212 protein-coding genes, 3 tRNA genes and 15 pseudogenes (1 of these 230 cut by a window edge) are annotated in these 230686 nt (G+C 68.3%); 147 read left to right on the forward strand and 83 right to left on the reverse strand.

The window, feature by feature from the left end; translation table 11 throughout:
• The 10 genes and pseudogenes from dnaA (at window position 1) to C6A87_RS00050 (ending at window position 11951) form a co-directional block, all read left to right on the forward strand.
• Complete coding sequence (gene dnaA, locus C6A87_RS00005) at window positions 1–1485, forward strand: chromosomal replication initiator protein DnaA (RefSeq protein WP_311115400.1); 1485 nt, start codon at window positions 1–3, stop codon at window positions 1483–1485.
• Window positions 1486–2057: 572 nt separating this feature from the next.
• Window positions 2058–3254 (forward strand): DNA polymerase III subunit beta, encoded by a 1197-nt coding sequence (gene dnaN, locus C6A87_RS00010; protein ID WP_311115401.1) that lies wholly within the window; start codon window positions 2058–2060, stop codon window positions 3252–3254.
• A gap of 29 nt (window positions 3255–3283) precedes the next feature.
• Window positions 3284–4177, forward strand: a complete 894-nt coding sequence (gene gnd, locus C6A87_RS00015) for a phosphogluconate dehydrogenase (NAD(+)-dependent, decarboxylating) (RefSeq protein WP_311115402.1) — start codon at window positions 3284–3286, stop codon at window positions 4175–4177.
• Between the two features lie 13 nt (window positions 4178–4190).
• On the forward strand, window positions 4191–5351 hold the full coding sequence (gene recF, locus C6A87_RS00020) for a DNA replication/repair protein RecF (RefSeq protein WP_311115403.1): 1161 nt from the start codon (window positions 4191–4193) through the stop codon (window positions 5349–5351).
• Window positions 5348–5904, forward strand: a pseudogene (locus C6A87_RS00025) (DUF721 family protein). The gene recF and the pseudogene C6A87_RS00025 overlap by 4 nt, the downstream one beginning before the upstream one ends.
• 233 nt (window positions 5905–6137) lie before the next feature.
• Window positions 6138–8165: a DNA topoisomerase (ATP-hydrolyzing) subunit B gene (gene gyrB, locus C6A87_RS00030; protein ID WP_311115404.1), complete on the forward strand. Its 2028-nt coding sequence runs from the start codon at window positions 6138–6140 to the stop codon at window positions 8163–8165.
• Window positions 8166–8183: 18 nt separating this feature from the next.
• A complete protein-coding gene (gene gyrA, locus C6A87_RS00035) occupies window positions 8184–10706 on the forward strand; it encodes a DNA gyrase subunit A (RefSeq protein WP_311115405.1) in 2523 nt (840 codons plus the stop codon).
• The gene (locus C6A87_RS00040) at window positions 10707–11588 is read left to right on the forward strand and encodes a DUF3566 domain-containing protein (protein ID WP_311115406.1); all 882 of its coding nucleotides are present in this window, start codon (window positions 10707–10709) and stop codon (window positions 11586–11588) included.
• Window positions 11589–11660: 72 nt separating this feature from the next.
• Window positions 11661–11734, forward strand: a tRNA-Ile gene (locus C6A87_RS00045).
• A 144-nt stretch (window positions 11735–11878) separates the two neighbouring features.
• A tRNA-Ala gene (locus C6A87_RS00050) sits at window positions 11879–11951 on the forward strand.
• A gap of 32 nt (window positions 11952–11983) precedes the next feature.
• Here C6A87_RS00050 and C6A87_RS00055 read toward each other — a convergent pair.
• Both C6A87_RS00055 and cwsA read right to left on the reverse strand, forming a co-directional pair.
• Complete coding sequence (locus tag C6A87_RS00055) at window positions 11984–13342, reverse strand: L-serine ammonia-lyase (RefSeq protein ID WP_311115407.1); 1359 nt, start codon at window positions 13340–13342, stop codon at window positions 11984–11986.
• A 9-nt stretch (window positions 13343–13351) separates the two neighbouring features.
• The gene (gene cwsA, locus C6A87_RS00060; RefSeq protein ID WP_311115408.1) at window positions 13352–13795 is read right to left on the reverse strand and encodes a cell wall synthesis protein CwsA; all 444 of its coding nucleotides are present in this window, start codon (window positions 13793–13795) and stop codon (window positions 13352–13354) included.
• A gap of 91 nt (window positions 13796–13886) precedes the next feature.
• Here cwsA and C6A87_RS00065 point away from each other — a divergent pair, with 91 nt between their 5' ends.
• The gene (locus C6A87_RS00065) at window positions 13887–14432 is read left to right on the forward strand and encodes a peptidylprolyl isomerase (protein WP_311115409.1); all 546 of its coding nucleotides are present in this window, start codon (window positions 13887–13889) and stop codon (window positions 14430–14432) included.
• Here C6A87_RS00065 and C6A87_RS00070 read toward each other — a convergent pair.
• On the reverse strand, window positions 14429–14863 hold the full coding sequence (locus C6A87_RS00070) for a PH domain-containing protein (protein WP_311115410.1): 435 nt from the start codon (window positions 14861–14863) through the stop codon (window positions 14429–14431). The two genes, C6A87_RS00065 and C6A87_RS00070, sit on opposite strands and share 4 nt — an antisense overlap.
• Before the next feature lie 155 nt (window positions 14864–15018).
• On the reverse strand, window positions 15019–15300 hold the full coding sequence (gene crgA, locus C6A87_RS00075) for a cell division protein CrgA (RefSeq protein WP_311115411.1): 282 nt from the start codon (window positions 15298–15300) through the stop codon (window positions 15019–15021).
• Window positions 15301–15422: 122 nt separating this feature from the next.
• Here crgA and C6A87_RS00080 point away from each other — a divergent pair, with 122 nt between their 5' ends.
• The 3 genes from C6A87_RS00080 to C6A87_RS00090 all read left to right on the forward strand — a co-directional run bounded on the left by C6A87_RS00080 (window position 15423) and on the right by C6A87_RS00090 (window position 18328).
• The gene (locus C6A87_RS00080; protein ID WP_311115412.1) at window positions 15423–16184 is read left to right on the forward strand and encodes a DUF881 domain-containing protein; all 762 of its coding nucleotides are present in this window, start codon (window positions 15423–15425) and stop codon (window positions 16182–16184) included.
• Between the two features lie 211 nt (window positions 16185–16395).
• A complete protein-coding gene (locus C6A87_RS00085) occupies window positions 16396–17589 on the forward strand; it encodes a PE-PPE domain-containing protein (RefSeq protein WP_311115413.1) in 1194 nt (397 codons plus the stop codon).
• A 34-nt stretch (window positions 17590–17623) separates the two neighbouring features.
• Window positions 17624–18328: an aminodeoxychorismate/anthranilate synthase component II gene (locus C6A87_RS00090; protein ID WP_311115414.1), complete on the forward strand. Its 705-nt coding sequence runs from the start codon at window positions 17624–17626 to the stop codon at window positions 18326–18328.
• Here C6A87_RS00090 and pknB read toward each other — a convergent pair.
• The 7 genes from pknB to C6A87_RS00125 all read right to left on the reverse strand — a co-directional run bounded on the left by pknB (window position 18306) and on the right by C6A87_RS00125 (window position 27972).
• Complete coding sequence (gene pknB, locus C6A87_RS00095; protein WP_311115415.1) at window positions 18306–20180, reverse strand: Stk1 family PASTA domain-containing Ser/Thr kinase; 1875 nt, start codon at window positions 20178–20180, stop codon at window positions 18306–18308. The two genes, C6A87_RS00090 and pknB, sit on opposite strands and share 23 nt — an antisense overlap.
• Window positions 20177–21472: a protein kinase domain-containing protein gene (locus tag C6A87_RS00100; protein ID WP_311115416.1), complete on the reverse strand. Its 1296-nt coding sequence runs from the start codon at window positions 21470–21472 to the stop codon at window positions 20177–20179. The genes pknB and C6A87_RS00100 overlap by 4 nt, the downstream gene beginning before the upstream one ends.
• Before the next feature lie 74 nt (window positions 21473–21546).
• A complete protein-coding gene (pbpA, locus tag C6A87_RS00105) occupies window positions 21547–23022 on the reverse strand; it encodes a D,D-transpeptidase PbpA (RefSeq protein WP_311115417.1) in 1476 nt (491 codons plus the stop codon).
• Window positions 23019–24431 (reverse strand): FtsW/RodA/SpoVE family cell cycle protein, encoded by a 1413-nt coding sequence (locus C6A87_RS00110; protein WP_311115418.1) that lies wholly within the window; start codon window positions 24429–24431, stop codon window positions 23019–23021. Before C6A87_RS00110 ends, pbpA begins: the two co-directional genes overlap by 4 nt.
• On the reverse strand, window positions 24428–25969 hold the full coding sequence (locus C6A87_RS00115; protein WP_311115419.1) for a protein phosphatase 2C domain-containing protein: 1542 nt from the start codon (window positions 25967–25969) through the stop codon (window positions 24428–24430). Before C6A87_RS00115 ends, C6A87_RS00110 begins: the two co-directional genes overlap by 4 nt.
• Window positions 25966–26433 (reverse strand): FHA domain-containing protein, encoded by a 468-nt coding sequence (locus C6A87_RS00120; RefSeq protein ID WP_311115420.1) that lies wholly within the window; start codon window positions 26431–26433, stop codon window positions 25966–25968. The genes C6A87_RS00115 and C6A87_RS00120 overlap by 4 nt, the downstream gene beginning before the upstream one ends.
• Window positions 26434–26538: 105 nt before the next feature.
• Complete coding sequence (locus C6A87_RS00125; protein WP_311115421.1) at window positions 26539–27972, reverse strand: FhaA domain-containing protein; 1434 nt, start codon at window positions 27970–27972, stop codon at window positions 26539–26541.
• 246 nt (window positions 27973–28218) lie between these two features.
• Here C6A87_RS00125 and C6A87_RS00130 point away from each other — a divergent pair.
• The 7 genes from C6A87_RS00130 (at window position 28219) to C6A87_RS00160 (ending at window position 39397) form a co-directional block, all read left to right on the forward strand.
• Window positions 28219–28301: transfer RNA gene (locus C6A87_RS00130), tRNA-Leu, on the forward strand.
• A gap of 313 nt (window positions 28302–28614) precedes the next feature.
• On the forward strand, window positions 28615–29160 hold the full coding sequence (locus C6A87_RS00135) for a uracil-DNA glycosylase family protein (protein WP_311115422.1): 546 nt from the start codon (window positions 28615–28617) through the stop codon (window positions 29158–29160).
• A gap of 88 nt (window positions 29161–29248) precedes the next feature.
• Window positions 29249–30706 carry a class I SAM-dependent DNA methyltransferase gene (locus C6A87_RS00140; protein ID WP_311115423.1) on the forward strand — a complete coding sequence of 486 codons (1458 nt, stop codon included), beginning with the start codon at window positions 29249–29251 and terminating at the stop codon, window positions 30704–30706.
• Window positions 30703–31869, forward strand: coding sequence for a restriction endonuclease subunit S (locus tag C6A87_RS00145; RefSeq protein WP_311115424.1), 1167 nt, complete (start codon window positions 30703–30705; stop codon window positions 31867–31869). The genes C6A87_RS00140 and C6A87_RS00145 overlap by 4 nt, the downstream gene beginning before the upstream one ends.
• 20 nt (window positions 31870–31889) lie before the next feature.
• Window positions 31890–33515: a DUF726 domain-containing protein gene (locus C6A87_RS00150; protein WP_311115425.1), complete on the forward strand. Its 1626-nt coding sequence runs from the start codon at window positions 31890–31892 to the stop codon at window positions 33513–33515.
• Window positions 33516–33556: 41 nt separating this feature from the next.
• The gene (locus C6A87_RS00155) at window positions 33557–36970 is read left to right on the forward strand and encodes a DEAD/DEAH box helicase family protein (RefSeq protein ID WP_311115426.1); all 3414 of its coding nucleotides are present in this window, start codon (window positions 33557–33559) and stop codon (window positions 36968–36970) included.
• A 348-nt stretch (window positions 36971–37318) separates the two neighbouring features.
• Entirely contained in the window at window positions 37319–39397 is a 2079-nt protein-coding gene (locus C6A87_RS00160; protein WP_311115427.1) for a hypothetical protein, read from the forward strand.
• 175 nt (window positions 39398–39572) lie between these two features.
• Here C6A87_RS00160 and C6A87_RS00165 read toward each other — a convergent pair whose 3' ends face one another.
• The 7 genes from C6A87_RS00165 to C6A87_RS00195 form a co-directional block, all read right to left on the reverse strand.
• Window positions 39573–40001 (reverse strand): hypothetical protein, encoded by a 429-nt coding sequence (locus C6A87_RS00165; protein ID WP_311115428.1) that lies wholly within the window; start codon window positions 39999–40001, stop codon window positions 39573–39575.
• A 510-nt stretch (window positions 40002–40511) separates the two neighbouring features.
• Window positions 40512–41666 (reverse strand): nucleotidyltransferase, encoded by a 1155-nt coding sequence (locus C6A87_RS00170; protein ID WP_311115429.1) that lies wholly within the window; start codon window positions 41664–41666, stop codon window positions 40512–40514.
• A gap of 10 nt (window positions 41667–41676) precedes the next feature.
• On the reverse strand, window positions 41677–42915 hold the full coding sequence (locus C6A87_RS00175; protein WP_311115430.1) for an SAVED domain-containing protein: 1239 nt from the start codon (window positions 42913–42915) through the stop codon (window positions 41677–41679).
• A gap of 2 nt (window positions 42916–42917) precedes the next feature.
• Window positions 42918–43115: a hypothetical protein gene (locus tag C6A87_RS00180; protein WP_311115431.1), complete on the reverse strand. Its 198-nt coding sequence runs from the start codon at window positions 43113–43115 to the stop codon at window positions 42918–42920.
• A 95-nt stretch (window positions 43116–43210) separates the two neighbouring features.
• Window positions 43211–44236 (reverse strand): ImmA/IrrE family metallo-endopeptidase, encoded by a 1026-nt coding sequence (locus tag C6A87_RS00185; RefSeq protein ID WP_311115432.1) that lies wholly within the window; start codon window positions 44234–44236, stop codon window positions 43211–43213.
• A gap of 8 nt (window positions 44237–44244) precedes the next feature.
• On the reverse strand, window positions 44245–45204 hold the full coding sequence (locus C6A87_RS00190; RefSeq protein WP_311115433.1) for a hypothetical protein: 960 nt from the start codon (window positions 45202–45204) through the stop codon (window positions 44245–44247).
• 171 nt (window positions 45205–45375) lie between these two features.
• Window positions 45376–46344, reverse strand: a complete 969-nt coding sequence (locus C6A87_RS00195; protein ID WP_311115434.1) for a hypothetical protein — start codon at window positions 46342–46344, stop codon at window positions 45376–45378.
• A 20-nt stretch (window positions 46345–46364) separates the two neighbouring features.
• On the opposite strand from C6A87_RS00195, the gene C6A87_RS00200 reads away from it, so the two are divergent.
• A complete protein-coding gene (locus C6A87_RS00200) occupies window positions 46365–47096 on the forward strand; it encodes a hypothetical protein (RefSeq protein ID WP_311115435.1) in 732 nt (243 codons plus the stop codon).
• On the opposite strand, the gene C6A87_RS00205 is transcribed toward C6A87_RS00200, so the two are convergent.
• Window positions 47071–47904, reverse strand: a complete 834-nt coding sequence (locus tag C6A87_RS00205; protein ID WP_311115436.1) for a hypothetical protein — start codon at window positions 47902–47904, stop codon at window positions 47071–47073. The genes C6A87_RS00200 and C6A87_RS00205 overlap by 26 nt on opposite strands.
• A gap of 184 nt (window positions 47905–48088) precedes the next feature.
• On the opposite strand from C6A87_RS00205, the gene C6A87_RS00210 reads away from it, so the two are divergent.
• From C6A87_RS00210 to C6A87_RS00250, 9 genes are all read left to right on the forward strand, one after another.
• Window positions 48089–49483: an ATP-binding protein gene (locus C6A87_RS00210; protein WP_311115437.1), complete on the forward strand. Its 1395-nt coding sequence runs from the start codon at window positions 48089–48091 to the stop codon at window positions 49481–49483.
• Window positions 49480–50145, forward strand: coding sequence for a hypothetical protein (locus C6A87_RS00215; RefSeq protein ID WP_311115438.1), 666 nt, complete (start codon window positions 49480–49482; stop codon window positions 50143–50145). Before C6A87_RS00210 ends, C6A87_RS00215 begins: the two co-directional genes overlap by 4 nt.
• Before the next feature lie 310 nt (window positions 50146–50455).
• Window positions 50456–50698, forward strand: a complete 243-nt coding sequence (locus C6A87_RS00220; protein WP_311115439.1) for a hypothetical protein — start codon at window positions 50456–50458, stop codon at window positions 50696–50698.
• 44 nt (window positions 50699–50742) lie between these two features.
• A complete protein-coding gene (locus C6A87_RS00225; protein WP_311115440.1) occupies window positions 50743–51069 on the forward strand; it encodes a VOC family protein in 327 nt (108 codons plus the stop codon).
• A gap of 71 nt (window positions 51070–51140) precedes the next feature.
• Window positions 51141–51800, forward strand: a complete 660-nt coding sequence (locus C6A87_RS00230) for a DUF6308 family protein (protein WP_311115441.1) — start codon at window positions 51141–51143, stop codon at window positions 51798–51800.
• Window positions 51801–52200: 400 nt separating this feature from the next.
• Window positions 52201–52386: a hypothetical protein gene (locus tag C6A87_RS00235; RefSeq protein ID WP_024445149.1), complete on the forward strand. Its 186-nt coding sequence runs from the start codon at window positions 52201–52203 to the stop codon at window positions 52384–52386.
• Between the two features lie 278 nt (window positions 52387–52664).
• Window positions 52665–53714 carry a hypothetical protein gene (locus C6A87_RS00240; RefSeq protein WP_311115442.1) on the forward strand — a complete coding sequence of 350 codons (1050 nt, stop codon included), beginning with the start codon at window positions 52665–52667 and terminating at the stop codon, window positions 53712–53714.
• Window positions 53715–53717: 3 nt separating this feature from the next.
• The gene (locus C6A87_RS00245; protein WP_311115443.1) at window positions 53718–55496 is read left to right on the forward strand and encodes a hypothetical protein; all 1779 of its coding nucleotides are present in this window, start codon (window positions 53718–53720) and stop codon (window positions 55494–55496) included.
• Between the two features lie 595 nt (window positions 55497–56091).
• Entirely contained in the window at window positions 56092–57417 is a 1326-nt protein-coding gene (locus C6A87_RS00250; RefSeq protein ID WP_311115444.1) for an HNH endonuclease signature motif containing protein, read from the forward strand.
• A gap of 160 nt (window positions 57418–57577) precedes the next feature.
• On the opposite strand, the gene C6A87_RS00255 is transcribed toward C6A87_RS00250, so the two are convergent.
• Entirely contained in the window at window positions 57578–58237 is a 660-nt protein-coding gene (locus tag C6A87_RS00255; RefSeq protein ID WP_311115445.1) for a VWA domain-containing protein, read from the reverse strand.
• Window positions 58238–58254: 17 nt separating this feature from the next.
• Entirely contained in the window at window positions 58255–58746 is a 492-nt protein-coding gene (locus tag C6A87_RS00260) for a hypothetical protein (RefSeq protein WP_311115446.1), read from the reverse strand.
• A gap of 236 nt (window positions 58747–58982) precedes the next feature.
• Here C6A87_RS00260 and C6A87_RS00265 point away from each other — a divergent pair, with 236 nt between their 5' ends.
• Window positions 58983–59729 (forward strand): hypothetical protein, encoded by a 747-nt coding sequence (locus tag C6A87_RS00265; RefSeq protein ID WP_311115447.1) that lies wholly within the window; start codon window positions 58983–58985, stop codon window positions 59727–59729.
• An 11-nt stretch (window positions 59730–59740) separates the two neighbouring features.
• Here the strand turns inward: C6A87_RS00265 and C6A87_RS00270 are convergent.
• A pseudogene (locus C6A87_RS00270) lies at window positions 59741–61146 on the reverse strand (PucR family transcriptional regulator).
• A 142-nt stretch (window positions 61147–61288) separates the two neighbouring features.
• Between C6A87_RS00270 and C6A87_RS00275 the strand changes: the two are divergent.
• Genes C6A87_RS00275 through C6A87_RS00295 form a run of 5 tightly spaced genes read left to right on the forward strand, consistent with a single transcriptional unit; the run spans window position 61289 to window position 66052 of the window.
• On the forward strand, window positions 61289–62740 hold the full coding sequence (locus C6A87_RS00275) for an amino acid permease (RefSeq protein WP_311115448.1): 1452 nt from the start codon (window positions 61289–61291) through the stop codon (window positions 62738–62740).
• Complete coding sequence (locus C6A87_RS00280) at window positions 62733–63440, forward strand: SDR family oxidoreductase (protein ID WP_311115449.1); 708 nt, start codon at window positions 62733–62735, stop codon at window positions 63438–63440. The genes C6A87_RS00275 and C6A87_RS00280 overlap by 8 nt, the downstream gene beginning before the upstream one ends.
• Window positions 63437–64201, forward strand: a complete 765-nt coding sequence (locus C6A87_RS00285; RefSeq protein WP_311115450.1) for an SDR family oxidoreductase — start codon at window positions 63437–63439, stop codon at window positions 64199–64201. The genes C6A87_RS00280 and C6A87_RS00285 overlap by 4 nt, the downstream gene beginning before the upstream one ends.
• 4 nt (window positions 64202–64205) lie before the next feature.
• Window positions 64206–65189, forward strand: a complete 984-nt coding sequence (gene speB, locus C6A87_RS00290) for an agmatinase (protein WP_311115451.1) — start codon at window positions 64206–64208, stop codon at window positions 65187–65189.
• On the forward strand, window positions 65189–66052 hold the full coding sequence (locus tag C6A87_RS00295; RefSeq protein WP_311115452.1) for a polysaccharide deacetylase: 864 nt from the start codon (window positions 65189–65191) through the stop codon (window positions 66050–66052). Before speB (C6A87_RS00290) ends, C6A87_RS00295 begins: the two co-directional genes overlap by 1 nt.
• A 10-nt stretch (window positions 66053–66062) precedes the next feature.
• Here C6A87_RS00295 and C6A87_RS00300 read toward each other — a convergent pair whose 3' ends face one another.
• Entirely contained in the window at window positions 66063–66527 is a 465-nt protein-coding gene (locus tag C6A87_RS00300; protein ID WP_311115453.1) for a hypothetical protein, read from the reverse strand.
• A gap of 147 nt (window positions 66528–66674) precedes the next feature.
• On the opposite strand from C6A87_RS00300, the pseudogene C6A87_RS00305 reads away from it, so the two are divergent.
• Window positions 66675–66945 (forward strand): annotated as a pseudogene (locus C6A87_RS00305) (YdeI/OmpD-associated family protein).
• Here C6A87_RS00305 and C6A87_RS00310 read toward each other — a convergent pair.
• Both C6A87_RS00310 and C6A87_RS00315 read right to left on the reverse strand, forming a co-directional pair.
• Complete coding sequence (locus C6A87_RS00310; protein WP_311115454.1) at window positions 66942–67358, reverse strand: ChaB family protein; 417 nt, start codon at window positions 67356–67358, stop codon at window positions 66942–66944. The pseudogene C6A87_RS00305 and the gene C6A87_RS00310 sit on opposite strands and share 4 nt — an antisense overlap.
• A gap of 33 nt (window positions 67359–67391) precedes the next feature.
• Window positions 67392–68738: an aldehyde dehydrogenase family protein gene (locus C6A87_RS00315; protein WP_311118133.1), complete on the reverse strand. Its 1347-nt coding sequence runs from the start codon at window positions 68736–68738 to the stop codon at window positions 67392–67394.
• A gap of 43 nt (window positions 68739–68781) precedes the next feature.
• On the opposite strand from C6A87_RS00315, the gene C6A87_RS00320 reads away from it, so the two are divergent.
• The 3 genes from C6A87_RS00320 to C6A87_RS00330 are packed head-to-tail and all read left to right on the forward strand — an operon-like array spanning window position 68782 to window position 71382.
• Window positions 68782–69708, forward strand: coding sequence for a PfkB family carbohydrate kinase (locus C6A87_RS00320; RefSeq protein ID WP_311115455.1), 927 nt, complete (start codon window positions 68782–68784; stop codon window positions 69706–69708).
• A 58-nt stretch (window positions 69709–69766) separates the two neighbouring features.
• Complete coding sequence (locus C6A87_RS00325) at window positions 69767–70573, forward strand: DEAD/DEAH box helicase (protein ID WP_311115456.1); 807 nt, start codon at window positions 69767–69769, stop codon at window positions 70571–70573.
• Window positions 70528–71382, forward strand: a complete 855-nt coding sequence (locus tag C6A87_RS00330; protein ID WP_396837141.1) for a helicase-related protein — start codon at window positions 70528–70530, stop codon at window positions 71380–71382. The genes C6A87_RS00325 and C6A87_RS00330 overlap by 46 nt, the downstream gene beginning before the upstream one ends.
• A gap of 61 nt (window positions 71383–71443) precedes the next feature.
• Here C6A87_RS00330 and C6A87_RS00335 read toward each other — a convergent pair whose 3' ends face one another.
• Window positions 71444–71767: a zinc-binding dehydrogenase gene (locus C6A87_RS00335; protein ID WP_311118135.1), complete on the reverse strand. Its 324-nt coding sequence runs from the start codon at window positions 71765–71767 to the stop codon at window positions 71444–71446.
• The gene (locus tag C6A87_RS00340; RefSeq protein ID WP_311115457.1) at window positions 71674–72435 is read right to left on the reverse strand and encodes an NADP-dependent oxidoreductase; all 762 of its coding nucleotides are present in this window, start codon (window positions 72433–72435) and stop codon (window positions 71674–71676) included. Before C6A87_RS00340 ends, C6A87_RS00335 begins: the two co-directional genes overlap by 94 nt.
• A gap of 297 nt (window positions 72436–72732) precedes the next feature.
• Here C6A87_RS00340 and glnT point away from each other — a divergent pair, with 297 nt between their 5' ends.
• The 10 genes from glnT to C6A87_RS00390 all read left to right on the forward strand — a co-directional run bounded on the left by glnT (window position 72733) and on the right by C6A87_RS00390 (window position 82535).
• Complete coding sequence (gene glnT / locus C6A87_RS00345; RefSeq protein WP_311115458.1) at window positions 72733–74088, forward strand: type III glutamate--ammonia ligase; 1356 nt, start codon at window positions 72733–72735, stop codon at window positions 74086–74088.
• Window positions 74089–74137: 49 nt separating this feature from the next.
• Window positions 74138–75139: an alpha/beta fold hydrolase gene (locus C6A87_RS00350; RefSeq protein WP_311115459.1), complete on the forward strand. Its 1002-nt coding sequence runs from the start codon at window positions 74138–74140 to the stop codon at window positions 75137–75139.
• 55 nt (window positions 75140–75194) lie between these two features.
• Window positions 75195–76229: a D-2-hydroxyacid dehydrogenase gene (locus C6A87_RS00355; protein ID WP_311115460.1), complete on the forward strand. Its 1035-nt coding sequence runs from the start codon at window positions 75195–75197 to the stop codon at window positions 76227–76229.
• Between the two features lie 11 nt (window positions 76230–76240).
• Window positions 76241–77128: an NAD(P)-dependent oxidoreductase gene (locus C6A87_RS00360; protein WP_311115461.1), complete on the forward strand. Its 888-nt coding sequence runs from the start codon at window positions 76241–76243 to the stop codon at window positions 77126–77128.
• 55 nt (window positions 77129–77183) lie between these two features.
• Window positions 77184–78278 carry an FAD-dependent oxidoreductase gene (locus C6A87_RS00365; protein ID WP_311115462.1) on the forward strand — a complete coding sequence of 365 codons (1095 nt, stop codon included), beginning with the start codon at window positions 77184–77186 and terminating at the stop codon, window positions 78276–78278.
• Complete coding sequence (locus C6A87_RS00370) at window positions 78275–79090, forward strand: ABC transporter permease (RefSeq protein ID WP_311115463.1); 816 nt, start codon at window positions 78275–78277, stop codon at window positions 79088–79090. The genes C6A87_RS00365 and C6A87_RS00370 overlap by 4 nt, the downstream gene beginning before the upstream one ends.
• On the forward strand, window positions 79087–79887 hold the full coding sequence (locus C6A87_RS00375) for an ABC transporter permease (protein ID WP_311115464.1): 801 nt from the start codon (window positions 79087–79089) through the stop codon (window positions 79885–79887). Before C6A87_RS00370 ends, C6A87_RS00375 begins: the two co-directional genes overlap by 4 nt.
• 55 nt (window positions 79888–79942) lie before the next feature.
• Window positions 79943–80731, forward strand: a complete 789-nt coding sequence (locus C6A87_RS00380) for an ABC transporter ATP-binding protein (RefSeq protein ID WP_311115465.1) — start codon at window positions 79943–79945, stop codon at window positions 80729–80731.
• 24 nt (window positions 80732–80755) lie between these two features.
• Entirely contained in the window at window positions 80756–81745 is a 990-nt protein-coding gene (locus C6A87_RS00385) for an ABC transporter substrate-binding protein (protein ID WP_311115466.1), read from the forward strand.
• A 103-nt stretch (window positions 81746–81848) separates the two neighbouring features.
• On the forward strand, window positions 81849–82535 hold the full coding sequence (locus C6A87_RS00390; protein ID WP_311115467.1) for a TetR family transcriptional regulator: 687 nt from the start codon (window positions 81849–81851) through the stop codon (window positions 82533–82535).
• Between the two features lie 179 nt (window positions 82536–82714).
• Here the strand turns inward: C6A87_RS00390 and C6A87_RS00400 are convergent, their stop codons facing one another.
• A complete protein-coding gene (locus C6A87_RS00400) occupies window positions 82715–83305 on the reverse strand; it encodes a TetR/AcrR family transcriptional regulator (RefSeq protein ID WP_311115468.1) in 591 nt (196 codons plus the stop codon).
• 147 nt (window positions 83306–83452) lie between these two features.
• Between C6A87_RS00400 and C6A87_RS00405 the strand changes: the two genes are divergently transcribed.
• Genes C6A87_RS00405 through C6A87_RS00420 form a run of 4 tightly spaced genes read left to right on the forward strand, consistent with a single transcriptional unit; the run spans window position 83453 to window position 86454 of the window.
• Complete coding sequence (locus C6A87_RS00405; RefSeq protein WP_311115469.1) at window positions 83453–84736, forward strand: cytochrome P450; 1284 nt, start codon at window positions 83453–83455, stop codon at window positions 84734–84736.
• On the forward strand, window positions 84733–84921 hold the full coding sequence (locus tag C6A87_RS00410) for a ferredoxin (RefSeq protein ID WP_311115470.1): 189 nt from the start codon (window positions 84733–84735) through the stop codon (window positions 84919–84921). Before C6A87_RS00405 ends, C6A87_RS00410 begins: the two co-directional genes overlap by 4 nt.
• 31 nt (window positions 84922–84952) lie before the next feature.
• Window positions 84953–85807, forward strand: coding sequence for an SDR family oxidoreductase (locus C6A87_RS00415; RefSeq protein WP_311115471.1), 855 nt, complete (start codon window positions 84953–84955; stop codon window positions 85805–85807).
• Between the two features lie 44 nt (window positions 85808–85851).
• Entirely contained in the window at window positions 85852–86454 is a 603-nt protein-coding gene (locus C6A87_RS00420) for a maleylpyruvate isomerase family mycothiol-dependent enzyme (protein ID WP_311115472.1), read from the forward strand.
• Between the two features lie 36 nt (window positions 86455–86490).
• Here C6A87_RS00420 and C6A87_RS00425 read toward each other — a convergent pair whose 3' ends face one another.
• Complete coding sequence (locus C6A87_RS00425) at window positions 86491–86703, reverse strand: DUF3072 domain-containing protein (protein WP_311115473.1); 213 nt, start codon at window positions 86701–86703, stop codon at window positions 86491–86493.
• Window positions 86704–86809: 106 nt separating this feature from the next.
• On the opposite strand from C6A87_RS00425, the gene C6A87_RS00430 reads away from it, so the two are divergent.
• Window positions 86810–87310 (forward strand): PPOX class F420-dependent oxidoreductase, encoded by a 501-nt coding sequence (locus C6A87_RS00430; RefSeq protein WP_311115474.1) that lies wholly within the window; start codon window positions 86810–86812, stop codon window positions 87308–87310.
• Here the strand turns inward: C6A87_RS00430 and C6A87_RS00435 are convergent.
• Window positions 87303–88112, reverse strand: coding sequence for an acyl-CoA thioesterase domain-containing protein (locus C6A87_RS00435; protein ID WP_311115475.1), 810 nt, complete (start codon window positions 88110–88112; stop codon window positions 87303–87305). The genes C6A87_RS00430 and C6A87_RS00435 overlap by 8 nt on opposite strands.
• Window positions 88113–88383: 271 nt before the next feature.
• On the opposite strand from C6A87_RS00435, the gene C6A87_RS00440 reads away from it, so the two are divergent.
• Entirely contained in the window at window positions 88384–89457 is a 1074-nt protein-coding gene (locus C6A87_RS00440; RefSeq protein WP_311115476.1) for a trypsin-like serine protease, read from the forward strand.
• 110 nt (window positions 89458–89567) lie between these two features.
• On the opposite strand, the gene C6A87_RS00445 is transcribed toward C6A87_RS00440, so the two are convergent.
• Together C6A87_RS00445 and C6A87_RS00450 are read right to left on the reverse strand one after the other, a co-directional pair.
• Entirely contained in the window at window positions 89568–89795 is a 228-nt protein-coding gene (locus tag C6A87_RS00445) for an alcohol dehydrogenase (RefSeq protein WP_311115477.1), read from the reverse strand.
• Between the two features lie 91 nt (window positions 89796–89886).
• Window positions 89887–90435: pseudogene (locus tag C6A87_RS00450) on the reverse strand (zinc-binding dehydrogenase); the annotation flags it as partial.
• A gap of 272 nt (window positions 90436–90707) precedes the next feature.
• Between C6A87_RS00450 and C6A87_RS00455 the strand changes: the two are divergent.
• Both C6A87_RS00455 and C6A87_RS00460 read left to right on the forward strand, forming a co-directional pair.
• Window positions 90708–91532 (forward strand): helix-turn-helix transcriptional regulator, encoded by an 825-nt coding sequence (locus C6A87_RS00455; protein WP_311115478.1) that lies wholly within the window; start codon window positions 90708–90710, stop codon window positions 91530–91532.
• Between the two features lie 320 nt (window positions 91533–91852).
• Window positions 91853–92305 (forward strand): GMC oxidoreductase, encoded by a 453-nt coding sequence (locus C6A87_RS00460; protein ID WP_311115479.1) that lies wholly within the window; start codon window positions 91853–91855, stop codon window positions 92303–92305.
• Between the two features lie 166 nt (window positions 92306–92471).
• On the opposite strand, the gene C6A87_RS00465 is transcribed toward C6A87_RS00460, so the two are convergent.
• The 6 genes and pseudogenes from C6A87_RS00465 to C6A87_RS00490 all read right to left on the reverse strand — a co-directional run bounded on the left by C6A87_RS00465 (window position 92472) and on the right by C6A87_RS00490 (window position 96023).
• Window positions 92472–93023, reverse strand: a complete 552-nt coding sequence (locus C6A87_RS00465) for a YaeQ family protein (RefSeq protein WP_311115480.1) — start codon at window positions 93021–93023, stop codon at window positions 92472–92474.
• A gap of 345 nt (window positions 93024–93368) precedes the next feature.
• Window positions 93369–93701, reverse strand: a complete 333-nt coding sequence (locus C6A87_RS00470; RefSeq protein ID WP_311115481.1) for a GNAT family N-acetyltransferase — start codon at window positions 93699–93701, stop codon at window positions 93369–93371.
• 8 nt (window positions 93702–93709) lie between these two features.
• Window positions 93710–94675, reverse strand: coding sequence for a pirin family protein (locus tag C6A87_RS00475; protein WP_311115482.1), 966 nt, complete (start codon window positions 94673–94675; stop codon window positions 93710–93712).
• Between the two features lie 61 nt (window positions 94676–94736).
• Entirely contained in the window at window positions 94737–95243 is a 507-nt protein-coding gene (locus tag C6A87_RS00480) for a GNAT family N-acetyltransferase (protein WP_311115483.1), read from the reverse strand.
• A pseudogene (locus C6A87_RS00485) lies at window positions 95240–95500 on the reverse strand (DUF1778 domain-containing protein); the annotation flags it as partial. The pseudogene C6A87_RS00485 and the gene C6A87_RS00480, both read right to left, overlap by 4 nt.
• Window positions 95501–95588: 88 nt before the next feature.
• The gene (locus C6A87_RS00490; RefSeq protein WP_311115484.1) at window positions 95589–96023 is read right to left on the reverse strand and encodes an EVE domain-containing protein; all 435 of its coding nucleotides are present in this window, start codon (window positions 96021–96023) and stop codon (window positions 95589–95591) included.
• A gap of 82 nt (window positions 96024–96105) precedes the next feature.
• Between C6A87_RS00490 and C6A87_RS00495 the strand changes: the two genes are divergently transcribed.
• Window positions 96106–96375, forward strand: coding sequence for a DivIVA domain-containing protein (locus C6A87_RS00495; protein WP_311115485.1), 270 nt, complete (start codon window positions 96106–96108; stop codon window positions 96373–96375).
• Window positions 96368–97924, forward strand: coding sequence for a carboxyl transferase domain-containing protein (locus tag C6A87_RS00500; RefSeq protein WP_311115486.1), 1557 nt, complete (start codon window positions 96368–96370; stop codon window positions 97922–97924). The genes C6A87_RS00495 and C6A87_RS00500 overlap by 8 nt, the downstream gene beginning before the upstream one ends.
• A gap of 148 nt (window positions 97925–98072) precedes the next feature.
• Here the strand turns inward: C6A87_RS00500 and C6A87_RS00505 are convergent.
• Window positions 98073–98180, reverse strand: a pseudogene (locus tag C6A87_RS00505) (transcription factor WhiB); the annotation flags it as partial.
• 329 nt (window positions 98181–98509) lie between these two features.
• On the opposite strand from C6A87_RS00505, the gene C6A87_RS00510 reads away from it, so the two are divergent.
• The 12 genes from C6A87_RS00510 (at window position 98510) to C6A87_RS00565 (ending at window position 109984) form a co-directional block, all read left to right on the forward strand.
• Complete coding sequence (locus C6A87_RS00510; RefSeq protein WP_311115487.1) at window positions 98510–99652, forward strand: NAD(P)/FAD-dependent oxidoreductase; 1143 nt, start codon at window positions 98510–98512, stop codon at window positions 99650–99652.
• Between the two features lie 46 nt (window positions 99653–99698).
• Entirely contained in the window at window positions 99699–100583 is an 885-nt protein-coding gene (locus C6A87_RS00515) for a fumarylacetoacetate hydrolase family protein (RefSeq protein WP_311115488.1), read from the forward strand.
• The gene (locus C6A87_RS00520) at window positions 100580–101284 is read left to right on the forward strand and encodes a GntR family transcriptional regulator (RefSeq protein WP_311115489.1); all 705 of its coding nucleotides are present in this window, start codon (window positions 100580–100582) and stop codon (window positions 101282–101284) included. Before C6A87_RS00515 ends, C6A87_RS00520 begins: the two co-directional genes overlap by 4 nt.
• Before the next feature lie 19 nt (window positions 101285–101303).
• A complete protein-coding gene (locus C6A87_RS00525) occupies window positions 101304–101531 on the forward strand; it encodes a RidA family protein (RefSeq protein ID WP_311115490.1) in 228 nt (75 codons plus the stop codon).
• Window positions 101528–102397 (forward strand): alpha/beta fold hydrolase, encoded by an 870-nt coding sequence (locus C6A87_RS00530; protein WP_311115491.1) that lies wholly within the window; start codon window positions 101528–101530, stop codon window positions 102395–102397. The genes C6A87_RS00525 and C6A87_RS00530 overlap by 4 nt, the downstream gene beginning before the upstream one ends.
• A complete protein-coding gene (locus C6A87_RS00535; RefSeq protein WP_311115492.1) occupies window positions 102394–102813 on the forward strand; it encodes a hypothetical protein in 420 nt (139 codons plus the stop codon). The genes C6A87_RS00530 and C6A87_RS00535 overlap by 4 nt, the downstream gene beginning before the upstream one ends.
• A complete protein-coding gene (locus C6A87_RS00540) occupies window positions 102810–104396 on the forward strand; it encodes a sugar ABC transporter ATP-binding protein (RefSeq protein ID WP_311115493.1) in 1587 nt (528 codons plus the stop codon). The genes C6A87_RS00535 and C6A87_RS00540 overlap by 4 nt, the downstream gene beginning before the upstream one ends.
• Window positions 104393–105538, forward strand: coding sequence for an ABC transporter permease (locus C6A87_RS00545; protein WP_311115494.1), 1146 nt, complete (start codon window positions 104393–104395; stop codon window positions 105536–105538). The genes C6A87_RS00540 and C6A87_RS00545 overlap by 4 nt, the downstream gene beginning before the upstream one ends.
• A 43-nt stretch (window positions 105539–105581) precedes the next feature.
• Window positions 105582–106598 carry a sugar ABC transporter substrate-binding protein gene (locus C6A87_RS00550; protein ID WP_311115495.1) on the forward strand — a complete coding sequence of 339 codons (1017 nt, stop codon included), beginning with the start codon at window positions 105582–105584 and terminating at the stop codon, window positions 106596–106598.
• A gap of 22 nt (window positions 106599–106620) precedes the next feature.
• A complete protein-coding gene (locus tag C6A87_RS00555) occupies window positions 106621–107928 on the forward strand; it encodes an aromatic ring-hydroxylating dioxygenase subunit alpha (protein ID WP_311115496.1) in 1308 nt (435 codons plus the stop codon).
• The gene (locus C6A87_RS00560) at window positions 107925–108452 is read left to right on the forward strand and encodes an aromatic-ring-hydroxylating dioxygenase subunit beta (RefSeq protein ID WP_311115497.1); all 528 of its coding nucleotides are present in this window, start codon (window positions 107925–107927) and stop codon (window positions 108450–108452) included. The genes C6A87_RS00555 and C6A87_RS00560 overlap by 4 nt, the downstream gene beginning before the upstream one ends.
• A 299-nt stretch (window positions 108453–108751) precedes the next feature.
• Window positions 108752–109984, forward strand: a complete 1233-nt coding sequence (locus C6A87_RS00565) for a transposase family protein (RefSeq protein ID WP_311115498.1) — start codon at window positions 108752–108754, stop codon at window positions 109982–109984.
• Between the two features lie 160 nt (window positions 109985–110144).
• Here the strand turns inward: C6A87_RS00565 and C6A87_RS00570 are convergent, their stop codons facing one another.
• Window positions 110145–110378 carry a hypothetical protein gene (locus C6A87_RS00570; RefSeq protein ID WP_311115499.1) on the reverse strand — a complete coding sequence of 78 codons (234 nt, stop codon included), beginning with the start codon at window positions 110376–110378 and terminating at the stop codon, window positions 110145–110147.
• A 551-nt stretch (window positions 110379–110929) separates the two neighbouring features.
• Window positions 110930–111223, reverse strand: coding sequence for a WhiB family transcriptional regulator (locus C6A87_RS00575; RefSeq protein WP_311115500.1), 294 nt, complete (start codon window positions 111221–111223; stop codon window positions 110930–110932).
• Between the two features lie 312 nt (window positions 111224–111535).
• Here C6A87_RS00575 and C6A87_RS00580 point away from each other — a divergent pair, with 312 nt between their 5' ends.
• Entirely contained in the window at window positions 111536–112270 is a 735-nt protein-coding gene (locus C6A87_RS00580; protein ID WP_311115501.1) for a helix-turn-helix transcriptional regulator, read from the forward strand.
• Here the strand turns inward: C6A87_RS00580 and C6A87_RS00585 are convergent.
• Complete coding sequence (locus C6A87_RS00585; RefSeq protein ID WP_311118136.1) at window positions 112254–113456, reverse strand: ArsA-related P-loop ATPase; 1203 nt, start codon at window positions 113454–113456, stop codon at window positions 112254–112256. The two genes, C6A87_RS00580 and C6A87_RS00585, sit on opposite strands and share 17 nt — an antisense overlap.
• Before the next feature lie 437 nt (window positions 113457–113893).
• On the opposite strand from C6A87_RS00585, the gene C6A87_RS00590 reads away from it, so the two are divergent.
• From C6A87_RS00590 to C6A87_RS00655, 14 genes and pseudogenes are all read left to right on the forward strand, one after another.
• A complete protein-coding gene (locus tag C6A87_RS00590; protein WP_311118137.1) occupies window positions 113894–114745 on the forward strand; it encodes an ESX secretion-associated protein EspG in 852 nt (283 codons plus the stop codon).
• Between the two features lie 15 nt (window positions 114746–114760).
• Entirely contained in the window at window positions 114761–115276 is a 516-nt protein-coding gene (locus C6A87_RS00595) for a hypothetical protein (RefSeq protein ID WP_311115502.1), read from the forward strand.
• Window positions 115273–116996 (forward strand): annotated as a pseudogene (eccA, locus tag C6A87_RS00600) (type VII secretion AAA-ATPase EccA). Before C6A87_RS00595 ends, eccA begins: the two are co-directional and overlap by 4 nt.
• A 3-nt stretch (window positions 116997–116999) precedes the next feature.
• The gene (gene eccB, locus C6A87_RS00605) at window positions 117000–118472 is read left to right on the forward strand and encodes a type VII secretion protein EccB (protein WP_311115503.1); all 1473 of its coding nucleotides are present in this window, start codon (window positions 117000–117002) and stop codon (window positions 118470–118472) included.
• The gene (eccCa, locus tag C6A87_RS00610) at window positions 118469–120694 is read left to right on the forward strand and encodes a type VII secretion protein EccCa (RefSeq protein WP_311115504.1); all 2226 of its coding nucleotides are present in this window, start codon (window positions 118469–118471) and stop codon (window positions 120692–120694) included. Before eccB ends, eccCa begins: the two co-directional genes overlap by 4 nt.
• Entirely contained in the window at window positions 120691–122442 is a 1752-nt protein-coding gene (gene eccCb, locus C6A87_RS00615; RefSeq protein WP_311115505.1) for a type VII secretion protein EccCb, read from the forward strand. The genes eccCa and eccCb overlap by 4 nt, the downstream gene beginning before the upstream one ends.
• 176 nt (window positions 122443–122618) lie before the next feature.
• Window positions 122619–122915, forward strand: a complete 297-nt coding sequence (locus C6A87_RS00620; RefSeq protein WP_311115506.1) for a PE family protein — start codon at window positions 122619–122621, stop codon at window positions 122913–122915.
• Window positions 122916–122932: 17 nt separating this feature from the next.
• Window positions 122933–124243, forward strand: a complete 1311-nt coding sequence (locus tag C6A87_RS00625) for a PPE family protein (protein WP_311115507.1) — start codon at window positions 122933–122935, stop codon at window positions 124241–124243.
• Between the two features lie 103 nt (window positions 124244–124346).
• Window positions 124347–124655 (forward strand): WXG100 family type VII secretion target, encoded by a 309-nt coding sequence (locus tag C6A87_RS00630; RefSeq protein ID WP_040541398.1) that lies wholly within the window; start codon window positions 124347–124349, stop codon window positions 124653–124655.
• A 30-nt stretch (window positions 124656–124685) separates the two neighbouring features.
• Window positions 124686–124982: a WXG100 family type VII secretion target gene (locus tag C6A87_RS00635; RefSeq protein ID WP_311115508.1), complete on the forward strand. Its 297-nt coding sequence runs from the start codon at window positions 124686–124688 to the stop codon at window positions 124980–124982.
• 95 nt (window positions 124983–125077) lie between these two features.
• Window positions 125078–126448, forward strand: a complete 1371-nt coding sequence (locus tag C6A87_RS00640; protein WP_311115509.1) for a MinD/ParA family protein — start codon at window positions 125078–125080, stop codon at window positions 126446–126448.
• Entirely contained in the window at window positions 126445–127971 is a 1527-nt protein-coding gene (gene eccD / locus C6A87_RS00645) for a type VII secretion integral membrane protein EccD (RefSeq protein WP_311115510.1), read from the forward strand. The genes C6A87_RS00640 and eccD overlap by 4 nt, the downstream gene beginning before the upstream one ends.
• Window positions 127972–127979: 8 nt before the next feature.
• The gene (locus C6A87_RS00650; protein WP_311115511.1) at window positions 127980–128687 is read left to right on the forward strand and encodes a hypothetical protein; all 708 of its coding nucleotides are present in this window, start codon (window positions 127980–127982) and stop codon (window positions 128685–128687) included.
• Window positions 128684–128995, forward strand: coding sequence for a type VII secretion target (locus C6A87_RS00655; protein ID WP_311115512.1), 312 nt, complete (start codon window positions 128684–128686; stop codon window positions 128993–128995). The genes C6A87_RS00650 and C6A87_RS00655 overlap by 4 nt, the downstream gene beginning before the upstream one ends.
• On the opposite strand, the gene C6A87_RS00660 is transcribed toward C6A87_RS00655, so the two are convergent.
• From C6A87_RS00660 to C6A87_RS00710, 11 genes are all read right to left on the reverse strand, one after another.
• Complete coding sequence (locus C6A87_RS00660) at window positions 128996–129943, reverse strand: hypothetical protein (protein ID WP_311115513.1); 948 nt, start codon at window positions 129941–129943, stop codon at window positions 128996–128998. It abuts the gene before it with no gap.
• Window positions 129944–130024: 81 nt separating this feature from the next.
• Entirely contained in the window at window positions 130025–130885 is an 861-nt protein-coding gene (locus tag C6A87_RS00665; protein ID WP_311115514.1) for a secretion protein EccK, read from the reverse strand.
• 1328 nt (window positions 130886–132213) lie between these two features.
• On the reverse strand, window positions 132214–133104 hold the full coding sequence (locus C6A87_RS00670) for a hypothetical protein (protein ID WP_311115515.1): 891 nt from the start codon (window positions 133102–133104) through the stop codon (window positions 132214–132216).
• Window positions 133105–133539: 435 nt separating this feature from the next.
• Window positions 133540–133878 carry a YbaB/EbfC family nucleoid-associated protein gene (locus tag C6A87_RS00675; RefSeq protein ID WP_311115516.1) on the reverse strand — a complete coding sequence of 113 codons (339 nt, stop codon included), beginning with the start codon at window positions 133876–133878 and terminating at the stop codon, window positions 133540–133542.
• A 129-nt stretch (window positions 133879–134007) separates the two neighbouring features.
• Entirely contained in the window at window positions 134008–135486 is a 1479-nt protein-coding gene (locus tag C6A87_RS00680) for a PPE domain-containing protein (protein WP_311115517.1), read from the reverse strand.
• A 31-nt stretch (window positions 135487–135517) separates the two neighbouring features.
• On the reverse strand, window positions 135518–136915 hold the full coding sequence (gene eccE / locus C6A87_RS00685) for a type VII secretion protein EccE (protein ID WP_311115518.1): 1398 nt from the start codon (window positions 136913–136915) through the stop codon (window positions 135518–135520).
• The gene (gene mycP / locus C6A87_RS00690; RefSeq protein WP_311115519.1) at window positions 136912–138258 is read right to left on the reverse strand and encodes a type VII secretion-associated serine protease mycosin; all 1347 of its coding nucleotides are present in this window, start codon (window positions 138256–138258) and stop codon (window positions 136912–136914) included. The genes eccE and mycP overlap by 4 nt, the downstream gene beginning before the upstream one ends.
• A 248-nt stretch (window positions 138259–138506) precedes the next feature.
• Window positions 138507–138764, reverse strand: coding sequence for an HPr family phosphocarrier protein (locus C6A87_RS00695; protein ID WP_311115520.1), 258 nt, complete (start codon window positions 138762–138764; stop codon window positions 138507–138509).
• A gap of 32 nt (window positions 138765–138796) precedes the next feature.
• Complete coding sequence (locus tag C6A87_RS00700; protein ID WP_311115521.1) at window positions 138797–140782, reverse strand: fructose-specific PTS transporter subunit EIIC; 1986 nt, start codon at window positions 140780–140782, stop codon at window positions 138797–138799.
• Between the two features lie 23 nt (window positions 140783–140805).
• Window positions 140806–141783, reverse strand: coding sequence for a 1-phosphofructokinase (gene pfkB, locus C6A87_RS00705; protein WP_311115522.1), 978 nt, complete (start codon window positions 141781–141783; stop codon window positions 140806–140808).
• Window positions 141780–142559 (reverse strand): DeoR/GlpR family DNA-binding transcription regulator, encoded by a 780-nt coding sequence (locus C6A87_RS00710; RefSeq protein ID WP_311115523.1) that lies wholly within the window; start codon window positions 142557–142559, stop codon window positions 141780–141782. The genes pfkB and C6A87_RS00710 overlap by 4 nt, the downstream gene beginning before the upstream one ends.
• Before the next feature lie 101 nt (window positions 142560–142660).
• Between C6A87_RS00710 and ptsP the strand changes: the two genes are divergently transcribed.
• Window positions 142661–144352 carry a phosphoenolpyruvate--protein phosphotransferase gene (ptsP, locus tag C6A87_RS00715; protein ID WP_311115524.1) on the forward strand — a complete coding sequence of 564 codons (1692 nt, stop codon included), beginning with the start codon at window positions 142661–142663 and terminating at the stop codon, window positions 144350–144352.
• Here ptsP and C6A87_RS00720 read toward each other — a convergent pair.
• Window positions 144349–144588, reverse strand: coding sequence for a hypothetical protein (locus C6A87_RS00720; RefSeq protein WP_311115525.1), 240 nt, complete (start codon window positions 144586–144588; stop codon window positions 144349–144351). The genes ptsP and C6A87_RS00720 overlap by 4 nt on opposite strands.
• 89 nt (window positions 144589–144677) lie before the next feature.
• Here C6A87_RS00720 and C6A87_RS00725 point away from each other — a divergent pair, with 89 nt between their 5' ends.
• Entirely contained in the window at window positions 144678–145646 is a 969-nt protein-coding gene (locus C6A87_RS00725) for a pirin family protein (protein WP_311115526.1), read from the forward strand.
• A gap of 7 nt (window positions 145647–145653) precedes the next feature.
• On the opposite strand, the pseudogene C6A87_RS00730 reads toward C6A87_RS00725, so the two are convergent.
• The 3 genes and pseudogenes from C6A87_RS00730 to C6A87_RS00740 all read right to left on the reverse strand — a co-directional run bounded on the left by C6A87_RS00730 (window position 145654) and on the right by C6A87_RS00740 (window position 148876).
• A pseudogene (locus C6A87_RS00730) lies at window positions 145654–147796 on the reverse strand (FUSC family protein).
• Window positions 147796–148260 carry a hypothetical protein gene (locus tag C6A87_RS00735; RefSeq protein ID WP_396837142.1) on the reverse strand — a complete coding sequence of 155 codons (465 nt, stop codon included), beginning with the start codon at window positions 148258–148260 and terminating at the stop codon, window positions 147796–147798. The pseudogene C6A87_RS00730 and the gene C6A87_RS00735 overlap by 1 nt, the downstream one beginning before the upstream one ends.
• Window positions 148261–148309: 49 nt before the next feature.
• Window positions 148310–148876 (reverse strand): TetR/AcrR family transcriptional regulator, encoded by a 567-nt coding sequence (locus C6A87_RS00740; protein ID WP_311115528.1) that lies wholly within the window; start codon window positions 148874–148876, stop codon window positions 148310–148312.
• A gap of 156 nt (window positions 148877–149032) precedes the next feature.
• Between C6A87_RS00740 and C6A87_RS00745 the strand changes: the two genes are divergently transcribed.
• The 8 genes from C6A87_RS00745 (at window position 149033) to C6A87_RS00780 (ending at window position 156125) form a co-directional block, all read left to right on the forward strand.
• Entirely contained in the window at window positions 149033–149668 is a 636-nt protein-coding gene (locus C6A87_RS00745) for a TetR/AcrR family transcriptional regulator (protein WP_311115529.1), read from the forward strand.
• A 129-nt stretch (window positions 149669–149797) separates the two neighbouring features.
• Window positions 149798–150727, forward strand: a complete 930-nt coding sequence (locus C6A87_RS00750) for a class I SAM-dependent methyltransferase (RefSeq protein WP_311115530.1) — start codon at window positions 149798–149800, stop codon at window positions 150725–150727.
• Window positions 150728–150816: 89 nt separating this feature from the next.
• Window positions 150817–152232, forward strand: a complete 1416-nt coding sequence (locus C6A87_RS00755; RefSeq protein WP_311115531.1) for an aldehyde dehydrogenase family protein — start codon at window positions 150817–150819, stop codon at window positions 152230–152232.
• A gap of 30 nt (window positions 152233–152262) precedes the next feature.
• On the forward strand, window positions 152263–153126 hold the full coding sequence (locus C6A87_RS00760; RefSeq protein WP_311115532.1) for an SDR family oxidoreductase: 864 nt from the start codon (window positions 152263–152265) through the stop codon (window positions 153124–153126).
• A 7-nt stretch (window positions 153127–153133) separates the two neighbouring features.
• Window positions 153134–154129 carry an NADPH:quinone oxidoreductase family protein gene (locus C6A87_RS00765; RefSeq protein ID WP_311115533.1) on the forward strand — a complete coding sequence of 332 codons (996 nt, stop codon included), beginning with the start codon at window positions 153134–153136 and terminating at the stop codon, window positions 154127–154129.
• Window positions 154130–154192: 63 nt separating this feature from the next.
• On the forward strand, window positions 154193–154891 hold the full coding sequence (locus C6A87_RS00770; protein WP_311115534.1) for a haloacid dehalogenase type II: 699 nt from the start codon (window positions 154193–154195) through the stop codon (window positions 154889–154891).
• Window positions 154892–154913: 22 nt separating this feature from the next.
• Window positions 154914–155624: a methyltransferase domain-containing protein gene (locus C6A87_RS00775; RefSeq protein ID WP_311115535.1), complete on the forward strand. Its 711-nt coding sequence runs from the start codon at window positions 154914–154916 to the stop codon at window positions 155622–155624.
• Between the two features lie 18 nt (window positions 155625–155642).
• Window positions 155643–156125, forward strand: a complete 483-nt coding sequence (locus tag C6A87_RS00780) for a DUF456 domain-containing protein (RefSeq protein WP_311115536.1) — start codon at window positions 155643–155645, stop codon at window positions 156123–156125.
• Window positions 156126–156200: 75 nt separating this feature from the next.
• Here C6A87_RS00780 and C6A87_RS00785 read toward each other — a convergent pair whose 3' ends face one another.
• The 5 genes and pseudogenes from C6A87_RS00785 to C6A87_RS00805 form a co-directional block, all read right to left on the reverse strand.
• Window positions 156201–157001: a tyrosine-protein phosphatase gene (locus C6A87_RS00785; RefSeq protein WP_311115537.1), complete on the reverse strand. Its 801-nt coding sequence runs from the start codon at window positions 156999–157001 to the stop codon at window positions 156201–156203.
• Entirely contained in the window at window positions 157001–158221 is a 1221-nt protein-coding gene (locus C6A87_RS00790) for an acyl-CoA dehydrogenase family protein (RefSeq protein WP_311118138.1), read from the reverse strand. The genes C6A87_RS00785 and C6A87_RS00790 overlap by 1 nt, the downstream gene beginning before the upstream one ends.
• Window positions 158222–158279: 58 nt before the next feature.
• Window positions 158280–159638 carry a cytochrome P450 gene (locus C6A87_RS00795; protein ID WP_311115538.1) on the reverse strand — a complete coding sequence of 453 codons (1359 nt, stop codon included), beginning with the start codon at window positions 159636–159638 and terminating at the stop codon, window positions 158280–158282.
• A complete protein-coding gene (locus tag C6A87_RS00800) occupies window positions 159635–160303 on the reverse strand; it encodes a phosphodiesterase (RefSeq protein ID WP_311115539.1) in 669 nt (222 codons plus the stop codon). Before C6A87_RS00800 ends, C6A87_RS00795 begins: the two co-directional genes overlap by 4 nt.
• Window positions 160304–160364: 61 nt before the next feature.
• Window positions 160365–161821: pseudogene (locus C6A87_RS00805) on the reverse strand (aminotransferase class I/II-fold pyridoxal phosphate-dependent enzyme).
• 87 nt (window positions 161822–161908) lie between these two features.
• Here C6A87_RS00805 and C6A87_RS00810 point away from each other — a divergent pair.
• Complete coding sequence (locus C6A87_RS00810) at window positions 161909–163420, forward strand: FAD-dependent oxidoreductase (RefSeq protein WP_311115540.1); 1512 nt, start codon at window positions 161909–161911, stop codon at window positions 163418–163420.
• Between the two features lie 4 nt (window positions 163421–163424).
• On the opposite strand, the gene C6A87_RS00815 is transcribed toward C6A87_RS00810, so the two are convergent.
• The 3 genes and pseudogenes from C6A87_RS00815 to C6A87_RS00825 all read right to left on the reverse strand — a co-directional run bounded on the left by C6A87_RS00815 (window position 163425) and on the right by C6A87_RS00825 (window position 167663).
• Window positions 163425–164405, reverse strand: coding sequence for a helix-turn-helix transcriptional regulator (locus C6A87_RS00815; RefSeq protein WP_311115541.1), 981 nt, complete (start codon window positions 164403–164405; stop codon window positions 163425–163427).
• 282 nt (window positions 164406–164687) lie between these two features.
• Window positions 164688–166127 (reverse strand): Re/Si-specific NAD(P)(+) transhydrogenase subunit beta, encoded by a 1440-nt coding sequence (gene pntB, locus C6A87_RS00820; protein WP_311115542.1) that lies wholly within the window; start codon window positions 166125–166127, stop codon window positions 164688–164690.
• A gap of 4 nt (window positions 166128–166131) precedes the next feature.
• Window positions 166132–167663, reverse strand: a pseudogene (locus tag C6A87_RS00825) (Re/Si-specific NAD(P)(+) transhydrogenase subunit alpha).
• A gap of 212 nt (window positions 167664–167875) precedes the next feature.
• On the opposite strand from C6A87_RS00825, the gene C6A87_RS00830 reads away from it, so the two are divergent.
• From C6A87_RS00830 to C6A87_RS00845, 4 genes are all read left to right on the forward strand, one after another.
• Entirely contained in the window at window positions 167876–168745 is an 870-nt protein-coding gene (locus tag C6A87_RS00830) for an ABC transporter permease (RefSeq protein ID WP_311115543.1), read from the forward strand.
• Window positions 168742–169770 (forward strand): glycine betaine ABC transporter substrate-binding protein, encoded by a 1029-nt coding sequence (locus tag C6A87_RS00835; protein ID WP_311115544.1) that lies wholly within the window; start codon window positions 168742–168744, stop codon window positions 169768–169770. Before C6A87_RS00830 ends, C6A87_RS00835 begins: the two co-directional genes overlap by 4 nt.
• Window positions 169754–170533 (forward strand): ABC transporter ATP-binding protein, encoded by a 780-nt coding sequence (locus C6A87_RS00840; protein WP_311115545.1) that lies wholly within the window; start codon window positions 169754–169756, stop codon window positions 170531–170533. Before C6A87_RS00835 ends, C6A87_RS00840 begins: the two co-directional genes overlap by 17 nt.
• A gap of 83 nt (window positions 170534–170616) precedes the next feature.
• On the forward strand, window positions 170617–171003 hold the full coding sequence (locus C6A87_RS00845) for a hypothetical protein (protein ID WP_311115546.1): 387 nt from the start codon (window positions 170617–170619) through the stop codon (window positions 171001–171003).
• Here C6A87_RS00845 and C6A87_RS00850 read toward each other — a convergent pair.
• Window positions 170988–171098 (reverse strand): annotated as a pseudogene (locus C6A87_RS00850) (CAP domain-containing protein); the annotation flags it as partial. The gene C6A87_RS00845 and the pseudogene C6A87_RS00850 sit on opposite strands and share 16 nt — an antisense overlap.
• A 166-nt stretch (window positions 171099–171264) precedes the next feature.
• Here C6A87_RS00850 and C6A87_RS00855 point away from each other — a divergent pair.
• From C6A87_RS00855 to C6A87_RS00870, 4 genes are read left to right on the forward strand one after another with little or no spacing between them, the layout of a single operon-like run.
• The gene (locus tag C6A87_RS00855) at window positions 171265–171939 is read left to right on the forward strand and encodes a TetR/AcrR family transcriptional regulator (protein ID WP_311115547.1); all 675 of its coding nucleotides are present in this window, start codon (window positions 171265–171267) and stop codon (window positions 171937–171939) included.
• A 47-nt stretch (window positions 171940–171986) separates the two neighbouring features.
• The gene (locus C6A87_RS00860) at window positions 171987–172727 is read left to right on the forward strand and encodes a DUF72 domain-containing protein (protein ID WP_311115548.1); all 741 of its coding nucleotides are present in this window, start codon (window positions 171987–171989) and stop codon (window positions 172725–172727) included.
• 2 nt (window positions 172728–172729) lie between these two features.
• The gene (locus tag C6A87_RS00865; RefSeq protein ID WP_311115549.1) at window positions 172730–173557 is read left to right on the forward strand and encodes a mechanosensitive ion channel family protein; all 828 of its coding nucleotides are present in this window, start codon (window positions 172730–172732) and stop codon (window positions 173555–173557) included.
• 30 nt (window positions 173558–173587) lie between these two features.
• Window positions 173588–174028, forward strand: a complete 441-nt coding sequence (locus tag C6A87_RS00870; RefSeq protein ID WP_311115550.1) for an SRPBCC family protein — start codon at window positions 173588–173590, stop codon at window positions 174026–174028.
• A 126-nt stretch (window positions 174029–174154) separates the two neighbouring features.
• On the opposite strand, the pseudogene C6A87_RS00875 reads toward C6A87_RS00870, so the two are convergent.
• A pseudogene (locus C6A87_RS00875) lies at window positions 174155–174846 on the reverse strand (GntR family transcriptional regulator).
• Between the two features lie 121 nt (window positions 174847–174967).
• Between C6A87_RS00875 and fadD5 the strand changes: the two are divergent.
• From fadD5 to C6A87_RS00945, 14 genes and pseudogenes are all read left to right on the forward strand, one after another.
• On the forward strand, window positions 174968–176656 hold the full coding sequence (gene fadD5 / locus C6A87_RS00880; RefSeq protein ID WP_311115551.1) for a fatty-acid--CoA ligase FadD5: 1689 nt from the start codon (window positions 174968–174970) through the stop codon (window positions 176654–176656).
• A 213-nt stretch (window positions 176657–176869) separates the two neighbouring features.
• A complete protein-coding gene (locus C6A87_RS00885) occupies window positions 176870–177667 on the forward strand; it encodes an ABC transporter permease (protein WP_003930770.1) in 798 nt (265 codons plus the stop codon).
• Between the two features lie 97 nt (window positions 177668–177764).
• Complete coding sequence (locus tag C6A87_RS00890) at window positions 177765–178541, forward strand: ABC transporter permease (protein WP_396837143.1); 777 nt, start codon at window positions 177765–177767, stop codon at window positions 178539–178541.
• A gap of 4 nt (window positions 178542–178545) precedes the next feature.
• Window positions 178546–179763, forward strand: a complete 1218-nt coding sequence (locus C6A87_RS00895) for an MCE family protein (RefSeq protein WP_311115553.1) — start codon at window positions 178546–178548, stop codon at window positions 179761–179763.
• Window positions 179760–180791 carry a virulence factor Mce family protein gene (locus C6A87_RS00900; protein ID WP_311115554.1) on the forward strand — a complete coding sequence of 344 codons (1032 nt, stop codon included), beginning with the start codon at window positions 179760–179762 and terminating at the stop codon, window positions 180789–180791. Before C6A87_RS00895 ends, C6A87_RS00900 begins: the two co-directional genes overlap by 4 nt.
• Complete coding sequence (locus C6A87_RS00905; protein WP_311115555.1) at window positions 180788–182359, forward strand: MCE family protein; 1572 nt, start codon at window positions 180788–180790, stop codon at window positions 182357–182359. The genes C6A87_RS00900 and C6A87_RS00905 overlap by 4 nt, the downstream gene beginning before the upstream one ends.
• An 11-nt stretch (window positions 182360–182370) precedes the next feature.
• Window positions 182371–183984 (forward strand): virulence factor Mce family protein, encoded by a 1614-nt coding sequence (locus tag C6A87_RS00910; protein ID WP_311115556.1) that lies wholly within the window; start codon window positions 182371–182373, stop codon window positions 183982–183984.
• Between the two features lie 5 nt (window positions 183985–183989).
• Window positions 183990–185135, forward strand: a complete 1146-nt coding sequence (locus C6A87_RS00915) for a virulence factor Mce family protein (RefSeq protein WP_311115557.1) — start codon at window positions 183990–183992, stop codon at window positions 185133–185135.
• A gap of 3 nt (window positions 185136–185138) precedes the next feature.
• Window positions 185139–186700, forward strand: a pseudogene (locus C6A87_RS00920) (MCE family protein).
• Window positions 186670–187320: a hypothetical protein gene (locus C6A87_RS00925; RefSeq protein WP_311115558.1), complete on the forward strand. Its 651-nt coding sequence runs from the start codon at window positions 186670–186672 to the stop codon at window positions 187318–187320. The pseudogene C6A87_RS00920 and the gene C6A87_RS00925 overlap by 31 nt, the downstream one beginning before the upstream one ends.
• Window positions 187317–188336 (forward strand): RDD family protein, encoded by a 1020-nt coding sequence (locus tag C6A87_RS00930; protein WP_311115559.1) that lies wholly within the window; start codon window positions 187317–187319, stop codon window positions 188334–188336. Before C6A87_RS00925 ends, C6A87_RS00930 begins: the two co-directional genes overlap by 4 nt.
• Complete coding sequence (locus C6A87_RS00935) at window positions 188333–188905, forward strand: mammalian cell entry protein (RefSeq protein WP_311115560.1); 573 nt, start codon at window positions 188333–188335, stop codon at window positions 188903–188905. The genes C6A87_RS00930 and C6A87_RS00935 overlap by 4 nt, the downstream gene beginning before the upstream one ends.
• A complete protein-coding gene (locus C6A87_RS00940; protein ID WP_311115561.1) occupies window positions 188872–189663 on the forward strand; it encodes a mammalian cell entry protein in 792 nt (263 codons plus the stop codon). Before C6A87_RS00935 ends, C6A87_RS00940 begins: the two co-directional genes overlap by 34 nt.
• 32 nt (window positions 189664–189695) lie before the next feature.
• Complete coding sequence (locus tag C6A87_RS00945; protein WP_311115562.1) at window positions 189696–190448, forward strand: fructosamine kinase family protein; 753 nt, start codon at window positions 189696–189698, stop codon at window positions 190446–190448.
• Here the strand turns inward: C6A87_RS00945 and C6A87_RS00950 are convergent.
• Window positions 190441–191529, reverse strand: a complete 1089-nt coding sequence (locus tag C6A87_RS00950; protein WP_396836963.1) for a phosphodiester glycosidase family protein — start codon at window positions 191527–191529, stop codon at window positions 190441–190443. The two genes, C6A87_RS00945 and C6A87_RS00950, sit on opposite strands and share 8 nt — an antisense overlap.
• Window positions 191530–191753: 224 nt before the next feature.
• On the opposite strand from C6A87_RS00950, the gene C6A87_RS00955 reads away from it, so the two are divergent.
• The gene (locus tag C6A87_RS00955; protein WP_311115563.1) at window positions 191754–192158 is read left to right on the forward strand and encodes an SRPBCC family protein; all 405 of its coding nucleotides are present in this window, start codon (window positions 191754–191756) and stop codon (window positions 192156–192158) included.
• On the opposite strand, the gene C6A87_RS00960 is transcribed toward C6A87_RS00955, so the two are convergent.
• The gene (locus C6A87_RS00960; RefSeq protein ID WP_311115564.1) at window positions 192155–193474 is read right to left on the reverse strand and encodes a gluconolaconase; all 1320 of its coding nucleotides are present in this window, start codon (window positions 193472–193474) and stop codon (window positions 192155–192157) included. The genes C6A87_RS00955 and C6A87_RS00960 overlap by 4 nt on opposite strands.
• Window positions 193452–194219, reverse strand: coding sequence for a pirin family protein (locus tag C6A87_RS00965; protein WP_311115565.1), 768 nt, complete (start codon window positions 194217–194219; stop codon window positions 193452–193454). The genes C6A87_RS00960 and C6A87_RS00965 overlap by 23 nt, the downstream gene beginning before the upstream one ends.
• Window positions 194220–194318: 99 nt before the next feature.
• On the opposite strand from C6A87_RS00965, the gene C6A87_RS00970 reads away from it, so the two are divergent.
• Entirely contained in the window at window positions 194319–194774 is a 456-nt protein-coding gene (locus C6A87_RS00970) for a MarR family transcriptional regulator (RefSeq protein WP_311115566.1), read from the forward strand.
• On the opposite strand, the gene C6A87_RS00975 is transcribed toward C6A87_RS00970, so the two are convergent.
• A complete protein-coding gene (locus tag C6A87_RS00975; RefSeq protein ID WP_311115567.1) occupies window positions 194771–195811 on the reverse strand; it encodes a sigma-70 family RNA polymerase sigma factor in 1041 nt (346 codons plus the stop codon). The genes C6A87_RS00970 and C6A87_RS00975 overlap by 4 nt on opposite strands.
• Before the next feature lie 73 nt (window positions 195812–195884).
• On the opposite strand from C6A87_RS00975, the gene C6A87_RS00980 reads away from it, so the two are divergent.
• The 4 genes from C6A87_RS00980 to C6A87_RS00995 all read left to right on the forward strand — a co-directional run bounded on the left by C6A87_RS00980 (window position 195885) and on the right by C6A87_RS00995 (window position 199035).
• Window positions 195885–196724, forward strand: a complete 840-nt coding sequence (locus tag C6A87_RS00980; RefSeq protein WP_311115568.1) for an alpha/beta hydrolase — start codon at window positions 195885–195887, stop codon at window positions 196722–196724.
• A 17-nt stretch (window positions 196725–196741) separates the two neighbouring features.
• Entirely contained in the window at window positions 196742–197710 is a 969-nt protein-coding gene (locus C6A87_RS00985) for a hypothetical protein (protein WP_311115569.1), read from the forward strand.
• An 84-nt stretch (window positions 197711–197794) separates the two neighbouring features.
• Window positions 197795–198547: a DUF2786 domain-containing protein gene (locus C6A87_RS00990; protein ID WP_311115570.1), complete on the forward strand. Its 753-nt coding sequence runs from the start codon at window positions 197795–197797 to the stop codon at window positions 198545–198547.
• The gene (locus tag C6A87_RS00995) at window positions 198544–199035 is read left to right on the forward strand and encodes a TIGR04338 family metallohydrolase (RefSeq protein WP_311115571.1); all 492 of its coding nucleotides are present in this window, start codon (window positions 198544–198546) and stop codon (window positions 199033–199035) included. The genes C6A87_RS00990 and C6A87_RS00995 overlap by 4 nt, the downstream gene beginning before the upstream one ends.
• 4 nt (window positions 199036–199039) lie before the next feature.
• Here C6A87_RS00995 and C6A87_RS01000 read toward each other — a convergent pair whose 3' ends face one another.
• Window positions 199040–199261, reverse strand: coding sequence for an acyl carrier protein (locus C6A87_RS01000; RefSeq protein WP_311115572.1), 222 nt, complete (start codon window positions 199259–199261; stop codon window positions 199040–199042).
• A 107-nt stretch (window positions 199262–199368) separates the two neighbouring features.
• Between C6A87_RS01000 and C6A87_RS01005 the strand changes: the two genes are divergently transcribed.
• On the forward strand, window positions 199369–200031 hold the full coding sequence (locus C6A87_RS01005) for an O-methyltransferase (RefSeq protein WP_311115573.1): 663 nt from the start codon (window positions 199369–199371) through the stop codon (window positions 200029–200031).
• A gap of 56 nt (window positions 200032–200087) precedes the next feature.
• Window positions 200088–200477 carry an SRPBCC family protein gene (locus C6A87_RS01010; protein ID WP_311115574.1) on the forward strand — a complete coding sequence of 130 codons (390 nt, stop codon included), beginning with the start codon at window positions 200088–200090 and terminating at the stop codon, window positions 200475–200477.
• On the opposite strand, the gene C6A87_RS01015 is transcribed toward C6A87_RS01010, so the two are convergent.
• Window positions 200464–201363, reverse strand: a complete 900-nt coding sequence (locus tag C6A87_RS01015) for an Lrp/AsnC family transcriptional regulator (protein WP_311115575.1) — start codon at window positions 201361–201363, stop codon at window positions 200464–200466. The genes C6A87_RS01010 and C6A87_RS01015 overlap by 14 nt on opposite strands.
• Before the next feature lie 225 nt (window positions 201364–201588).
• Here C6A87_RS01015 and C6A87_RS01020 point away from each other — a divergent pair, with 225 nt between their 5' ends.
• The 7 genes and pseudogenes from C6A87_RS01020 to C6A87_RS01050 all read left to right on the forward strand — a co-directional run bounded on the left by C6A87_RS01020 (window position 201589) and on the right by C6A87_RS01050 (window position 209620).
• Entirely contained in the window at window positions 201589–203175 is a 1587-nt protein-coding gene (locus tag C6A87_RS01020; protein WP_311115576.1) for a cytosine permease, read from the forward strand.
• Entirely contained in the window at window positions 203172–204119 is a 948-nt protein-coding gene (speB, locus tag C6A87_RS01025) for an agmatinase (protein WP_311115577.1), read from the forward strand. The genes C6A87_RS01020 and speB (C6A87_RS01025) overlap by 4 nt, the downstream gene beginning before the upstream one ends.
• On the forward strand, window positions 204116–205714 hold the full coding sequence (locus C6A87_RS01030) for a thiamine pyrophosphate-binding protein (RefSeq protein WP_311115578.1): 1599 nt from the start codon (window positions 204116–204118) through the stop codon (window positions 205712–205714). The genes speB (C6A87_RS01025) and C6A87_RS01030 overlap by 4 nt, the downstream gene beginning before the upstream one ends.
• A 14-nt stretch (window positions 205715–205728) precedes the next feature.
• Window positions 205729–207197: pseudogene (locus tag C6A87_RS01035) on the forward strand (sodium:solute symporter).
• A 110-nt stretch (window positions 207198–207307) separates the two neighbouring features.
• A complete protein-coding gene (locus C6A87_RS01040) occupies window positions 207308–207592 on the forward strand; it encodes a hypothetical protein (RefSeq protein WP_311115579.1) in 285 nt (94 codons plus the stop codon).
• A 115-nt stretch (window positions 207593–207707) separates the two neighbouring features.
• Complete coding sequence (gene arr, locus C6A87_RS01045; RefSeq protein WP_311118140.1) at window positions 207708–208136, forward strand: NAD(+)--rifampin ADP-ribosyltransferase; 429 nt, start codon at window positions 207708–207710, stop codon at window positions 208134–208136.
• Between the two features lie 95 nt (window positions 208137–208231).
• Complete coding sequence (locus C6A87_RS01050) at window positions 208232–209620, forward strand: oxygenase MpaB family protein (RefSeq protein ID WP_311115580.1); 1389 nt, start codon at window positions 208232–208234, stop codon at window positions 209618–209620.
• 16 nt (window positions 209621–209636) lie between these two features.
• Here the strand turns inward: C6A87_RS01050 and C6A87_RS01055 are convergent, their stop codons facing one another.
• The 4 genes from C6A87_RS01055 to ilvD all read right to left on the reverse strand — a co-directional run bounded on the left by C6A87_RS01055 (window position 209637) and on the right by ilvD (window position 215362).
• Window positions 209637–210476 (reverse strand): nitroreductase, encoded by an 840-nt coding sequence (locus C6A87_RS01055; RefSeq protein WP_311115581.1) that lies wholly within the window; start codon window positions 210474–210476, stop codon window positions 209637–209639.
• 284 nt (window positions 210477–210760) lie between these two features.
• Window positions 210761–211735: a nitronate monooxygenase gene (locus tag C6A87_RS01060; RefSeq protein ID WP_396837144.1), complete on the reverse strand. Its 975-nt coding sequence runs from the start codon at window positions 211733–211735 to the stop codon at window positions 210761–210763.
• A gap of 119 nt (window positions 211736–211854) precedes the next feature.
• Window positions 211855–213435 (reverse strand): TrkA C-terminal domain-containing protein, encoded by a 1581-nt coding sequence (locus C6A87_RS01065; RefSeq protein WP_311115583.1) that lies wholly within the window; start codon window positions 213433–213435, stop codon window positions 211855–211857.
• 214 nt (window positions 213436–213649) lie between these two features.
• Window positions 213650–215362, reverse strand: a complete 1713-nt coding sequence (gene ilvD, locus C6A87_RS01070; protein ID WP_311115584.1) for a dihydroxy-acid dehydratase — start codon at window positions 215360–215362, stop codon at window positions 213650–213652.
• Between the two features lie 77 nt (window positions 215363–215439).
• On the opposite strand from ilvD, the gene C6A87_RS01075 reads away from it, so the two are divergent.
• A complete protein-coding gene (locus C6A87_RS01075) occupies window positions 215440–216072 on the forward strand; it encodes a DUF305 domain-containing protein (RefSeq protein ID WP_311115585.1) in 633 nt (210 codons plus the stop codon).
• Window positions 216069–216392, forward strand: a complete 324-nt coding sequence (locus tag C6A87_RS01080; RefSeq protein WP_311115586.1) for a metal-sensitive transcriptional regulator — start codon at window positions 216069–216071, stop codon at window positions 216390–216392. The genes C6A87_RS01075 and C6A87_RS01080 overlap by 4 nt, the downstream gene beginning before the upstream one ends.
• Here C6A87_RS01080 and C6A87_RS01085 read toward each other — a convergent pair.
• Window positions 216389–217783, reverse strand: coding sequence for a 13E12 repeat family protein (locus tag C6A87_RS01085; RefSeq protein ID WP_311115587.1), 1395 nt, complete (start codon window positions 217781–217783; stop codon window positions 216389–216391). The two genes, C6A87_RS01080 and C6A87_RS01085, sit on opposite strands and share 4 nt — an antisense overlap.
• A gap of 99 nt (window positions 217784–217882) precedes the next feature.
• Window positions 217883–218182, reverse strand: coding sequence for a thiamine-binding protein (locus C6A87_RS01090; protein WP_311115588.1), 300 nt, complete (start codon window positions 218180–218182; stop codon window positions 217883–217885).
• Between the two features lie 280 nt (window positions 218183–218462).
• Between C6A87_RS01090 and C6A87_RS01095 the strand changes: the two genes are divergently transcribed.
• From C6A87_RS01095 to C6A87_RS01120, 6 genes are all read left to right on the forward strand, one after another.
• Window positions 218463–219476 (forward strand): L,D-transpeptidase, encoded by a 1014-nt coding sequence (locus tag C6A87_RS01095; protein WP_311115589.1) that lies wholly within the window; start codon window positions 218463–218465, stop codon window positions 219474–219476.
• 91 nt (window positions 219477–219567) lie between these two features.
• On the forward strand, window positions 219568–220530 hold the full coding sequence (locus C6A87_RS01100) for a DUF4129 domain-containing protein (protein ID WP_311115590.1): 963 nt from the start codon (window positions 219568–219570) through the stop codon (window positions 220528–220530).
• Entirely contained in the window at window positions 220527–221009 is a 483-nt protein-coding gene (locus C6A87_RS01105) for a hypothetical protein (RefSeq protein WP_311115591.1), read from the forward strand. The genes C6A87_RS01100 and C6A87_RS01105 overlap by 4 nt, the downstream gene beginning before the upstream one ends.
• Entirely contained in the window at window positions 221006–221968 is a 963-nt protein-coding gene (locus C6A87_RS01110) for a MoxR family ATPase (protein WP_311115592.1), read from the forward strand. Before C6A87_RS01105 ends, C6A87_RS01110 begins: the two co-directional genes overlap by 4 nt.
• On the forward strand, window positions 221965–223218 hold the full coding sequence (locus C6A87_RS01115) for a DUF58 domain-containing protein (RefSeq protein ID WP_311115593.1): 1254 nt from the start codon (window positions 221965–221967) through the stop codon (window positions 223216–223218). Before C6A87_RS01110 ends, C6A87_RS01115 begins: the two co-directional genes overlap by 4 nt.
• 47 nt (window positions 223219–223265) lie before the next feature.
• Window positions 223266–223643, forward strand: coding sequence for a hypothetical protein (locus tag C6A87_RS01120; protein WP_311118141.1), 378 nt, complete (start codon window positions 223266–223268; stop codon window positions 223641–223643).
• Here C6A87_RS01120 and C6A87_RS01125 read toward each other — a convergent pair.
• Window positions 223615–225164: pseudogene (locus tag C6A87_RS01125) on the reverse strand (phospholipase D-like domain-containing protein). The gene C6A87_RS01120 and the pseudogene C6A87_RS01125 sit on opposite strands and share 29 nt — an antisense overlap.
• Before the next feature lie 61 nt (window positions 225165–225225).
• Window positions 225226–226155 (reverse strand): AraC family transcriptional regulator, encoded by a 930-nt coding sequence (locus tag C6A87_RS01130; protein WP_311115594.1) that lies wholly within the window; start codon window positions 226153–226155, stop codon window positions 225226–225228.
• A 164-nt stretch (window positions 226156–226319) separates the two neighbouring features.
• Between C6A87_RS01130 and C6A87_RS01135 the strand changes: the two genes are divergently transcribed.
• Window positions 226320–226781 carry a DCC1-like thiol-disulfide oxidoreductase family protein gene (locus C6A87_RS01135; protein WP_311115595.1) on the forward strand — a complete coding sequence of 154 codons (462 nt, stop codon included), beginning with the start codon at window positions 226320–226322 and terminating at the stop codon, window positions 226779–226781.
• Between the two features lie 13 nt (window positions 226782–226794).
• Here the strand turns inward: C6A87_RS01135 and C6A87_RS01140 are convergent, their stop codons facing one another.
• The gene (locus tag C6A87_RS01140; RefSeq protein ID WP_311115596.1) at window positions 226795–228825 is read right to left on the reverse strand and encodes a M13 family metallopeptidase; all 2031 of its coding nucleotides are present in this window, start codon (window positions 228823–228825) and stop codon (window positions 226795–226797) included.
• A 53-nt stretch (window positions 228826–228878) separates the two neighbouring features.
• Between C6A87_RS01140 and C6A87_RS01145 the strand changes: the two genes are divergently transcribed.
• Window positions 228879–229466 carry a hypothetical protein gene (locus C6A87_RS01145; RefSeq protein WP_311115597.1) on the forward strand — a complete coding sequence of 196 codons (588 nt, stop codon included), beginning with the start codon at window positions 228879–228881 and terminating at the stop codon, window positions 229464–229466.
• Window positions 229463–230152 (forward strand): hypothetical protein, encoded by a 690-nt coding sequence (locus C6A87_RS01150; RefSeq protein ID WP_311115598.1) that lies wholly within the window; start codon window positions 229463–229465, stop codon window positions 230150–230152. The genes C6A87_RS01145 and C6A87_RS01150 overlap by 4 nt, the downstream gene beginning before the upstream one ends.
• A 22-nt stretch (window positions 230153–230174) precedes the next feature.
• On the opposite strand, the gene C6A87_RS01155 is transcribed toward C6A87_RS01150, so the two are convergent.
• On the reverse strand, window positions 230175–230686 hold the 3' portion of the coding sequence (locus tag C6A87_RS01155) for a TetR/AcrR family transcriptional regulator (protein ID WP_311115599.1). Its footprint extends 181 nt past the window's final position; the window shows 512 of its 693 coding nt (coding positions 182–693); its start codon lies beyond the right edge, outside the window — the gene reads right to left on this strand; it ends in the stop codon at window positions 230175–230177.

The raw sequence follows: 230686 nt of genomic DNA on the forward strand, positions 1-230686 counted from the left end.
GTGAGTACTGACCCCGATCCTCCCTTCGTTTCCATCTGGGACAACGTCGTCACCGAACTCAACGGAGCCGACGGCGTCGGGAACGGGTCACTGACCCCGCAGCAGCGCGCCTGGCTCAAACTGGTCAAGCCTCTCGTGATCACCGAAGGCTTCGCGCTGCTCTCGGTACCCACCCCGTTCGTCCAGAACGAGATCGAGCGTCATCTGCGGGAACCGATCGTCGCGGCGCTGAGCCGGCAGCTCGGACAGCGGGTCGAGCTCGGTGTGCGTATCGCCGACCCCGTGCCGGACGACGCCGACGACACCAACGGCTCCCCCATGGCGCCCGCGCCGATCTCGGACCCGGACGAGGACGTCGTCGACGACGACCTGGCCGCCAGGGCGAGTGCCGAGGAGAGCTGGCCGTCGTACTTCTCCAAACGGGCCAACCGCGCGACCGAGGACGACAACACCTCGGTCACGCTGAATCGGCGCTACACGTTCGACACCTTCGTCATCGGCGCGTCCAACCGCTTCGCGCACGCTGCCACCCTGGCCATTGCCGAGGCGCCCGCGCGGGCCTACAACCCGCTGTTCATCTGGGGTGAGTCCGGTCTGGGCAAGACCCATCTGCTGCACGCCGCGGGCAACTACGCCCAGCGGCTGTTCCCCGGCATGCGGGTCAAGTACGTCTCCACCGAGGAATTCACCAACGACTTCATCAACTCGCTGCGCGACGACCGGCGCGCGTCGTTCAAGCGCACCTACCGCGACATCGACGTGCTCCTGGTCGACGACATCCAGTTCATCGAAGGCAAGGACGGAATCCAGGAGGAGTTCTTCCACACCTTCAACACGCTGCACAACGCGAACAAGCAGATCGTGATCTCCTCGGACCGGCCGCCCAAGCAGTTGGCCACCCTCGAGGACCGGCTCCGCACCCGATTCGAGTGGGGCCTGATCACCGACGTGCAGCCGCCCGAACTCGAGACGCGAATCGCCATCCTGCGCAAGAAAGCTCAGATGGACCGACTCGATGTACCCGGCGATGTGCTCGAGCTCATCGCCAGCAAGATCGAGCGCAACATCCGCGAGCTCGAAGGCGCACTGATCCGGGTCACCGCGTTCGCGTCGCTGAACAAGACGCCGATCGACAAGTCGCTGGCCGAGATCGTGCTGCGGGATCTGATCTCCGATCCCAGCACCATGCAGATCAGCACCGCCGCGATCATGGCTGCCACCGCCGAGTACTTCGAGACCAGCGTGGAGGAGCTGCGCGGTCCGGGCAAGACGCGTGCGCTGGCTCAGTCCCGGCAGATCGCGATGTACCTGTGCCGGGAGCTCACCGACCTCTCGCTGCCCAAGATCGGCCAGGCCTTCGGCCGCGACCACACCACGGTGATGTACGCGGAGAAGAAGATTCGTGCCGAAATGGCCGAGCGCCGTGAGGTCTTCGATCACGTCAAGGAACTCACCACCCGGATTCGGCAGCGCTCCAAGCGCTGATCCACCCCGTTCGAGATCACTCACAGCACGCGCTCCGGCGCGTGCTGTCTGCGTGTCGTACCCGCGTGTCGTCGACCGCCGCGCGCCGGCCGGTGAAAATCTTGCGTCACTGCGGCCCCAGTAATCACACAAAAGGGTGTGCACGGACCTGTGTACAACCTGGGGCCAACCGCCCCGATCACTGCCCGCCGCTCCCCAGCGCCGGCCCCATCCCCAACCGGGCCGCCACCGTCCGACAACACTCCCCAACCTGCTCACATGCCGTCGACCCCGCTGGCCTGCACCGAACCCGCGTTATCCCCAGACTGCACAGCACCTATTACTGATACTGATCTCTATCCATAGATTTCTTCTAGAAGAAGGTCCTTGGGGAAAGTTGTAATCCCAGGCTCGGACAGGCGCTCCGCGACCTGCGTGTCGGCCCGGACGTTTAGCTTTCAAGTTGGGGCCGAAAGCTCTACGGTGGTTCATCGACAGCCGTTCCGGTCGTCGCCGCATGCCTGGTGGCATGACGTGCACCTCTGGGAAATCGCTGGTCATTGCTTTGTCGGGGTGTGCATCGAAGGGACGCTATGAACGTGGCGACAACGGCTGGTCTGACGGATCTGAAGTTCCGGCTGACTCGCGAGGACTTCGCCGACGCCGTCGCCTGGGTCGCGCGCAACCTGCCGTCCCGGCCGACGGTGCCCGTGCTGGCAGGTGTGCTGCTCACCGGCTCCGACGAGGGCCTGACGGTCTCCGGATTCGATTACGAGGTCTCTGCCGAAGTGCAGATTCCGGCCGAGATAGCTTCTCCGGGAAGCGTTTTGGTGTCAGGTCGGCTGCTGAACGACATCGTCCGGTCGTTGCCGGCCAAGCCGGTCGACGTCAGCGTCGAGGGCACCCGGGTCTCGCTGACCTGCGGCAGCGCCCGGTTCTCGCTGCCGACGATGGCTGTCGAGGACTACCCGACGCTGCCGACGCTGCCCGACGAGACCGGCGTGGTGTCGTCCGAGCTGTTCGCCGAGGCCATCGGCCAGGTCGCGGTGGCCGCCGGCCGCGACGACACCCTGCCCATGCTGACCGGCATCCGCGTCGAGATCTCCGGCGAAAAGGTCGTTCTGGCCGCCACCGACCGGTTCCGGCTCGCCGTGCGTGAGCTCACCTGGTCGACCAGCGCCCCCGGCCTCGAGGCCGCGGTGCTGGTGCCGGCGAAGACCCTGGCTGAGGCGGCCAAGGCCGGCACCGACGGCCAGGAAGTACACCTGTCGCTGGGGTCCGGCCCGAGCGTGGGCAAGGAAGGCCTGCTGGGCATCCGGAGCAAGGGCAAGCGCAGCACCACCCGGTTGCTCGACGCGGAGTTCCCGAAGTTCCGCCAGCTGCTGCCCACCGAGCACACCGCGGTGGCCACCCTCGGGGTGGCCGAGCTCACCGAGGCGATCAAGCGTGTCGCGTTGGTGGCCGACCGCGGTGCGCAGGTCCGGATGGAATTCGCCGACGATGTGCTGCGGCTGTCGGCCGGCGCCGACGATGTCGGCCGCGCCGAGGAGGACCTGCCCGTCCAGTTCTCCGGAGATCCGCTGACCATCGCGTTCAACCCGACGTATCTGACCGACGGACTGGGTTCGCTGCACGCCGACCGGGTGACCTTCGGCTTCACCACCCCGAGCCGTCCTGCGGTGTTGCGCCCGGCGGGCGAGGATGACGGTGGCGCGGCGGGCAACGGGCCGTTCCCGGCCGCGCAGACCGATTACGTGTACCTGTTGATGCCGGTCCGGCTTCCCGGCTGACCGCAGCATCGACGAGGAGAGGCGCTGACGTGCAGTTGGGTCTGATCGGGCTCGGCAAGATGGGCTACAACATGCGTACCCGCCTGCGCGACGGCGGCCACGAGGTGGTGGGTTACGACCCGCGCCCGGAGGTGTCCGACGTGGCCTCCCTCGAGGAACTCGCCGACCGGCTGGAGTCCCCGCGCGTGGTGTGGGTGATGGTGCCCTCGGGCACGGTGACCGACAGCACGATCACCGCGCTCGTCGACGTGCTGGGCGAGGGCGACCTGGTCATCGACGGCGGAAACTCCCGCTACACCGAGGACGCTCCGCATGCGGAATTGTTGGCGCAGAAGGGAATTGCGTTCATCGACGCCGGCGTCTCGGGCGGTATCTGGGGCCTCACCGAAGGGTACGGGCTCATGGTCGGCGGCAGCGATGCCGACGTCGCGCGCGCCATGCCGATCTTCGACACACTGCGCCCCCCGGGCCCGCGCGAGGACGGATTCGTCCACGTCGGCCCGGTCGGCGCAGGCCACTTCGCCAAGATGGTGCACAACGGCATCGAGTACGCGCTGATGACCGCCTACGCCGAGGGGTACGAGCTGCTCGCCGCCGAGGACCTGGTGCAGAATCCCCAGGCGGTGTACCAGGCGTGGACCAACGGCACCGTGGTGCGCTCCTGGCTGCAGCAGCTGCTGGCCCGCGCGCTGAAAGACGATCCCAACCTCGCCGAGATTAGCGGCTACACCGAGGATTCCGGCGAAGGCAGGTGGACCGTCGAGGAGGCGATCCGGCTGCGGGTCCCGGTGCCGGGGATCGCGGCGTCACTGTTCGCCCGTTTCCTGTCCCGCCAGGACGAATCCCCGACGATGAAAGCCGTTGCCGCCCTGCGTAACCAGTTCGGTGGCCACGCCGTCAAACGAGTGAGCGAATCCGGCTGACCGAGGTGTACCCGTGTATGTACGTCACCTGGCGCTGACCGACTTCCGGTCGTGGGCCCGCGTCGAGCTCGAGCTGACGCCGGGGCGCACGGTGTTCGTCGCACCCAACGGCTTCGGTAAGACGAATCTTGTTGAGGCACTGTGGTACACGGCGACGCTGGGTTCACACCGGGTGGCCTCCGACGCTCCGCTGGTCCGGGCCGGTGCCGACCGCGCGGTGGTCTCCACCATCGTCGTCAACGAGGGCCGGGAACTCGCCGTCGACCTCGACATCACCTCAGGCCGGGCCAACAAGGCGCGGTTGAACCGCTCCCCCGTCCGATCGGCCCGCGAAATCCTCGGCGTGCTCCGCGCGGTGCTGTTCGCTCCCGAGGACCTGTCGCTGGTCCGGGGCGACCCCGGTGAACGCCGGCGGTACCTCGACGAACTGGCCACCACCCGGCGGCCCCGGATCGCCGGGGTGCGTGCCGATTACGACAAGGTGGTCAGGCAGCGCACCGCGCTACTCAAGACCGCCTCGGGCGCCAGGTTCCGCGGCGACCGCGGCGCGCTCGAGACCCTCGATGTGTGGGACGGCCACCTGGCGCATCACGGTGCCCAACTGATCAACGCCCGGGTGCAACTGGTCAACGAGCTGGCTCCCGAGGTGGAGAAGGCCTACCAACTGCTGGCTCCCGCGTCGCGGCCGGCGGCGATCCGCTACCGCAGCGCGGTCGAGGTGATCGAAGCCGAAGCCGCTGCGGGCAACAGCGATGTGGAGATGCTCGAGGCTGCATTGCTCGATGCGCTGAGCCGGCGTCGCGACGCCGAACTCGAGCGCGGCGTGTGTCTTGTCGGTCCCCACCGCGATGATCTGGAACTACGGCTGGGCGATCAGGTCGCCAAGGGCTTCGCCAGCCACGGCGAGTCCTGGTCGATGGCGCTGGCGCTGCGGCTGGCCGCCTACGAACTGCTGCGCACAGAGGGAGGGGATCCGGTGTTGTTGCTCGACGACGTGTTCGCCGAACTTGACAACGCGCGGCGCCAGGCGCTGGCCCAGGTGGCCGCCTCGGCCGAGCAGGTTCTCGTCACCGCGGCGGTGGCCGAGGACATCCCGGCCGCATGGGACGCCCGCCGCATCGAGATCACGATGCAGGACGACGACGCCGGCCGCGTCTCCATGGTGCGGTCATGACCGACGAGGACGCCGTGCCCGGTCCCCCGGCGCACCTGGAGGGGCTCAAGGGCATGGACCTGGTGCGCCGGACCCTCGAGGAAGCCCGCGGCGCGGCCCGCCAGCAGGGCAAGAACGTCGGTATGGGACGGCGCGCGCCGGCTCCCGCCGGGTCGCCGGCGGCGGTCGGCGGCGGTGGTCCGGTCCGGGACCGGACAACCGGGACCCGCAGCTGCTCGGCTCGCTGACCAACGAGGTCGCCCGTAGTCGGGGCTGGTCCACCCGGGTTTCCGAGGGCGCGGTGTTCGGCCGCTGGCGTGAGGTGGTCGGTGAGCAGATCGCCGCCCACGCGACGCCGACCACGCTCAACGAAGGGGTGCTGACGGTGTCGGCGGAATCGACGGCGTGGGCCACCCAGCTGCGGATGGTGCAGTCCCAGATCCTGGCCAAGATCGCCGCGGCGGTCGGTGACGGCATCGTCACCTCGCTCAAGATCGTCGGGCCGATGGGGCCGTCCTGGCGGAAAGGCCCGTACCGAGTGCCGGGGCGCGGACCCCGCGACACCTACGGCTGAGGGGAATCGCCGGACCTGCCTCAGAGCCGCCAGAACACGTTCCGGCGGTTGCCACGCCGTCGAGACCTATCTCTATCCGAGAAATTCCGCGCACGACGCGATCAGGTATGTGGAAACGCCGCTGCAGAATCAGTCCAGACGGTATGCGAAGGTAGACTGTGACGGTGATCCGCGAGGGGTGGTCGACCCCTCCGCCGGACATCCCTGTCAAAGACCAAGGAGACGCGTCCAACGTGGCTGCCCAGAAGAAGAACGCCCCGACTGAATACGGCGCCGATTCCATCAAGGTCCTCGAGGGCCTGGAAGCGGTACGTAAGCGGCCGGGCATGTATATCGGTTCGACCGGCGAACGCGGTCTGCATCACCTTATCTGGGAGGTGGTGGACAACGCCGTCGACGAAGCGATGGCGGGTTTCGCGACCAAGGTCGACGTCAGAATCCTCGAAGACGGCGGAGTCGAGGTCACCGACGACGGCCGCGGCATCCCGGTGGCCATGCACTCCACCGGCATCCCGACCATCGACGTCGTGATGACGGTGCTGCACGCAGGCGGCAAGTTCGAGGAAGGCGCCTACCAGGTCTCCGGTGGCCTGCACGGTGTCGGTGTGTCGGTGGTCAACGCACTGTCCACCCGCCTGGAGGCCGACATCCGCAAGGACGGCTACGAGTGGTTCCAGACCTACGACCGCTCGGTGCCGGGAACCCTCAAGCAGGGTGAGAAGACGACCAAGACCGGCAGCACCATCCGGTTCTGGGCCGACCCGGACATCTTCGAGACCACCACCTACGACTTCGAGACGATCGCGCGCCGGCTGCAGGAGATGGCGTTCCTGAACAAGGGCCTGACGATCGAGCTCACCGACGAGCGGGTCACCCCCACCGACGTCGTCGACGACGTGGTCAGCGACCACGCCGAGGCGCCGAAGTCGGCCGAGGAGAAGGCGGCCGAGGCCAGAGCCCCGCAGAAGGTCAAGCACCGGGTGTTCCACTACCCCGGCGGCCTGGTCGACTTCGTCAAGCACATCAACCGCACGAAGACCGCGATCCAGCCCAGCGTCATCGACTTCGAGGGCAAGGGCCCCGGTCACGAGGTCGAGGTGGCGATGCAGTGGAACGCCGGATATTCGGAGTCGGTGCACACGTTCGCCAACACCATCAACACCCATGAGGGCGGCACCCACGAAGAGGGGTTCCGCGCGGCGCTGACGTCGGTGGTGAACAAGTACGCCAAGGACAAGAAGCTGCTCAAGGAGAAGGACCCGAACCTCACCGGTGACGACATCCGAGAGGGTCTGGCCGCGGTCATCTCGGTGAAGGTGTCCCAGCCGCAGTTCGAGGGTCAGACCAAGACCAAGCTGGGTAACACCGAGGTCAAGTCGTTCGTCCAGAAGATCTGCAACGAGCAGCTCAACCACTGGTTCGAATCGAACCCGGCCGAGGCCAAGACCGTGATCAACAAGGCGGTGTCCTCCGCGCAGGCCCGCATGGCCGCGCGCAAGGCCCGGGAACTGGTGCGGCGCAAGAGCGCCACCGACATCGGCGGACTGCCCGGCAAGCTCGCCGACTGCCGCTCCACCGACCCCAGCAAGTCCGAACTGTATGTGGTGGAGGGTGACTCGGCCGGCGGCTCGGCCAAGAGCGGCCGGGACTCGATGTTCCAGGCGATCCTTCCGCTGCGCGGCAAGATCATCAACGTCGAGAAGGCCCGCATCGACCGCGTGCTCAAGAACACCGAAGTCCAGGCGATCATCACCGCGCTGGGCACCGGCATCCACGACGAATTCGACCTGTCGAAGCTGCGCTACCACAAGATCGTGCTGATGGCCGACGCCGACGTCGACGGCCAGCACATCTCGACGCTGCTGCTGACACTGCTGTTCCGGTTCATGAAACCGCTTGTGGAGAACGGCCATATCTTCCTGGCCCAGCCGCCGCTGTACAAGCTGAAGTGGCAGCGGACCGAGCCGGAATTCGCGTACTCCGACCGTGAGCGCGACGGCCTGCTCGAGGCCGGACGGGCCGCGGGCAAGCGAATCAACGTCGAGGACGGCATCCAGCGCTACAAGGGTCTGGGCGAGATGGACGCCAAGGAGCTGTGGGAGACCACCATGGATCCGTCGGTGCGCGTGCTGCGCCAGGTGACCCTCGACGATGCGGCCGCGGCCGACGAACTGTTCTCCATCCTGATGGGCGAGGACGTCGAAGCCCGTCGGAGCTTCATCACGCGTAATGCCAAAGACGTTCGCTTTCTTGATGTTTAACTGACATAGGGAAATTCCATGACTGACACCACGTTGCCTCCGGGCGACGAAGCAGGAGACCGGATCGAGCCGGTCGACATCCAACAGGAGATGCAGCGCAGCTACATCGATTACGCGATGAGCGTGATCGTCGGCCGCGCGCTGCCCGAGGTGCGTGACGGTCTCAAGCCCGTGCACCGCCGCGTCCTCTACGCCATGTTCGACTCCGGCTTCCGGCCCGATCGCGGACACGCGAAATCCGCACGCTCCGTTGCCGAGACGATGGGTAACTACCACCCGCACGGCGACTCCTCCATCTACGACACCCTGGTCCGGATGGCGCAGCCGTGGTCGCTCCGCTACCCACTGGTCGACGGGCAGGGCAACTTCGGCTCACCGGGTAACGACCCGCCGGCGGCCATGCGGTACACCGAGGCGCGGCTTACTCCGCTGGCCATGGAGATGCTGCGCGAAATCGACGAGGAGACAGTCGATTTCATCCCGAACTACGACGGCCGCGTACAGGAGCCGACGGTTCTGCCGAGCCGGTTCCCGAACCTGCTCGCCAACGGCTCGGGCGGCATCGCCGTCGGCATGGCCACCAACATGCCGCCGCACAACCTGCGTGAGCTCGCCGAGGCCGTGTACTGGTGTCTGGAGAACTACGAGGCCGACGAGGAAGCCACCCTCGAGGCGGTCTGTGAGCGGGTCAAGGGACCGGACTTCCCGACCCACGGCCTGATCGTCGGTTCGCAGGGCATCGACGACACGTACAAGACCGGGCGCGGTTCGATCCGCATGCGCGGCGTGGTGGAGATCGAGGAGGACAGCCGCGGCCGTACCTCACTGGTGATCACCGAGTTGCCGTACCAGGTCAACCACGACAACTTCATCACCTCCATCGCCGAGCAGGTCCGCGACGGGAAGCTCACCGGCATCTCGAACATCGAGGACCAGTCCAGCGATCGCGTCGGTCTGCGCATCGTGGTCGAGGTCAAGCGCGACGCCGTGGCCAAGGTGGTGCTGAACAACCTCTACAAGCACACCCAGCTGCAGACCAGCTTCGGCGCCAACATGCTCTCGATCGTCGACGGGGTGCCGCGCACGCTGCGCCTGGACCAGCTGATCCGCCACTACGTCAACCATCAGCTCGACGTGATCGTCCGCCGGACCCGGTACCGGCTGCGCAAGGCCAACGAACGGGCCCACATCCTGCGCGGTCTGGTCAAGGCGCTCGACGCCCTCGACGAGGTCATCGCGTTGATCCGCGCCTCGCAGACCGTCGACATCGCACGCAGCGGCCTGATCGAGCTGCTCGACATCGACGAGATCCAGGCGCAGGCGATCCTGGACATGCAGCTGCGCCGCCTGGCCGCGCTGGAACGTCAGCGCATCGTCGACGATCTGGCCAAGATCGAAGCCGAGATCGCCGACCTCGAGGACATTCTGGCCAAGCCGGAACGCCAGCGCGCGATCGTGCACGACGAACTCAAGGAGATCGTCGACAAGTACGGCGACGACCGCCGGACCCGGATCGTCCCGGCCGACGGTGACGTCGCCGACGAGGATCTGATCGCCCGCGAGGACGTCGTCGTCACGATCACCGAGACCGGCTACGCCAAGCGCACCAAGACCGACCTGTACCGCAGCCAGAAGCGCGGTGGCAAGGGCGTGCAGGGTGCGGGCCTCAAGCAGGACGACATCGTCAACCACTTCTTCGTCTGCTCGACCCACGACTGGATCCTGTTCTTCACCACGCAGGGTCGGGTGTACCGGGCCAAGGCCTACGAGTTGCCGGAGGCGTCGCGGACCGCACGCGGCCAGCACGTCGCCAACCTGCTGGCGTTCCAGCCCAACGAGCGGATCGCGCAGGTCATCCAGCTCAAGACCTACGAGGATGCGCCGTACCTGGTGTTGGCCACCCGCAACGGTCTGGTCAAGAAGTCCCGGCTGGTCGATTTCGACTCCAACCGCTCGGGCGGCATCGTCGCGGTGAACCTGCGCGACGGTGACGAACTCGTCGGTGCGGTGCTGTGCTCCGCGGACGACGACCTGCTGCTGGTGTCGGCGAACGGACAGTCGATCCGGTTCTCGGCCACCGACGAGGCACTGCGCCCGATGGGCCGGGCGACCTCGGGTGTGCAGGGCATGCGGTTCAACGCGGACGACGCACTGCTGTCGCTCAACGTGGTCCGGGAGGACACCTACCTGTTGGTCGCGACCTCGGGTGGGTACGCCAAGCGCACCGCGATCGACGAGTACCCGGTCCAGGGCCGCGGCGGCAAGGGGGTGCTGACCATCCAGTTCGACAAGCGGCGTGGCACGCTGGTCGGAGCGTTGATCGTCGACGACGACACCGAGTTGTACGCGATCACCTCCGGTGGCGGCGTCATCCGGACCGCCGCGCGTCAGGTTCGTAAGGCCGGTCGTCAGACCAAGGGCGTTCGGTTGATGAACCTGGGTGAGGGGGACACACTTATCGCGATCGCGCGCAATGCCGAAGCCGGCGACAGCACCGACGAGGTCAATACCGACCCGGAGGCGACCAGTGAGGAGTCGTAGGTGAGCTCACCGAAGGAGCCGGGCCACCCGCGTCAGGGTGATACCGCCAACGGCCCCGCTGCGGGCCCGGAGAACGGTGCCCGGGCTCCCCACCTGGCCGACAGCGGCGACGTGCCGCCGTGGCAGCGGGGTCCGGCCGGCCGGGCCAGGCAGCCGCAGTCGCACGGCCCGGAGGGAGCACCCGGCAACCCGGGTCCCGGCAACCAGGCGGGCCTGGACGCCCGGCTGAACCGGTTCATGGCCGGCGGAGGTCAGGAGACCGACGCCCCGCCTCGTAACGACCGCACCGACGTGGTCCGCGCCGAGCCTCCCCGCCAGGAGGCGGGTGCCCGGCCGGACACCGCCGGGGCGGCCTACGCCAGCGAGCTACCCGATCTGTCAGGTGGGCGGCCACGCCAACAGCGCAAGCCGATGGAGCGGCCGCCGGTGGAGCCCCAGCAGCCGACGAAGTCGCCGACCAAGGCCACCCCACCGGCGGGCAACCGCGCGCTGCAGGCCGGAAACCGCCAGCACCGCGGTCCGGTGCGGGCCAGCATGCAGATCCGGCGCGTCGATCCGTGGAGCACGCTGAAGGTGTCGCTGCTGCTGTCGGTGGTGCTGTTCTTCGTGTGGATGATCGCCGTCGCGTTCCTGTATCTGGTGCTCGGCGGCATGGGCGTGTGGACCAAGCTCAACAGCAACGTCGGAGACCTGCTCACCAGCGCCAGCGGCAGCTCCGGCGGCGAGCTGGTGTCCAGCGGCACCATCTTCGGCGGGGCCGCGCTGATCGGGCTGGTCAACATCGTGCTGATGACCGCCGCGGCGACCGTCGGGGCCTTCATCTACAACCTGACGACCGATCTGGTGGGCGGCGTGGAGGTCACCCTCGCCGATCGCGACTGACGTCACGACATCGCGGTTTGGGTGAGGGGTTGTCGGTACGGTAATCTCGGCGCTCGGCCGTTGTGGTTTGACGGGGCTATAGCTCAGGCGGTTAGAGCGCTTCGCTGATAACGAAGAGGTCGGAGGTTCGAGTCCTCCTAGCCCCACGGAAAGGTGCATGTCGATGCGGCTGGTGCTTCTGATCGGCGCGGGCCTCGCGGCCGCCGCGGTGCTCGTGTGGCGCACCCAGCACGGCCCCGAGGTGTGGCACACCTTGGCGGAGTCGGCACCCGACGCACCTTGATCGGCCAGGGGCCTTAGCTCAGTTGGTAGAGCGCTGCCTTTGCAAGGCAGATGTCAGGAGTTCGAATCTCCTAGGCTCCACAGTTCACATTTCACGGCGTCAACATTCCACGTCAACATTCCACGACGTTGAGCGCCAGTCCCCCGCGCGACGTTTCTTTGTACTTCTCGGCCATGTCGGCCCCGGTGTCGCGCATGGTCTTGATCGCGGTGTCCAGGCTGACGTGGTGGTTGCCGTCGCCGAACAGCGCCATCCGGGCGGCGGTGATCGCCTTCACCGATGCGACGGCGTTGCGTTCGATGCACGGGATCTGCACCAGTCCCCCGACCGGGTCGCACGTCAGCCCGAGGTTGTGCTCGATGCCGATCTCGGCCGCGTTCTCGACCTGCGCCGGCGTCGCGCCCAGCACCGCGGCCAGCCCGCCCGCGGCCATCGAGCAGGCCGAGCCCACCTCGCCCTGACAACCGACCTCGGCACCGGATATCGACGCGTTGGCCTTGAAGAGCTGTCCGATCGCGGCCGCGGTCAGCAGGAACTCGACCACCCCGTCCTCGTCGGCACCCGGAACGAAGCGCCAGTAGTAGTGCAGCACTGCGGGGATGATCCCGGCGGCACCGTTGGTGGGTGCGGTCACCACCCGCCCGCCTGCGGCGTTCTCCTCGTTGACCGCCAGCGCGTACACGGTGACCCAGTCGATCGCATACAGCGGGTCGGTCGGGTCGTCCTGCAGCGACTGCGCGAGCGCCCTGGCCCGCCGACGGACATGCAGGCGCCCGGGAAGCGTGCCGTCGGCGACCAGCCCGTTGCCGACGCATTCGCGCATGACGGCCCAGATACCCAGCAGCCCGGTCCGCAGCCGTGGCCCGTTGCCCATTGCCTCCTCGTTGGCGGCGACCAGATCAGCGATGCTGCAACGATTCTCGACAGCGAGGGCGATGAGGTCGGCGCCGGTGCGGAACGGGTACGGCAGGGCCACGTCATCGCCGGAGGGCGCCCGGGCCTGTTCCTCGTCGACGACGAAGCCGCCGCCCACCGAGTAGTACACCCGCTGCGCCAGCTGTGAGCCGTCGCCGGCATGGGCGGTGAACACCATTCCGTTGCTGTGGAAGTCCATGGGCTGCAACGACAGAACGATGTCGGTGGCCATGTCGAAGTCGACCTGCGGTCCGCCGCCGACCCGCAGCAGACCGGTGTCGGCGACCTCGGCCACCCGAAGCCTCGCCGCGACCGGGTCGACGGTCTCGGGATCGGCGCCCTCCAGGCCGAGCACCACCGCCCCGGGCGTGCCGTGCCCGGCACCGGTGGCGCCCAGCGATCCGTACAACTCGACCCGGAGCCGGGCCAGCGCCGCCAGTGACCCGTCGGCGGCCAGGCTGTCGACGAAGCGCTTGGCCGCGCGCATCGGACCCACGGTGTGGGAACTCGACGGCCCGATGCCGACAGAGAACAGATCGAACACCGAGACCGCCATCGGATGCAGCTACGGCTTCGGTGTGACTTCGACGCTGGGCGGCAGCGGCGACGGTTCGGGTTGGTGGGAGCGGCGCAGGATCGAGAACGTCACCGCTCCCCCGGCCAGCACCGCGACCGCGATGCCCGCCAGCACCAGCGGGCGGCGGCGTCCGCGGGATCGGCGGGGTTCCCGGGCCTTCTGCAGCGCCTCCGGGAGACCGGCGACGACCTCCTGAACGGCGGCCACCTCGTGGGAGAGGGTTTCCTGGGCCGCGGCGAGCTCGGCCTTGAGCTGGCGGGCGACCTTGCTTCGTCGGTACCGGTCGCCTGCCCACGCGGCCGTGGACCGCACGGAATCGACTCCGAGGCCCACCGCTCCCCTGGTGACGTCGACCGGGCCGACGGCCGAGTACTTCAGCCCCCGGCCCAGCCGGCGGCTCGGGGTCAGGCGTACGCGGGTCTCGGAGCTCATGTCCCACCTCTTCTCGGGCTCGCGGATGTGGCCCCACCCAGCGTGCCATCCCCGGCTACGGCACGGTGGCCGGTTGGCGGTCGGAGGCCGCGTGGCAGACTGGATTCCCGTGACGAGTCCCATTCAGACCGCGACCGCAACCCTGCACACCAACCGCGGCGACATCAAGATCGCTCTCTTCGGAAACCACGCCCCGAAGACCGTGTCCAACTTCGTCGGACTGGCCCAGGGCACCAAGGAATACAGCACGGAGAACGCGTCGGGCGGCTCGTCGGGGCCGTTCTACGACGGGGTGATCTTCCACCGCGTCATCGAAGGTTTCATGATCCAGGGCGGTGACCCCACCGGTACGGGCCGCGGCGACGCGGGCTACAAGTTCGCCGACGAGTTCCATCCGGAACTGCAGTTCGACAAGCCCTACCTGCTGGCCATGGCCAACGCCGGCCCGGGCACCAACGGTTCGCAGTTCTTCATCACCGTGACCGAGACGCCACACCTGAACCGGCGCCACACGATCTTCGGTGAGGTCGTCGATCCGGAGTCGCGCAAGGTCGTCGATGCGATCGCCGCCACCGCGACGGACCGTAGCGACCGCCCCGTCGACCCGGTCGTCATCGAGTCGATCACCATCTCCTAGACGTCTGCGGTACCGGCGCCGGGCGCATACCCGGCGTCGGTCAGCACGTCCAGTACATGTAGCGGGTCGGTGCCCAGATCCCACCGGCTCAGCACCAGTAGCCGGTCATCGGTGGTGTCCACTTCCAGCAGCCGCATCTTGCGGCCGATGCGCCGGAACTCGGTGATGCGGATGCGCGTGATGTCCGACTTGGTCAGTCGCCGCGTGCCGAACCACCCGCGGTAGACCAGAGCGCCATCGGCGATTGCCAGTTTTGGACGTGCGCGCCAAGACATGAGTGCAAACACGATCAACCCGACTGCGGCAACACCGATCAGAAGCCGCCCCGGAGGGTCTGTGACCAGGGTCACAGCGCCTATCGCCAGCACCACACCCAAAATTCCGGTCACGATGATGCCTGCGGGTGACGGGCCCCACTTTGTTTGCTGCATTCGGTTTTCACACCCTCCTACCGCGATAAATGCGGTTATCCACAGGTGCTATCCCCAATGGGGATGAATAACATCCGTGTGATCCGATGACGTCCCCGTAGACGGCAGGACAACGCCAGGTGTCCACAATGGATTCAATCCAACCGGCGTGCCGGTCACCGCCAGCGCATGGTGAGCAAAAGGCCGGTGATCATGAAGGCAAACGCGATCGCGTAGTTCCACACGTTCAGATCGGCCATCCACTGCAGGAATCCCGGCACGTCGGGACCGCTGCCGGCGAGCTGGAACACGATCAGCCACACCAGGCCGATCAGCATCAGGCTCACGAACAGCACCACGAACCAGGTGCCGGACGGCCCCGCCTTGACCTTGACCGGAGTACGGCTCACCGGGTTGATGGTGAAGCCGTTCTTCTTACGGACCTTGGACTTGGGCATGCGTACCTTCGGACAGTCGGCGCCGCCACTGGCACCGGTGCCACAAACGACCGGTCAGTGCGACGATGTGTAGGGAAAGCCTAACGCAGGCCGGCCGGGCCTCTTCGAAAGAGACGACACCGATGAACGACCGCAGTGTCACCACGCGCAGAAGATCCGTGTGGCGCTTCGGCGTGCCGGTCGTCTGCGTGGCGGCGGGCCTGCTGCTCGGGGCGACCCACGGGGTCTCCGGCGGTGACGAGATCCGGCGCAGCGACGCCCCGCGGCTGGTCGACCTGGTGCGGGACGCCCAGCAGTCGGTGGACCGGGGAACCGCCGAGCGCGAGGCCCTGGCACTGGAGATCGACAACCACCACGGCGGCTCCCCTGGCACCGACGCCGCGCTGTCGGCGATCGTCAGCCGTGGCGACGCGCTGGCCGCCCAATCGGGACTGGCGCCGCTGCGCGGCCCCGGTCTGGTCGTGACGCTCAATGACGCGCAGCGCGACGCACAGGGCCGCTTCCCGCGGGACGCGTCGCCCGACGACCTGGTGGTGCACCAGCAGGACATCACGGCGGTGATCAACGCGCTGTGGGCCGCGGGCGCCGAAGGCATCCAGGTCCAGGACCAGCGCATCATCGGCACCTCCGCGCCCCGGTGCGTGGGCAACACGCTGCTGCTCAACGGCCGCACCTACAGCCCGCCGTATGTGGTGACGGCGATCGGTGATCCCGCGGCCATGCAGGCGGCGCTGGCGGAGGCGCCGCTGGTGACGCTGTACAAGCGGTACGCAGCGCGGTTCGGTCTCGGCTACACCGAGGAAGTTCGCGATGTCGAACTGGTCGGGCACCAGGAATCGGTCCGGATGAAGTACGCGCAGCCACTCGGCCCGCTGGGATACTGAGTAGCTAAAACTTTCAAGACCGTCAAAATCTCCGCGCGCTGACTCTTGGCGTGTTATATCTGATCCTGTTCAAACGGATGACGTGAACAGGGATAAGAACGTTTATCTCCAGACACAGCAACTACGTAACCCACATCTGCCATCCTCTTGTGGCATTTGCCGTTCCTTGCTGGAGTGAGCAGCAGCAAAGTCTGAACCCGATCGGGGGATCATGGGAAGACACAGCGCGCCGAAGAAACGCATCGCGCGGAGCAAGCTCATCGCCGCGATGGCCGCGCCCGCGGCGGTATGTCTGTCGTGGACGCCCACCGCGCCGGCAGCCACCGTCCTCGGCGTCGAGGGCACCGGTCAGCCGAAAGGCACCACGCAGACCGCGTTCAACGGGGCGTTCTGCCAGCAGAACACCTGTAAGTCGATCAACAACAACCGGACGCCGTTCGACGTCGCCCTGGGTTCGGCGCAGATCCACAACGCGGTCGCCGCCACCCCCGGTGACGTGATCGTGTTGGCCTACTCGCTCGGCGCGGCGTCGACCTACCACCGGCTGCGCCAGTGGGCCAACAACCCCGCGCAGGCCCCCGATCCCGACCGCGTCCTGGTCGTCACGTTCGGCAATCCGGAGAACAGATTCGGCGGGGACGACCGCGCCATGTTCTGGACCGGCCTGCCGAGAGTGCAACCGTACGAGCATCTGGATGTGGCGATGCAGTACGACAGCGTCGCCGACCGTCCCACCCGCTGGGGTTGGTTCTCCTCGGTCAACGCCACCTTCGCGCGGCATCTGTCCTACTTCGGGGACGTCGACATCAACGATCCCGACAATCTGGTCTATCGCGACGGCAACACGACCTACATGCTGATCAAGGCCGACGTGTTGCCGATGCTGAAGTGGATGGACTGGTTCGTCGGCGACGCCGTCATGGCCGGGCTGGACCGTTTCTTCCGGCCGCTGGTCGAGATGGACTACCGGCGGCCGGCGTTCATCGCGCAGGGCGAGGGCGCGGACTGGGGTAATGAAAATCCGCCGCCCAGCCTCGAGCCCGCGGCCCGGGGCCTGGTGGAGAACGAGACCGCGGCGCAGGCCGCACGCGATGCCGACGGTGCAGACCAGGACGAGCCTGGGCTGCCGGACACCCCGCAGCCTGCCGACGCTGACGACGTCCTGCTCAGCGAGCCCGAGGCACTCCCCCGCGACGAGATCGTCGAGGACGACGAGAACGACCCGGACGTCGTGCCCGATGAGGACCCAGACCTCGACGCCGACCTGGACGCGGACCTAGACCTTGACGAGGAACCGGAAACCGAACCCGTGACCGAGCCGGAACCCCAGACCGAACCCGAGACCGAGCCGGCAGACACGGACACGGCCCAGGACAGCGACCCGGGGTCCGCGGATTCGCTCTGAGCGGCAGCGCAGGCCCTGGCGGTAACCTGTCCGAATGCAGGTCTTGGTCGTCGACAACTACGACAGCTTCGTGTTCAACCTGGTCCAGTACCTGGGCCAGCTCGGGGTGGACGCCCAGGTGTGGCGCAACGACGACGACCGTCTGGCCACCGACGCCGACCTCCGCCGCGCGGCCGAGGAGTTCGACGGTGTGCTGCTGAGCCCCGGGCCGGGAACGCCCGAACGTGCCGGGGCCTCCATCGGGCTGGTGCACGCGTGCGCCGCCGCCGGCACCCCGCTGCTGGGCGTGTGCCTAGGCCACCAGGCGATCGGGGTGGCCTTCGGCGGCACCGTCGACCGGGCGCCGGAACTGTTGCACGGCAAGACCAGCACGGTGCATCACACCAACCAGGGTGTGCTCAAGGGTCTGCCGGACCCGTTTATCGCGACCCGCTACCACTCGCTGACGATCCTGCCCGAGACGATGCCCGCCGAGCTCGAGGTCACCGCCACCACCGTCCGCGGCGAACGCAGCGGCAACACCGACGAAGGCGGCGTCATCATGGGCGTGCGCCACGTCGAGCTGCCGATCCACGGCGTGCAGTTCCACCCCGAGTCGATCCTGACCCAGGGCGGGCACCGGATGCTGGCCAACTGGCTGGGCTTCTGCGGGCAGGCGCCGGCCGAGAACCTGGTCCGTGAACTCGAAGACGAGGTCGCCGGCGCCGTCGCGGCCGCTACGACGCGAAGTTCAGCGTAATTCTGCTGCCGAAGTTCACACCCGTGCCCGGAGGCGGGGTCTGGCTCACGACCGCATTGGTGCGCAAGCCGCTGTTGGGCACGTCGGCACCCTTGTCGAGCACCCCGGTCCAGCCCAGCGCGCGCAGCCGCGGCTCGGCGTCGGTCCAGAACTGGCCGGTCAGATCCGGCATCACGAACTGGTTGCCGCGCGACACCTGAATCTGGATCACCGAATCCTGCGGGACGGTCTGACCGGCGGCGGGCTCGAGGCCGACGACCTGTCCGGACGACACGGTGCTGTCCACTTCGACCGGCACCGACTTGGTGAACCCGGACGCGGCGAGCACCTGCTGGCACGTCTCCACGGTCTGGCTGACGCATTCCGGCACCAGCGCGGACGCCGGGCCCTTGCCGACCACGATCGTGATCTCGTTGGTGATCGCCGAGGTCTGGTTGGCCGGCGGCACCGTCGAGAGCACCCGGTCCTTCTGCTCGGGCGTCGATGTCGAGGTCGTCTGACGGAAGCGTTCGAACCCGGCGTCGGTGAGCCTGCGTACCGCATCGGTGTAGCCGAGGCCGGACACATCCGGCACCTCGCGCTGCTCGGGGCCGGTGGACACGTTCAGCGTGATCTCGTCGCCTGCGCCGACCGCGGTGTCGGCGTCGGGCTCGGTGTTGATCACGTGATCCGGCGGCACCTCCGAATCCGGCTTCTGCTGGGTGCGGATGGTGAAGCCGCGGTTCTGCAGCGTGGCGATCGCGTCGGCGGACGCCTGACCGCGCACATCGGGGACCTGCACGTCGCGGGTCTCGCCGCCGAAGGTGTTGATGCCGATGGTGACCAGCACCGTCAGCACGGCGAGCACGGCGACGGCGATCAGCCAGCGGCCCAGCGACCCGCCGCCGGCACGCTCCTCGTACCGGGGCTGATGGCCCTCGGGCTCGCCGGGTTCGGCGCGGTGATGCGCCGGGGCTGAGGCCAGCATCGAGGTGCGCTCGGCGTCGGTGAACACCTTGGGGGCGTCGGGGGTCTCGCCGCTGTGCACGCGCACCAGGTCGGCGCGCATCTCCGCGGCCGTCTGGTAGCGGTTGTCGGGGTTCTTGGCCAGCGCCTTGAGTACCACCGCGTCCAGCTCGGGAGAGATGCCGCTGTGCCGCTGCGACGGCGGCACCGGATCCTCCCGGACGTGCTGGTAGGCCACCGCGACCGGCGAATCACCGACGAACGGCGGCTCCCCGGTCAGCATCTCGTAGAGCACACAGCCCAGCGAGTAGACGTCCGAGCGGGCGTCGACCTTCACGCCGCGGGCCTGCTCGGGCGACAGGTACTGCGCGGTGCCGATCACCGCCGCGGTCTGGGTCACCGGGTTGCCCGCGTCGGCGAGCGCGCGGGCGATGCCGAAGTCCATCACCTTCACCGCGCCGGTCTTGCTGATCATGATGTTGGCGGGCTTGACGTCGCGGTGGATGATGCCGTGCTGGTGGCTGAAGTTCAGGGCCTGGCAGGCGTCGGCGATCACCTCGATCGCGCGCTGGGGCGGCATGGGCCCGTCGTTGTGCACGATGTCGCGCAGCGTCACCCCGTCGACGTACTCCATCACGATGTACGGCAGCGGCCCGGTCGGCGTCTCGGCCTCACCGGTGTCGTACACCGCGACGATGGCCGGGTGGTTCAGCGCGGCGGCGTTCTGCGCCTCGCGGCGGAACCGCAGGTAGAAGCTCGGGTCGCGGGCCAGGTCGGCGCGCAACACCTTGATCGCGACGTCGCGGTGCAGGCGCAGGTCGCGGGCGAGGTGGACCTCGGACATCCCGCCGAAGCCCAGGATCTCCCCCACCTCGTAGCGGTCGGACAGGTGCTTGGGGGTTGTCATCTCAACATCTGTTCTGAAACGTGCAGGGTCACCCGGTGTGACGGTCCGTCAACAGGCCGGGATACCCAATTTCGGTCGGGTTCATGATCAACGATGGCCGGTGGCGCCGCGCCAGGGGTCTCCGGCGGCGGCGCGGTCTCGCTGGTCGGGGTCTCGGTGACGGTGGTCGGCGCCGGGCGGTCCTTGCGGTCCTGGGCGTTGAGCACGATCAGGATGGCGATCACGATCGCCAGCGCCCCGAGCACACCGGCGGCCCACAGCAGCGCGCGCTGCCCGGAGGAGAACGTGCGCCGCGCCGGCGGAGCCGAGCGGTGGTGACTGCCGGTCGCGCGGGTGCGCGACGTCTGCACCGGGCCGCGGCCGGTGGCCTCGGCGACGGGGCGGGCCGCGATGGCGGGCGGCACCGCGGTCGGCGCCGCACGCCCGATCGACGGCGCCGCGTTCGGCCTGGGCGGCCGGCGACCCGCGCGGACCGCGGCGACGGCGTCGGCGAACGGACCGCCGGATTTGTAGCGCATGCCGGGGTTCTTCACCAGCGTGATCTCGATGAGTTCACGCACGTTGGGCGGCAGATCGGCCGGCAGCGGCGGAGGGGTCTCCTTGATGTGTTTCATCGCGACGGTCAGCGCGCCGTCGCCGGTGAACGGGCGCTTGCCCGACACGGCTTCGTAGCCGACCACACCCAGCGAGTACACGTCGCTGGCCGCGGTGGCGTCATGGCCGAGGGCCTGTTCGGGCGCGATGTACTGCGCGGTGCCCATCACCATGCCGGTCTGGGTCACCGGCGCCGCGTCGACGGCCTTGGCGATGCCGAAGTCGGTCAGCTTCACCTGGCCGGTCGGGGTGATCAGGATGTTGCCCGGCTTGACGTCGCGGTGCACCAGCCCCGCGGAGTGGGCGACCTGCAGCGCCCGCCCGGTCTGCTCGAGCATGTCCAGCGCGTGGCGCAGCGACAGCCGCCCGGTGCGCTTGATGACGGAGTTCAGTGGTTCCCCGTTGACCAGCTCCATGACCAGGTAGGCGGTGCGGCCTTCGCCGTCGATGTCGGTCTCGCCGTAGTCGTACACGCCGGCGATGCCCGGATGGTTGAGCATCGCCACGGTGCGCGCCTCGGCGCGGAACCGTTCGACGAACTCGGGGTCGGTCGAGTACTCGGCCTTGAGCACCTTGATCGCGACCCGCCGGCCCAGCCGGGAGTCCACACCCTCCCAGACCTGGCCCATGCCGCCGGTGGCGATGAGGCGCTGCAGCCGGTAGCGCCCGGACAGCGTGACACCGACTCTTGGGCTCATTTCTCGCCTCCGGCAAGGTGGCTCATTTCTCGCCTCCGGCAAGGTGGCTCATTTTTCGCCTCCGGCAAGGTGGCTCATGAGGGCCCTCTCAGCGCCGCGGCGATCGTCGCGCGGCCGATCGGGGCCGCCAGCGCGCCGCCGGTGGCCGACAGGCGGTTGCCACCGTTCTCGACAAGCACCGCGACCGCCACTTTGGGTGCCTGAGCGGGCGCGAAGGCGATGTACCAGGCATGCGGCGGCGTGTTGCGCGGGTCCGTGCCGTGCTCCGCAGTGCCGGTCTTGGATGCGATCTGCACGCCGGCGATGGCTCCCTTCTGCTGAGTCACCTGCTCGGCGGCGACCATCAAGTCCGTAAGTGTATCTGCGACCTGTTCGGTGACCGCCCGCCGCTCTTCGGTTGGGGCGGTGGTGGCGATGTTCGCAAGGTCCGGCCCCTTGAGGCTGTCCACCAGGTAAGGACGCATCGTCACCCCCTTGTTCGCGACGGTCGCCGCGATCGTCGCGTTCTGCAGCGGCGTGAGTGCGACGTCGCGCTGGCCGATGCTGGACATGCCGAGCGCCGCATCGTCGACGATCGGTCCCTCCGTCGATTCGGCAACCTGCAACGGGATGGCCGGCGGGGCCTCGCCGATCCCGAAAGCGTTTGCAGTGTTGCGTAACTGGTCGGCGCCGGTCTCGATGCCGAGTTGGACGAAGGCGGTGTTGCAGGAGTTCGCGAACGCGTTCTGCAGCGACGTGGTCGGGCCTGCTCCGCACGACGTGCCGCCGAAGTTCTGCAGCGTCGCGGTGCTGTCGGGCAGCGGGATCTGCGGCGCCGCGGTCAGCTGTGTGTCCGGCGTCGCGCCGGCCTGCAGCGCGGCCGCGGTGGTCACCACCTTGAACGTCGACCCGGGCGGGTAGGTCTCGGCGATCGCGCGGTTGAGCAGCGGCGACTGCGGGTCGTCGCGCAGCTTCTGCCACACCTCGGCCTGTTCGGCGACGTCGTGGGAGGCCAGCAGGTTGGGATCGTAGGACGGGGCCGAGACCATCGCCAGGATCTTCCCGGTCGACGGCTCCAGGGCCACCACCGAGCCCGTGCACGGACCGTCGCAGCCCTTCTCCATCGCGTCCCACGCGGCCTGCTGGACCTGCGGGTTGATGGTGGTGGAGACGTTGCCGCCGCGGGGGTCACGGCCGGTGAAGAAGTCGGCCAGGCGTCGCCCGAACAGCCGCTCGTCGGAACCGTTGAGCACGGTGTCCTCGGCACGTTCCAGGCCGGAGCTCGAATAGCTCAGCGAGTAGAACCCCGTCACGGGCGCGTACGTCATCGGGTTCGGGTAGACGCGCAGGAAACGGAACCGGCCCTCGGTGGACACCGAGTAGGCGAGCAGTTGCCCGCCTGCCGAGATCTGGCCGCGCTGCCGCGAGTACTCGTCGAGTAGCACCCGCTGGTTGCGGGGATCCGAGCGCAGGCCGTCGGCGGTGAACACCTGGGTCAGCGTGGCGTTGGCGAGCAGCAGCACGACCAGAGCCATGATCATGACCGAGATGCGGCGCAGTGAGGTGTTCATACCTTCTGGATCACCTCGGTGCGCGCAGCCGCGATGTTGCCGGGGGGCAGCGTCCTGGCGCCGATGGGCAGGCGCGCGGCGTGCGAGATGCAGACCAGGATGCCCAGCAGCAGATAGTTGGCCACCAGAGACGAGCCACCGTAGGACATCCACGGTGTGGTCAGCCCGGTCAGCGGGATCAGTTTGGTGACGCCGCCGACGACGATGAACAGCTGGATCGCCAACGTGGCGGCCAGGCCGGCGGCAAGAAGCTTGCCGAAGCTGTCGCGCACCGCGATCGCGGTGCGCATCCCACGGATGATCACGATCGTGTAGAGCAACAGCACTGCCGAAAGACCAACCAGCCCAAGCTCTTCACCGATCGCGGCGATGATGAAGTCGGTGGAGGCGGCCGGTACCGTGCCCGGCTGCCCGTTACCCAGGCCGGTGCCGAAGATGCCGCCGGTGGCGAAGCTGAACAACGACTGCACCATCTGGTAGCCGGCGCCGTCGGGGTCGGCGAACGGGTCGTGCCAGGTCTGCACCCGGACCCGGACGTGGTCGAAAACGTAGTAGGCGACCACACTTCCGGCGGCGAACAGCGACAACCCGAGTACCACCCAGCTGAACCGCTCGGTGGCGATGTAGACCATCACCAGGAACGACGCGTACAGCAGCAGCGACGTGCCGAGGTCCTTCTCGAAGATCATCACGCCGACCGACGCGATCCAGGCGGCCAACAGCGGGGCCAGGTCGCGAGGCCGCGGCAGATCCATTCCGAGCACGTGCTTTCCGGCGCTGGTGAACAGGCTGCGCTTGGACACCAGTACGGCGGCGAAGAAGATCAGCAGCAGGATCTTGGAGAACTCTGCGGGCTGAATCGAGAAGCCCTCGAACCGAATCCAGATCTTGGCGCCGTTCTGCTCGGACATCTCGCGGGGCAGCACCGCCGGGATCGCCAGCAGGATCAGTCCGGTGAGGCCGCAGACGTAGCCGTACCTGGACAGCATGCGGTGGTCGCGCAGGAAGATCACCACGGCCGAGAAGCCGAGCACCCCGGCCAGCGTCCACAGCATCTGCTGGTTGGCGGTGCCACCGAGCCCCTGCGCGGCGGTGGTGCCCTCGGCGAGGTCGAGACGGTGAATCATCACCAGCCCCAACCCGTTCAGCAGGGCGACCACGGGCAGCAGCAGCGGGTCGGCGTACGGCGCGAAGCGGCGCACGGCGAGGTGCGCGCCGGTGAACAGGGCCAGATAGGCCACCGTGTACTGGGCCAGATCCCAGCGCAGCCCTTGCTCCTGGTTGGCCTCGACCAGAAGTAACGCCACCGTGGTGATCAGCGCGGCGAAACCGAGCAGAGCCAGTTCGGCGTTGCGGCGGTTGGGCAGCGGGGGCGTCACCGCCACGGCGGGCTGCGGTTGGGTCGTCATGAGACTTCCCGGCAGTTCGTTCCCGGTTCAGGCGGTGGGGGAGGCAGCGCGGTCACCGTCGGCAGCGGAGACGGAGACGGTGACGGCGGTGGGGCCGACGGGGACGGCAGGGGAGCGGAACTCGCGACGGTGCGCGGTGTTTCGGGCGCTGCGCTGGTGCGCGGCGCGGCCGAGGTGGTCTGCGGTGCCACAGAAGTCGACGACGGCCCTGCCGAGGGGGAGGGCCGTGGAGCAGGAGCGGGCGGTCGGGTCGTCGGCGGTGGGGCAGGGGGCGCGCACACCGGGAGGACGGAGCTGCGGGACAGTTCCTCGATCTGGCGGATGGCTTCGTCGAGGGAGCCGGACGGAAGGCCCGCGATCACCTGAGCGCGTTCGGACGGCCGCATGTCGTCGACTGCGAGCGGACGGCAGTCGAGGTTGTCGCGGGACTGGTCGGCGCTGATCAGGGAGAGCTCGTTACGATCGTTGAGGCAGCCGAGAAGGTAGGGCTCCTGCAGGGAGATCCCGAGAAACGAGCCGTCCACGCCTCGCATGATCGAGACGGTGCCTGCGTTCTCGCTGACGTAGTAGTTGTTGCGGACGATCTCGCGTCCGACGGCCAGGCCGGCCAGCACCACCAGGACCAGCACCGCGGCGGCGATGATCGTGCGTCGCTTGGACCGCGGTCGCGGTGGAGGTTCTTCCGGCTGCGGCACAACACGTTTGGCGGCGTTGCGCTTCGGGTTGAACGCCGATGCACGGCCTGCGGCGGTGTTCGGGGGAGCGGTCTGGTCGTCGTCGCCGGACACCGCGCCCGCCAGGATGGGCTGGGTCTGGCCGTAGTCGTAGTCCACGACGTCGGCCACCACCACGGTGACGTTGTCGGGCCCGCCGCCGCGCAGGGCCAATTCGATGAGCCGGTCCGCGCTTTCGGCGACGTCCTCGAGCTGCAGCGCCTCGGCGATGGTGTCGTGGCTGACCGGGTCGGACAGGCCGTCCGAGCACAACAGGTAGCGGTCGCCGGCGCGGGCCTCGCGCATGATCAGCGTCGGCTCCACCTCGTGGCCCGTCAGCGCCCGCATGATCAGCGAGCGCTGCGGGTGGCTGTGGGCCTCCTCGGCGGTGATCCGGCCCTCGTCGACCAGGGTCTGGACGAACGTGTCGTCCTTGGTGATCTGGGTGAGCTCGCCGTCGCGCAACAGGTAGCCGCGGGAGTCACCGATGTGCACCAGGCCAAGCCGGTTGCCCGCGAACAGGATTGCCGTCAGCGTGGTGCCCATGCCCTCGAGCTCGGGGTCGGCCTCCACGTGCGCGGCGATTGCGGCATTGCCTTCGCGCACCGCCGAGTCGAGCTTGCTGAGCAGATCGCCGCCGGGTTCGTCGTCGTCGAGGTGGGCCAGCGCGGCGATCACCAGCTGCGAGGCCACCTCGCCTGCGGCGTGGCCGCCCATGCCGTCGGCGAGCGCGAGCAGCCGGGCGCCCGCGTAGACCGAGTCTTCGTTGTTGGCGCGCACCAACCCCCGGTCGCTGCGGGCCGCGTATCGAAGGACGAGTGTCACGGGCGCAGCTCTATCACCGTCTTGCCGATTCGCACAGGCGTGCCCATCGGAACTCGTACAGCTGTCGTCACCTTCGCCCTGTCGAGGTATGTGCCGTTGGTCGATCCTAGGTCCTCTACATACCATTCCGGACCGCGTGGCGAGAGTCTGGCATGGCGCGTCGAGGCGTAATCGTCGGTCAGCACGAGCGTGGAGTCATCGGCGCGGCCGATCAGCACCGGTTGCGTCCCCAGCGGGATGCGGGTGCCGGCCAGCGCGCCCTCGGTGACCACCAGCTGCCGTGCCACGTGCCTGCGGTTGGCCTTCGGCAGCAGCGAACCGCGCAGTGCCAGCCCGCGGCGGACCATCACCGCGCCGGTCGGCGCGTAGATGTCGGTGCGCAGGATGCGCAGCACCGACCAGATGAACAGCCACAGCAGCAGGAGGAAGCCGACGCGGGTCAGCTGCAGTACCAGGCCCTGCATCTGACGTCCTCTCCGTCCCGGTGATACTCCTCGCGCGACCGCCACCAAACGTGGGCGACGGCCGGCGTGAGCACCGCGCGACCGCGACCCCCGTGTGGCCTGACCTCAGTGGACGCGGACGATGATCTCGGAGTGACCGAGCCGGATGACGTCGCCGTCGGCCAGCTGCCACTCCTGAACCGGAGCGTTGTTCACCGTGGTGCCGTTGGTGGAGTTGAGGTCTGACAATAGCGCGACCTGACCGTCCCAGCGGATTTCCAGGTGGCGACGCGACACGCCCGTGTCGGGCAGGCGGAACTGGGCGTCCTGGCCGCGACCGATCACATTGGCGCCTTCGCGCAGCTGGTAGGTGCGGCCGCTGCCGTCGTCGAGCTGCAGGGTGACGGTGGTTCCGGCGACCGCGTAGTCGCCCTGGGCGCCGTATCCGCCGTAGCCGGCGGCCTGTCCGTAGCCCTGCTCGCCGTAGCCGGCGGGCTCGTTGTATCCGGGCTCGCCGTAAGCGGCGGGTGCCTCGCCGTAGCGGCCGTAATCGTGCTGTGCGTAGTCCTGGCGGCCGTAGGCTTGCTGACCGCCCTGACCGCCATAGCCGCCCTGGTCCGGGTAGCCGCCCTGATCGGGGTAGGAGGGCCGGGCCGGGGGCGGGTAACCGCCTTCGTCGGGGCGACGGCCGTAGTCGTAGTCGCCCGACGGCGGCCCGTAGCCGGGCTGACCGCCCTGGGGCGGGCCGTATCCGGGAGGGGCCTGGCGGTAGCCCTGGTCGGGGTAGCCGCCCTGGGGGCCCTGCGGCGGGCCGTAACCGGCCGGCGGGCGCTGCTCGTAGGACTGCGGGGGGTAGCCGCCCTGTTCGGGGTAGCCGCCCTGGTCCGGGTAGCCGCCCTGCTCCGGGTAGCCACCCTGGTCGGGGTAACCGCCGCGGGGCGGGTAAGCGCCCTGGTCCTGGGCCGGGTAGCCGCCCTGGTCGCCCTGCGGGTAGCCGCCGCGCGGCTCGTCGGCGCGGTTGTGGCGCTCGTCGTCGGGGCGGTTCTCGGGACGGTTGTAGTAGTCGTCTGCGGGCCGACCGGGTCCTTGGCCGCCGCGGTAAGTCGGGTTGTCGGTCATCGGTGGTACTCCTGGTTCTGCCTGGGACGTGACGTCTCGTGGGGGTGGAGCGGGTTCGACTGTGGTCGCGTCTGGATTGACCGCGGCACGCGCGCGAAACTGTCCGGTGTGCAGGTTGGGTGACTGCTCGAATCTGACGACCAGATCACCATACGTTTGCCAACCCTGCTCATGGATGTATCCCTCCAAGTGCTTGGCGAACGTGGTCGAGGTGATGTCCGGGTCGGCACTCACCTTCCGATAGTCAGGCACACTGAGGGTAATGACGTAGTCGTTCGGGGCCAAAATGCGTCCACCATGCAGTTCTCGCGCGCCGGCGTCGGCTTCCCGGCGCAGTAGCGACTCAACTTCCTGCGGGACGATCGATCCGCCGAACACCCGGGCAAAAGCGTCGCCGACCTTGTCCTCGAGCTTGCGCTCGAAGCGGCCGACCAACCCCATCTCCCCGCTCGCCTCCCTTGCCGTGTGCGCGGGGTGATCCGCGCGGTGACGCCCTCAGCGTGTCGGCTGGTGACGATGCCTGTATGCATGGTATCGGCCAACTGGGGCGATGCGTGACCATCGGAATTGTGAGAATCACATCGACGCAGGTCAAGGCCCTGTGACCGGCCGTTTTGGAGTTCTGGGGGGTCCGCCAGTACGGTGGTGAAGCCGGGATGCCTGCGTGATAGGCTTCCTCGGTCATTCGGGCGAGTGGCGGAATGGCAGACGCGCTGGCTTCAGGTGCCAGTGTCCTTCGGGACGTGGGGGTTCAAGTCCCCCTTCGCCCACAGCGAGGAGTTCTACGAACTCCAGACACGAAGGTCACGAACCGGAAATGGTTCGTGACCTTTGTGTTTGGTGGGGCTGTTTCGTCGGGAGCCGCTGATTCAAAGGGGTCGGGGACTTCCGCTGCTAGGTCCCCATTTCGGTCAGCAACGATGGTGCTGGGACCGGTAGCCAGCTTTCCGTCCGACGGACACCCCGATCTTTCTACACTCCGTGGTGAGCCTCAGGTCCGCGCCCGGCGACACCATGGCACCGCGGTGGCGTAGCAAGATCGTCCTCGATAACGAGATCAGGACTTGTCGGCGCTGCGACGGGATGAACGTCGCCCACGTCACCGCATCCGCTCCGGGGTATGGCTGCTTGACCTCACCGGTAGCACTGGTTGGCCAAAGCTTGTGTGAGAAGTGCATCGAGACCCAGATTCCATTCACCGGCGGCAGCGGCGATCTGATCGACGCCGCCATCGAGCGTGCGGGTCTCAAGAAGGTGGACCTGTTCATCAGCAATGCGGTGCACTGCCACCCGCCGAAGAATCGCGCGTCGCGTGAGCACGAACTCGTCAATTGCTCCCCTTTTCTGCACCGCGAACTTGAGATCGTCCGGCCGCGACTGGTGATCACGCTGGGCCGTGACGCCGAGCGCGTCGTGGAATTCTTCTATCCGGGGGCGCGGGTGTCGCTGAAGCCGTTCGAGCACCCTAGGGGCCGCCTTCCGAAGGGTGTTCCGTACATCCTCAATGCAACGCACCCCTCGTGGATCAAGCGTCAGCATGACGAGCAGCTCGAGGCCAAGTACGTGGCGGAGCTGGACGCGGCTATCCGGTGGGGCTTCGGTCGGGGCGCCGTGAAGGGGAACGAATAACGGCTGCAGTCGGCTGGATCCCGCGTACTTGTCGGCCCAGCCGTATATACAGTTCCGTTCAGTTCAGAACGACGAGATGAGGGGTGCCGTGATCACCGGTGAGTTGAAGAGCAAGGTCGACCGGGTTTGGGACGCGTTCTGGTCCGGCGGCATCTCTAACCCGCTGGAGGTCATCGAGCAGATCACCTATCTGCTGTTCATCCGGCGCCTCGACGATCTAGAGACACTCGCCGAGAAGAAGGCCCGGGTGACCGGCAAGGCCGAGGGCTTGCGGTTCGAACCCGATCAGCAGGAGCTGCGGTGGTCGCGGTTTAAGAACGAGGAACCGGCCGTCATGTTCGCAACCGTCGGGGAAAAGGTGTTCCCGTTCCTGCGGGCATTGGGTGGTGACGGCTCGACGTATGCCCAACACATGGAAGGCGCTCGGTTCACCATCCCGACTCCCCAGCTGTTGTCGCGGGTGGTCGATCTACTGGACGAGATCCCGATGGCCGACCGGGACACGAATGGCGACCTCTACGAGTACATGCTGTCCAAGATCGCCAGCGCTGGTCAGAACGGCCAATTCCGCACACCGCGGCACATCATCAAACTGATGGTCGACATGACTGCACCCCAGCCGGCGGAGGAGATCTGTGACCCGGCCTGTGGTACGGCGGGCTTTCTTGTCGCGGCCTCGGATTACATCCGGGAGCAGCATCCGTCGGTCCTTACCGATGCGGCACAGCGGAAGCACTTCCACGCGAGCATGTTCCACGGTTACGACTTCGACAACACGATGCTGCGAATCGCCAGCATGAACATGCTGATGCATGGCATTGAAGCTCCAGACATTCGCTACCGGGACTCGCTGTCCGAGGGCGCTTCTGAGGACGCAGAAAAGTACACGCTGATCCTCGCGAATCCTCCATTCGCCGGTTCCTTGGACTACGAATCGACCTCAAAGGATCTGCAACGGGTCGTCAAAACTAAGAAGACCGAACTGCTGTTTGTAGCATTGTTCCTCAAGCTGTTGAAGCCCGGTGGGCGCGCGGCCGTCATCGTGCCCGATGGGGTGCTGTTCGGATCATCGAAGGCGCACAAGGATCTTCGGCGAATTTTGGTCGAAGACCAGAGGCTTGACGGGGTCGTGAAGCTGCCTTCCGGGGTCTTCCGGCCCTATGCGGGTGTCTCGACGGCGATGCTGCTGTTTACCAAAACCAACTCCGGTGGTACGGAACACGTTTGGTTCTACGACGTGACGGCCGACGGATTCTCGCTGGATGACAAGCGGAACCCGGTCGAGGCGAATGATCTGCCCGACGTGTTGAAAAGGTGGAAAGAACGGTCTGGCGCTGAACTTGAGCGGGCAAAGACCGAACAGTCGTTCTGCGTGTCGAAGGATGACATCGTGGCACAGGGATACGACCTGTCGCTGAATCGGTATAAGGAGATTGTTCACGTCGAGGTTGAGCACCGGGCGCCAGTGGAGATCATCGCCGAGATCGAAGAGATCGAGGGCGAGATCGCCGCGGGGTTGGCGGAGTTGAAGGAGATGTTGAGGTGAAGCAAACAACCCTCGGAACCCTCATGGTTAAGCGAGCGGGTTCAGTTGATCCCTCCAAGTTTCCAGACGAGAAGTTTGATCTATACAGCATTCCGGCCCACGACCACGGAAGCGCCGAAATCCTTGCAGGGACTGATATTGGTTCGTCGAAGCAGGTCGTTTCGCCGGGGGACGTGTTGTTGTCACGGATCGTCCCCCACATCCGACGGGCATGGATCGTCGGTCAAAGTCGCGGCCGTCGGATCATCGCCTCGGGCGAATGGATAGTGTTCCGGTCCGATTCGGCCGACCCGCGATGGCTGCGGCACTACCTTCTTGGCGACACCTTTCATCGACAGTTCATGCAGACTGTTGCAGGCGTTGGAGGTTCCCTATTGCGCGCGCGCCCGGCACAGGTGGCTAACATCCAGATCGCTATCCCCGAACTCGACGAACAGCGCCGCGTCGCCGCAATCCTCGATCACGCAGACATACTTCGAACAGCGCGGCTGCGGACGACGACGCTTGCTGAGGAGGCTGGAAGGGCAGTCTTCCTCGAAATGTTCGGCCGGTATGTCGGCGAATACGTCACTATTGACCATGTTGCGCTGCCCGAGAAGGGATCGATCAGGACGGGTCCATTCGGGAGCCAACTCCTACACAGTGAGTTCGTCCCCGAGGGCATTTCGGTACTGGGACTCGACAACGTGGTTGGCAACTCGTTTACGTGGGGCGAGCGGCGGTTCATCACACCGGAAAAGTACGAGCTCTTGAAGCGCTATACAGTGCAGCCCGGCGACGTCCTGGTAAGCATCATGGGTACGTGCGGACGCTGCGTGGTGGTACCCCAAGATGTTGGTACAGCAATTAATACGAAGCACATCTGCGCAATCACGTTAGATCCGTGCGTCGCCCTGCCGGAGTTCGTACGTGCCTCATTCTTGTGGCACCCCACATCACGCGCGTATCTGACGCGCCAGACCAAGGGTGCGATCATGGACGGGCTGAACATGGGGATCATCAAACAGATGCCGCTGCCGCTGCCCTCTCTCGACGAGCAGCAGCAGTTCGTAACTAGGTTGAACAGTATCGATGGATTGTCTGATCGGTTGGGGGGATCTTCGGAGCAGCTGGGCGAACTGTTCGCGTCACTTCAATACCGCGCGTTCTCCGGTCAGCTCTAGCGGGACCTCGAAGGATCACCATGGGCGTCCGTAATGGCATCTTCTTCAAGCCCGTCTCGCATGACGGAATGATCTGTGAGGTCCGGTCGCCCATGGGCCGTCTTCTGGCATTGACGGGGACGCTGACGGACGTCGAGCCGAAAGTCGAAGGGGACGAAGCGATGCTTCGCAACCCTGCGCTGCGCCACAATGCGTGGGCTTATGCCAAGAACGAGAAGCAGTTTCGCAAGTTCAAGTTGGAGGAGAAGAAGAAGAGCTACCGAAAGCTAGCAGACAGCCACGCAAAGACCGCGGCCAAGATAGCCGCGCTTGTGGACTTCGTAGGGCCGACGGGCGTGGACGGTTGGTGCTCGGGCTGCTTCACGCTCAGTACGCACCGCAAGGTTGTCGGCTCCGGCGGCATCGTCCCGACCTACCTGTGTGCTACTTGTGGCACACCTACGCTGGGTTGTGCGGCAGCGTGGTGCGATCACATGGCCGTCCGCAGCTTCGGATCGGTGAGGTTGCCACGTTTCTGCGCTGAACACGGACACGAGATTCCGAGTTTCGAACGGGCGAACCATAAGGTCGACGCCCTTGAGCAATATGGGGACCTGCAGATCTTCGAGAGAAGCAACCTGGCCATGGCCTCGCGATTGACATCCCTCGGTGTGCTTGCTGCTGCGGTGGTCGGCACGGGCGGTGTAATGGCTGCACCCGCAATCGGCGGAGCGATTGGCAGCCTCGCCGGATTCTCTGGTGCCGCCGCCGCCTCATACGGATTGGCGATGCTCGGTGGAGGTTCTTTGGCCGCCGGCGGGTTGGGTATGGTCGGTGGAACCTATGTCGTCGCAGCCGCGGGGGCAGCGCTAGGTGGTGCGCTTGGTGCCAGCGTCACAAGCGCTTACATCGGTGAGGACAAGTCCTTCCGGATCGAGAAGTTCCGGGACGGCCTAGGGACCCCGGTGGTGGTTGCCCGGGGATTCATGACCGAGACCGACCCACAGTGGCGGGCGGCCATGCAGATGGTCGAGAAGCGATACCCAAATTCTCCGATCTACCGACTGCGTTGGGGTAGTAAAGAGCTCAAGGCCCTGGCTGGTCTTCTTCTCAAAAATGTCGGCGCAGGACAGGCGGCTGGCGGCATCGCGGCCATGGCGGCGCGGGCGACCAAGGTGGGAGCAAAGCGCCTGGGGGCGGTCGCGCCGGTTCTCCTGGCAGCCGACATTCTGAAGAACCCATGGCACGTGGCGATGACGCGGGCGGACAAAACAAGGGCAGCTCTTGCCGGCGTGCTCGCACGCACGAACTGCGCCAGCTACATTCTCGTCGGTCACAGCCTGGGCGGCCGCGCTGTCGTCACTGCCGCTGAGACACTCGGCACCAGCTCGGACGCTCCGCGGATCGAAGCAGTGCATCTCCTCGGAGCAGCCGAAGGCAAGAAGGGCGACTGGCGCCCTCTAAGCGAATCGGTCACAGGCGCCGTACACAACTACTTCTCGACCAACGATGCCGTTCTCAAAGATGCCTACACCGCAGCGCAAGCGGGGGGCGTCGCCGTCGGACTGCGCGGCTTCGGAAGCAGGTTCTCAAATATCAGGGACCATGACGTATCCAAGCTGGTGAAAAGGCATTCCGAATACTTTGAGAAGGTGCGACTTGTCTAGTTCAGCCCTGGCGTCCACTGGTGGTCGAACCGGGGAAAAACATGAGTAACTTCGCCTTCCTGGGTGCCGCAGACTGGCCGGCGATCCAGACAGACTGCACCCGCGCCGAGAGCTATCTCACCAGTGATCCACGCTCGGCCTGCATCTATGCCCGGCGAGCGATCGAACAACTCGTCGGCCTGCTTTACGACCTGTTCGATCTGCCGGTCCCTTATAGGGACGACCTGGCAGCCCGGATCAACGATGCCGGGTTTCGGGTAAAGGTACCGACCGCAATCGCACACAAGCTCAACTTGATCCGCAAGGCCGGTAACGCGGCCGTGCATGACCAGAAGCCGATCGCCCCGCAGATTGCTCTCGGTGTGCTGCGCGAGTTGCACAACGTAACGGTATGGGCAGTGTTCCACCATTCGGCCTACCCCAAGGCCGCTCCGCTCCAGCTCCAATTCGACCCGAAGTTCGCCGCCAAGGCCGCACCGCTGAGCCGGCAGGAAGCGGCCGGGCTCGCGGCGAAGTTCGCCGCGCAGGATGAAGCTCACGCCAAGGCGTTGGCGGAGAAGGATGAAGAGTCTGCCAAGAAGGATGCCGAGATCGCCGCATTGCGGGAGGCGGTCAAACAGGCCCAGGCGGCCAACCAACTGATCGATGACCGCGATTACTCCGAGACCGAGACCCGGGACACGTTCATCGACCTGCTGCTCGCCGAAGCCGGATGGCCGCTGGCCGAGGCCCGCGACCGCGAATACCCGGTTACCGGCATGCCCACCTCGGATGGGAAGGGCTTCGTCGACTACGTGCTGTGGGCCGAGGATGGTCTGCCGTTGGCGGTCGTGGAGGCGAAACGCACCACCAAGAGCCCGCAGGTCGGCCAGCAGCAGGCCAAACTTTATGCCGATTGCCTGGAGCAGATGATCTCCCGTCGTCCGGTCATCTTCTACACCAACGGTTTCGAACACTGGGTCTGGGACGACGCTGGGGGCTACCCGCCGCGGGAGATCCAGGGTTTCTACACCCGCGACGAGCTGGAATTAATGATCCAGCGCCGCGACACCCGCAAACCGTTGGCCGATATGCCGATCGACTCGGCCATCGTCGAGCGCCACTACCAGCACCGCGCCATCCGCGCGATCGACGACGCATTCACCGCCAAGCAACGTGAAGCGTTATTAGTGATGGCGACCGGCTCGGGCAAGACCCGCACCGTCATCGCTCTGGTCAAGCAGTTGATGGAAGCCAACTGGGTCAAACGGGTGCTGTTCCTGGCCGACCGCACCGCACTGGTCACTCAAGCCGCCAACGCGTTCAAGGGGCACCTTCCTGGTGCGACCACGGTGAATCTGGTCACTGAAAAAATCACCGATGGCCGGGTGTATGTGTGCACCTACCCGACGATGATGAACCTCATCAACGACACCGAATCTGGCATCAGGAAATTCGGACCCGGCTACTTCGACCTCGTTGTCATCGACGAAGCCCACCGCTCCGTCTACCAGAAGTACCGGGCTATCTTCGACTGGTACGACTCACTGCTCGTCGGCCTGACCGCCACCCCCAAAGACGAAGTCGACCACAACACCTACCGACTCTTCCACCTCGAAGACGGCGTACCCACCGACGCCTACAGCCTCGACGACGCCGTCAAGGAAGGCTTCCTGGTACCTGCTGTCGGGATCTCCGTCGGCACCAAATTCCTACGCCAAGGTATCCGCTACGCCGATCTCTCCGAAGAGGAGAAGGATGACTGGGACGCCCTGGATTGGGGCGACGAAGATCCACCTGACGAGGTGAGCTCCGAGGAGATCAACCGGTTTCTGTTCAACGAAGACACTGTCGACAAGGTGCTCGCCGAACTGATGAGCAAGGGCCACCGCGTCGCCGAGGGTGACCGGCTCGGCAAGACCATCATCTTCGCCAAGAACCAGGCACACGCCGAGTTCATCGCGCGACGCTTCGACGTCCAATATCCGCAGTACGCCGGAACATTCGCCCGCGTCATCACCCACAGCACCGCCTACGCTCAGTCGCTGATCGACGACTTCTCCGTCACCGACAAGGCGCCACACATCGCCATATCGGTCGATATGCTCGACACCGGCATCGATGTCCCCGACGTCGTCAACCTCGTCTTCTTCAAGCTCGTGCGGTCCAAGACCAAGTTCTGGCAGATGATCGGCCGTGGCACTCGCCTACGTCCCGACCTCTTCGGACCCGGCAAGGATAAACAGAACTTCTATGTCTTCGATTTTTGCGGCAACCTCGAATTTTTCAGCCAGGACCTGCCCGGATCGGAAGGCTCATTTCAGAAGTCATTGAACCAGCGCCTGTTCGAAACACGCCTCGGGCTGATCACCGCGATTGACCACGCGTGGCCGCCCTCGGAACCAGAACCCGAAGAGGGACAGGGCACCGAAACCGAACGAGGATTGCGCGTCGATGTCGCGTGGTCGCTCCATCGCTCCGTCACGGGGATGAACCTGGACAACTTCCTGGTGCGCCCCCACCGCAGGCTGGTTGAGCAATACTCGCAATGGCCGGCCTGGACGTCGCTGACGCCCGAGGTCGCCGGCGACGTCGCCGAACACCTCGCTGGGCTGCCGTCAGCCCACAGGGACGACGACGAGGACGCCAAGCGCTTCGACATGCTGATCTTGCGTCGTCAACTAGCCCAACTCGAAGGCGATGCGGTCGCGGCCGAACGGCTACGTGAGCAGATCCAGAACATCGCGACTGGGCTACTGAGCCAGATGGCGATCCCGTCGGTGAAGGCACAGGAGATGCTTCTCGAAGAGGTCGCCGGGGATGAGTGGTGGGTCGACGTCACCCTGCCGATGCTCGAATCCGTGCGGCGCAACCTACGCGGTTTGCTCCGGTTCCTGGAGAAGGTGAAACGGAATCAGGTCTACACCGACTTCGCCGACGAACTCAGCGAAGCCACCCTCGTTGACCTCCCAGGGGTCACACCCGGCACCAACTGGGAACGTTTTCAGGCCAAGGCCCGCGCGTATCTCAGACAGCACCAGGATCACGTTGCGTTGCAACGGTTACGACGCAACAAGCCCTTGACCCCCGACGACCTCACCTCGTTGGAGCAGATGCTTATCGAGAGCGGTACGGGAGAGCAAGCCGACATTGACCTGGCCAAGGAGCAGTCGCATGGCCTGGGGTTGTTCGTGCGGTCACTAGTCGGGCTGGACCGCGAGGCCGCTGCCGAAGCGTTCGGCGCATACCTGGACGGCACGAAGTTCAATGCGGACCAGATTCGCTTCGTGAACCTTATCGTCACCGAACTGACAGCCAACGGCTTCATGGAACCTGTGCGGCTCTACGAGTCGCCGTACATAGACCACGCACCGACGGGTCCCGACGACGTGTTTGGTGAGGCGGATGTTGACACAATTGTTTCGATTCTGAATATGGTGCGGGACAATGCGGTGCCCGACGACGGAGCTGCATGAATTCCGACAGGCCGGCAGACGCCGACATCGCCCACGGGGACCAAGTCACGCTGGTCGGAGACGTGAGTGCTGATGTCTGACCAAAGCGTGTACTTCAACGAAGTAGCTCATATGCAGCTACGTGCACCACGCGTTGTCCTTGTGGTACCGGCGACCGATGACTGGCACCGATTAGCAATGCATGGGCTTCACCTAGTCACTACATCTTGGGCCGGTGCCGGGTTCGTTGTTGTGCCGACAGAGCAGGGTGTAGTACATCCTGCGATTCTTGCTTCGCTTCGAGAGTACGACCCCGACTGCGTCCTCGCGCCTCCAGCTGAAGCGCTTCCCGCCGAGCTAGCGGACGGCGTGAGGCGCGCACAGGAAGCAATATCGGCGGTCTGCTCCAACTATCGATCGCCTCTGCTGAACCCGCTGGAAGTTGCGAATCCGCAGTTCTCCGCGCTCTGGAACATCTGGTTCTCAACCGCGGGCCACCCGAGCTCCGGTGATCCGGTGGCCGTTGCAACTGTCAGCGACGTTCGCGACGGCGAGACCTCGATCGGCGCCAATCCAGCTTTGAAGGGCGCCCTCGCCGTAGCAGCGGCGAGTCGCTGGGGGTTGAGTGAAATGCCGAACGATGAAATTGCAGACGTCGACGACTCCATCAAGAAAGCAGCAGTGCGGCGGCTCTCTTCACACGAATACAACGCCGCGGGTCTTCCAGGTATTAGCACAGCAGCCACTTTCGAGGGTAGGTATGAAACCTACCTTGCACGGACGCTCGTCGGTTTGGATGGAGCCCAATCGTACGGTCCCCAGCGGTCCGACGCGCTGATCGTGTTAGGCGACAAACCGTCTGACTTCGCGCTGGCTATGGTTTGGGACCGCACCTACCGATACGGAATCTGGGTCCCCGAAGAGTGGTGGGCAGACACCGAACTCCATCCTCACGTCATAGCGGGAATCGACGAACTGGTGCGTCACGCATCGACACAGCTGAAACGAGTTCTGTTTACATCCACCACTTTCGATGAAAGCGAAACCGCGGTCCGTGCACAACAATGGCGCGACCGCACGAGCCTGATCCTCGACAAGGACCTAGATGACAAGTGGATGGTAGTGGGTGCCGACGCCCTAGCGCCTTCGCGGTACTGGAAGGTCCACTACGTCCTGAAGGAGAACATCTCTCAGGAATGGTCGACTGCTGTCACGAAAGAGGCGGGCACTGCGAATCTGTCAATGCTCCCGCCCCTTCCTCGGATCGGGGTGCCGGGTCTTGAGCCGCTTGAGCAGTCAACATGTTGGCACGTCGACGTTTCTCTCCGGGGTTACGAATTTCCCGTTTCGATCGCTTTGCCTGAAGATGCGTTGCTAGTCGAAACAACGGAGGCCCAGGCCACTCGTGTTCGTGCGGGCAGAGGGGGGATTTCATACCAGGCGCATCGAACCGACTTCATTCCATCAGGAGCTTCACTTTCGCAATCACTCGCTCGTCCGCTGCTCAGCTTCCCGTCGTTGATCCACTGGGCGAACTCACGCGCAAGTACTCACGCGATGTCCGTTCGGCTTTCGACTGCAGGCACGCAGGCGAACGTGCTGGCTTCCATGATGGGCAGCCGAGAGGCGTTGACTGATCTCGTCGCCAGTGATTTCTTGGCTGCTCTCCTCGCATTCAATCGGTCGCGATCTACGAAAGATGATTACCCCGGTGGCGAGGGATGCGTAGTCAATTCGGAGGGATATTTGCACTTTTCGGGCATATGCGCGATTGCGGGTGTCACGGACACTGCCGAAGCCAGAGACAGGGTAGATGGGTTACTCAAAGCGGGCGTTCTTAGGCGAGGACTGCTTACAAAGTGCCTCTTGTGCCAACATTCCGCATTTGTCCATGTGGACAGCCTGGCTTCGATGATCCGATGCGACCGCTGCCTTGAAGTAAACGCCCTCGATCGTCAACTGTGGCTACATCCGGTCGAAGAACCCACCTGGTATTACGATCTTCATCCCATTGCCCGAAAGCTGCTCCAGGACAATGGAGACGTTCCGTTGCTACTTTCTAAGTACCTACGGTCTACTTCTCGGCGCAGCTACACCGACGCAGCCGAGTTTGAGCTATTGGGACCGGAGGGAGACCCCGTATGCGAGACCGATCTACTTGCGCTTACCGATCGGAAGCTATCAATGGCCGAAGCGAAGTCTAGCAACACATTTGGGAGTCGAAAGCAACGTATGAGCGGTGCCCGGAAACGAGTTATCGCCGCGCACGCATTGCATGTCGATGAGATTGTCCTTGCGACTACGGCTGCTCAGTGGGAGGGAGCCACGATCGAAGCGATGAAGACGGCAATGCTTGAACAGGATTGGCGAATGGGGCGAACACCCGATCTGCGAATAGTCTGTAGCCTTGGCGGAGCGGTAACTGACGACACACAACGCGTGCGTTGAAGTTCCGCGAATACCTAACTATCGTAGGCGCGAGATGTGCTTAGTCTCTTGCGAAACCCGAAATCGGCTCTGCTGCACGATTCGGTGACAGCCTTCGGTCACGCGGCCTGACTGGCCGGTCTGGTCATGATGGCTTCGTATTCGATCGGGGTCGAACGGCCGAGGCCGGCCACCGTCAACAACGCCGTGACCGGCACCAGGCTCTGTCGGCGCCGGCGGTGGTAGGTGCGTTAGATCCAGGCGACGATGGCGATGCGCAGTTGAAGTCGCGCTCGACCAGATCGTCATGCACCGGCGGCCCGACTTTACCGTTGTTACCGCGCTTCTTACCGAACACGCTCCGCAGTCGATTCTGTGCGCAGATCCGCCACGCGGTGCCCCCGGCCATCGGCTCACCAGCATCGGCGGCCTCTGCGACCAGGTAGCGGTAGCCGAACTCCGGGTCGTCGCGGTGGGCATCGAACAGCGCGTTGGAGGGTAGGCCTCGGTGAGTTCGGCGGTGGTGATCGGCTGGGCCAGCCAACGGTAATACGGGCTGGCGGGCGAGCTGCAGTACCCGGCACGTCACCGCGACGGGGATCCCGTCGGCGGCGAGCTCGCTCACGAGCGGGTAGATCATTGCCCCGGCAGATTGGCCTGCGCCGAATAGGCTGCGGCACGGCGCAGGACCTCATTTGCCGGCTAGGGTCCACCTGCGGAGTCTGGTGCGGAGTCTGGAGACGAACCGGGCTCACCATGGCCGCCGCCGTCCCAGCTCCCTGTGATAAGCCAGAGTTCGTAGTAGAACAGCCACTCGCTGGTCCACGGAACCGTGGTGTGTGCGATGTACATGTCCGGCGACCACTCTCCCGGAAGGTGCAGGCACAACTTCTCGCCTGGAAACGTGTGGGGTAGGTCTTCTGCTGCGCAGTGCAGCTGCAGTTCCGGCGCGAGGACCCGTACCTCGGGTGAGGCACCCAGTCGGTAGTCGATCTTGACGCTGTAACGGCGCGACATCGAGGTCGGTTGGAGGTCGGCGGTCACGGTCAGGCGGGTACCGCGTCCGAGGCGCACCGAGGCGTCAGGAAGAACGCTGCGGACGGCGAATGCCTGTTGACCTATCGTCAGGCGGCCACTACGTGCGGCCACGACCGTAGAACCCGTGCTGGGGCGTGGGTCTCCCCGCTCCGATGACAAGTGCGCCCGTCCCCGAGGTGATTCCGAACCTCCCCTGTCCTCGGAGGTCGACGGTGCTTCGCGCCCAGTTGGCCGCGGACTTCGCGAGTACCTGCCGGTCGAACGTCCCGCTGAGGCGGTTGACAAGTACGTCGAGACCCGAATCCTTTGCGCTGGAGGCGGTTTCGATGTCGCGTTGGACTCTGCGGAGCCATCCGTTGAAGGCCTGCCGTCGATGCGCGGTGTCGGGTTCGTTCCACTTGTCCACGAAGTTCTCCTTGGGCTGTGCAGGATTGAGGACCAGCCAACGGCCGTTGGACGACTTGATGAAGTTCGGCATGCCGTCGATCACCGCGAGCAGGGCTTCGCCGAGGTCGTCTTGGCCGTGGTAGGCGTGTGCGGCGAGGGTGGTGATCAGGATCGACGGAGGTCGGTTGTCCACGTCGTGGGCGAAGTCGAGGTAGCAGTGCCACTTGAGCACCTGGACGAGTCGCTGCAGTGTGGAGCGCACCGCCCAGTTGGGGACATCGGCGACGTTCTGCGCGCGGGCGCTGGCGGCGATCTTGCGTCGCATCTCCTCGGACCGACCTCGGAACCAGATGGCGTAGTCCTTGGGATTGGCGTGCTGCCACGGCTTCAACTTTGTGTCGGTGAGCAGGATGCCGTTGGGCGACGTGCGGAAATCGGTGTCGATGACGGCGGGCAGCACGTCGAGGTGAAACCCCTGACTGGAGTAGGACAGTGTCCAGCACCGGCGCTTCTCGAAGAAGGCCTCGGGTGCGTCGGCGGACCCGACCTTGTAGTCGTTGTAGTCCTCGAGCATGCCGCCGACGCGCTGCTTGAGGTCGGCTTGAGTGGTGTCGTCCTTGGTGATCCCGTCGCGGAAGACCAGGTCGATGTCGTACTCGGTCCGCTGCGGCGGGAAAATGGCGGTGCCGAGCAGGAAGCCGCCTTGCGGGTAGACGCTGCAGCGGGCGCCGCCGTTATCGGCGAGAAACTGCCCGACGTCCTCGTAGCGGGCGACCACGATCTTCTGAAGATCGGGTGGGATGTCGAGGAGGTCCACTGCTCCGGCGAGCAGGGCGGACAGTGGATTCATCGTCACGGTGGTCATGAGTGCCCTTTCAGTGGCCTGTCTCGGCTGTCGATGCCGTGAATTGGTAGGTGCTGGCGCCGGTGACGCGGTCGTAGATGTGCAGCGGGGGATGTGCTGCACGCATGAGGTGGCGGCCCATGCTGACGGCCGCGGCGGCGGGTACGGCGGAGAACGTCGGAATCGCTTGCACGCCGGGGTGGTGGGCCTCGACGGTGGCCAGGGCCTCGCGCCAGGTTCGACTGAAGGCGTCGAGGCACTTCGCGCTGCCGATGAGCCCGGGCACGGGCAGGGTGTCGGCGGGCCGTAGTTCGTAGATCGTGTAGGAGTCGTCGATCTCGTCCGGCAGCAGGGTGTGGTCGACGGACCCGGACACCGACACCAGCAGCGCCACCTTGGTTCGGTCGCTGCCGACGCGGACCCTGGTGATGCGGAACTCGACGTCGCCACCGGCGGGTGTCCATCCCCAGGCTTCGTCGCCGCCGCGTCGCTTCGGGTAGAGGTCGACGGGCACGGTGTCATCGAGAAGGGTGCCCAGCAGGATCAGCACCGGGATGCGGGCGAGCGGGAAGACCGACAGGTGGGTGATCCTGCCCTTGGCGACCAGGGTGCGCAGCCGGCCGAGTCGCTCGTCGAGGTGAGCGCGTGCCGAGGCCCAGTAGATGGGAGTGCCGTCGCGTTCACCGGGGAGCGTGCGCAGATCGACCTCGTACTCGTCGGCTCCGCGGAGGGTCCAGTCGGGGAACCGGTTGCGGGTGAAGAGGGCCTCGCGGATACGGGCATCGGTGAGATCGACGGCCTGATCATGGATGTTGCCGACGACCCTGAGCACCGTGGTCGACTTGTCGTGGCCCATCGCGGTCAGGTCCCGCACCCGTGACTCGTGCTCGCGCTTCAGCGCACGCAGGGTGTCCGCGTCGTACACGGCCCACAGCGACTTGTCGTCGATGACCTTGTGCTGGTCGTAGCACAGCAGCAGGAGGTTGTCGGCTTCGCCGCGCAGTTCCACGGCCAGGTCGTCGGCGCCTCGGGGAGAACCGTCGGCGGTGGACCAGCCCACGATGTGCGCGAGTTGGCCGATCATCACGTCCTGCCCGGTGGTCTCGTCGTCGAGGAGGTAGCGGTTGCAGATCGTGCAGCGTCCGCCCGCCGCGATCCACACCCGCCGGGCCACGCGCTCGGACACCGTGCGGGTCTGCCCGCCGGGGCCGATGACCGTGTTGGAGGCCAGTGCGTCATCGACGCTTGGCGCGGTTGCTCGCGAAGCCACCGTCAGGCCTTCTCGCGCAGCGTGGTCTTGGGATTCCTGGTGGCGTCGGCGGCGCGAACGTACTGACCGTCGACAGCGCTGCGGTAGCGCGGGCCGGATCCGCGGCTGGAGCCGGGGGATTCCCGCACGGAGGTCCTCGGATGGCGGGCTGCGGCCGCCCTGCTGATGTAGCGACCGGTGATCGCGCTGCGATAGGGCATGACGTCTCCTCTATGGAACGGAGGGCGTTGTGACCCTCTCAGGGGGGTCTGACGTCACATCTCCCGAAACGTTCGGGCTGGAGCCTTTCGCCTGTTCACGCGCAGTCCCGGCACAGTTCACTGCCGGGGTCGAACCGAGACGGGTGCAGGGTCAGAAAGCAGCTGGGGCACGTTCTGTCCTTCTGAGCGCGCGCGACGTGGCATCCGCAATGGCCCTGCGTGCACTGCGGTTCGCCGCATCGGCCACAGCGGTCGGCGACGGTGAACGAGTCGTCGCAGGTCTCGCACGTCCACCATCGCGCACTGCCGGCGCCGCCGGTGTGGGGCCGGGGGAGGGCCAGTGGCTTCCACCCGGCGTGGTCGGAGGCGAGCACGGCGACGAGGTAATTCGCATCGAACCACCGTGCCTGACCGTAGACGGTGTCGCTTCTCGCACCGTTGCGGTAGCACACGTACGTCTCATCGCGGGTGGCTCCGGAGCCGGGGTTTTTCAGTGCCGCGTCGATCAGCGGGGTGTGTGACTGGTCGGAGTTCTTCGCCGGCGGAATGAAACTCTTCGGGGCGGCGAAGCGCACCACGCCCACGCGGTCGAGGAGCACGACGACTCCGGCGCCCTGGAGATGCCGGGCAGCCCACACGCAGCACGCTTCCCTCGACGCCGACGAGTGCACGCTGTATAGATCGACCACATCCTGTGCGGTCGGTCCGCGGGGGTCTATTCGGGTGCGCAGGTCGTCATCGGGGAGCAGGACACCGGCGGCGAACGCGTCGCAGGCCTCCTCCTCGAACAGGTCCGGGTTGCTGTATCCGAACACCGTGGTCCCGAGGGCGATGTCGGTCTGCTGCAGGTGGTGGCCGAGTTCGTGGAGCGCGGTGAACCCGCGGCGCGCGTACGACAGCGAGTTGGTTACGACGAGTGTCGGCGGGTTCGGCTGATAGCTGCCGGCGACCGAACACCCGGAGTTGTTCGACGACTCGTCGATCTCGATGACCGTGACGTCGTCCCAGTGCTCCAGTTCGCCAAGCGGATCCGTGCGCAAGCGGGCGACGGTGCCGGGGCGGATACGCTCGGCGACAGCCTCCATCTGCTTGGCCTGTGCTTGCGCTTCTGTGGTGTACATCCCGCGCATCACGGGACGTCGGAAGGTTCTGCCAGGACGCGGAACTGTGCCAAACGGGCATGCCAGTCGGGTTCCTGGCCGCCGGTCTGACGTGCTGCCCGAGCGAACATCTCGTAGCTGGCCGCCAAGCGGGCGTCTTCTTCTCGGCTGCCGGTGCGTTGTGCGCGCTCGCGCCAGACTTGGCGCCACCGAGGATGGTCTACCTCCTCGACGAATCGGGCCGGCAGCGGCTTTACGGCCCCAACAACGCGCGCCGCCTCGATGCCGGTGACACTCGCGATGGCGGAGGCGATCTCCGGGGACACCGGCCGCTTGCCCCGCAGAAGACTCATGACCGCCGGCTGGTCCAGGCCCAGCGGAGAAAGGGCAGACACGAGGGCCTCGAGATCGACGTTCTTACCGAGTATCGACGCCAGTGTGGGGACGGGTTGGCTATCGCCGTCGGGCGCGACGGGTAACGCCGGGCTTGACCGCAGCGCGGCGAGGTCGTCGCCGATCATGGCTCTGATTTCGATTGAGGTTTCGAAGGGGTGTGACGGGGCTCGGCCGCGGCGCACACCGTCGGGGAGGTTCGTCGAATCCGGATCGCGGACCCATGTCGACATGTTGTCTGGCAGCTGGTCGATGATCTCGTCGAGGACCCGCATCGGCAGTGTGGTGCTCAATCCCGCCCAAAAGGTGGCGTCGGTGCCGAATGCGGTCGAGCTGGCATTGAGTACGAAGCATTCGGCGTCCTCGGCCGGCGGATCCACGGTGAGCGGAACCACGTCTATTTCAGTCCCTTCGACGTAGCGAATGACGAACAGCCGGCGAACGTCGTTCCAGGACGCTCGCCAGACCTGTCCGGGGTGTATCGGGTGATCGCGGGTGTCGCCGAATCGCGCCCGGCGACCCGCAGCAGACAGTTGGGGGGCTGCCGCACGTCGAGCCAGCTCGAGGTAGTCCTGCACCGTGGCGCGCTTGCTCACGTGCTTCCTCCGTTCCGCGTCTGCAGGGAGTGGGTGGTCCCCGGTAGTCGAGTCTGACGACACGTCTGCTTGGTCATCCGGTACCGGATACACCGCCGCATAGAGTCACCACCTCCCGGACGACCTCCTCGGCATCCCCACTGGTGCCCGCTAGCTCGCGAATCTTCGCCTTCAGTCTGGCTGTGAAGGCGGCGCACTGCGTACGGCCCTTCCCGAGTTTGAGCCGGACAGCGGCACTGTCGTGCAGGATTGGCACGATCTCGCGTTCGTTCTCCGTGAGCCGGCGATTTCGGCTGCGGCGGTCGCGACGTCCAACGCAACTTCATCGGCGATGAGGGTCTCCTCGGGGTCGGCCGTGGTAGCCGCGACATCGATCGGGTGGTCGTCGTCATCGATGGACGCGACGACGGGGTCCAGAGCGGCTGCGAAACGATCGGCGAATACGGCGACGAGCTGTGCGATTTCCACGCTGCCCCCGGCCCTGGTCAGCACCGCGTTGATGATCGCGACAAGCGAGTCGCGGTCGGCGAGCGGCGCACGCCGCGTCGGGCTGGACCACTTCGGTACCCGGACCTCGCGCACGCTCCACGCGGCGGCGGTGAGGTCGGCGATGCTGCCAGTCCACGGTGCAGCGTCGCCGCTGGCGATTCGCCATCGGCCTCCACCGGCTTCGCCGGGTGCAACGCGTTCAAACTCCGGAGCGGCACCGAGCACTTTCTCCAAGGTGCGACGGATGTGCCCCGTACCGGTTTCTCGGGCGCGGTCGATCAGCCAGTTTCTGATCGAAATTCGCAGTAGCTTGGCGAGGGAATCGTCATCGGTTGCCTGGCTGAGCAGTGACGCTGTGAGGGGCTTTATACGGTCGACGAGGAAGTCTTGCACGACGTCTTCGGACTCCAGATGCGTCAGCGGGCGGAATCGACGCAGTTCTTCTCGCAGGAGCTTTTCGATCAGGGCGAGGCATTCTTTACCGAGATGCCCGGCGTGCTGTAGTTCGTCGAAGGTTGATATGACGCCGCCCTCCCCGTTATTGGCCAGATCAGTTGTAGCACTCGCCAGCGACGGTTCAGCTATTGTCAGTAGGTCACCGCGGACGTCGTTCACCTCGTTGCCCCGATCAGGCAACCACGGCGACACCATGCCGGAGTAGTTTCGCCGGGGTGGTTGCTGATCTCGACGCCTACGAGCGACTCGGCGACCTCGATGCTCCCTTCGCCGTCTCCATAAAAGACGAACGACGCCAACGAGATCGACAGCGGCTACGCGACTCCATGCACTGCGAAGTGGCGCCGCTGACTTACGAGCAGTACCGCACCGGGCAACCGTGTCCGGGGTGCGACCGTCCTTACGTCGACGCCCAACCGTTCGAGCCCAAAGGCACCATGTTCTTCTCGGACTCCGAGCGTGCCCGCTATGACGCCGAGGAAGCTCGATTCAAAGAAGCACACCCGTCATGCGGGTCTCACCGCCACGGCGTCTCGGGTTCGCTCACGAAGCATTGCGGCAAATGTTGCCCGCCGCCACCACTGTCACCGGCGCGGCTCGACCAGCTCGCCTCCCTGTTGCGAACACCCACCCCCGACCACGAGCTGAGGGTGTGGCAGCTCCGGCTGTACTGCGGGCACACCGTCGAGCGCCGAGTGCACGCCAGCCACAAAACCGTCCACGCGGCCTTCACCGGATCGACAAGTTGCGTCGAATGTGGCTGCGACCCGGCAAAAATCATCGATGCTCGCGCTCTCGGTCAGGCGGCCTCGCCACCCGGACTTAACGCACGACCCACTGCTACTGCCGTACGCAAGCCGACGAGGGCAGCACTAGAGAAACGGATCGCAGAACTCGAGGCGGAGGTGGCGCACCTGCAACTCAAGAGGGGCCCGGATCGGCGCTGATCGCGAGACGAATTCCGCACGTCGGACAATATTCGACACCGCTCCCGAGGACGGTGCTGATTTCGTCGAGTTTGTCGAGATGGTGCGTGCAGGCCTGCCTGCGCAGGTGGTCGCGGATCGTGGTGACGACGAACTGGGCGCGTTGGGCGGGGGTGGTGCCGTAACCGTCGGCGTAGATGGTGCCGGAGGCGATGATGTCTCCGCGCTCCAGGTTGACCTGCCGGTAGCGGGTGGTGCCGCCGTCATCCTGACCCTCGACTGTCCGCATGCTCTGCCCGGTGGGGTGTAGGTCAATTTCGAGGTCCCAATCGCCGCCGCGTTCGCGAAAGTAGAAGCTGTGTCCGTCAACAGTGCCGTACCACTGTTCGGGTGCCCAACCACCGTGGCTATGGACGACGACGCCCGGGTGGCGGGCAAGCCAGTCTTGCAGTTGCTGCTCAGCAGCCTCGTCGGCAGCGCGGATGTGGAGACCTTCCGGGGATTGCCAATACTCATCAATCCCGTTGAGCAACTGCTGAACTGACTCCCGCCGTTGGTCACGCGTACGCGCGCAAGTGCAGTCGAAGCCAAAGTCGTGCAGATCGGTGTTGGGCAGTAGCGGGTGACAGGAACAGCGGCACAGCTCACCGGTCTCGATATCGGGCCACTCGGTCAACGCTGACAGCACCGCCGCTGCCACGCCCGCAGGATCCGCAACGCCCCGCACGGTGAGCACCTCCTCCAAGTAGGCGCCGTAGCGTGAACGCGCGTGAGCCCGAGCATGCTCGCGCTGCTCGGCCGTCGTCAGCGGGCCTAAGTCGTCGGTCACAAGACATCAGGATGACACCACAGCGGTTCTGGTGTCGCGCGCTTTCCGAGCAGTTACGCCCCGGGGTGAAGAGATGCGCCGCCACACGTTGCGTGGCAGGGAGGCGGCGAAAGGTCTTGCCAGTCTCGCTGCGGGGTGAGATTCTGTACGACTTTGCTCTATCCCGCCGACTCCAGCTGAAGCGATGACTGTCACCGATAACGCAACCCTCACAACGCCCGTCGACGCGGCGGCCGAACGCGGCACCGACCCGCGGCCGATCACGGATCTCGGCGCTTACCTTAACGAGCTGCCCGACGACACCCGCGCGGGGCTGCGGGCACTCGGGGAACTGCTCGTCGGGGTGACGCAGCGGCCGGCGCGGGCGGAATCGGCCGACCGGTTCACCGCGCGCTGTCTCGGCGCGGCCGACGGTGAACTCCTAATCGATGAGGACCGCGACCTCAATCCGGTGTCGCGGCTAACCACCGCGGTCGCGCTCGCCGAGTGGATCACCGCGCACGCCGAAATGGTGCAGATCGGGCCGGGTGAGTACTCACAGCCACCCAAATGGACCCAGACAAAGATCGGCGACCAGACCTACCGCCATCCTCAATGCTTGCGGGCCCACTTCCCGGCCGGCACGCTGCTGCTTAACACCGGCTGTGTCATCGGTATCGAGGCGAGGCAGACGGTGATGCGTTCCCCGGAAGTCAGCGCCTTCGCCAGGCCTGAGCACCAGGATGCTGTGCGTGCGGTGCTGGATCGGTTGGCTGAGCGCGCTAACGAGCTCAACCCCTACCGCGGACGAGCGCTGCGCGCCAGCTACACCGGCGGCCTTCACCTGACAGTCACTTCGCTGCCGGCCACCGTGACCCGCGCCACCGTGATCGTTGATGAGCAGGTGTGGCGCGAGATCGACCTCGGCGTGGCCGCGGTGCGGGACCGCTACGAGTTACTCAACATCCACGGGCTTGGTGCCCGCCGTGGAGTGCTGTTGTGCGGGCCGCCGGGGACCGGCAAGTCCGCCGTCTCAGCGGTGGTCGCCGCCGAAGTCGTCGGCGAGTTCACCGTGATCTACGTCGAAGCCAAAGCCGGTGAACAACTCTTGAGCTCTGTGGTCCAGGAAGCTCAGCGCCTCGGTGGTCCGATCCTGCTAATCCTCGAAGACGTTGATCTGTGGTGCCGCGACCGCAACACCGGAGGAGGTGGGCTCTCAGAACTGTTGCAGGCCATGGACATCGCACCCGACGCCCGCATCCTGACGCTGGCGTCCACCAACGACCCGAACACCCTGGACAAGGCCGCGATCCGCACTGGCCGCTTCGACGCCATCGTCGACGTCGGCTACCCCACCCGCGCCGACGCCGCCCGCATCCTCACCGCCCTGCTGACCGGCCTGCCCGGCGCCGACACCGTCGACACCGACGCGGTGGCCGCCGCGCTCCCCGAGCACACGAGCGGCAGCGACCTCCGCGAGATCGTGCGCCGCGCCGTCCTCGCCGCCGACGACACCGGCCTCCTCACCACCTCGGCACTGCTGGCAGAGGTGGGCAGCGGCCGCTACCGCGCCACCCCCACCGAAGGGATGTACCTATGACCACCCACGGTGACGACATCCCGGACCTGGGCGACGCCGAGAACATCCTTTGGCGCGCCGCCGAATCCGACATCACCGCCATGAGCGAGGCGCTCCACAACGGCACCGCCACACCCGAGGACGTCGACGCCACCTTCGCCCGCTTGGCAGCCCTCGACATCGACCCACACAAGCACCGCAACGCCATTCGCATCCCACCCGACGCCGGTGAACACGAAGCCGCGATCGAGGCCATTCTGCAACGCATCCCCGACGGTCACGGCCGGTATATCAGTGTCGACGCCGGCTGGTACCCCCTCGTCATCGCCACCGACGCACAACTCACCCGACTCGACCCCCACTACCAGGTGCTCCAGATCAAGGAGAAGTTCGGCACCCTGCGCTACTACTGCCAGGCCAGCGGCGAGGATCCCGATCCTAGGCTGCTCGACGCCATGGACGCCATCACCGACGACGCCGAACGCGCCTCCGCCACCATCTGCGAACGATGCGGACAACCTGGCACCCTGCACCAGAACAGCCGCATCCGCGTCAAAACCCTCTGCACCACCTGCGCCAACCAGATCGAGTACACCCCACAGCCCCGAGCGGTGACGCGCACGACGCGACGTGAAGCTTCTGGCTCCTGCAACGGAGACTGCGCAGCTCTGACCGACAGGTGAGCAAAACCCGCTCGTCAGACTCGTTCGCCAGCGGTACCGTCGGCTCTCCCTATTGCCTCACGGAGGTGTGTTGTGGCACAACGAAAATTTAAGAAGGTGGTCGTGTCGGACGAGGCCCTCAGGAACGCTGGTCGCCGCGCCACGAAAGCTTCGGCCAAGCTGGCAGGCAGGGTGGTCCCGGCCGACCATCGTCGTAGTGCAGCCGTCAAGGCATATCTCGCCAGACAGCAACCGGGGCAGCGCTGAGCTCGGAGAGCTGTCGGTCCTGGCCGGTACGGTCCCGAGGCGGGCACTTGGGAAAGGAGCGCGGATGGGTGATGACTGGATCGCCGCGCGCCGGTTGGTGTCGGCACTTCGTTGCGGTGCCGTGGACAACTTCGTCGCTATCGTCGACGAGACAGACACTGCTGGACGGCGGAAAGCGGTGGCGCTGGCATCAGTCGGCGAAGTGCCTGCGACCGCCCACCAGGTACACGGACCAGCAGCCCAAGATTTCCTGAACCAGCGATTGGCAGCTGTGCTCGACCGACGTCGGCAGATAGGTGAAACTTGACGTGAATCCCCAGTGCTATTGGATCGAGTGCTTCAGCGTTGCCCGTGGCCGTTGATCTTCGAGAACTGACGCTGTTCGTCAGCGACGTCGATGCGACCGCGCGCTTTTTCGAAGCGATCGGATTGGCGTTGTTCTGCATCGAGGGGGCGGAATATCCGCGCCACTACGACGGCGAACTGGGGCTGCAGCTGTGGCCGGCGACCGCGCGCGGCCCGGTGAGCTCTGTGCAACTCGGCTTCGTGGTCGAGGATTCTTCGGCCACCGTGAGGCGGCTTGACGCCGTTGGAGCGTCGTGGACCTGCGACCTGCCAAACTTCGTGCGCACCTCGGACCCCGAGGGCAACAAGATCACCTTGACGCAGCGCCGATGACGTAACGACCCGACAATGTCGGCCCGCTGTGGTTACCTACCCACCGACCGTCGTCTGTAGGGAGAGCCCGAATGGCAGCATTCGAATACACACAGTGGCGTCATCGGTGGCCCGAAGTGGTTGTGCAGCGCCGTACCGACGAGGCCGTCGAACTGTTAACGCGTTACTACGCCGTCACCGCTGCCGGACGACCGGCCTATTCAGGATCGCAATTCGAGGCAATGGCCGCGCTGAACAGCGATCCCAATTTGATTGGACCCGCGGACTTCACCGCCGCCTCGATGCTCAGCGTGAACATCCCTGCCCAAGCGGCGATCCGCCTCCTGAGCCGCGACGCCAACGAGATCACCGCTCTGCTACACCAAATCCCGGTGGACGTCGACATCATCACCATTGACCCCAACGACCTTGTGCCCGGTGGGCCTGCCAGCCTGCTGTGGCAATTGCTCCGCCGAGGCAACGACGGAATGGGCAGAACCCGGACCAGCAAGCTCATCGCAGCCAAACGTCCACGGCTTATACCCATCTGGGACAGCTTCGTCGAGCAGGCCACCGGACTGGACACCTCTGACTATTGGCGACAGTTCCAAGCGGTCCTCGCCGCCGACGATCGCGCGATATGGACCTGGTTGACTCAGATCCGCAGCGCTGTCCCGAATGTGCCTGCTGCGGTGTCGAATCTGCGGATCCTTGACGTGCTGCTGTGGATGACGGTCGATCAGCAGCGGTGATGATTGTGCGACGCTAACGGGGACTGAGGGGCTACGCGTCTAGGCCAGGGCGGCTTTCCGCGGAAAACCGTTGGCACGCGACCTACTGGCCCCGGTGTGATGTACAACACATTATGTCGGCGGTGCTGGGATCTGACATCTCCGGGCCCCGCTTCTGCTGCGGCGGGCAGTGTTGCAGTTCGTAACCGGCATCTTTCGACTCCGCTGCACGTCAGCCTGCTGCCGACCTTACCTTTGGTGGAAACCTTTCCTGCAGAGGCAAATTGGCGGGTGTCGCTTTGAGTTCAGGATGCGCCGGATGCCCAGACACGCGCAGATGCTGGCTACCGCGATTATCGCAAGTACCGGTTTAGCTTCAGGCCGTGCCGGTGCTCTACCGGCAATCGAGCGGAGGCGGGCAATGGACAGACCACCCACCAGGGTGCGGGAACGGGTCCGGGTCGAGTTGCGGCTGCCACCCCATGTGGCCCAGATGATCTACGACCGTGCGCAGCACTGGGATGTCTCACTGTCCGAGGCCGGGTCACGTCTTATCCAGATCGGCCACGACGGCTGCGACAAGGACGCTATAGACCTGTGCCGCTAGATCGCGCCGCCGCCCGCGGTGCGCCCAGGATCCATCCAGAAGTCGCGAAGTGAGGAGGAGAAGCTTCCAGAAACTGTTGACGTAAGGCACTTTCGTCGGAAACCCGTAAGAAACGGGAAAAGCCGGGCGGCAACCCGGCTCTCCGTCCGCCGCAAATTCGCGGCGATCTCGTTCCCTTGGAACCTTCACCAGATCCACTCAGGAGGAACTTTGTTCATTTCATCGTGTTCGCATGCGCATGTCAACGGCTTCGCCGGTGTGTCGCGGAGCGTGTGCTGATGGGCCGTCACGGCGCCATGGCGTCGGCCGCCGACGACCCGGAGCCAGGGAAGCCAGTGGCGAGGGCCAACCACGACCGGGCCGACAGCCAGCGCCACGTACTCGCGCCGTTTCACCACGACGTCAACGAGGACCGCTATCGAGCGCTGGCGGGCCTCACCATCAGAGGCGTCGATCCGCGCTACCTGGTGCCCGCGCTGGAATCAGCCAAACGCCTGTGGTGCCGTCTGGGCGACTTCGCGCTGTCCACCGACCGCATCTCGGTGGCGCATCTGGCCCGCTATCTGGCGTTCGAGGCCGAACGGGTCGGCACCCTCGACTACCGAACAGCGTTGCGCCGAGCCAACGTCGACCGACATCTCATGGACATCGCCACCCGGAAGACCAACCGGTCTATGCGCACCATCAGGTGGATCCTGTATGACGCCGGCCGATTGGTGCACCCCCGGGAATATCCCGAAGCTCGCACCCTGCCAGCCCCCCGCACCAAGAGAATCGACGCGGCCTCGCCGCAAGACATTCGTGACTGGTACACCCTGGCACCGACCCTGCCGCCGTGGCTCCGACGACGACTCACGCTCCTACTGGACCTCTGCTACGGCGCCGGCGCGCGGCCACCCGACTTCAAGGCCTTGCGCGGCACCTCCATCACGAGCGAGACCATCGACGGCCGACACATCGCCATCGTGCGATTGCAGAACACAGCTGGCGGAACACGGCTCGTTCCGGTAACCGACCCCGACATCTCCAACCGTCTGTCGGCCCTTGCGCAGAGCAAGGGATCGGATTACCTGTTGCCGGCCGCGAAGGGAGAAGTGGAGCGCAACGCGACCAACCGCATCGGCGAGCAACTCCGCGCCCGCGGTCACGGCAGCATCAGCGCGGCCGCGCTGCGTAACCGCTGGATCCTCGACCTCGCCGACCGCGCCCCAGCAGCACTTCTGCTGCAACTCGCCGACGTGGTCGACGTTCAGGTCCTCGCCGATCAACGCACCCAACTCCCCATCTACAGCATCCATCGCGCGATCGCCCTCATGACGGAAGGCTGAACCATGATCACCGACTTTGAAAGCTCATACCGCCTGTCAGACAACCTCTTTCGTGAAGCCAAGGTCATCATCGAGCGATCACTAGCGGCGGAGATGATCGACGATTTCTTCGCCCAGCATCGCGGTGCCGGCGGACAGGACTGCACCGGAATCGGCTACACCATCTCTGCCGTGCTCGTCGCAGCCCTGGGACTCTTGATGCTGGGGCGAACCCCGACCTACAAGGCCATCCAACAGGCCATCGGCGACCTCACCCCGCGACAACTCGCCGAAGTCGGCATGGGAGGGCAAGACACCTCCCGCATCTTCGCCGACCGCGCCGAGCAACGCCGCGAGCGGACGCGCTTCGTCGCCTGGCTCAACCGCCGCCTCGCACCACTGGATCCCAGCCCCGACCAACCAGCACGACGAATCACCAACGCCGAACACCGCCGCATCATCGCCCATCGCAGCACCGAACAACGCGCAGCGAGCGGGGAAGCCACCGAACGCCTGCGAACGGTCATAAACCGCATCGTCTTCGGGTCCATCGTCGAACCGCACCCACCCGAGGCCTTCGGCGACATCGTGGCCGACGAGACGATCTTCGACCTCGCCGGCCCGTCAGCAGGGCTGGGCATAAAACCCGACAAACAGCGCGGAGCCGCATACTTCGGCAGCTACTACTCCCGAGACAAGCACTCCACCACCGTGCACCAAGACGCCAGCGGCGGCGGCAAGCGGGGCTTCGGGATCGGACTCACCGCTGTCATACGTGTTGGACCACCGGAGCAGCTGCACGCGTTCGCCCCCGCCATCATCGGGATCGACGTCCATCCACCTACCTCCGGGAGCACCGAAGGACTCGACGTGGCGATCACTCACGCCAAACGCAATGGCCTCGACACGCGGCGCGCGGGACGGGCACGCCTGCCCCGCCTCACTGTCGATATGGGCTACAACCCCAAAGACGGCTTCGCACGCCTCATGCTCGACCACCAGTACGCCGCCGTCGTGCGGTACCCACAGCACTGGACACTCACCGATACCGCGGCCAACCCACCCGGCGCCACCACAGACGTCCCGCCGGGACCCATCCAGTTTGCCGGCTCGTTCTACTGCCCGGCCGCGGCCGACCTACTTGCCCAACACCACATGCCCAAGACCCGCGACCTGCTGGCCAACAACGGATGGGAGGCGCACGACCGCCGCCTGGCCAGTGTCCTGCCCTTCCTAATGGGCTTGAACTCCCGGCCGCGACTGAGCCGACCACGTGGACGCCCACCCCTGGGAGTCGAACCACGACTCGACGTGAAGGCGCAGTTGGTCTGCCCTGCCGTGCAGCTGCGCGTCCAATGCCCACTCAAACCGGCGTCGATGACACGCGCCGCCTTCGGCGCCCCGACAGCAGCGCCGACCTGGCAAGCAAGCGACCGGCAATGCTGCGCCCAATCGATCGTCACCGTCACTCTCACACCCAGTCAGCTCAAGAAGGCGCAGTGGGGACCGGTTGGCGCCAGCTGGGAACACACGCTGTACTTCGAGGCAGCGCGCGCTCGAACCGAGCAGACCTTCAGCATCCTCAAGTCGGCCCACGTCACCAAGCTCGTCGATCTCAAATGGGGTCCCCGACGCGAACCCATGGTCAAGCTTCTGATGGCGCTCGCCGTAGCCAGCACGAATCACCGCATCCAGAAGACCTACCGGTCACGCCAGGCTCGTGAAGAGTCCATCGACGTCCGCCGGCGGCAGCTCCGCGACCACCTCGGACACGAACCTGCCAAGACACCGCCCCTGACCTGAGGAGACCCAACCCGCAGCGGGCCGCGCGAACAACTTCCGGCTCGCTTTGGCATGTCCGATGAGCCAGATAAATCCCGGCCAAAAATTACCTGTCAAGGGAAGTTCGCCGACAGCGCCGTCTCCCGCGGCAGATCCGCGACCCTGCATCGGCGGTGGACTCGCACAAGAAGCCGATACCCTGCCTCATCAGCCCGCACCGCAGGATCATCCAGTACGCGCTGCGTGCGCCGGATAAATCGCTGGAGATTCCGCAAAAAACCGCTGGAACCGATTTCGCAAAGGGCGCTCTGAACAGTCGAAACGTACCCCACACAGCGAGACAAAGGTCACGAACTCTTCGGAGTTCGTGACCTTCGTCGTTTCCGGAGTTTGTCGTTTCCGGAGTCTGCGGCGCGGTCACAAACAGCGCGACACAAAGGGCCACTCCACCGTGGGCTGACGAGGGCGTGTGGACGTTTCCTCGCGAGGGTGCGCTCAGGGTCGCTGACGAGCGTGATCCACGACCGTCAGTGCACTCTCGCGAAAGCTTGAAGTCGTTGGGCGGGACTCCTTTTCGCCCGCCTCAGTTGTCGGACCCTGCTGCTTGAATGGGCGTATGTCCTCGACCGCAGCCGATACGCCCGCTGTGCTTACGCAGTCGGATCGGTTGGAGGTGCTTTTCGAGGAACTGTCCGAGTTGGCCGGGCACCGCAATGCGATCGACGCACGGATCGTGGAAATCGCCGCGAAGATCGACCGCGAAGGACTCCTCGGGATCACCGGGGCGCCGTCGGTGACGTCATTGATCGCCTGGAAAACGGGATGCTCGCCGCACAACGCGGAAACCGTCATCACGATCGCCGACCGGCAGGACGAGTTCCCGCGTTGCGTCACCGCCCTTCGCGAGGGCCGACTCTCCCTCGATCAGGTCGGGGTGATCGCCGAGCGCGCCGGCGAGGGTTCTGACGAGCACTACGCCCAGCTGGCCGAGAGTGCGTCGGTCACCCAGCTGCGCACCGCGCTCAAGCAGGAACCCCGACCCGAACCCGAACCGGTCATCGATCCGCTCGCCGACGACGACGAGCCCGCCGCGCCACCACCGGCGCCAAGGCCGGAGATCACCAGCACCAGCGATGCCGACTACACCTACTGGCGCATCAAACTCACCCATGACCAGTCCGCGAAATTCACCGCCGCCCTGCAGTCCCACAAGGACGGGCTGATCGCTTCATGGAAACGCGACCACGGCACCGACAGTCACTCCGATACCGGTGATCACAGCGGCACCGGGAGGCACTGCGGGGTCGAGCGACCGCCGCTACCCAGCCGCGGGGAGGCCTTCATGGCGCTGGTCGAGGCGGGTTGGGATGCCGAGGTTTTGCGCCGCCCGCACGGCCAGCACACCACCGTCGTCGTACACGTCGACGTCGAAAACCGGTTCTCCGCGCTGCATCTGGGGCCGGCGCTGACCGACGAGGAACGCCGCTACCTGAGCTGCGATGCCACCTGTGAAGTGTGGTTCGAACGCCACGGCCGACCCATCGGTGCCGGACGTTCCGCCCGCACCGTCAACCGGCGTCTGCGCCGCGCGCTGGAGCACCGCGACCGCACCTGCGTGGTCCCGGGCTGCGGCGCTACCCGGGGCCTGCATGCGCATCACATCGTGCACTGGGAAGACGGTGGCGAGACCGAACTCGACAACCTCGTGCTGGTCTGCCCCTATCACCACCGGGCCCATCACCGCGGCATCGTCACCATCACCGGACCCGCCCGAAAACTCCTCGTCACCGACCACGCCGGGAGAGAGCTCAAGCCCGGATCATTGGCACGCCCGCCGACCACACCCCCACCGAACGTCGCGCCCTACCCCGGGTCGTCCGGAGAGCGCGCCCAGTGGAAGTGGTACCGCCCGTACGAGCCGCCACCACCGATGCGGAACTGATCCGGCGTGTCGGGGGATACATCGGGCTTTCGGATAGCCACCGCACAGCCCCCGCCGGGGCCGCCGCCGTCGACAAGCTTCCGCCGCTCAGGCACCGCCCGCTCCCACGGCACTGCTACCTCACTCGGCGGCGATTCGCGGCGTAGGTGGTACGCCTGCGTCAGCTCGTCGCCGCGTCATCCGCCGCCAGATGGGCGCGCTGGTCGTCGGTGAATTCCGGCATCATCGCGGCAGGGTCGGCGATTCTCGCGGTGCGGTATCCGCGGAGATTCCCCGATGCGGCCGCCATCGCCTCACGTGACCGGCCCCGGCTGTAGGTGATGGACTGACCTTCCCTGACGCCGAGGCCTCTGCCGACCTCGACGGCGTCCTGATCGGCGCCCATGTAGAGGAACTCCCACCCGTGCTCGTCGGTCTGGCGTTCCACGAGGGCTCTCACGTCGGACTGCCGCCACTCCTTGCTGGAGTTCTCCATGCCGTCGGTCATGATGGCGACCACCACCGTGCCCGGTCGGTCTGCCTCGGGCATGGCGGCGATCTCGGCCGCCGTGTCGGTGATGACGCGCCCCATCGAGTCGAACAGCGCCGTGCCGCCGCGCGGCAAGAGCGCCAACGGAGGCACGTCGGCCAGCGGGATGCCCTGATAGACAACCTCATACTCGTTGTCGAACTGCGCCAACGTCACGGTGCAGTCGCCTTGGCCGGCTCGTTGCTCGGTCAGGAACGCGTCGAATCCGCCGATCACGTCGGTCCGTATCGACGCCATCGAGCCAGACCGGTCGAGCAGGAACACAATTCGCGTGAGACTCGGGTTGGGCATGGGTGGTCCTTCCGGATTCAGGAGGGTTTGGTGGTGCGTCGGGGTTTGAACCGCATCGGCTCGGCGGGGGGTTCCGGGGGGAGAGGCGTTCGGGCGTACTTGTGTTGGCGGGCGCGCTTGACGTCTTCAGCGGTGACGCGCCCTCCCGAGGTGGCATAGGGCGCCAATCTGGCCGTGTTGGCCAGTCGCGGGCCCACCGCATTCTCGGTGAGACCGGCATGCTTTCCCGCCGCCGCGAGTGACATCTCGTCATCGACGACGGCGCTGGCCAACTGCTCGTCCAGCAGCTGGCCGACTTCGGTCAGGACGGACCGAAGGTTCTGCAACGCTTCAGCTTTCGTGGTGGCCGACTCTGCCTGCTCAAGGTAGGCACGAATTGCTTCGTATCGGTTGGGCATGACCGACCGTACCGCATAAACTGCGGTATCCGCAATATCTGCGGATCCGCGGTGCGGAATGGGTGCAGCTGCGGTGCCCGAACTGCTCTGGTCGATATCGACACCCTGCACGTCCAAATGGTCGACGCGCCAGGAATCCACAGCCCTGAGGTGAATCTCGCACAGAGGAGTTCGGGAAGGGGTCCGGTGGACAGAGCCCGCACCGCGATTCCGCAAACCCAGACCTCGTTGTCGGTGCGCACGCCTAACATGCGTTCAGGGGCGGCAGCAAACATTCGCGCGGGGGTCACATGAGTAAGGGTTCATCCAGCGGATCGGGCGTGGGCGGACTCGTCATCTTCGTCATCGTGTTGATCGCGATGGTTCCCAAACCGGTGTGGATATTCATAGGCATTCTCGCCGGTTGCGCCCTCGTCACCTGGCTCGTCTACTCGGTGGTGTCGGCAGAACAGAAGCGCCGCGATGCCGCAGAAGAGCGAGCGCGCGCGGACCGGGCCAAGCAGGCCGCGGCGGCCAAACGTGAACGCGAGGAGCGCGCCCGGAAAGAGAAGCAACGGCGCATCGCCACGCTCGGCAAGGCCAACGCCGAACGGGTGGACAAAGCGGTCAGCGCGGTGAAGCGGGTGTCTGAGTCCGAAGCTGCGCGCGCGGGCTGGCTCGGTGACGTCGACTTCAGCACCGACATCCAATGGATCACCGGCAATTTCAAGCAGGCCCACGACCTACGGCGGGTTGCCGACAAGCTTTCTGCGCTGGACAAGCCCAGCGCCGATGACCGCAGAATCCTCGCCGAGGCGAACTCCACCATCGCGCGCATGGTGAAGGCAGCCATCGAGCGCGTGGACCTGATAGAGAAGTGCGCGAAAGAAGCACAGCACATCGACGAATCGCTACGCACCGAGCGCGAGGACGCCCGCCTGGCCGAGCAGCGTGCCGAACTGCACGCGAAGTTGGGCGCGATGCTCTACGGCATCGAAGCGGCACCGACAGCCAACCCGACGAGTTCCGCGGTGGACGCGGTGATGGCACGCGTGCAGGCTTACCGGGAGATCAAGAACGAGATCGAGAAGGCGCGGGTGCAGGTCTCCGACTGACGGCAGGCCGCTCAACCAGCCGGACGTTCTGCCCGTTCAGCCGCCCACAGTCCGATCACGAACGCCGTCAAGTCATTGTGTTGCAACGGGTCTCGGCCGGTGATCTCCTGGATGCGGGAGAGCCGGTGCCGCACGGTGTTGGGGTGGAGGAACAGCTCCTTGGCGGTGTCGCTCAGGGAACCGTTGCAGGACAGGAACACCCGCAGCGTGCGCACGTGCTGGGTGCCGCGCTGGCTGTCCAGCTCCGCCAGCGGGTCGACCAGCAGTTGCTTGAACGGCGCCAGCTGCGCCAGCGGCAACTGCTCCAGCAGGCTTTCCAGCGTGCTGAGCTGATCGGGCCCGACCCGGCCGCCGCGGTGCTCGGCCAGGGTCAGCGCGATGCGGGCCTGCGCGATCGCCGACCCGATGTCGGTCAGCGGCACCGGCGCAGAATGCCCCGACGGCAACGCCAGATCCTCCGTCGCCTCCAGCGCCCCGACGGTCAGCATCAGGCACAGATCCGGGGCGTCGCCGATCAGTGCGTCGGGGAAAGCCATCGACAGCAGCGCGCCGGCACCGGCGGCCACGCCGAGCACGCGATCTCGCCCCCGAATCCAGACCACGGCAGCAACTGGTTCAGCGCATCCGGCAGCAGCATGCGCCGCTCCACCAGCGACAGCAGCTGACCCACCCGCTCCCGGGCCAACGCGGCCTCGATATCGCGTTCGCCCTGGGCGGCCCGCACGAACCGCGCGATCAGCTCCAGCACCGCGGGCTCCGGCCGGTCGCCCCGCCCCACCCAGACCAACGTGCCCAGACCCGGCACCGCAACCGTCACCGCGTCGTCGTCCACGGCCGCGCTGTACGAGGCGCCGGGGGTGCCTGACGTGTCCGCGGTGGGCTCCAGCAGGAAGTAGCACCCCAGGACCTGCCCGGCGCTGTCGAGCAGCTGCCGCGGCGAGTCGTGCCGGCGCAGCGAGGCCAGCAGTTCGGGGGCCAGCGCGTTGGTGGCGCGGGCGACGGCGATCTCCGAACCCAGATGGAACTCCGCCACGAACCGGTTGATCTGACTGAACGGGACGCTGGGTGGGGCGACCAGCACCGGCAGCCCCCGCGTCCGGCACAGCGCCATCAGCGCCGACGGCACCGCGTCGTGGCCGTCACCGACCCCGAAACACACCCCGGCCGCACCGGCCCGCGTCAGCGCGTCGACGAACACCGCGCAGTCGTCTCCGGTCTGCAGGCTGATTCCGACGGTGCACACCAGCTCACCGCCGCGCAGGTAGCGCGACGGGTCCCGCATCTCCGTGGTGTGCACCCAGCTGATCGCCCGGTCCAGATCCTGCGGTGTGCCCTCGGGCACCGACAACCCCAGTCCGGCCGTCTCCACCAGGTCGCGCAGGGTCGGTGCGGCCGACACCACGCGCACCTCCGACATGCGGCGAGCGTAACGCGGCCGTCACACACCGGCGCCATGCCATTGTGTGATCGTTCAACGCTGGGGCACCGCCACGGTGCGATCTCTGCGTATTCGCCCGGACGGCTGGCGTCAGCGAACGACGGACGTGATAGTTCGTGCCATGTCGTCATTGGTCAGCCCGGCTGAGCAGCAGCCACAGCTACGCCGCGAGTTCTCCCTGGGATCGGCGTTCGCGTTCGCGTTCGCCTTCATCTCCCCGATCGTCGCCCTGTACGGGATCTTCGGGCTGGCGCTGTCGGCCGCCGGGCCGAGCTTCTGGTGGGGCTTCGGCCTGGTGTTCGGCGGTCAGTTCCTGGTCGCGCTGGTGTTCGCCACGCTGGTGTCGCGCTGGCCGCTGGAGGGATCGATCTACCAGTGGTCTCGCCGCCTACTCGGCAGCACCTACGGCTGGTTCGCCGGCTGGGTCTACATGTGGACCCTGGTCATCGCGATGGCCACCGTCGCGCTCGGCGCGGCCGGCTTCACCGCCAACATCGTCGGCATCGAGGAGCCCTCGGGCGGCACCCTGGCCTGGATCGCGCTGCTGATCCTGCTGGCCGGCACCGCCGTGAACCTGGTCGGACGCCAGGCACTGAAGATCTTCATGATCGGCAGCATCATCGCCGAGGTCATCGGCTCCGTGGTGCTGGGCACCTGGCTGCTGCTGTTCCACCGGCACAACTCGCTGTCGGTGCTGTTCGAGGGCGGCGGCGCCGAGTTCGACGCGTGGGCCTACCTCAGTGGCCCGTTCCTGCTCGCGGTCGCGTTCATCGGCTGGTCGTTCGTCGGCTTCGAAAGCGCCGGCTCGATCGCCGAGGAGGTGCACAACCCGCGTCGCGACCTGCCCAAGGCGGTGCTGTTCTCGCTGGGCTTCATCGCGCTGGTGGTCGCCTACTCCAGCCTGGCGATCATCCTGGCCATCCCCGATCTCGGCGCGGTGGCCGACGGCGCGGTCGGTGACCCGGTGTACGAGACACTGACCACCGCGCTGGGCGCAGGCATCGCCAAACCGGTGCAGGTCATGTTCGTCATCGGCTTCCTGGCCAGCTTCCTGGCGCTGCAGACGTCCGCCTCGCGCGTCATCTGGGCCTACGCCCGCGACGGGGCGCTGCCCGCCGCCGACACGCTGGTGCAGCTGCGCGGCAAGGCGCGCATCCCGGTGGTCGCGATTCTGGTGACCACGGTGCTGGGCGCGGGTCTGTTCCTGCTGAGCATCGTCGCCGGCGACATCTACTCGTTGATGGTGAACTTCACCGCGGGCGGCTTCTACCTCGCGTTCCTGTTCCCGCTCGTCGGCTTCCTGGTGGTGCTGCTGCGCAAGGCGTGGAAGCCCGGGGCGTTCTCGTTGCGAGGCTGGACGCTGCCGGTGGCGGTGGTCGCCGTGACCTGGGCTCTGCTGCAGTTCCTCAACATCGCCTGGCCGCGCGTCGCGTTCGAACAGCGCTACCTGGACTGGTCGGTCTGGATCGGCATCGCCGTGCTCGGCGTCCTCGGCGCGGTGCTGTACGGCAGCGTGAAGTCCCGGATCAGCGCACCGCAGGATCTGGACGAGCCGGCACTGGCCGATGACTGATCGACCGGTAGCCCTGGTCACCGGCGGCGCCAGCGGCATCGGCGCCGCGGTGGTCGAGGCGCTCACCGCCCGCGGCTACACCGTCGGCTGCCTGGACCTGAATCCGGGAACGGCCGAGAACGCCGTCGCTGAAAATACCGTCGCCACCGACGTTTCCGACGCCGGTGCGGTGGCCGCCGCGGTGTCCCAGCTGCGTGAGCGGCTCGGTCCGATCAGTGCGGTGGTGACCTCCGCCGGCTACTACGAGATGTCACCGGTGTCCGAGATCAGCACCGACGCGTGGCACCGGATGCTGCGCGTGCACCTGGGCGGGCTGGCCAATGTCGCGCGGGCCACCCTGCCGGATCTGATCGCGACCGGCGGATCGCTGGTCGCCGTGGCCAGTGAACTCGCCGTCGGCGGCGGCGACGAGGACGCGCACTACGCCGCGGCCAAGGGAGCGATCATCGGCCTGGTTCGCAGCCTGGCCGTCGAGACTGCCAGCAGCGGGGTTCGGGTTAATGCGGTCGCCCCCGGACCCACCGACACCCCGCTGCTGGCCCCCGACTCACCCTGGCGCGCAAGCGAATACCTGCAGACGCTGCCGCTGCGTCGGCTCACCACCCCGGCCGAGGTGGCTCGCTGCGTCGAGTTCCTGATCTGCGACGCCACCTTCAGCACCGGAGACGTCGTCAACGTCAACTCGGGAGCGGTCATATGAGCACGGATCTGCGCGGCCGGGTCGCACTGGTCACCGGCGCCGCCCAGGGCATGGGCGCCGCACACGCCCGGCGGCTGGCCGCCGCCGGCGCCACGGTCGCGGTCAACGACCTGCACGACAGTGACGCGCTCACCGCGCTGGCCACCGAGATCGGCGGCCTCACCGCGCCCGGTGACGTCTCCGATCCGCTGCAGTGCCAGGCGATCGCCGCGCACGTCGCGGCCACCACGGGCCGACTCGACATCCTGGTGGCCAACCACGCGTACATGACGATGGCCCCGCTGCTCGAACACGACGAGAACGACTGGTGGAAGGTCGTCGACACCAACCTCGGCGGCACCTTCTTCCTGGTGCAGAGCGTGCTGCCGTACATGCGCGACGCCGGAGCGGGCCGCGTCGTGGTCATCACCAGCGAATGGGGGGTGACGGGCTGGCCCGAGGCGACCGCCTACGCGGCGGCCAAGTCCGGGCTGATCTCCCTGGTCAAGACGCTGGGCCGGGAGCTCGCACGCGAGCACATCATCGTCAACGCGGTGGCGCCCGGCGTGATCGACACCCCGCAGCTGCAGGTGGACGCCGACGCCGCAGGCGTTGACCTCGCGCAGATCCACCGCCGCTACGCCGAGGCGATCCCGATGGGGCGCATCGGCGCCGCCGACGAGATCGCCGCCGCGGTCGAGCTGCTGTCCGACTTCACCATGGAAGCTGTGGTCGGACAGGTCATCTCGTGCAATGGCGGCTCCACGCGCACGCGGGCATAGAACGATGGACGAGGAGAATTCAGTGCACAACGACCCGCGGATCGTCTCGGAATCCGGCGTGCTCGGCCAGATCGACGCCCAGCAGGTGCCGCGCTACGCCGGGTTCGGCACGTTTGCACGGCTGCCCCAGCGGCACGAGGTCGCCGACCACGACATCGCGGTGATCGGCGTCCCGTTCGACAGCGGCGTCACCTACCGTCCCGGTGCCCGGTTCGGCCCGGCCGCGATCCGCCAGGCGTCCCGGCTGCTCAAGCCCTATCACCCGGCCCTGGAGGTGTCGCCGTTCGCGGCCGCCCAGGTGGTCGACGCCGGCGACATCGCGGCGAACCCGTTCGACATCACCGCCGCGGTGGACCAGATCAAGGACGGGATCCTGGGCCTGGTGACCCGTCCTGAACAGCGCTTCGTGCTGCTCGGCGGCGACCACACCATCGCGCTGCCCGCGCTCCAGGCCGTCAACGAACTGCACGGCCCGGTCGCGTTGGTGCACTTCGACGCCCACCTCGACACCTGGGACACCTACTTCGGCGCGCCGTGCACCCACGGCACCCCGTTCCGCCGCGCCTCCGAGCAGGGGCTCATCGTCAAGGGCCACTCCGCGCACGTCGGCATCCGCGGTTCGCTCTACGACGCGAAGGATCTGCTCGACGACGAAGAACTCGGCTTCACCGTGGTGCACTGCCGCGACATCGACCGCATCGGGGTCGACGGGGTGATCGAGCGGGTCCTGGACCGGGTCGGCGACCACCCGGTGTACGTGTCGATCGACATCGACGTGCTCGACCCGGCGTTCGCGCCGGGCACCGGCACCCCCGAGATCGGCGGCATGACCAGCCGCGAACTGGTCGCGGTGCTGCGCGCGATGCGCGCTCTGAACATCGTCGGCGCCGACGTCGTCGAGGTGGCGCCGTCCTACGACCACGCGGAGGTCACCGCGGTGGCCAGCGCGAACCTTGCCTACGAGTTGATCAGCCTTATGGTCGGTTGATGGAGCGCTTTCTCTGGCCGGCCGGCAAGGTCGCCGCGGCCGCGTTCACCTTCGACGTCGACGCCGAGTCGGCGATCCTGTGGGGCAACGAGAGCGTCGGGGCGCGGATGAGCGTGATGAGCCACCAGGCCTACGGCCCGCTGGTCGGCATCCCCCGGATCCTGGATCTGCTTGATCAGCACCAGATTCCGTCGACGTTCTTCGTCCCCGGGCACACCGCCGACCGGTACCCGGAGGCGGTGCGCAGCATCGTCGCCGCAGGCCACGAGATCGCCCACCACGGGTATCTGCACGAGCAGCCCACCGCGCTGACGCTGGAGGAGGAGATCGACGCGCTGGACCGCGGCCTGGCCGCCCTGGCCGAGGTCGCCGGCGTGCGCCCGGTCGGCTACCGGGCGCCGATGTGGGACCTGTCCTGGCGCACCCCGGCCCTGCTGGCCGAACGCGACTTCCTGTACGACTCCAGCCTGATGGACGCCGACCATCCCTACGAGCTGGCCGTCACGCCGGGCGGGGAGCAGTCGCTGGTGGAGATCCCGATCCAGTGGGCGCTCGACGACTGGGAGCAGTACTGCTTCCTGCCGGACATCTCCGGCAGCGGGCTGATCGAGAGCCCCCGCAAGGCCCGTGAGTTGTGGCAGCTGGAGTTCGACGCGCTGCGCCGGGTCGGCGGCTGCTGGGTGCTGACCAACCATCCGTTCCTGACGGGCCGGGCGTCGCGGGCCGCGGAGCTGGGCGAGCTGATGCGTTACGTGCTCGACCACGATGACGTGTGGGTGACGAACCTCGGCAGGGTGGCCGAACACGTTCGCACCCTTGGTCTTCCGGTGCGCTCGATCACCCCGCCCGACGTGCCGCGCTGATCCGCGGCGCTCAGTAGCCGCGGATCTCGGTGGTGATGTCGGTCAGCTCGGTGTCATCGCGGTGGTCGTTCGTGTTGCGGCACTCGCCGTAGATCTCGACCGCGCCGCGGTCGGGGTAGTGGCCGGGGCCGACGAGCACCATCACCGCGCCCTTGTGGACGGCGTCGCCGGCGGGCTGGGAGCCGGGCGGGGGACCGGGCGCCCAGCCCGGCTGCCCGGCCAGGGCTTCCGCGATCTGCCGGCTGACGCTGCGGTCCACGGGTGTCTCGAAGGCGAGGTCGACGCGGCCGTGGTACGGCGGCTCGCCCTGGTCGTCGCACCACTCCCACTGGAAGCTGGCATACGTCACCCGTAGATTCGCCGCGCGCACAACCTCTTTGGCGATGTCCACCACCTGCGCGCGGGACTGCTGGTCGGTCGGCGGCGGGACGCTGGGTCCGCTGCCCTGCGGCGTGCTCTGCTCGGACGGGGACATGGGTGAGCATCCTCCTAGTGCGGACGTCGCGGCAGCCGGCAGGACGATCAGCGCCGCGACCCGATGACCGCGGTGTTCGACGCCGTGTCCGGGTCGCAACGATCGTGGCACATCGACGGCCGGAGCTCGCGGAGTTAATGTGGGCGCGTGGGTGGGCAGGCGGTGCCGGGCGGAGTGGTGCACGAGCTTCCGAGCGATCTGCGTACAGCGCTGGTCGGCGATGCGACGGCGCTGGCCGCGTGGAAGGACATCACGCCGCTGGCGCGCAACGAGTTCATCTGCTGGGTCGAGGACGCCAAGCAGCAGAAGACCCGTGAACGGCGGATCCGCCGCACTCAGGAGGAGTTGACCGACGGCATGCGCCAGGCCGTGCTGCTGGCCGGGCTGCAAGCACCGCGAGCGCAACGGAAAGGCTTAGTTGTTGCGGCTTTCCCGCCGATTCGCCTTCTTGATCGCGTCGACGAGTTCGTCCTTGGTCATCTTCGAGCGGCCGCTGATGTCGAGACGGCGGGCCACCTCCACGAGGTGCTTCTTGGATGCGTTGGCGTCGACGCCCTCCGCGGATTCGCCCCGGGCCTGAGGTCCGCCGCTTTCGGCACGCCTGTCCGACGGGCCGCGCTGGTCCTTCTCCTCCCAGTGGTCACCGACCTTCTCGTAGCTGTGTTTGAGCGCGCTGTAGGCGACGCGGTGGGCCCGTTCGCCTTCGCCGTACTCCTCAGCGGCCGAGTCGTGCGTCTTGGCGAAGGTGCGCTTGGCCTTGTCGTCAGAGCGCTGCAGGGTGCTCGGCAGCTCGTCCTCTTTGGCCTTGCCGGATTTCGTCGTCTTCGGCATCTCGGATCTTCCTTCCTCTGGAGGTGTTGTTGCTCAGGGGGTTTCCGGCGGAGACCAGTGCAGGACCTTCATCGTGGTCATCTCGTCGAGCAGCTCGGGGCCGTAGCCGAATCCGCTTCCACTGGCGCGCCGCGGCTGTGCACTGCCGCCGGGGGCTCCGCCGAACACCGCGTTGATCTTGACCGTTCCGACGGGTAGCGCGCGGGCGGCGTCCTGCGCACGCGCCATGTCGGCGGTCAGCACGGTGGCGGCCAGACCGAACCTGTCGTCGGCGGCTTCGGACACCGCCGTGTCGAAGTCGGGCACCACCCGCACCGCGGCGACCGGACCGAAGGTCTCCTCGCGGAAGACCAGCATCTCGGGTGTGCAGTCGGTCAGCACGGTCGGTGGATAGAACGCGCCGGGTCCGGGCGGCACCTGACCGCCGGACAGGGCCCGGGCACCGCGCCGGACCGCGTCGGCGACGTGGCTGTGCACGTGCTCGCGGTGCCGGTCATCGACCAACGGGCCGAGCCGGTTCGCCCACTGCCCGGCCTGCTCGATGAGGGCGTTGAGGAACGGCTGGGCCTGCGGAGCGACGACGTAGATGCGCTCGACGGCGACGCAGATCTGCCCGGCGTTGGCGAAGGAGCCGAGCGCGGCCTGCTGGGCGGCCCAGGTGGGGGCCACGTCGGCGTCGATGATCAGCGCGTCGTTGCCGCCGTTCTCCAGCAGCGCCTTGGCGCCGCGGTCTGCGCACGCCCGGGCGATCACGCGGCCGGTGACGCTGCTGCCGACGTGGGCCACCAGGTCTACGTCGGCATGGCCGGTGAGCCGGGCGCCGACGCTCGCCTCGCCGTCGACGGTCTCAAGCACCCCGGCGGGCAGGCACCCGGCGACCAGCTCGGCGAACCGTCGTCCGGTGCCCGGACAGCGTTCACTGGGCTTGTGCACCACGGTGTTTCCCGTTGCGAGCGCCGCGCCGACGAGTCCGGCCGCGACCGCGACGGGATCATTCCACGGGGTGAGCAACGCGACGACACCGCGCGGTTCGGGGACCATCAGGTCGGTGGCCGCCCAGGAGCCGTGCAGGCTGCGCCCGCGGTGCACGGGACCGAGTTCGGCGTACTGCCGAAGGGTGCCGATGCCGGCCTGCACACCGCCGAGGGCATCGTCGTAGGGCTTTCCGGTCTCGCGTTCGTTGCAGCGGGCGAGTTCGTCGGCGGCGTCGGCGACGGCATCGGCCGCCGCGTGCAGCGCCGCGCCGCGCTCGGCCGCGGGAGTGCGCGCCCAGGCCGGAAACGCGCTGTGGGCGCGTGCGACGGCCGCATCGCACTCGTCGGGTCCGGAGACGCTGACCCGGGTGACGGCCTCGCCGCTCCGGGGGTCCAGGACGGTCAGTTCCTTCGTCCGCACGCGCGACCGGATACCCAGCAGGCAGCCCGTGACACGTGTACTTCGCGTGTGGTCGGGCATGCCGACGGTCATGGGCGTGGTGGTGATCGGGCAGATGGGGCGCGACCTTGTGTTGCGCACAGCGAAGTGGCCGGCCGAGGGCGGATCGGAGCCGGTGCTGGAGCGGCTGGAGCGGCTCGGCGGCAAGGGGGCCAATCAGGCCGTCGGACTGGCTCAGCTGGGGGTGCCGGTCTCCCTGGTCGGTGTGGCGGGGTGCGACCAGGACGGGCAGGCCCTGTGCGCACAGGCGGCCGCCGACGGTGTCGACGTCACGCATGTGGCGCGGCGGGGTCGCACGGCACTGTTGGTGACCCTGCTCGGCGGGCCGCCTCACCGGCGGCTGTTCGAGGACATTCCGGAGTCGGCGCTGCTGACCGTCGACGACATCGACCGCGCGGGTGCGGCGTTGGACGACTGCGACACGCTCTCGATCCAGCTTCAGCAACCCGTCGAGGTCGTGCTGGCAGCTGCCCGGCGAGCGCGGCGGGCGGGAGCGCTGGTGGTCGCCGACGGAGCCGTCGCCGCGGACGCCGTCGCGGATCTGCTGTCAGCGGTCGATGTGCTTCGTGCCGACGCGCACGAGGCCGAACTGCTCGCCGGTGAGCCCGTGCCGTCGGTGGGTGCGGCGCGTGCGCTGGCCTCGCGCCTGCTCGCCGGGGGGCCGGCACTGGTTGCGCTCGCGGTGCCCGGCGTCGGTGATCTCATCGCGTGGGCGGACGGGCATTGTCTGTTCCCGTACCCGGACGTGCCGGTCCGCGATCGCACCGGGGCGGGGGATGCATTCATGGCGGGTCTGATCGCGGTGCTGCGACGGGGCGGCTCTGCGGTCGCGGCCGGTGACATGGCAACCAGGGCGGCCGGCGCGACCGTGACTCGGGTGGGTGGGCGTCCTGATCTGTCGGATCTGCGACAGTGACAGGTCCTCTGATTGGGGCGACTGATTGGGGCGACGGTGCCGGGGTACAGCGCTGCGGATGACCCGACGTGGACAACTGGACGAGGTGGCCGAACGGCTCTTTGGGTGGCCAGAACTGCGCAGCGAGCAGCGGGCCGCGATGCAGGCCCTGCTCGACGGCCGCGACGTGCTCGCGGTCATGCCGACCGGTGCGGGTAAATCCGCGATCTACCAGGTGCCCGCCGTGCTGCTGGACGGGACCACGGTCGTCGTGTCGCCGCTGATCTCCTTGCAGCAGGACCAGATCGACGCCCTGAACGCCGGCGGCGCCGTCCAAGCAGCCGCCGTGAACTCCCGCCAGAGCGACAGCGCGAACGAGCACAGCTGGGAGGCGTTGCGCAAGGGCGCTGCCACCTACCTGTTCGTGTCACCCGAACAACTGTTGAACGACGACGTGCTGGCCAGGGTCCGGGAGCTCGGCGTGCGCCTCGTGGCCGTCGACGAGGCGCACTGCGTGTCGGCGTGGGGGCACGACTTCCGTCCCGGCTACCTGCGGATCGCCGACGCCGTCGAGCGCATCGGTGCCGACCGGCCGCCGGTGGTCGCGCTGACGGCGACGGCGTCCCCGGTCGTCCGCGCCGACATCGTCGAACACCTCCGGTTGCGGGAACCGGTGGTGGTGGCGACGGGGTTCGACAGGCCCAACATCCGCCTTGAGGTCGAAACCCACCTCGACGACCGCCACAAGCGCGACGCCGTGCTGGAGGCCGCGACCACGCTGGGCCGACCGGGCCTGGTGTACACCGCGACTCGAAGGACGCCGAGGCCTACGCGACGCAGCTGCGGGAGCGGGGTGTCGGGGCCGCCGCGTATCACGCAGGTCTGAGGTCGGCGGAGAAGGACGAGGTGCACCGGGGCTTCCGCGACGACACGTACGACGTGGTGGTCGCGACGTCGGCGTTCGGGATGGGCATCGACAAGCCCAATGTCCGGTTCGTCGTGCACGCCGCGGTGCCGGACTCGCTGGACAGCTACTACCAGCAGGTGGGACGAGCCGGCCGGGACGGCGAGCCCGCGGTGGCCCGGCTGGCCTACCGCGCCGAGGACCTTTCCCTGGCGCGCTTCTTCGCCTCCGGCGCCCCGGACGAAGGGCATCTGCGCGCGGTCCTGGATGCGTTGTCGACGTCGAAGCCGAAGCGGCTCAAGCAGTTGCGTGAGGAACTGGGCGTACGCGGCCGCGCGTTGACCCAGGCGGTCAACCTGCTGGAGCAGGCGGCGGCGATCACCTCGGGACGCCGCGGCTTCACCGCCGCCGAGGTCGACACCGAGTCGGCCGTGCGGCGCGCGGTGGGCATCGCCGAGGCGGCCGAACGGGTGGACCGGACCCGGGTCGAGATGCTGCGGGGATACGCCGAGACGACGGACTGCCGGCGACGTAATCTGCTCGCCTACTTCGGGGAGTCGTTGACCGAGCCGTGTGGTAACTGCGACTGCTGCGACGAGCCGGCAACGCGTTCCGCCACGGGGGAGTCGGCGGTGCCGCCCAACAGCGCTGTGCGCCACCGCGAATGGGGCCATGGCGTGGTGCTCGGCGGCGAGCCCGACCGGATCACGGTGTTGTTCGACGAGTACGGCTACCGCACGCTGTCGATGGCCGCCGTCGAGGAGGGCGACGTGCTGACCGTGCTGGAGTGACCGTCCGTCGGAACCGGAAATGGCAAGGCTCCCGATATTCGTCAAAAGCACGCCACGTTGGCTATTGCGTGGTGACGATCTTTCCTTTTGCCCGCCCCTGCTCGACATAGGCCATCGCTTCGAGGGTTTGGTCGAAGGGGAAGGTGCGATCCAGGACCGGGTTGAGTGTTCCTTGCTCGTAGAGTCCGGCGAGGTGTGCCAGTTGTGCGCCGTCGGCGCGCATGAACAGGAACGAGTAGCGAACTCCGAGTTTCTTGGCGAGGTTTCGGATATTTCTGCTCATGAACCACATCACCGGTGCAAGGTACGGTTTGGCCAGCTGGCGCGCGAAGTTCGGATCGGGTGGGCCGACAACGCTGATCGCCAGCCCTCCCGGCTTGAGGATGGTGAGGGACTTCTGAGGCTTGCCGTGCCGAGGGAGTCGACGACGACGTCGAAGCCGGAGATCTCTTCGGTGAAGTCCTGGGTGGTGTAGTCGATCGCGATGTCTGCGCCGAGTTCGCGGACCTTGGTGAGGTCCTTGGGGCCGGCGGTGGTCGCGACGAACGCGCCGAGGTGCTTGGCGACTTGGATGACTGTCGAGCCGAGTCCGCCTGCGCCGGCGTGGATGAGGACCTTGGCGCCGGGTGTGACGTGTGCGGTGTCGACGAGCACCTGCCAGGCGGCGAGGGCAACCAGTGGTACCGCGGCGGCCTCGGCGAAGCTCAGCCGCGCGGGCTTGCGCGCGATGTCGTCTTGGTCAACGGCGATCAGCTCGGCGAACGTGCCGATTCGGAGGTCTCGCGGCCGGGAGAAGACCTCATCGCCGACTGCGAAGCCGCGCACGCCCGCCCCGACCTCGACGACCACCCCTGCGAGGTCATGACCGAGCACGAAGGGCAGCTTGTACTTGAGGAGTTGCTTGAACTCGCCGTTGCGGACCATCTTGTCGAGCGGATTGATGCTTGCCGCACGGACGTCGACGAGCACATCGCACGGCCCCGGCTTCGGGGCGGGGGTGTCCGCGAGCACGAGGCCGTCCTGTCCGTAGTGGTCGACCATGAAGGCCTTCATCCGGGCTCCCCCGTCTGTGCTGTCGCCGCGTCGTCGCCGCCAGATCCGGGTTCCCCGCAGCACTCGAACTCAACCGCCGCAACCACCTGTACGCACCCCGCTGTGGAGCCTTTCGTCCACGGTGCAGGGATTGCGCTGGGGGCGAGGGACTCTCACACCGCACCCGGCCCGGCGCCGCAGATGTACCGGCCACCCGGCTCTTCGACATCCGGTCTTAACACAAGCGCCACGGATGGGAAATAACGCGTTCCTACGGTTTCGATACGTGATCGAAACTAGCGATGAGGGGTTCCGACGATGACGCATGATGCAGCTGAGGCCGAGGTGCTGGCCAAGCAGTTGAAGGACGACGGCGTGCGCTTCAGCATCGCCGCCTACACGGACCTGCACGGCAACATCAAGGGCAAGATGGTGCCGATCGACCACTTCCTGCAGATGTCGCAGGGCTCGGAGCTGTTCACGGGCGCGGCACTGGACGGCCTGCCGCAGGACGTCAGCGACGAGGAACTCTCCGCGCACCCCGACCTGGACCGGGGCTTCGTACTGCCGTGGCGCAAGGACGTCGCACTCTTCCTGTCCGACCTCTATGTCGGCGGCGAGCCGTTCGAGGCGTCCACCCGTAACACCCTGGGGCGCCAGATGAAGGCCGCCGAGGAGATGGGCTACCAGTTCAATCTCGGCGTCGAGACCGAGTTCTTCGTCCTCGAGGACGGACCGAGCGGCCCGAGCAGCCTGAGTGAGCGCGACACGCTGGAAAAGCCCTGCTACGCGGTCCCCACCCTGCTGGACAACCTGGGCTGGCTCGACGAGCTGGTCGAGTACATGAACGAACTCGGCTGGGACGTCTACTCGTTCGACCACGAGGACGCCCAGGGCCAGTTCGAGATCGACTTCGCCTACGCCGACGGGCTGTCGATGGCCGACCGCGTGGTGTTCTTCCGCATGATGGCCAACGAGGTCGCCCGCAAGCACGGCGCCTACGTCTCGTTCATGCCCAAGCCGTTCGCCGACCGCACCGGATCGGGCGCGCACTTCAACATGTCGATGGCCGGGCTGGACAGCGGTGCGAACATCTTCGAATCCGCCGACGACCCGCGCAACGCCGGCCTCAGCGAGACCGGCTATCACTTCGCGGCGGGGATCGTGAAGCACGCCGCGGCGATCTGCGCGGTCATCGCGCCGACGGTGAACAGCTACAAGCGCCTGGTGCGCCAGGCCAGCATGTCCGGCTCGACGTGGGCGCCGATCTTCGCCAGCTGCGGCAACAACAACCGCACCAACATGTTGCGTATCCCCCTCGGCGGCGGCCGGATCGAGTGCCGCGCAGTGGATTCCGCGGCCAACCCGCATCTGGCGGCCGCGATGCTGCTCGCCGCGGGCCTGGAGGGTGTGCGCGAGAAGCTCGAGCTGGAGCACTTCCACACCGAGAACCTGTACGAGGTCGACCCCGTTGAGTACCAGAAGCGCGGCGTGGCACTGCTTCCGCGGACCCTCGAGGAGGCCGTGGACGCATTCGAGGCCGATCCGTTCACCAAGGAGGTGTGCGGCGAGAAGCTCTGGAAGTCCTTCATCGACTACAAGCGGGCCGAGTGGACGTCCTACGCCACCGCCGTGACCGACTGGGAGCGGGACCGCTACCTGAAGTTCTACTGAGCCGGCCCACCCCGACCGCCCCGACCCACCGACGACGAAGGCAGGTGAGATGACGACCACCCCGGAGCGCGGGACCAGGAATCAGCTTGCCCTGCCGACGTTCTCGCTGGAGTCGGGCGCGGTGCTGACCGACGCGCAGATCAGCTACCGCACCTACGGGTCGCTGTCGGCCGCCGGGGACAACGCGGTGCTGCTGTTCACCTACTACACCGGTGACGACCGCAGCTACCAGCCGTGGATCGGGCCGGGTCGCCCGCTGGACCCGGGCGAGCACTTCGTGGTCGTCGTCGACCACTTCGGCGGCGGGGTGTCGACGTCACCGTCGACGCTTGCGGACACGAGCGGTACCGCGTTCCCCGAGGTGCGCGTCGGGGACAGCGTGGCCGCCGCCGAGCTCGTCCTCGACAGCCTCGGCGTGCAGCACCTGCGCCTGGTCGCCGGCTGGTCCTTGGGCGGCATGCAGTCACTGGAGTTCGCGGCCCGCTACCCCGACCGGGTGTCCGCGGTGTACGCGCTCTGTTCGGCGGCGCGCTGCTCGCCGGTCAACCAGGTGTTCCTCGACTCGGTCAGCGCTGCGCTGACCGCAGGCGCCGGGGGCGCAGACGGTCAGGCGGCGCGGGAACGGCTCGACGCGTTCGGCCGGGTCTATGCCGGCTGGGCCTACTGCGAGCAGTTCTTCGCCGACGAGGTGTACCGGCAGCTGGGTTACTCCAGTCCCGCCGACGTGGTCGCGCGATGGGGTGAGGACCACCAGAGCATGCACGCCGGAGATCTGCTGGCCTCACTGACAATGTGGCGGGCCGCCGACGGTGGTCTGGACGAGGTTGGCGAGCGGCTCAACCGAATCACCGCCCGCACCGTCCTGATGCCGTCGGTGACCGACACCTACTTCACGGTCGCCGAGAACACCCTCGAAGCGGCGTGGCTTCCCGACGGGGAGATGCGGCCGCTGGTGTCCCCGCTCGGGCACATCGCGGGACGGCCCGGGATCCGCACCGAAGAACAGGACGAGGTCGACGCCTGCCTGCGCGAGCTGGTCAAGACCTCGTGACACAACAGATTTCACACCGAAGCACACAGCGAATCAGAGCAGGAGAACCAGGCGAGTGTCACTCAACGTCGTAGTCGCGGGTCTGCCCAAGGCGGTCCAGAACCCCGAGAATCCCGACGAGGGAATCTGGCTGACCCAGGAACAGAAGGACCGGATCACCGCAGTCGCCGAAGACGTGTGGCTGGAACACATCCCGGTGTCGGAGCTCAACGCCGGGAAGGCGCCGCAGCGCCCGCCGCACGCGATCATGGTCGAGACCAGCGGCTCCAAGAAGGAGATCGAGATCGAGCAGGGCATCCTGAAGATGCCCGGCCTCGAGCAGCTGTTCAACCCGGACCTCAAACTGCTGCAGTCGATGAGCGCGGGCGCCGAGCACCTGGTGGGAATCATGCCCGAGGGCGTGGTGCTGGCCAACGCCTCCGGCGTGGCGGCCAACGCCATCGCCGAGACCGTGATCGCCGGCATCCTGGCACAGGCGAAGATGCTGCGGGAACGCTGGGACAACCAGGCGGCGCGGGAGTGGAGGGAACTGCCGGCACGCGAACTGGCAGGGTCCACCATGACGGTGCTGGGCACCGGCAACATCGGTGCGCGGACGGCGACGATCGCAGGGGTGCTGGGCATCCGGACGATCGGGGTCAACCGCAGTGGCAAACCGGTCGAGGGCTTCGACACCACGGTCGCCACCGAGCAGTTGCACGACGTGCTGGCCGAATCCGACTACCTGGTGATCGCCGCGCCGCTGACCCCGGCCACCCGCGGACTGATCGATGCGAAGGCACTGGCGGCGCTCAAGCCCGGCGGATGGGTCGCCAACGTCGCCCGCGGCGCGATCCATGACGCCGAGGCGCTCACCGACGCGCTGGAGCGCGGGCATCTGTCCGGGGCGCTGATCGACTGCCACGTGAACGAACCGCTGCCCGCCGACGATCCGCTGTGGAAAGCGCCGGGCGCCATGGTGTTCCCGCACGATTCGCACGCCTCGCAGTTGCTCGGCGACCGTCAGGTGGACGTGTTCGTGGACAACCTGCAGCGGCTCGTCGAGGGCCGTGAGTTCCGCAATGTCGTCGACCTGGCTCTCGGGTACTGAGGAGAATGAGCATGAACATCGGATTCATCGGGCTCGGCGTGATGGGCGAGCCGATGGCGGGCCATCTCGTCGACGCCGGCCACGACGTGGTGGTCTTCAACCGTTCCCGCGCGAAGGTCGAGGCGCTCGAGGCTCGCGGCGCGGTGGCCGGTACCAGCCCCGCGCACGTCGGGGAGAAGGCGGACGTCGTCGTCACGATGCTGCCCGACTCGCCGGAGGTCGAGGAGGTGCTCTTCGGTGACGCCGGCGTGGTCTCCACGCTGCGCCCGGGCTCACTGGTGATCGATTGCAGCACAATCTCACCGGACGCCGCGGTGGCGATCGCCGCACGGCTGGCCGAGCACGGCATCGCGTTCGTGGACGCCCCGGTCAGCGGCGGGGACGTCGGCGCCAAGGCCGGCACGCTCGCGGTGATGATGGGCGGCGACGAGGACGCGGTGCGGCGGGCCGGCGAGGTGCTGACCGCGGTGGCGGCCACGATGATGCACGTCGGTCCCGCAGGCTCGGGGCAGCTCGTCAAGGCGGCCAACCAGATGCTGGTGGCGGGCAACCTCGCTCTGGTGGGCGAGGCGGTGACGCTGTTGCAGCGCACCGGAGTCGACATCGACGCCGCGCTGGCGGTGCTCGGCGGCGGTCTGGCGGCCAGCAAGGTGCTCGAGGTGAAGGCGCCGAAGATGCTGGCCCGCGACTTCACGCCGGGCTTCCGGCTGGACCTGCACCACAAGGACCTCAAGATCGCGCTGGCCGCGGCCGAACGGGCACAGATCGCGGTGCCGCTGACCGGCGTCATCACCCAGCTCGTGCAGGCGCTGCGCTCGGCCGGAGACGGCGGGCTCGATCACAGCGCGCTGATCAAGGCGCTCGAGCGACTGAGCGGATCGTCCCCGGACGACCGGTAGACCGCGACGACGCGGGATCGGCCAGCCACAAGACCTATCGGAAGGAACAGTAGTCGTGCCAACAGCATTGATCTGTGGCGGCGGTGTGGCCGGGCTCTCGTCCGCCCTGCACCTGAAGCAGAAGGGCTGGCAGGTCCAGATCTTCGAGAGCGACAGCGAACTCCGCACTGCCGGTGTGGGACTCAACATCTGGCCGAACGGCGTGCGGGTCATCGACGGCCTCGGGCTGGGCGGGCAGTTCCGCTCGTTCGCGGCCGCCATGGACCGGTGGTGGGCCCTCGACAGCGACGGCACTCTGACCTCCGACATCGACGTGAGCCACTGGCCGCAGGAGCTGGGCGCGCCGGTGACGGGGGCGCGCAGGCGCCGGCTGAACGCGATGCTCGCCGAAGCGCTGGAGCCGGGCGAGATCGCGTTCAACACCACCGCAGTGGGCTACACCCAGACCGACGGGTCGGTCACAGTGCACTTCGAGGACGGCCGCAGCGCCGACGGCGATGTGCTGCTCGGCGCCGACGGCATCGGGTCGCGGATCCGCAACGCCATGCTCGGTGCCGTCCCCCGGTTCACCGAAGAGGGAATCGTCCGCTGGCGCGGTGTGTTCCCGACCGCCGAGGCCGGGGTCCCGGCCAACGTGCAGGCCGACGTGTACGGCGCGGAAGGCCACTTCGGCTGGATCCCGATCGACGCCACGCACGCCTACTGGTACGGCTCCCTCGGCGGGCTCTCCACCTTCGACGAGTTCCGGGCCGTCTACGACACGTGGTCCGAGACGCCCGTCCCGCGGATCATCGCGTGCACCGAACCGGAGTCCATCATCGGCCGCGAGATCGGGCACTACCGCGACCATCTGTCGCAGTGGGTGGACGGCCGAGTCACGCTGATCGGCGATTCAGCGCACCCGATGTATCCGGGGATGGCCCAGGGCGCGAACCAGGCGCTGATCGACGGGCAGACCCTGGCGCAGCGCCTCAGCGAGCACGACGACGTCCGCGCGGCGCTGCAGGTGTTCGAGCAGGAGCGGATTCCGGTCGCCAACAAGATGGTCGACTACTCGCGACTGCACTTCGACTACGAGCGCACCCGCAAGGAATACCGATCCGGCCAGGGCAACCTGCAGATCAACCGGTACCTGGAGTTCGAATCATGACCGCAGTCACCGCGATGTCGCTTCCGCGGCCCCGCCGCCTCCCCTCCTTCGCGCTCGACGGCCGTGTGCTGACGGTGGCGTTCCTGGTCGGCCTGATCGGCCTGCAGGAGTTCCTGACACGCACGGATGTGCTGCCCGCCAGTTACTTTCCGCCCGCGAGCCAGATCGCGGCGGCGTTCATCACCGAACTGACCGGGACAGCGCTGGCCTCGGCGCTGTGGCAGACCATGAGTACCTGGCTGCTGGCGCTGTGCATCGCGGTGGTGCTCGGCACCGCTGCGGGGATCACGCTCGGGCTGCTCGCTCCGCTGGAAGCCCTGCTGCGGCCGGCGATCGAGTTCCTCCGGCCGGTGCCGTCGGTCGCGCTGATCCCGCTGGTGGTCCTGACCATCGGCACCGGATCGCAGAGCGCGCTGTTCCTCGCGGTGTTCGCGGCGTTCTGGCAGGTGCTGGTGCCGGCGATCGCCGGTGTGCGGGCCGCCCACCCGGTGGGCCTGGAGACCGCTCGCTCCTACCACCTCACGACGTGGCAGAAGATCCGCTGGATCCAGTTGCCGAGCATGCTGCCGTACCTGACGACCGCGATCCGGCTGGCCACCTCGACGACGCTGATCCTCGTGGTGACCGCCGAGATCATCATCCAGATGCCCGGCATCGGCTACGAGATCACGATGTCGCGGTCGGCCGGAAACCCGGCCCGCATGTACGCCTTCATCGTGCTGAGCGGGCTGGCCGGCATCGCACTGAACGCGCTGATGCGCCGATTGGAGAACAGGGTGTTGTCGGCACAGGGACTGGGGGACACGCGATGACCACGTTCACCGCGGCATCGACGGCACTGTCGACCGGGCGCGGGCGCACGGTTCTGGGAGTGATCGGCGCGATCGGCGCGCTGGCGGCGTGGTTCGTGCTGTCGGCCAACAGCGGAACCGCGTACTTCCCGGCGCTGTCGGCGATCATCGCCGAGGCCGCCGAGTACTGGACGACGCCGGAGGGGCTGGCCAACATTCGCGCCAGTCTCACCACGCTGAGCGCGGGCCTGGCGATCGCGATCGTCCTCGGGGTCACGGTCGGGCTGGTGATCGGCCAGCTCCCGATCGTCGAGCGGATGGTGTCGCCAACTCTGGAGTTCGCCCGCGCGATTCCGAGCACCGCGCTGATCCCGTTCGCGATGATGCTGTTCGGGGTGAGCCCGGAGATGAAGATCTTCCTGATCGCGCTGGGCTGCGTGTGGCCGGTGCTGCTCAGCACCGCTGACGGTGCGCGCCGCCTGGACGCAACCATGATCGCGTCGGCGAAAGCGTTCAACATCACCGGTCTGCAGCGCCAGGTCTACGTGGTGCTGCCCGCGGTGCTGCCGAGGGTGCTCGTCGGGGTGCGGATCGCCATCCCGCTCAGCCTGATCCTGATGGTGACCAGCGAGATGGTCGGCGCGCAAAAGGGATTGGGCTTCGTCATCACCCAGGCGCAGGCGACGTTCCAGCTGCTGACGATGTGGTCGGGGATCCTGGTGCTGGGCATTCTCGGATTCCTCATGACATTCCTCTACTCGTTGGTCGAACGCCGGTTGTTGCGGTGGAGCGACCCGCGGCGCTCCGACACCCGCTGAAACCTGGGGACGTTTCCCCGCTCCCGTCCGCCCGAAATGTGAAAGGCAGTGACCGATGCTCGTCGTTTCAAGCCTCGAGAAGACCTACCCCGGAAAGGGCGGCGGATTCACCGCTGTCGCCGACATGTCCTTCACCGTGAAGGAAGGCGAACTGTTCAGCATCGTCGGCCCGTCCGGTGCGGGAAAGACCACGCTGCTGCGGTGTGTGGCCGGACTGGACCAACCGACCAGCGGCTCGGTGACGTTCAACGGCCAGCGCGTCGACGGTCCGCCCACCAACTTCGCGGTGGTGTTCCAGGACTATGCCCGCTCGCTGTTCCCGTGGATCACCGTCGCGAAGAACGTGGAGCTCCCGCTGATGAAGAAGGGGATCAGCGCCGTCGAGCGCCGCACCCGGGTCGAGCGGGCGCTGGCCGAGGTCGGCCTGGCCGACGCCGCGCACAAGAAGCCGTTCCAGCTCTCCGGCGGTATGCAGCAGCGCGTTGCGATCGCCCGGGCGATCGCCTACCGCCCGGCGGTGCTCATCATGGACGAGCCGTTCGCGTCGGTCGACGCGCAGACCCGTGCCGATCTGGAGGACCTGCTGCTGCGGGTGCGCGACGAGACCGGCACCACCGTCCTGTTCGTCACCCACGACGTCGACGAGTCGGTCTACCTGAGCAACCGGGTGGCGATCGTGACCCGGTCGCCGAGCTGTGTCGCCGAGGTCGTCGACATCGACCTGCCGGATCGACGGGATCAGATCGAGACCAAATCCCTGCCCGAGTTCGCGCATCTGCGCGCCCATGTGTTCAGCCGTATCCGCGAGATGGTCCGCAACGACGCGGCTCTCGCAACCCTTTGACCCCTAGCAGATCGGAGAACGTCTGTGTTCAAGAAACTTTCACACCTCGCGCGGTGGGGGGCGGTCGCCTCGGCCGCGGCGCTGCTGACGGCCTGCGGCGGTGGGGGCGGGAGCACCGAGAGCGCGACCACCGAAGGTGGGCTGGTCAAGGTCAACGTCGGGACCATCCCGGCGATCCTGAGCGCGCCGCTGTTCGTCGGCATCGAGGAGGGGATCTTCGAGAAGCACGGCCTGGACGTGACGGTCAACTTCGCCGACGGCGGCGCCGCGGTCATCCCGTCGGTGCTCAGCGGTGAGAACCAGTTCGGCTACTCGAACACCGTGAGCCAGCTCGCGGCGATCGACCAGGGGCTGCCCCTGAAGCTGGTGCAGCCGGCGTGGGCGCCGTGCTGCACGCCCGAGGAGGACGACCACGGGCTGCTCGTGCTGCCGGACAGCGGGTTCAACGAACCCAAGGATCTGGAGGGCGCCAACATCGCGGTGAACACGCTGCAGAACATCGGCGAGGTGCACATCCGCCGCGCCTTCGACAACCTGGGCGTCAGCCACGAGAACCTGACGTGGACACAGCTGCCGTTCTCGGACATGGGCGAGGCCCTCGCGCGCGGTGACGTCGACGCGATCTGGGTGTCGGAGCCGCACCGCACCCCGGGCCTGAACAAGGGTTGGAAGCAGATCGTGGCCCCGGGCGTCCAGTCGTTCCCGGACGAGGTGGGCGGCTACTACTCGACGTCGCAGAGCTACGCCGAGTCCAACCCCGACGTGGTGAAGTCCTTCCGCGACGCGATGATCGAGGTCAACACGTTCGCCGAGGAGAACCCGGCCCGGGTCGGTGAGGTCGCCGTCGCCGAGATGGGCATCGACGCCGCCATCATCGACCAGGTGAACTTCCCCAAGTTCCCCACCGAGGACGACGGCCAGGCGCTGCGTGACTACGGCGCGGCGGTGGTCCAGTACGGGATCATCGACGAGGAGCCGGCCGACTACGACGTGCTGTTCGCCATCCAGGATTGACCGACGACAGGCGGTGGGCCCATCGAGCCGGTGGGCCCACCGCCTGCCGAATGTCGTACAGCGATAAACGATCCCGGGAGAGCCAATGGCCTACCATGACCGCATGACCAAGGCGCCGTCGCAGGGTGGCCGACCGCGCCGGAGCGGGGTCGTCGCCGAGGACCCGCGCGGGGACATCCTGAAGGCCGCGGCAGAGCTTTTCGCCCAGAAGGGCTTCGGCTCCACCCGGATGGACGCGATCGCCGAACGAGCCGGGCTGGGCCAGTCGTCGCTCTATTACTGGTTCCGCTCGAAGGACGAGATCCTGCGCGGGATCATGAACCAGAACCGGGTGTCGCTGGAGGCGGCGCGGGTGCTGTCCGAGCGGGACGAGCCCGCGGCGGTCCGGCTCTACATCGTGCTGTACCAGGACGTGGTGCAGATGTGCACGGCGCCGCTGAACTTCTACGATCTGGAGCAGGCGGCCAAGAAGCAACCGGAGGTCTTCAGCGACTTCCAGGACGACTACGACGAGCTGTCGGCCAGGCTCACCAGCATCATCGGCGAAGGGGTGGCGTCGGGAGAGTTCATCGACGTGGCGCCTGCGGAGTTCGCCAGGACGGCGCTGAGTCTGAACGAGGGCAGCCAGTACCGGTTCCACGCCAACGGTCAGCGCCGCGACGCGCTGCACGGGGTCGCCGACGCCGCGGCGAGAACGTCGCTGCGGGCGGTGATGTCGGATGTGCAGGCGCTGCCCGGCGTGCAGGACGCGGCACGCAGCGGCATCGCCGGCTTCAGCAGTTCGGTCTAGGGCGGCGTCTCGCCGCGGCTATCCGCGCAGCGCATCCAACGCATCACCCGTATATCCGGGCCCGTGGCGTCGAGTTCGACTGTGCGACTGAGCGGATCGAGACCGTGCTACCGACGCCGAGGGAGGCGGGGCTGCTGGAATCCACGACCGCGATGCCGATGCTGCTGCTCAACCGCCGGTCAGTCGGCGGGGCGCGGCGCGCGCAGCCCGAGCGTGCGGCGACCCGCGGCGATCAGCTGGTCGCGGAAGGCGGCCTCGTCGAGCGGGCCGTCGAACTGGCTGTACTCGGCGCGCGCGGCGCCGGCGAACCCCGACAGCAGGATCATGGCCTTGACCTGACCGCCGACGCCCGGTTCGACGTCGGAGAACAGCCGCATCTGGCGCACCACGATCGACCGCCACTCGGCCTTGGCGTTCAACAGCTCGAGGACGAGCGGGTCCCCGCTGAGCACTGAGATGAGGTCGCGATTCCTCGCCGCGAGCGCGGCGTAGCCGGTCAGCATGTGGTCGGCCCGCGCCCGGGCCGTGCGATGCGACTCGGCCGCTTCGACGATGGCCGCCACCTCCGCCAGCACCGGCTCCAGGATCGCGTCGAGAAGCTCGTCCCGGGTCCGGAAATGGTGGTAGATCGCCGATTTCGTCAGACCGAGCTCGTCGGAGATCATCTGCAGCGACGTACCCGCGACGCTGTGCCGCTTGAAGAGCTCGATCGCGACCTCCATCAGCCGAAGCCGGGTCGCCTTGCTGCTCGTTGGCGTACCGCCGGTCACGTCGCCCTCCCCGCTGTCGCGCCGTTCACAGCGTGATGGTAGCCGACCGAGACCTCCTTGCGCCCATACGAATGGTCAGTCCGCTCCTGTACGATTGGTCAGGAATCCCTTTACGATTGGTCAGTAGATTGGCCTGAGGAGTGATACGTGCAGCCTGATCTGGTGACGCTGGATTTCTTCCGTGACGAGGCGCTGGTCGCCGACCCCTACCCGGTGCTGGACCGGATTCGCGAGGCCGGCCCGGTGTGGCGGGATCCGGTGCACGGTGTCGTGGTGGTCACCGGCTACGACGAGGTGCTGGCCGTGGTCAGCGACGCCGACACGTTCTCGTCGTGCAATTCGACCACCGGCCCCTTCCCGGGATTCCCGGTGAGCCTCGAGGGCCGGGACGCGGCTGAGGTCGGCGCGCTGATCGACGCCCATCGTGACGAGCTGCCGTTCAGCGACCAGCTGCCCTCGTTCGATCCGCCCACCCACACCGCGCACCGGTCGCTGTTGAGCCGGCTGATCACCCCCAAGCGGCTCAAGGAGAACGAGGCGTTCATGTGGCGCCTCGCCGACCGCGTGCTGGATCCGTTCCTGGCCGCAGGTGGCGGCGACTTCATCGGCGCGGTCGCGAACCGGTTCGCGCTACTGGTGGTCGCCGACCTGCTCGGCGTGCCCGAGGAGGACCACGCCGAGCTCGCCCAGGTACTCACCGGAGATGTGACGGTGGGCAGCACCACCGATGCCGTGATGGCGCACTCGCCGCTGGAGTACCTGTACCGCCGCTTCTCCGACTACATCGAGGACCGGCGCCGGCAGCCGCGTGCGGACGTGATGACCGAGATGGCGCAGGCCCGGTTCCCCGACGGCTCGCTTCCCGAGGTCATCGACGTGGTGCGGGTGGCGGCCAACCTGTTCTCCGCCGGCCAGGAGACCACGGTCAGGTTGCTGTCCTCGGCGCTCAAACTGTTGGCCGAGGACCACGCACTGCAGGCGCGACTGCGCGCGACCCCGGACCTGATCCCCAACTTCATCGAGGAGGCGCTGCGGTTCGAGAGCCCCATCAAGGGCGACTTCCGGTTGAGCCGCGCCCCGGCGACGATCGGCGGCGTGGAGATTCCGGCCGGAACCACGGTGATGGTGCACTTCGGCGCCGCCAACCGCGACCCGCGCCAGTTCGAGAACCCGGACGTCTTCGACCCCGACCGGCCCAACGCGCGGCGCCAGATCGGCTTCGGCCGCGGCATCCACAGCTGCATCGGCGCACCCCTGGCGCGCGCGGAAGGCCGGGTGCTGCTGCAGCGGCTGCTCGAACGCACCACCTCGGTGGACATCGACGAGGACAGGCACGGACCGGCCGACGATCGCCGGTACACCTACGTGCCGACCTACATCCTGCGCGGACTGACCGACCTGCACGTCACCACGGAAGCGGTCGCCTCGTGAAGGTGACCGTCGACGACGACCTGTGCCGCGGTCACGGCGTGTGCGCCGCGGTGTGTCCGCAGGTCTTCACCCTGACCGACGGCGGCTACGCGGAGGCGACGGTCACCGACGTCCCCGCGGACCTGGTGCCTGCCGTCGAAGAGGCCGTCGCGAGCTGTCCGGAACACGCCATCCTCACCCGGTGAACAACCCCAACCCCCACGTGAAAGTTGAGCTATGGAACACGATTTCGGTGTGAAAGGGCGCACCGCGCTCGATCTGTCAGGCAAGGTCATCGTCATCGTCGGCGGCGGGCAGATGCCCGGGCCCGGCATGGGCAACGGGCGGGCCACCGCCATCCTGGCGGCCCGGCACGGCGCCGAGGTGGTGGTCGTCGACCGAAACCTGCCCGCCGCGCAGGAGACCGTCGACATGATCACCGACGAAGGTGGCCGCGCGTACGCCGTCGAGGCGGACGTCGCCGAGAAGCAGGATTGCGAACGGATCTTCGACGTGGCCATGGACACCAGCGGCCGGGTCGACGGCATGGTCTACAGCGTCGCGATCAACCCGCCGTTCGATCTCGAGTCCAACTCGATGACGCCCGAGAACTTCAACTACGGCATCAACGTCAACATGCTCGGCTGCTACCACTGCAACCTGTTCGCCGCGCAGTGCATGGAGAAGAACGGTGAGAACACCAACGGCAGCATCGTCAACATCTCGTCGATCGCCAGCGTCAAGAACGAGATCGGCCTCAACATCGGCATCATGCCGTACGCGCTGGGCAAGTGCGGGCTCAACTACATCACCGAGCTGACCGCCACCCAGTTCGCCGCCGCCGGGATCCGGGCCAACACCCTGATGCTGGGTCCGATCAACTCCGTTCTGGGCAACCATGATTCGCAGTCGCTGTTCGACCTGCAGCCCGACGAGGTGGACGACGTCTACCGCCAGGTGGTGAAGCTGAAGATGGGGCGGGGCAGCGTGTGGGAGACGGCGTACGCCGCGGTCTACCTGCTGGCCGACGAGTCGCGCTTCATGACGGGCCAGCAGATCCGTCTCGACGGCGGGGCCACCCTGGTGCGCTGACGCCGCCGCGATGAGAATCGCGCCGGCGCCGGGTCTGCACACGCGTGAGGCTCTCCAAGACCGAGGTGTGGTCCTTCGTCCACGCCGAACGCGCCCGGCTCGCCGAGGATCTGGCCGCGCTCGCGCGGCAGGACTGGTCGACGCCGTCGCTGTGTCCGGGCTGGGACGTCCACGACGTGGTGGCCCACCTCGTCGACGCCGCCAGGACGTCCCGGCTGTCGTTTGCGCGGCGGATGCTGTCGGCGCGGTTCGATTTCGACGCCGACAACGCCGCCGGGATCGGCCGTGAGCGCCGCCCGGATCCACGGGACACCCTGGCGACGTTCCGGTCCGTGACCGGGCTGACCCGGACCCCACCGGCACCGCGGCCCACCCGGCTGGTGGAGGCGATCGTGCACGGCGAGGACATCCGGCGCCCGCTCGGGATCGCAGCCGGCTACGACGTCTCCGCCGCGGCGGCGGCCCTGGCCTATCAGGTCAAGACGACGGTCGCGATGGGCGGCGGCCGGGAGCGGGCCGCGGGACTACGCCTCGTCGCGACGGACTCGCCGTTCGAGGCGGGGCGCGGAGACACGGTGCGGGCGCGCACCGTCGATCTGCTGCTCGCGGTATCGGGCAGGCCGGTGCCGGGGATCGCTACCGGTTGATTCTGCTTTGGTAGTGGGTATTTCGCGGGACCGGCATCAGTCGCCGCGGCCGGTGCGCTGCTGCAGTTCCTCGATGAGGTCGGAGGCCTGCGCTTTCGTCAGGTCGTCGGGGACGTCGGTGCCTGCTTCCTGGGCGAGCGTCTGAAGGTAGCTGCGCTGCGGTCCGGTCATCGGTTCGTCACCGGTGACCCACTGCGAGGTGTCCTTCTCGGCGTTCTCCTGGGGTGCCTGTGTCGTGTTGTCACTCATGCCCTCCGGGGTGCCCGTCGCAAGTGTGTTCGAAACACCCGAGGCGGGTCCACTGCGGACAGCCACCCGGCTGACGGCGCGGAAGGCGGCCTGCCAGTATCAACGCGTGGGCAAGAACGAACGCGCAAAGATCGTGATGAACGACGACGAGATCGCCGAGTTCATCGAACACAGCCGCACGGCGACGATGGCGACGGTACTGCCGAACGGCAGGCCGCACCTGGTTGCGATGTGGTACGCCGTGCTCGACGGGGAGATCTGGTTCGAGACGAAAGCCAAGTCGCAGAAGGCCGTCAACCTGCGCCGGGATCCGACCATCACTGTGATGATCGAGGACGGGCTCTCCTACGACACGCTGCGCGGTGTGTCGATCGACGGGCAGGCCGAGGTCTTCGACGACCCAGAAACGTCTCTGCGCGTGGGTAAAAGCGTCTGGGAGCGTTACACCGGCCCCTACACCGACGAGATGCGCCCGTTTGTCGAGCAGATGATGAACAACCGCATCTGCGTGCGGGTGGTGCCGTCGCGGATGCGGAGCTGGGACCACCGCAAGCTGGGCATGCAGGGCATGCCGATCTCCGGCAGCACCGCCCAGTACCTCAGCTGAACGACCGCGGCGGGTTGAACCCGGGGTTGGCGAGCGCGGTGGCGGTCGCCGTGCCGAGTGGCCCGATCCGGTCGACCACCACCGCGGTGCCCGTGGCGACGCCGGCGTCGCTGTCGTGGGTCAGCGCGGCCAGCCCCACGAAGGGCCCGTCGGGCAGCCGGCTCAGCGCCAGCGTGTAGTCGGCGTTGATGAACGGCAACCCGTCGGCACCGAAGTGAGTCAGCGAGCTCGCCATGTCCCCGGCCAGCGCCGCGCGGGTGAACGGCGTCAGCGCGACGCCCTCGACCAGCGAACCGAGTTCGCGGGTCCAGATGAACTTCGGTCCGGCGTGAGCCCATGCGCCGAGGCCCGGGCTCGGCACGTCGCCGTCCTTGCCGTAGCTCCACACCTGCGTGAGCCGGTCGTCGGGCACCGGATCCGATTCCGGGGGCATCGGCGGCATGGTGACCCTGGTGGTGAACCGGTCGCCCAGCGGCTGCTCACCGCGGCGCAGGAACAGCACGTTCGCCCGGGCGACGAGGGTGCCCGACTGCGTCATCGCGGCGTCGACGAGCTTGAGGCGGCGGCCTTCTCGCACCACCGTGGTCTCGACGCGCACAGGCTCGGCGAGGCCGGCCGGGCGGAGCAGGTCGACGGTCAGCCGGGCCGGCTGCAGGTCGGCAACGGCGGCATCGCGCTCGATGACGTGGCCCAGCAGTCCGCCGACGTAGTTGCCGCTGATGGTCTGACCCCACGGACCGCGGGCCCAGTTCGTCGGACGGAACGCGTCACCCTCGGCGACGAAGAAAGCCCGGCTGCTCATGGCTTTAGGTTCTCACGGAACGCCGAAGGGTCTCACGGCTGCGGGCGGGTGGCGCGGTACGCCAGTGATCGCCGGGTTGCCGGCAGGTGGGCAGGTGGCAGTGCGATGGGCCGTCGAGAAACCGAGTAGTCGACTACTCAAGCCGATCCCGCGCCGACGGACCTACGCTCAACATCCCGGAAGCACAAACACTTTCGGCCGACGGAGCGCACTGCGCAATGGTGGCGCTCTCCTGCGCAGACACCGTCTGCGTCCATCGCAAGGAGGACCCATGACGACACCGACCACCGCTCCGGCGCGCGGGCTGACACTGGAGGAGATGCGCGCGGCCGCCCCCATCCCGGCCACGGAGACGATGCCGCCCGACATCGCCGCGCTGGTCAAGCCGGACAGCGGAATCTACATCCGGGCGAACTACACCCCCAACACAGCGTTCCAGGTCGGTGAACTCCCGGGCGCGACCGGTGATTGGCGTGTGCTCGAGTCGGACGGCCAGATCAGGTCCACCATTCCGGGACTCGAGCGGACCGAACTCGAATTCGACCCCCGTGCGGCAGCGCCGGACCACGACCTACACACCGAGGGGTACCGCCCACCGTGGGTGGAGCAGCGATACCTCCCGGATCTGGCGCCGTATCCGCTCGCCGGCCGGCAGACGGGGCTGCCCGAGGATCGAATGTTCCTGGAGGCCTTCGCGGCGGAGGCGGAACGCTTCCCGTACCCGTGGCGCACGATCGGCAAGGTGTACACCCCGACAGCAGGCGGGACCGGGTACCTGGTCGGACCGAACCTCGTCCTGACGGCTGGGCACGTCATGCCGTGGGACCAGGCGGACTGGTGGGTGCAGTTCATCCCTGCGTATCGAGACGGTGACTCGAACCCGACACCATTCGGTTGGTCGTACGTGTCCGAATATCGCGGCTATCGGCCACAGGGCGGCTCACCGTTCGGCTACGACTACGCCCTGTGCAGGCTCTATCAACCACTCGGCAACGCGCTCGGGTGGATGGGCACGCGCAGCGCAGGGGACGACGATATCGAGAGTCGCAGCTACACGTCGTCCGGCTATCCGGATTCTTACGGGGGCCGTCCTGCGGTGAACTTCAGTCTCGGCATCCGCGACATCGACAACGACTCTCCGGGTAGAGAGTACGAAACGGTGCACCATGTTTCGTCCGGGTGGTCTGGCGGGCCCCTCTGGTACTTCGCGGGCACCAATCCGTACGCCATCGGCGTCACGAGCGGGTACGAGAAGGACGGACTCGACCCGACGCGAGACGTATACGCGGGTTCCTCTGCGATGACCGACCTCGTCAGGTTCGGGTTGGACAACTGGCGACCGTAACGCCGCAACACGCGTCGGTAACCGGCGCCGCGCCCCGGTAATCTGAAGCAGCGGCGTTGTTTTCGGGTGGGACTCAAGGTTGCCCGGGTCCTGCGGGTCAGCGGTCGGGATCAGTCGAACATGACGACAGCGCGCCCGACGATGTCGCCGCGTCCCAGTGCGTCGAGGCTGTCATTGATGTCGTCGAATTTCGTTGTCACCACGTTGTGTTTGATCTTCCCTTCGCCGGCGAGGGTGAGTACCTCCTGCAGGTCGTTGTAGTTGCCCCAGAAGGACCCGAAGTAGGATCGCTCGCCGCTGACGAAGGGAAACAGCGGAAGTTCCACCTTCGTGCCCATCAAGCCCACCTGCGAGAGGGCGCCCTCGGTCGCAAGGATCGACGGCCAGACCGAGGGACTCCTGGGATCCCGCGCAGTCCAGCACGGCATCGACTGTCCGCCGGTTCGTGAGATCCTCCAGTTGGTTCTGAACGTCCTCGGCGGACTTTCCGCCGACGTTGACCGTGTGGTCTGCGCCGTTGTCGCGGGCGATCGCCAACTTGTCGTCACTGCGGGCGAAAGCGATGACGGTCGCACCCCCACCCAAGAGTTGGGCGTACTGGATCCCGTAGGCGCCCAGACCACCGATTCCGGTGACGACCACGGTCCGGCCGGGCCCGAGCTTGCCGGCATCACGCAGTTTCTTCATGCCCCGATACGGCGTGAGGCCCGCGTCGGTCAGCGGCGCGAGCAACTCCGGTGCGGCGCCGGTTTCCGGGATGGGAATGACATGGTCATAGGGTGCGACGACGTATTCGGCGAACCCTCCATCACAGGCGAAGCCCACCAACTGTCCGTTGGCGCAGAGCTGTTGGTTGCCTTCGCGGCATTGGCGGCACGTGCCGTCGCCCCAGTTCGGATTGAGGACACGAGGTCGCCTTCGGCCAGCCGGCGCCCGGCACCCCTGAGCCCAGCGCAGCCACCGTGCCGGCCACCTCATGCCCGGGGGTCAAGGGGAGGCTCAACGGCAGGAGGCCACAGAAGTAGCCGTCGAGTGCGCGGCCACGGGAACTGGGCACAAGGCTTTAATAGCTCGACGCGCTAGTCAGAAGGTGTCCAATTGAGAACTGTGTGGGCGTTTTGTATGCGACCTGCACACAGCGGTTCGAGAAGTCGGGGCCAGAGTTCAGTGCGCGCTGCGACAGTGCTTCCTGCACATGATGATCTGTGCACCTCTGGTGAAGGGACCAGTGCCGGTTCTACTCTGGCCTGGTGTCCAATAGGAACACGCGGCTCGCGGAGTTTCTCCGGCAACACCGGGCCAGGCTCCAGCCGAGCGATGTCGGGTTGCCGGCGGGCAGTCGACGCCGCGTGGCAGGGCTGCGTCGGGAAGAGGTGGCGAGCCTGGCCGGCATCAGCGCCGACTACTACCACCGCATCGAACAAGGTCGAGAGCGGCCGTCCGACCAGGTGCTCTGCGCGATAGCCCGTGCCCTGCGACTCGGTCCCGATGCTGTGGAGTATCTGCGGAATCTGGTGACGTACAACGGGTCCCGGCAACCAGTGGATCGGGTGGAGCGGTCGATCAACCCCGCCCTGCAAGTTCTGATCGACAGCTGGCACGTGTCGCCGGCGAGCATCCACGACAGCTCCGCCACCGTGGTGATGGCCAACGGGTGCGCTGCTGAGTTGACGGCGAGCTTCGCGGTCGGCGGAAATCCGGTCCGCAGCCTGTTCCTCGACGAGCGGATGCGGGAGTTCTGCCGCAACTGGGACGGTCTGACGGCGTGGGCGGTCCGGTGGCTTCGTGACTTCGCCGGCCACCATCCGGACCCCAAGGTGGACGCGTTGATCGAGGAACTGCGCGCGCACAGTGCACACTTCCGCACGCTGTGGGCCACCTATGACGTCAGACGTCACAGCCGTGGTCTCCTGTTGATCGACCACCCGAGGGTTGGGCCGCTCGATCTGCATTTCCAGCAACTGGGCCTGCGCGGAAGCGAGTTCATCATGGTGGTCTACTGGGCCGATCCCGGCTCGCCGTCGGAGGCGGCGCTGCGGGCGTTGAGCGAGTGCCGGATGCCCGGCGTGCTCTGAAGGCCATCACCTGCGGCTCCGGATGCCGTCCGAGGCCGACGACGACTGACGCCGCAAGTCCCGGGCGGGAGCGGGTCGACGGTAGTCCTGCTGGTACTAGGAGATGTCCGGCCTGGGCAGCGGAGCGCGATGCGGCCACGCTGACAGCGTGAGTGTGCATGAACACCGGTCGGGCAGACCAATTACGCCGAGACGTCGATGGCGTGGCGCAGCGACCCGTCGCTGGCCGGCCCCGACATGCAGATGATGTTCATCCACGTGCCGAAGTCCCGCCGCACCTGTCCGCCCCCGCGAACAGCTTCACGTTCGCAGTCGCCGTGATGGTGCCCGAATCGCGCGGGTCGATCCGGCTCGCAGGGCCCGATCCGCAGACCCCGCCGCTCATCGATCCGAACTACCTCGGAGTGGAGTCCGACCTGCGGCGGATGGTCGAGGGCATCGGGGCGGCGCGCGAGATCGCGGCCAGTGAGCCGTTCGCCGCCTGGCGTGCGCGCGAGGTGCTGCCGGGTCCCGAGGCGGCCGACTCGAGAGCGTTGCGCTCCTACCTGCCCACCGCCGCCGTCACCTATTTCCACCCGGTGGGCACCTGCACGATGGGTGCCGGCTCGGAGTCGGTGGTGGATCCCGAACTGCGGGTGCACGGTCTGGACGGCCTACGGGTGGCGGACGCCTCGGTGATGCCTCGAGTCGTGTCGGTCAACACCAATGCCGCGACGATCATGATCGGCGAGAAGGCCGCCGACCTGATTCGCTTCGGCGCCATGGAAGGTTGATATCCAGCACCTCGCGTATCTGGGTCGCGCGGGGAGTTCCGGCAGTTCTCCAGAGCCGGACCTCGGTGCTTCCCGGACGATGTTCTGTGCCTCGAGGATAGGCCGAGGCTGTTTGCCATGTGGCGAAGTCGCTTTCGCTCATCGACCCTCCGCAGGGATCAGACGTTCACTTCAGTGGCTCGGGCGTGAAGGTGACGTCGACACCGCCCACGGTCATCGTCACCTGACCTTCCATCACCATCACCTGCGCCGAGACCCGTCGATCGACAGTCTGTGCCAGTTGCTGCACCGGGGCGTGCGGTATCTGCACCACCGACAGGTTCGGCAGCCCCGCCACTTTGGGTCCCACGGTGCGCCACCAGGTGGCCACGCCCGCGGCGAACGGGAACAGCAGCACCTGGTCGGCCCGGCTGGCAGCCTTCCCCAAGGCGCGTTCATCGGGTTGGCCGACGTTGATCCACTCCAGGATCCGGCCCGTGTAGTCCGCGAGCTGCAAGTCCGGTACGCCAGGGGTGGACAGGCCCGGCCCGAACGCCAACTCACCGTCGACGTCGCTGAGCCGGTGCGCGCGCAGCCCAAACGCCAATAACCGCACCACCATCCGCTCATCGGTCTCACTGGGATGACGGGCCACGGTCAGCGTGTGATCGGCGTAGTAGCCGTGATCGACATCGGAGACGCCAAGTTCGACTTTGAACACTGTTGCAGAAAGGGCCACATCATAGTGTCCACCCTGGTGGTGTCTCCCGGGCGGGCAGGCTGCCTCCAGTGATCAGGACGCCGCGCTGGTCGGCGGATCGAGTAGCTGGCAGACCCCGAACCGAATCATGCAGCAACGCCCGATCAACCGCGTCCCTCTTCGATCGCCGGCTGTTCATCGTCGTCATCGGCGACGGACCCGCGGGGAGCCTGGAGCCGTACATCCGATCCGACGAATTGCTGGAACAACTCGACTCCGCTGCATCGAGCGTAAGTCGACGGCCGGGGTGGAGGTGTCGTAGGGGTCAGGGCACCGCGGAGCGTCACGCAGTATGGCGACCTGCCAGGCGTCGGTAGCAGTCGCTCAGTGCGCGGACAGGACGCGTTCGATGTCGTCGGTCACGGGGTCGGCGATGTCTTGGAATTCGGGGTGCTTGTCGATGTAGCCGGCGACCATCGAGCACACCGGCACGACCCGCTTGCCCGCCGCGCGGGTGGCCGTCAGCGCCTCGCCCACCAGGATCGACGCCAGGCCGCGTCCGCGGAACTCGTCGTCGATCTCGGTGTGCGGGAAGATGCGCTGATCCCCGTGGTCGACGAACTCGGTGAAGCCTGCCGTGGTGCCGTCGACGGCGATGCTGAAGCGGTCGGACTCCTCGGTGACCTTGGTGGGCGCGCCGGTCTTGTCGGTGGTCATGACCTCCTCTATACCTCAGGGAGCGGCCGGGGACGCAGGGTCGCGTTCGGCAGCGGCGGGGCGGGCAGCCGCGTCACCGCGCCCTGGTAGCCGTCGACCGCACCGAAGCGGGCGTCGTGGTCCTGCCACTGCTCGCGGTATCTGACGATGTCGTCGTGGCTGCGGCCCACGAAGTTCCACCACATCACCAGCTCCTCGGTGAACGGTGTGCCGCCGAGCAGCAGTAACCGCGCCGGGCTGTCGCCGCGGTTGGCGAGGTGCAGCCGGTGGTGTCCGGTGCCCTGGAACGCGAGGTCGGCGACGGCCAGCGTCGACCCGCAGGCCTCCACGTCTCCCTGGTCGACGAGCACGCCGTGCTCGAAGTCGCCGTCGATGTCGAAGGTGACCTCGACGCCGGGCTCGAGGTCGAGCTGCGCGCCGAGCAGCGGCGTGAAGGTGTGCACCGGGGAGCGTTCGCCGTCGAGCTCGCCCAGGAACACGCGGGTGGTCAGCCCGCCGGCGGTGCGGGGTGCCGGGGCGTAATGGGCGAAGTCGCGGTCGGTGTCGCGGTCGGACCCGGGCAACGCGACCCACAGCTGCGCGCCGTGCAGCACCGTGGTCGACGATGTGGTGACCTCCGAGTGGCAGATGCCCGCGCCGGCGGTCATCAGGTTCAGCTCACCGGGGCGCACCATCGCGTGCACACCCGCGCTGTCGCGGTGCTCGACCTCACCGCTGAACAGCCAGCTGACCGTCTGCAGACCGGTGTGCGGGTGCGGGGGGACGTCCATGCCGGTGCCCCCGCGGACGTCGTGCGGGCCGTAGTGGTCGGCGAAACACCACGCCCCGATCAGCGAACGCTCACGCTGGGGCAAGGTGCGCCGGACCCGGATCGCCCGCGGACCACCGAGGGGCACCTCGCGCGGATGCAGCACCCCGGTGAACCCCGAAGCCACACAGTCGACTTCAGCGGGTGCGGGTTCGGTGTTGCTCATCGCTCCACAGTAGGCGCTGTCGCGCACGCCGTGACCGCGAGCGGAGGACAGGTCGGGATATTCACTCGGATGCGCCAAGGGCTGCGCGCGCATCTTTGAGGGACAGCAGTAGATGCAATGGGTCTGTCGGTGACGGCTCGAAGTTGAAGTGCGCGTAGAACGCCCGCGCGTCCTCGTGAAGGGCGTGCACGAGAAGAGCGCGCACGCCGACGATCTCAGCGGCCGCCACCGCGCGGATGATCGCGTCACGCAGTAGGTGGGCGCCCAATCCTTTCCGTTGATGCCTGCGGTCAACCGCCAACCGCGAGAGCAGGATCACGGGCACGGGGTCGGGCATGTTGCGGCGCACTCGTCCCGGCGCGTAGCGCCGGTCTACAGCGGCCGACGCCAGTGCGTAATACCCAACCACGCTCCCCTCTTGACAGGTCACGAAACATCGTGGCGCCCCCTCGATGTGGTTGGCTGACGCGCGGCCTTTCAAGTACGCGTCCAGGCTGGGCTCACCGCTGTCGAAGTGGTCGACTTCGTCCGCTCCGCTGATGGGCCGCGGGGCGCTGTAACCGCTCACTCGTCGAAGATCGAGGGCTCCGCGAACAACTTCGCCAACCGAGGCTTAGGGGACACCGGACGGTCCAACACGGACAGGAACTTCGACCAGGCTGATTCGTCCAGCATGAACAACCGGCGGTCGGCAAGCACTTCCCGGGCACGAGCCAGGGTTGCAGTCACGGTGAAATTGGTCAGGTCTGTCCCCTCTACCTCGGCAGCACGACGGATCAGCGCGTCTTGCTCTGCGGTCAGACGCACGGCAAATCGTTCTGTCTTGGTAGCCATGGAACGATTGTGCGCCCGGTAGGCATACAGGTCAACGCGGCTGTGCGTATGTCCACAGGACACCGCGGGTGTTCTTCGCTCATGCTGGTCCCGTGACTGCTGGCGCAGCCATCGCGGCACGGATCACCTCGAGGTCGTGATCGTCGATCCGGAACACGCCGAAGCGGAACTTGTAACCCCAGCGGGCCTTGTCCTCGATGAAATTCAGGTCGTCGAGCAGCGGCCGGATCGGCGTCTCGGTGCAGTCCAGAAAGTCCACGTTGCGCCGCCACGGTTGGAAGTCCGGCGATATCTCCGCCTGGTAGGGCTCGTCGTCGGCGATCTGACCGATCGCGGTGAACGCCTGCAGCGGCTCCCCGTCGGGATAGGTGGTCTTGGGGGAGTAGAAGACGAGCCAGTCACCTCGCTCCATCTTGCGCAGCATGTGCGGCTTGCCGTGATTGGCCTGGGCGAAGCGACCGCGAACACCGCGTTCGACGTGATCGCGGCTGACCGTGTTGATCCAGTTCGTCATGACCGCACGCTATGTCCGGCGCCCGACAATCCACAGGGCCACTTCGGCCCCCTGTGGATAACTCGGCCATTACTGTGGCGCCATGACCGACGGCGCCGTCACGGCCGACCATCTCCGCAACGTCACCTTCGAGAAGCCGCCGTGGCCGAAGCGCGGATACAACGAGAAGGCGGTCACCGATTTCCTGGCGCTGTGCGCGCGCCGGCTCGACGGCCGCGGTCACCTGACCGCCGAGGACGTGCGCCACGTGCGCTTCAACAAGCCGCCGTTCGGCAAGCGGGGCTTCGACGAGGACCAGGTCGACGCGCTGCTCGCCGAGATCGCCGCGGCCATCGCCGAACTCGATGGCTGACTCCGACCCGATCCGCGACGATCTGGCGGAGCTGCAGCGCCGCCGCGCGCTGACCGAGGACGCCGCGCGTCCCGACGCCGTGGCGCGGCGGCACGCCTCAGGCAGCCGGACCGCCCGCGAGAACGTCGCCGAGCTCGTCGACCCCGGATCGTTCGTGGAATACGGGAGATTCGCCATCGCGCCGCAGCGGATGCGCCGCGACGTCGAGGACCTGATCGCCCGCACCCCCGCCGACGGACTGGTCGCCGGTACCGCGCGGATCAACGGGAGTCCCTGTGCGGTGCTGTCCTACGACTACACGGTGCTCGCCGGCACCCAGGGCGCGCTCGGGCACCGTAAGAAGGACCGGCTCTTCGAGTTGATCGAACGGATGCAGCTGCCGACGGTGTTCTTCGCCGAGGGTGGGGGCGGCCGGCCCGGCGACACCGACTATCCCGTGGTCTCCGCGCTGGACACCCGCGCGTTCGCGCTGTGGGCCGGACTGTCCGGCGTCGTGCCGCGCATCGCGATCGTCAACGGCCGCTGCTTCGCCGGAAACGCCGTCATCGCAGGGGCTTCCGAGCTGATCGTCGCCACCCGCGGCGCGTCGCTGGGCATGGGTGGGCCGGCGATTATCGCCGGCGGCGGTCTCGGCCTGGTGCCCCCCGACGACGTCGGGCCGATGACGATGCAGGAACCCAACGGCAACGTCGACCTCGTGGTCGACGACGAAGCCGCCGCCGTCGCGGTGGCCAAGAAACTGCTGGGCTACTTCCAGGGCCCGGTGGACTCGTGGACCGCCCCCGACCAGACCGTGCTGCGCACCGCGGTGCCCGAACGCGCGCGCCGCGCCTACGACGTCGCCCCGGTCATCGAGACGATCGCCGACGAGGGTTCGGTGACGTTCCTGCGGCCGCGGTTCGCCCGCGAGATGGTGACCGCGCTGGGCCGCATCGAGGGCCGGCCGGTCGGGGTGATCGCCAACGACACCCGCTTCACCGCAGGCGCGATCACCGCGGCCGCCTCGGACAAGGCGGCGCGGTTCCTGCAGCTGTGCGACGGGTTCGGGCTACCCGTGCTGTCGTTGATCGACTGCCCCGGATACATGGTGGGCCCGGCCGCCGAGGCGGAGTCGCTGGTGCGGCGAGCGTCCCGGATGTTGGTGGTAGGCGCGGCGCTTCGGGTCCCGATGGTCGCGGTGATCCTGCGCCGCGGCTACGGGCTGGGCGCGCAGGCGATGGCCGGCGGCAGCCTGCACGAGCCGGTGCTGACCGTGGCGTGGCCGGGCGCACATCTGGGCCCGATGGGCCTGGAGGGTGCGGTCCGGCTGGGCATGCGCAAAGAACTCGACGCGATCGCCGACGAACGGGAGCGCGAGGAACTGGTCCGGGTCGCGACCGCGGCTGCGCAGGACAACGCCATGGCACTGAATGCGGCGATGCTGTTCGAGATCGACGACGTGATCGACCCGGCCGACACCCGGTCGGTGATCGCGGCCACGTTCGCCGCGGCGGACACGGGCACGAAAAAACCGGCTCCCAGCGGGAGCCGGTTCGTCGATACCTGGTGAAGAGAAACCAGGTAGGAGGGACGGTGCCGCCTGCGCCTCTCGGCGAGTGGTCGCTCGAAGCGACTTTCTTGTTTGGGGCCCGGGGCATGCCCGGCACCGTCGAATCATGTAACGGGCACCGGTGCCGGAGTATTCCGGGGCCGAGTACTCACGCACTCTCGGCGTAATACACCCGGCGCTCGCCGACGCTGTAGCCGTTCTGCTCGGCCAGGGACTTGAGCTGGCGCAGTGCGAAGGTGCGGCCGCGCCCACCCTCGGTCGCCACGGCCATCATCGAACTCGACGTGCCGTTCGAACGCGTCGCCAGACCCGGCGTCGACCGCGTCAGTTCGGGCTGCATCGGTAGGGCCGGAAGGAGCGGCGTAGCTCGGCTGAGTAGAGCTGGGGTTGCTTGAACGGGGCGAAGTGCCCACCGCGAGCCGGCTGGCTGACATAGACGGTGTTGCTCATCGCCGAGACAACGTCGGCCGAAGAAGTTGCATAAGGAAATTTTTCATTTCGCCATGCGAAGACGGCGTGGGTACGGGACCCTGTATCCGGGATCCGCAACCGAGCCCGAATGTGACTCGAACGGCAAGGAGCGACATGCCAAGAACTGTTGAGATCGCCGGCGCTGGCCTGTCCGGCCTGTTGTTGGCGAGCCGGTTGGCACAACTCGGATGGTCGGTGACCTTGCACGAGCGCAACGACGAGCTGCGAATGTTCGGCGCCGGAATCTGGATCTGGGAGAGCGGCCTGCGGGCCCTGGAGACCATCGGCGCGTTCGACCAGGCCACGGCCCGTGCTCGCACGATCGCCGAGTGGCGCATCGCCGACGCGCACGGGCGGCCCCTGATGTCGCGCCGCACCACACCGTCGGATCGCTTGCTCCTCCCTCCGCGCGCGGATCTTTACGAGGCGTTGATCACGCAAGCCCGGGCCTTCGGCGTCGACATCAAGACGTCGTCGACAGCGGTCGGGTTGAGTGCCTCGGGCGAGCTGGAGATGGCCGACGGAGAACGCCGCAAGGCCGATCTGGTGGTAGCCGCCGACGGCGCGTATTCTCGCCTGCGCGAGTCAATCTCGGCGACGTCATGGATGGACTACGGCGTTGAGGCCGGGATCCGCATGATGATCGACCGCAACGACGACGATCCCGAAGACACGATCATCGAATACTGGGGCGGGCATCGGCGACTGCTGTACAACCCGTGTACCGACGGCCAAGACTACATCTTTCTCAGCGCGCCGGTATCCGACGAGCGTGCCAGCGTGATGCCCGTGGACCGAGAACTGTGGGCCGGTGCCTTTCCGGTCGCCGCCCCGCTGGTCGAACGGTTCGCCGAGGCCAGTCGCTGGGACCGGCTGGTCAATGTCCGCTGCCGGCAGTGGTCGAAGGGACATGCCGCGATCATCGGTGACGCCGCCCACGCGATGCCGCCCAACCTGGGGCAGGCCGCAAACACCGCCTTCATCAACGCGATGGGCCTGGCGATGGCGCTGGAAAAGGACTCCGACATCCCTCGGGCCCTGCGGCAGTGGGAGCGGGACTGCCGACCATTGGCCAATCATGTCCAATGGTGGTCGTATCTCTACGGTTTCGCGGTCTCCAAGGTCCCGGAGCGGGCGGACTGGATCAGGGCGCGGGTGCTGCGCTCAGTCTCGGGAACGAATCTGTTCCAGACCGGACTGAACAGGGGCGCCCGCACCGTACCCGCGGGTGCCCGGACGGGTGCGCTGGTGTCCTGATGTGTTCCCTCAGCGATCAAGCCGCAGGAGGCTCAAGTTGAAGTTCGTGTCATATACGAGTCCGCAGCGCACCGCTGTCACCGCCGGAGTCATCCGCGGCGACTATGTATTTCCGCTACGTGGCGGGGACGCAGTGGACTGGGCGGGACAGTCGATCGGCCTACTGGAGTACATTGCCAGCGGCGCCACCGAGCCCACCGTGGTGGAGAAGGCCGGCCAGCCGCTCACCGAGGTAACCCTTACGGCGCCGATCCCTACGCCGCGCCGCAACATCTTCTGCGTCGGTCAGAACTACGCCGAGCACTCGATCGAGTTCGACGCGTCGGGCTTCAATGCCGCTGCCGGCGGCGGGATTCCGGACCGTCCGGTCATCTTCACCAAAGCGCCGTCGACGGTGATCGGACACGAGATGGAGATCCCGTCCCACCACAACCTGACCCAGAGGCTGGATTACGAGGCCGAGCTTGCAGTGATCATCGGTCCAGGCGGCGCGAAAATCCCCGCGGCCGCGGCGATGTCGCATGTGTGGGGCTACACCATCGTCAACGACGTGACCGCCCGGGACCTCCAGCACAGCCACCGGCAGTGGTTCCTCGGCAAGTCGTTGGATGGGACTTGCCCGATGGGTCCGTTCGCGGTGACCGCCGACGAGGTCGACCACCGCGACCTGCTCGTCGAGTCGCGGGTAAACGGCGAGCTGAGGCAAAGCGCGAAGACCACCGACCTCATCTTCAGCATCGAGGAGCTGATCGCCACCATCAGCGGCGGGATCACACTTCTGCCCGGTGACATCATCGCCACCGGCACCCCGCTGGGCGTGGGCATCGGCTTCAAGCCGCCGCGCTTCCTGCGTGCCGGCGACGTCGTCGAGATTTCGATCTCCGGGTTGGGGACACTGACCAACGCCATCGCGGACGGAGCGGCAGCATGACTTCCCATACGGGGGGCCGGGGCGAGAGCATGGCCATCGCCCCCATCACGCGGAGCACCGTGCGAGATGCGGTCAAGGAATCGTTGCGCGACTTGATCATCGGCGGCGGTGTGCCAATGGACGTACCGCTGCGCCAGGATGAGCTGGCGTCACGGCTCAACGTCAGCCGCACCCCGCTACGGGAGGCGTTGCACGCGTTGGCTAGCGAAGGACTGGTCACGATCGATCCGCGCCGCGGGGCCATCGTCTCCAAGCCCACCGTCCAGCAGCTGCTCGATCTCTACGAGATCCGCGAACAGCTTGAGGTGCTGGCGGCCCGCCGGGCGGTCGACTTCGGGGACGCGGCGCACGTCGAGGAGATGGAGGCGCTCAACGACGAGATGGCCGGTGTCACCGATCCCGCGGTGTGGGCGCGGCTCAACCAGGAGTTCCACCGCCGGCTCTACGAGCCCTGTCCGAACAAGGATCTGCTGAATTTGATCGGCTCGCTGGCGGTCCGCGCCAGGTTCTACGTCGGCATCCTGGTGTCCAGCCGGTCCCCCGCTGACGGGGCCGTGCACGAGCACGCCGAGATGCTCAACGCCCTTCGCGACCGCGCCCCTGACGCGATGGAGGCGGCGATCCGAAAACACCTGCGCTCCACTGTGGCCCATGTGGCGCCGACATTGACCCACAACTCGCCGCTTACCGACGACATTTAGGTCAAGGAGTCCACTTAACATGTCGGTCCAGTACATCCCCGGTGCTGACAGTCTGTCCAATTTCGACGACTACTCGCGCGTCTCGGTGGCCGACGGCCTGGTGGCCGTCGCGGGCCAGTCGAGCACTGACGGCACCGATCCCGGCGATCAGGTGCGCGTCGGATGCGCTAACGTCGGAAAGGCGCTGGGCGCAGTAGGACTGGGCTTCGAGTTCGCGGCACTGGCCCAGCCCAAGGCCACTCGATGAGCGCCGCCACGCCTGCCCCGTTGCCATTCAACCACGGGCGCGACCAGGTGATCACCTATCCTTTGACCGCCAAGGGTATCCGGACGCGGGTGGTGGAGTCCGAGGGCGGCGAGACTCCGCTGATCTGCCTCCACGGGGTCGGGTCGCGTGCCGACCGGTTCATCCCGGTCATTCCGGCACTGGTGGCGGCAGGCTTCCACATTTACGCGATCGACTTCCCCGGCCATGGTCTGGCAGACAAGACGGAAAGCCTCGACTACCGGCCGCGCGGGTTCGCAGACTTCGTCGCCGCGGTGCTGGACGAGCTCGGGTTGACCGACGTGGTGATCGCCGGCACCTCGCTGGGTGGGCATGTCTCGGCCCGAATCGCCTGCGACCGGCCCGATTTGGTCAAGGCGGTCGTGCTTATCGGCACCATGGGGATTTCCGAGTTGCCCGAGGAGAACAAGGTGGCACCGGAGAATGTCTCCAACGGCAGCCAGGAAGCCGTGCGCAGCAAGCTCGGGTTCCTGGTCTCCGATCCGCAGATGGTCACCGACGCGTGGGTGCGGGAGGAGTCCATGATCAACTCGTCTGCCGGCGCCGCATTCGCCCTCTCGGCCGCGGCCACCGCACTCAACTCCGAGGCCAACCTCGACCGCCAGGACGCCCGCCTGCGCAGCGAGCGACCCGACCTGCCGGTGCTGATCGTGTGGGGCGCCGAGGACCGGTGGACGCCGTTGCCGATGGGAGAACAGGCCCACGAGTTGCTCCCCGGATCACACTTCGCGGTGATGCCAGGCTGCGGGCACGCGCCGTACTTCGAGGACCCACCGTCGTTCGCCGAAATCGTTTCCGAGTTTGCCATCAAGGAGGGCATCCGTTGACCGATCACTGGCTGCTGTTGGAAAGCGGCGCCGTAGTGGATGGCGACACCACCCTGGAGCCGAATTGCATTGGTTCGGTGCGCAATTCGACGATACCGGGGATTGGCTCGGTCGACCGCTCCGCCGACGTGCCGCGCGGCTCGCGGCTCGCGGTCATCTGTGCGCAGGGCAGGGCGATCATGCCGGAGCTGCAAACCCTGATCGCCGCTGCCAACGTCCTGCCCCACGAGTACGGGTGGGAGTCGCTGTCCTACGAGCGGGCCTTCGAGGGGTTCCCCGTATCCAAAACGCAGCTGAACCGGAGCCGCGATCAGTGCCTCGAGGTCGTCAACGAAGTTCGGAAGTACGAGAAGGTCGGTGCGGCAACCGGACCCGCGGCAGGATGCGTCAATGGTCAAGGGCCGGAGGGAGAATGACGGGGATCGCGACGCCGGTCAACGGGGACGGGGCCAGGCTCCCCGACATCGGGACCACCCCGGGCCGGTTCGGGGTGGCGGGCGCCACCCACGACTACTCCGGTGTGGTGGTGCTGCGCGATGTGGACTTCGACTTGGTCGGTGGCCAGATCCAAGCGCTAATCGGCGAGAACGGCTCCGGCAAGTCGACGTTGATCAAGGTTCTTACAGGTGCGGTCAAGCCGACCCGTGGCACCCTGCGTCTGGACGGCGAACCGGTGACGTGGGCGTCGCCGCAAGCCGCTCAGTCCGCCGGCATCGCCGTGGTGCACCAGAATTACAACCTCTTCCCACACATGTCGGTCGAGCACAACCTGCTGGCCGGCACTCCGCGGCCGCCTCGCAGAGCCAAAGCTGCTGGTGCGGTGGACCATGGGCGATGGCGCACTCGAGTCGAGGAGTTGTTCGAACGACTCGGCGTCCGCGTCGACCCGCGGGCGGTGGTGAGCTCGCTGGGACCCGCCGAGCGCAAGTTCGTCGAGATCGCCCGGGCGATGCTGCGCGAGCCGCGGTTCGTGATCCTCGACGAGCCCACCGCGGCACTGGAACCGTCGGTCGCCGACCAGGTGCTGGAGTTGATGTGCACGCTGCGTGGGCAGGGCCTTGGCCTGGCCTTCGTATCACATCGCCTCGATGAGGTGATCGCCACCGCGGATCAGGTGACGGTGCTGCGCGACGGCCGTAGGGTAGATCAGCGGCTGGCAGCGGATCTGTCGACCACCGACCTGACGACGATGATGATCGGCGAGCGGCCACGGCGTCAGCGGCCCCGACGGTCGACGTCGGCCCAGCCGGAGGTGCTGGTAGGGCTGCGCGACCTGCGTATCGTGGATGGTCGGGCCGGTGTCGACCTTGACGTCCACGAGGGTGAGATCCTGGCCGTCACTGGGCTTTTAGGCTCGGGTGCGGCAACCGTGGTGGCCATGCTGGGCGGCGACGTGCCGCTGAGGGGCACGTGTGAGGTGGCCGGAAAGCACGCCACCATCTGCTCCGTCCGTGACGCCCAGAAATGGGGTATCGGCCTGATCCCCGAGGACCGCAAGGGTCGCGGACTCGTCGTCGAACAGACCTGCGCATTCAACGTATCGTTGGCTTCGTTCGACCGGGTCGGCAGGTCGGCGTGGCTTTCACGGCGGATGCTGCACCGCCGAGCCGAGGACTACCGAACGAGGTTAGGGATCAAGATGGCCGGCCTCGACGTCGCCGCTGCCACCCTGTCCGGCGGTAACCAACAGAAGGTGATGATCGCCAAGCTGTTGGCCTCCGACACCAAGGTCATGGCCATCGAGGAGCCCACCCAGGGCGTCGACATCGGCGGCCGGGCCCAGATCCATGAGCTGCTGCGCGATTTCGTCGCCGAGGGCGGCAAAGCGGTGGTGGTGTACTCCACCGACATCGCGGAGGTTCTCACCCTCGCCGATAGGGTCGCCGTTTTCCGCCACGGAGCCCTTGCCCACGTACTACCCGCCAACGACCTCGACGAACCCACTCTGGCCGCGCTCGTCGTCGGGGATCCCCAGCCGGCCCAAGGAGCCCGCCCATGACTACATCCACCGCCGGCACCGAGCGCAAGGGGCCACCGGATGTGCGACCGACACGAGTGATCGGCGAGCTCTTCGACAAGGCGTTCGTCCCCGCCGTACTCGTCCTGCTGGTGCTGTATCTCGGGTTCACCAACGACGCCTTTCTGTCGCGGATGAACGTCACCAACATCCTCACGCAGGCTTCGATCCTTGCGATCGTGGCCTTTGGTGCGACGTTCGTGATCATGGCGGGACAACTGGATCTGTCGACCGGTGCTGCCTCGGCTCTGATCAGCGTGCTGGGCGCGACGGTCATGGTGAGCACCGGATCTGCGGCGGTGGGAATCGCCGTATGTCTGCTGCTGGGTCTGGTGTTCGGCCTCGTCAACGGTGCGGTGGTGACGTTCCTGGAAGTGCCGTCGTTCATCGCCACGCTCGGCACGATGATCATCAGTTCGGCGATCGCGCTGGCGCTGACCAACGGTGGCGTGGTCACCGGTCTGCCCGAGGGATTCCGCTCGCTGTCCACCCTGCGGGTGGCCGGGCTGCCCGTGCTGGTGTGGATCACCGCGGCGGTGTTCTTCGTGCTGTGGTGGCTGCAGCGGCAGACGGTGTTCGGCTACCAGGTACTGGCCGTCGGCGGTAACCGCGAAGCCGCTCGCCTGTCGGGCATCTCGATTCCCCGCGTCACCATGCTGGTGTTCCTGATCTCCGGGCTCACCGCCGCGCTGGCCGGTATGGCACTGCTGATTCGCGTCCAGTCCGGCCAGCCCAACGCCAACGCCACGTTGGCGCTGGAAGCCATCGCGGCGGTCGTCGTCGGTGGGACCAGTCTCACCGGCGGGCGCGGCTCGATCGTGCGCACCCTGTGGGGTGTGCTGCTCATCGCGGTGTTGCGTAACGGCCTCGACATCAGCGGTATCAGCGAGGACTTCAAGAACATCGTCATCGGTGCGGTGCTCATACTGGCTGCCTCCGCGGATTTCCTGCGCAGGCGGCTCGTGCGCTCGCGACGTGAGGGCTCTGCCGTCGAACCCGGCGGCGTGGGCACCATCTCGCTGGCCACCGATGCCGAGAAGACCGACAGCGGCGCCTCAGCACCCGAAACCACCGATCCCAAGCCGTCCCAAGGGCCGGCACGCAACTCCGTTCCACACCCCTAGCGCACCCGCACCACCTCACCCATCCGAGAAGCGAGGATTCCTCATGTCCATGTCATCCCTGTCGAAGGCGGCAACCCTCGTCGCCACCGGCGCCTTGTTCGTCAGCCTGACCGCCTGCTCGCAGGACACCGGTGCCCAGGGCGGCGCCACCGAGACCGTTGCCGCCGACCAGCCGTTGCGGCTGGCGATGAACGTCTACTCGCGCACCCTGCCCTACTTCCAGGACATGATCCGCGGAGTCCAGGACCAGGCCGAGGAGGACGGCCACACGACCGTCGACGTCACCTACGGCGAGACCAACCCTCAGCAGCAGTACGACCAACTCGAGAACGCCCTGAGCACCTCACCGAACGGCATGCTCATCGTGCCCGTCGATCCGGGGGCTTTGCTGCCCGTCATTCAGCAGGCATCGACCAGCGGGGTACCGGTGGTCACCCTCGCCAACGACATCGACGCGGCCGGCCACCAGTCCCAACTGGCCCACGCCGGCCAGGAATACGTGGAGATCGGCCGCCGCAAGGCGCAGTACATCGTCGACGCGCTGGGCGGCCAAGGCACAGTTGGCTATGTCCACGGCATCCGCGGTCTGACGTTCAGCGAACTGCAGTCCAAGGGAGCGATGGAGGTGTTCGAAGCGAACCCTGGCATCACTGTCGTCGACGGACCCTATGCCGGCGAGTTCAGTTCGGACGCCGGCCTGACCGCCACCGAGAACGTCCTGACCGCCAATCCGAATCTCGACGCGCTGTACTACGACAACGACGACATCGCGCTGGGCGGGATCATGGCGGTCCAGCAGCGTGGCCGGGCGATGGACGACATCGTGATCATCGGGACCGACGGCGGCGAGCCGGCACTGCAGGCCGTCGAGTCCGGGACACTGGACATGACGATCAGCCTTTGCGGCTACGCGACCGGGCGCGCCGGCGCGTCGGCGCTGATCGCCAATCTGCGTGACGGGTCGAAGCCCGAGAACAGGTTCATCGAGGTCGCGGGTCTCGAGATCACGCGCGACAACCTCACCGACGCACGCGCCAAGATGGCCAGCGGCGACTGCTGACCGGCAGCGCCGACGACCCGCCATGACCTCACACTCGTCCGCCACCGGGAGTTTCACCCGGCTCGAGCGCTCGTCCGTCTTCTCCGAGCGCGTCTTCGCCGACGAGATGGCGCACGTGTTCGCGAGCTCGTGGCTGTTCGTCGGCCACGAGAGCGAGATTTCAGCCCCCGGCGACTATGTGACCCGGCGCATGGGTGACGACGAAGTCATCCTGTGCCGGGGCACCACCGGCGTGGTGAACGTACTCCTCAACGCCTGCGCCCACCGCGGAACCCAGCTCTGCCGCAGCGACAGCGGCAACGCCCCGCGGTTCACCTGCATGTACCACGGCTGGGTGTACGACATCGACGGAAAGCTCAGGGGCCTGCGCAACCGGCGGTTGTACCCGGCCGACGTCGACCGGGCGCAGCACGGGCTGAGCAGGGCGCGGGTGGCCACCTATCGTGGACTGGTGTTCGCCACCTGGGCTGCCGAGGCTGCGGAGTTCACCGACTGGCTCGGCGACATGTCCTTCTATCTCGACGCGCTGCTGGGCAAGGCGGTCAACGGCTGGGAGGTGATGGGCGCGCCCCTGCGGTGGCGGACCCGTTGCAACTGGAAGCTGTCGGTGGAGAACTTCGCCATGGACAGCCTGCATTTGGACACGTTGCACGCCAACCCGATCAAACTCGGTGTCTTCGGCGCCGGCGAACTCAAACCGACGTCCTACACCGTGGTCGCCGACGGGGGACACGGCCTGGCGGCGACCAAACTACCGATCGCAGAAACGCAGCACTATCCGGGCTATCCCGACGAACTCCTGGCCCAGTTCCACGCGCACGGGACCCAGGCGCAGCGGTGGTTCGTCAGCAACAATGTTGTGTGCAAGGGCAATCTGTTCCCCAACTTCAGCTTCATCGAACTCGTGCACGACACCACCGGCGACCCGGATGCGCCGCCCACCTCGGGATTCATGTTGCGCCAGGCGCACCCGCTGGGGCCCACCAGCTCCGAGATCTGGATGTGGATCCTGGTGCCGCGGGACGCCTCCGAGCAGTGGAAACGGTGGTCGCAGGAGTCGTTGGTGCGTACGCTCGGAGTGAGTGGCACTTTTGAACCCGACGATCTGGCCAACGGAGCGTCGGTGACGTCGGTCAACACCGGAACGCGCGCCGGTGCCAATGATTTCCTGTTCCTCGGCGGTGCGCACCTCGAATCCAGCGCGACCGTCGAAGGGCACCGCCTCCCGGGCCGGGTCTACGTGGCGCCGCTGAACACCGAGGTGCTCCAACGCGCGTTTCTCGCCGAGTGGGCCGCCCGGCTGGCTGACCACAAGGAGCAGGTCCAATGAGTCCGACGGTGCCCGAAGTCGACACGGCGAACCAACTCGCCCGCATCGAGGCCGCCTATACCCGCGAAGCCGCCCAGCTCGACGCCCACGACATCGCCGGCTGGGCGCGGTGGCTGCATCCAGATTTCCGCTACGAAGTGCCGATCCCGGTAACCCGGGACGGGGCCCGCGACCGCGACTACACTGATCGCGGCCTGTTCGCCGTGGAGACCAGGCACACCATCGACCTCTGGGTCAAGCGGGTCTCCGAGGACTTCATCGCCACCGCCTACGCCGAGAACCTCCCAACGCGCACAAGGCATTTCGTGACCAACACCCGCATTCTCCGCAGCGCCGACACCGACCTGCTGGTGTCGGCCAACGTCCTGCTGAGCTGGAACCACCGAGGCGACCCCCCTACCTTCGCCACTGCCGAGCGGGTAGATACCCTCGTCGACGACGGTGTGGGCCTGATGCTGCGCAGTCGCCGGGTACTGCTCGACTGCGACGTAGTGCATTTGCACCACCTGCGCGTCATTTTCTAGAGCAGCTTCCAGACCAAGGGCATGGTCGACCCGGCACCTTCGTCGTCAGGTGGGGCCGCCGCGTACAGCCGGGGTTGCTCGAACGGGCGGACTGGCCACCCCGGGCCGGTTCTCCGCACAGACGGTGTTGCTCTCCATCGCTTGTGGACGCCGGATTTGCACGCGCGTCCTCATCGGACGGCGAACGCCCGAAGATATGTGCGGCCCGCACACCAAGAGCCCACCGCGTTGACTCATCAAAAATGCGCGCGAAAGGGTGATTCGTTGCCTCGCTGAAAATGCGCGCGTAGGCCAAGTGGATGGGGTTGACATTGGCTCAGCGCAGAGCAATCACCGAGACCACCGCGACTCGCTACCAGGGGGCGAGTAAGCGCGATAAGGGTCTGATCCTCGATGAGTTGTGTGCCAACACCGGCTGGCATCGCAGCCATGCCCGTAAGGCCCTCAAAGCCGCACTGGCGCCCACCGTCATTACCCTGCGCGGTCCTCGACCGGTGCACTACGGAACCGAGGTCATCGCTGCGCTGACGGTCTGCTGGACGGTGTTGGGCATGCCCGCCGGCAAACGGCTGGCACCGATGCTCGCCGAGTTGGTGGCCGTCCTGCGTCACTTCCGGGAGCTGGTCATCAGCGACGAGACCGCGGCACTGCTGGTGTCGATGTCGGCAGCCACCATCGATCGCCGCCTGGCCGATGAGCGGGCCAGATGCAAGATCAGGGGGCGCGTGGGCACCAAGCCGGGGTCACTGCTCAAAAGCCAGATCGCCGTGCGTACCTGGGCCCAATGGGATGACGTGGTGCCCGGCTTCGTCGAGATCGATACGGTATTCCACGACGGCGGCCTCCGCGGTGGGGGTCATGCCTTCACGCTGACGGTCACCGACATCGCCACCGGCTGGACCGAGAGCCGTTCAATGCCCGACAGGATGGCCAAACACATACTGGCTGCACTCAATCACGTCGCCGCGGCGATGCCGTTCCCCATTCTCGGCGTGGACTCCGACAACGGATCAGAGTTCATCAACGACGACCTGCTGGCATGGTGCCAAGACCGCCGCATCACGTTCACCCGGTCACGGCCGGGCAACAAGAACGACGGCTGTCACGTCGAGCAGAAGAACTGGGCGGTGGTCCGCACGGTGGTGGGCTACTACCGCTATGACACCGCGTCAGAGCTGTTGCTACTCAACGAGATCTGGCAGCTGCAGTCGAAGCTAACCAACTACTTCCACCCCCAACAAAAATTGATCTCCAAAGTCCGCACAGGCGCCAAAGTGTCCAGGAAACACGACAAGGCCACCACCCCGTTTCACCGTGCGATCAACCACCCGAGCATGACCGTGGACCGCATCGTGGCACTCAAACGGACCTACTCGCTAATCAATCCGGCCGCTACCCGACGCCAGATCCAGGCGTTGACCACCCAGCTCTTTACTCTGGCCACCAGCAAAGCCCCAGGCAACGCACCCGCTCCAGTCACCAAGCGCGCACGCTCACGTGAGGCAACGAAGCACCCTTCGCGCGCATCTTGACATGAGGCAACTGGCCACATGATGTCCGCTTGGCCTAACTGGACGACCTCGCCAACCGCCAACCGCCAACCGCCGAACGGTCGATGCCGTGCTGCACTGCGCAGGATCTTCGGAATCCCTTGGGCTGGCCGCGTCGACCCTCGCGATCGAGGGCGCCCTCTCACAGGTGGGCCTCATGAGAACGACAGTGGAACTCCCACTGTTTCCCTTCGTCCGTGTCGAGCGGTCCTAGTTCGGGTCGTTGTGGGGAAACCGTGCCGATCTGCAGGAGACGCTCACTCGCACCGGCGAAGGGAAGACCAAACGCAATTTGGCGACAACGAAGTTCGACGACGTAAACGACACTCTCGAAGCGCTGGTCCGCGGCGATATCGGCGGGGCGCGCGGTCGTCATGTTCGTTGATCCTGTTGTGCGGCGGGCTGAGTGATCGCAATTCTCACCGGCGATCGCCGGCAAAGCCGCGAAGCGCTGCTCCAAGCCGTGGCTAGTGGCGTAGCACCAGCCGTGGACGATCAGCCTTTCGGCAGCGCACTATCGGACAGTCGCGGGCTGCCCGGCGAGACTCGCCTTCGTCTCCACCCCGACCGGCTCCAGGACCGGATCGGCTCCCGTCGTGCTTGACCTGGCTCTCCTCATGCCGTTTCGTGCGTGAAAAGAGAGGACGACAGCTATTCCGGACAAGACCTCCTGCGTCCTGCGCCGAGGCAGAGCGCGACCCGGGGCCACGTTCGCCGCGGCGGACACGGGCACGAAAAAACCGGCTCCCAGCGGGAGCCGGTTCATCGATACCTGGTGAAGAGAAACCAGGTAGGAGGGACGGTGCCGCCTGCGCCTCTCGGCGAGTGGTCGCTCGAAGCGACTTTCTTGTTTGGGGCCCGGGGCATGCCCGGCACCGTCGAATCATGTAACGGGCACCGGTGCCGGAGTATTCCGGGGCCGAGTACTCACGCACTCTCGGCGTAATACACCCGGCGCTCGCCGACGCTGTAGCCGTTCTGCTCGGCCAGGGACTTGAGCTGGCGCAGTGCGAAGGTGCGGCCGCGCCCACCCTCGGGGACGTAGATCCCGGCCCACAGCCCCTCCGCCCGGGGCGACTCGCACGCCTCGCGCGCGCACAGCCACCGCCGGGGGCAGGACCGGCAGATCGCCTTGGCCTCGTCGTCGGCGGTGGTGGTCCACCGCTCGGGGTCCCGCGTGCACTCGCCGACCGGGGTGTCGTCCCAGGACTTTGCATTCATCGTCGTACTCCTCTGCGCCTGGCGGCGGTCTCGCCGCGATGGAGCACAACGTAACCGACGAACCGTAGCAGTGCAACGGTTAGCGCATCGGTTCCGCGTGCGGAGCATCCGCCAGTGGCTGGATAAGCGCGGTTAACCTGGAATTTTGGCGCATTCTGCCGCCGTGACAGCTGTATGACATTCCGTTGCATTGATGCGGTATAGACCGTCGATCTGGGGTAGTTTGGACGGTGCCCGGCGCAGGCCGGGACAGTTGCTACATTGCTCGGTACGAATGCGCGCCGTGACCAGACAGCTGAGGAACCCCGGTTGATGACGAACGCCGAGTCGGTCGACGAGTCGGCCTGCGCGCCGGATCCCGGCATGGTCCGGGCGGGCGCCGCGGCGGCCGCCCGTCGGCGTGAACTCAACATCAGCCAGCGCAGCCTCGCCGCCGACGGGATCATCAACGCGGGCGCCCTGATCGCGTTCGAGAAGGGCCGGAGCTGGCCACGGGAGCGGACCAGGGCGCGGCTGGAAGAGATTCTGCAGTGGCCTCCCGGCACCATCGCCCGGATACGCAACGGGGATTCGGTCCGGCCGGACCCGTCGTCTGAGCCTCCCGCCGCCGGCAGTGACGAGGTGTCGCTGATCGCGCAGGCGGTGATCACCGCGGTGCATGCGTTCAGCGCCACGGTGGCCGCGCTCCCGCCGGTCGACGACAGCACCTTCGTCCCCCGGGTCAGCGCGATCCTGACGGACCTGCGCCAACTCGACGCCGTGGCCTCCCGCGCGGCACGCATCGGCCGGGTGACCCCGGCACTGATCAAGGCGCTCAGCACCGTGCGCGGCCTCTACGACGACCTCATGCTGCGGGCGGCCCGGGCGCCCCAGGCCACGATGGGGCAGCGACTCTACGCCGCGCGGCGCGCCGCCAACCTCACCATCGCCGAAATCGCCCAGGCCGCCGGCGTTTCCGAACGCAGCATCGAGCAGGCCGAGGCCGACGAGCCGCTGCCGGCCACCGAGCTCAGCGCGATAGAGCAGCTGGTCAGCCAGATCGCGTGACACCGGCGGGGAAGAAACCCGCCAGCGCGGCGACCAGTTCGACGAACTTGCGCCGCGTCGCCGCCGACATCTCGGCGGTCCCGTCGATGACCCCGCCCGGTCGCAGCTCACGGTCGAACGGCACCTCGATGACATTCTGACCGTGCGCCGAGAACTCCTGCGCCAGAATCCTTCTGGTGCGTTTGTCGGCATGCCCGTCGGAGTCGTTGAGGATGACCAGCGTGCGCTGGAGCAGGTTCGCCATGCCGCGCGCGGCGAGCCAGTCGAGAGTCTGACCGGCGGCCGCGGCGCCGTCGACCCAGGGTGAGGACACCACCACCAGCGCGTCCAGATCGCGCAGCACCTCCTGGGTCACCGGCGAGTCCATCGTGGAACTGCAGTCGATCACCGAGATCGTGAAATGCCGGTCCAGCCTCGAGACGGCCTCGCGGTAGATCGTCGGGTCCAGGACCCGGCGGCGGGCCGGAGTGGGTTCACCGGCAAGCACGAAGAGCCCGGCGGCGTTGCAGCCCAGGCGGTTACGGACGTCGGCGAATGTGTCCAGGTGCTGATCGGCGGCCAGTTCCCAGAACGATCCCTGTGCCTTCGGGTCGACCCGGCTGCCGAGCTTGCCGAACGCGGTGTCCGCGTCGATGGCGACCACCCGGACGTCCTGACGCAGTTCGGCCAGCACGGATCCCACGGCCGCCGAAACGGTGGTCTTGCCGGCGCCACCCTTGCCCATCACGCCGATCTTGAAATTGCCGCGCAGCGGACTGCGGATGACGGCTTCCAGGGCCGCCATCCGTTTGTCCTCCGGCGACGGGCCGAGGTTGATCAGCCCGAAGCTGGCTTTGTAGAGCGCCCTGCGCCAGCCGCTCCCCGGCAGGGTCTTGCGGGCCGGAACCAGCTCGTCCGGACGGATGCGCTCGGCGAACGTCGCGGGCTGAGGCGCGGTCCACGGTGCGTCGGGGTCCGGTTGGGGCGCGAACGACAGCGCGGGCGGCGAGGGATGGGGGACCCGGCCCTGCGGGCGCTGTGGCGGCCGGCCGTCGGGCCGCCAGGGCGGCGCCGGTTGGGGGGGTGTGGGCTGGTGGAACAGCTCGCCGGGCCGCGCCGGGGGCGGCACGATCACGCTGGTCTGCTCGGTGACAGGGTCGGAATCGGTCGGGTCTTCCCGCAGTCCGTCGTCGCGGTCGGTCACCACACGTCTCCTCATCGTTGTCTACAGCTTCGTGGTCTACGACGCTGCCGCACCAGACTAGCCGTGGCTCCTATCCAGCAAACTAATCCTCATGGTGGGGCCTGGGGCACCGACCAGCCCGTCAGCACGGGTGGCAGGGCTGCCGTGATCCGGAGGCCCGGTCGCCCCTGCGTCCTGCATCCCAACGCAATTGAATTAGCCAGACGGCTAAATGAGCTAATCAGACGCACGTCCCAAATTGCTGCGGACGCTACATGGGCTGACCTCAGACTCGGCGGGTGCGGGCAAAAAAGTGTCCTAGGGGAGTAGTTATCGCTGGTACGCTGCCGATGGGAAGGGGGCCAGACCATGGCTAAGTTCGACGGCCACCGGGGGGATGGCAAATACGGTGCGGCGACGATCGGGCGCGCGTGGACTCGTCGGCCCGGTCAGTGTCGGTGATGGCGCGCCCGTTCATCGGGGACCGCGAACCCACCCACTTCGACGACGTGGTGGGTGTCGACGTGACGATCGACGGCATGCTGGTCATCGCCGACCTGCTGCACCTTGTCGACTTCCCGCTGTCGCTGGGGATCCGCCCCAACATCCCGTACGAGGATCAGCGCACGATCGTGTGGGATCAGGTGACCCGCGATCTGACCGCCCAGGGCATCCTGACGGCCTACGGCGATCCACATCCCGAGGTGGCGGCGATGGTCGACGCGCTCAGCCGCCCCGACCGCACCCTCGACTGCCGCTGGTGGCGACGCGACCTCGGCGGCAAGATGATCCGTTTTGTGGTGTGCCGCAAGGGGGAACGTCACGTCGTCGCGGCGCGCGACGAGGACATGCTGGTGCTGCAGCGGGTGGCCCCGCAGATCGGCCTCGCCGCGATGGTGACCGTGGTGCTCGGCGATGCCGAGCCGGCCGACGTCCAGCCGTTGACCGGTATCGCGGCCACGCTGGCGCAGGCGCGCACCGCCGATCAGATCGCCGGCTACGGCCAGCCGCCGCTGTCGGCCAAGATCTACGCCGACGCTACGGCGAACCCGGACAGCTGGGTGGAGATCACCGCCAACGAGCGGCACCCCGGCGGGACCTGCTCGCACGCGGGTGCGGGCGCGGGCGTGCTCGATTCGCCGCACGGCCGGATCGTGTCCATTCCGAGGCGGGTCGGCAACGAGCTGTACGGGAGCTTCCTGCCGGGTACCGCGGAGAACTTGCAGCGCGCGCTCGACGGCCTGATCGAGTTCCTGCCGTCGAAGACGTGGTTCGACCACCGAGACGCCCTCGACAACACGAACGCGGACTGAAAGGCGAAAGACACGGTGGCCAACCCTCCGCCCGGGACCCCGGACGCGTCTGCGTCCGGCGCCGACGGATTTCCCGACGGCGGGGACCACGATGACCTGGCGGCGCTGGACCTCAGCGGGGCGCGCGAGGAGGACGACAGCGACCTGGAAGCGGTTCTCGGTCGGCGCCGATCAGCGCCCCCGCCCGCCGACACCGATCCGATGCCGACCTTCACCGTGACCAACCCGCCCGGAACCGTGGCCGTGACGGCGTATCTGGACGGACGCGTCCAGCAGGTCGACCTGTCGCCGAAGGCGGCGGAGCTTCCCGAGGCGGTACTCGCCGACGAGATCGTCGTGATCGCCGGTTTGGCCACCCAGGACGCCAGATCGGCGCAGTACACCTCGATGCTGGACGGGATGCGGCAGCAGGGCCACGACCATGCGGCCACGCGCGACTTCCTGACCCGGGACCTGGACCTGCCCACCCCGGAACAGGCTCGGGCCGCCCGCGCCGAACTGTTCACGACCCGCTACGTAGGTGACGAGTGACTGAACAATTGGCCGGCATCTTCGGCACCGCGGTAGGCCTGCTGCCTACCTCGCAGGCACGGTCGCTGGAACTGTTCACCGAGATCACCACCGCCGACGAGACCGCATGCGACGCCTGGGTGGGGCGGATCAGATGCGGTGACACCGACCGGGTGACGATGTTCCGGGCCTGGTACTCGCGCAACAACTTCGGCAAGCTGGCCGGACCGCGGAGCTCTCGATGAACAGTGTGGGTGCGCGCGTGCCGATCGGCGGCATGTACGGCGACATCACCTATCCGGTGAACTCGCCACTGGCGATCACGTTGGGTTTCGCGGTGAGCGAGGCAGCGGTCGGCAACTATGCCGACGCGATGGAAGCACTCGACGACGCGCCTGCCGCGGGCGGCGAACATCTGGTGTCCTGGGTCAAAGCGGTCGTCTACGGCGCCGCCGGACGCTGGACCGACGTGATCGACGAGGTGCGCAACGCGGGCTCCGCCTGGCCCGACAGGTTCCTGGCCGGCGCCGCACTGGTGGCCCACGGTGTGGCCGCCGCCAACCTGGGTTTGTCCACCGAAGCCGAACGCCGCCTGGTAGAAGCCAATTCGGCACCGGCAGGGCAGGCGTGCAACCGCACCATCGCGTGGTACTCGGCGATGGCATACCGTGCGCTGGGCAACGAGGAGGCCGCCGTCCGGCTGCTGGAGTGGCTGCAGGCCACCCACCCGTCGCCTGAAGTCGCTGCGGCGCTGAAGGACCCGGCATACCGTTTGCAGACCACCACCGCCGAGCAGATCGCGTCCCGCCGGGACCCGTGGGATCCCGCCAGCGTGGAGGCCGACAACTCCGGCCGGGACAAGCTGCTGGCCGACGCGCAGGCCGAACTCGACCGCCAGATCGGGCTCACCAGCGTCAAGCAGCAGATCGAGCGTTACCGTGCGGCCACCCAGATGGCGAAAGTCCGTGCCGCCCGCGGGATGAAAGTCGCCCAGGCGTCCAAGCACATGATCTTCACCGGCCCGCCCGGGACCGGCAAGACGACGATCGCACGGGTGGTCGCCAACATCCTGGCCGGACTGGGGGTGATCGCCGAGCCCAAGCTCGTCGAGACCTCGCGCAAGGATTTCGTCGCGGAGTACGAGGGGCAGTCCGCGGTGAAGACGGCCCGCACCATCGACCGGGCGATGGGCGGGGTGCTGTTCATCGACGAGGCCTACACCCTGGTGCAGGAGCGCGACGGCCGCGCCGACCCGTTCGGCACGGAGGCGCTGGACACGCTGCTGGCCCGCATGGAGAACGACCGTGACCGCCTGGTCGTGATCATCGCCGGGTACAGCAACGACATCGACCGTCTGCTGGAGGTCAACGACGGGCTGCGGTCCCGGTTCTCCACCCGCATCGAGTTCGACTCCTACTCCCCGGAGGAGATCGTCGAGATCGCCAGAGTGATTGCCGCCGCCAATGATTCGAGCCTCACCGACGAGGCCGCCAAACACGTGCTGGAGGCCGCGACGTTGTTGAGCCGCAGCACGTCGAACGGCAAGCCCGCGCTCGACGTGGCCGGAAACGGCCGCTACGCCCGCCAACTGGTGGAGGCCGGGGAACAGACCCGGGACATGCGGCTGGCCCGGTCGCTGGACTTCGACGCCCTCGATGTCGAGCAGCTCAGCGAGATCGACGGTACCGACATGGCCGCGGCGATCGCCTCGGTGCACGCACGCATGAGCATCAGCGAGTAGGCGATGGCGGGATTCCGGCTCACCACCAAGGTGCAGGTCAGCGGCTGGCGCTTCCTGCTGCGCCGGCTCGAGCACGCGATCGTGCGGCGCGACACGCGGATGTTCGACGACCCGCTGCAGTTCTACAGCCGGGCGGTGTCGGCGGGAATCATCATCGCCATCCTGATCTGCCTCGGCGCGGTCCTGCTCGCGTACTTCAAACCCCTCGGAAAGCGTGGCGGGGACACCCTTCTGGTGGATCGCACCACCAACCAGCTCTACCTCATGCTGCCCGACGGTAACCAGCTCCGGCCCGCCTACAACCTGACCTCGGCGCGGTTGATCCTCGGTGACGGGAAGACGCCGGTGGCGGTCAAGTCGGAGGAACTGGACAAGATGCCGAAGGGGCCGCCGGTCGGCATCCCCGGCGCGCCCTACGCCACCCCGGTCAGCGCGTCCGCGGATTCGCAGTGGTCGGTGTGTGACACCGTCATCAAGCCCGACAGCGTGGCCCCGGCCGTGAAGTCCTCGGTGCTGATCACCCCGCTGGCACTCGATGCCTCCGTCGCCGCGATGACTTCCGGGCAGGGCATGCTGGTCTCGTTCAAGAACCAGGACTGGCTGGTCACCGAGACCGGGCGCCACCTCGTCGACATGGCCGACCGGGCGGTGACGTCCGCGGTGGGCATCCCGGTGACCGCGCGATCAACGCCGATCTCGGAAGGCCTGTTCAACGCGCTGCCCGACGCGGGCCCCTGGCGGCTGCCCGCCATCCCGGCCGGCGGCACCCCGAACTCGGTGGGCCTGCCCCCGGAGCTGGTGGTCGGTTCGGTGTTCGTGACCGTCACCGACTCCGACGAGCAGCATCACGTGGTGTTGCCCAACGGGGTGGCGAAGGTCAACAACACGACCGCCGCCGCGCTGCGTGCCACCAACTCGTACGGACTGATCGAGCCGCCGTCGATGGAAGCCAGCGCGGTGGCCCGAATCCCGGAGCAGGTGTATGACTCGCCGCTGCCTGACACTGCGATGGAAATGCTGGTGCGCCAGGAGGTTCCGACGCTGTGCTGGACGTGGCAGCGGGTCGCGGGCGACCAGTCGCCGACGATGACGGTGATCGCCGGCCGCCGGCTGCCTCTGCCCGCGACGGCCCTGTCCACCGGCATCGACCAGATCACCGGTGACGCGACCGTGTACATCTCCGGGGGTCAGTACATCCGGCTGCAGTCGCCGGATCCGCGGTACGGCGAAAACCTGTACTACATCGACCCGCAGGGAGTGCGGTACGGACTGCCGGACGAGGAGACCGCGGCCAAACTCGGGCTGTCGGCGCCGCGCACCGCGCCGTGGCAGGTGGTCGGCCTGCTCGTCGACGGCCCGGTGCTCTCCCAGCAGGCGGCGCTCGTCGAACACGACACGCTGCCGGCGAACCCGAATCCGCGTCGGGCCGGGGGCGGTCCCGCCGTCGTGGGAGCAGGCAACGGAGGCGGAGGATGACCACACGCAAGTTCACCCCGATCATCAAACGGGGTCCGCGTCTGACCCCGGGTGAGATCAACGTGACCCCACCTGAGGATCTCGGCGTCGACATCCCGCCTTCGGGCATGCAGAAGGCGCTGCCCTGGGTGATGGGCGGGTGCATGCTCGGCATGATCGCGATCCTGATCTTCGGTGGGCTGCGGAACTTCTCGCCGTACATGCTGATGATGCCGATGATGGTGGTGATGGGCGCGGTCGGCATGATGGCCGGCGGCGGTAGCGGCGGCAAGAAGGTGCCCGAGATCAACGCCGACCGCAAGGAGTACCTGCGTTACCTGGCGGGTCTGCGCAACAGGGTCACGTCGTCGGCGTCCGCGCAGGTGACGTTCTTCAACTACCACGCGCCCCATCCCGACGATCTGTTGTCGATCGTCGGGACCCACCGGCAGTGGTCACGCCCGTCCAACCACGACTTCTACGCCGCGACGCGCGTGGGGCTCGGCTCCGAACCCGCTGTGGACCGGTTGCTCAAACCGGCCGTCGGGGCCGAATTGGCCGGACCGGCCGGCGCGCCGCAGCCGCACCTGGAACCCGTCAGCCACATGTGGGTCACCAAGTTTCTGCGCACCCACGGACTGATCCACGACTGCCCGAAGTTGGTGCAGCTGAAGACCTTCCCGACGATCGCCGTCGGTGGAGACCTGGAGGGATCGTCGGCGCTCCTCCGGGCGATGATCTGTCACCTGGCGGTGTTCCATCCGCCGGACATGCTGCAGATGCGGGTGCTGACCGACAATCCCGAAGATCCGGGGTGGGCGTGGTTGAAGTGGCTGCCGCACCTGCAGCACCAGTCCGACACCGACGCCGCGGGCACCACCCGGATGGTGTTCACGCGGCCCGACGCGCTGAGCGACCTCGCCGCCCGCGGTCCGCACACCGCGGATGCCGCGCCGAGCGGGCCGTACGTCGTCGTAGTCGACTTGACTGGGGGCAGAGCCGGATTCCCGATGGACGGACGCTCCGGTGTCACCGTCCTCACCCTTGGCAACCACCGCTCGGCCTACCGGATCCGGGTCAACGAGGACGGCACCGCCGACGACAAGCTGCCCGGCGCATCGTTTCGCCAGGTGGCCGGCCAGGTGGACGGGATGACGCCGCGACAGGCCGAGCGGGTGGCCCGCAAGCTCGCCGGGTGGTCGATCACCGGCACCATCATCGACAAGGGCACCCGGGTCCAGAAGAAGGTCGCCACCGAATGGCACGAGATCGTCGGCGCACAGTCGGTGGAGGAGGTCACTCCCGCACGCTGGCGGATGTTCACCGACACCGACCGGGACCGGCTGCGGATCCCGTTCGGCCACGAACTCAAGACCGGCGACGTCATGTACCTGGACATCAAGGAGGGCGCCGAGTTCGGCGCAGGCCCGCACGGAATGCTCATCGGCACCACAGGTTCGGGTAAGTCGGAGTTCCTCCGCACGCTGATCCTGTCGCTGGCCGCCACCCACCACCCCGACCAGATCAACCTGCTGCTGACAGATTTCAAGGGCGGGTCGACGTTCCTCGGCATGGAGAAGCTGCCGCACACCGCCGCGGTGGTCACCAACATGGAGGAAGAGGCCGAACTGGTCAGCCGCATGGGTGAGGTACTCACCGGCGAGCTCGACCGCAGGCAGTCCATCCTGCGGCAGGCCGGCATGCAGGTCGGTGCGGCGGGTGCGCTGTCCGGCGTCGCCGAGTACGAGAAGCACCGCGAGCGCGGCGCCGATCTACCGCCGCTGCCCACCCTTTTCGTGGTGGTCGACGAGTTCGCGGAATTGCTGCAGAACCACCCCGACTTCATCCAGCTGTTCGACCGGATCTGTCGCGTGGGTCGCTCGCTGCGCGTGCACCTGCTGCTGGCGACGCAGTCCCTGAACACCGGCGGCACCCGCATCGACAAGCTGGAACCCAACCTGACCTACCGGATCGCGCTGCGCACCACCAGTTCTGCCGAGTCCAAGGCGGTCATCGGCACCCCGGAGGCGCAGTACATCACCAACAAGGAGAGCGGTGTCGGCTTCCTCCGGATCGGCATGGAGGACCCGGTGAAGTTCCAGAGCGTCTACACCGGCAATCCCTACGTCCCCGCCGTCGTCGACGCGGGGGCCGACGAGGCGCCGAAGAACCACGCAGACCGGAACATCCGCATCCACCGCTTCACCACGGCGCCGATCCTGGATGCGAGCGTGGGCCGATGACCGTCGACTCAGGACAGAAGGTCCTGCGAGAGGTCGTCCTCGAGCAGCTGACCACCGGGGACAACCACGCCTACCGGATGTGGTTGCCTCCGTTGGCCGACCCCACCCCGGTCAACGAGCTCATCGCCCGCGACTACGAACGCCGCCCACTGCGCATCGGACTGGGCATCATGGATGAGCCGCGAAGGCACCGGCAGGAAGTGTGGGGGATCGACATCACCACGGCCGCGGGCAACATCGCGGTTGGCGGCGCACCGCAGACCGGCAAGTCGACGCTGCTGCAGACCTTCATCCTGTCGGCCGCGGCGTCGCACACCCCGCGTCAGATCCAGTTCTACTGCGTCGACATGGGCGGCGGCGGTCTCATGTACATCGAGGATCTGCCGCACGTCGGCGGGGTGGCCACCCGCGCCGAGCCGGACCGCGTCAACCGGGTGGTCGCCGAGGTCAAAGCGGTGCTGCGGCAACGTGAGCAGACGTTCAAGCAGTACCGGGTCGGATCGATGGCCGACTACCGGCAGATGCGCGAGGATCCCGAGCACCCCGTGTCCGCGGATGCGTTCGGTGACGTGTTCCTGGTCATCGACGGGTGGCCCGCGTTCGCCGCCGAGTTCCCCGACCTCGAGGCCACTGTCCAGGACATCGCCGGGCAGGGACTGGCCTACGGCGTGCACACCATGATCTCCACGCCGCGGTGGACCGAGCTGCGCGCCCGGGTGCGCGACTACCTGGGCACCAAAATCGAGTTCCGGTTGGGCGATGTCAACGAGACCCAGATCGACCGGATCACCCGCGAGATCCCGATCAACCGTCCCGGTCGGGCGGTGTCGACCGAGAAGCACCACCTGATGATCGGGGTGCCCCGCCTCGACGGGATGCACAGTGCCGAAGCGCTGGTTCCGGCGATGTCGGCCGCCGTCAAGGAGATCTCCGCGCGGCACACCGAGGAAGCGCCCCGGGTGCGGGTGCTGCCCAGCCGGATACATCTGCGGGAACTGGATCCGAATCCGCCGGGGCCGGAGGCGGATTACCGCACCCGCTGGACCATTCCGGTCGGGGTGCGCGAATCCGACCTGACGGTGGCGCACAACCCGATGCACACCACGCCCCACCACCTCATCTTCGGTGCGGCCAAATCCGGCAAGACGACCATCGCGCACGCGATCGCTCGGGCGATCTGTGCCCGGAACAGCCCGCAGCAGGTGCGGTTCATGGTCGCCGACTACCGGTCCGGTCTGCTGGAGGCGGTGCCCGAGACGCATCTGCTGCCAGCGGGCGGGATCAACCGCAACCACAGCGTGCTGGAGGAGTCGATCAAGGCGTTGGTCACGAACCTGGTGAAGCGACTGCCGCCGACAGACCTCACCCCGTCGCAGCTGCGGCAGCGATCGTGGTGGTCCGGACCGGACGTCGTGCTCCTGGTCGACGACTGGCACATGATCACCGCCGCCGGCGGGATGCTGTCGCCGATGGCCCCGCTGGCACCGTTGCTGCCTGCGGCCGCCGACATCGGGCTGCATCTGGTGGTGACCTGCCAGATGAGCCAGGCCAGCCGGGCGACGATGGACAAGTTCGTCGGGACCGCCTACGGCGCGGGCAGCCCCACGATGTTCCTGTCCGGGGAGAAGCAGGATTTTCCGTCACGCGAGATCGTGGTCAAGAAAAGACCCCCTGGCCAGGCGTTCTACGTGACGCCGGATGTGAAGGAAGTGATCCAGGCGGCGTATGTGGATCCCCCGGAGGAATAAGTGCGTCGAGCACCCTCTGACGGCGGTTAATATTGGGAAGTACTTTTCCAGCAAACGGAGAAGCGGCCGAATGGCCATTTTTATCGGGGGGGTCAAAAAGCATCCCTGCTGGGTATCACTGTCGATACCCGTGAACTAAATACATCCATGTGTTTAGACCAGCGAGGTAACAGCAAATGCAGCCATTAAGTCATAATCCCGCCGCTATCGGCGTCGGGGGTCAGGTGACCGCCAACGGGGCCCGCGGTCTGGCGACAGGCACCGGTGCGACGGCCCAGGTCAGTGCGCTGGCTCCGGCAGGTGCCGACGAGGTGTCAGCCGCGGCAGCGGTCACCTTCGCTGCCGAAGGTGTGCAGACCCTCGGTATCAACGCGCTGGCACAGGAGGAGATCGCGCGCGCCGGCGCGGCGGTGATCGAGATCGGCGGGGTCTATCAGGCCGTCGACGCCGCGAACGGCGCGACGCTGATCTGAGTCGAGTTCCCTGAGTCATGGCTGCCATCGGCATTCCCATCCCACCGATCTGGGGAGCGTTCCCGCCCGAGATCAACACGTCGCGCCTGCAGGCAGGCGCCGGCGCGGTGCCGATGCTGCAGGCGGCGGCGGGCTGGGAGGCGTTTGCGATCTCGCTGGAGACGCAGGCCGACGAGCTGTCCTCCAGCCTGGCCTCACTGGCGCAGATGTGGCAGGGCATGGGCAGCGAACGGGCCGTCACCGCGACGATGCCGATGGTGATGTGGCTGCGCATGCTGTCGCTGCAGGCGCACAAGCGTGCCGTCCAGGCGTCGGCCCAGGCCACGGCATGGACCACCGCGGCGACCGGCACCCCGCAGTTGCCCGAGATCGAGGTCAACCACGTCACCAACGCGGTCCTGAATGCGACGAACTTCCTTGGGGTGAACACCGTTCCGATCGCGGTCAACGAGGCCGACTACGTCCGGATGTGGAACCAGGCCGCCGCGGTGATGACCGCCTACGAGACCGAGACCATGCTCAACTCGACCTTCGAACCGGTGGCGCCGCCGAAACCCATCGTGCTTCCGGGCGGTGCGCAGGCCGCGATGGCGACCGGACTTTCCGGGGCGGCGGCCCCCGGGGTGGCGGGTGCTGTCGTCCGCAACGCGACGTTCACGAAGGTGAGCAGCGTGGGCAAGCTGGACGAGTTCAACCAGAAGGCGGGCAAGATCGAGGGGACGCTGCATCAGGCCGCCAATCAGGGCCGCTCCCAGGCAGAGCAGGGCCGGGTTCTCCAACAGGCCCCGCAGCAGGGCATGCAGATGGTGTCCCAGCTCGGCTCCACCCTGGGGCAGCTGCCCCAGCAGATGATGCAGGGCGTCACCCAGCCCTTCCAGCAGCTCACGCAGCCGCTGCAGCAGATGTCGTCGCTGTTCGGCCAGATGGGAGGACTGGGCGGCGACAAGGGCGGACAGATCGGCATGGTCGGCGCGACACCGTTTTCCAATCACCCGGCCATCGGAGGGAACGGCGCGGCGACCGGAGCCGGACTGGTACGGGCGGCGTCGCTGCCCGGAGCGGGTGGCACGGCGGCGCGCACCCCGCTGATGTCGAACCTCGTCGGTTCGGGGCTGCAGCCGACGCTGAGCCCGGTGGCGGTCGGCGCGGGCGCCGGAACGGGCGCCGCGGGCGGGCTGGCGCCGATGGCCGCGGGCGGCGGGATGGGCGGCGGCGGACCGATGGGAATGCTCGGCCAGCGCGGCAAGAGCGGCGGCAACAAGCCGGGATTGAACGCGCCCGCTCCGCTGGAGCACGACCTCGGCGAAGACGAAGACGACGACTGGTAGTCGTCCACCACAGACTTACCGGCCACCTGGGTCGGGAGGGCTCGCCCGACGGGCGAGAGCACAGGGGAAACCGAAAAGCCGGTAACAGAGGGAAGGTCAGCACATGGCACTTGAGGCAGATGTTGCGTCGTTAGCCACAGAGGCGGGGACATTCGACAGGATCGCGGGCGAGCTCACCGCCGTTCGCGGGCAGGTCGAGTCGACTGCTGCAGCTCTCGCAGTCAACATGGACACCCCGGATGCGGGCAGGGCGGCGCAGGCCGCGTTGCTGCGCTACCAGGAGGCCTCCGATCAGCAGATCCGTCTGCTCACGGACATCTCGCAGAACATCCAGATCAGCGGCACCAAGTACGAAGCCACCGACGCCGACAACTCCTCGCGCGTTGCGGCCTCGATGAGCAACGTCCTGTAGACCACACCCACAAACTCAAGGAGAACCATTGTGACTAGCGGAGGCTCGATCAACTACAACTTCGCCGGCATCGAAGCCGATTCCGGTGAGATCAGCGCGGCCGTGGGCAAGGTCAACGGCCTGCTCGCCGAGGGGCAGGGCGCGTTGAACCGGCTGCAAGGCACCTGGCGTGGCGACGGCGCGATGTCCTACGAGGCCGTGCAGCAGCGCTGGAACCAGAACTCCGAAGAACTGAACCTGGCCCTGCAGAGCCTGGCGCACGCAGTGCGCGACTCCGGTGTCGACATGGGCGGCACCGAGCAGACCGTGACGGGAATGTTCACTTAATCGCTGCGCAACGCCGGTGGGCGACCGGCCCCCGGGCCGTGATCGCCCACCGCGTGCACGGCCCGCCTCATCCCAGAACCCTTTGAGAGGTACACATGTCGGCCGACTATGACCGGCTCTTCCACTCCCCGGATGCCGTCCGACCGGCCGACGAGGAACCCGGGCGCGACGCCGCTGTCCCCCCGGGGAATGCACCCAACGGCGACGCCACCCCGCCGCCGATGCCGGCGGCGGCTCCGCGTACCCAGACCGCGCAGGCGCCACCGTCCTGGCAGACCGAGGTGATGAGCCAGGTCAGCGACGTGCAACCGCCTCCGCAGGCGACCCCCCAACAGCGCGTTCCCAACAACGGGATGATGCGGGCTCCGCAGTCGGCACCGCACACCGGTGCCCGCCACGAGCAGCGCCCGATGCCGGCGCCCGCGCAGCGTCCGGCCCCGGCCCCGGCCCCGTCGCCGTCGCCGTCGCAGTTCTACGGCGAGAACACCGACCCGCGACACGCGGCGGCGCCGACGTCGGCTGCCGCGATGGGCAACCACCGGGCGATCGACGCCCTGTCCCATGTCGGGGTGCGGTCCGCGATCAAGATGCCGTCCCAACGGGGTTGGCGGCACTGGCTTTACGTGATGACCCGGATCAACCTCGGTCTGTCGCCGGACGAACTCTACGAACTCGACCTGCACACCAGGATCCGGCGCAACGCCCGCGACTCCTACCACATCGGTGTCTTCGGCCTCAAAGGCGGCGTCGGCAAGACCGCGGTGACGGTCGCGCTGGGATCGGCGCTGTCCGACATCCGCGGAGACCGGATTCTGGCCATCGATGCCGACCCGGACGGCGGCAACCTCGCCGATCGCGCCGGCCGCCAGTCGGCGGCGACCATCGCGGACCTGCTGTCGGACAAAGAGCTGAAGCGCTACAACGATATTCGCGCCTACACGAGTATGAACTCCGCGAACCTGGAGGTGCTGTCCTCCGACGAGTACAGCGCGGCCCGGCGTGAGTTCAACGACGAGGACTGGCGTGCCGCGACCGAGATCGTCTCGCGCTACTACAACCTCGTTCTCGCCGACTGCGGCGCCGGGCTGTTCCAGCCGGGCGCGCGCGGTGTGCTGTCCACGGTGTCGGGCCTGGTGATCGTGGCGAGCGCGTCGATCGACGGCGCGCGCCAGGCCGCGATCACGATGGACTGGTTGCGCCAGAACGGATATCAGGATCTGCTCGGCCGGTCATGCGTGGTGATCAACCACGTGACCCCGGCCAAGCCGAACATCGACGTCGAGGACCTCGTGCAGCAGTTCGAGCGGCACGTGTCACCGGGCCGGGTGATCGTGTTGCCGCACGACAAGCACATCGCGTCGGGCACCGAGATCCAGCTCGGGCTGCTCGGCAAGACCTTCCACCGCAGGATCGTCGAGCTCGCCGCGGCGCTGTCCGACGACTTCGACAGGCTCGAGCGGCGTTGACCGCAACGGTAGCCCCTGCGACGTCGTCGGGCACCGCCCCGGGGCGCCCGTCGACCACCCGTGTCACGATCCTGACCGGCCGGCGGATGACCGATCTGGTGCTGCCCTCGGCCGCACCGATCGAGACCTACGTCGACGAGTCGGTGTCGGTGCTGGCCGACATCCTCGCCGACACGCCTCAGGATGTGTTGGCCGGCTTCGACTTCAAGGCCCAGGGCGTATGGTCGTTCGCGCGGCCGGGGGCGCCGCCGATCAAGCTGACCGACTCCCTCGATGACGCTGGCGTGGTCGACGGATCGCTGCTGACCGTCGTATCGGTGAGCCGCACCGAGCGGTACCGGCCACTGGTCGAGGACGTGATCGACGCGATCGCGGTGCTCGACGAGACCCCCGAGTTCGACCGGGGCGCGCTGTACCGGTTCGTCGGCCTCGCGCTGCCGTTGACCGCCGCGATGATCACCGTGGTGGCGGTGCTGTCCTGGGCGTCGACCGGCCGCGACTGGTGGTGGGCGGTGGCGCTCGGGGTGCTGGGCATCGTGCTGATGGGCGCGAGCACGCTGGCGCAGAAGCGGTTCGACAACGTGAACATGGCCGAGAGCCTGCTGGTGGCGTCGATCGTCACCCTCACGGGGGCCGTGGTGTTGGCGGTACCGCTGCCGGAGGGAGTGACTTCCCTGGGGGCGCCGCAGGTCGCCGGCGCTGCCGCGCTGGTGTTGTTGCTGGTGCTGGGCACCCGTGGCGGTCCGCGTCGGCGGGCGGAGGTCGCGGCGTTCCTCGCGGTCGTCGCACTGGCGTTGACGATCGCCGCCGCCGCGTTCGGCTACGGCTGGAACGACTGGGTTCCGCCGGGGGCCATCGCTTTCGGGCTGATCGTGGTGACCAACGCGGCGAAGCTGACGGTGGCCGTGGCGCGGATCGCGCTGCCGCCGATCCCGGCGCCGGGGGAGACGGTGACCAACGACGAGCTGCTGGATCCGGTGACGACCATCGATGCCTCGGAGGAATCCGAGACATGGCAGGCGATCATCGCGTCGGTGCCCAGTTCGGCGGCCCGGCTCACCGAGCGCAGCCGCCTGGCCAAGCGCTTGCTGATCGGGTTCCTCAGCGCGGGCGCCCTGATCCTGGCGGTCGGCTCGGTCGCCGTGATCGTGCAGGGCCATTTCTTCGTGCACAGCATGGTCGTCGCCGGGCTGGTGACGATGCTGTGTGGCTTCCGGTCGCGGCTCTACGCCGAGCGATGGTGTGCGTGGGCGCTGATGGCGGCGGCGGTGGCGATCCCGACGGGGATCACGGTGCGACTGTGCCTCTGGTACCCCGACAAGGCTGGGCTGCTGCTGGCCGGGTACACGGCGCTGGCGCTGGTGGCGATGATCATCGTCGGTGCCAGTGACGGTGTGCGCAGGATCTCGCCGGTGACGAAGCGGATCCTCGAGTTGTTGGACGGGGCGACCATCGCCGCGGTGATCCCGATGCTGCTGTGGATCGCCGGGGTGTACGACGTGCTGCGAAACCTACGGTTCTAGGACGCGATATGACGACAGGCGGCACCCCTCCACCGCTCTCGGTTGATCCCGAGGCGCTCAGCGCGGCCGGTAACGCGCTGTCGAGTTCGGCGGAGCAACTGCCGGAGGCGCCGGACCCGTTCATGCCGGTCGGGGCGGACCCGTTGTCGGCGGCGATCATCGGACAGATTCCGGCGATCGAGACGCCGATCATGACCCAGCTGCCATTCATCAAGGCGCAGGCGACGACCACCGCGGAGAACGTGGTCAACGCCGCCCAGGCGTATGCGGCCACCGACGCCCGCAACGGTGCCAACATCACTCAGCAGATGCAGAACGTTCCGGAGGCGCCCGCAACGGGTTCCGGCGGCGCGGGCCCGGCCTCGGCCGTCGGCGGCGCCGGCTCGGCGGGACAGACGATGAGCTCACCCATGCAGATGGTGGGGCAGATGGCGCAGATGCCGATGCAGGCGATGGGAGCGGTGGCCGCAGTGCCGCAGGGTGTCATGCAGGGCGCCCAGCAGGCCGGGCAACAGGTGCAGCAGATGGTGGGTCAGTTCAGTCAGGGCGACGGCGAGCACACCGGCACGGTCGATGGCGCACCGATATCGGAGGGTGCCGCCGCGGCGGAGCCTGATGCCGAGCGTGCGCCGGAGGCCACCGAGAAGTCCGACGAGGGCGACGAACGTCACGGCCGTCATCGTGCCGCGGAACAGGACGACAGGATCGATCTATGACCGCTCCACTCGAAGTCGACACCAGCGTGCTGCGTCGGGTGGGCGGCGACTTCGCCTGTGCCGGCGACCAGATGGCGGGCATGCAGGCAGACGCCCCGCTGGGCGACGCCGCTGCCGGTGTGCCGCAGTCGCAGACCGCCGCGGCATGTCGCGCGGCGCAGACCACCATCGCCGACGAGATGACCAGGGCTGCCGGCGAAGCGCGCACCTACGGCGCGGATCTGCGCAGTGCGGCCGACAGGTACGACGTCACCGACGAGGCATCCGGCGCGACCCTCGACGGGGTCGACATCCCGGTGCCTCGGTGACTACCTCCTGACAGCTCGGCAGGCGTGGTCGGTCAGGGATTGCAACCGTGAAGCAGCGTCGTCGAGATGGGTGTCCGGCAGACCGTAGCTCGGGAGCGCCAGGGCGAAGGCGCGCCGGTAGTGAGACGACAGGGCGGCGAAGTCGGCGGCGATCAGATTGCCGCTGAGCAACCCGAGTAGCTGAGCTTGATCGGCGTTCTGCTGCATGATGCGGGCGGTCTTGTCGCCGAGTTCACGTAGCTCCGGAGGACGCTGCGAGGCAGGCACATTCGGGTCGTGCCGGTCACGCCATTCGCGGGTCTGCGCGTCGTAGTCGATCACCATCGCGGTCCATTCGTCGCAGAAGGCCGAAGGGCCGGCGATGAATCGGGGCGGCCGGTCCGGGTCGGCCAGCGGGCCTTCCGGAACCGGGGGAGGACCTGGCAAGACCAGGCCAGAACGATCGGCTGCCGCCCCGAAATCGATTGCGGCGCAGATCGACCGGATCGCGTCAGCGGCACTGGTCGCGGTCAGCGCCAACTGGTCTGCCGCGGGGCGGTAGTCATCGACGGCGTCGGCGTAGGCGTGCCAGTAGGCGATGGACTGTTCGTACAGCTCGCGCATGACGCGGTGGGGGGTCTGCTTGGCCAGGGGAACAGTCCTGTCCGCGGCCTCTCGCATCGCGGCGGCGACCGCCTGGAACTGCCGGCGCTGCTCCGGTGTCCACTCGCTGCCGGGAATCGCGGCGTCACGCCGGTGCCAGCCGTTGCCGAGTTCGGTGTTCAGCGCGGCGGTGACCCGTTCCCATTCCGGGCAGGTGGGTTCCTCGGTGACGATGGAGACCGGGTCTTCGTCCCGTGCGCTCGCGAACTCGGCGGCGTCGACCGTCGGGCCAGGCGGAGGTGCCGGTGCTGCAGGCGGGGGCGGTGGGGCGGAATCGCGATCCGAGATCCACAGTGTCGCGACCACGAGGCCGACGATTGCGAGGAGGGCGCCTGCCAGGAGTACTGGGTTGAGACGTCTCGGCTGAGTCATCTCCACCGACGGTACCTACACGGGGGAATCGGCGCCGACGGCGTCGGCGATGAGGACTTCGAGGTGCTGCCAGTACACCCAGTTGGCGATGGCCCGGCGTTGATCCGCCGGCTCAGGTGAGGTGTGGGCGTGGTAGAGCGCGAGCTCCTGAGCATGGGCGGCGTAGGCGATGAACGCTTTCAGGTGAGGGACGCTGCGCTGGGGGTTGGTGCTCATGAGCGGTTTGGCCACTTCGAACCACAGCCGTGCGGTGTCGTCGGCGGGGGCTGCGATGTCGGTGCCGGCTGGTGGCAGCAGGTCGTTGAGGCCGAAATCGCTGACAGCGCTGAGTTGTTGTGCCGCAGCCGGTGAGATCACTTCCAGGCGGCTGCGGCCGTGTGTCAGGCCGGTGTCAGGAATGTCGTCCTGGGTCAGGATGATCTTGGCGACGCCGGGATCGAAGTTGGCGAACTGATCTTCGGTGGCGACGATCGCGCGCAGCTGGTGGTTGTGATGGTGGGCCCAGCTCTGCACAGCCAAGATCGGGTAGGTGGCCCATTGTGCGCGTTCGGCGGCGGGGATCGATTCGTCGGCGGTGGCCATCCGTACCTGATCAGGCAGGTGGACTCCCTCGGGGATGTAGGCCAGCCCGTAGCTGTTGGCGACGACGATCGTGCCGTCGGTGGTGACGCCGGTGACCCAGTAGAAGCCGAAATCCATGACGCCGACATTGAGTGCTGCGCCGACGTGGCGGGCCTGCTGCAGCGGGTCGCTGCCGTTGGTCTTGCGGCGCAGAGCCGCTGCGGTGGATGCGGACGCGATCGCGTCCCGTTCGGCGCGGGCTGCGGACACCGGAATCGGCGCGGCTGCGGTGGCGTTGGTGTTCGCGGTCGACATGGGCGCGACTCCCGGGCCCAGGCCGGCCGCAGCGGCGCCGGGAGCGGCTGGCGGAGGCGGTGCGGGCGGGGCAGGGGTGGTCGGCGGAGCGAGCGGAACCGGGGGTGCTGCCGGTGGACCGCTCGACGCGGGCGGGCCAACGGGTGCGGGTCCTGCCGAGCCACCGCCGGAAACGCCTGCGCCGCCAGCGGCCGCGCCGCTCGAAGGTGAAGCGGCTGCGGCCGGTTGGCTGCTGGGTGGAGGCGTTGGCGCCGGCGCCTGGGCGGGGGCGGGGGCGGACGAGGCGAGTGGGGGCGCCTGGTTGGTGAACGACTGCATCGGTGTGGCCCTTGAGGCTTTCGCCGCCTCGGCCGGCGCGGTTGCGCTGGCCGGCTGACCGGCAGCCGCCCCGGTGGGGGATGCGGTGCCTGTTGTCGGTGAGCCGGAGGCGGAAGACGGGCTGGCTGTGGACGATGCCGACGGGGAGCTTGGGCTGCCGGAAGAGGGACTTGAGGCGCCTAGCGGGCTGGACGGCGAGGAGGGGCTTGAGGGGGAGCTGGGGCTGGCGACGGTGCTCGCGACGGTGCTCGCGCCTCCGGGTCCGCGACCATCGGCCACTGGAGCTGCTGACGCAGAGGATTCGGTCGGCGAAAGATACGGCGCCGGATCACCTCCTCGACCGCCTGCAATTCTCTGGGCGGGCGGGACCGCGTCCGGTCTGGGCACGTAAGCGCGGGGATCCGCGCCCCCGGCGTTCGAGCTTGCAAACATCTGAATTGGAGTATGTGGCGCTGGCGTTTGGGTGGGTGACGGCGGACTTGGTGGTGCCGGGATCGAAGCCGGTGGGGCAGTGTAATGAGAGAAGTCCGCAACGTTCGTAATTCCACCGCTGACAGCAGTGCTATTAACGGAGTTTTGCCAAGCTACGTACATCTTGATAAGCACGTTCTTTGTCGCTTCGGAGTAATCAGGTGACGCGAGTAGCTCCTGGATTACGGTCTGCGCCATCGCCAGGTTGCCGTTGACTTGAATCTTGACGCTTTGTATATGGCTGGCAACCATGGCGTAGTAGCTATACGCCTTTGCGCAATGGTCTTTGAGAGCGCTCATAGCTGCGACACGTTGCTGCGAAGCTGACTCTCCGGCGGACGCCGCACTTCCAGACCAAATACCCTCGTCGAAGATGTGGACATTCTGCTGCTGCCAGGCGGTCGCAACAGCGTGTACGCCATTGCGGATACGCAGCATTTCTTGTGCACGCGCATGAAGGAGGTCTTCGTCGAGATCCGGCCACCCTGATGGCTCCGTCATCTCGTCGATGAACAGTCCTGCAATCTTTTCGATGCCCATCAATTAGCTCCGACTGCTCGGCAAGCGTGACCGTTGACCGCGACCAGCTCGGCTGCCGCATTCGCCAGATAGCCGTCCGCTGGCACATAACTAGGGATCGCTTGCACGAATGCCCTGCGGTACTGAGCGGATAGCGATGCAAAATCGCCGAACGTCGCATTCAGACTCTGTACGCCCAGGTTCTGCATCTCACCTGCACTGGCTCCCATGGGCAGGGGAAGCCTCTGCCATATTGCTCGTTGTTCAGGTGACCACTGGTAGCTGGGAATATTCGGATCTGATTCGAGCCATTCTGCGGTCTCGCTATCGAATGCCTCAGTAGCTGAAATCCAGGCACTGCAAACTGACAGCGGAGCGGTCAAGTACCGAGAGGGATGGGCCGGATCCTGCGGGGCTTCAACACTCAAGGGTGGACTCGTCGGAAGGACAAACGGTGCTCGCGACGCAGCAGAGCCATATGTAATGGCGGAGCATATGTACCCGATTGCATTCGAGGCGGCGGTAGCTACACGCGCGAGGTGGTCGTCGTTAGGGGAGTAAGTTGAGACCGAGTCGGCATAAGCGCGCCAATACGCAATTGACTGTTCGTATAGCTCTCGCATCACGCGGTGGGGAGTCAGCTTGGCTAATGCCACAGCTCCTTCGGCGGCGACTCGCATTGCATCCGCAACCGCCTCGTACTGTTTCCGTTGGTCGGAGGTCCAATCTGATGCCGGAACCGACGGATCCCGATCGTTCCACCCATCGGCTGCTTGTGCAGAGAACGTTTCCGAAATCGGCGCCCACGACGCGCACGAAGCATCCTCGGTAATGATGTCGACTGGGCCGTCATCGCCGGCACTAGCGATATCTGACTTGTCGATTGCAGTCGTCGGCACGGAAGAAGCCACTGCGGGTCCCCCCGGGCCTGAGTCGCCGCGGACGACAAGCATCGTCGCGACGACCGTCAGCACGACGACGACTAGCACCGCAAGCCCGACGAGGACCCACTTGCCGCTAATGCTCGAATCTCAAGAGGCGGCCACCTGCTGGTCCGATTCCGTGGTGGGAAGGGGCCCGCCGAAGGAATCAGCGTGCGGTTCGCGAGGAGGTTGCGACGGCGGCCATTCCCCGGGAGGCGGCATAGTCACGCGACCCGATCCCGTTGGTGCCCGATCATCTCCAATCCCCTTTCGGGTCGCTGGCGACCCGTTGTGTAGAGCATCAGCCGTCGTCCAATTCAGAGTACGAGAGGAACGACGAACCAACTGTCGCTGATTTCGTACCTTTAATGGCCACAGTGCCCACGCCCGAAAACCGCATTACCGAGACATTCACGGCCACTGCTACTCCGTATCTGGGATCTCAGCCGTGATCTCGGCGACCACCGCATCGATCCGCTCACGGTCGGCATCGATCGCCGCTGACGCTTCGGCACTCGCCTTGTGCAGCGCCTGGTTCACTCGCTGTTCGACCTCCTCGGCGCCGAGACGCAGCAGGCCGTCCTCGATGTACACGTCCTTGAGCCACTGGTGGCCGTTGAGCGTCACTTCGACTGTGTCGTTCTCATCGGAAGCCGTGAACGATGACGTCGCCATCTTGTCCAGCTGCTCGTCCATCAGTGCTTGCAGCCGCCGCGCTTGGCGAAGTACCGCAGCCACTTCCGGATGCATGTCGTCGGTCACTGCTGGTCCCCCTTCTTCGTGACATCCCCACCACGCCGTCGTGGCCGTACCCCGATGACCTGCTCGGTGTGCGGGCGGTCCTCCACGTAGAGCGGTTCATCCGGTGAAAGCTGCGGATTGCGCTTCTTCTCACCGGTTCCGGAGCCCTGCGCTCCGCCCATCATCGGCGCCATCCCCCCGCCGGCCATCCCACCGGCAGCGCCGCCGCCGGCGCCGCCGGTGACGCCCGGCCCTGCCGCCGCGGCCGGGACGATCGGTGTCGGCGCCACCGTCTCCGCGGTGACCGCCGGTTGCATTGGCGTAGCGGGGATTCCACCGCCACCACCACCGCCTCCACCTCGGGAGCCGGCGCGCCGCCGCAGCCGGCCTCAGACTCGGATCACTCGGCAGCTTGGGATCGCCCTTGCCGGCATTGGGCATTCCGCCCGCAGGAGAACCCCCACCCGGCGAGCCACCACCTTGGGACCCACCGCCCGGTGAACCGCCTTGCGAACCTCCTTGGGGTGCAGCCTGTTGCCCGCTCTGCGCTGCCTGTTCAGCCGCCGACATGGGTGACATCGGCGCCTCCTGCGGCACTGGTGGCTGCTGCCCACCCGGCTGCTGACCGCCCGACCCAGACGCCTGCCCGGCGCCGGACCCTGTCGTGCGTCGGGCCTCGTCCTCGGTCTGTGCCGCCGCGCCCCGCTGCCGGGGATCACCGTTCCGTGTCACCGGTGCGGTCGGCGCCACCGCGTCGGGACGCGGTTGCGGCGGCTGCACGGGCGTGGGTCGACCCACTTTCGCGTAGGTCTCGCGGATCGCCTCGGACTCCTGGTAGAGATGCTCCATCTGGAGTTGCACGGCACGTCGGGCGCCCCCGTCCATCGGTGTGGACATCAACTGCGTCTGCAGCGCTTCGTACTGGGCCCGGATCGGCGCGTTGGCCGTCTTCGCCTGATCATGCGCGACCGCCAGCTTCTCGGCCTCCGCCGCCAGCTGAGTCCACTTGCCCGCCAACGCTTGCAGCCAACCCCCGAACGACTTGAACTTCACGTAGGCGGCTTCGGCCGCCGCGCCCTCCCAGTTCTGGATCTTGATCTCGAACGGAAGCGAGGCCTCGGCCAGCCGGGTGGCGTTGCCGCTCCACTGCGCCGCGGCGGCCCGCAGCGCCGCGGCCTGATCGCCTTCGATCAGTTTGTTATCGGTTTCGATGGGGTCCAGGATGTCGCCGTCGGCGGCGACGTCCTCGAAGACGCCCATCGGTGGGGGAGGAGGTGGCGCCGGCGTCGCATTGGCGCCCACGGGGACGGGTGCCGACGCCGGAGACGACGTGCCACCGGGAATGGTGTTGTCGATGTTTCCCGCCGATGCTTCATCGACAGTCCGATAGGCCTGTCCGACGAGGCGCAGGGTTTCGGCGAGCCGCCGGCTTTCGCCCTTTCCCCACTCCTGCTCGGCACCGAGCGCCTCGGCGTTCTTGATCAGATTCCGCACCGACGCGGTTGTCGGCGTGAGCTTGTCGGGGTCTGCCACCGGGACCGCAGCGGGATCGTTCCCCCACGGAATCCCCTCGATCAGCGTCGCCTTGCCGTCGAGATCGTCGGGGTCGACCTTGAGTTCGTCCGCCATTACGCGTCCTCCCCCTGTCGCGCATGCCCGGTCATGGCTCGAGCACCATCTGGTAGCGGCTTTCCTCACGCGGATTGATCAGTCGGATCGGCAGTTGCTTGTGCCGCGGAGTGGCGATGAAGTTGTCTCGCAACGTGACCCGTCCGACACCCGGGTGCGGACGCAGGTACGTCGTCGCATTCGGCCACGTCACCTTCGCCACTTGGTCGATCCGGGCATTGACGAAGCCGGCGAACTCCCCGAACTGTGGCTGCAGTGTCACGACCGCGCCCGCGGCCGCCGACCTCACCACGAATTGGGTGAACAACCGCGCGTTACCGAGGTTGATGCTGACATCGACGTCGTCGAACGGCATGTACACCGGATAGCGGTCCGCGGTCTCGCCGACCAGCACCCCGGCGGATCCGATGGGCAACTCGTAGTGCCGGTCGCTGACCGGCGTCTGGCCCAGCAGCGCAGCGCGCTGACCGCCGTACAGACACGAAAAGCCGCGCGGTGTCGAGGGATTCGCAAGTGTGGTCAGCAGCACGGTGGTGGTGGGCGCCGAGCCTGGTGCGATCCGAACCCGGGTGAGCGTGTGATCGGCCCGTGCCGACCACCACACGTCCGGCCCGCCCGGGGCGTGGTAAGCGGCGGTGAAAGTACTGCGGCCTTTGACCATCGACCACGTTTCGCGTTCGAAGCTGATCTCGGTGGCGCGGTCGAAGTCGTCGAAGCTGCGCGCGGGCCGGGCGTCGACGCCCTTGCCTGCCAGGTGGTCGGCGATCCGCGTGGTTGACGACACCAGGTACTGCGCCAGCCCGGCAACTCCTTCCCCACGCCGCAGGGCGGACTTCCGCGTCTTGTCCGGATCCGCCCGCAGCACGATCCAGGTCCGGCGGTTCGCCGGCGCCGGGTACGGGCCGACGACCTGCTCGTAAAGGGCGACGAGCGCAGCCGGCGCGGTCTTACCCACCCGGTAGCCCGCCGACACGATGTCGGCCTCCAGATCCGGGCAGTACGCGGTGAGCAGCTCTTCCACGAGCCGGGTATCGACGACGTCGTCGGTGGCTGCAGCGCCGTTGACGATCACCGTCGGGGTGAACGGTCGCGAAATGAGCTCGATCACCGACACCACGTAGTCGTCCTGCCAGCGCAGCGCGACGTGGTCGCCGGGCAGCACCGTGGCGCCGACGGCAGGTTCGGACGGTCGCGGCGGGGGCTGCCTGTGGCGACGCCGCCATGCGAAAAGTGCTGCCACCCAACCGCTGGGGCGTCGGCCGCGGATCGTGACCACCGATCCCAGACCGATCAGCACCGCCAGGGTGATGCCCAGCCACATCAGGTCCAGCTGGGCGAAGACCAGCAGGACCGCCGGGATCAGCGTCGCCGCCCACAGCGCGTGGCCGGTGGTGAAGCGCAGTCCGAAAATGGACACCAACCTGTTCATCGGCGCCTCAATGCGCGCCGTGCCAGCGCCCCGGCACCGAGCAGCGCCGCCACCCCGCCGCTGACCGCGACCACCGCGGTGATCGGGGTGCGGTCGGGCGGAGGCACGTACACCGGCGGCGGGATCTCCTTGATGTTGTACGGGATCTCGGCCGGCCCCGGCGGGACCTCCCAGGTCAACGCCGCGACCGGGTCGATCACCCCGGCTCCCACGACGTTGTTCACCCCGCCGCCGGGATGCCTTGCGGTGGCGGTGATCCGGTTGATGACCTGAGCCGGCGTCAACTCCGGGAAGCGTTGCCGGATGAGCGCGGCCAGGCCCGAGACGTAGGCCGCCGAGAACGACGTGCCGGCGATCGGGATGGGCCCGTCCTCGCCCTGTAACGCGTTGACCGGAGTGCCGTCGTAGCCGAGCGCGACGAGGTTCTCACCCGGGGCGGCGGCACCGACCCAGGGTCCCTGCATCGAGAAGCCGCTCGGCTGGCCGTTGGGCGCGATGCTGCCGACCGTGAGGACCAGCGGTGAGTACCAGGCCGGCGAGACGATGGTCTGTACCTGCTGCCAACCGCGCGGGTCGGCGGGGACGGCGGCGTCGGGCGGGGGGTTCTGCGAGCACTCGTTACCGGTGTTTCCGGCCGCGACGACGATCACCGAGGCCTTGACGTTGACGGCGTAGTTGATCGCGGCGCCGACGACGGCTTCGTTGATCGGGCGGGTTGTCTTGTAGCAGGCGGCCTCGCTGATGTTGATGACCTGCGCTCCCAGGTTGGCCGCGTGCACGATGGAGCGGGCCAAGCTACGCAGCGAACCCGCGGTCTGGGTCGCGTTCGGGTCGTTCGGATCATTGCGGGCACCGACCGGGGAGAAACTGTCCGACGTCTGGCGCAGAGACAGGATGCGGGCGTCGGGGGCCACGCCGACGAATGCGTCTGTCGGTGCGGGTCGGCCGGCAATCACCGCGGCGGTGAGCGTGCCGTGGGCATCACAATCCGACATGCCGTTTCCGCCCTGATCGACGAAGTCACCGCCGGGTTCTGCGGGGACCCGCGCCGAGCCGTTCACCCCGGTGTCGATCACCGCGACGGTGATCCCGGCGCCTGTCGCGAACTTCCGGGCGTCGGTGAGCCGCAGGTAGTCGTTGGCCCACGGGCGGTCGGCGAAGTTCGAGTTCGGAAACACCGTCGGAGCTGCGCAGATCCGACGCTGCTCCATCGGCTGGTCGGGGCCCGTCTCATCGGGCGGGATGGCCGCCGGATCAATGATCGGCGGCTCGATGGCCCCTGCGGGCGGTGCCGTCAGGAGCACCAGCGACAGCGCGGCAATCAGCGCACCAATACGCCGCACGTGATGTCACCCCCCGAAACACCTGACCTGAGTCCCCTGTGCTGATGCCCGCGCAGCAAACCCATCGACCACCGAGGCGCGGCCCGAGGCGCTGGCCCCGGGCTACGCATTGCATGCACATCGGCCATGCTAAGCGCCCCGGGACGGGGGTCATTCCGCTTTCTTTGGGGCTGCTGCCGCCGAGATTGCGTCTGCGGTGGCTTTCCCGCCCGCTTTTGCGCGCGGAATGCAATTTCGGCGAAGTGGGGTTAGGCGTCGAGGTCCTTCTGCACCAGCTCGGCGATCTTGTTCATCGTGGCCTCGTCGTCGGAGTGGACGGTCACCTCCGCGCCGTTGCCCGCGCCCAAGGTCATGATCATCAGCGCGGAACCGGCGTCCACGGGTTCCCCGCCGTCCACCGACAGCGTGACGGGGACACCGGACTCGACGGCGGCCTCGGCGATGATCGCGGCAGGACGGGCGTGCAGGCCGATGGACGATCCGACGAGGACGGTCTTGCTGGGCATGGATTCTCCTTAGTGGGTGACGTGACGGACGGTCAGGTGGTGACGAGTTCGGGTTCGGCCTTCTCGCCGGACTTGATGAACTGTTTGGCGACGACGACGGCCAGCGCGGCCGCGATGGTGCCCGCGACCAACGCGATGAGGAACCCGAGCTTGTTGTCGATGGCGAACAGCACGAAGATGCCGCCGTGCGGCGCGCGGGAGGTGGCGCCGAAGGCCATGCACAGCCCGCCGGTGATCGCGCCACCGAACATCATCGACGGGATCACCCGCAGCGGATCGGCCGCGGCGAACGGGATGGCGCCCTCGGAGATGAACGACGCACCGAGCAGCCAAGCGGCCCGGCCGTTCTCCCGTTCCGGCTCGCTGAACAGCCGGGGCCGGACCGTGGTGGCCAACGCCAGCGCCAGCGGAGGCACCATGCCCGCGGCCATCACGGCGGCCATGATCTGGAACGACGCGGTGGTCGCAGCGGCCAACCCGGCAGTGGCGAACGCATACGCCGCCTTGTTGACCGGGCCGCCGAGGTCGAAGCACATCATCAGCCCGAGGATGATGCCGAGGAAGACCGCCGAGGTGCCGGACATCCCGCTGAGCCAGTTGGTCAGGCCGGTGTTGATCAGCGCCAGCGGACGGCCGACGAAGAAGAACATGATCAGCCCGACGAACAGCGACGCCCCGAGCGGGACGATGACCACCGGCATCAGACCCCGGAACCATTGCGGCACCTTGAGATTGCTGATCCACAGGGCGGCGAAGCCGGCGAGCACACCACCGACGATGCCGCCGATGAAGCCACCGCCGACCATCACGGCCAGCGCGCCGGCGGTGAAGCCGGGCGCGATACCCGGCCGGTCGGCGACGCCGAAGGCGATGTAGCCCGCCAGCGCAGGAACCAGGAAGCCGAACGCGAGACCGCCCAGGCTGTACAGGATCGCGCCCAGGTACTCGAGGAAGCCGCCCGGCGGCAGGTTGGTCAGCGAGTAGTTCAGCGCGATGTCGTTGCCGGTGTCGGCGATCTCGTAGCCGGCGAACAGGAAGCCCAGCGCGATCAGCAGCCCGCCCGCGGCGACGAACGGGATCATGTAGCTCACGCCGGTCAGCAGGATCTGGCGGGTGCGGGTGCCCCAGCCGACATCCCCCGACGGCGCATTCGACGAGGCGGCCGCCCCCGATCCCTCGACGCGGGCCGCATTCGGGTTGTCCGCGGCGGCAACGGCTTCGGCGATCATCTTGGCCGGCTCATTGATCGCCCGCTTGACCCCGGACGTGACGACGGGCTTGCCGGCGAAGCGGCCTCGGTCCTTGACGCCGATGTCGGTGGCGAAGATGACGGCGTCCGCCTTGGCGATCGTCTCGGACGGCAGCGGCGTGCTGCCCGAGGAGCCCTGCGTCTCGACGACCAGGTTCACCCCCGCCTCCTTGGCCGCGGCGACCAGCGAGTCGGCGGCCATGTAGGTGTGCGCGATGCCCGTGGGGCATGCGGTGATCGCGACGAGGTTCTTCGCGGGGCGCGTCTCGGCCGGCTTGTCCGCCGGAGCCGCCGCCGAAGCCGGGGCGGGATTCACCACGCCGTCGACCAGGCCGACCACCTCGTCGGCCGAGCCTGCTGCACGCAGCGAGGCCACGAAGTCCTTGCGCACCAACGCCCTTGCCAGGCTGGTCAGCAGCTTCATGTGCTCCTGGCCGCCCGACTCGGGGGCCGCGATCAGGAACACCAGGTCGGCGGGACCGTCCGGCGCGCCGAAGTCCACGCCGGGCTTGAGCCGGGCGAACCCGATGGTCGCGGTGTCCACGTACGGGGACCGGCAGTGTGGGATCGCGATGCCGCCGGGCAGGCCGGTGGCCGACTGACCTTCACGCGCCATCGCGGCGCCGACGAGTCCGTCGGCGTCGTTGGTGCGTCCCGCCGCGGCCAGCGCGCCGACCAGCCGGCTGATGACGGCCTGCTTGTCCCCGTCGACGGTGACGTCGAGCAGCACGAGGTCGCGCGTGATGATGGGGGCTGCGGAGCTGGTCATGGCACTACCTTTGTCTGTTGTCGCTACGGGGTTGCGGGAATGGGCGAGATGGGCGAAACCTGAACAGCATCCAGGTCGATCTCGGCGGGAGCGGGCAGTGTCGTGCCAGGCAACGAGGCCGCGGCGCTGCCGTACGCGACGGCCATCTGCAACCGCTGCGGCGGTACCGCGCCGCCGACCTCGGCCCGCAGGTAGCCGGCCAGCGACGAGTCGCCTGCGCCGACGGTGCTGCGCGGCACGATCGGCGGCGGGGTCGCCATCCAGGCGCCGTTGCGGTCGACCAGCACGGCGCCCGCAGCGCCGAGCGTGGCCAGCACCGCGCCGATGCCGCGTTCGATCAGCTGCCGGGCGGCGGCCACCACCGGCTCCGGATCACCCTGGGCGACTGCGTCTTCCAGCGACTCGGGGGACAAGCCGAGCACGCTGGCGAGTTCTTCGGCGTTCGGCTTGATCAGATCGGGGGCACCGCGGTCCAGCGAGCCGACGAGCGCGGCCAGCGGCGCGTCGGAGGTGTCGACGGCGACCCGGCAGTCCAGCGTCGTCAACTGCGCGGTGACGTCGCCGTACCAGGACGCCGGCACGCCGGGTGGCAGCGAGCCCGACATCACCACCCAGTCGGCGCCCTCGGCGGTGTCGAGCACCGCGCGGGTCAGGGCGTCCAGCGTCTCCATGTCCAGCGCCGCACCGGGTTCGTTGATCTTGGTGGTGGTCCCGTCCGGCTCGGTGATCGTCAGATTGGTGCGCGCGGGCTCGCTCGTCGGCACGATCCGGTAGGGCACCGCGGCGAGCGCAAGTGCGGTCAGCAGCGGGTCGTTCGGGCCGGTCGGCAGCACCGCGAGCGCGTCCACGCCGGCCATCGTCAGCACTTTCGCGACGTTGACGCCCTTCCCGCCGGCCTGGTTGGTCACCGACGTGACCCGGTGCACCGCACCGCGGGTCAGCGGCGACGGCAGCGTCACGGTCCGGTCGATACTCGGGTTGGCGGTCACGGTGACGATCACTTCTGGCCTCCTGCACAGATGACCTCCACGCCGTGCCCGCTCAGCTCGGCGTCGGCGGCGGAAGAGATCTCGGGGTCGGTGATGAGGGTGTCCACACACGAGATCGGCGCGAAGCTGACGAACTCCTCGCGGCCGATCTTCGACGAGTCGGCGGCCACCACGACGTAGTTGGCAGCCCGGACCATCGCACGTTTCACGGCGGCCTCGTCGCTGTCGGGGGTGGACAGCCCGTGGCGCACGCTCAGCGCGTTGGTGCCCAGGAACGCGATGTCCACCCGCAGGGTGTCGAGCACCCGCAGCGCCTGCTCCCCGACCGCGGCCTGGGTGATGCCGCGCACCCGGCCGCCGAGCAGCTGCAAGGACACCGACGGCACGGTGGCCAGCCGGGCCGCGATCGGCACCGAGTTCGTGACGACCACCAGCTCGCGGTCCGTGGGGATGTGCGCGGCGATGCGCATCGTGGTGGTCCCCGCATCCAGCAGCACGCTGCCGCCGCCGCGCGGGAAGAATTCCGCCGCCGCTGCGGCGATCGCATCCTTGTGCTCGGCGCGGGTGACGTCGCGCTCGCCGACTCCGGGCTCGACCAGATGGAGCGCACGGACCGGGACGGCGCCACCATGCACGCGGCGCACGATGCCGGCCTTGTCGAGGACGGCGAGGTCCCGGCGCACGGTCTCGGTCGTCACGTCGTAGGCCTGGGCCAGCTCGGTGACCGATGCGCGCCCCTGTGACATCACCAGCGACGCGATGGCCTGCTGTCGTTCCTCGGGGTACATCTGGCTCCGGAATGTGGGAATCAAAGCAATCCAATGTTGATATAGTTGGTTTTACTCCTGAATGTGTTGACTTGTCAACGGGATTCTGTAACCTGGTTCACATGACGTCGTCGCCCTCGCTTACCTCACTTGCCGGCACCGTCCTGCACGGAGTGCCCGTTGTCGCCGGCGTTCAATACGGGCCGGTGATCCGGCCGGGCAAGCTGCCCGACGTCTCCGACGACCCCGCCGTCGAGATCCCGGAAGGCCAGCGGGCAGTGGAACGGGAACGCCTGGTCGCGGCGGTCGAGGCGGTGGCCGCCCGGCTGCGGGAGCGCGCCGCGCACGCGACCGGCAACGCGTCCGAGGTGCTCAACGCGACCGCGGCGCTGGCCCAGGACCGGGGCTGGCTCAGCGTGGCCGAGAAACGCGTCAACGAGGGAGTGCCGGCGGTGCGCGCGATCGAGGCCGCGATCGCCCAGTTCGTCGAGATGTTCACCAAGCTCGGCGGGTTGATGGCCGAGCGGGTCACCGACCTGCGCGACATCCGCAATCGCGTGATCGCCGAGCTGAAGGGGCTGCCGGAACCGGGCGTCCCGCTGCCCGACGAGCCGTCGATCCTGTGTGCCGAGGACCTGGCGCCGGCCGACACCGCCGGGCTGGACCCCGCGCGCATCGTTGCGCTGGCCACCACCTTCGGCGGGCCGACCAGCCACACCGCGATCATCGCCCGCCAACTCGGCATCCCGTGCATCGTCGCCGTCGACGGGCTCGACGACGTGCCCGCCGGGGCGATGGTGCTCGTCGACGGGACCCTCGGCACGGTCACCGTCTCTCCCGACGAGGCCACCGCACGCGAGGCGGTGGCCGGGGCGCGCCGCGCCGCCGAGGAGGCTGCGCACTGGGCAGGCCCCGGCGCCACCTCCGACGGTCACGCCGTCTCGGTGCTGGTGAACGTCCAGGACGGGGCCGCCGCGCGTGCCGCGCGTGAGACCCCCGCCGAAGGGGTGGGTCTGTTCCGCACCGAACTGTGCTTCCTCAACACCGACACCGAGCCCACCGTCGAGGAGCAGGCCGGCATCTACGCCGAGGTGCTCGAGGCCTTCGCCGGTAAGAAGGTCGTGATCCGCACCCTCGACGCCGGCTCCGACAAGCCGCTCAAATTCGCCGGTCACCCCGACGAGGCCAACCCCGCCCTGGGCGTGCGCGGCATCCGGATCGCGACCAGGAACCCCGGACTGCTCGAGCACCAGCTGGAGGCGATCGCCGCCGCGGGGGAGCGCACCGGAAACCCGCCCTGGGTGATGGCGCCGATGATCGCGACCGCCGAAGAGGCGGAAAGCTTTGCGGCCAAAGCGCGTGCGTACGGGCTGACCCCCGGCGTGATGATCGAGATACCCGCCGCGGCGCTACTGGCCGACGGGATCCTGCAGCACGTCGACTTCCTGTCCATCGGCACCAACGACCTGGCGCAGTACACGATGGCCGCCGACCGGATGTCGGCCGATCTCGCCACGCTGACCGACCCGTGGCAGCCGGCGGTGCTGAACTTGGTGGCGATGACGGCCAGGGCCGGCGCCGCGGTCGGCAAGCCGGTGGGGGTGTGCGGCGAGGCTGCCGCCGACCCGCTGCTGGCGTGTGTGCTGACCGGCCTGGGCGTGACGTCGTTGTCGGCGGCCGCCGCGGCGGTGCAGGGCGTCGGCGCGAGACTGTCCGGGGTGACCTTTCAGCAGTGCCGCGATGCCGCCCAGGCGGTGCTGTCCTGCAAGAGCGCCCTCGACGCGCGTGCCGCCGCGCAGGGCGTGCTGAGCTAGACCGTCCAGCCGGTGGCCTGCGGCCACGACTCGACATCGTCACCGTCGCGCCGCAGTCGCACGTACTCGTAACCGCGTTCGGCCGCCTGGGCCGCCGCGTCCGCGTACACCCGCCGGGCCTCGTTTTCCGCGCCCCGGACCAGGGCGTTCTCCTCCGCGCCGTTGGCCGGGTTCCCCGGGTCGTACAGCGTGCCGACGACGACCTCCCAGGTCGCGTGTTCGTTCGGTTCGGTCACCGGTATCTCCTTCCGCAGCGGCGGGGATACCCGCGCGAGGGGGACGCAACCCGGGGAATGTATCGGACCGCAGTCCGGTTATTCTCGGCATGCCTGCCATCACAGCCGACACGCTGACCCTGCCCCGCATCCCGGCCGCCGGCCCCGCCGACACCGAACGCCCGGTCCGCTCCGTCACCACCGGGCCCCGCGGCTATGAGGGCGAGGGCTTCCCCGTCGTCCGCGCGTTCGCCGGGGTCCACCCGCGCGACCTGGACCCGTTCGTCCACATGGACCAGATGGGCGAGATCGAGTACCAGCCGGGCGAACCCCGCGGCACCGACTGGCACCCGCACCGCGGCTTCGAGACCGTCACCTACATGATCGACGGTCGCTTCGCCCACCAGGACTCCCACGGCGGCGGTGGTCTGATCACCGACGGCGCCACTCAGTGGATGACCGCAGGCTCGGGAATTCTGCACATCGAGACCCCGCCGGCCGAACTCGTGGAGAGTGGCGGCCTGTTCCACGGCATCCAGCTGTGGGTGAACCTGCCCCGCAGCGACAAGTTCGCCGACCCGCGCTACCAGGCCATCGAGGGCGACCAGGTCGCGCTGCTGTCGTCCGACGACGGCGGGGCACTGGTCCGGATCATCGCCGGCCAGATCGACGGCCACGGCGGCCCCGGTGCGACGTACACGCCGATCACGATGGCGCACGCGACGATCGAGCCCGGAGCGCGGCTGAGCCTGCCGTGGAACCGCGACTTCAACGCGCTCGTCTACGTGCTGTCGGGCCGTGGCGCGGTCGGGCCCGTGGCCCATCCGATCCAGCAGGGCCAGCTGGCCGTGTTCGGCCCCGGTGACCGCATCACCGTGGCCGCCGACGGGTCCCAGGACTCCAACCGGCCGGCGCTGGAAGTGCTGTTGTTGGGCGGCAAGCCCATTCGCGAACCCGTCGTCCAGTACGGGCCCTTCGTGATGAACTCGAAGTCCGAACTGATTCAGGCCGTCGAGGACTTCGAGGCCGGTAAGTTCGGCGCGATCCCGCCGGATGCGCTGCGGCCACACCGCGTGTGAGCCGAGGCTAGTCGGCTTCGACCGGCCGCGGATACAGCAGTTCCAGCTCGCCGAGCGCGGCCGCTGCGGTCAGCAGCGGCAACGCCGCCGAGATCCCCAGGTCGTCCGGGCGGGCCTCGGCGCGCAGGGCCAGGACGAAGTCGTCGCTGATCGGCACCAGCGGCTCGGCGGGCGCCCGCCCGGCCACCCGTGCGCAGATCGTCTCGGTGTGTGACTCCAGCACCGCCCGCACCGTCGGATACGCATCCAGCGGTGGGGGAGTGGGGATGTCGGCGACGAGGTCGGCGGCGCCGCGCAACCGGATCGCCCGGTTGAAGGACCGCACGACCGGCGCCCGGAAGTCCGTCTCGCCGCTGCTCTCGGACAGGTACTGGCGGACCGCGTCGTCGATGACGCGCGAGGCCGCCAGCGCCTCGTGGCTGAGCGTCGCGACCTCGTCGGTGCGTTCCTCGAAGGCGCCGCGGGTGACCCGCAGGACGGCTGCCCGCAGATAGCCGGCGAACACGCCGCGGGCCGAGTCGATGGCCTGCGACACCGACGAGGTGGCCCCGCGTGGCCACAACAGCATCGAAACCGTCACGCCGACAAGTGCGCCCACCACGACGTCCTCCACCCGGATCAGCCCGACCTGCCACCCCGACGGCACGATCAGGTTGAACGAGATCAGCACCATCATGGTGAAGGCGGCCTGCGCCGCGGTGAACGACGCGATCTCGGGCACGTAGGCCGACCCGAACACCACCACCGGCATCAGCACCCACAACACCACCGGATCGACCCCGACCAGGCTGATCAGCACCGCGCCCAGCAGGAAGCCGATCGCGGTGCCGAACACCGCCCGCCACACCCGGGTGCCGGTGGTCAGCGCGCTGCTGCGCAGCACCGACAGCGCGCCGAGCACCACCCAGAAGCCGTGCTCGACCGGGAAGACGTGGGTGACGGCCACCGCCAGCGCGAGGCCGATACCGGTGCGAAGGCTGTTGCGGACCGCCACCGAGCGGTTGTCCAGGAATCCCGTGATCTGCGCGGCGGCAACGGTTTCGGGCAGCAACCGGTCCAATGCGCCGGTCGGCGGCAGCCGCCTGCCCAGCGCGCGGGCCCACACCGGGCGGGCGTCGGCGGCGGCCGCCGCGGCGATCACCCGGGCGGTCGCCCCGATGGTCGCCGCGATGGTGCGTCGCCGCAACAGTTTCCGGCCCATCTCGATGGCCCGTCCGTCGTCGGGCGCGCTGAGGATGGTGTCGAGATCCTCGCGCCACCGGCCGCGGGCGATCGTCCGAAGTGCGTCCACGGCGGCGTCCAGCTCAGTGCGGGCCCGGGCCCGGTCGGCGGGCTTGGAGATCCGCAGCACCGCCGCCGCGGACCGCAGCACCCGCACCACCGCGTCCTTGTCGCGCAGCGTGACGCCGGCGTCGTCGCCGACCCGGTCGGCCACCCACTTCGAGATCGTCGACGACCCGGACCAGGGCGCGGCTGCCCGCGGTCAGACCGACCGGGCGGAAATCGGCGCCGAGGAAGGTCTCCCGCAGCGCGTCCATCGCCCTGGTGACGTCCTCGGGCGAGGCGGACCCGTCGATGTGGTCGGCCAGCACGCTGCAGGCCCGCGCGGCGCGGCGCCGCAGCTGACCGTGGTGGCGGGGCGGCAACAGGAACAGCGCCGCGGGCACGCACACCGCCAGTGCCAGAGCCCAGCCGAACAGCCGTTCGTCCACCGGGCCCGGCGGCGTGCAGGCCGGCAGCACGAACGTCAGCAGCGTGGCGCGCTGGCCCGCGGCGATGGTCTCGCTGAGTACACCGGAGAACGTCACCACCACCCCGAGCACGAACATCGCGGCGACCGAGACCCAGGGATACGGCGCGACCAGGCTGCCGACGGTGATCAGCACGAAACCGTTGAGACCGAGCCCGGCATAGGCCAGTGCCCGGCTCTGCCGGTTACCGGGGAAGTCGGAGAACACCAGCAGCGCAATGGAACCGAAGATGGTGAACAGCGGGGTCTGGGCGTTGCCGGCCACCGCGAAACTCAGTGCGGCCGCCAGCGGCACCACCACGGCCGCCCGGACCGCGCGGCGCAACGCGTCCCGGTCGGGATCACGCCGCGCGATACGCCGCGCGAGGCGATCGGTCAGCGCGGACGGCGCGACGGCCATCAGTGCGTGAGGACCTTGACGCCGATCACCAGCAGCCCGATGCCGCTGAGCACCGCGACCGCCAGGAGCTGCTGCCACAGCGGCAGCCGGGTACGGCGTACCGCCAGCAGCGCGATCACCCCCAGCTCGACGACGAGGATCCACTTGGCGACCCACATCGCGGTGTCGGTCTCCAGCAGGCCGACCGCCGCAGCACCCAACGCCAGCACCGGCAGCACCGCGGCCTGCAGGATCTGCCCGGACGCCTGCAGCATCCGCCACAGTTCGTCGCCGCGGGGCGCCCGCTGGTGCACGCTCAGATGCGCGACCCAGTCCGCGAGCAGGCTGGCCGCCCACAGGCCGCCCATCGTCAGCCCGACGTCGAGCATCCGGATCCAGGCGTTGGTGTCGTCCTCGGTGTAGCGGGTCAGCACCACCAGGGTCGCCAGGCACGAGATCGCGCCGTAGAGACGTTCCCGCAGCATGGCGACGACATGTTCGGTCGGCGCCTCCTCGACGCCGGTCGCGGACTTGTCACTCACGGTCGGGCACCGAGGTGAACAGCCCCGCGTCCAGCGTCAGGCGCAGCTGCTCGATGATCCAGCGCAGCCCGGCCGCGTCCGGGGGCAGGATCGTCTGCTCGTAGCCGACCAGCACGTACACCGCCCACGCGGCGAACAACTCGGCCTGCCGCGGGTGCTGCAGGACCTCGAACGCCGCGTCGTACACCACCTCGAAGCGCTGCCGGTCCACCGACTCCTGCACCGAGCGCACGTGCGGATCCAGCGCGCTCCACACCCGGATGGCGGCCTCCGCACTGTGTGGCAGCGACACCGCGGCTTCGACCAGGCGGTCGATACGAAGCCGCGGGTCGGTCTCGGCCTGAACCGAGTCGACGATCTCCGACGTCATGCCCTCGCCCCAGTGCGAGACGAGCTGGTGGGTGTAGGCCGGCCAGTTCGCGAAGTAGTGGTAGAACGACCCGGTCGTGACGCCGAGACGGTCACACACCTCCGCCAGTTTCAGCCCGCCGTATCCGAGTTCGGCCAGCACGTCGAGGCCCGCCTCGAAGAACGATTCGCGCGACTCCACCGCCCCCATGGCGGAAACCCTAGTTCGCCGTCGGCGCGAACGAACAGACCAGGGCCGCCCCCGCGCCGCGCCGCCGAAGCGATTTCGTTTGCTGTGAGGTCTCTCTCGGGTAACGGCTCGAGGAGGCGTCACCGAAGCCCAGGTGACGTGTGGCACAATTTGACCGTGCCGTATACGGCTAGTCGAGGGCCAGGGCGTCCTCCCGCAGCGAAGGCCGCCGAAACGCGGGAACGAATCGTGCATGCCGCACGTGAGGTGTTCAGCGAACTCGGTTACGACGCAGCCACGTTTCAGGCTATCGCCGTCCGCGCCGATCTCACCCGGCCTGCGATCAACCACTACTTCGCCAGCAAACGCGTGCTGTGGGGTGAGGTGGTGGAGCAGACCAACGGGTCGATCATCAGCGCAGGCATTGCCCGCGCGCACGAACAGACCTCGTTGATCGCCCGCCTGTCGGCGTTCCTGTCCGCCGCCACCCAGGCCGACACCGACGAACGCTCGGCGGCGGCTTTCCTGGTCACCTCCGTGCTGGAATCGCAGCGCCACCCCGAGCTCCGTGCCGACGAACATGATTCGCTGAAAAGCTCGCGGGCGTTCGTGTCCTGGGCGGTCAACGACGCGGTCACCCGGGGCGAGCTCAGCACCGACACCGACGTCAACGAGCTGGTGGAGATGCTGGTGGCCGTGGTCTGGGGGATGGGCTTTTACGCCGGCTTCGTCGGGGACCGCAGCGAACTCGGTGCCGTCGTGCACAAGCTCGAATTGCTGCTGGCGAACAAACTCTGGAACCTGAGCGAGTAATCCGCGTCTGCTGGGCAAACGCTGAGAGGTTGCTTGTAGCGCTGGTTGTGGCCAATAGCTTAGATAGACTTGCGAAGTAAAGCTGCTGCGTCCAATCGAACTGCAGCGTCCGATCGAAAGAGCGCCGTCATGAGTTCACTTCGCACCGACAACGACACCTGGGACATCGCATCCAGCGTCGGGGCCACCGCCGTCATGGTCGCCGCGGCACGCGCCGCCGAGACCGCACGCCCCGACCGGCTGATCGACGATCCCTACGCCGACATCCTGGTGTCCGGCGCCGGCGCCGGACACTGGCAGTACATCGCCGACGATGCGTTCGTGGCGCGGATGGCCGAGTCCGACCCCGAGATCGGCGTGCTGTTCGAGCACATGAAGAACTACCAGGCCGTGCGCACGCATTTCTTCGACGCGTTCTTCACCGCGGCCGTCGACGCGGGCATCCGTCAGGTCGTGATCCTGGCGTCGGGCCTGGACTCGCGCGCCTACCGGCTGCCCTGGCCCGCAGGCACCACCGTCTACGAGATCGACCAGCCGCTGGTGCTGGAGTACAAGACCTCGACCCTGGCCGAGCACGGCGCGCAGCCCACCGCCGAGCGCCGCGAGGTGCCGATCGACCTGCGCCAGGACTGGCCCGCCGCGCTCACCGGCGCCGGCTTCGACCCTGCCCAACCGGCCGCCTGGCTGGCCGAGGGGCTGCTGATGTACCTGCCCGCCGACGCGCAGGACCGGCTCTTCGCGCAGATCACCGCGCTGAGCGCGCCCGGCAGCCGGATCGCCGCGGAGTCCATGGGTGTGCACGCCGAGGACCGGCGGGAGCGGATGCGGGAACGCTTCGCCTCCATCGCCGCGCAGGCCGACATCGAACCGATGGACATCACCGAACTCACCTACGAAGACCCCGACCGGGCCAACGTCGCGCAATGGCTGTCGGCGCACGGCTGGACGGCGCAGGAGGTGGACTCGCAGGACGAGATGCGCCGGCTCGGCCGCATGGTGGAGATCGCCGACAGCGACGACCAGTCGTTCTCGACGTTCACCACCGCCGTGCGGGGCTGACAGCGCCGCCGCGCTTATCGACACCTGTTCACCAACCGGATGGTTGGCTACGATGCGGGTTACTCCCCAGGTCAGGAAGGGACCCCATCATGACCACCGAATCCGTCGTACCCGTGACCGCCGCAGCAGGCGTGACCGGTACCGACATCCCCGCCGTCGTCGGCAAGCTGCGCCAGACGTACGCGACCGGCCGCACCCGCAGCGTCCAATGGCGCAAGGAACAGCTGCACGCCCTCGAGCGCCTGATGACCGAGAACGAGGGCGCGATCGCCGAGGCACTCGAGAAGGACCTCGGCCGCGGGCCGTTCGAAGCCTGGCTCGCCGACATCGCCAGCACCGCCGGTGAAGCCGCCTACGCGGCCAAGAACGTCGGCAAGTGGATGAAGCGGCGCTACCGCATGCTGGAGATGTCGCAGCTGCCCGGGCTGGGCTGGATCGAGTACGAGCCCTACGGCACCGTGCTGATCATCGGGGCCTGGAACTTCCCGTTCGCGCTGACCCTCGGCCCCGCCGTCGGCGCCATCGCCGCCGGGAACACGGTGGTGCTCAAGCCTTCCGAGGTGTCGCCCGCGTCCTCGGCGCTGATGGCCGAGCTGGTGCCGCGCTACCTGGACAACGACGCGATCGCCGTCATCGAAGGCGACGGCGCGGTCAGCCAGGAGCTCATCGGGCAGGGCTTCGACCACCTGATCTTCACCGGCGGCACCGAGATCGGCCGCCGGGTGTACGAGAGCGCCGCGTCCCACCTGACGCCGGTCACGCTGGAACTGGGCGGCAAGAGCCCGGTGATCGTCGCCGCCGACGCCGACATCGAGGTCGCCGCCAAGCGCATCGCGTGGACCAAGCTGATCAACTCCGGCCAGATCTGCATCGCGCCGGACTACGTCCTGGTCGAGGCCCCGGTGCGGGACAAGCTGGTCGACGAGATCCGCAAAGCCGTGAACCACTTCGAGTCCGGCAACCCCGACGGTAAGCGGATCGTCAACGAGCGGCACTTCAACCGCCTGGTCAACGCGCTGGCCGCAACCAAGGGCGACGTCGCCGTCGGCGGTACCTCCGACGCCGCCACCATCAAGATCGCCCCGACGGTCGTCGTCGACCCGGACCCGGCCGAGCCGCTGATGACCGACGAGATCTTCGGCCCCATCCTGCCCATCGTGACGGTGCAGAACCTCGACGAGGCCGTCTCGTTCGTCAACGCGCGGCCCAAGCCGCTGGCCGCCTACCTGTTCACCAAGGCCAAGGCCGTGCGCGAACGGGTGATCAAGGAAGTCCCGGCCGGCGGCATGGTGGTCAACCACCTGCTCTTCCACTTCGCCACGCACAAGCTGCCCTTCGGCGGCGTCGGGCCGTCCGGTCTGGGCGCCTATCACGGCAAGTTCGGCTTCGAGACCTTCAGCCACGCCAAGTCTGTGCTGTCCAAGCCGACCCGACCCGACCTCGGGGGCTTCATCTACCCCCCGTATACAGAGAAGGCGTGGAAGCTGGCGCGCAAGCTTTTCTGACCGTTCGAAACCTTTGAGAGAGGAACATCAGTGCCAGGAGTGCAGGATCGTGTCATCGTCGTCACGGGCGCCGGAGGTGGCCTCGGCCGCGAATACGCGCTGACCCTCGCGCGTGAGGGCGCCAGCGTCGTGGTCAACGACCTCGGCGGAGCACGCGACGGTACCGGTGCCGGGTCGGCGATGGCCGACGAGGTGGTCAAGGAGATCAAGGACGCAGGCGGCCGCGCCGTGGCGAACTACGACTCCGTCGCCGAGCCCGAGGGCGCGGCGAACATCATCAAGACCGCGATCGACGAGTTCGGCAAGGTCGACGGCGTCGTCTCCAACGCCGGCATCCTGCGCGACGGCACCTTCCACAAGATGTCGTTCGAGAACTGGGACGCCGTGCTCAAGGTGCACCTCTACGGCGGATACAACGTCATCCGCGCCGCATGGCCGCACTTCCGCGAGAACGGTTTCGGCCGCATCGTCGTCGCGACCTCGACCAGCGGACTGTTCGGCAACTTCGGACAGGCCAACTACGGCGCCGCCAAGCTCGGCCTGGTCGGGCTGATCAACACCCTGGCCCAGGAGGGTGCGAAGTACGACATCAAGGCCAACGCCGTCGCACCGATCGCCGCGACCCGGATGACGCAGGACATCCTGCCGCCCGAGGTGTTCGAGAAGCTCACCCCCGAGTACGTCGCGCCGATCGTGTCCTACCTGTGCACCGAAGAGGTGCCCGAGACCGCGTCGGTGTTCATCGTCGGCGGCGGCAAGGTGCAGCGGGTCGCGCTGTTCCAGAACAGCGGCGTGACGTTCACCGAGGTTCCGTCGGTCGAGGACGTGGCCGCCAAGTGGGGCGAGATCGCCGACCTGTCGGCGGCCGAGCGGGCCACCTTCAGCCTCGGCTGATTCAGGTATGAAAGCGCTTGTCGCTCAAGAGCTGACAGGCCCGGCAGGGCTGGCGTACACCGACGTCGATGACGTCACGGCCGACGACGCCGTGGTCATCGACGTCGGTGCCGCCGGCGTCTGCTTCCCCGACCTGCTGATGCTGCGGGGCGAGTACCAGCTGAAGGTGCCCGCGCCGTTCGTCCCCGGCCTGGAGGTCGCCGGGACCGTCCGGTCGGCGCCCGATGGTTCGGGACTGGTTGCCGGGCAGCGGGTCTCGGCTTTCAGCCTGTTGGGTGCGTGGGCCGAGCGGGTCGCGGTGCCGGTGGGCAGCGTGGTGCCGACCAACGACGCACTCGACGACGGGTCCGCGGTGTGCCTGCTGGGCAACTACTACACGATGCACTTCGCGCTGCAGCGCCGCGGCGCGCTGCAACCCGGCGAGACGGTGCTGGTGCTGGGCTCCGGCGGCGGCGTCGGGACCGCGGCAGTGCAGATCGCGAAGGCGTTGGGCGCCAAGGTGATCGCTATGGTGCACCGGCCGTCGGCGGTCGAGTTCGTGGAATCGCTCGGCGCGGACGTGGTGCTGCCGCTGACCGACGGCTGGCTCGACGCGGTCAAGAGCGAGACCGGCGGGCGCGGAGTGGACGTCGTGGTCGACCCGATCGGCGGGGCCGCGTTCGACGACGCGATCCGTGCGCTGGCCACCGAGGGCAGGCTGCTGGTCATCGGTTTCGCCGCGGGCGGCATCCCCACCGTCAAGGTGAACCGGCTGCTGCTGCGCAACGCCAGCGTCGTCGGCGTCGGCTGGGGCGAGTTCGTCAACCGCACGCCCGGCGCGCAGGCGCAGGTCGGTGCGGCACTGGCCGCGCTCGTCGACCAGGGGCTCAGACCGCCTGAGCCGTTGCGGTTCTCGCTGTCCGACGGGGTCGCCGCGCTGCAGGCCTTCGCCGACGGCGAGATCAACGGAAAACTCGTCCTGGAGCCCGATGAGCGCTTGCGCAAAGAGCAGGTAGTCCGATGAGCGCTTGCGCGAAGAGCAGGTAGCCCGATGAGCGCTTGCGCGAAGAGCAGACAGGCGTAGACGGTGATTCGCGCGCTGGCCTTCGACGTGTTCGGCACGGTTGTGGACTGGCGCGCGAGCGTCACCCGCGAGCTCGCCGCGTTCGGGCGGCGACACGATGTCGCCGCGGACTGGCCGGGCTTCGCCGACGACTGGCGGGCCGGCTACGTCCCGGCGATGGACCGGGTACGGAACGGCGAACTGCCGTGGACGCGGCTGGACGACCTGCACCGCGGCCGCCTCGTCGAGTTGCTCGACCGCGCCGGAATCACCGTGGGCGACACGGAGATCGACCAGCTGAACCGGGCCTGGCACCGGCTGGACCCGTGGCCCGACGCCGTAGCGGGCCTGACCCGGCTGAAACAGCGCTTCGTCATCACCACGCTGTCGAACGGCAATGTGTCGCTGCTGACGAACATGGCCAAGCGCGCAGGCCTGCCCTGGGACTGTGTGCTGTCGGCCGAGATCTTCGGGCACTACAAGCCCGAACGCGAGGTCTACCTCGGCTGCGCCGAGATCCTGGACGTGGCGCCCGAGGAATTGATGCTCGTCGCCGCCCACCCGTCGGACCTGCGCGCGGCGCGGGCTGCCGGGCTGGCCACGGCGTACGTCCACCGGCCGCTCGAGCAGGGTCCCGACCGTCCGCCCCGGCGCCCCGCTGACGACGAATTCGACGTCACCGCAGACGATTTCCGCGATCTGGCGGACCAGCTGGGAGTTTGACGGCCCGGCGTACCGTGGAACCATGACTGAATCCGCGCTACGCATGGCCGAGCGGTTGCTCGTCGACCCGCCGGAGCATCCCGACGACAGCAAGGGCTACCTGGACCTGCTCGACGACGAGACGACCCGCAACACCGGAGCGATCCAGGCGCTGTGGGCCTCACAGCTCGGGTCGCTGTTCTACGACAACGCCCAGACCGTGATGCGGCGGCTGATGACCGCCTGGCACGAGCCCACCGAATGGCTGAACATCCCCGTCGGCGGCACCGCGCTCGACGTCGGCAGCGGCCCGGGCAACGTCACCGCGGCGCTGGGCCGAGCAGTCGGACCCGGCGGGCTGGCGCTCGGCGTGGACATCTCCGAACCGATGCTGGCCCGCGCGGTCAGCGCCGAGGCCGGGCCCAACGTCGGCTTCCTGCGCGCCGACGCGCAGCACCTGCCGTTCCGCGACGAGTCGTTCGACGCGGTGGTGTCGATCGCGATGCTGCAGTTGATCCCCGACCCGGCGACGGCGCTGGCCGAAATGGTCCGCGTGCTGCGGTCCGGTCGGCGGATGGCGGTCATGGTGCCCACCGCGGGCCCGGCGGCCAACCTGCTGCGCTACCTGCCCAACGCCGGTGCGCACACCTTCGGCGACGACGAACTCGGTGACACCCTCGAAGGTCTCGGTCTGGTCAGTGTGCGCACCAAGAGCATCGGCACCGTTCAGTGGGTGCGCGGCCGTAAGCGCTGACCCCGTAGGGTCGTCGGCATGAGCACCGGCGGCCTCGTCCTCGTCGCGCTCGCGATCGCGGTCGGTCTCGCCGGCATCGTCGTGCCGGTCCTGCCCGGCTCGATCCTGGTGATCGGGGCGATCGCGGTGTGGGCGTTCGTCGTGGACACCACCGAGGCATGGGTGGTGTTCGGAGTCGCCGCGGCGCTGATCGCCGCGTCCCAGATCATCAAGTACACCTGGCCGGTCAAACGGATGCGCCGGGCCGACGTGCGCACCTCGGTGCTCGTCGTCGGCGGCGTCGCGGGGGTGGTCGGCTTCTTCGTCGTCCCGGTGATCGGGCTGCTGATCGGCTTCGTGCTGGGCGTCTTCGCCGCGGAGCTGGCGATCCGTCAGGACGTGACGCGGGCATGGGTGTCGACCTTGCACGCGGTCAAAGGCGTCGCGCTGTCGGTCGGGGTCGAGCTCACCGGTGCCGTGCTGGCGACGGTGGCGTGGGCTGTCGGAGTGTTCGTCGCCTGACCTCGCCGAAATTGCATTCCATGCGCTTCAAGTCGCGAAATCCCCGCGTGGAATGCAATTTCGGCGAGATATGCGTCAGCCCTGCAGGGTCTTGCGCAGCCGGCGGACGTCGTCCTCGGTCACCCCGGCGGACTCCAGATACCCACGCAGCGAACCGAATTCGGAGTCGATGGTGCGGCGTGCGGTGTCGAGGTACTGCTCGCGCACGCCGAGCACCGCGTCGGTCAGCCGGGCCTCGGCCAGCTCCATGATCTCCGGCGCGTCGGCGGCGCGGGCGCGCACCGACTCCAGGATGCTGTCGCGCAGCTGCGGCACAGCGACATTGCTGCGCAGGTAGTCGGCCATGATCGCGTCCCGGTCCACGCCGGCGGCCTCCAGCACCACCGCGATGGTGAAGCCGGTCCGGTCCTTGCCGGCGAAGCAGTGCGCGAGCACCGCGCGGTCGGAGCCGAGCAGGGTCACCACCCTGTGCACGGCGCGGCGGGCCAGCGGCGCCGCCGCGATCCGGCCGTACTCCTCGGTCATGTAGCGGGCCGCGGCATCGGCGACGGGCTCGTCGTCGGGCTTGTCGGTCATCATCCGCTGGAACGCGTGCTCGTGCGGGGATTCCCCGTCGGCAGCCATGGTCTCGACGAACGGCAGGTGGTGGATCTCCACCCCGGCAGGCACCAGCCCCGGTCCGTGCCGCTCCAGTTCGCGTGAGGTGCGCAGATCGGCGACGTCGGTCACGCCGTAGCCGGCCAGCGCGGAACGGCCTGTGTCGTCGAGCTTGGAGAGCTCACTGGCGCGGAAGAAGCGCCCCGGTGCGATGCCCGTCTGCTCGGAGACGTCCCGGAAGTTCCAGGCGCCCGAAACCTCTAAGCCGGAGAACGGCACTAGCCCGTCACCGCCTGCACGAACGCCGACTTCTCCCTGCCCAGTTCGGCGCGCGCGATGGTGCGCATGTGCACCTCGTCCGGGCCGTCGAACAGGCGCATCGCACGGTGCCAGCTGTACAGCCGCGCCAGCGGGAAGTCGTCGCACACGCCTGCGCCGCCGTGCACCTGGATGGCCCGGTCGATCACGTCGCACGCCATCTGCGGCGCGACGGCCTTGATCTGGGCGACGAGCAACTGCGCGTCCTTGCTCTTGTTGCCGTGCTGGTCGATGGTCCAGGCCGCCTTGTGGCACAGCAGCCGGGTCTGCTCGATCTCGTTGCGGGACTTGGCGATCGCCTCGCGGACCACGCCTTGCTCGGCGAGCGGCTTGCCGAAGGCGATCCGCTTCTGCACCCGGTCGACCATCAGCGCCAGCGCGCGCTCGGCGGCACCGATCGCCCGCATGCAGTGGTGGATACGGCCGGGGCCGAGGCGGGCCTGGGCGATCGCGAAACCGCTGCCCTCCTCGTCGAGGAGGTTGGACGACGGCACGCGCACGTTGTCGAAGGTGATCTCGCAGTGGCCGTGCTGGTCCTGCCAGCCGAACACCGGCAGCGACCGCTCGATCGAAACCCCAGGCGTGTCAACGGGTACCAGGATCATCGACTGCTGACGGTGGCTGGCCGCGTCGGGATTGGTGCGGCCCATGACGATCAGGATCTTGCAGCGTGGATCCGCGGCGCCGGTGATCCACCACTTGCGGCCGTTGATGACGTAGTCGTCGCCGTCGCGCAGCATGGTGGTCTCGATGTTGCGGGCGTCGCTGGACGCGACCGCGGGCTCGGTCATCGCGAACGCGCTGCGGATCTCACCGGCCAGCAGCGGCTCCAGCCACTGCTTGCGCTGCTCCTCGGTGGCGAACAGGTGCAGCGTCTCCATGTTGCCGGTGTCGGGCGCCGCGCAGTTGACGACCTCCGGGGCGATCTCCATGCTCCAGCCGGTCAGCTCCGCCAGCGGTGCGTACTCCAGGTTCGACAACCCGGACTCCGAGGGCAGGAACAGGTTCCACAGACCGCGTTCCCTGGCCAGTTTCTTGAGTTCCTCGACCACCGGCGGGACGGTGTGGTCGTGCGGGCCGGCCTGCTCGCGGTAGGAGTGGTAGGACTCCTCGGCGGGAAAGACGAACTCGGTCATGAACTCGGTCAACCGCTGGTGGTAGTCCTGAGCTTTGGCTGACATCGCGAAGTCCATGAAGGCCACGATATGACACGCGTGAGCTGCGAGGTCCACCGCCCGATCAGGACGACGCCGTCCGCCTGGCGAGCACCACCGAGGGGGTCGCCCGGAAGGACAACCCGAACTGGTTCAGCGTCGCGGGCAGCGGGGCGTCCGGCCCCAGTGGACCGCCTCCGGCCAACGTGAGCTGCATCCGGGAAGCCAGGGCGGCCAGCAGCGCGCTGGTCACGAACAGCACCAGGTCCCGGCCAGGGCAGCTCACCGGTCCCGCACTGAACGGCACCAACTGCGGGTACTGCGCGGCGCGCCCGTCCAGCCAGATGTCGGGGACGAATTCGTCGGCGAACGGCAGCAGCGCGGGATCCCGGTGGAACGCGGGAACCGGGATCAGCACCGTGGCGGGCGGCGCGACGGTCACCTCGTCCGGTGTGCCTTCGTGCCAGGTGGTTTCCGCCGCGAGGTCCCGCAGGATCGCCGGGGTGGTCGGCCACAGCCGCACCGACTCCAGCACGCAAGCGCGGAGATAGGGCCGCACCCGCACCTGGTCGGCGTCCTCGATCTCACCGCGGTTGAGTGCGTCCGGGTGAGTGGCCAGCAGCGCCGCTGCGCGCAGCGCGGCCATGCCCGCGGCGTCGAACGCGAACAGCCAGTGCGGCACCTGACCGACCGGATCCACCGCGCCGGACGCCGGCACCTCGGCCAGCGCGCCCATCAGGCTGTCGGGGTCGGGATCCTCGGCGTACCGGTACAGCTGGGCGAACAGACGCTCGCGGCGTCGCCGGTGCGGACGGCTCAGGAACGACCAGTTGGCCGCGGTACGCAGGCGCCAGAGGTCGTCGGTCACCGCGTCGTCGTCGCGGGCCGCGGCGCCCAGCACGATCCGGCGCACCAGCCGCCACCACGCGGTGACGAACTGCGCCGAGTCGAATCCGCCAGACCCCAGGGCCTGGGTGGCAAAACGTGACACCTCCTCGACGACGGCCTGCTGGAACGGTTCGGCCAACCGGTGCATCTCGGCGCCGGTGTCCAGGGCCGCTTCGTTGAGCCGGCGGCGCCTGACCCGGATGTCGCCGCGGGAGACGAGCACGGCGTGCGGTTGGAACTGCCCGAGGGCGTGGCGCTTCTCCCAGCTCGCAGGATCGAACGGATACGGCGACTGGTCCAGCACGCCGGCCACGTCCGCCGGATCCAGGGGCACCACGATCCGTCGGCCCGGGATCACCAGATCGACGGGGCCGGCACCGAATCGCTGCCGCAGGCTCTGCAGGCGCCGGACTCCACGGGCGTCCGCGTCGAACCGATCCAGCACGGCGACCACGTGCCTGCGGCGGGCGATCGGGCCGGCCGCGATCGAGGGCAACCCGAGGTCGGCCAACGCCGAAAGGGCGTCGACCCCGGTGAGTTTCGCCGCCCGCGTCACTGTGCGCCACGCCCCTTGCGGCTGTTGCGGTACGCCGAACGCCGAAGTGTGGTCAGCCAGCGCGGCAGCAGCTGGACTTCGGTTCCGCTGCGCACCGTCGGATCGAAGGGCTGATCGCACCCCGGATCGTCGCGGCACAGTTCACGGTCGAACGTCAGGGTCGCGAGTTTCGTGAACGGCCCGGTGCCGCGGGCCTGTTCGACGGTGAACTCGACGGTGCCACTGCGGACGCGCTCGGTGATCGCCGACACCGACAAACCTTCACCGTCCACCGGCGTCTGCATCCGGGCCCGCAACCAGAACACCGCACCGCGGTACCCGAGCGGCATCAGCGTCGAGTACTGCGCTGCCGGCCAGGACGCGACCGGCCGCAGCGCGACCCGGGCCGCCGACGAGACGGTCAGCACGTCCCAGGCCTGCGGGCCGTCCGCATCCGCCGGCATCCGCCACGCCAGCCCGGCGAAGTCGGGCAGGGACCCAGGCGTGCCGGCGCCCTTGGAGATGCGGCCGACGACCTCGCCGGAGACCAGCGGCAGACCGTCGCCTTCAGGTGCCAGCCGGGTTACCGTGCCGCCGCAGAGGACACCGGTGGGATGGAAGAACCTCTTGTCACGCAGCGCCGCACCGGCCCGCAGCGGCAGGGTGGTCAGGTCGGAGATGCTCACCGAGCCTGTCTGCCCGGTACACGGCCGATGAAACGGCCCGGGCGTGACTTCCCGGTCGGTCTCAGGCCACCACCCGGATATTCGTCAGCGACGGATCCGCCGGGTCAGGGAGATTCATGCCGGCGGCGACGCCCGAGCGCAGGTAGTCGACGACGGCGGCGTTGAGTCGCTCGCCCGGTATCGCCGCCGGAATTCCCGGTGGATACGGGGTGATCTGCTCGGCCGCGATGCGGCCGTCCGCCTCGTCGGCAGGCACCATCTCGGTCCGGCCGAAGAACGCGTCGCGCGGCAGCATCACCGTCTCCAGCTGCAGTTCACCCGGGTCGGGCAGATCGATCGACGGCGGCCGGTCGAAGCCGTCGGCGGCGGAGCGCCAGGCGGTGAGCGCGTCCAGCAGCCGGGCTGCGGTGCTGTCGTCGTCGGCGGTCGACAACGTCGCGAGGATGCGGCGGTGATCACTCATGCCGAGGTCGGTGCGGCAGTTCTCCCGCAACCAGTCGTTGGCCTGGTATCCGCTGGTGCCGGTGGCCGAGACATCGATCAGGACCTGTAACCGGTCGAGGTCGTAGGAGGCCTGCTCACCGAGCAATTGGTCCTCCATGACGGTCACCTCGGGCAGATCGTCGACCGCGGTGCGAATGCTGCGGGCGAGCTTCAGTGCGTCGCCGAGCAACTGCTCGCCACGCTCGGCCATCTGACGCCGCCAGCCGTCGATGGCCGAGTACACCAGCACGTTCGGGCTGGTGTCATCAGCAGGTCGGCGCAGGCGGCCAGCCGGTCGCGGTCGATGAGGTCGCCCTGTACGTGGAACACCGAACCCTGCTCGAAGCCCATGCCCATCTTGTGCACGCTGACCACGCACACGTCAGCGCCGGCGTCCATGGCCCAGGTCGGCAGGTCCCGGTGGAAGGGAAGGTGGGCGCCCCAGGCCTCGTCGACGATCAGTGGTTTACCCCGGCGGTGGCAGACTTCGGCGATGCCGTACAGGTCCGCACATGTCCCGTAGGGGCTGGGGCTCACGATGAGGGCCGCGTCGGCGTCCGGGTGGGAACGCCACGCCTCCTCCACCTGCTGAGGCGAGGGCGGATGCGACAGATGACGCTCGGCGTCCCACTGCGGGGTGATCCATCGAGGTTGCAGGCCGCCGAAGATCAGTCCGGCCACGATCGACTTGTGGCTGTCGCGGGAGAGCAGCAGACCGTCGCCTCCCCCGGCCACCGCCATCATCGCCGCCTTCACCGACAGTGAGCTGCCGCAGGTGGAGAAGTAGGTGGAGTCGGCGCCCACGGCATCGGCCATCAGCTCTTCTGCGGCAGCCAGGAATCCGCCACGCATCCGGCGGTCGTCGAGACCGCCGCTGGCGAGCACGTCGTTGTGGAACGGAGCGGCCCCGAGCACGTCGCGGACCCGCTCGTCGACACCCCGGCCCTGCCGGTGTCCGGGCGGGGTGAACCCGTAGCGGTCGTGTCGGTGGTAGTCGACGAGCGCGTCCAGCATCGGTGCCTGAGACTGATCCACCAGTGCGGCGTTCCCGCTGCGCCTGACGGCAAACACGTCGGCACACGTGAGCGTTTGAGCAGGCACGGACCGGGTAAACCGCGCGCCATGTCCTCGCTGTGGACCGACGATCGGATCGAGACCCCCGCCAGCCCCGACGACGTGGACCGCGTGCGCACCGCCGACGTGGTGGTCGTCGGCGCCGGGATCACCGGCCTGACCACCGCGCTGCTGCTGGCACGCGCAGGCAAGAAGGTGGTGGTGGTCGAAGCGCGCCGGGTCGGCGCCGCGACCACCGGCAACACCACCGGCAAGGTGAGCGTGCTGCAGGGCAGCAAGCTGGCGCGCGTGCGCTCCAAGCACGGCACCGACGTGCTGAACGCCTATGTGGCGGGCAACGCGGAAGGCCGCGACTGGCTGACCCGGTACCACGACGACCACGGGCTGGACTACCAGCGTGAGGACGACCACTCCTACGCGCAGGACCGATCCGGGATCAGCACCGCCCGGGACGTGTTGACCGCATGCCGCGAGGGTGGCGTCGAGGCGGAGTGGGTCGACGAGGCCGACGTCCCGTTCCCGTTCAGCGGCGGGGTCCGGGTGCGCGACCAGGTGCAGATCGACCCGATGCCGTTCCTGGGCAGCCTGATCACCGAACTGGAGCGGCACGGCGGCACGCTGCTGCAAGGCGTGAGGGCCACCTCGGTCGCCGGCACCGATCCGGTCCGGGTCCGGTTGCGTCTGACCGATATCTCGCAGGACACGCGCGAGACGCAGTTCGCCATCGCCGCCGGGCACTGCGTGCTCGCCACCGGGACACCGATCCTGGATCGCGGAATGTTCTTCGCGCGCGTCGAGCCCGAACGGTCCTACTGCCTGGCGTTCGACGTGCCCGGCGACCTCACGAGATCGATGTACATCGCGGTGGACAGCCCGACCCGGTCCGTGCGGTACGCCCCGACACCGACGGGGGACAAGCTGATCGTCGGCGGGGCAGGACACACCGTCGGCAGGGCCAGGCATCCCAGGGAATCCGTCGAAGAGCTGGCGCGGTGGGCGAAGCTGCACTATCCCGGCGCGGTGCAGACCCACTACTGGTCCGCGCAGGACTACCACCCCGACGACGAAGTGCCGTTCGTCGGACCGATCCTGCCCGGGCACGACAGTGTGCTCGTGGCAACGGGATTCGACAAGTGGGGGATGACCAACGGCGTCGCGGCGGCGCTGGCGCTGTCGGCCAGGATCCTCGGCGGGCGGATGGACTGGGCGCAGGCGTTCGCGAGCTGGCGCGCCCACGAACTGCGCGGCATCCCGACTGCGCTCGAGCTGAACCTGAAGGTCGGAATCCACCTGGTCAACGGCTGGCTCGGCTCGAGCGGTCACGGGAAGACACCGGCCGAAGGGCAGGGGGTGGTAGACGGTCCGCCGTGGCGGCGCCGGGCCACCAGCGTCGTCGACGGTGTGCAGCGCACGGTGTCGGCCGTCTGCCCGCATCTGGGGGGCATCGTGACGTGGAACGACTCCGACTGCGCATGGGAGTGTCCGCTGCACGGATCCCGGTTCGCCCCGGACGGCTCGCTGCTGGAGGGCCCGGCCACCCGCGGCCTGACCGGATCGTGACGGGTCAGGCGCGCAGCGTCTCGGAAGGGTTGCGGCCGTAGGTGTCCCGGTACATCGCGGCGAACCGGCCGGTGTGCGCGAATCCCCAACGGGCGGCGATTATCTGGACTGTGGTGTCGCCGGGGTCGGCGTTGAGCAGGTCGCGGTGCGCGTGATCCATCCGCACCCGCCGCAGGTACTCCATCGGGGTCATGGCCAGGTGGCGACGGAACATGTACTGCAGCGCTCGGGGGGTCACGTGGATGCTCTCGGCGATGTCGGCCAGCGCGATGTCGTTGTCGGCGTTGCCCTCGATGTAGGCCGTCGCCCGGCGCAACAGCGCCGGCTTGGCGTCGTTGCGATCGGTGGAGGTGGGCTCGATGGTGGTGGACGTCGGGAACGCCGAGAGGACCGCGGCGGCCAGCATCGACGCGGTGGTCGACGCGACAAGGCGGGTCGGCTCGGGCCCGTCGGAGCGGGCCACGGTGCGCACGTACTCGATCGCGGCGTTCAATTGCCGCCCGGCCTGCTCCGACACCGGGCGGTGGCCCAGCAGTCGCACCGAACCGCCCGGGCGGACGTCGTCCGGGGACGCGACCCGGTCCAGCAACGCGGTGTCGAACATGGTCAGGTCGAAAGTGGCTTCGCAGACCCGTCCCGAATAAGGGAGGTCGGGGGGCGAGAGCAACGTGAGATCACCGGGCGCGAACACGTCCGGCGGCTGGTCGATGAAGTCTTCCTCGATGTGGCCGTCCTGCACCCGGCACAGGCAGACCTTGCCGAGCGGCGCCGCGTCATAGGACATGTGGAAGTCGAACCGGACCTGGTCGTGACTGACGGGGCCCACCCAGTGCCGCTCGATCCGTGTGGAGCCTGCCTCGCCGTCACCTGCGGCGATCCGCATCTTGGTGTATGCGCGCGCCAGAAAATCCTCGGTCGCCTCGAGGCTGTCGCTCTCGAAGTGCAGGTCACCGCGCGTTGAATGCGTAGTCGATGCTGTGTTCATCACTGCTACCCCGCTGTGGCGGTAGTCCTGTGAGGCCATGGCTTCGCCCCCGATGCCGTCGAGCATACCGGCAGGCCGGGGGTAATTCCCGGTCAGGCGAGCAACTATCCGACGAGCGAATGTCTGACATCCACTACGCGCGCGCGAAGAATTGACCGCAATTGCCGACGCCGCCAGGTCACACCAGCTCAGCGGGCGTCCGTAACGGCGTCGACAATTTGCTGCCGATCATGTCCGGCGCTGTGAATGCGGGAGGCGCATCACCGTGCCGAATTCGACGCGTCAGACCTTCTCGGTGACCGACAGCGCCGCGTTGATCGCGTCCACCCGGTCCTTGGCGTCGCCGAAGAGCATCTGGGTGTTCTCCCGGAAGAACAGCGGGTTCTGCACGCCGGCGTAGCCCGACGCCATGGACCGCTTGAACACGATGACGTTGTCGGCGTTCCACACCGTCAGCACCGGCATGCCGGCGATCGGGCTGCCCGGATCCTCCGACGCCGCCGGGTTGACGGTGTCGTTGGCGCCGATGACCAGCACCACCGAGGTGCCGTCGAAGTCGTCGTTGATCTCGTCCATCTCCAGCACGATGTCGTAGGGCACCTTGGCCTCGGCCAGCAGCACGTTCATGTGCCCGGGCAGGCGGCCGGCGACCGGATGGATGCCGAAGCGCACGTCGACGCCGCGCTCGCGCAGCTTGCGGGTCAGGTCGGCGACGCCGTACTGGGCCTGTGCCACCGCCATGCCGTAGCCGGGGGTGATGATCACCGAGGTGGCGGTGGCCAGCAGTTCGGCCGCGGTCTCGGCGGTGATCTCCCGGTGCTCGCCGTAGTCCTTGTCCTCGGACGGTCCGGCTTCGATCCCGAAGCCGCCCGCGATCACCGAGATGAACGAGCGGTTCATCGCCTTGCACATGATGTAGGACAGGTAGGCACCCGAGGAGCCGACCAGTGCGCCGGTGATGATCAGCAGGTCGTTGCCCAGCAGGAAGCCCGACGCCGCGGCCGCCCAGCCCGAGTAGCTGTTGAGCATCGACACCACCACGGGCATGTCGCCGCCGCCGATCGAGGCGACCAGGTGCCAGCCCAGCAGCAGCGCCAGCACGGTGACCACGATCAGCAGCCACAGCTGCGGGTCGATGACGAACCACACGGTCAGCGCGATGAACACCAGCAGCGCGCCGACGTTGAGGATGTTCTTGCCCGGCAGCATCATCGGCGAGGACTTGATGCGTGCGGACAGCTTCAGGTTGGCCACGATCGACCCGGTGAAGGTCACCGCGCCGATGAACACGCCGATGACGACCTCACCGGAGTGGATGCCCAGCATGCCTTCGGCGGCCAGCGCGGTGGCCTCGGCGCCTGCGGGGTCGCCCTCGACGTGCAGGTAGCCGTTCCAGCCGACCAGCACCGCGGCCAGGCCGACGAAGCTGTGCAGCAGCGCGATCAGCTCGGGCATGCCCGTCATCTCGACGATCTTGGCCCGCCACAGCCCGATCGCCGCGCCGACGGCCATCGCGAGGGCCAGCAGCGCCAGTCCGAGCGGCTCGATATGGCGGGCCAGGGCCAGCACGATGGTCGCGACCAGCGCGACCGCCATCCCGGCGATCCCGAAAGTGTTACCCGCCCTTGATGTCTCGTGCTTGGACAGCCCGGCCAGCGCCAGGATGAACAGCAGAGCCGCGACGACGTAGGCCGCGGTGGCGGCGGTTTCCAGCGTGAACATGGCTCTAGCTCCTCGAGAACATCGCCAGCATGCGGCGGGTCACCGCGAAGCCACCGAAGATGTTGATACTGGCAAGCAAAATGGCCACGAACGCCAACGCGGTGATGGCCACATTCCCGTGACCGATCTGCAGCAGCGCGCCGACGACGATGATCCCGGAGATCGCGTTGGTCACCGACATCAGCGGGGTGTGCAGCGCGTGGTGCACGTTGCCGATCACGTAGTAGCCGATCACGATCGCCAGCGCGAACACCGTCAGGTGCACCTGCAGCGCGGTCGGGGACAGCGCGATCAGCGCGAACAGCGCCGCCGCGGCGGCGAAGGTCAGGCCCAACCTGCGACCGGTCGTCATCGGCGTCTTGGCCGGCTTGCTCTGGACCGGCGCGGCGGGGGTGGCCGCCGCGGGAGCGGCCGAGACCTGCACCGGCGGTGGCGGCCACGTGATCGTGCCGTCGCGCACGACGGTCACCGAGCGCTGCACGACGTCGTCGAAGTCCAGGGTGAGCTGACCGTCCTTGTTCGGGGTCAGCAGCTTGAGCAGGTTCACCAGGTTGGTGCCGTAGAGCTGCGAGGCCTGCGCGGGCAGCCGGCCAGGTCGGTGTAGCCGATGATCGTCACGCCGTTGTCGGTGACGATCGCCTGGTCCTTGACCGTGCCCTCGACGTTGCCGCCGTTGGCCGCGGCCATGTCGACGATCACGCTGCCGGGCTTCATCGACGCGACCATCTCACCGGTGATGATGCGCGGCGCGGGCCTGCCCGGGATCAGCGCGGTGGTGATGATGATGTCGACGTCCTTGGCCTGCTCGGCGTACAGCGCCGCCTCGCGGGCCTTGTAGTCGTCGCCCATCTCCTTGGCGTAACCGGTGGCCGACACTTCGGCCGCGGCCGGGTCGACGGCCAGGTACTCACCGCCCAAGGACTTGACCTGGTCGGCGACCTCGGGGCGCGGGTCGGTCGCCCGCACGATGGCGCCCAGGCTGCCGGCCGCGCCGATCGCGGCCAGCCCGGCCACCCCGGCGCCGACGACCAGCACCTTCGCCGGCGGCACCTTGCCCGCGGCGGTGACCTGACCGGTGAAGAACCGGCCGAAGCGGTGTGCGGCTTCCACGACCGCGCGGTACCCGGCGATGTTGGCCATCGAGGACAGCACGTCCAGCGACTGCGCCCGCGAGATCCGCGGCACGGCGTCCATCGCGAGCACGGTGATCGGGCGGGTGGCCAGCTGATCGACCAACTCGGGCTTGAGTGCCGGCGAGATCAGGCTGATCAGGGTCGCCCCGTCACTGAGATTGGCGATCTCGGCCGGGCTCGGCGCGTTGACCTTCAGCACCACGTCCGAGGACAGCACCTGGTAGGTCGACCCGATGGCCGCGCCCGCCTCGGCATACGCGGCGTCGGAGAAACTGGCCGCGTCGCCCGCCCCGGACTCCACCACGACCTCGTAGCCGAGTTTGATGAGCTGCCCGACGGTCTGCGGGGTCGCAGCCACCCGCGTCTCGCCGAGCTGGGATTCTCTCGGTATCCCGATGATCATCGATATCGATCCGATCTAGGCTTCGCTCACCGGGTGGCGGGACCCCTCGTGCACGCACAGCGGCGCCCCGGCACCCGTCGTTCGTTGGACGGATAAAGATGTCAGTGTAGGAGGCAGCTCCGCGGAGGGCGCACTCCACCGGTCCCACGTGACTTTTGCTCGCGGTGAGCGCAGCTCTTCCCGGACGATGACGGATCCGTCAATGTCTGCCGGTGTCCGTTTTCGTCGACATCACACCTGAGGGCGCCGTCGCGGCGGCGCCGGGGGCCGGTCCGCGCCCGGGCCGCGGTGTCTGGCGGGGCCGGCTCACCCGGGCGGCGCTGCCGCTGCTGTCGGTGGCCGTGTTCGGCCTGCTGTGGCAGCTCGCCGCGGCCAGCGGTGTCTGGAGCCAGACCTTCGTGCCGTATCCGGCGACCGTGTGGCACGCGTTCGTCGACGTGTCGACCACCCACGACGGGGTCCGCGGGTACGCCGGCTACCTGTTGTGGGAGCACCTGTACATGACGCTGCGCCGGGTGCTGGCCGGCGTCGCCATCGGGGTGGCGCTGGGCGTGTCCCTCGGTCTGGTGATGGGGTCGGTCGGCTGGGTGCGCAGCGTGCTGGAGCCGTGGCTGACGTTCCTGCGTGCGCTGCCGCCACTGGCCTATTTCTTCCTGCTGGTCATCTGGCTGGGTATCGACGAGGCGCCCAAGATCACGCTGCTCGCGCTGGCCGCGTTGCCGCCCGCGGCGGTCGCGACCACTGCCGCCGTCGTCGCCGCCCCGGTCGGGTTACAGGAGGCCGCACGGGCTTTGGGTGCGTCGCGGCGGCAGGTGATCCGTGACGTGGTGGTGCCGTCGGCGCTGCCCGAGACGTTCACCGGGATCCGGCTCGCCGTCGGCATGGCCTATTCGTCGGTGGTCGCTGCCGAGTTGTTCAACGGCATCCCCGGAGTCGGCGGCCTGGTCAAGGACGCGAGCAACTACAACAACACCCCTGTCGTGCTGGTCGGGATCTTCGCCATCGGGTTCTCCGGCTTGGTGATCGACGGCCTGCTGCGCACCGTCGAACGGCGCGCGGTCCCCTGGAGAGGAAAGATATGAAATCCAAAGCCCTTCTCGTGGCACTGTTCTCGACGGTGCTGGCGCTGGCCGGCTGCGCGGTGGACACCGCAGGGCAGGAGCCCGACAAGCCCACCATCCGGATCGGGTACCAGACGTTCCCGAGCGGTGACCTGGTCGTCAAGAACAACAAGTGGCTCGAAGAGGCGTTGCCCGACTACAACATCAAGTGGACCAAGTTCGACTCGGGCGCCGACGTCAACACCGCGTTCATCGCCGACGAACTCGACTTCGGCGCGCTGGGCTCCAGCCCCGTCGCACGCGGGCTGTCCGAACCGCTCAACATCCCGTACAAGGTCGCCTTCGTGCTCGACGTGGCCGGCGACAACGAGGCGCTGGTGGTGCGCAACGACGCAGGCATCGACACCATCGGGCAACTGCGGGGCAAGCGCATCGGCACCCCGTTCGCCTCGACCGCGCACTACAGCCTGCTGGCGGCACTGGATCAGAACAGCTTGTCCGCCAAGGATGTTGCGCTGATCGACCTGCAGCCCCAGGCCATCCTGGCCGCCTGGGAGCGCGGCGACATCGACGCCGCCTACACCTGGCTGCCGACGCTCGACGAACTCCGCAAGACCGGTAGGGACCTGATCACCAGCAGGCAGCTGGCCGAGGCGGGCAAGCCCACGCTGGACCTGGCCACCGTCTCCGACGCGTTCGCCTCGGCCCACCCCGACGTCGTCGAGGTGTGGCGCCGGCAGCAGGCGCGTGCGCTCGACGTCCTGCGCGACGATCCGGATGCCGCTGCCAAGGCGATCGCCGCCGAGGTCGGGCTGTCCCCCGAAGACGTGGCCGGTCAGCTCAAGCAGATGGTGTTCCTCGCTCCCCAGGACATCTCGTCGACGGAATGGCTTGGCACCGAGGGGAATCCGGGCAACCTGGCCGCCAACCTGCAGAGCGCGTCGCAGTTCCTGGCCGACCAGAAGCAGATCCCGGCGCCCGCGCCGCTGACCGCGTTCCAGGACGCGATCTACACGAAGGGACTACCGGATGCCCTCGACGAATGACGGTGTGATCCGGATCGACTCGGTGTCACACCACTACGGCAGCGGGCGGCAGCAGGTCACCGCGCTCGGACCGGTCGACCTGACCGTGGACCCCGGGTCGTTCCTGGTGCTCGTCGGCGCGTCGGGCTGCGGCAAGAGCACGCTGCTGCGCCTGCTGGCAGGCTTCGAGGAACCCACCGAGGGCGCGGTGCAGGTGGCCGGCGGCCCGCCGACGCCGGGAGTGACCTCCGGGGTGGTGTTCCAGCAGCCGCGCCTGTTCCCGTGGCGCACCGTCGGGGGAAACGTCGACATGGCGCTCAAGTACGCAAAAGTGCCGCGCGACAAGCGGATCGAGCGCCGCGAGGAACTCCTCGAGCGGGTCGGACTGAGCGGCACCGCCGCGCGGCGGATCTGGGAGATCAGCGGCGGCCAGCAGCAGCGGGTCGCGATCGCGCGGGCGCTCGCGGCGCAGACCCCGCTGTTCCTGCTCGACGAACCGTTCGCCGCACTCGATGCGCTGACGCGGGAACGGCTGCAGGAGGACGTGCGGCAGGTCAGCGCCGAATCCGGACGCACGACCGTGTTCGTCACCCACAGCGCCGACGAGGCCGCCTTTCTCGGCTCGCGGATCGTGGTGCTGACCCGCCGTCCGGGCCGGGTGGCGCTGGACATCCCGGTCGATCTGCCGCGCAGCGGGGTGGACCCCGACGAGTTGCGGCGGTCACCGGAGTACGGCCGGTTGCGGGCGGAAGTGGGCCGCGCGGTCAAGTCAGCCGCGGCCTGACGCATATCTCGAAACGGCACCGATCGCGCAACGACATCGAATTGCCGGTGCGTCAGATGCGTTGGCGGCCGCAGGATGACGACGTGAGCAGGGTGGTCGAACGCGGGCTCGCCAGATGTCCGCGATGCGTGGCGGTGGCGGACTATGTCTTCATCGAGTCGGAACGCAACGTGGTGCGCTACGAGGTGCGCTGCCGCAAGTGCGGCGGGTGCTACGGCGAGGACAGCCGTCCCGGCGTGCCGGGGACGGTCGGCGCCGACGAGGCGTCGATCCAGTGGCCGCCGGACTGCGAGCCGGCCCCGCCGCGGGACTGGCGTGCCGAGGTCCGGGAGAAGCTCGCGGGCGCCGCGCAGCGCGGCAGAACCGAGTTCGAGGTGATGAACAAGCGGGCGCACGGCCTGGTCGAGAACGGCCGGACGTGGGTGAACGAGCGCCGGTCAGCGCGAGCGGGGGATCAGACCGGGGGATAGGCCGGCGGCGGGTACACCCCGCGCAGGATCCAGGCGAACCAGTTGACGCCGTACTCGAGCTCGTCGCTCGCGTCGTAATCCGGATTCGGGTCCACCGTGCTATCTCCCTCACTCGGGCCGCGACACGTCATTTCGGCCACACCACGTCGGTTCGCCACGAGTGTAGACCCGCCGCCCCCGAGCGGACACCGCATCGGCCTAGACTGAACCAACCAGTTAGTAGACCGCCACGGCGGTCCTTCCCGCCCAGAATGAGTCGCCATGTCTGAATCCGTCACCGGCAACGGGATGTCCCGTCGCGAAGAGTTGCTGGCCGTGGCCACCAAACTGTTCGCCGCGCGCGGCTACCACGGCACCCGGATGGACGACGTCGCCGACGCGGTGGGCCTGAACAAGGCCACGGTGTACCACTACTACGCCAGCAAGTCGCTGATCCTCTACGACATCTACAAGGGTGCCGCCGATTTCACCGTCGATGCGCTGCACGACGACCCGACCGCGTCGGCCCGCGAGACGATCTACCACTTCACCCGTCGGCTGCTGGTCGGCATCGCCTCGGACATCGAACGGGCCGCGGTGTATTTCCAGGAGGGCCCCTACATCACGGAGTGGTTCACCGAGGAGCAGGTGGAGTACATCCGGGAGAAGGAGGCCCAGGTCTACGAGCACGTCCGCGACGTGATCGACCGGGGCATCGCCAGCGGCGAGTTCTACGACTGCGACTCCCACGTGCTGGCGCTGGGCTACATCGGCATGACCCTGGGTTCCTACCGGTGGCTGCGCCCGCAGGGGCGGCGTACCGCGCAGGAGATCGCGGTGGAGTTCAGCACCGCTCTGCTACGCGGGCTGATCCGCGACGAGACGGTCCGGCAGAGTTCGCCGCTCGGCATGGACGTCGCCGCCGCCAGGGCCGAGTTCGCCGACGAATCGAGCTAGCCGAGGACCCGAGCTAACAGCCGCGCCATCGTGGGTACCCCGCGCCGATGACGGTTCGCATCGGCACGTCGGGTTGGGCCTACAACCACTGGCGCAATGTGCTCTACGAAACCGGGTTGCCGACGACGCGCTGGCTGCAGCGCTACACGTCGGAGTTCGACACCGTGGAACTCAACGGCAGCTTCTACCGGTGGCCGCGCGACGAGCAGTTCCAGCGGTGGCGCGATCAGCTTCCGCCCGGCTTTCTGATGGCGGTCAAGGCCGCGCGCGGGCTGACCCACGCCCGCCGGCTGCGCTCGCCCGAGGAGTGGATCGAACGGCTGACGCGAGGCTGGCATGCGCTCGGTGACCGCGCCGGTCCGCTGCTGGTGCAGCTGCACCCGGCCCTGGAGCGCGACGACGCCCGCCTGGACCACTTCCTGGGCGCGATGCCCGCCGACATCCCCGTCGCCGTCGAGTTCCGGCACCCGTCGTGGGACGACCCCGCGGTGTACGAGCTGCTGGAGAAGCACGACGCGGCGTACGTGGTGATGAGCGGAGCCGGGCTGCCGTGCATCCTGAAAGCCACGGCGCGGTTCGTCTACGTGCGACTGCACGGGCCGGACCCGAACGACATGTACGGGGGCTCCTACAGCGCCGACGACCTCAGATGGTGGGCCGAGCGGATCGCCGAGTGGGACGGGCAGGGTCGCGACGTGTACATCTATTTCAACAACGATCTCGGTGGCAACGCGGTCCGTAACGCTCGGGACCTGAAGACGGAGCTGAGCCGCCGACTGGAGGACTGAGAATGTGGACCGGCGTGGGGCAGTGGATCATGACCACGGGCCTTCACATCGCGATGGCCGTGATCTTCACGGTGCTGGCGACCAGGGCGATCAGGTGGCTGGCCGACCGGATCAGCCGGCGGATCGCGAAGCCGGGGCCGAACCAGACCTCCGTGCGCTCGGAGAGCGTCAAGCACCGGCAGGCCGTCGCCGCCGTCATCTCGTCGGTCGCGATCGGGGTGCTGTACACGCTGGTCGCGCTGGACATCGCCGCCCAGCTCGGCCTGCCGGTCGGCTCGCTGGTGGCGCCCGCGGCCGTGCTGGGCGCCGCGCTCGGCTTCGGCGCCCAGCGGCTGGTCCAGGACTTCCTCAGCGGGTTCTTCGTGATCACCGAGAAGCAGTACGGCTTCGGTGACCTGGTGGAGTTGACGGTCAGCGGCGGCGGCACGGCCAGGGGCACGGTCGAGGCCGTCACGCTGCGGGTGACCAAACTGCGCACCAGCGAGGGCGAGGTGTACACGGTGCCCAACGGCATGATCGTGCGCGCGCTGAACCTGTCGAAGGACTGGGCCAGCGCGGTCGTCGACGTGCCGGTGCCTGCCAGTGCCGACATCAACCAGGTCAACGACGTGCTGCGCGCGGTGGCCGCCGCGGCGATGGAGGACGACAGGCTGCTGCCGCTGTTGCTCGACGAGCCCCAGCTGATGGGGGTGGAGAGCATCGAGGTCGGCACCGTCAACGTGCGGATGGTCGCGCGCACCCTGCCAGGCAAGCAGTTCGAGGTCGGGCGGCGGCTGCGCGGGAGCGTCGTCGCCGCGCTGCGCCGGGAGGGCATCGCGACGGCGGCATGACCGCTTGGCCGCACTCGCTATGCTCTGCCGATGCCCCTGGTGAGTAAGACAGTCGAGGTCACAGCGGCGGCCGAGACGATCATGGCGATCGTGGCCGACTTCGAGAGATACCCGGAGTGGAACGACGAGATCAAAGGGTGCTGGGTGCTCGCCCGCTACGACGACGGCCGGCCCAGTCAGTTGCGGCTCGACGTCGTGGTGCAGGGCCAGTCCGGCACGTTCATCACCGCGGTCTACTACCCGGGCGAGAACCAGATCTACACCGTGCTGCAGCAGGGTGACTTGTTCACCAAACAGGAGCAGCGGTTCTCGGTGGTGGCCATGGGCCCGACGTCCCTGCTGACCGTCGACCTCGACGTCGAGGTCAAGATGGCGGTGCCCGCCGCGATGGTCAAGAAGGTCGTCGGCGACGCGCTGGACTACCTGGCCGAGAACCTGAAGGCACGCGCCGAACAGCTCGCGGCGTCCTAACAGCTGTCCCGGGAACCTCGTCTGCCCCAGCTATCGGCATTGCTCAGGGGTCCACTCGCACTTCCCCTGAGATTTGCGGATAGGTGTGACGGCTGAGGCGTCGTGGTCGCCCAGCCGGTCCCGGCCTCAGTCCCACAGCCCCACCTGCTCCAGCCATGCGGTAAGCCGGGCCAGCCCGTCGGTGAACTGCCCGCGGGTCAGCGCGACGACAGTGTCCGCGTCCCGCCTGCGCAGCGCGTCGATCAGCTCGGTGTGACTGGCCACGGCCACCGGTCCCCAGGTCTCGTCCGACGCGAACAGCTGCGGAGGCAGGTAGCGGGCCGCGTGCAGCAGGAACCAGGACAGCTTCAGCCGCCGCCGGCCCGGTTGAACGCCCGGTGGAACGCGAACTCCGCCCGGGCCACCCGGTCCGGGTCGCGCAGCGCGACCGCGGCGGCCAGGTCCTCGTTCAGCCGCGCCAGTTCGTCGATCTGGTCGTCGCGGATCCGGCGCGCGGCACTGGCGGCGAGTTCCTGGGCGATCGTCGACTGCAGCCAGAAGATGTCCTCGATGTCGCTGCGCGTCAGCGGCACCACCCGATGTCCCCGGTGGGGTTCCAGCTCGACCATCCCCTCGCCGCGCAGCGTGCGCAGCGCCTCCCGGACCGGGGTGATGCTGACCCCGAGGCGGGCGGCGGTCTCGTCGAGGCGGATGAACGAGTCCGGCCGCAACATGCCGGTCATGATCTCGGCGCGCAGCCGCGCGGCGACCTCGTCGGACAGCTGCTCGCGTCGCCGTACCGTGCCGGTGACCGGCGTTCCGGCAGGGGCGTTGCTCACATCGCGGCCTTCCCGGCCCGTCGGGCCCGCTCGTCGGGAGGGTTGTCCCGTGGCCGTCGGCGACCTAATGTGACCGGGGCAACAACATGTTTGATCAAATATCAGCCGGCCGCAACTGTCGATGGAGCAGAAGACGTTGAGCGATCCGATCCAACCCGGGACGGCGACCGAACAGCCCTACCTGGCGCGCAGGCAGAACTGGACGAATCAGCTGGCCCGGCACGCGCTGATGCAGCCCGACGCCCCGGCGCTGAGGTTCCTCGGCGAGACCACCACGTGGGGTGAGCTGGACCGGCGGGTGAGCGCGCTGGCCGGCGCGCTGCACCGGCGTGGCATCGGCTTCGGCGACCGCGTGCTCGTCCTGATGCTCAACAGGACCGAGTTCATCGAGGCGGTGCTCGCCACGAACAAGCTCGGCGCGATCGCGGTGCCGGTGAACTTCCGGATGACCCCCGACGAGATCGCGTTCCTGGTCTCCGACTGCCAGGCCTCCGTCGTCGTCACCGAGGCGGTGCTGGCCGGCGTCGCCACCGCCGTCCGCGATCTCGATGCGACGCTGTCCACGGTCATCAGCGCAGGCGGCGGTTCGGGAGACGACATCCTCGACTACGACGACGCGCTGGCCGAGGGCGCCCAGGTGCCCCCGGCCGACATCCTCGTCGACATCCCGAACGACGCGCCCGCGCTGATCATGTACACCTCGGGCACCACCGGCCTGCCCAAGGGCGCGGTGCTCACCCACAACAACCTGGCCGGCCAGGTGATGACGCTGCTGTTCACCAACGGCGCCGACATCAACCACGACATCGGTTTCATCGGGGTGCCGTTCTTCCACATCGCCGGTGTCGGCAGCATCGTCTCCGGCCTGCTGCTCGGCAGACCCACCGTCCTCTACCCGGTGGGCGCGTTCGACCCGAACGAACTGCTCGACGTGCTCGAGGCCGAGAAGGTCACCGGAATCTTCCTGGTCCCCGCGCAGTGGCAGGCCGTGTGCGCCGCGCAGCGGGCCAGGCCGCGCGAACTGAAGCTGCGCTTCCTGTCCTGGGGCGCCGCGCCCGCCTCGGACACCCTGCTGCGCGAGATGGCCGAGACCTTCCCGGGCGCGCAGATCCTGGCCGCGTTCGGGCAGACCGAGATGTCGCCGGTGACCTGCATGCTGTTGGGCGACGACGCGCTGCGCAAACTCGGGTCGGTCGGCCGGGTGATCCCGACGGTGTCGGCGCGCATCGTCGACGAGGACATGAACGACGTGCCCGTCGGGCAGGTCGGCGAGATCGTCTACCGTGCGCCCACCCTGATGGCCGGCTACTGGAACAACCCGAAGGCCACGGCCGAGGCGTTCGCCGGCGGCTGGTTCCACTCCGGTGACCTGGTCCGTCAGGACGACGAGGGCTACATCTGGGTCGTCGACCGCAAGAAGGACATGATCATCTCCGGCGGTGAGAACATCTACTGCGCCGAGGTGGAGAACGCACTGGCCGCCCACCCCGACATCGTCGAGGTCGCGGTGATCGGGCGCCCGCACGAGAAGTGGGGGGAGGTTCCCGTTGCTGTGGCGGTGCTGCGGAGTTCGCTGGGAGCCGCCCCGGGCGTCGGTCTGACACTGCCGGATCTGGAGCAGTTCCTCACCGAGCGGCTCGCCCGCTACAAGCACCCGAAGGTGCTCGAGATCGTCGAGGCACTGCCGCGCAATCCCGCCGGAAAGGTGCTGAAGACGGAACTGAGGACGCGCTACGGCGTCACGACCGTCATTGACGGCGACGAAAGTTCCACTCCGGCAACGGTTTCTGCAGCGGAGCAAAACCGTTAGCCGGGCGGACTGTTATTTGCTAACGGTTGGGGACCCAATCCCGCAGATGCGGTACGCGGGAGTCAGATCATCGGGTACAGTCCGGAGACCTGTCTTACTACCGGCCGGTAGCGAGACCGTACTCACACGATCGGGGTCGGGGCTGGAAGGGAGCGTGCGACAGATGCTGCCGGTGCGCTACGCCCTGCGCGCGAGTGTCGCGGGAGCCGCTCGGTGACGACGAGTTCGAACCTGACCGGCTACGTGCGGGATCAGGTCAGGCCCGGGTTGGAGGCCGTCGGCGGCTTCGTGCGCATGTGCGTGCTCGTCGGCAAAGCCACGTTCCGCCCGCCGTTCCAGTGGCGCGAGTTCATCCTGCAGAGCTGGTTCCTGATGCGGGTCGCGTTCCTGCCCACGCTCGCGGTGTCGATCCCGCTGACCGTGCTGCTGATCTTCACGCTGAACATCCTGCTGGCCGAGTTCGGCGCGGCCGACGTGTCCGGCGCCGGCGCGGCCATCGGCGCCGTCACGCAGCTGGGTCCGCTGGTGACCGTGCTGGTGGTGGCCGGAGCCGGGTCGACCGCGATCTGCGCCGACCTGGGTGCACGCACCATCCGGGAGGAGATCGACGCCCTCGAGGTGCTCGGCATCGACCCGATCCACCGCCTCGTGGTGCCGCGCGTGATCGCGTCGACGTTCGTCGCGATCCTGCTCAACGGCGCGGTCATCACCGTCGGCCTGGTCGGCGGCTTCGTCTTCGGCGTCTATCTGCAGAACGTGTCCGCGGGCGCCTACGTCTCCACGCTGACCCTGATCACCGGGCTGCCCGAGGTGATCATCTCGATCGTCAAGGCCGCCACCTTCGGTCTGATCGCCGGCCTGGTCGGGTGCTACCGCGGACTGACGGTCGCCGGCGGCGCCAAGGGCGTGGGCACCGCGGTCAACGAGACGCTGGTGCTGTGTGTGATCGCGCTGTTCGCGGTCAACGTCGTGCTGACGACGATCGGTGTCCGATTCGGAACGGGGAGCTGACGTGACGAGCACCGCCGCTGTCCTCCGCCAGAGATTCCCGCGCGGGGTCGCCACCGCCCAGAAATGGGCGGGTGCCCCGGGCCGTGGGCTGGACGCGATGGGCCACGTCGCGTGGTTCGTCATCACCGCGGTCGGCTCCATCGGGCACGCGCTCCGCTACTACCGCAAGGAGACCCTGCGGCTGATCGCCGAGATCGGCATGGGCACCGGCGCCATGGCCGTGATCGGCGGCACCGTCGCCATCGTCGGATTCGTGACGCTGTCCGGGTCCTCGCTGGTGGCGATCCAGGGCTTCGCGTCGCTGGGCAACATCGGCGTCGAGGCGTTCACCGGCTTCTTCGCGGCGTTGATCAACGTGCGCATCGCCGCGCCCGTGGTCGCCGGTCAGGCGCTGGCGGCCACCGTCGGCGCCGGCGCGACCGCCGAACTGGGCGCCATGCGCATCAGCGAGGAGATCGACGCGCTCGAGGTGATGGGCATCAAGTCCATCTCCTACCTGGTGTCCACGCGCATCATGGCCGGCTTCGTGGTCATCATCCCGCTCTACGCGATGGCGATCATCATGTCGTTCCTGTCCGCGCAGGTCACCACCACCGTGTTCTACGGGCAGTCGATCGGCACCTACGAGCACTACTTCCGCACCTTCCTGCGGCCCGACGACGTGTTCTGGTCCTTCATCCAGGCCGTGATCATCGCGGTCATCGTGATGCTCAACCACTGCTACTACGGCTTCTACGCCAGCGGCGGCCCCGTCGGCGTCGGCGAGGCCGTGGGCCGGTCGATGCGCGCCTCGCTGGTGGCGATCGTGTGTGTGGTCCTGTTCGCCTCGTTGGCGCTCTACGGCGTCGACCCGAACTTCAACCTGACGGTGTAGCGCGATGACGGCACCCATCAACACCAAACGCCAGCCGCCGTACAAGATCGCCGGCGCGGTGCTGGCGCTGCTGACCGTCATCGCGGTGGTGCTGGTGTACCTGCAGTTCCGCGGCGACTTCCTGCCCCGCACGCAGCTGACCATGATCTCCGCCCGGTCCGGGCTGTCGATGGATCCCGGCGCGAAGGTCACCTACAACGGGGTGGAGATCGGCCGGGTCGGCAACGTCGAGGAGACCAGCGTCGGCGGCGAACCGCGGGCCAAGATCATCCTCGAGGTCAACCCCAAATACCTCGATCTGATCCCGCGCAACGTCGAGGCCGACATCAGCGCCACCACGGTGTTCGGCAACAAGTACGTGTCGTTCACCGCGCCGGACAACCCGCAGGCCGAACGGATCTCGGCGGCCGACGTCATCGACGTCACCTCGGTGACCACCGAGTTCAACACGCTGTTCGAGACCGTGGTGTCGGTCGCCGGGCAGGTCGACCCGATCAAGCTGAACCAGACGCTGACCGCGACCGCGCAGGCCCTCGACGGGCTCGGCGACCGGTTCGGCGAGTCGATCGTCCAGGGCAACGAGATCCTGGCCGAGATCAACCCGCAGATGCCGCAGATCCGGCGCGACAACCAGCTGCTCGCCGATCTCGGTGAGGTCTACGCCGACGCGGCACCGGACCTGTTCGACGGCCTGCAGAACGCGGTGACCACCGCGCGCACCCTCAACGCCCAGCGCGGCGACGTCGACCAGGCGCTGATGGCCGCGGTCGGGTTCGGCAACACCGGCGGCGACGTCTTCGAACGCGGCGGGCCCTACCTGATCCGCGGCACCGAGGACCTGGTGCCCACCTCGGCCCTGCTCGACAAGTACAGCCCGTCGTTCTTCTGCATGTTCCGCAACTACCACGACGTCGAACCGAAGATCAGTGCGGCGCTCGGCGGCAACGGTTACTCGCTGAAAACCCATTCGCAGATCCTCGGTTTGGGCGCGGGCAACGCGTACGTCTACCCGGACAACCTTCCGCGCGTCAACGCCCAGGGCGGCCCGGGCGGGCGGCCGGGCTGCTGGCAGCCCATCACGCGGGACCTGTGGCCGGCGCCGTTCCTGGTGCTCGACACCGGGGCGTCGATCGCGCCGTACAACCACATGGAGCTCGGACAGCCGCTGTTCACCGAGTACGTCTGGGGACGCCAAGTCGGGGAGCACACGATCAACCCATGAAAATCACCGGTACCGCCCTCAAACTCGGCGCCTTCTCGCTGGTGCTGCTCCTGTTCACCGCGATCATCGTCGTGGTCTTCGGCCAGTTGCGGTTCGACCGCACCACCGGGTATTCGGCGATCTTCTCCAACGCCAGCGGTCTGCGCCCCGGGCAGTTCGTCCGTGCCTCCGGCGTGGAGGTCGGGAAGGTCAAGGACGTCAAGCTGATCGACAACGGTTCCAAGGTGAAGGTCGACTTCAGCGTCGACCGGTCGCTGGAACTGTTCGACGAGTCGACGGCCTCGGTGCGCTACCTGAACCTGATCGGCGACCGCTACCTGGAGCTCTCGCGCGGTGAGAGCAACGCGAGAATGGCTGCGGGAGGGACGATCCCGGTCGAGCGGACCCAGCCGGCGCTCGACCTCGACGCGCTGATCGGCGGGTTCCGCCCGGTGTTCCAGTCCCTGGAACCGGAGAAGGTCAACACCATCGCGCAGTCGATCATCACGGTCTTCCAGGGTCAGGGCGGCACCATCAACGACATCCTCGACCAGACCGCGACGCTGACCGCGACGCTGGCCGACCGGGACCAGGCCATCGGCGAGGTGATCACCAACCTCAACACCGTGCTGGACACCACCGTGCGCCACCAGAAGGAGTTCGACGACACGGTCAAGAACTTCGAGGTTCTCATCACCGGTCTGAAGAACCGCGCCGATCCGATCGCGGAGTCGGTCGCCGACATCAGCGACGCAGCGGGCACCATCGGGGATCTGCTCGCCGACAACCGGCCGCTGCTGCAGAGCACGATCAGCAAGCTGGAGATCCTCAACCAGCCCCTCGTCGACCAGCGCGACGAGCTCAACAACCTGCTGGTGCAGTTCCCGCAGGCGCTGGCCATCATCGGCCGGTCCGGCGGGGTCTACGGCGACTTCTTCAACTTCTACGCCTGCGACGTGACCTTGAAGCTCAACGGATTGCAGCCCGGTGGCCCGGTCCGCACCGTGAAGGTCTGGAGCCAGCCGTCAGGTAGGTGCACGCCGCAATGAGAGTCCTGGAGGGATCCAACCGCGTCCGCGGCGGGGTGATGGGCATCATCATCCTGGTCATCGTCATCGGGGTGGGCCAGAGCTTCGCCAGCGTGCCGATGCTGTTCGCGACGCCGACCTACTACGCCGAGTTCGCCGACACCGGCGGCATCACCTCCGGCGACAAGGTCCGGATCGCCGGCGTGGACGTCGGCACGGTGAAGTCACTGGAGATCGACGGCGACCGGGTGCGGATCGGCTACACGCTGGGCGGCACCGAGATCGGCACCGACAGCCGCGCCGCGATCCGCACCGACACCATCCTGGGCCGGCGCAACCTGGAGATCGAGCCGCGCGGGGAAGATCCGTTGCGCGCCAACGGGGTGCTGCCGCTGGGCCAGACCACCACGCCGTACCAGATCTACGACGCGTTCTTCGACCTGTCCAACAACACCGCCGGATGGGACACCGGCACGGTCCGCGACTCGCTGAACGTGCTGTCGGAGACCATCGACCAGACCTATCCGCACCTGAGTGCCGCGCTGGACGGAGTGGCCCGCTTCTCCGACACCATCGGCAAGCGCGACGACCAGATCAAGCAGCTGCTGGCCAACGCGAACAAGGTGGCCGGCGTGCTCGGCAACCGCAGCGGACAGATCAACGAGCTCTTCGTGAACGCGCAGACGCTGCTCGCCGCGATCAACGAGCGCAACTACGCGGTGAGCCAGCTGCTGGAGCGCGTAAACACGTTCTCCGCCCAGGTCCGCGGGTTCATCGACGACAACCCGAACCTCAACCGCGTGCTCGAGCAGCTGCGGGTGATCACCGACGTGCTCAACGAGCGCAAGCTCGACCTCGCCGACACGCTGTCGTCGCTGTCGAAGTTCATGGTCTCCCTCGGCGAGGCGCTGGCGTCGGGCCCGTACTTCAAGGTGATGCTGGTCAACCTCGCGCCGTACTGGATCCTGCAGCCGTTCGTGGACGCCGCGTTCAAGAAGCGCGGGATCGATCCGCAGGAGTTCTGGCGCAACGCCGGGCTGCCGGCGTTCCGGTTCCCCGACCCCAACGGCGTCGGCTTCGAGAACGGCGCCCCGCCGCCGGCCCCGACACCGATCGAGGGCACCCCGGAGAACCCCGGGCCCGCAGTGCCGCCCGGCTCCCCGTGCTCCTACACCCCGCCCGGCGACGGGCTGCCGACCCCCGGCAACCCGCTGCCCTGCGCGGACCTGACCCAGGGCCCGTACGGCCCGGTGCCCGGCGGTTACCCGCCGCCGAACGTCGCCACGTCGGAGCCGAACGTCCATGGGCCGCAGCCGAGCCCGGGTCTGCCCGCCGCGGCGATCCCCGGCCAGCTGTCGCCGCCGGTGCCGGGTGCCCGGGTGCCGTTGCCGGCCGCGCCGCCCGGTGCCCGTACCGTGCCGCTGTCCCCGCAGCCGTCCCCGCCGGACTTCACCCCGGGCATCGCGCCGCTGCCGCCGGCCCTGACCGGGCCGCCGCCACCGCCGGGGCCGGGACCCGCGCCCGCACCCGCGGACCAGCCGGTGCTGCCGGGTAATCCACCGTTCCTCCCACCGGGATCGCAAGGGTAGGGGGCGACAACGTGTCGACAGTTTTCAACATCCGGAAGCTCAAGGTGCCCAAGGTCGCGGTGATCGTCGGGGCCGTCGTGCTGGTCGTGGCCGTCGTGTGCGCGATCCTCGGCTGGAACGTGTACAAGAACCTGACCACCAAGACCGTGGTCGCGTACTTCACCCAGACGCTGGCGATCTATCCCGGCGACAAGGTCCAGATCATGGGTGTCCAGGTGGGCACGATCGACAAGATCGAACCCGCGGGCGACAAGATGAAGGTCACGCTCCAGTACGAGAGCAAGTACAAGGTCCCGGAGAACGCGACCGCGTCGATCCTGAACCCGAGCCTGGTGGCCTCGCGCACCATTCAGCTGTCGCCGCCCTACACCGGCGGGCCCGAGCTCAAGGACGGCGCGGTTCTCGACGTCGACCGCACGCAGGTGCCCGTCGAGTACGACGACCTGCGCGATTCGATCAGCAGGCTGCTCACCGATCTCGGCCCGACACCGGAGCAGCCGAAGGGGCCGTTCGGCGACATCATCGAATCGGCCGCCGACGGTTTCGCAGGCAAGGGCAAACAGCTGAACACGACGCTGAACAACCTGTCGGAGGCGCTGTACGCGCTCAACGAGGGCCGCGGCGACTTCTTCAGCGTGGTCAAGAGCCTGGCGCTGTTCGTCAACGCGCTGCACCAGAGCGACCAGCAGTTCGTCTCACTGAACAACAATCTGGCGCAGTTCACCAACGCGTTCACCGACACCGACCGCGAGGTCGCCACTGCCGTCCAGGATCTGAACGAACTGCTCACCACCACACGGGAATTCGTCGACGAGAACGGCGAGGTGCTGGCGCACGACGTGCAGAACCTGGCCGATGTCACCAACGCGATCCTGCAGCCCGAGCCGCGCGACGGTCTGGAGACCGCACTGCACGCCTACCCGAACGTCGCGGCGAACCTGATGAACATCTCGTCGCCGAACGCCGGCGGCATCGTCGCGATGCCGGTGATCGCAAACTTCGCGAACCCGATGGAGTTCCTGTGCAGCGCGATCCAGGCGGGCAGCCGGCTGGGCTACCAGGAGTCGGCGGAGCTGTGCGCGCAGTACCTCGGCCCGATCCTCGACTCGATCAAGTTCAACTACCTGCCGTTCGGGGCGAACCAGCTGCAGACGGCGATGACGCTGCCCAAGCAGATCGCCTACTCCGAGGAGCGGCTGCGGCCGCCGCCGGGCTACAAGGACACCACCGTGCCGGGCATCTTCTCCCGCGACACCTTGTTCTCCCACGGCAACCACGAGCCGGGCTGGGTCGTCGCGCCCGGGATGCAGGGCGTCGAGGTGCAGCCGTTCACCAGGAACATGCTGACGCCCGAGTCGCTGGCCGAACTGATGGGCGGCCCCGACATCACCCCGCCGCCGGCGCCGCCGGCGTTCGGCACCACGCGCAACGGCAACCTGCCCGGCCCGCCGAACGCGTTCGACCAGAACAACCCGCTGCCACCGCCGTGGTACCCGCAGCCCGGCCCGCCGCCGGCGCCCGCCCCGGGCGTCGTCCCGGGCAACCCGGCCCCGGTGAACGCTCCGGCGGCCCCGCCCCCCGCGGCGCCGGCCGGTCCGCTGATGCCGGCCGAGGCAGGAGGCTGATCGCGATGAAGAAGTGGACCAGACTGGCACGCCGTTCGATCGCGCTGGCCGCGGCAGCGGTGGTGCTGACCTCGTGCGGTTCGTGGAAGGGCATCTCCAACGTGCCGCTGCCCGGCGGACCGGGCACCGGCTCGCAGCGCACCACGATCTACGTGCAGATGCCGGACACGTTGGCGCTCAACGTGAACAGCCGGGTGCGGGTGGCCGACGTGTACGTCGGCCGGGTGCGTTCCATCGAGCTGCGCAACTGGGTCGCCACGCTGACCCTCGACCTGGAGCCGAGCATCGAGCTGCCGGTCAACACCCTGGCCAAGATCGGGCAGACCAGCCTGCTGGGCTCCCAGCACGTCCAGCTCGATCTGCCGCCGGACCCGTCGGAGCAGAAGCTCAAGACCGGCGACACGATCCCGCTGCAGAACGCGTCGGCGTTCCCGACCACCGAGCGCGTGCTGGCCAGCATCGCGTCGATCCTGACCGGTGGCGGCGTGGCGAACCTGGAGACGATCCAGACCGAGATCTACAACGTCCTCAACGGCCGGGAGGACCAGATCAGGACCTTCCTGGGTCAGCTCGACACCTTCACCGACGAGCTCAACCAGCAGCGCGACGACATCACCCGAGCCATCGACTCGACCAACCGCCTGCTGTCGGTCGTCGCGCAGCGCAACGAGACCCTCGATGCGGTGCTCACCGAGTTCCCGCCGCTGATCCAGCATTTCGCCGAAACCCGGGACCTGTTCGCCGACGCCGTCGTATCGCTCGGCCGCATCAGCAACGCCGCCGTGGACGCGCTGGAGCCGTCCAGCGAGAACCTGCAGACCAACCTGGCCAACCTGCAGCGCCCGCTGCGGGAGCTGGGCAAGTCCGGGCCGTATCTCCTCGGCGCGCTGAAGATCTTCCTGACCGCGCCGTACAGCATCGAGAACGTGCCCAAGGCGATCCGCGGCGACTACATCAACTCGTCGCTGACGGTCGACCTGACGCTGTCGGCCATCGACAACGGGTTCTTCTCCGGCACCGGCATCTCGGGCATGCTCCGCGCGCTCGAGCAGGCGTGGGGCCGCGACCCGAACACGATGATCCCGGATGTGCGGTTCACCCCGAACCCGAACTCGGTTCCCGGCGGGCCGCTCATCGAGAGGAGTGAGTGAGCGATGCTGACCCGCTTCGTCAAGATCCAGCTGATCATCTTCACGATCCTCACCGTGGTGGCGCTCGGCGTGCTCGGGCTCTACTACCTGCGCCTGCCCAGCCTGGTCGGCGTCGGCGAGTACCGGTTGTACGCCGAGCTGGAGCGTTCCGGCGGGCTGTACGCGACGGGCAACGTGACCTACCGCGGTACCCAGATCGGCAAGGTCACCGAGGTCGAGCCGACCGAGAACGGCGCCCGCGTCACGATGAGCATCGGTAAGGAGTACAAGATCCCGGCCGACGTGAGTGCCAACGTGCACTCGGTGTCGGCGATCGGAGAGCAGTACCTGGACCTGGTGGCCGACACCGACAGCGGCCAGTACCTGAGCCCCGGCCAGACGATCACCAAGAGCACGGTCCGGCCGAGGTCGGCCCGGCCCTGGACGCCGCCGACCGGAGTCTGGCGGTGCTGCCGAAAGAGAAGATCGACGTATTGCTGACCGAGACCTCGGCCGCGGTGGGCGGGCTGGGCCCGGCGCTGCAGCGCCTCGTCGACTCGACGACGAACGTCGCCGAGGGCTTCCGGGACAACCTGCCCCAGGTCACCGACATCATCAACAACGCGGCGCCGATCCTGGAGAGCCAGGTGACGTCGGGCGACGCGATCGAGCAGTGGTCGCGCAACCTGAACGTCATCGCCTCCCAGACCGCCGAACAGGATCCCGCGCTGCGCAGCGGCCTGCAGCAGGCCGCCCCGACCCTGGACCAGGTGAACGCGGTGTTCAGCGACGTCCGGGACGCGCTGCCGCAGACCCTGGCGAACCTGGCCGTGGTCAACGACATGCTCAAGCGCTACAACAAGGGCATCGAGCAGACGCTGGTGATCTACCCGCAGGGCGCGTCGCTGCTGCAGATGGGTTCGATCTTCGAGGACGGCGGCCTGCTGCACTTCGGGCTGTCGATCAACCAGCCGCCCCCGTGCATGACCGGCTTCCTGCCCGCCTCGGAATGGCGGTCACCGGCCGACACCAGCACCGCGCCGCTGCCGTCCGGGATGTACTGCAAGATCCCGAAGGACTACCAGGGCAACTCCGTTCGCGGCGCCCGCAACTATCCGTGTGCGGACGTGCCGGGCAAGCGCGCTGCGTCGCCGACCGAATGCCGCAGCGACGAGCCGTACGTGCCGCTGGGCACCAACCCGTGGTACGGCGACCCGAACCAGGTCGTGGCCTGCCCGGCGCCCGGCGCGCGGTGTGACCAGCGGGTGGCACCGGGGCAGGTCATCCCGGCGCCGTCGGTGAACAACGGCATGAACCCGCTCCCCGCGGACCGGCTGCCGCCGACACAGGCGACCGCCCCGACCAGCGACCCGGTCAGCCGGCCGGGCTCGGGTACCGTCAGGTGCAGCGGTCAACAGCCCAACCCGTGCACCTACACCCCGGCGCAGGGTCCCCCCGGCACCACCGCGGGCTACAGCCCGAGCAGCGGTGAGGTCGTCGGTCCTGACGGTGTCCGGTACAACGTGAGCAATTCGAGCAACCCAGGAGACGACGGATGGAAGGAGATGCTGGCACCAGCCGGCTGATCCCCGACCCCGACACCAACGCCGCCGACGCCGACGACACACGAGGCGCGCCGGACCCGACGTCGCCGGCCGCTCCCGACACGATCTCCCCGGCACCGTCCCCGGACGACCTCCGCAGACCTTCGCGCCTGGGCACCGGTTGGGCCGCGGCGTTGTGCGTCGTGCTGCTGCTGCTCGCAGGCGGCGGCGTCGTCGCGGGCGTGCTGGCGCTGCGCGCCGACCAGCGCGCCGCCGAGCTCGCCCGCTCCGACGAGGCCGCGCTGCAGGCCGCCAAGGAGTGCGTGGCGGCCACCCAGGCGCCCGACACCGCCGCGATGACCGCGGCCCAGACCAAGATCCTGGAGTGCTCCACCGGCGAGTTCGGGGTGCAGGCCGGCCTGTTCGGCAGCGTGCTGGCCGAGGCGTACCAGGCCGCGCAGGCGACGGTCGCGGTCGACGATCTGCGGGCCGCCGTCGAGCGGCGCAACGAGGACGGCACGGTCAACGTGCTGGTCGCAGTGCGCGTCCGGATCACCAACGCCGAGGCCGCCGACCAGCGGGTCGGGTACCGGCTGCGCGCGACGATGGCGTTCGACGAGGGCCAGTACCGCATCTCCAGGCTGGACCAGGTCAACTCGTGACGTCGGTGCTGGACACGGCGCCCGCCGCGCCGGAGGCACCCGCCGAGGAGTCCCCGGCGTCATGGTCGGCGCGGGCGGGGGCGTTCGCAGTCGACACACTGCCCGCGGCCGGCGTGATCGCGACGGCGGTTCTGCTGGCGTTGACCGCCGACGGCTGGACCCGATGGCTGTTCACCGCGGTGGCCGCGGTCGCGTTCTTCCTGATGGCGGCCAACCGGCTGGTGCTTCCGGCCGCGACCGGGTGGACGCTGGGCCGGGCCCTGTTCGGCATCGCGGTGTGCCGCGCCGACGACAGCGCGGTGTGCCGCGCCGACAGCAGCGCGGTGTGCCGCGCCGACGGCAGCGCGGTCGGGGTGCTGCGGCTGACCGCGCGCGAGTTCGCCCACCTGCTGGACACCCTGGCGCTGTGCGTGGGCTGGCTGTGGCCGTTGTGGGACCGGCGTCGCCGCACGTTCGCGGACATGCTGACGGGCACGCGGGTGTACCGGGTGCCGCCACCGCAGCGCGACATGCGCCGGGTGGTCGCGGTGGCACTGATCGTGGCCGCGGTGGTGTCGGTGGCCGTGGTGGGTCTCGGTTATGCGCTGGTGTACCGGCCGGAACGCGCGGTGGACACCGCACGCCAGCAGGTCGCCGAGGAGGGGCCGCGGATCGTGGAGCAGGTGCTGAGCTACGGCACCGACACCATGATCGACGACTTCGCCCGGGCGCAGGCGCTCACCACCGACGGATACCGGCCGCAGCTGATCGCCCAGCAGCAGGCGGTGCAGGGCGGCGGCGCGAGCACCAACGAGTACTGGGCGGTCAACAGTGCGGTGCTCACCGATCCGCCCGTCACCGCCGACCGGGTGTCGATGCTGCTCGCGCTGCAGGGGCAACGCGGCACCACGCCCGAGGACATGAAGTTCATCACCGCGACGGTGCGGGTGGACTTCGAGAAGTCGGCCGACGGCCAGTGGCGGGTGGCGAACCTGAGCGTGCTGAAGAAGCCGATGATGAACGTGGCGGGCCAGTGAGCCCGGCCCGCAGGTTCACCGCCGCCGACCCCGCCGACAGCACGGTCGGCGAGGACTACTTCCGGCCGAAGCCCCGACCCGCTGCGCGCTGGGGCCTGCCGCTGGTGTCGGTGCTGGCCGCGCTGGTGCTGGTGGCGGCGATCGCGGCGAGCGCGTTCATGCTCGTCGGGCAGCTCGGTGACCGCAGGGAGGCGGTCGACGAGGCCTCGGCGCTGGGCTACACGAGCGGGTTCATGGTGATGTACACCAGCCTGGACCCGTACAACGCGAACGGCTATGCCGACCGGGTGGCCGCCGAGGCCACCGGGGAGTTCGCCAAGAACTTCCAGGCCAGGCTGAACGAGATCCTGGTCCAGGTGGCGCGTTCGGAACCCAGCACCGGTGAGGTGCTCGCCGCGGGGGTGCAGCGGTGGAACGAGGACGGCAGCGCCGACGTGTTGATCGCCACCAAGGTCACCTCGAAGACGCCGGACGGCAAGTCGACGATCGAGAGCGGAAGCCGTTGGGTCGCAACGGCGATCAAGGAAGGACAGCAGTGGAAGATCAGCAACCTGGTACAGGTGATCTGACCACCGACGATCCGGTCACGCGGTCCCGCAGGCGGTTCTTCCGCCGCATGCCGAAGGCCGCTCCCGAAGCCGTGCCCGCGGTCGACGAGCCAGCCCCCAAGGTGCCCGTCGGCAAGTCCCGGCGCGCTGCGCGGAAACCGGCCGAGGAGACGCCGGCTGAGGAGACCCCGGAGGCTGTCGCCGAGACCCCGGACGAGCAGCCCGAAGCCGTCACGCTGGTGCCGCACCGGCCCGCGGGACGCCGGGCCGTGGTCGCGGTCGCAGCCGCGTCGGTGGTGTTCGTCGCCGCGAGCGGGTTCGCCGCGGCGATGGCCCAGCCCTATCTCGTCGAACGTGCGCTCTACGAGACCAAGCTGACCATCGCGCGGACCGCGACCGACGCGATCACCACGCTGTGGACCTACAGCCCGGACGACATGGCCACGCTCGGCGAGCGCGCCTCGGCCTACCTGAGCGGTGACTTCGGCACCGAGTACCGCCGCTACATCGACGCGATCGTCGAGCCCAACAAGCAGGCCCAGGTCACCAACACCACCGAGGTGATGGGTGCGGCGGTGGAATCGGTGTCGCCGCCGACGATTCCGACCGAGGCGACCGCGCTGGTGTACACCAACTCGGTGGCCACCAGCCCGGTGACCAAGAACATCCCGTCGCTGCGGTACCTGTCCTACCGGCTGACGATGCAGCGCGAGGGCGACGACTGGCGGATCGTCCGGATGTCGACCATCACCTCCTTCGACCTGACACCGCAGCTGTAACCGACGCTGCCACAGCCGCTTTCGCCGCCGCCATGCCGTTCGTGAAGCGAAACCCGCACGCCCCCGCAGGGTTCTTCGGATGCGAGGCCGCCGGGCTGCGGTGGCTCGCCGCGGCCGACGGCGGAGTGCCGTGCGCCCGCGTCCTGGACGTCACGCAGCACGCGCTGACGCTGGAGCGGCTGACAAGCGCCGCGCCCACGCGCGCCGCGGCCCGCGAGTTCGGCGCGCGGCTGGCCCGGACCCACGACGCGGGCGCCGACGGGTTCGGCGCACCGCCGCAGGGCTGGACCGGGCCGGGGTTCTTCGGCCCGCTGAACCACCCGCTGCCGATGGACTACGCCCGCGACGCTTCCTGGGGTGCGTTCTACGCCGACCGCAGGCTGGCGCCGATGGCCGAGCGCGCCGACCTGGACCCGGGCACCGCAGCGGCCGTGGCTGCCGTCGCCGACCGTTGCCGGGCAGGCGAATTCGACGACGACGACATACCGGCCCGGTTGCACGGCGACCTGTGGAGCGGCAACGTGCTGTGGACCGCCGACGGCGTGGTGCTGATCGACCCGGCCGCGCACGGCGGGCACCGCGAGACGGACCTGGCGATGCTGGCGCTGTTCGGCTGTCCCCACCTCGACGAGGTGATCGCCGGCTACCAGCAGCAGCGACCGCTGCGCGCCGGCTGGCAGGGCCGGGTCGGGCTGCATCAGCTCTACCCGCTGCTGGCCCATGTGGTGCTGTTCGGGGCGGGCTATCAGGCGCAGACCCGGGCGGCCGCGCTGAGCGTCAGTTGAACGCCAGCCACGCCGGCTGAGCGCGTTCGCGGGAGTCGCACAGCACCGCCATGGTGTCGCAGGAGCCGCGCGGCGAGCCGGCGCCGGCCCACATCCCGCCGGTGTCGCGGCGCAGCACGATCGCCGAGGAGCCGCCGCCGTCGAGCAGCACCGCGGTGTCGCTGCCCAGCCCGCGGAACAGGTCCTGGATCTGGTCCGGGGTGTAACTGCCGCCCTGGAAGACGTACATCTCGTCGCGGTCGCGGACGTAGGCCAGCGCGGTGCGCGCCGCGCTCGGTCCTGGATCGTTGAGCTGGCCGGTGTCGCCCGGGGCCAGCAGCCCGATGCCTGCCACGGCGACGAACCGGGTGCCCTTGTCGAGCAGGCCGGTCACCGCCGGGGTGGCGGCGTCGAAGTCGTCATCGTGGCGGGGCGGGACGACGAACGGCGCCCCCTTGACCGGCAGGATCATCGTGGACAGCGCCATCCAGTGCTCGTCTCCGCCGGAGAGCCCCTGCTTGCCGGCGTAGGCCAGCGTCCCGGTCACCGCGGCGTTGGTCCGGCCCAGCCCACGGGTGTTGTCCACGTAGGCGCCCAGCGGCGAGCTGCAGCCCGTGGTCTTCCACGAGCCGCCGCGCTGCCCGCGGACGTCGAAGAAGTTCGCGTTGATCGCGATGGCGGGCTGGCCGAGCGCGTACCAGGCCTCCAGCGGGGTGTAGATCTCGGACGCCTGCCACAGCCCTTCGCCGGTGCGGGCGCGCGGATCCCGTTCGCAGCGGGCCTGATAGCCGGTGTGCGAGTCGGCGAGCAGCCGCGGAGCCAGTCGCTGGGAGGCACCCTTGATGATCATCAGCCGGCCACCGTTGTTCATCTCGTACCACCGGCCCGCCGCGTTGAGCATCGGTGCGGGGAAGCCGCCGCCGAAGTTGTAGACCAGGTAGGAGCCGCGGGTGTTGGCGATCGCGCCCGCGAGCAGCGCGCGGGCATCGGCCGCCGCGGCCGGGGGCGCCGTCGCGGCCGCCACCGTGGCGCACATCGTCACCGCGAGCGCGTAGCGCACCGCGGTGAGAAATCGCCGCAAGTTTGCGGGGGGAGTCGGCACCGGCGGCTCCAATCGGGACGGGCGGGGACAGCCCACTGAGGATAATCCCACCAGAAACACTGTCAACTTTCGTCACAGTGGTATCACAGGATGGTCCCGAGCTGGTCGCTGCGACGTTTGCTGGATCGGAATGGGCGCTAGTCTCCGTGGATGATGCGGCCTGCGTCCGGGTACCCGGGCGGAATGCCTACTGTGACTCGCACCTTCACCGTCACTGCACCGCCGTGGGTGGTCGTCGACTACCTCAAGGATTCGGCCACGCGGAGCAGTGGGATCCCGGCACCCGGAGTTGCCAGCGCATCGACACCGGTCCCGTCGTCGAGGGCGCGTTCTGGCACAACGTGTCCAGGATGTTCGGGGTCACCGCGGAACTGACCTACAAGCTCGACGAGCTCACCGACCGCAGGGTGGTGTTCGTCGGGGAGAACCAGTCCTCCAGGACCGTCGATGCGATCACCGTCGACCGCGGCGGCGACGGTTCGGTGGTCACCTTCCAGGCCGACATCGAGATGCACGGTTCGGCAAAGCTTCTCGGGCCGCTGGTGAAGATCGCGTTCGAGAAACGAGTCGGCGGAACAGAGAAGCAGCTGGCCACCGTGCTCAACAGGCTGGTCAAGACTCCGGGTTAAGGCGGCGCCAGCCGGTAGATCGCGTCGGCCGCGTCGTCGGTGACGTACACCGCGCCGTCGGGTCCGACGACGGCGGCCACCGGTCTGCCCCAACGGGATCCGTCGTCGGCCTGGAAGCCGCCGACCAGTGTCTGCTGGTCGCCGAGCCCGCCGTCCTGCCACGGGTAGAACGACACCTCCGGGGCCCGGGGCGGCTGTCGGTTCCACGAGCCGTGCACCCCGACCAGCGCGCCGCGCGCGTACGGCGCCGGAAGCTCGCCGTCGACGAAGCTCAGGCCCAGCGGCGCCGAGTGGGCGCCCATGCTCTGCTCGACCGGCGGCAGTGACGCGCAGTCCATCTGCGCACCATCGGGATTGGTTTGCACGTCGCGGATGAACGGCAGGTCGGCCGGGCCGCCGTCGGGGTTGCAGTACGGCCATCCGAGTTCACGTCCGGGTGTGAGCTTGGCGATCTGTTCGGGCGGGTGGTCGTCGACGTACTCCGGGATCACCTGCCCGTAGGACGGACCCGGCTCCGGGAAGGCGACGTTGTCACGTCCGTTGTTGGCCGTCCACAGCGCGCCGTCGGGCGCGACCGCCAGCCCGGTGCCGTTGCGCACCCCGGTCGCGAACGGTTCGGCGGGTCCGCCACCGGGCGGCACCCGCATGACCGTCGCCCTCGGTGGGTCGGCCGAGCGGTCCTGCGCCGAGATGTTGCCGGTCGAGCCGATGGAGAAGTAGACGGCACCGTCGCGGCCGACCGCGACGCTCTTGAGCACGTGCGAGTAGGCGCCCCGCAGATCGGGGCTGCGGTCGTCGGGCAGCCCGCCTGCGACCGTCCTGGGCTCGACGGCGGTGCCCCGGTCGTACCGGTAGGCCAGCACCTGGTCGCTTTCGGCGACATAGAGCGTCGTCCCGTCGAAGGCCAGGCCGTGCGGCTCGTCGAGGTCCTCGAGCAGCACCGATTCCTCGGGCGCCGCGCCGGGGCGCGGTGCGAACCGCAGCACCCGGCCGGTGCTGGGCACCGAGACGAGCAGGGCGCCGTCGGGGGTCCACGCGGCCAGGCGCGGCCGGGCGGTCCGCGCCCACACCGACAGCGTCCAGCCCTGCGGCACCAGCGCCTCCCGCGGCTGGTCGAACGGTGCGTCGGCCAGCCGTTCGTCGACCGCGACGGTCACCGGGCCCAGTCCGGGCCCCGGTGGGCGGTCGGTCGTGCTCGCCGGAGCCGGGGCGGGCGCAGGCGACAGCGCGGGCCCCGGTCCGGATGTGCAGGCGGTCAGCAGCGCCGCTCCGGTCAGCAGGACGCCGATTCGCTTATGCCGCACCAAGTCCCGCATGCATCTCCCAGACGAGGATCTCCGCGGGTGCGGTGGCGGTCACCCGCTGGCCGCCGGATGCGGTGAAGCGCACCGCGTCACCTTCGCGCAGCGCTCCGGCGTCCTCCAGGGTGACCTCGCCCCGGGGGACGAACAGGTGAAGGTACGGCGCCTCGGGCAGTTCGACGCTCTGGCCCGGTTCCAGGCGGGCGCCGTGCAGCGCCGCGTACCGGTTGCGGATGGTGATCGCGGCGGTGTCGGTGTGCGCGGGCATGCCCGAGGCGATGGTCACCATCCGGCCGCGCAGCAGCTCGTCGTCGATCTCGAGCTGCTGGTAGCCGGGGTCGGCGCCGGACTCGTCGGGCACCACCCACATCTGGACGAAATGAACTGGCTCACTGTGGGTTTCCTGACCGGTGAGGGTCCAGGAATCGTTCTTCTCCGAATGCAGGATGCCGCGGCCGGCCGACATCCGTTGGGCCAGACCGGGATAGATCACCCCCGAGTTGCCCGTGGAGTCCTGGTGCACCAGCGAGCCGCGCAAGACCCAGGTGACGATCTCCATATCGCGGTGCGGGTGGGTATCGAACCCCGTTCCCGGCTTCACGACGTCGTCGTTGTTGACCAGCAGAAGTCCGTGGTGGGTGTTGTCCGGTTCGTAGTGGCTGCCGAACGAGAACGAGTGCTTGGAGTCCAACCACGCGATCTTGGTCTTCGCGCGGTCGTCGGCCCGCCGGACGTCGACGGTGCTGCGGCTGTTGCCCATGTGTGGATCACTCCTCGAGAGTTCCTGTCAGCCTAGGTGGCTGTGCTGCTGCCGACAACATGCATGATGTGTCATGTATTCCGCGGTTAGGGTGGATTCATGGAGTGGCTCAGCGACGACCAGCAGCGGATCTGGCGTGACTACCTGGCGGTGGTCAGCAGGCTGCACACGGCGATGCACCGTCAGCTGCAGTCGGACTGCGAACTGTCACTGTCCGACTACGACGTGCTCGTCGCGCTGTCGGAGCGCGGGCCGCTGCGCATCCACGAACTCGGCGAACTGATCGGCTGGGAACAGAGCAGGCTGTCCCACCAGCTGCGCCGGATGCGCGGCCGTGGGCTGGTGGCACGCGAAGGCGACGACGACGACCGGCGCGGGGCCAGCGTCGCGCTGACCGACGCCGGGGTAGCGGCCCTGCAGACCGCGGCGCCGGGACACGCCGAGCTGGTGCGCTCGGTGGTTTTCGACGGGCTCACCGCAACCCAGCAGCGGGACTTCGGCGCGGCGCTGGCGGCGATCCTGGGCCGGCTGCGGACCCCCCGGCCTGCTGGTTAGAGCCTGGCGGGCAGGCCGAACTTCGCGAACAGCCGGACGTCCATGAACGCCGAGACGTGGGCGATACCCGTCTCGCGCAGGTCCAGGACGTGCAGCTGAAACGCTTCGTGGGCACCGGTTTCCGGATTGCGCATGTACAGCGCCGCCACCGGCTGGCCGTTGGCGGTGGTGGTCAGGAAGCGCATGTCACCGGGGTTCTCGGCGGGGCAGTGCACCTTCGACAGCGTGATGATGTCGGCCGGGCCCAGGTACCAGCCGTCGAACGGCGGCATCTCCCAGACCGCGTCGGCGGTGAGCAGCTCCACCAGCCGGTCCATGTCGTAGCTCTCGAACGCGTCGATGTACCTGTTCAGCACCGCGGCCGCTTCCGGGGACTCGGGCGGCACCGGCCGGTCGTCGCGGGCGGGCCGGATCTCCTCGAGCTGGGCGCGGGCGCGCTGCAGGAGGCTGTTGACCGCAGCGGTGGACGTGCCGACCGCCTCGCCGACCTCGGCGGCCTTCCACTGCAGCACTTCCCGCAGCAGCAACACCGCGCGCTGCCGCGGCGGCAGGTGCTGCAGCGCCGCGACGAACGCCAGCCGGACGGCTTCGCGGGACTCGGCGATCACCGACGGGTCCGCCGGGTCCTCGTGCGGCGCGTCGGGCAGCGGCTCCAGCCAGCTGATCTCGTGGCGTTCGGTCAGCTCACCGGTCGGGTCGGACGCCGGCTGGCCCAGACCGCTCGGCAGCGGCCTGCGGTTGTTGCCGTCGAGCGCGGTCAGGCACGTGTTGGTGGCGATCCGGTACAGCCAGGTGCGCACCGAGGATTTGCCCTGGAATCCTTTGTAGGACTTCCAGGCACGCAGATAGGTTTCCTGGACCAGGTCCTCCGCGTCGTGGAGTGAACCGGTCATCCGGTAGCAGTGGGCGAGCAGTTCCCGCCGGTAGCGCTGCGCGTCGGCGAGAAAGGCGTCGGCGGCGCCCCTGCCGTCGAAGGCGTTGGAGTCGTCAAGGGCCGTGACGGTCACCCACAGCAGCTTACGCAGCGGCCCCGACAAGTCCAGGGTCCGCGGAAACCGGTACCTGCCGGTGTGCACAGCCGGGCATGACCCGGCCCGATAGTCTCGCTGGATGGCCGTGACCCACACCGAGCGCAGCTTCGACGGCATCGGCGGTGTCCGGATCGTGTACGACGTGTGGACCCCGAGCGGGCCACCGCGCGGGGTGGTGGTGCTGGCCCACGGTTACGCCGAACACGCCAGGCGCTATGACCACGTCGCGGCCAGGTTCGGCGAAGCCGGCCTTGTCACCTACGCGCTGGATCACCGCGGGCACGGCCGTTCCGGCGGCAAGCGGGTCTATCTGCGCGACATGTCCGAGTACACCGGTGACTTCCACACCCTGGTCCAGATCGCCGCCACCGAGAACCCCGGTCTGAAGCTGGTGGTGCTCGGCCACAGCATGGGTGGCGGCATCGTGTTCACCTACGGTGTCGAGCATCCCGACGATTACGACGCGATGGTGCTGTCGGGACCTGCCGTCGACGCGCACGCCTCGGTCCCGCCGGCCCGGGTGCTGCTGGCCAAGGTGCTGGGCAGGATCGCGCCGGGCCTGCCGGTGGAGAACCTGCCCGCCGACGCGGTGTCGCGCGACCCGCAGGTGGTGGCCGCCTACGAGGAGGACCCGATGGTGCATCACGGCAAGCTCCCGGCCGGGGTCGGGCGGGCGCTGATCGGCGTCGGCGAGACCATGCCGCAGCGGGCCGCCGCGATCACCGCACCGCTGCTGATCGTGCACGGGGACAGGGACGCGCTGATCCCGGTGCAGGGCAGCCGCAAACTCGTCGACTGCATCGGATCGACCGACGTGCACCTCAAGGAGTACCCGGGGCTGTACCACGAGGTTTTCAACGAGCCCGAGAAGGACACCGTGCTCGACGACGTCACCGCCTGGATCGAGACGAAGCTGTGAGAATCCTTACCGCCCTGATGCTTTCGGCTCTGCTGTGGGTTGCGGGCTGTTCGTCGGAGGCGAAGCCCGCCGCCTGGACCGACGAGGAGGTGACGTTCGAGGCCGACGGGCTGACCCTGCACGGCACCTACCGCCACCGCGACGGAGGCGAGCCGACCCCCGCGGCACTGCTGATCTCCGAGAGCGGAGGGACCGACCGCAACGGCGACAACCAGGTGGCCGGCCCGATCGGGAACATGCGCCAGCTGGCCGAGCTGCTGTCCGACCGCGGGGTGGCCAGCCTGCGCTACGACAAGGTCGGCACCGGACGGACCGGCCTGGGCCCGTACAAGGACCGGCCCGGCGACGTGGTCAGCGCCGTGTACACCGCGGGCGCCGACGCCGCGTTCGGGTTCCTCGCCGGGCAGCCCGGCACCGACCCCGCCCGGGTGTCGGTGTACGCGCTGGGGGAGGGCACCATCCACGCGCTGGCACTGGCCGGGGACACCGACCCGGCCGCACCGACGGTGCATTCACTCGGGCTGCTGCAGCCGCTGCCCGGGCGCTACCTCGACATCATCACCGGCCGGGTGCAGGCCGACGGGACGCCGGAGACGCTGGCGACCTGGCAGGCTGCCGTCGAGGACATCCGCACCAGGCGCACCGTCCCGGCCGACCTGCCCGACGGCCTGTCGGCGATCGTCAACCCGGGCAACGTGGCCGCGGTGGCCGAGGCGGACAGCATCGACCCGCTGACGCTGGCGGCGGCGGTGCCCGCGGGCACCCCGGTGCTGCTGACGTGTTCCGACTCGGACAACCAGGCCCCCTGCGACCGGATGGGTCCGCTGGTGGACGCGCTGGACCACACCGAGCTGACGTTCGTCGAACTCAAGGGCGTCAACCACGTGCTGCGTGACGACCCGACCGACAGCATCGCCAACTACGCCAGGCAGGACCCATTGTCCGGCCAGCTGCTCGCCGCGCTGGACGGATTCGTCGACAAATGAGCCGGGCTGTGGAGCAAATCCGGTGTGGGGATGAGGAATACTGCGCGCAGTGAAACGTCGTACCGAATCCCTACCGTCGCTGCCATGAGCACAGACGAGAAGATGCTGGCCCGCATCGCGGCCCTGCTGCGGCAGGCCGAGGGCACCGACAATCCGCACGAGGCCGACGCGTTCATGGCCGCCGCCCAGCGGCTGGCGACCGCGACGTCGATCGACCTCGCCGTGGCGCGCAGCCACACCGACGGGCGCACCGCGGCCCAGACGCCCGTGCAGCGCACCATCACCATCGGGGAGCCCGGTGCCAGGGGGCTGCGCACCTATGTACAGCTGTTCGTGGTGATCGCGGCGGCCAACGACGTCAAATGCGACGTCGCGTCGAACTCGACGTTCGTGTACGCGTACGGGTTCGCCGAGGACATCGACACCACCCACGCGCTGTACACCAGCCTGGTCATGCAGATGGTGCGCGCGTCGACCGACTACATCGCCTCCGGCGCCCACAAGCCGACCCCGACGATCACCGCGCGGCTGAACTTCCAGCTCGCGTTCGGCGCACGCGTCGGGCAGCGGCTCGCCGAGGCCCGCGAACAGGCCCAGCAGGAGGCCCAGAGCGGTCCGGCAGCCATCCCCGGCACCGCGGTCGCGTTGCGCAACAAGGACCTTGAGCTCAAGGACTACTACCGCCACGCATCGAAGGCGCGCGGTACGTGGCGGGCCACCAGTGCCACCGCGGGATACTCCTCGGCCGCCCGGCGCGCCGGTGACCGGGCGGGACGGCGGGCCCGGCTGGGCGGGGACACCGAGCTCTCCGGCGCGAGGTCAGCACTGGAACGATGACCCGGGACGCGCAGCGCGCAAAGGTCTATGCCGCAGAGGGTTTCGTGCGCACGATGTTCGACCGGGCCGCCGAGCGGGGCAATCCGGTGGTCGACTTCTTCGGCGCGCAGCTGACCCTTCCGCCGGAGGCGCGGTTCGGGACGGTCGAGGCGGTGCAGTTCTACGTCGACAGTGTGCTGGCCCATCCCGCGGTCCGGGACCGGTGGCCTGCCGTCGCGCCGCTGCGGGTGCGTGCGCGCCGAGGCGCCACCGCGGCGCACTACGAACTCGCCGGCGGCGCGGCGACCATCGCGGTGCCCGAGGGTCGCAGCACCTGGGCATTGCGGGAACTGGTTGTGCTGCACGAGATCGCCCATCACGTCTGCGACGCGGACCCGCCGCACGGCCCCGCGTTCGTCGCGGCCTTCTGCGAGCTCTGCGCGGTGGTGATGGGTCCGGAGGTCGCGCACGTGCTGCGCGTCGTGTACGCGAAGGAAGGGGTTCGCTGACCGGTCAGGCGCTGCCCTGCAGCTTCGCGAGGAACTCGTGGCAGCGCTTGGCCCGCTCCGAGTCCTCCGACATCACCTGCTCGAAGAACGAGGCGACATCGTCAAGGCCGGCGTTTCGCGCATCGCGCACGTACTGCCCGTAGTCATGTCCGGCCTTGAGCGAGTGGTACTGGACCGAGATCAGGTCGAACGTCACATCGTCGAATCCGGTTTCACCGGTGGCCATGATCCCTCCTGTCGTCGAATGTTGTCCGTGGATGTGTCCGGACGTGGCGGTACTACCCCGAGGCGCGGGCCACAAACGCGGCGGCCGCGTCGCGGTACCGTGGCACCGTGACCGCGCCCGACTGGGGTTCTCTCGACGACCTGTTCACCCGCGTGCTGCACAGCGAGGACGACGCGCTGCGCGCGGCCCGGGAGGCCGGTAACGCCGCGGGTATGCCGGCGATCGAGGTGTCCGCGCAGCACGCGAAACTACTGTCCCTGCTGGTGAAGATCGCCGGGGCGCGCCGCGTGCTGGAGATCGGCACGCTGGCCGGCTACAGCACCATCGCGCTGGCCCGCGCGGTCGGGCCCGAGGGCACGGTCGTGAGCCTCGAATACGAACCCGCACACGCCGAGGTGGCCCGGCGCAACCTCGAGCGCGCCGGGGTCGGCGACCGGGTCGAGATCGTGGTCGGCGCCGCGCTGGACTCGCTGCCCGCGCTGCGACAGCGCGGCGAGAACTTCGACCTGGTGTTCATCGACGCGGACAAGGAGAACAACGTCTCCTATGTCGAGTGGGCGATCACGCTCGGCCACCCGGGCACCGTGATCGTGGTCGACAACATCGCCCGCAACGGCCGCGTGCTCGACCCGGCGCCCGACGACCGCCAGGCCCAGGCGATCCGGGACATGTTCGGCATGATGGCCGCCGATCCGCGACTGGACACCGCGGCGATCCAGACCGTGGGCACCAAGGGTTGGGACGGCTTCGCCGTCGCGGTCGTCGACTAGTCTCCGGGCGGTTCGCCAGAGGTTCCGGCAGTGACACGTTCGGGTATGCCTGCCGAATGTGGACCGTGAGCAGGGACATCGACGCCTCCGCGGATGCGGCCTGGCATGTACTGGCCGATCTCGAGGCGTGGCCGAAGTGGGGACCGACCGTGTCCGGCGCCGAACTCGACGGGTCCGGGTTCGAGCTGGGCGCGACGGGCCGGGTGTGGACGCCGCTCGGGGTGCCGCTGCCGTTCGTGATCTCCGAACTCGACCAGGGGCGCTCGTGGGGCTGGCGGGTCGCCGGGGTGCCCGCCACCCGGCACGGTGTGGAACCACGTGACAACGGCTGCCGCGTGTGGATGAGCGCCCCGGTGTGGGCCCCGGGCTATCTGCCGGTGCTGGCGATCGCGCTGCGCCGCATCGAAGAGCTGTGCGCGCGCGAGCAGGAGCTCAGGAGTCCGTGACCGTGTCCAGCCCCGACGCATAGCTCTCCTTCACCACGTCGAGGTGCGTCCAGCTCTCCAGCGTCCGGACGCCCGGCAGGCCGCGCACCGTGTCCATCAGCTCCACCAGCTGCGCGGCAGCGAACGCCCGGACCGTGACCAGCACGTCGAAGCGCCCGAGCGTGCGCGCCACGAAGATCACCGCGGGCATGTCCGTCAGCGCCGCGACCACGTCCTGCGCTCCGCCGGTGAGCCGGATGCCGAAACCCATGGCGCTCTGCCGGTCCTGGCCGGAGTGCCGGACCACCGCGCCGATCCGGACCACCCGGGCGGCGAGGAGCCGCACCACCCGCCTGCGCGCGCCGGCCGCCGACAATCCGACCCCGGCTGCCAGCTCGACGTAGGAGGCGCGGCCGTCCTGCTGCAGCGCGGCCAGCAGTGCCCGGTCGGTGTCGTCGAGCTCGGTGCGGACGTCTCCGACGGGGCCGATGACGTCGCGCATCACCTCGACGTAGGTCAGGGTGTCGACCGCGGACACCCCCGGCAGCTCGCGGAACTCGGCGACCGCGCGGTCGATGTCGCGTGCCGACGCCGCACGCACCTCCGCGACCAGTCCGTGCGGACCGCTGGTCAGCGACAGGAACGGCACGTCGGCGCGGCGGGCCAGCGCGGCGGCCACCGGCGCCGCGGGACCGTGTAGGACGACGCTGACGTGGGCCAGCGCGCCGCGCCCCAGCACCGCGGGGTGCACGGCGCCGCGGATCACCACCTGGCCGCTGCCGGTGAGCCGCTGCACCCGGGCCGCCGCCGCCGACCGGGACAGACCCACCCGGGCGGCGATCTCGCGGTGGGTCAACCGCCCGTCGACCTCCAACAGTTCGACGATCGCCTCGTCGACCTCGTCCATCCGGTCACCACTCCCTGTCTGTGAATCCGCACAAGATCTTTCAGTGCGGTGCCACCGGCACATCAATCACTGAACACTGTTCTGGGCACGCTATCCGACCGGATCTCCGGTCAGACGCGACACATCATGATTGGCAACACGGCCGTAACGAACGAATCGCTTGCGGGCTCTGACCTGCGGCTCTACCGTGAGCCGCACCACACCGCCCCCTGCGGAAGGACCGCCATGGCTGCCGACACGCCCGCCCTTGCGCCACCACCGAAGGCCACCCAGGTCGAGACCCACGGCGTCGAGCCGATCCCGGCGGCCGAGCGGACCGCGGGTCCACTGGATCTGTTCCGGCTCACGTTCGGCGGCGCCAACACCATCGCCACCGTCGTGCTGGGCAGCTTCCCGATCATCTTCGGGTTGTCGTTCCGCGACGCGCTGTTCGCGACGCTGCTCGGAGTGGTGCTGGGCGCGGCGATCCTGGCGCCGATGGCGCTGTTCGGTCCGCGCAACGGCACCAACAACGCGGTCTCGTCGTCGGCGCATCTGGGCGTCCACGGCCGGGTCATCGGATCGTTCCTGTCGCTGCTCACCGCCGTCGCGTTCTTCTCGATCTCGGTGTGGACCTCGGGGGACGTGTTGGTCGGCGGTGCGAGCCGGGCGTTCGGCGGAGCCCCGGACGCCGCACCGAACAATGTCGCGGTCGGCTTCGCCTACGGCATCTTCGCGCTGCTGGTCCTGGTGGTCTGCATCTACGGCTTCCGATTCATGTTGCTGGTCAACAAGATCGCCGTGGTGGCCGCCACCGCGCTGTTCCTGCTCGGCATCGTCGCGTTCGGCGGCACGTTCGATCCCGGCTACCCCGGGATCTACGGCCCCGGCGCCGACGCCGCGACCAACGCACTGTACTGGCCGTCCTTCGTCGGCGCCGCGCTGATCGTGATGTCCAACCCTGTGAGTTTCGGTGCGTTCCTAGGGGATTGGTCCCGCTACATCCCCCGCGACACCGCGCCGTGGAAGCCGATGGCCGCGGCGTTCTGCGCGCAACTCGCCACACTGGTGCCGTTCCTGTTCGGTCTGGTGACCGCCGCCGTCGTCGCGACCAACGCGCCGCAGTTCATCGACGAGGGCAACTACGTCGGCGGCCTGCTCGCGGTCTCGCCGGGGTGGTACTTCGTGCCGGTCTGCCTGATCGCGCTGATCGGCGGCATGTCGACCGGCACGACGGCGCTCTACGGCACCGGGCTCGACTTCTCCAGTGTGTTCCCGCGGTTCAGCCGCGTGCAGGCCACCGTGTTCATCGGCGTCCTGGCGATCGGGTTCATCTTCGTCGGGCGGTTCGCGTTCAACGTGGTGCAGAGCATCTCCACGTTCGCGGTGCTGATCGTGACGTGCACGGCGCCGTGGATGGTCGTGATGATGATCGGTTGGGTGGTGCGCCGCGGCTGGTACGACTCCGACTCACTGCAGGTGTTCAACCGCAGACAGCGCGGCGGTCGCTACTGGTTCCGGCACGGCTGGAACTGGCGCGGCCTCACCGCGTGGCTGGTCTCGGCCGGTCTGTCGCTGTGCTTCGTCAACCTGCCCGGGCAGTTCGTCGGCCCGCTCGGCGATCTGGCCTCGGGCATCGACCTGTCCATCCCGGTCGGCCTCGGTGTCGCCGCGGTGCTGTACCCGCTGCTGCTGCTCGCGTTCCCCGAGCCCGCCGACGCGTTCGGTCCGGCGGGTCCGCGATTCGTCCGGGCCAGCGCGCCGGCGGGCATCCCCATCACGTCAGAAGACGAACCCGAAAACCCGTTAGTGACAGAGGAAGTGACCGCATGACCACGCCCGTTGGCCCGATCGACGCGTCGAAGACGCCGCGTTTCGCCGGACCGGCCTCGTTCGCCCGCCTGCCCCGGCTCGACCAGGTGCCCCGCGCCGACATCGCCGTCGTCGGCGTGCCGTTCGACTCGGGGGTGTCCTACCGGCCCGGCGCGCGGTTCGGCCCCGCACACGTGCGGGAGTCCTCCCGGCTGCTGCGCCCGTACCACCCCGCCCTGGACGTGTCGCCGTTCGAGCTTGCCCAGGTGGTCGACGCCGGTGACATCTCGGTGAACCCGTTCGACATCCACGAGGCCATCGAGACGATCGAGGCGGCCGCCGTCGACCTCACCCGCGACGGCACGTCGCTGGTGACCATCGGCGGCGACCACACGATCGCACTGCCGCTGCTGCGCGCCGCCCACGCCAAGCACGGACCGGTCGCGCTGGTGCACTTCGACGCGCACCTGGACACCTGGGACACGTACTTCGGCGCCGAGTACACCCACGGCACCCCGTTCCGCCGCGCCGTCGAGGAGGGCATCCTCGACACCGAGGCGCTCTCGCACGTCGGCACCCGCGGCCCGCTCTACGGCAAGAAGGATCTGGAGGACGACCGCCGCTTCGGGTTCGGCATCGTCACCTCGTCGGACGTGTACTACCAGGGCGTGCGCGAGGTCGTCGACAAACTGCGGGACCGCGTCGGGAACCGGCCGGTGTACCTGTCCATCGATATCGACGTGCTCGACCCGGCGCACGCGCCGGGGACCGGCACGCCCGAGGCCGGCGGCATCTCCAGCCGGGAACTGCTGGAGATCCTGCGCGGGTTCCACGGGCTGAACCTGATCGGGGCCGACGTCGTGGAGGTCGCGCCCGCCTACGACCACGCGCAGATGACCGGGGTCGCGGCCTCACATGTCGCCTACGACCTGGTGTCCCTGCTGGCGATGCGCCACTTGTCATGAGCCGCAACGGGGGTGACGTCGTCGTCGAAACACTTGGCGTGTTGGGTGTTTCGCACGTGTTCGGTATCCCCGGGCAGAACGCGCTGGCGCTGTTCGACGCGATCCGGCGCAGCGACCTGACGTTCGTCAGCTCGCGGATCGAGAACAATTCGGCGTTCGGCGCCGACGGGTACGCCAGGGCCACCGGTGAGGTCGGGGTGCTGTTCCTGTCCACCGGGCCGGGAGCGTTGACCGCGCTCGGCGCGTTGCAGGAGGCCTACGCGACCGGCGTACCGCTGCTGGTGATCGTCAGCCAGGTGCCGCGGGCCGGGATCGGGCTGCGCCGCGGCATGTTGCACCAACTCGACGACCAGCAACGCAGCGCCGTGAACGTCACGAAAAGCACTGCGCTGGCCCGGTGTAGCTCACAGATCCCGTCGCTGCTGGCCGACGCCTGGTCGCTGGCGCAGTCCGCGCCGGCCGGGCCGGTGTGGGTGGAGATCCCGCAGGACGTGCTGCAGGAGCCCGTCGACGTGCCGCCGGTGACGTCCGTGGCGACCGCGGTGACCCACCGGCCGCCCCGTGCCGAACTGGTCAGCGCAGCGGCGGCGCTGCTGGACTCCGCCGAGCGGCCGGTGATCCTGGCCGGCGGAGGGGTGCGGCGCTCGGCCGGCGGGCCCGCCGCGCTGGTGGCCCTCGCGGAATGCCTTGACGCGCCGGTGGTCTCGACGGTCGGCGGGAAGGGTGCGATCCCGTTCGCGCACCCGCTGTCGGCGGCGTCGTGGATCGAGGACCGCCACACCACCGCACTGCTCGAAGACGCCGACGTGCTGCTCGCGGTCGGCACCGCGATGGGCGAGGTCACCTCCAACTACTTCACGCTCGCCCCGAAGGGCCGCGTGATCCACATCGACGCCGAGGCCCGGGTGCTGGAGGCCAACCATCCCGCGCTGGGCATCCACGCCGACGCCGCGACGGCACTGACAGCGCTGGCCGGTCAGGTCACGCCGCGCACCGGAGACGGCGCCGCGGTCGCGTCCGCGCTGCGCGCCGCGGTGCAGGGCCGGTTGGCCGGCCAGGACGTCGCGGTGGAGCTGACGCTGATGGCCGACCTGCGGGCCACGGTTCCCGCTGCCGCACAGACCTTCTGGGACATGACGATCGCGGGGTACTGGGCCTGGTCGGCCTGGGATCCCCGGGACGGCGAGTTCCACTCGGCCCAGGGCGCAGGCGGGCTGGGCTTCGCGTTCCCGGCCGCCGTCGCCGCCGCGATCGGCACCGGGCAGCGCACGTTCGCGGTGACCGGCGACGGCGGCGCGATGTACGGCATCGCCGAACTGGCCACCGCCCGCCAGCACGACGCCGACGTCACGTGGCTGATCGTCGACGACGGCGGCTACGGGATCCTGCGCGAATACATGACCGACACATTCGGTCAGGCCACCGCCACGGAGTTGGCCCGCCCCGACTTCGTCGCGCTGGCAGAGAGTTTCGGGGTGCCCGCACGACGGGTGTCACCGGAGGGAGTCGGTGAAGCAATCGCCGACACGTTCACGACCCGCGGACCCGCGGTCGTCGTGCTACCCGCAGTGCTGCGGATGTTCGCACCCACCTGACAGGGGGAGCCACCATGGGGAAACCGCTCGACATCGCCATCATCGTGATCTATCTCGTCGCCATGCTCGCCTTCGGGTTCTGGGGGAAGACGAGAACCAAGGACTCGGCCGACTTCCTCGTCGCAGGAAGGCGACTCGGCCCGGTGCTCTACACCGGCACCATGGCCGCGGTCGTGCTCGGCGGCGCGTCGACCGTCGGCGGCATCGGACTGGGCTACAAGTACGGGATCTCGGGGATGTGGCTGGTGGTCGCGATCGCCGTCGGCCTGCTCGCGCTGAGCCTGTTCTTCGCCGGCCGCATCCAGCGGCTGAAGGTCTACACCGTCGCGCAGATGCTGCGGCTGCGCTACGGGGTCGATGCGACGTCGTCGTCCGGTGTCGTGATGGCGGCCTACACCCTGATGCTGTCGGTCACTTCGACCATCGCCTACGCCACGGTGTTCAACGTGCTGTTCGGCACCGGCCGCACGGTGTCGGTGATCATCGGCGGCGCCACGGTGATGCTGTACTCGTCGATCGGGGGCATGTGGTCGATCACGCTCACCGACATGGTGCAGTTCGTCCTCAAGACGATCGGCATCTTCTGCCTGTTGTTGCCGTTCTCGCTGACCAAAGCGGCGGGCTGGACGGTATCCGGGAGCGGGCCGGGGATGCGGCCTTCGATCTGGGCACCATCGGCACCGCCACGATCATCACCTACTTCGTGGTCTACAGCTTCGGAATGCTGATCGGGCAGGACATCTGGCAGCGGGTGTTCACCGCCCGCTCGCCGGGGGTGGCCAAATGGGGCGGCACCACCGCGGCGGTGTACTGCCTGCTGTACGGCGTCGCGGGTGCGGTGATCGGGATGGCCGCGTCGACGTTCCTGCCCGACGTCGAGGCCAAAGATGACGTGTACGCCCAGCTCGCCGAGACGATCCTGCCGGTCGGCATCAGTGGTCTGGCATTGGCGGCCGCGGTGGCGGCGATGATGTCGACCGCCTCGGGTGCGCTGATCGCGACCGCGACGGTGGCGCGCACGGATGTGAAACCGATGGTGTTGCGGCTATTCGGACGTACCGAACCCCGGGAGTCGGACGCCGAGCGTGACGTGCACTCCGACCGGCTGTACGTGGTGGCGTTCGGCATCGTCGTCATCGTGATCGCGGCAATGCTCAACGACGTGGTCGCCGCGCTCACCATCGCCTACGACATCCTGGTCGGCGGCCTGCTCGTCGCGATCCTGGGCGGGTTCGTCTGGAAGCGTGCGACAGGCGCGGGCGCGCTGTGGTCGATGGGCGTCGGCACGGCTGTGACGTTGGGCACCATGGTGCTGGTCGGCGACGTATTGGCCAACGAGCCAATCTATTTCGGTCTCGCTGCCAGCCTGATCGTGTACGTGGTCGCGAGCCTGATGACCCCGCGCACGCCGCCGGAGGTGCTGCAGGTGTGGGACGACCGGCTGGCGGGCCGGGAGGAGCCGGCCAAGGTGACCGCGGGGTAGACGACCGCAGCGGCCGGGCACTGGAATCAATTCGCGCAGTCTCCTGTTTCAGCACATATCGCGGGAGTGATATCCGCAGACGAAGTGGTAACAGGAAAGAGGCGAGAGCCGTGAAGAAACTCGGGATGCTCAGCGTGGTTGCCGGAGCCCTGTCAGCAGTGGCGATCGGTGTCGCCGGTCCGGCGCAGGCCGCCCCCAGCGGGCCTGCCTTCGGTAGCCACAACGACGACAGTGCCTACCACCACGACAACGGCTACGGGCATGGCTTCGGACATGGGTACGGCAATGGGTACCGCTTCGGCTACGGCTACGGCAATGACAGCAACAATCCCTGGCTCGGCCAGCTCTATCCCAGGGTGAGGGTGCCGCACGTCGACACCAGCGTGCGCAACTGACGACCGACGGGGATCGTCCCGCTCTCACTTTACGACCCCCAGGGGGTCTTGCGGCAAGACCCGGACCGCAGGGCACAATCCTGCAGTCCTGTCGTGAAAGTGAACGGAAGTGGCTGTGCCGCAAGCGCCGAAACCCTTTGAAGTCCACGAGTCCGGTGCGTTCCTGCACGGGACGAGAGCCGACCTGGCGGTCGGGGATCTGTTGTTGCCGGGGCGCCGGTCGAACTACGACCACGAGCGCGTGATGAACCACGTCTACGTCACCCAGACGTTGGACGCTGCCGTGTGGGGCGCCGAACTGGCCGCCGGCGACGGCCGCTGCCGGATCTTCATCGTGGAACCGCAGGGTGCTCTCGAAGACGACCCCAACGTCACCGACAAGAAGCTGCCGGGAAACCCCACCCGGTCGTTCCGCACCCGCGAACCCGTCCGCATCATCGGTGAGATCACCGACTGGACAGGGCATTCCGATGAACAGATCCAGGCGATGCGGGACAGTCTGGCCGAGTTGCGGCGCCGGGGCCTCGACGTCATCGAGGATTAGCGGCCGCCGCGAGATCAGGAATGGCCATTCACATCCGGGATGTCGTGAGCTAACGTCACAAATCAGTGCCCTGTATCCCGAGATTGGATAGCTGCATGACTGTGACAGGTGAGCGTCCGCAGATCACCATCGAGGACGTCGATTTCAATCGGCGCGACCATCCGGAACGCCCGTTACGGCCCATTCCGCCGGGACGTGATCACTTCGCCGACCAGTGGCGCCGCATGCGGGAGATCCTGTTCGGGCCGTGGATCGACATCGACAAAGAAGTCGAACCCAACGACCTCACGCGGCTGCGCGACGACTATTTCTGGCAGCGCGACGAGTACATGATCGGCGTGGTCGACGCGTTCGAGCGCCTGGGCCACGAACACGGCCGCGCGATGTTCGAACAGGCACTCACCAAGGGCATCGACACAGTCGAGGATCCGCCCCAGGAGCTCGTCGACCTCTTCGAGCATCTCGACGGCTTGCCCGGTCAGTTCGACCTCACCTCCGCCGAACGCGGCCGGATGCTGGCGATGTCCGCCACGGTGGCCGCTACGGCGATCATCCGCGGGTGGGCGTTCTACGAGACCGCGATGACCGGCGACATCTCTGCCGCCACCGGCGCCACCGGCCGGTTCGCCGACGACGGCCCGCGCCGCTTCATCGAGACCGCGCGGGTGTTCGCCGAGTTCACGCTGCCCGACATCTTCGACCGGCGGTCGGAAGCCTTCCAGGATGTGGTGCGCGTGCGGCTGATGCACGCACTGGCCAGCCGGGGCCTGCGCCGGAAGTGGGGCGAAGAGGTCTACCTCAAGTTCGGCGAACCGATCCCGGTGACGTCGCTGCTGGGCTTCGGCAGCGGCATGCTGCTCGGGCGTCTGGTCGACCACGCGTTCGGTCGCACGCTCACCCCGCAGCAGCTGGAGGATCTCGCGGAGTACTCGTCGTTCTCCGGGCGCTTGTGGGGTGCACCCGAGCTGCTGCACTCCGCCGACGGCCTGGAGCTGATCAAGTCGCTGAACTACGTCCTGGCCAGGGGCGGTAACCCGTCCCCGTGGCGGGCCCAGCTCGTCGACGCCATCGCGGGTCCCGAGCACCTGCGGACCCTGACGGAGACGCTTCCGGGCTGGGCGAAGAAGGTGGTCGCCAGGCACGCCAACCAGCTCACCGCGACCATCGCGCTCGTCCCGGCGGGCGTCGTGTTCGGCTACCAGCAGATCGACAGGATGGTCGAGGGCACGCTCTTCGAGCCGCTCGGCTACAACTTCGAGCGCCGGGTACAGATCGCCGAGAAGCTCACCGCCCTCAACGTCCGCATCGCCACGGTGGCCGACAAACTACCGTGGTCCAACCCGATCCGGGAGCGCAGGAAGAAGAGCGGTGCAGCCGCGCGCGAGAGGATCGCGGTGCTGGACGAGATCGCCCGTGGACGGGAGATCCCGCTGACCTTCGCCCACCACGACCGTTCGACGTCGGGGGAGGGCTTCACCGGCTAGCCGGGGTAGCGGGGCCTCAGTCGAGGTCGAACGTCGTCTTGAGATCGAATGTGGTCGTCTCCGCGACGGACCGCCGTTCCACCGGCGGCAGCGGACCACCCACGCCGGCGGGCCCGAGCCGGATCAACGCCTGCGGGTAGGCCTCCGCGTCGAACACCTCGCAGGCCAGCGCCAGGCGGCCGCGGGTGTCGTGCAGCGGCAACGTCAGCGGGCAGCTGGCCAGCCCGAGCGCGGCCGCCGACAGCGTCAGGTCACTGACCGCCTCGCCGGCCCGCAACCGCGTCCCGTCGTCGTCGGTGTCGGTGGCCAGCACCAGCATCACGGCGTCGTCCCCCGGATGGCCAGGCTGGTCGGCTCCGTAGCAGACCGCGAAGTCGCTGTCGCCGGCCCTGGCCCACCGGACGGTCGGCACCACGGCCAGGCGCACACCGAAGCGTTCGGCGCGGATCACCAGCAGTTCGATCGTGCCGGGCGGCAGCGTGCCGCGGTACGGGCGCCGGTCGGCGCGGCGGCGCCCGATGGCCTCGGCCAGTTCGACGGTGCCCGGACCCGGGGTCCGCTCGTCGACCTCCATGGTCGCCAGCACCCCGTCGGCGGGAAAGCGGCGCACGCGGCTCGACCAGCCGGCGGCGGCGAAGGCGACCGCGCAGTGGTGCAGCACCGCGCCGCAGCTGACGAGCACATCGCGCCGGTCGGAGTCGGTGTCACCGAGGCGGCGGCTCCAGTCCGCGAACAGCTGCACACCGTGGCGGTCGACGTGCCAGAGCCACGGCTGGATGTTGCGCACCGACGGCGCCTGCGCGGCGAGGTCCAGGACACTGTCCAGCGTCGCGGCATCGGGGAACGCCGTGGCCATATCCCCTCACCTCCGATGCCGGTCACCGCTGATACTGCGTCATTCTAGGTGCAGCGGCGACGCCTGGTACTGCGCAACCCGCCAGTGTCCGCCCTGCCGGGTGAGCACCACGCGGCGCCGGGCTGAGTTGGCGGGCACCGCTGCCAAAACCGCTGTGCCACGGGCGATGCGGAGGCGCGAATGCTGCCGGCGCACGACACGCATCGTGTACGGCACACAACGGTGTCCGGCCCGACCGGCTTTCTCCCAGGTGAAAGGAGCAGCCTCGCAGCGATGTTCGGAGGTCAGATTCCGGCGCCGAGTTCCGACAGGATCGTCGCGGTCGGCTTCTCCTCGGCGTGGCGGTATCCCGTGCCGGCCCACAGGTGCACGAGGTCCGCCTCACCCGCGCCGGCGGCCGCCTTGCGCAGCGGGCTGGTCAGGTGGTGGATCGCGGGATAGCCGAGCGGGGCCTGCGATTCGAACTCGTCGATGAACCGGTTGCGCAGTCCGCGTGCCGGCCGCCCGGTGAAGGCGCGGGTGAGGACGGTTTCGGTACGCCGCGGATCGGTCAGTGCGGCGCGGTGGACGGCCGAGGCCCCGCTCTCGTCGGCGCGCAGCAGTACCGTGCCCACTGCGACCGCGGCGGCCCCGGAGCCCAGCACCGCGACGACGTCGCCGGCGGTGGCCAGCCCGCCGGCGCCGATGACCGGCAACCGCACGGCGGCGGTCACCTGGGCGACGAGGTCGGCCAGCGGTACCGACGCGGGCAACCGGTCGGGGGTGAACGTTCCGGAATGCCCGCCGGCGACCGAGGCCTGCAGCGCGAGCATGTCCACACCTGCCGCGGAGGCCTCCTCGGCCTCGGGGACCGAGGTGACCGTCTGCACGACCGCGGTGCCCGCCTTCTGCAGCGCGCGGATCACATCGGGGCCGGGCAGGCCGAAGGTGAAGCTGACCACGGGCACCGGGGCGGCCAGCAGCAGGTCGACCTTGGCGCCGAACGCGTCGTCGTCGTCGACGGGGGCGGTCGGCAGGTGCAGATCGAACCGGTCCGCTTCGCGCTGCACCGCCTGCGCGTACCGGCGGTAGGCGTCCTCGCCGATCGGTACGGGGTTGGGCGCGAAGAGGTTGACCCCGAACGCGACCGACTCCTGCCGTACCGCGGAGATCTCGGTCTGCACCGTCTCGACGGTCTTGTAACCGGCCGCCAGCAGCCCGAGTGCGCCGGCGCGCGCCGCGGCGACCACCATGGCCGGAGTCGTCGGCCCGCCCGCCATGGGGGCGGCGAGCACCGGGAGGGTGACGCCGAGATTCGTCAGCGGGTTGGTCACCGGGTCCTCCTCGGTGCGAAGGGTGCTTCACGTCACGCATTCGGGGCCGGTGACAGTCCCGGCCGTCAGAAGTAGACGACCATCAACTGTGCCACGAACACCTTGATGATCATCGACACCGGGAACAGCACGGCGTACCCCACCGCCACGCGCTGGTCGGGCATCTTCGACATGGCGTACGCGTACGGTGCGGGGTTGAGCTGCGATCCGGTGAGCCCGCCGAGTGCCCGCGCAGTGCCGAACTTCAGCACGGTCCGCAGGCCGATCACGCAGATCAGCGCGTGGGCCGCGGAGACGGCGAGCGCCAGCACGACGAGTTGCAGGCCTTCGGCGGCCAGTGCGGTCACCAGGCCGCCGCCCGCGCCGGTACCGACGGCGACCAGAAACACCAACAGCGAGAACTGGTTCAGCGTGTTGGACACGTTGCCCGGCAGCGTCCAGACGATCGGACCGGTGCGCCCGAGCGCGCCCAGCACGACGCCGACCACCAACGGCGCGGTGGCGGTGCCCAGCACCAGGGCGCCGCCGCCGGGCAGCGGAAGCTCCACCAGCGCCAACACCAGTCCGATCGCCAGGCCGAGGCCGAGGCCGATCGGGTTGATGTCGCCCGCCGCGCGTTCGGAGTCGCCGAGGTCCTTGGTGATGTCGGCCATCCGGGTGCGCGGCGCGGTCACCCGGAGCCGGTCACCGTTCTGCAGCACCAGGTCGGGGGTGGCGATGATGTCGGTGTCGCCGCGGCGCACCCGGCTCACGACGGCGTCGAAGCGGTCCTCCAACCCCAGGTGGCGTAGCTCGCGGCCGACGTACTGCGGCGCGGACAGGGTGATCCGGCGGAAGTCGATCTCGCTGCGGTCCAGCCACGGCTCGGAGCGGGCGGGCCGGCCCAGATCCTTGATCATCCGCTCGACCTGGTCCTCGCTCGCGGTGACGGTCAGCAGGTCACCGGGGGCCAACCGTTCGTCGTCGTGCGCGACGCCGGTCTTGCCGTCGCGGGTCAACCGGGACACCACAGCGTGATAGTTGGTCTCCAGACCCCCCACGCTCAGATCGGGGTCGCCGAGCAGTTCCACGGTCTGCACCACGATCGGCGGCACCTTCGCGCGGTCCTCGGCATTGGGTCTGCGGCGCCCCACGGACATCAGGTACGAACACGCCAGGATGGTCAGGCAGACGGTGATCGGATAGGCCACCGCGTAGCCGATGGCCGGTTCGGGCGGGACGGCGTCACCGACGGCCAGTTGCTGCTGCACGGCGCCGAGCGCCGGCGTCGCGGTCCCGGCGCCGGCGAACGCCCCGGCGACGGTCCCGATGTCCAGGCCGAACGCCCAGCCCAGGCCCAGCGCGGTGGCGGCCATCGCGAGGATCGCGAGCACCGACACCACCACCTGTTTCCAGCCGGTGCGGATCGCGCTGACGAACGACGGGCCTGCGGCCAGGCCCACCATGTAGCAGAACACGCACAGCGACAGGCTGGTGACGATGGGCGGCAGCGCGGCGTCGGGTTCGATCGCGGTCAGTGCGAGCGCGACGAACAGCGCCCCGGCGGGGCCGAACGCGACCGGTCCGAAGCGGATGCGGCCGAACAGACTCCCGACGCCGAGGCAGAAGAAGAGCGTGAGCAGAGGGTTTTCGACGAACCACTGCATGAGCGGCAGCCTAATCCCGGGCGCGGCGGCCACGTTCGATCAGTGAAGTTGCCCGAAGACGCCGTCAGGTAGCCCACCGAAACTCAGCCCGGGTCAACAAGTTCCGCTGTCACAGACCTACCGGGTGACCGCTTCCGTCGGCAAAGAGTTCCTAGCGCCGACCGGGCGGCCCCGGCGTTGCCGGCACGCGCCGCCGGGGGTGCGCCCCGCGGGGTCAGCTGCAGACCGCGCCGACCGCCGCCGAGCCCACCAGCTTGGTGTACTTGGCCAGTACGCCGGTGGTGTAGCGCGGCGGCAGCGGCTCGAAACCTGCCTTGCGCGACTCGAATTCGTCCTCGTCGACCAGGATGTCGAGGGTGCCCTTCGCCACGTCGAGGCGGATCCGGTCACCGTCGCGCACGAAGGCGATCGGTCCGCCGTCGACGGCCTCGGGCGCGATGTGGCCGACGCACAGGCCGGTGGTGCCGCCGGAGAAGCGTCCGTCGGTCATCAGCAGTACGTCCTTGCCCAGGCCCGCGCCCTTGATGGCGCCGGTGATCGCAAGCATCTCGCGCATGCCGGGCCCGCCCTTGGGGCCCTCGTAGCGGATGACCACGACGTCGCCGTGGGTGATGGTGCCGTCTTCGAGGGCGTCCAGCGCTGCCCGCTCACGCTCGAAAACCCTTGCGGTGCCTTCGAACACGTCGGAGTCGAAGCCCGCGGACTTCACCACCGCGCCTTCGGGGGCCAGCGAACCGTGCAGGATCGTGATGCCGCCGGTCGGGTGGATCGGGTTGTTCATCGCGCGCAAGACCTTGCCGTCGGGGTCCGGCGGCTCGATGTGGGCCAGGTTCTCGGCCATGGTCAGGCCGGTGACGGTGAGGCAATCCCCATGCAGCAGACCGGCATCCAGCAGGGCCTTCATCACGACGGGCACGCCGCCGATCTCGTCGACGTGCTTCATCACGTGCCGGCCGAACGGCTTCACGTCAGCCAGGTGCGGCACCCGCTGCCCGATGCGGGTGAAGTCCTCCAGGCCCAGCTTCACGTTGGCTTCCCAGGCGATGGCCAGCAGGTGCAGCACCGCGTTGGTGGAGCCGCCGAACGCCATCACCACGGCGATCGCGTTCTCGAACGCCTCCTTGGTCAGGATGTCGCGGGCGGTGATGCCGCGGCGCAGCATCTCCACCACCGCCTCACCGGACCGGCGCGCGTACTCGTCGCGGCGCTTGTCGATCGCGACCGGGGATGCGCTGCCGGGCAACGACATTCCGAGCGCTTCGGCGGCTGAGGCCATCGTGTTGGCGGTGTACATGCCGCCGCAGGCGCCTTCGCCGGGGCAGATCGCGCGCTCGATGATGTCGACGTCCTCGCGCGACATCAGCCCACGCGCGCAGGCGCCGACCGCCTCGAAGGCGTCGATGATCGTGACTTCCTTCTCGGTGCCGTCGGTGAGCTTGGCCGTGCCCGGCATGATCGAGCCGTTGTAGAGGAAGACGCTCGCCAGGTTCAGGCGCGCGGCGGCCATCAGCATGCCGGGGATCGACTTGTCACAGCCGGCCAGCAGCACCGACCCGTCCATGCGCTCGGCCTGCATCACCGTCTCGACGCTGTCGGCGATCACCTCGCGGGAGACCAGCGAGAAGTGCATGCCCTCGTGGCCCATCGAGATGCCGTCGGAGACCGAGATGGTGCCGAACTCCAGCGGGTAGCCGCCGGCCTCGTGCACGCCGCCCTTGACCGCCTGCGCCAGCCGCTGCAGCGACATGTTGCACGGGGTGATCTCGTTCCACGACGAGCCGACACCGATCTGCGGTTTGCCCCAGTCCTCGTCGCCCATCCCGACCGCCCGGAGCATGCCGCGGGCGGCGGTCTTCTCCAGGCCGTCGGTGACGTCGCGACTACGGGGCTTGATGTCGATACCGGCATCCGTGGGATCTGAGGGCATGCGGAGATTATGCGCCTGGCGTTTCCCCCGGCCAAACCACTGAGGATACCCCCGTGGGGTACTAGTACCCTGGGCGCATGACGACGTTGACGGCGCGCGTGCTCGCCGTGCTGACCGCGATGGCGGCCGCGCTGGTGCTGCTGGCCGGCTGCGGCGGCCGGGATGCCGCCGGCGAGGCTGCGGGCGGCCCGGACGAACCCGAGGCGCCGCTGATCACCGGTGAGCCCGCCGGCTTCAACGAGGCCGACATCGCGTTCGCCACCGACATGGTGCCGCATCATGCCCAGGCCATCGACCTGGCCAGGACGGCGGCGGAGCGCTCGACGAACCCGGAAGTGGTCCGGCTGGCCGAGCAGATCGTGGCCGTCGCGCAGCCCGAGCTCAACATCCTCAACGTGTTCCTGGTGCAGTGGAAGGAGAACCCCGAGAACGGCACCGGGGCCGACGCCGACTCCGGCGCGCCGGACGAAGACCTGCCCGGAACGGTCGACGACGCGACCATCGCCCGGCTCGGGTCGCTGAGCGGGCCGGAGTTCGACAGACTGTGGCTGCAGTCGATGATCAGCCAGAACCGCGGCGCGATCGAGATCGCGAACGCGGAGATCGCCGACGGTGTCAACGTCGACGCCGTCTCCATCGCCAGGACGATCGTCGCCGGCCAGCAGGCGCAGATCGCGAAGATGACGCAGATTCTGGAGGGAATGCCGTGAGCGAGAGCGCACCCGAGTCGACCCCGGCCGATACCGGCGCCCACGGCTACTCGGCGCAGAAGGAGAACTACGCCAAGCGTCTGCGCCGCATCGAGGGCCAGGTGCGCGGGATCGCGAAGATGATCGACGAGGACAAGTACTGCATCGACGTGCTGACCCAGATCAGCGCCGTCAACAGCGCGCTGCAGTCGGTGGCGCTCGGCCTGCTCGACGAACACCTCGGCCACTGCGTCAGCCACGCGGTCGCCGCGGGCGGCGAGGAGGCCGACGCGAAGCTCGCCGAGGCCTCGGCCGCGATCGCCCGCCTCGTCCGCTCCTAGACCCGGTCCCGCGGCGGGTCGAGATCGCCGCGCAGGAGTTCGTCGGGATGGTGGACCCGGTTGACCCGCGGTGGCGTGGTGCCGTCGGTCCAGGCAAGTCGCCCTTCGGGGGTGACGGCGGCTTTCCAGTGGCCGTCGGTGAGCAGTTTGTGGTCCGGTCCGCACGCGAAGTACAGGGCGTCGGCGTCGGTGCGGCCGTCCGGGTGCCAGCCGGGAGCGTGGTGGACTTCGCAGTGGTAGCCGGGTGCGGTGCAGTCCGGCCGCGTGCAGCCGCCGTCGCGGGAGTAGCAGATGATTCGCTGATCGGCCGTGGCGATCCGGGTCTGGCGTCCCAGGTAGAGCGGCCGGCCGGTGTGGTCGTCGAAGACGGCCAGGTAGTGGATGGCGTCGGCGGCCATCCGGATCAGGTCGCGCATGGGAAGCGCCGTGCCGCCCCCGGTGCGGGCCGGCGCGGGCATGGAGACGTCCGGGTCGGTGACGGCGTGGGCCGCCTGGTCGAGCTCGGCGAGCGTGGTGCGCACGATCACCGTGACGGCATGTCCGCGATGGGATCCCAGCGCGCCGGAGGCGAAACCGGCTTTGAGGCCCAGCTTGATGCCGTCGTGGCAGCGCTGTGCCGGGGTGCGGTCATCCGCGGTCGGTTCCGCAGCGCCGTCGGGTTGGCCGTCGGGTAGATGGCGCCCGGGCCGGACGGCAGCCTCGGCGGCTTCGATGTAGGCGCGCGTCTCCGGGTCGACATGCCCGCTGAGCTTCGACATGCCGTCGGCGCCCTGCGGACCCAGCGTGAGCCCGCGGCGCCGGGCCCGGTCGTGTTCGTCGTAGTGGCCGTCGGGGTTGAACAACGCGTCGATCCGGCGGCCCAGTTCGGCGACGAAGTCGGCGTCGTGGGCGGCGGATTCGCGGACCAGGGCGGCTTCGACGTCGTCGCGGTCGGCGGTCGAGGTGCACGACGGGAGTTTGTCGAGCACCGCGGAGATCTTCTTCAGATGGTCCTCGCCGAGCACACCGGACACCAGCGCCTCGGTGACGACGGGCAGCTCGGGCGGTAGCGGAGGGCCGCTCAGTTGCCGGCGCGGGCGGAGCCTGGCCGCGAGCGCGAACCGGCGGGTGACCTCCCGGATGGGAATGCGCAGCCGCGCGGAGAGACGCTGTTTGACGGCGGGGACCATGGCGGCCTCGTCCGGCGGATCGGCGATCTGGCCGAAGACCCGGTACATCAGGGCGCGGTTGAGGCGCTGCTGCGTCTCCAGCCGATGCGCCATCTGCATGCGGTAGCCGATGCCGACCTGATCGCTGGGCAGCTCGCTCATCTCGCGGTAGGCGGCCTCGACGCGGTCGAGCAGCACGCTCCATCGCTGCCTTGCCACGTCACCTGAGAGGAATTCACCCACACCACGACGGTATCGAACATACGTGCGAAAACGGGCGGGAAAAGCGCAGCCTGTGGATGAAATCCGGATTGGGGATAACGTGCCCTTGCCGGACGCCGGTCAGTCGCCGAGGGCATCCGCGATGCGCTGCACCTTCGCGGTCAGCTGTCCGGTGAAGCCGGGGCGGATGTCGGCCTTGAGTACCAGGCTGACCCGCGGAGACACCGCGGCCACCGCGTCGACGGCCTGCTTCAACACGGCCATCACCTCGTCCCACTCGCCTTCGATGTTGGTGAACATCGCGTTGGTCTCGTTCGGCAGCCCCGACGCGCGCACGATCCGGACCGCCTCGGCGACAGCGACGCTGACCCCGCCGGTCTCATCGCCGCCGGAGGGACTGATGCTGAATGCCACGATCATGTGCTCCAGTGTCCGCGATGGGTGGTTCCCGACGCCCCAGCGGTCACAGATATCCACTCTTGGTCGCGGTGTTCTCACACGTTCGCTGAGAAGAGCGGATAGGTGTGACGGAGGGGGCGATCGGGCCGGCCGCGTAACGCCCGGCCCGGAAAGACCGATCATCAGAGCAGGTCAAGACCCTCTGTGCCGAGGGTGCCGGGGTCCGGCGGATGCGTTCGCCAGCGGGATCGATGCCGGTGCTGTGCCACACTGGGATGAGTCGCTGGACTGGAGGTAATGCATGCGGCAGCGAAACAGGAGCCGGGTCTACGCCCTGTTCATGGCAGTCGGCGTGACCGCGGGGCTGACGCTCGGTACGCCATCGGCGCTGGCCCAGCCCGCCCCGGCACCGGTCCCGCCACCGCCGCCACCGGCGAACTCGTTCGGGTTCCCGGACCAGCCGGCCACGGTCACACCGCCCGCCACCTCGGCCACGGACACCACCACACCGGTCGATCCACTGGCGGTCATCCCGGGCACCCCGAAGCCCATCCCGGAGGGCACTCCGGCCGGGCAGAACCCAAACCCGTTCGTCGGCCAGCCGCCGTTCATCCCACCGTCGTTCAACCCGGTCAACGGATCGATCGTCGGCGCGGCCAAGCCGATCTACATCAACTTCCAGCGGCCCATCGCCAACCGGCAGATGGCCCAGGACGCGGTCCACATCTCGTCGAACCCGCCGGTGCCCGGCCGGTTCTACTGGGTCAGCGACACCCAGCTGCGCTGGCGGCCGCAGGACTTCTGGCCGGTCGGCACCGAGGTCTCCATCGACGCGGCGGGCACCAAGTCCACGTTCACCGTCCCTGAACAGCTGACCGCGACGATCGACAACGACACCAAGCAGATGGAGGTCCATCGCAACGGTGTCCTGGAGAAGACCTTCCCGGTCTCGATGGGCAAGACCGGCTATGAAACCAAGAACGGCACCTACTACGTGCTGGAGAAGTTCGCCGACATCGTGATGGACTCCTCGACCTACGGCGTCCCGGTCGACGATCCGTCCGGCGAGGGCTACAAGCTCAAGGTCAAGGACGCCGTGCGCATCGACAACAGCGGCATCTTCGTCCACAGCGCGCCCTGGTCGGTCGGTGACCAGGGGGAGCGCAACGTCAGCCACGGCTGCATCAACCTCGCCCCCGAGGACGCCAAGTGGTTCTACGACAACTTCGGCAGCGGCGACGCGGTCGTCATCAAGAACACCGACGGCCCGATGTACACCCAGCCCGACGGTGCGTCGGATTGGCAGATGTTCTGACCGGTTAGGCCCGCGCCGCCCACGCCTCGTGCCACCATGAGCACAGGCCGGCGGCGGCCCGGCCGTCGGTGCTGGAGCCCGGGGGTGGGCCATGCCCGACAAGGCGGACCGCAGGACGGCAGCGCGCACGACCGTGGTGCTCGCGCTCACGCTGCTGACCGTCGTCGCGCTGCGCGGCTACCTGCCCGACGGCGCCGGCGACCCGCCACCCGACGAATCCCGACCGGCGGGCACGGGCAGCCTCGTGGCGGTGACCGCGCTGCTTGCCGTGTCGATCGTGGTGATCGCGCTCGCGGTCATCACCCAGGCGTCCCAGCGTTCGGCCCGCCCGTCCGGGGGGTCGGGGCTGCGCCCGACACGGAAATCCGGCTTCCCGTTGCGCCGCCCGCTGCTGATCGCCGCGGCGGCGCTGTTGGCCTGGGCCCTGCTCATCCTGCTGCTGATGCGGTGGGGAACCCCGGTGACGATCGAGGATCCGCCGCAGCCCGATCCGCCGGCAGGCGCCGGCACGGGCGCCACCGATCCCGGAGCGGCGCCACCGCCGCCGGCGCCGCCTGAGACGCCGACCGGGCAGGGCGGTGGCGGGATGTTCGCCGCGCTGGCCGGAACGACGATCGCACTGTTCGCGCTGGCGATCGTGGCGACGCTCGCTGCCAGAAGGCGCGCTCCCGAGACCCCGGCGCCGCCCGGCCCCGTCACGGCGGACATGCGCGCCGGGGCCGAGGCCCCCGATCTGGCCCGCGCGGCCGAACTCGGGCTGGCGGAGATGGACGATCCCCGCCGGGACCGGCGGCAGGCGATCATCGCCTGCTACCTCGCGATGGAACGGGAGCTGGCGAAGTCACCCGGCACCACACCGCGGGAATCCGACACCCCGACCGAGGTGCTGGCCCGCGCGATCGAGAGCCGCGCGCTGACGCCCGACAGCGCCACCGAACTCGTCGAGTTGTTCGAGGAGGCCCGGTTCAGCTCGCACGTGATGGCGGATGCCCACCGCGCCGACGCGGTGCGTGCGCTGCAACAGGTGCAACGTCAACTGGAGGCCACGACATGACGAAAATCGTTGCCGCCGGGGTGTTCCTGATCCTGGTCGTGCAGACGTTCGCGCTCACCCAGCTCGAACGAGAACTCGTGCTCGCGGTGACCGGCGCTGCGCTGGCGTGCGTGCTGCTGGCGGTGCGGTCGCACGTGAGCCTCGGCGGGGACGACCCGGCCGAGGCGGTGAACGATCCTGCCGCCGCGGCGATGCAGCGCTGGCTGTCGCGCACCGAGACGCTGATCTCCTGGTCGGAATCCTCGCGTGCCGACTGGGACCGCAGGCTGCGCCCGATGCTGGCCCGCCAGTTCGAACTCGCCGCCGGGCACCGGAAAGCCAAGGACCCGAGGGCCTTCCATGCGAGCGGACAGATGCTGTTCGGCGCCGAGCTGTGGCCGTGGGTCGACCCCGAGAACGTATCGGCGACCGGCAGTGCGGAACCGGGACCGGGCCGGCGCACCCTCGGCGAGATCCTGCAGCGGCTGGAGCGGCTGTGAGCACACCGGCGCTGACCACCGCCCGCTGCGGATCGGTCCTCGACGAGATCGGGCGCGCGGTCGTCGGCAAGCGCGCCGCGCTGAACCTGATCCTGATCACCGTGCTGGCCCGCGGGCACGTGCTGCTCGAAGACCTGCCCGGACTGGGAAAGACGTTGATCGCCAAGTCCTTCGCTGCCGCGCTCGGGCTGGAGTTCACCCGCGTGCAGTTCACCCCAGACCTGCTGCCCGCCGACCTGCTGGGGTCGACGATCTACGACATGCAGTCCGGCCGTTTCGAATTCCGCCGCGGCCCGGTCTTCACCAACCTGCTGCTGGGTGACGAGATCAACCGGACGCCGCCCAAGACCCAGGCCGCACTGCTGGAGGCGATGGCCGAGCGGCAGGTGAGCATCGATGGGGTGACCCACCGGCTGCCGGAGCCGTTCCTGGTGCTGGCCACCGACAACCCGATCGAGTACGAGGGCACCTATCCGCTGCCCGAGGCTCAGCTGGACCGGTTCGCGATCCGGCTGGAGCTGAAGTACCTGTCCGAGGCGGAGGAGACCACGATGCTGCGCCGCCGGCTGGACCGCGGGTCGGCGCCGGTGACGGTGCAACAGGTGGTCGATGCACACGACCTGCTGGCCATGCAGGAATCGGTGGAACAGGTCGGTGTGCACGACGACGTGCTGCACTACGTGGTCTCCCTGGCGACGGCCAGTAGACAGCATCCGCAGGTGGCGGTCGGCGCCAGCCCGCGCGCCGAGCTGGACCTGGTGCAGCTCGCCCGGGCCCGTGCGCTGCTCCTCGGGCGCGACTACGTCGTCCCCGAGGACGTCAAGGCGCTGGCCGTGCCCACGCTGGCACACCGCATCAGCCTGCGCCCCGAGATGTGGGTGCGCCGGGTCCAGGGCACCGACGTGGTGGACGACCTGCTGCGCCGCACCCCGGTGCCCCGCGCCCGGGGAGCCCGGTGACCGTCGTCGAATTACGCTGGCGCCCGGCACCTCTGGCCCGCTCGTTGGCGACCTGCGCGGCGGTGGCGATGGTCGCCGCGCTGGTGACGGGGCGGTGGGAACTCGCCGCGTTCACCGCACCGCTGCTCGGCGTGCTGTGCTCGCTGGGCCGGCAGCGTGACGTCCCGTCGGTGTCGGTGGTCGCCGAGCCGGACCTGCAGCGGTGCTTCGAGGACGAACCGGTGCGTGTGCGTGTCTCGGCGGCCGCGGACGACGGCAGTGCGGTGGCACTGCGCTGCTTCGCGCCCGCCGGTATGACGATCGACGACTACGTCGCCGCGGCGGACACGGCGGAGCTGACGGTGCGGGCGGCCCGGTGGGGCCGGTACCCGGTGCCCGCCACGGTGCGGGTGACCGGCCGCGGCGGGCTGGTCGAGGGCACCGGCACCGCCGACGCCGGCCAGGTGTGCGTGTTCCCCGTCGCGCCACCACAGGCCACACCGATCCCGCGCACCGACCTGCTCGACCGGCTCGGCACCCACCTGACCCGGTATGTCGGCCCGGGTGTGGAGTTCGCCGACATCCGGCCCTACGTCCCCGGCGACCAGTTGCGCACCGTCAACTGGCCGGTCAGCGCCCGCCGCGGCGCGTTGCACGTCACCGAACGGCTGACCGACCGGGCTGCCGACGTGGTGGTGCTGGTCGACACCTATCCGCAACCCCCCGGCCCGGCGACCGCGGCCACCGAGCGCACGGCCCGCGGGGCGGCGCAGGTGGTGCAGAGCGCGCTGCGCTACGGCGACCGGGCCGGGGTGGTCACCCTCGGCAGCCGCCGCACCCGGTGGCTGGGCGCCGACATCGGGCAGCGGCAGTTCTACCGCATCCTGGACACCGTGCTGGGCGCCGCGGAATCCTCCGGCACGTTCCAGACCGGCACCGGCTCGCTGGCGCCCCGGCCGGCCGTCCCGGTGGGCGCGATCGTGATCGCGTTCTCCACGCTCCTCGACACCGAATTCGCGCTGGCGCTGATCGATCTGCGCAAGCGCGGGCACACCGTGGTCGCCGTCGACGTGCTCGACGGCAGCCCGATCGACGGGGACCGCGATCCGCTGGTGCACCGCATGTGGGCCATGCAGCGCTCGTTCATGTACCGCGACATGGCGACCGTCGGCGTCGACATCGTGGGCTGGCCGGGTGCGGTGACGCTGGACCAGGCGATGGCGCCGCTCGTCGGCGCCGGCAGGACCCCCGTGCGGCGGTCCCGTCGGTGACCGCCGCTGTCGCGCAGCGGTTGTCGCTGCTGGCCTTCGGGGTGCTGATGGTCGCGGCCGCCGCCGTGCGCGCCGACGGCTTTGCGCTGCCGGCGGCCGGTGCCGCGCTGGGGATGGTGGCCGTCTCGGCGTGGGTGCGGCAGGTCGCCGTCGCCGCGGTGCTGCTGGCCGTGCTGACCGTCGCACTGGCGGAACCGGCACCGATGTTCACCGTGCTCGCCGGGCTGGCGGCCGCGATGTATCTCGTGCTGTGCCACACCCGGCCCACCCTGCCGACGGTGTTCTTCGCGGTCGGATTCGCCGGCGCCGCCGCGGTGGCCGTGCTGCTTCCGGTGCAGGTGCCGTGGCTGCCGCTGGCGGCGCCGCTGGCTCTGCTGGCGGTATATCTGTTGGCGCTCAGTCCTTTTGCGGTACGACAGCGCTGAGCAGCGACCACAGCCGGGGCGTCGCCTGGGTCAGCGGCCAGGTCAGCGCGCCGGTGGCCACCTCGAACGCGGTGCGGGCGATCGAGGTCGGCACGTGGTCGGGATCCATCAGTTCGTTCTCGGCCAGCGGGCTCGCGTCCGCGGCCACCATGAAGGCGGTGAACTTGCGCAGCGACCGGCCCGCGCTGCGGGACGCCTCGACGGCCGCCAGGAATGAGCCGCGCTGCACCACCTCTCGCTGGAAGTCCGGCAGCGGCACACCGAGATGCTCGGCCACCAGGTCGTCGCGGGTGTCGACGATGTGGCGCCGGACGTCGTCGCGGCCGTCAGGCGAGGCCTCCAGCGCGACGTCGCACTCGCTGTCGAAACCCAGCGACCGGTTGTTGAGGTTCGACGAGCCGATCCGCAGCAGCCGGTCGTCGACCACCATGACCTTGGAGTGCACGTACACGGACTCGCCGCCCTTGACCGCCGGCCAGTACACACCGAGTCTGCCGTGCTCGTCGGCGTCCCACAGCAGGTGCAGCAGCCGCTCCCGCGCGCTGTCCATCGACTGCTGCTCCAGCCGGCTCTCCGAGGTGCGGGGCAGCACGATCACCACCTCCGGGCCGTCCGGTTCGCGCAGCCGCGCCGCGAGTGCTTCGGCCAGCCCGCGGGCGGCCAGGTACTGGTTCTCCAGATAGATCACCTCGCGTGCGGCGGCGATCGCGGCGAAGTCCAGCGCCTCGACCTCGCGGACCTCCGGGCGGCCGGGCAACGTCGGAAGCGTGCGCGCCACACCGACTTCGACGTTCCGCAGCGCCGGGCGCAACCGCTGCGGCCACACCGGTTCGCGCGGCGAGACGGGCGGCAGCGACCGCCCGGTGGCGGCCCGCCACCGGTCCCTTGCCTGCTCGCCCAGCACCCGCGCGGCCGGGCCGTCCACCGCAACGGCGACCTCGTGGCGGGGACCGTAGGGCTGCCCCGCGGTCCGCCGGCCGGATCGTCGGGCAGGTGTGCGCGGGTGTCCCACCGCCCGACGGTCAGGTCGATGCCGCCGCAGAACGCCATCGAGTCGTCGATCACCACGATCTTCTGGTGGTGCACCGCGCCGGTGGGTCGAGCCCCGTCGACCGCGAAATGCATTCGGCTGGAGGTGATTCGGTTCATCAGTGCCACCGGGGCCACGCCGAACCAGAACCCGTCGAACGCCGGCAGCAGCCGCAGGTTGGACTTGAGTAGATACACGTGCAGGTCCCGGCGACTCAACAGCAGCCAGTTCAGGAACATCCCCAGGTGATCGGGCCCGGACAGCGTCGCCTCTTGCGGCTCGAAGGCCGTGCGCGAGTCCAGATCCCACCCGATGAGCATGATGCGGCGCTCGGCGCGCAGCATCGCGGCCTTGACTGCGACCAGATAGTCGGCGCCGTCCACGACGGGCGTGAAGCGGTTCGCCCGCGCGGTCTGCGTGCACGTCGACCCCGGCATGAGAAGCCGGTCCTCGGCCTCCCGCTCCGGCGGGCTCTGCAGCTGGTCTGACATCGTCTCACCTTCGGCCGGCGGAACCGGACCTCCCGAGCGTATGCGGTCGGGCACGGCGCCGTCAGGCGACGGTGCGCCGGAACTCGCTGGGGTTGACGCCGCGCACCCGCTTGAACGCTGCGCTGAACGCGAACGGGTCCGAGTAGCCGACCGTGCGGGCGACCTCGGCCACGGTCGCCGACCTGCGCTCCCGCAGCACGTCCACCGCGAGGGTCATCCGCCAGCCGGTGAGGTAGGTCAGCGGCGGTTCGCCGACCAGTTCGGTGAACCGTTTGGCCAGCGTCGATCGCGACACCCCGGTGCGGTCGGCCAGCAGCGAGACCGTCCACGGCGCCGCGGGCTCGGCGTGCAGCAGCCGCAGCGCGTCACCCACCACCGGGTCCCGCTGGGCGGTCCACCAGGCCGGCGGTTCGCCGCCGGGACGGTCGAACCACTCGCGCAGCGTGCACACCAGCATCCAGTCCAGCAGCCGGTCGAGCACCACCTGCTGGCCGGGGATGTCGAGCGCGACCTCGGCGGCCAGGTGGTCGAGAACCGCGTCGCCGGTGCCGCCGCCGGCGACCCGCAGCACGGTGGGCAGCGCGTCCAGCAGGCGCCGGTTGATCTCCCCCTGCACCGGGTAGGCGCCGACGATCAGGGTGGTCGACCCCGCCCGGTCGTGCGCGACGTCGTTCCAGCCCAACCGGTGCCGAGTGCCGCCGAGATCCGGGGTGGCGCAGAACTGTCCGCACGCGATCGGCTCGGCAGCGGTGCCGGGTGTGTCGACGAACCTGAACGTCGCGGGACCTTTCACCACGACGGTGTCGCGGGCGCGCAGCGGCTCGGCCTCGCCGTGCTCCGGCACGATCCAACCCTCGCCGTCGAGCACGGTGCACAGCGTCAGCGGTGGCCCGTCGACGAAATCCAGCGACCACGGCGGTGACAACGTGGACGCACCGAACAGCGAACCCTGTGCGCGCACCCCGCGGCAGAGGTCGTCGAACACGTCCATCCCGCAAGGGTAGACGATCGCACAGGAATCACGGCTGATCGCAGGGAATTCGTCCGGAGCCCCGGCACGTCTCCCCGGGAGGCCTGCTGTTGTGACGTATGCCGCCGGGCCGGACCGGTTGCGGGCAGGCGCAACGGGCAACCCGTCCGGACAAGGAGGTTCCGATGTCCGAGACTCACGACCGATCACCCGCCCCGGCGGACGCCCCGACCCGACAGGACGCGCCCGTGCTGCTGTACGACGGCATCTGCGGATTCTGCAACGGCGCCGTCCAGGCCATCCTGCGTCTGGACCGGCACGGGTCGCTGCGGTTCGCCGCCCTCGACAGTGACTTCGCCCGAGGCGTCATCGACCGCCATCCGTTCCTGGCCGACGTCGACTCGGTGGTGTTCGTCGAGAACCCGGGAGGCGCCGACGAGCAGGTCGCGGTCAAATCCGCCGCGGCGCTGCGAGTCACCGACTACCTCGGCGGTCCGTGGCGGGCGTTCCGGGCCGCGGGCGTCATCCCGGCCCCGGTGCGCGACCGGCTCTACGACGGCTTCGCCCGGGTCCGGTACCGGATCTTCGGCACCCACGACACCTGCCCGATCCCGGCGCCGGAGGTGCGCGCCCGCTTCCTCGACTAGCCGCCGTCGCCGGTCAGTTCCAGATGTGCACGCGCCGTTCGGGTTCCAGGTACAGCTCGTCGTCGGGCCCGACCCCGAACGCGTCGTAGAACGCGTCCATGTTGCGGATGACGCCGTTGCAGCGGAACTCGGGCGGCGAGTGCGGGTCCACCGCCAGCCGCCGGATCGACTCCGCCTCACGGGATTTGGTCCGCCACACCTGGGCCCAGCCGAAGAACACGCGCTGCTCGCCGGTCAGCCCGTCGATCACCGGCGCCGGCTTGCCCTTCAGTGACAGCTTGTAGGCCAGCAGTGCTATCGACAGGCCGCCGAGGTCGCCGATGTTCTCGCCGACGGTGAACGCGCCGTTGACGTGATGCGACGGGTCCAGCCCGCGCGGCACGAACTCCTCGTACTGCTCGATCAGCGCCTTCGTGCGCTTGCCGAACTCGTCGCGGTCCCGGTCGGTCCACCAGTCCACCAGGTTGCCGTCGCCGTCGTACTTGGCGCCCTGGTCATCGAAGCCGTGCCCGATCTCGTGGCCGATGACCGCCCCGATGCCGCCGTAGTTGGCGGCGTCGTCGGCGTCGGCGTCGAAGAACGGCGGCTGCAGGATCGCGGCCGGGAACACAATCTCGTTCATGCCGGGGTTGTAGTACGCGTTGACGGTCTGCGGCGTCATGAACCACTCGTCACGGTCCACCGGCCCGCCCAGCTTGGCGAGATCCCGGTCGTACTCCAACGCGTACCCGCGCCGGTAGTTGCCGTACAGGTCGTCGCGGGCGATCTCCAGCGCGGAGTAGTCGCGCCACTTCTTCGGGTAGCCGATCTTCGGGGTGAACTTGTCGAGCTTGACCAGCGCCTTCTCCCGGGTCTCGGGCGTCATCCAGTCCAGCGAGTTGATGCTCACCCGGTAGGCCTCACGAAGATTGGCCACCAGCTCGTCCATCCGCGCCTTGGCCTGCGGCGGGAAGTACCGCTCGACGTACAGCCGGCCCAGCGCCTCACCCATCAGGCTCTCGACCACCGAAACGCCGCGCTTCCAGCGTTCGCGGATCTCCTCGGTGCCCGACAGCCGCTTGCCGTAGAACGAGAAGTCCTCGGCGATCAGCTCGTCGGTCAGCAGGAACGTCCTGGCGTGGATCACCCGCCAGCGCAGCCAGTTCTTCCAGACCTCCAGGTCCTCGCCCGCCCACAGCGCGGCGAACGCGGTCAGGAAGTCCGGCTGGCGGACCACCACCTCGGCGGCCTGCTCATCGGTCGCTCCGAGCCCGGAAAGCCAACCGGCCCAGTCGAAGCCGGGGGCCTGCTCGACGACCTCGGCGAAGGTGCGCAGGTTGTAGGTCAGGTCGGCGTCGCGGCGCTTGACCACATCCCAGTGCGCCGCGGCGATCTTGGTCTCCAGCGCGACGACCGCGGCGGCCGTGTCGGCGTGCGCGTCGGCGTCCCCGCCGTAGACCTGGGCGAACATCGCGGCGATGTGGCCGGGGTAGGCGGCCAGGATCTCGGCGTGCTGCTCGTCGCGGAAGTAGGACTCGTCGGGCAGCCCGATCCCGGACTGGGTCAGGTGCAGCAGGTAGCGGGTGGAGTTCTTCGAGTCGGTGTCGACGTAGAGCCCGGTGCCGCCACCGACACCGGTGCGCTGCAGCGAACCCATCACCCGGGCCAGCGCCTCGGGGGTGCCGGCCGCGTCGACGGCGGCCAGCTCGTCGAGCAGCGGGGCCAGCCCGCGCGCCCGGACCGTGTCCTCGTCCATGAAGCTCGCGAACAGATCGCCGATGCGGGACGCGTCAGTTGAACCTGAGCTGCGCTGCTCGTCGGTGCCGTGCTCGGCACCGGAGGCGGCGGCCTCGGCGATGAGGTCGCGGATCTGTTCCTCGGCGCGGTCGTACAGCGTGCGGAACGCACCGTCGGTGGCCCGGTCCGGCGGAATCCGGTACTCGGCCAACCAGCGGCCGTTCACGTGGCCGAACAGGTCGTCCTGCGGCCGGGCGTCGGTGTCGACGTAGCGCAGGTCGAGTCCGGAGTTGAGTGTCGACTTGGGCGAAGTGGCTTCTACCGTCACCCCACCAGCCTGCCAGAAGTCCGGCGGACACCCGTCCAGGTAGCCTCACGCGCATGCCCGACGACGAGCAGCCTTCTCCGCCACCGCCCCGCGGCGACGGGGTCTTCAGCACCTACGGCGTGGTGTCGGCCGTGCTGGCGGTGGTCGCGGTCGCCGCCGCGGTGCTCGCGGCGGTGATCTGGAACGGCCACCGCGACGAGACCGACGAGCTGAGGTACCGCACCGAGGTGCTGCAGACCGCCGCCGACTGGACGGGCGTGCTGATCAACATGAACTCCGAGACCGTCGAGACCGACCTGGCCACCCTGCACGAGGGCACCGTCGGCCAGCTCAACGCCGAGTTCGAGACCGCCGTCGAGCCCTACCGCGAGCTGGTGCGGACGTTGCGGTCACGCACCACCGGGCAGATCGACTCGGTGGCGATCGAGACCATCCACCACGCCCAGCCCGGCGACCCGCCGCAGGAGTCCGAGGGCGTCGACGGGTTCTCGGCGCGCACCGACACCGTGATGGTGGTCGCGACATCGCTGTCGGAGAACGCCGGCACCGAGAAACCCCAGACCGTGCGCTGGACGTTGCGACTGGACGTGACCGACGTCGACGGCAGGCTGGCGATCTCCCGGCTGGAGCCGATCCGATGAGGAACCGGTTGCGTGTACTGGCCTTCGACCTGCTCGCGCCCGCGGCGGCGGTGGCCGCGCTGGTGTACATCGGGCTCGCACTCGGCTGGCCACTGTGGTGGGTGTCGGTGTGCTCGGTGCTGTGCGTGCTGGTGATCGAAGGGGTCGTCGTCAACTTCGTGCTGGCCCGCCGCGACAAGGTCACCGTCGGCACCGACGACGACGGTCCCGGGCTGCGGCTGGCGGTGGTCGCCACGGCGACGGTCGCGCTGCTGGCCGCGGTGCTGGTCGGCTACACCCAGTGGACCAGGCCCGACCAGGCGTTGCGCGCCGACACCGCCGAGGTGGCCGGCATCGCCAGCAGCGTCGCCGAGGCGTCGGCGACCTTCACCCCACAGAGCCCGACCGCCGCGATCGACCGCGCCACCGGCCTGATGTCGCAGGCCAGCGCCGAGCGCTTCCAGAACGAATTCGCCGCGGTGGCAAAGGATCTGGGGTCGCGGAACGTCTCCGCGCAGGCCAGCACGGTGTCGGCCGGCGTCGAGGCCATCGGGCCGGACGCGGCCAGCGTGGCGGTGATCCTGCGAGGCACGCAGAGCGCCCCCGGCCAGCGGCCCAGCACCGCGATCCTCGCGCTGCGGGTCGCGCTGTCGAAGACCGACGGCCGCTGGGTGGTCGAGGACGTCGCGCCGATCCACTCCCGTTGAATTCTCGGCTCCGCCGAGGTCGCTAGCCGTCTGCGGTCTCGGCGTCGCTCATCTCGTCGATGACGACCTTCGACGCGGCCCGCAGCGCCGGCCAGTCACCGTGCCAACCCAGCACGTGCACAGCCAGATCGGCGGTGCGCTGCGGCTGATCGGCGGCGCCCAGCCCGTCGGCCCGCAGGTTCGGCAGCGTCTCGACGAGCCGGAACACCGCATCCTCGTCGCCGCTGACGTCGAACCTGTCGTCCGGCGGCGGGCCCTGGGCGGTGACCACCCGGTGCGACAGCTCGCGGTAGGCCGCGCGCAATTCCGTTCGCTGCCGGTGGAACTCCTCGAACTGCTGGTCGCGCACCTCCGGCATCAGGTACAGGATGCCGAGGTTCCACGGGCTGTCCCAGAGCAGGTGGCTGTCGATGAGGACCAGTGCGTGCAGCAGCACCGCAGGCGGTTCCGGCCGGTCCCGCAACCGGCGCGCAGCCACCAGCGACGACGCGACGGTGCCGCTGAGCAGCGACGCGAGAATATCGCTCTTGGTGC

This window comes from Mycobacterium sp. ITM-2016-00317, assembly GCF_002968295.1.
GTDB lineage: Bacteria > Actinomycetota > Actinomycetes > Mycobacteriales > Mycobacteriaceae > Mycobacterium.

Coding starts and splice junctions, on each gene's coding strand:
- dnaN (WP_311115401.1), top strand. CDS start 2,058: ATGAACGTGGCGACAACGGCTGGTCTGACGGATCTGAAGTTCCGGCTG.
- gyrA (WP_311115405.1), top strand. CDS start 8,184: ATGACTGACACCACGTTGCCTCCGGGCGACGAAGCAGGAGACCGGATC.
- C6A87_RS00055 (WP_311115407.1), bottom strand. CDS start 13,342: ATGGCGGTCTCGGTGTTCGATCTGTTCTCTGTCGGCATCGGGCCGTCG.
- cwsA (WP_311115408.1), bottom strand. CDS start 13,795: ATGAGCTCCGAGACCCGCGTACGCCTGACCCCGAGCCGCCGGCTGGGC.
- C6A87_RS00070 (WP_311115410.1), bottom strand. CDS start 14,863: ATGCAGCAAACAAAGTGGGGCCCGTCACCCGCAGGCATCATCGTGACC.
- crgA (WP_311115411.1), bottom strand. CDS start 15,300: ATGCCCAAGTCCAAGGTCCGTAAGAAGAACGGCTTCACCATCAACCCG.
- C6A87_RS00080 (WP_311115412.1), top strand. CDS start 15,423: ATGAACGACCGCAGTGTCACCACGCGCAGAAGATCCGTGTGGCGCTTC.
- C6A87_RS00085 (WP_311115413.1), top strand. CDS start 16,396: ATGGGAAGACACAGCGCGCCGAAGAAACGCATCGCGCGGAGCAAGCTC.
- C6A87_RS00090 (WP_311115414.1), top strand. CDS start 17,624: ATGCAGGTCTTGGTCGTCGACAACTACGACAGCTTCGTGTTCAACCTG.
- pknB (WP_311115415.1), bottom strand. CDS start 20,180: ATGACAACCCCCAAGCACCTGTCCGACCGCTACGAGGTGGGGGAGATC.
- C6A87_RS00100 (WP_311115416.1), bottom strand. CDS start 21,472: ATGAGCCCAAGAGTCGGTGTCACGCTGTCCGGGCGCTACCGGCTGCAG.
- pbpA (WP_311115417.1), bottom strand. CDS start 23,022: ATGAACACCTCACTGCGCCGCATCTCGGTCATGATCATGGCTCTGGTC.
- C6A87_RS00110 (WP_311115418.1), bottom strand. CDS start 24,431: ATGACGACCCAACCGCAGCCCGCCGTGGCGGTGACGCCCCCGCTGCCC.
- C6A87_RS00120 (WP_311115420.1), bottom strand. CDS start 26,433: ATGCAGGGCCTGGTACTGCAGCTGACCCGCGTCGGCTTCCTCCTGCTG.
- C6A87_RS00125 (WP_311115421.1), bottom strand. CDS start 27,972: ATGGGGTTGGTCGGCCGCTTCGAGCGCAAGCTCGAGGACAAGGTCGGC.
- C6A87_RS00135 (WP_311115422.1), top strand. CDS start 28,615: ATGAACGTCGCCCACGTCACCGCATCCGCTCCGGGGTATGGCTGCTTG.
- C6A87_RS00150 (WP_311115425.1), top strand. CDS start 31,890: ATGGGCGTCCGTAATGGCATCTTCTTCAAGCCCGTCTCGCATGACGGA.
- C6A87_RS00155 (WP_311115426.1), top strand. CDS start 33,557: ATGAGTAACTTCGCCTTCCTGGGTGCCGCAGACTGGCCGGCGATCCAG.
- C6A87_RS00170 (WP_311115429.1), bottom strand. CDS start 41,666: ATGACCACCGTGACGATGAATCCACTGTCCGCCCTGCTCGCCGGAGCA.
- C6A87_RS00180 (WP_311115431.1), bottom strand. CDS start 43,115: ATGCCCTATCGCAGCGCGATCACCGGTCGCTACATCAGCAGGGCGGCC.
- C6A87_RS00185 (WP_311115432.1), bottom strand. CDS start 44,236: ATGTACACCACAGAAGCGCAAGCACAGGCCAAGCAGATGGAGGCTGTC.
- C6A87_RS00195 (WP_311115434.1), bottom strand. CDS start 46,344: ATGGTGTCGCCGTGGTTGCCTGATCGGGGCAACGAGGTGAACGACGTC.
- C6A87_RS00210 (WP_311115437.1), top strand. CDS start 48,089: ATGACTGTCACCGATAACGCAACCCTCACAACGCCCGTCGACGCGGCG.
- C6A87_RS00215 (WP_311115438.1), top strand. CDS start 49,480: ATGACCACCCACGGTGACGACATCCCGGACCTGGGCGACGCCGAGAAC.
- C6A87_RS00220 (WP_311115439.1), top strand. CDS start 50,456: ATGGGTGATGACTGGATCGCCGCGCGCCGGTTGGTGTCGGCACTTCGT.
- C6A87_RS00230 (WP_311115441.1), top strand. CDS start 51,141: ATGGCAGCATTCGAATACACACAGTGGCGTCATCGGTGGCCCGAAGTG.
- C6A87_RS00235 (WP_024445149.1), top strand. CDS start 52,201: ATGGACAGACCACCCACCAGGGTGCGGGAACGGGTCCGGGTCGAGTTG.
- C6A87_RS00240 (WP_311115442.1), top strand. CDS start 52,665: ATGGGCCGTCACGGCGCCATGGCGTCGGCCGCCGACGACCCGGAGCCA.
- C6A87_RS00245 (WP_311115443.1), top strand. CDS start 53,718: ATGATCACCGACTTTGAAAGCTCATACCGCCTGTCAGACAACCTCTTT.
- C6A87_RS00250 (WP_311115444.1), top strand. CDS start 56,092: ATGTCCTCGACCGCAGCCGATACGCCCGCTGTGCTTACGCAGTCGGAT.
- C6A87_RS00255 (WP_311115445.1), bottom strand. CDS start 58,237: ATGCCCAACCCGAGTCTCACGCGAATTGTGTTCCTGCTCGACCGGTCT.
- C6A87_RS00275 (WP_311115448.1), top strand. CDS start 61,289: ATGTCGTCATTGGTCAGCCCGGCTGAGCAGCAGCCACAGCTACGCCGC.
- C6A87_RS00280 (WP_311115449.1), top strand. CDS start 62,733: ATGACTGATCGACCGGTAGCCCTGGTCACCGGCGGCGCCAGCGGCATC.
- C6A87_RS00285 (WP_311115450.1), top strand. CDS start 63,437: ATGAGCACGGATCTGCGCGGCCGGGTCGCACTGGTCACCGGCGCCGCC.
- speB (WP_311115451.1), top strand. CDS start 64,206: ATGGACGAGGAGAATTCAGTGCACAACGACCCGCGGATCGTCTCGGAA.
- C6A87_RS00295 (WP_311115452.1), top strand. CDS start 65,189: ATGGAGCGCTTTCTCTGGCCGGCCGGCAAGGTCGCCGCGGCCGCGTTC.
- C6A87_RS00300 (WP_311115453.1), bottom strand. CDS start 66,527: ATGTCCCCGTCCGAGCAGAGCACGCCGCAGGGCAGCGGACCCAGCGTC.
- C6A87_RS00310 (WP_311115454.1), bottom strand. CDS start 67,358: ATGCCGAAGACGACGAAATCCGGCAAGGCCAAAGAGGACGAGCTGCCG.
- C6A87_RS00325 (WP_311115456.1), top strand. CDS start 69,767: ATGACCCGACGTGGACAACTGGACGAGGTGGCCGAACGGCTCTTTGGG.
- C6A87_RS00340 (WP_311115457.1), bottom strand. CDS start 72,435: ATGAAGGCCTTCATGGTCGACCACTACGGACAGGACGGCCTCGTGCTC.
- glnT (WP_311115458.1), top strand. CDS start 72,733: ATGACGCATGATGCAGCTGAGGCCGAGGTGCTGGCCAAGCAGTTGAAG.
- C6A87_RS00350 (WP_311115459.1), top strand. CDS start 74,138: ATGACGACCACCCCGGAGCGCGGGACCAGGAATCAGCTTGCCCTGCCG.
- C6A87_RS00360 (WP_311115461.1), top strand. CDS start 76,241: ATGAACATCGGATTCATCGGGCTCGGCGTGATGGGCGAGCCGATGGCG.
- C6A87_RS00370 (WP_311115463.1), top strand. CDS start 78,275: ATGACCGCAGTCACCGCGATGTCGCTTCCGCGGCCCCGCCGCCTCCCC.
- C6A87_RS00375 (WP_311115464.1), top strand. CDS start 79,087: ATGACCACGTTCACCGCGGCATCGACGGCACTGTCGACCGGGCGCGGG.
- C6A87_RS00380 (WP_311115465.1), top strand. CDS start 79,943: ATGCTCGTCGTTTCAAGCCTCGAGAAGACCTACCCCGGAAAGGGCGGC.
- C6A87_RS00390 (WP_311115467.1), top strand. CDS start 81,849: ATGACCAAGGCGCCGTCGCAGGGTGGCCGACCGCGCCGGAGCGGGGTC.
- C6A87_RS00415 (WP_311115471.1), top strand. CDS start 84,953: ATGGAACACGATTTCGGTGTGAAAGGGCGCACCGCGCTCGATCTGTCA.
- C6A87_RS00425 (WP_311115473.1), bottom strand. CDS start 86,703: ATGAGTGACAACACGACACAGGCACCCCAGGAGAACGCCGAGAAGGAC.
- C6A87_RS00435 (WP_311115475.1), bottom strand. CDS start 88,112: ATGAGCAGCCGGGCTTTCTTCGTCGCCGAGGGTGACGCGTTCCGTCCG.
- C6A87_RS00440 (WP_311115476.1), top strand. CDS start 88,384: ATGACGACACCGACCACCGCTCCGGCGCGCGGGCTGACACTGGAGGAG.
- C6A87_RS00445 (WP_311115477.1), bottom strand. CDS start 89,795: ATGGGCACGAAGGTGGAACTTCCGCTGTTTCCCTTCGTCAGCGGCGAG.
- C6A87_RS00460 (WP_311115479.1), top strand. CDS start 91,853: ATGGTGCCCGAATCGCGCGGGTCGATCCGGCTCGCAGGGCCCGATCCG.
- C6A87_RS00470 (WP_311115481.1), bottom strand. CDS start 93,701: ATGACCACCGACAAGACCGGCGCGCCCACCAAGGTCACCGAGGAGTCC.
- C6A87_RS00475 (WP_311115482.1), bottom strand. CDS start 94,675: ATGAGCAACACCGAACCCGCACCCGCTGAAGTCGACTGTGTGGCTTCG.
- C6A87_RS00490 (WP_311115484.1), bottom strand. CDS start 96,023: ATGACGAACTGGATCAACACGGTCAGCCGCGATCACGTCGAACGCGGT.
- C6A87_RS00495 (WP_311115485.1), top strand. CDS start 96,106: ATGACCGACGGCGCCGTCACGGCCGACCATCTCCGCAACGTCACCTTC.
- C6A87_RS00500 (WP_311115486.1), top strand. CDS start 96,368: ATGGCTGACTCCGACCCGATCCGCGACGATCTGGCGGAGCTGCAGCGC.
- C6A87_RS00510 (WP_311115487.1), top strand. CDS start 98,510: ATGCCAAGAACTGTTGAGATCGCCGGCGCTGGCCTGTCCGGCCTGTTG.
- C6A87_RS00520 (WP_311115489.1), top strand. CDS start 100,580: ATGACTTCCCATACGGGGGGCCGGGGCGAGAGCATGGCCATCGCCCCC.
- C6A87_RS00525 (WP_311115490.1), top strand. CDS start 101,304: ATGTCGGTCCAGTACATCCCCGGTGCTGACAGTCTGTCCAATTTCGAC.
- C6A87_RS00530 (WP_311115491.1), top strand. CDS start 101,528: ATGAGCGCCGCCACGCCTGCCCCGTTGCCATTCAACCACGGGCGCGAC.
- C6A87_RS00540 (WP_311115493.1), top strand. CDS start 102,810: ATGACGGGGATCGCGACGCCGGTCAACGGGGACGGGGCCAGGCTCCCC.
- C6A87_RS00545 (WP_311115494.1), top strand. CDS start 104,393: ATGACTACATCCACCGCCGGCACCGAGCGCAAGGGGCCACCGGATGTG.
- C6A87_RS00550 (WP_311115495.1), top strand. CDS start 105,582: ATGTCCATGTCATCCCTGTCGAAGGCGGCAACCCTCGTCGCCACCGGC.
- C6A87_RS00555 (WP_311115496.1), top strand. CDS start 106,621: ATGACCTCACACTCGTCCGCCACCGGGAGTTTCACCCGGCTCGAGCGC.
- C6A87_RS00560 (WP_311115497.1), top strand. CDS start 107,925: ATGAGTCCGACGGTGCCCGAAGTCGACACGGCGAACCAACTCGCCCGC.
- C6A87_RS00565 (WP_311115498.1), top strand. CDS start 108,752: ATGGGGTTGACATTGGCTCAGCGCAGAGCAATCACCGAGACCACCGCG.
- C6A87_RS00570 (WP_311115499.1), bottom strand. CDS start 110,378: ATGACGACCGCGCGCCCCGCCGATATCGCCGCGGACCAGCGCTTCGAG.
- C6A87_RS00575 (WP_311115500.1), bottom strand. CDS start 111,223: ATGAATGCAAAGTCCTGGGACGACACCCCGGTCGGCGAGTGCACGCGG.
- C6A87_RS00580 (WP_311115501.1), top strand. CDS start 111,536: ATGACGAACGCCGAGTCGGTCGACGAGTCGGCCTGCGCGCCGGATCCC.
- C6A87_RS00590 (WP_311118137.1), top strand. CDS start 113,894: ATGGCGCGCCCGTTCATCGGGGACCGCGAACCCACCCACTTCGACGAC.
- eccB (WP_311115503.1), top strand. CDS start 117,000: ATGGCGGGATTCCGGCTCACCACCAAGGTGCAGGTCAGCGGCTGGCGC.
- eccCa (WP_311115504.1), top strand. CDS start 118,469: ATGACCACACGCAAGTTCACCCCGATCATCAAACGGGGTCCGCGTCTG.
- eccCb (WP_311115505.1), top strand. CDS start 120,691: ATGACCGTCGACTCAGGACAGAAGGTCCTGCGAGAGGTCGTCCTCGAG.
- C6A87_RS00620 (WP_311115506.1), top strand. CDS start 122,619: ATGCAGCCATTAAGTCATAATCCCGCCGCTATCGGCGTCGGGGGTCAG.
- C6A87_RS00625 (WP_311115507.1), top strand. CDS start 122,933: ATGGCTGCCATCGGCATTCCCATCCCACCGATCTGGGGAGCGTTCCCG.
- C6A87_RS00630 (WP_040541398.1), top strand. CDS start 124,347: ATGGCACTTGAGGCAGATGTTGCGTCGTTAGCCACAGAGGCGGGGACA.
- C6A87_RS00640 (WP_311115509.1), top strand. CDS start 125,078: ATGTCGGCCGACTATGACCGGCTCTTCCACTCCCCGGATGCCGTCCGA.
- C6A87_RS00650 (WP_311115511.1), top strand. CDS start 127,980: ATGACGACAGGCGGCACCCCTCCACCGCTCTCGGTTGATCCCGAGGCG.
- C6A87_RS00655 (WP_311115512.1), top strand. CDS start 128,684: ATGACCGCTCCACTCGAAGTCGACACCAGCGTGCTGCGTCGGGTGGGC.
- C6A87_RS00665 (WP_311115514.1), bottom strand. CDS start 130,885: ATGTCGACCGCGAACACCAACGCCACCGCAGCCGCGCCGATTCCGGTG.
- C6A87_RS00680 (WP_311115517.1), bottom strand. CDS start 135,486: ATGGCGGACGAACTCAAGGTCGACCCCGACGATCTCGACGGCAAGGCG.
- eccE (WP_311115518.1), bottom strand. CDS start 136,915: ATGAACAGGTTGGTGTCCATTTTCGGACTGCGCTTCACCACCGGCCAC.
- C6A87_RS00695 (WP_311115520.1), bottom strand. CDS start 138,764: ATGCCCAGCAAGACCGTCCTCGTCGGATCGTCCATCGGCCTGCACGCC.
- C6A87_RS00700 (WP_311115521.1), bottom strand. CDS start 140,782: ATGACCAGCTCCGCAGCCCCCATCATCACGCGCGACCTCGTGCTGCTC.
- C6A87_RS00710 (WP_311115523.1), bottom strand. CDS start 142,559: ATGTACCCCGAGGAACGACAGCAGGCCATCGCGTCGCTGGTGATGTCA.
- ptsP (WP_311115524.1), top strand. CDS start 142,661: ATGACGTCGTCGCCCTCGCTTACCTCACTTGCCGGCACCGTCCTGCAC.
- C6A87_RS00725 (WP_311115526.1), top strand. CDS start 144,678: ATGCCTGCCATCACAGCCGACACGCTGACCCTGCCCCGCATCCCGGCC.
- C6A87_RS00735 (WP_396837142.1), bottom strand. CDS start 148,260: ATGCTGCGGGAACGTCTCTACGGCGCGATCTCGTGCCTGGCGACCCTG.
- C6A87_RS00740 (WP_311115528.1), bottom strand. CDS start 148,876: ATGGGGGCGGTGGAGTCGCGCGAATCGTTCTTCGAGGCGGGCCTCGAC.
- C6A87_RS00750 (WP_311115530.1), top strand. CDS start 149,798: ATGAGTTCACTTCGCACCGACAACGACACCTGGGACATCGCATCCAGC.
- C6A87_RS00755 (WP_311115531.1), top strand. CDS start 150,817: ATGACCACCGAATCCGTCGTACCCGTGACCGCCGCAGCAGGCGTGACC.
- C6A87_RS00765 (WP_311115533.1), top strand. CDS start 153,134: ATGAAAGCGCTTGTCGCTCAAGAGCTGACAGGCCCGGCAGGGCTGGCG.
- C6A87_RS00775 (WP_311115535.1), top strand. CDS start 154,914: ATGACTGAATCCGCGCTACGCATGGCCGAGCGGTTGCTCGTCGACCCG.
- C6A87_RS00780 (WP_311115536.1), top strand. CDS start 155,643: ATGAGCACCGGCGGCCTCGTCCTCGTCGCGCTCGCGATCGCGGTCGGT.
- C6A87_RS00790 (WP_311118138.1), bottom strand. CDS start 158,221: ATGTCAGCCAAAGCTCAGGACTACCACCAGCGGTTGACCGAGTTCATG.
- C6A87_RS00810 (WP_311115540.1), top strand. CDS start 161,909: ATGTCCTCGCTGTGGACCGACGATCGGATCGAGACCCCCGCCAGCCCC.
- C6A87_RS00815 (WP_311115541.1), bottom strand. CDS start 164,405: ATGAACACAGCATCGACTACGCATTCAACGCGCGGTGACCTGCACTTC.
- pntB (WP_311115542.1), bottom strand. CDS start 166,127: ATGTTCACGCTGGAAACCGCCGCCACCGCGGCCTACGTCGTCGCGGCT.
- C6A87_RS00835 (WP_311115544.1), top strand. CDS start 168,742: ATGAAATCCAAAGCCCTTCTCGTGGCACTGTTCTCGACGGTGCTGGCG.
- C6A87_RS00840 (WP_311115545.1), top strand. CDS start 169,754: ATGCCCTCGACGAATGACGGTGTGATCCGGATCGACTCGGTGTCACAC.
- C6A87_RS00855 (WP_311115547.1), top strand. CDS start 171,265: ATGTCTGAATCCGTCACCGGCAACGGGATGTCCCGTCGCGAAGAGTTG.
- C6A87_RS00860 (WP_311115548.1), top strand. CDS start 171,987: ATGACGGTTCGCATCGGCACGTCGGGTTGGGCCTACAACCACTGGCGC.
- C6A87_RS00865 (WP_311115549.1), top strand. CDS start 172,730: ATGTGGACCGGCGTGGGGCAGTGGATCATGACCACGGGCCTTCACATC.
- C6A87_RS00870 (WP_311115550.1), top strand. CDS start 173,588: ATGCCCCTGGTGAGTAAGACAGTCGAGGTCACAGCGGCGGCCGAGACG.
- fadD5 (WP_311115551.1), top strand. CDS start 174,968: ATGGAGCAGAAGACGTTGAGCGATCCGATCCAACCCGGGACGGCGACC.
- C6A87_RS00890 (WP_396837143.1), top strand. CDS start 177,765: ATGGGCCACGTCGCGTGGTTCGTCATCACCGCGGTCGGCTCCATCGGG.
- C6A87_RS00895 (WP_311115553.1), top strand. CDS start 178,546: ATGACGGCACCCATCAACACCAAACGCCAGCCGCCGTACAAGATCGCC.
- C6A87_RS00900 (WP_311115554.1), top strand. CDS start 179,760: ATGAAAATCACCGGTACCGCCCTCAAACTCGGCGCCTTCTCGCTGGTG.
- C6A87_RS00905 (WP_311115555.1), top strand. CDS start 180,788: ATGAGAGTCCTGGAGGGATCCAACCGCGTCCGCGGCGGGGTGATGGGC.
- C6A87_RS00915 (WP_311115557.1), top strand. CDS start 183,990: ATGAAGAAGTGGACCAGACTGGCACGCCGTTCGATCGCGCTGGCCGCG.
- C6A87_RS00925 (WP_311115558.1), top strand. CDS start 186,670: ATGGAAGGAGATGCTGGCACCAGCCGGCTGATCCCCGACCCCGACACC.
- C6A87_RS00945 (WP_311115562.1), top strand. CDS start 189,696: ATGCCGTTCGTGAAGCGAAACCCGCACGCCCCCGCAGGGTTCTTCGGA.
- C6A87_RS00960 (WP_311115564.1), bottom strand. CDS start 193,474: ATGCGGGACTTGGTGCGGCATAAGCGAATCGGCGTCCTGCTGACCGGA.
- C6A87_RS00965 (WP_311115565.1), bottom strand. CDS start 194,219: ATGGGCAACAGCCGCAGCACCGTCGACGTCCGGCGGGCCGACGACCGC.
- C6A87_RS00970 (WP_311115566.1), top strand. CDS start 194,319: ATGGAGTGGCTCAGCGACGACCAGCAGCGGATCTGGCGTGACTACCTG.
- C6A87_RS00980 (WP_311115568.1), top strand. CDS start 195,885: ATGGCCGTGACCCACACCGAGCGCAGCTTCGACGGCATCGGCGGTGTC.
- C6A87_RS00985 (WP_311115569.1), top strand. CDS start 196,742: ATGCTTTCGGCTCTGCTGTGGGTTGCGGGCTGTTCGTCGGAGGCGAAG.
- C6A87_RS00990 (WP_311115570.1), top strand. CDS start 197,795: ATGAGCACAGACGAGAAGATGCTGGCCCGCATCGCGGCCCTGCTGCGG.
- C6A87_RS00995 (WP_311115571.1), top strand. CDS start 198,544: ATGACCCGGGACGCGCAGCGCGCAAAGGTCTATGCCGCAGAGGGTTTC.
- C6A87_RS01000 (WP_311115572.1), bottom strand. CDS start 199,261: ATGGCCACCGGTGAAACCGGATTCGACGATGTGACGTTCGACCTGATC.
- C6A87_RS01010 (WP_311115574.1), top strand. CDS start 200,088: ATGTGGACCGTGAGCAGGGACATCGACGCCTCCGCGGATGCGGCCTGG.
- C6A87_RS01015 (WP_311115575.1), bottom strand. CDS start 201,363: ATGGACGAGGTCGACGAGGCGATCGTCGAACTGTTGGAGGTCGACGGG.
- C6A87_RS01020 (WP_311115576.1), top strand. CDS start 201,589: ATGGCTGCCGACACGCCCGCCCTTGCGCCACCACCGAAGGCCACCCAG.
- speB (WP_311115577.1), top strand. CDS start 203,172: ATGACCACGCCCGTTGGCCCGATCGACGCGTCGAAGACGCCGCGTTTC.
- C6A87_RS01030 (WP_311115578.1), top strand. CDS start 204,116: ATGAGCCGCAACGGGGGTGACGTCGTCGTCGAAACACTTGGCGTGTTG.
- C6A87_RS01050 (WP_311115580.1), top strand. CDS start 208,232: ATGACTGTGACAGGTGAGCGTCCGCAGATCACCATCGAGGACGTCGAT.
- C6A87_RS01055 (WP_311115581.1), bottom strand. CDS start 210,476: ATGGCCACGGCGTTCCCCGATGCCGCGACGCTGGACAGTGTCCTGGAC.
- C6A87_RS01060 (WP_396837144.1), bottom strand. CDS start 211,735: ATGGCGGGCGGGCCGACGACTCCGGCCATGGTGGTCGCCGCGGCGCGC.
- C6A87_RS01065 (WP_311115583.1), bottom strand. CDS start 213,435: ATGCAGTGGTTCGTCGAAAACCCTCTGCTCACGCTCTTCTTCTGCCTC.
- ilvD (WP_311115584.1), bottom strand. CDS start 215,362: ATGCCCTCAGATCCCACGGATGCCGGTATCGACATCAAGCCCCGTAGT.
- C6A87_RS01075 (WP_311115585.1), top strand. CDS start 215,440: ATGACGACGTTGACGGCGCGCGTGCTCGCCGTGCTGACCGCGATGGCG.
- C6A87_RS01090 (WP_311115588.1), bottom strand. CDS start 218,182: ATGATCGTGGCATTCAGCATCAGTCCCTCCGGCGGCGATGAGACCGGC.
- C6A87_RS01095 (WP_311115589.1), top strand. CDS start 218,463: ATGCGGCAGCGAAACAGGAGCCGGGTCTACGCCCTGTTCATGGCAGTC.
- C6A87_RS01100 (WP_311115590.1), top strand. CDS start 219,568: ATGCCCGACAAGGCGGACCGCAGGACGGCAGCGCGCACGACCGTGGTG.
- C6A87_RS01105 (WP_311115591.1), top strand. CDS start 220,527: ATGACGAAAATCGTTGCCGCCGGGGTGTTCCTGATCCTGGTCGTGCAG.
- C6A87_RS01120 (WP_311118141.1), top strand. CDS start 223,266: ATGGTCGCGGCCGCCGCCGTGCGCGCCGACGGCTTTGCGCTGCCGGCG.
- C6A87_RS01130 (WP_311115594.1), bottom strand. CDS start 226,155: ATGGACGTGTTCGACGACCTCTGCCGCGGGGTGCGCGCACAGGGTTCG.
- C6A87_RS01135 (WP_311115595.1), top strand. CDS start 226,320: ATGTCCGAGACTCACGACCGATCACCCGCCCCGGCGGACGCCCCGACC.
- C6A87_RS01145 (WP_311115597.1), top strand. CDS start 228,879: ATGCCCGACGACGAGCAGCCTTCTCCGCCACCGCCCCGCGGCGACGGG.
- C6A87_RS01150 (WP_311115598.1), top strand. CDS start 229,463: ATGAGGAACCGGTTGCGTGTACTGGCCTTCGACCTGCTCGCGCCCGCG.